We start from the raw sequence: 230,686 nt of genomic DNA, 5'->3' as shown, positions 1-230,686 counted from the left end.
CTGCTCAGCGCATGCATACAGAATGGCACTTCCCGGTGATGATCTTTGCCTCCTTACTGGTCTTCTTCCTCGTGATCAGGGCGGTTTTGCCGGGGCAGGAGTTTTTGCAGAAAAAGTATACAGTTGTGCTGCTCTCCGTTTGGGTGGTTATTGTGGGCATGCTGTTTGGCAAATACGGCGCTTCCTGGGGTTTGCCCTGGTGGATCTACTACCCCATCCCCATGTTGATGACGGTCTTGTTGCCGCCGTTTGTCCTGAAACTGAGAAAGAATAAAACGATCCTGTACCTGATTCTGAGCTTTCTGTCAGCGCCTTTCATTCACATCTTTTTCTCCTTCTTTTTCGGCTGGACTGAGTACATGCCCTTTTGGAAGATTCCGTCTGCACAGATCTTATTTCACTACTAGAGTTCGCGCCAGCAAGTGATCAGCTTACCTTTTCTTCCAAGCTCGCTTGACCACGGAGTCGAGTGCTTTGCCGACAAGTATAAAATCACCCCCCTATACTTCACACATCATGAAAGCAGCAGTACATACCCGGTACGGGCCACCAGAAGTGGTAAGTATAAAGGAGGTTCCCAAGCCTGAACCTAAGGAAAACGAGGTGCTGATCCGAGTCTACGCCTCTACCGTTAACCGCACCGACAGCGGTTTCCGAAGCGCCGAATATTTCATCTCCAGGTTCTGGAGCGGCCTGCTCCGGCCTAACTACAAAACACTTGGCTGTGAATTCGCCGGCCAGGTAGAGGCGGTGGGCAAGGCGGTGAAAGCCGTAAAAGTTGGGGAAAAAGTGTTCGGCTATAACGACAAGAAGTGCGGCGGACACGGCCAGTACATGACATTGGCCGAAAACGACGCCTTCACGACCATGCCCGAGGGCCTGTCCTACGAAGAAGCTGCCCCGATCACAGAAGGAGCGCACTATGCCCTGGGCCACATCCGGGCAGCAAAAGTGAAAAGCGGGCAAGCGGTGCTGGTGTATGGGGCAACGGGCGCTATTGGCTCGGCGGCGGTGCAGCTGCTCAAACACTTTGGGGCGCACGTAACGGCCATATGCCATACCCGGCATGTATCCCTCGTCAGATCCCTGGGAGCCGATGTGGTTATTGATTACACGCAGGAAGATTATGCCCAGGCAGGCCGCAAGTATAGTGTTGTGTTCGATGCCGTCGGGAAAACATCGTTCGGGCATTGCAAACCGGTGCTGACGGAAAAGGGCGTTTACATCTCCACAGAACTCGGCAAGAACTGGGAAAATATCTACCTGACCCTGCTAACGCCGCTAAGGCGGGGTAAAAAGGTGCTGTTTCCGATTCCCTCCATCAGCAAAGCAGATGTAGAGTTCCTGAAGCAGTTGGTAGAGCAAAAGCAATTTAAGCCGGTGCTGGACCGAAGCTATACTTTAGAGCAAATCGTGGAAGCTTACAGGTATGTGGAGACAGGGCAAAAAACGGGTAATGTGGTACTAACGCTAACGTGAGGAGCAGCAACTTAAGGCACTTGCAACGGATTACGCTTCAAGGATGCGCCCGCCCAAAGCTTAGTTACCTATGGAACAACGCTTGGGAGGAAGGAATGATGCAGTGCTGTTTACAGTAGCTCGCGCTAAAGTTGTGCCAAATGGCATATTTTGCCAAATAGAAATTATATAGACAGGATAATATATAGTATATTCGTAAATGCAGGCTTAATTCCTGGTTGTAATCTAAGGGTGGCTGATATTTTATGCTTTTAAACCATAGACGATACAAGAGCAGAACAGGAATTTAAATATTGGTTACAGCTTGAGCACCCATAAACCCCTATCTAAATGAAACAAACTATAGCATGCCTGTGGGGCTTTGCCCTGGTTGCCATGCTCTTCTTTAGCTCCTGCAAAAAAGATGATGTAACGGCAGACATTCTGCGTTCGACCACCTGGAAACCAGGAATGCAGGATAAAAATCCAGCTTCCGGTCCGTATGGGAGTATAAGATATTCTGCTGTATTCACCTGCCAGCAGGATGATACTTACCGTTTTGATTCCAAGGGTACGCTAACTATCAATCAGGGAACAAATAAGTGCAGCAACAATGAGCCAGCAACTAAATCCCTGTCTTATTCCTATAACCGGGAAACGAAAGAGTTAATGATTGATGGCATCAGGTATACAGTAGTTGAGGAAACTGAAGAACAGGTGAAGTATTATGTCCCTGTAGCTTACGCTACTGGATCTGAGTATCTTGTTTTTTTACTCCATAAGAATTGATCAGCCAGACTAACATTTTGAATACCACCCGCTCATGAAACTTCCCTACTTTATACTTCTCGGCCTGTTGCTCCTGGTCGATATACTTACATTCACAGAAGTTGCCTCGCTGGTGCGCCAGCCTTCCGACTTGAAAGTAGCCATCGGCTTGGGACTGTTGCTGGTGCTCGTCATCGCCAATTTCTTCGTCATCCGTCTTTCTATCAACAAACTTAAAGCTTAGCAAATGAACAACGCCCGTCAGCTCATGACCTGGAGCCTTAGCTTCATACTAATACTTGTGCTCTCCATCAGTGCCATGAAATCCTGCACCCGCATTGATGCAGGCCATGAGGGGATACTCGTAAAACTCTACGGCACCGACAAAGGTGTGCAGGACGTGAACCTGGTAACCGGCCGCGTGTGGTACAACCCCTTCACCGAGGAGGTTTTCCAGTTCCCAACCTTTGTGCAGACGGTGGATTACCCGGCCTTTACCGTGAACGCGAAGGACGGCTCCGTTTTTACCGTAGACCCGACTATTTCCTTCCGGGTGACGCCCGGCGAGAGCCCCAGGATCTTTGCCAAGTACCGCAAAGACATTGAGCTGATCACCAAGACAACGCTTTTTAACTACACCCGCGATGCTTTCCGCATCCAGTTCAACCAGTATAGCACCGACAGCATCATCTCGAACCGCCAGAGCTTTGAAGACAAGGTACAGATAGCGCTTGACAATGCCCTGCGTAAGGAAGGCTTCGAACTGGAGCAGATGACAAGTGGTCTGCAGTACCCCGAGGTAATTGTGCAGGCTGTGAACCTGAAAAACAAGGCCGTGCAGCAAGCCATGCAGGTAGAGAATGAACTGAAGGTAGCCGAGGCCCAGGCCCGCAAGAAGATAGTAGAAGCCGAGGCCGAAGCCCGCGCCAACGAGCTGCGCCAGCGCACCCTCACACCGTTGCTCATCCAGCAGCAGTTCATCGAGAAGTGGGACGGCAAAACTCCGCTCTACGGCAACTCGCCCACCTTTTTTAAGAATGTGCAGTAAGTATAACGTATAAAATCAGAGGCCGCCGGAAGTATAACCGGCGGCTTTTTTTGTTTCCAACCCCTCCCCAACCCTCCCCTAAGAACAGGGGAGGGAGCTAGTATCGGGTCCAACCACCCCTACCCCTCCTTGAAGGAGGGGAGTCTGTAATTGCTCCTACCAAAGTATAAGTTTTATAGCTGCCGGGAGGGGAGCTATACTTGCCACACACCCTGTCATCTCGAGCAGGGCGAGAGATCTATCCGGAGTTCTATAGAGATCTCTCCCAAAGGTCGAGATGATAAATAGCAGTGGCTATCGAACCTGTTCCCAGTCCTTGGGTGGAGCGCCTTGTGAGATCCGGTGCCCGCAGGGCAGCGCCTTGGCGCAGGAGGGAACACAGCGCGATGCCAAAGGACGAGCCCTCGCGGGCTTGAGCGAGCCAAAGTGGACTATGGAACAAGTTGGTTGTAGAGCCTAGGATCAGCGGCAGCTAGAAAGGATAGCTTGTATCCAGTTGCAGAAAACAGCGGCTATGGGAATGTAGCCCAAGTATGAAGGATGGCTCTGCGAGCCAGTCGGGTTGAAAACCCAACGAAAAAAGGACACGGGCTGCAAGCCCGCGCCAGCGATAGATATGAGGTATAAACCAGCAAGTATAAAAGTATAGCTTAAGTATAATATTTGGCTTTCAAGCCAGTCGAGTCAGAGACTCGATACCATAGTAAGACACAAGCCTGAAGACTTGCGCCAGAAAGAATGGGAAGGTATAACCAGAACGACACCGACACTACTCCGGCTTCTCCCGCTTATCCGAAAAAGGCGTGGGCTGCCCCACCATCCACTGCGGCTCACCTTTAAAACCGTTGAGCTCGTTGTGCTGGTCGAACGGGACCTTGATGCCGTGATAGTACTCCTGCAGCTTGTAGTCTTTGCGGAGCGGGTGGCCCTCCCAGTCGGCGGCGCAGAGGATACGGCGCATGTCAGGGTGGTCTTTAAAGTAGATGCCGAACATATCGAACACCTCGCGCTCATGCCAGTCGGCGGTGCGCCAGATGTGGCTGACAGTAGGCACCTGCGGAATTACCTCCTCTGAAGTGTTATTACGCGGCACCCGTACCTTCAGCGTCAGGTGATGGTCGTAGGGGATGGAGTATAACGTATAGATCACCTCCATGGTACCGGCTTCCGGTCCATTGTCCATCCCTGTCAGGCAGGAGAGGTAATCAAAGTATGTTTGCTCGTTATCGTGAAGCTCCAGGCACACCTCCGGCAGTCGCTCCGGCTGAAGGATAAGGTATGGCTGCAGGGCATTAGCGCTGGCATCAAGTATAACCTCTGCGCCAAACTTCCCCTCTATAAACTGCTGTAGCTCCCCAAAAGTCATAATTTTGAATGAGTGAATGAGCGATTGAGTGAATTAGGATAATTTATCAGCATCAGCCACCGGCTGGCCTTGCTGCGCACGCTTCGCCATAATCTGCTGCACGGCTCTTGGGGCGCGTATGGTTTCCTGGCGGATGATTTCCTGTAGCTTCAGGAAACCGCCGATCAGCGCCTCCGGCCTTGGCGGGCAGCCCGGCACGTACACATCCACCGGAATGATTCTGTCCACGCCCTTTACCACATGGTAGCCGTGCTCCCAGTACGGGCCGCCGCAGTTAGAGCAGCTTCCCATGGATATTACATAACGCGGTTCGGGCATCTGCTCGTAGAGGCGGCGCACGCGGTCGGCCATCTTAAAGGTAACCGTACCGGCCACAATCATCACGTCCGACTGACGTGGAGAGGCACGCGGGATAATGCCGAAGCGGTCCAGGTCGTAGCCTGAGGCATAAGCACCCATCATCTCAATGGCGCAGCACGCCAGACCAAAGCCCATCGGGAACAGCGAGGTCAGTCGTGCCCAGTTGAGCAGATCGTCGAGCTTGGTGATCACTACGCCGCCTTCTCCCGTCTTATCCTGTGGTAAATTCATCTGTTATTCTCCCTCCTGCTGCTGTGGCTTTCTTAGTTCATACTTCCGCTCGTTCACACGCTGGTATACATCCGTCGGTATTTTAGAGCGGCTTTGCGGAAGTATAGGCTTGGGCTTTATCCAGTCTAAATGTCCCTTAGCCCAGGCGTAGGCTAGTCCCAGCACCAGCACGCCTATAAAGATGAACATTTCTACGAGCGAAAACCATCCCCAGACACCGTCTGTGGCCTCTATTAAATCCCTGCGCCCGAATACTGTGGCCCACGGGAACAGGAAGGCCAGCTCCACATCAAAGATGATAAAGATGAGTGCCACCACGTAAAAGCGCGGGTTAAACTGCACCCAGGCATTGCCAATCGGCTCCTCCCCGGACTCATAAGTGGTCAGCTTCTCCGGGTTAGGCCTGCTCGGGCGGATTATCCTGGCGGTAAGCAGGCCGATGACCACAAAAATAGCCCCGCCCACCAGAAAGAGCAGGATGGTTCCGAAATCTGATGTATAGTTTTCTGCCATTGTGCTGCAGCTGTTTAGGCAAAATTACGATAAAATTGTGGGAATACCCCACCTACCTTTCTGGGGTAAGTCTTCAGACTTGTGTCCTACGATGAGGTCGGGTTTGTAACTCGATTGGCTTGAGAAGCCATACTTTATACTTTGGCTACACTTGCTGGTTTATACTTCATACCTATCGCTGGCGCGGGCTTGCAGCCCGTGTCCTTTTTTCGTTGGGTTTTCAACCCGACTGGCTCGCAGAGCCATCCTTCATACTTGGGCTACATTCCCATAGCCGCTGTTTTCTGCAACTGGATACAAGCTATCCTTTCTAGCTGCCGCTGATCCTAGGCTCTACAACCAACTTGTTCCATAGTCCACTTTGGCTCGCTCAAGCCCGCGAGGGCTCGTCCTTTGGCATCGCGCTGTGTTCCCTCCTGCGCCAAGGCGCTGCCCTGCGGGCACCGGATCTCACAAGGCGCTCCACCCAAGGACTGGGAACAGGTTCGATAGCCACTGCTATTTATCATCTCGACCTTTGGGAGAGATCTCTATAGAACTCCGGATAGATCTCTCGCCCTGCTCGAGATGACAGGGTGTGTGGCAAGTATAGCTCCCCTCCCGGCAGCTATAAAACTTATACTTTGGTAGGAGCAATTACAGACTCCCCTCCTTCAAGGAGGGGTAGGGGTGGTTGGATTCCATAACGGGAAACTCCCTCCCCTGCTTTTAGAGAAGAGCTGGAGAGGGGTAAACAAAACACCTCCCAAACCTGTAACAACTATAGCACCCTTCAACCACGAAAACATACTTTATACTATGCTTACCGGACGCGTAAACGCACCAGAGATAAACACTGATTACGGCTGGCTCAACACCGACAGGAGTTGGTCTATTAAGGACTTTGCAGGCAAGATCGTACTGCTCGACTTCTGGACCTTTGGCTGCATTAACTGCCAGCACATTGTGCCTGACCTGAAGCGGCTGGAGGAGGAGTATGCCGATGTGCTGGTGGTGGTCGGCATCCATTCTGCCAAGTTCGATGCTGAAAAGCAGAACGAGACCATCCTGCAGGCCATCCGCAAATTCGGGGTTGAGCACCCGGTGGTGAACGATGCCGACTATAGGATCTGGAACCAGTACGGCGTGCGCGCCTGGCCTACTACCGTATTGATAGACCCAAACGGCAAGGTGATCGGGCAACATGCCGGGGAAAATGTGTATGCTACCGTAAAGCCATACCTTGAGCAACTGCTAGAGGAGCACAAAGACCAACTGAACCGCGAGCCGATACGTTTCCACGTGGAGCATGCGCCGCGGCAGGAGGCTGATCTATACTTCCCGTCTAAGCTCATCAACGACGCTGAAGGCAACATCTACCTCTCCGACAGCGGCCATAACCGCATCTTAAAGCTAAACCAGCAGGGGCAGGTGCTGGAGACCATCGGCAGCGGCGCTCAGGGCTTCGATAATGGTAACTATGCCGAGGCTACCTTTTACGAGCCGCACGGCCTGGCGCTGTTCCGGAACATACTTTACGTGGCCGACGCTAAGAACAATGCCATCCGAAAGGTTGACCTGGAGGCAAAGCAGGTAAGCACTGCAGCCGGCACCGGGGAACTGGCCTACTACTTCCTGGACGACAAGCTGGACGAGCCCGTGAACCCCAACAGCCCCTGGGACCTGCTTGTATTGGGCGAACACCTCTACATCGCCAATGCCGGTAACCACCAGATCCTGCGCATGGACTTAGCCTCCGAAAAAGTATACCGTTACGCCGGCAGCGGCCGCGAGGCGCTCACGGATGGGCCTTTACTTCAGGCTGCCTTTAACCAGCCCAGCGGCCTGGCTCATAAAGGCCCGGTGCTCTACATAGCCGATGCCGAGGCCAGCGCCATCCGCACCGTAAACACCGAAACAGGCATGGTGCTGACGCCGCTCGGGCGCGGCCTGTTTGATTTCGGGGATGTGGACGGCTACACCGACGATGCGCTGCTGCAGCACTGCGTAGGCCTGGAGGTAATTGACAGCGATGTGTACATTGCCGACACCTATAATGGCAAGGTAAAGGTACTGGACGTGCAGCGCCGCCGGGTGCGTACCTTGACTGATGGCCTCCACGAGCCCAACGACATCATCTTCCTGAATGGGCAGCTCTGGGTAACCAGCACCAACAGCCATCAGTTGTTTACTATTGATATACATACCGGCCAGAAGCAGGAGGTGCAGGTAAGCTTCGATACGATTGAAGTATAGACTTGCTTAAGCAGCCGCCTGGCTGGTAAGTTGCTGCTTTACCCGAAGCGCCTGCTGCACATGCCGCTCCTGGTGGGCCACTACAAACTCCAGCGTCTCCCCTGTCCGCAGTTTCAGCAGCTTGAAGAACTCCACCGGCACCGCCTTCCTGTTCAGGTTTACCTTGCCCGCATCGTGAATCAGTTGCAGTAACTCCTGCTGTTGCTGCAAAAACTCTTCTATGGTGGCGCGGGTCAGCTGGCTGTTGTTGGGGTTCATGTGCTTCACGGTCTTGTGCTTCTTCATGTTCTGCGGCCGCACCATCTCCAGCGACTTCTTGCCCAGCCAACTGTAAGTTATACTTTGCACGTAGCTTCCGGCGGAGTTCTGGGCAATGGCTTTAGCCAGGGCCGGGTTATAATAGCGGCTATAGCGGTTCAGGTGCTCCAGGCACTCCAGCATGCTCCAGCTATCGGGGGCAGGTTTGTAGTTAAGGTCCACCAGGCTCAGCGAAGCGAATTCCTCCGCTACGGTTTTGTATAAGCCTCTGGTAATTTGGGAAAGTTGTTCCAGTGTGGTCATGGCGATCATAGTTTTAAGTGTACAGCCCAAAGGTACAGCAGGTTATACGCACCAATCCTTGACAGGAATCAAGTTTTATATCTTCAGCCTGCTCAGCGTCTCCGGTGACATGCGCAGGTAGGAGGCAATATACTTTTTGGGGATGTGCTGGAACAGGTGCGGACTGCGCTGCAGTACGCGCTGCAGGCGTTGCTCCGGCTCAGGCAGCAGCAAATCCACTTCCCGCTCTATCTTGCCCAACAGCGCCTTTTCCAACTGCTCGTACCAGAAGCGCTTGATGTGGGGGCGCTCCTCTACCAGCTGCATAAAATCATTTTTACTGATGCCGAGCAGCTCGCTTTTCCGGAGGGCCTGTATGTAATAATCGGATGGTTTGCCGGCTACGAAGGAGGGGAAAGAAACTACCAGTGTATTGGGGTAAGCAAAGCCTACGCAGATCTCCTCGTCGGGGAGGGGGTAATAGAGGCGTAGTGCCCCACTGGCTACAAAGTATAAGTTCTGCTCCACCTGGCCCTGCCGTGTCAGGAAATCATACCGGCTCAGGTGCACCCGCTTCTGCCATAGCATTTCCAGGGCGGCTATGTCTTCCGGTGCCAGGTATGGGATTTGCTGGAGGAGGGAAAGGGGCATGGGGGTTAAATGGCAAAATGCTCTCGATGGTACCTGATAAACTCCTTATTGATCTTGTGTTCGGTATTTATATTTAATTCACCTTCTAAACCAGTCAGACTAAAATCATCGTTAATGGTGAATCCTCCAAAATCAAACATTACATGATGGTTTGGGCATAAGCAGAGCAAATTATCTAAGGTATCTGGCCCATTATGTGGCTTACCAAGTGGCTTTATATGTGCAGCTTCAGCATAAAAGCCAGCGCTTGTGTAGAGTTTAACATTACAAACCTGACAGTGAGAGTTATAGATCTCCTTCACTTTTATCGTCAGGCTATAGTCGCGGTTGATTCTCTGTTGTGTAACAGCTGTTCTGCTTGTCTTTGAATATCCTGGAGTTTCTTCTTTTACCTCAAAACCAAATCGATTGTCCGTATCTACCTTTTCGAGGCGGAACAACCATACATTGAAGCCAGACTTCCCTTTCTTCTTCCAGTATTTAACCACTTTATAAAGACCATCATATCTATAGCCATATTCAGGAGAGAATTTAGATTTATGGTTTGCACCTCTAATCACTCTAACAGGCAAACCATTTTGGCAGTTAAGCGCTAAGGCTAAATTTTTATCTGATAGAGTTTGATCTGTTATTTGCTTCTTTGAGTTATGATCTCTGCCGCCATGACCAGTATAAATGATCACATCTCCTAAATCTTGATCATCTTCATAACCACCAGACAGTACGATAGAATCTGCACCTTCTTTTTGAGAACCACTTATACCTGCCTGGGTGGGCCTATGAACTTTATTATGTGAAAGTATCAATCTGCTTTCGAATACATCACCTTCATAAACATTAGGTATATGCCCAAAAATACGTTCTGCCATCGGGGTTATACTTGGTTGTTGCGCTAGTAAATGTAGTTATTTATATGACAACACTCCCCCCTACCGCCGCTGCTCAAACTTTTCAAACCCCTGCAGTTCCTGCTTCTCCTCCACCTCCACTTTCTCCACCTTGGCGCGGCGGGGACCATCATGTGCCCACTGCTCCAGTTGCTTCAGGGCTTCGGCGTCTCCTTCGGCCTCTAAGTATACCGTGCCGTCGGGCTCGTTCTGCACAAAGCCCGAAAGGCCGAGTTCCTGCGCCTTCTCCTGGGTGCTGGCCCTGAAGAATACCCCCTGCACCTTGCCATGCACGCGCATGGCTACGCGTTTTTTATCTTTCTCCATAGTACAAGTATCGTCTGTGCGGTTTAATCAGTTCTCCTGCCCTTCATCCGCCTCACATGCCTGCCTTACGTCCTCCAGCTGCTCCTCGTTTATCCAGCCCATTTTCACGGCGTGTTTGGCTGCAGTGAGTGTCTCCTCCACCAACTCCATTTCCACGCCCTGCGCCTTTACCTGTTCGGCTATACTTCTTACTTCTTTGTCGCGCCCGTCCGGCGTCACATCCCGGATATAAATACCCAGAACGCGCCCCGGGTACTCCTGCACCACCTTCTGGTATATCTCCGGGTCGTGCTCCCCGCTGTCGCCGAGGCAAATGAACCTGAGGTATGGAAAGGTGTCGAGGATGTGGCGTATTTTCTCGAGCTTATACTCTTCCTCGCTGGTCTCAAAGTCGCCCCTGTCCAGGCGGGTGCCTTTGTCGCGCAGCAGCAGCGGTCCTTCGGGGATGTCGTGCGAGTGGAAAAAGCTGATCAGCAGGTCGTACAGGTTCCACTCGCTGCCCGATACGTAAAAGAGCGGGTTCCGCCCTTTGCCGTCGCTGCCCTTGCACAAGGCCCGGAAGAAGCCGGCCACTCCCGGAAACGGGCTGCGCTCGGTGGCATTTTTCATTAGCGTCAGCCTGAGCCGCCCCACAAAGTCCTTGATGTTGGATACCAGCACTGTGTCGTCTATATCGGAGATGATGCCGAACTCTACCTCGGTGCCTGGCGCAAACACGTACGCCTCTGCCTCCAGCCGGTCTTTTTCGGTCTTGGGGTCCAGCAGTTGCAGCTTTATCTTGTTGCCGGTGGTGCTGTAGTCAATGGCAGTATCGGGCCGGAACTCCACGTCAAAATACCCTTCTTCATCCGTCACTACCTCCACCTCCTGCCCGGCAAAGCTGGCTTTCACCCGCACGCCCGGTATCTCATCCGACTCAAAACGCTTATAAGTGTCCTTCAGATGGGTCAGCACGCTGTCGCCTGCTTTGGGTTGCTTTACCTTTTCGTCTTCCAGCACCCGCCCTTTTACGTACACGTAGTGCTTGTTGCCAAAGCCGTAGTAAGGCATAATGTTGATGGGCTCCAACAGGTTCAGGGAGTCTTTTACCTTAAACTTCGCCATCGAGAGGCGGTGCTCCACCTGCTCCAGGGCAGTTAGCAGCTTGTCTTTTAGATCAGGGGTTAGTGCAGGCATAAAAATGGTTTTTATTCTTTTGAACGAGCCATACTTGCCGGAGTTTGGCGTTAGAATAGAAGTACGCGAAAGAACGATTACCGCAGCCAGGTTTGTTATCTTTGAAACACGTATACTTGTATACAGCGCCGCACCTATTGGAAGTTACCTGATACGGCGCACATACTATACTTAGAAGGAATTAAAACGATGTCATTACTATTCACTGATTTTAAGAGCTGGCAAAAGCACTGCGCTGAAACCGGCGAACCGTTATACCAGCCTGTGCTCGAGTACGAGATTGAGCAGAAAGGCCGCACCGAGGAGTTTATCTGGGAGAACATCGCCAAAGCATACGAGGTGATGAAGGATGCCGTACAGACCGGCCTCAACGAAGACATGAAGTCGCGCTCGGGCATGGTGAACAACGGGGCCAAAAAGGTAGCCAGATCGCCGGTAACGGTGCTCTCGCCGGAGTTTCAGATGCTGGTGTCGCGGGCGCTGGGCGCCAAGGAGGTGAACTCCTGCATGGGCCGCGTCGTGGCCGCACCAACGGCCGGAGCCTCGGGCATACTTCCGGGCACGCTCACCACGCTGCAAGAACTGCATGGCCTGGAGGACAGAAAGATTCATGAGGCCCTGCTGGTGGCAGCCGGTATCGCCCTGATTATTGAGCAAAACGCATCGCTGGCCGGAGCCGTGGGCGGCTGCCAGGCCGAAACAGGCAGCGCTGCCGCCATGGCCGCAGGTGGTATTGTCTATTGCCTCGGCGGTGATGTGCCGCAGATATTCAATGCCGTGGCCATTACCATCCAGTGCATGCTGGGCCTGGTGTGCGACCCGGTAGCCGGACTGGTGGAGGTGCCGTGCATTGTGCGAAACGCCAGCGCAGCAGCCATTGCGTTCTCGTCGGCACAGCTCGCCATTGCCGGCGTAGACCCGGTGATACCGGTAGACCAATGTGTGGCGGCTCTCGGCGAGGTAGGCGAAAGTATGGAGCGCAAGTATAAAGAGACTGCCGAGGGTGGTCTGGCCAACACCCCAAGAGCCCGCGAGATCGAAAACTTCGTGCTGGTGCAGGATGTGGAGATCCTGCCGGACGAGGACGAGCAGGAGTAGCCAGAGGGGCAATTTCATAACATGATGCTCTCGCAGCGCGGTTAAGGAGAGACGCAGGTTGCTGCGTCTCTTTTTTTCATCCCTGTCCGCCATACATCTGTGCTAGCCCTACAGACACTCGGCTTTTCTGCCATTTAAGCCGTACCTTTGCAGAGACAAAAGAAAGAACGCTTTTCTGTAAAAATTCATAGATATGCTCAGAAGACCAAGACGAAACCGCCAGACCGAAGCTATTCGTAACCTGGTGCAGGAAACAACACTCCATGTAAACGATTTTATACTTCCGCTCTTCGTTATCGAGGGGCAGAACCAGCGGGTTGAAGTCGGCTCCATGCCGGGGATTAACCGCTTTTCCATAGACACGCTGCAGGACGAGATCGCTTCCTGCGTGGAGCTGGGCGTGAAAGCCTTTGCGCCTTTCCCAAGTATACCGGATCAGCTTAAAGATAAGTATGCCTCCGAGAGCCATAACCCCGACGGCCTCTACGCCAACGCCATCCGTGAGATAAAGAAGAACTTCCCGGATGTGGCGATCTTTTCAGACGTAGCCATGGACCCTTACAGCTCCGACGGACACGACGGCATTGTGGAGAACGGGGAAATCCTGAACGACGAGACATTGGAGGTGCTGGGTAAAATGGCCCTGGCCCAAGCGCAGGCCGGTGCCGATGTGGTAGCTCCTTCGGATATGATGGATGGCCGCGTGGCGCACCTCCGCCATGTGCTGGACGAGAACGGTTACCAGAAAGTAGGCATTATGAGCTATACTGCCAAGTATGCCAGCGCCTTCTACGGCCCGTTCCGAGATGCCCTAAGCTCTGCGCCTAAAATGGGCGACAAGAAAACCTACCAGATGAACCCGGCCAACACCCGCGAAGCCCTACTGGAGGCCGAGCTCGATATTGCCGAAGGCGCAGACTACCTGATGGTGAAGCCAGCCCTGGCCTACCTGGATATCATCAAATCGCTGCGTGAGAACTCGCACCTGCCCATTGCCGCCTATAACGTGAGCGGAGAGTACGCCATGGTAAAGGCCGCCGCCCAAAAAGGCTGGATCGACGGGGAGAAAGCGATGCTGGAGAGCCTGCTAAGTATAAAGCGCGCCGGTGCCGACATCATCCTGTCCTACTTCGCCAAAGAGTTCGCGCAGTATCAGAAGCGATAGCACGTATAAATTTTATACTTTAAGGAAGCGCACCGGCCATGGCTGGTGCGCTTTTTTGTTTGAGTGAGATTCCCCTCACCCCGGCCCTCTCCTAAGAACAGGGGAGGGGGTCTGTAATGGCTTCTACCAAAGTATAAGTTTCATAGCAGGCGCTATCGCGCGGAAAGGTCGCGACCTGTCCCTACAGAAGTATGAACCTACCCCTAGCCCCTCCAAGGAAGGGAATTGTTCAGTATACGATTAACATCCCCCTGCCCCCCTCAAAGGGGGACTTGGTTCAATTTGCAAAGCCGCGGCTATCGAATCTGATCCCAGTCCTTGGGTAGAGCGCCTTGTAGATTTACGGTTTCGCTTTAGCGAAATTGCGGAGACCGCAGGTCAAGCAAAGGAAATGTACACAGCGCGATGCCCCAGGACGAGCCCTCTCGGGCTGGAGAGCAGAAAGTATACTATGGAACAAGTTGGTTGTAAAGCCTAGGATGAACAGCGGCTAGCAAGTATAGCTTGCTTCCAGTTACAGGAAGCAGCAGCTAGCAAGTATAGCTTGTATCAGGTTGCGCGTAGCGGAGGCGAGGAAAGTATAAACCAGCAAGTATAATCGTGTGGCTCACGTGGAACCGGAGATTCGCAGCAGAGGGGTTCCGGACACGGATGTCCGAAACAGCGGGAAGTATGAAATATTGCCAAAGTACAAGAATGTCTTTCCAAGCCAGTCGGGTTGCAAACCCAACGAATAATAAGACACGGGCTGCAAGCCCGCGCCAGCGGAAGTATGAAGTATAGCTGAAGTATAAAATCCTGCTCATCCCTTCATCTCGTAAATCCCGATGCAGACAAGTATAAAAGCATAGCCCAAGTCTGGAAGTATAGCCTACTTAATATTAGTTAAATAAAGCAGCGGCTACGAAAGTATAAACTAGCCCCACTACGTATTATAAAAACAGAACTTCAATAAATTCTTGTCTTCCCCTAACACAAGAACCACTTTGTCTTTATCCTGATTTATACTAACTTTAGAATGGAACATCTTTACCCTGCTATATTTATATGAGAGGACTGAGCCTTTGGCTTGTTACGCTGGGCCTGTTTACAGGCACTACGGCCTTTGCCCAGCGTGGCCTTACCCCTGACCGTACCAACACGCAGGAGCTGCAGCGCATTGCCTCTGCCGCAGAGAAGAATTACCAGGCCAGCCGGGGAAAGGCGCTGGCACTAGCTGAGAAGTATGGCTGGGTTATCGAGAAGCAGTATAAAGACGGGACCGTCATCTCGCTGCAGGGGCTGGATGAGACCGGCATGCCCGTCTACTACATCACCTATAACAACACCAGCTCCGCCTCCACTACAAGGGTAGACCAGCTCTGGGCCGGCGGCTCACTGGGCCTTAGCCTGAGCGGCAGTAGCAGCAACTTAACCAATAAGTTGGCCATCTGGGACGGTGGCCGTGTGCGCGCCTCGCATCAGGAACTGACTGGCCGTGTTATCCAGAAAGACAATCCCACCAAGGAAAGCGAGCACGCCTCGCACGTAGCCGGCACCATGATAGCCAGTGGCATCAACCCGCTGGCGAAGGGGATGGCCTACGGCTATAAATCGTTGCTAGCCTATGATTTTAACGGGGATAACGCGGAGATGGCCGAGGCGGCGAAAGACCTGCTGCTCTCCAACCACTCTTACGGCAGCCTGGCCGGCTGGCGCTACAACTCCGAGCGCAAAGGCACCGACGAGGACCCTTACTGGGAGTGGTGGGGCAACACCAGCGTGAGCAAAGAGGAGGATTTCACCTTCGGATACTACAACAGCGAAGCCGCCACCTGGGACGAGATCGCTTTTAACGCGCCTTACTACCTGATCGTAAAATCAGCGGGCAACAACCGCCAGGAAAACGGCCCGAAGGTGGGTGAGCCATACTTTCAGCGCAACAGCAACGGCACCTTTGAGCTCGTGAAGTCGCGCCCGGCAGGTATAAGCAGCAACGATGCCTACGACGTGATCTCCACCTCCGGCACGGCCAAAAACATACTGACGGTGGGGGCCATACGTGCTGTTACCGATGGGTACAACCAGCCCCTGGATGTAAAGATGGCCGCTTTTAGCTCCTGGGGGCCTACCGATGATGGCCGTATCAAGCCGGATGTGGTTGCCAATGGCATAGACGTGCTCTCCACCTACTCCTCCAACGACAGGAGCTATCAGGCGCAAAGCGGTACTTCGATGGCCTCACCCAACGTATCCGGCACGCTGCTGCTGCTACAGGAGCATTACGCCAACGTGAACCCCGGCAAATTCATGCGCGCCGCTACCCTGAAAGGCCTGGCCATCCATACCGCCGATGAGGCCGGCGCCACGGCAGGCCCTGACTACCGCTATGGTTGGGGTTTGGTGAATGCTGAGTTGGCCGCCAAGGTGATCAGCAACACCAACGGTACGCACCTGCTGGAGGAGCGGGCGCTGAAGCAGAGCGAGACGCAGACGCTGGAGGTAACCGCCTCGGGCAACGGCCCGCTCAAGATCACCATCTCCTGGACCGACCCCAAGGGCACCGTAACGGCGGCAGGCACCAAGGCGCTCAATAACCGCACGCCCAGGCTGGTAAACGACCTCGATGTCCGTGTATCCGGCAACGGGAAAGACTACCTGCCCTGGACCCTGGACCCGGCTGCCCCGGAGGCAGCCGCCACACCAGGCGATAACGTGGTGGATAACGTGGAGCAGATCCTGATTTCAGATGCCGTTCCGGGCAAGAAGTATACCATCACCATCAAACATAAAGGCACTTTAAAGGAAGGCCCGCAGGCATACGCGCTGCTGGTAAGTGGTGTGGGAGGCACGGCGGCCTGCGCCAGCGCCCCAACCTCTAACCAGGGGGCCCGCATCAGCAAGCTTACCTTCGGGACTCAAAGTATAAATCAGAAGGATGACTGCACCACGTACCGCGACCTCACCTCCACAGTGTTTACCATGGAGCCAAGCCAGGCAAAGCAGCTGAAGCTGGAACTGGGCAGCTGCGGCACGCCCGCCGTCAGTATAGCCAAGGTATACATCGACTGGAACGGCAACGGCAGTTTTGCGGACCCCGGCGAGGTGGCCGCTACATCTGAGATGATCAATGGCAATGGCACTTTTGCGGCCACTATACAGGCACCGGGTACCCTGGTAGCGGGCAACAAGGTACGGATGCGTGTGGTGGTGCAGGAATCCACCGATGCCTCCGCTGTAAATGCCTGCAGCAGCTATGGCCGCGGCGAAACCCAGGATTACCTCATCCAGTTCGTGAGACCACAGCGCGATGTAAGTATAGCCGCTGTGCATCCTGTTGGGGGCAGTGCGCTGTGTGCCTCGCCGGAGCAGGCCGCGATGATCACCATCCGGAACTATGGCACCGCAGCGCAGCAGAACATCCCGGTAAGTATAAAAGTGCTGAAGAACGGACAGGAGCTGACAACGCTGACCGGCACTTTTGACAAGGAGCTGCCCCCCTTTGCACAGGCGGAGCTGCTTGTAGACAGATCCTTTGCCACGGAGGCAGGTGCTACCTATGAGTTGGTGGCGCAATCGGGGCTGGCCTCGGATGCCGTGGAGGGCAACAACCAGCGCGGGTATACGTTTACGGTTGCCGGCGAGGCGGCCACACCTGTAGCTGCCTCGGCTTTCCGGTGCGGCGACAGCCCGGTTTATACGTTGTCGGCCGAGGGCGGCGGTACGCCTTTCTGGTACACCTCCCCTACCAGCACCACGCCGGTGGCGGCAGGCAACCAGGCGCGGGTGCAGGCTTCGGCGGCAGGCAATACCCTCTTCGCCGCCTTCGATGAGTTCTCGGCCACTGTTGGACCTAAAGATAAAAACCAATTTCCGGGAGGTGGCTATAACCAGTTTTCGCCTGATGTGCAGGTAACGACAGAGGCCCCGGTGGTGCTGGAGCAGGCGCGGTTATACATTGGCCACAGCGGCAAGATCACGTTTACAGTGTATGATATGAACGGCGCTCCGGTCTCTTCGCGCGTCCTCAGGGTTACCGCCACCCGCTCCACACCAGCAACAAAAGAACTGGTACAGCCCGACGACCCCAACGATCAGGGGCAGCTCTACTACCTGGGGCTGGAGCTGCCGCGCGCCGGCATGTATAACATCGCCATTTCTTATGAAGATAGCGCTACCATCTACCGCAACAACAAGGGCGTAAAAGGTTACCCGTTTGGGGTAGAGAATGTGTTTACCATCAGCGGCAACACCGCCACCTCGGAGTGGGCGAGCTACTACTATTACTTCTACGACCTGAAGGTGCGCGCCCTCGGCTGCCCGAGCCCGCGTGTGGCCGTAGCGCTAAAGGAAGGTACTCCGCTCGATCAGCCTAAGGTAACGCGTGAGGGCAAAGAACTTGTCTCGAGCCTGCCGGTGGGCAACCAGTGGTACCTGGATGGCGCGCCGCTGGAGGGCGCTACCGGCCAGCGCCTCACCCCGACGCTGAACGGCCAGTACAGCGTGATTGCTTTTACAGACGGTTGCGTGTCGGAGATGTCGCTTGCCTACAGGTATGAGGTGCAAAGCGCGGAGCGTAACGTGGGACCGGAGCTGATGGTGTTCCCGAACCCAAGCCAGGACGGCAAATTCAGCTTTACGGTAGAGACCTCCTCCCCTGAGAACCTGACGCTGACGGTGGTAGACTTGCTGGGCAAACAGCTCTACACTACGGCGGTGCGGCAAATTAACGGCCAGTACAAAGGTATGTTTGACCTGAGCAAGCACGCCAACGGCCTCTATATTGTACGCCTGCTGCACGGCGAGCAGGTGTATACCCGTAAGATTATGATCCGGAAGTAGTTATTTAAATATAAAGAGAGGCGGCAGCAACAAGTGCCGCCTCTCTTTATGTATGTTAAGCTATGATTTTGCAAGCTTCCGCTTCAGCGTCAGGTAGTCTAAATAATAGAGTACTTTAACTGAAAAAATACTGCTCTGCGGGGAGCGGAGGGTATGGGAGAAGTTGTTGAAGTAGTACGGTTCTACCAGGTTTACCTGCTCCTCAAAGGCGTTTTTCCAGACAATGCTAATCTCGCTGCCCGGAGCAAACCACCAGGAGTACACCATATCCAGGTTAAAGGAATTATAGTTCACATCCGGCGATTTTTCCGGTGTATACTGATACGGCTCCAGTGCACCGTTTTGGAGTAACTTAAAGTAGCGGTCGTGGTTTACTTTGCTCCAGTTATGCCACACCCGCAAGCCCAGCGACATCCGGTTATTAAAGACATAGCTACCCGAGAGGCTGTTGTAGATCGATCGCACCTCGCGTAAGCCAAAAACCACATCCGGATCTTTCCACTCGCTTCCCTTATCGTCTTTATATCGGACAATGTTTACGAACCCCATGTCATCATACCTGTTGCCTGACTCAAAGCTATAGGTAAAGCTAAGCTGATTGCTCACTCTAAAACGCGGCGAGATGCCATAGCTGAAGTTACGGCGCTGGTGCTCGTCAAACGTGCGGTAGGTCATTTCGAGGTCCAGGGCAAAACGCTTGCGGTAATCTGTAGACATCCAACCGCCAACGGTATAGTTTACCGGAAAAGCATACACCCTTCCGTTCAGGCGAGGCTCAAAGAAGTCGTAAGTCACGATGGGCTCCAGGTTGATTTGCAGCCCCGCGCTTGTGAAGTTCTTGAAGGTGCCGTTCACGTTGCTGTAGACAACGAAGTTCTGAAACTTGTTGGGCTGAAAGCGCCGCTCATACAAAGCCCCTACGGTAGTATACAGGTTCAGCAGCTTCCAGAAAGGGTCGTAGAAGTTATAGGAGAAGCTAACTTCCTGCGCCGATGAATTGTTCGTGAACAGGATGCCCAGGTCATTTGGGTTATACTTGTCTGAGTACAGCACATGCGATGCGTTGAACTGAAAATTACCGCTCACTTTACCCGCCCCCACCCGGTACATGTAGCCCCGTTCCGTGTCGTCCGGGTGAAACTGCTGGCTCAGGGCGCCCTTGCCGTCAATGGCGTACTTGTTTCCTTTGTTGGCTATCCTGAAGAGTAGGCCCGTCAGGTTGGCATCGTAGGTGGAGCCTTGGCGCATCACGTTCGTGTTCACCAGCGTAACATAGGAGTTGTTTTTAAGCGACTGATCGAAAACGGCGATGTTGTAGTTGGTGAGCGGCTGCGTCTTCAGTTTTATCCGGTTCCCTTCTTTGTCTACCAGCTCGGCGTATTGCTCCCCTACCACCGCATTAAAGATTCCGATGCCCAAACCAGACTCCGTGCGGCCGGAAATCTTGGTGCCATTGATCATCTTGGTTTCGCTTGGACTCTCTACTACCTCATACGCACTGTAGGCATCGTCGTAAATAACCCCGGAGTTAACGGGCCTGCCCCCGATACGGCGGGAGTAGAAAAAATCGCCTTTGTTAAACAGCTCCGTCCCTTCCAGAAAAAACGGCCTGTTCTCGCTGAACTGCTGCTCAAACGGCGATAGGTTCAGCACGCGGTTATCAGACTGCACCTGGCTGAAATCCGGCACCAGCGTCATGTCCAGCGTAAAGGCGTCGCTTATGCCGTACTTCAGGTCCATGCCGCCACCAAAGTTGAAGTTGTGGGCATGCGAAGACGCTCCGGGCTTTTCCTGTGCCACGGGGTAGCGCTCCATATAGGCCGAAACGTATGGCGTGAACGACAGGCGCAGCGGGGCCTCAATGTTGCGCAGCCCCTCCAGCCGGCCCCATTGGTTGGCAAAGCCGTCTTTGGCTGGGTCTACGTAATTCCAGAAGTAACCCTCGCGCGTCGACTGCCGGTTGCGCATGAAATTTAGCCCCCATACCTGCACAGGCTTGCTGCTAAAGCGGATGGCGGAGTATGGAATTTTCATCTCGGCAACCCAGCTCGTTTCGTTCAGCTTGGTGCTACTCTCCCACACCGCATTCCAGCTCCAGTCTTCGCCGTTGGAAGAGTAGCGGGCATCGAGCTGTACGCCGGCTGGCGTCAGCAGAAAGCCAAAGCCATTTATTTCATCCAGATAGGTATCGAGAAAAATACCGAAAAAGTCTGTGTTGCCCAGGTCATCGCGGCGGCCCAGCTCCTGGAAGATAGAATCCTGCGACACGTCGTGCATGACGGCCCCTACATAGATGGCGGCATCGTCGTAGAGGATGCGCACCTCGGTCGGGTGTTTCTCCAGGGGCCCTGGGTTGGGCCTGTTTTTGATGAACTGCGTGGCGATATCTGCCTGCTGCCACACTGGCTCGTCCAGCACGCCGTCTATTTTCAGCGTTTGGTCCACGCGAAGCGCCTGCAAGGTTTTTTGAGGATAGTTATACTTCTTTTGCCCCTGCTTCTGCTCCTGGGCACTACAGGTTAAGTAAAGTATGAACGATGCAAGAGACAGCAGTAACTTTAGCTTCATAGTTTGGTGATGTAGGACAGATCTGGTTTAGCTAAGCAATCTTTCTTAAAAGATGGTGAAGCAGCAACAGACGTTGCTTTCAGGTAAACTTATATTTTAGCAAAGTTCAATTCTAAGACTCTCCTCCCGCTGCTCTGCTGTGCACTGCCGTTATAACCGCACCGGCTGCCCCGCTCTAGTAAGGTTTTGTCCTGTCACCACGCCTGCTGGTCCGTAAGAAACAGCAATTTTAATCATTTGTAGGCTATATCAAAGTATAAATATAGCCATATAGAGATTTATTTTATACTTTGCTTACATGAAGCACCTCTCTTTACTTATTTGTCTGCTGTGGATAGCAGCCTGCACTAGGCCGCAGCACCAATCCGACATACCGCAGCAGTCGTTCTACCAAAGTATGGGCAGCCTTTGCGGCCAATCGTTCAGCGGAAAGGTGATCTTCCCGGCCGATGGCAAGGATCCCTTTGCCGGTGCGCCCCTTACCATGATCGTGCAGACCTGCTCCGACTCCACCCTCCGCATTCCGTTTTGGGTGGGCGAGGATAAATCCAGAACTTGGGTGATCAGCAAAACGGCCGAAGGACTGCAACTGAAGCACGACCACCGCCATGAAGACGGCACCCCGGACGAGGTTACCATGTATGGCGGCATAGCTTCTACCGCACCCACAGAAGCGGAACAGCGCTTCCCGGCGGATGCTTTTACGGCAGAGCTCCTGCCGGCCGCCGCTACCAACGAGTGGACGCTCGCCCTCAGCCCCGACGGCAAAACGTTCAGCTACATCCTCAAGCGCGACAACCAGCTCCGCTTCCAGGCAGATTTTGATTTGACGAAACCGCTGGAGTAGTGAAGTAAACTAGGTCCGATTAGGCTGCCGTTACCCTATCGATTAAGCAGGATTGTTTCATTCTGGTAAACACGCTATTATAGCGCGGGCGTCCACACTCATGACCGGCTGTCGTTGGGCCTGCGGCCCAGTCGGATTACAAATCCGACCTCATAACAAGGCACGGGTTGCAAACCCGCGCCAGCAATTAGGGGATGAAAAGGCACTGCACCGAGGAGGAAAATTTGTCAATAGGCTTCCTGGCGCGAGTCTCCAGACTCGTGACTTGCTGTATTGTTGAGTCTCTGACTCAACTGGCCTGGGGAGGGCCAGGAAATAGCAGGACACAAGCGAAGACGTTCACACAACAAGTATGAAACAGACGAAGCCCGAGCTAAGAAAGCCCGGGCTTCGTGTTTTAAAGTATAACCTTGAGGCAAGTATACTTCAGCGGAGTATAAACTCCCCCTTCAAATACGGGTTACAGGTCCTCCTCCCGCACCAGCATCAGCACGGCCGACTGTGGCACGATAAAGTATTTCTCGCCGAGGTAGTTGATCTCGATGGCGTCGCGCTGCAGGTAGATGGCCAGGTCGCCCTCTTTCGCCTGAAGCGGGATGTAGCGCACCTCTTCCTCCTCCTGCCCCCACGTATCCTCATCGTAGCCAAAGTCGGCGGGGATCGGGTAGCCGGGACCAACCCGCATGATATAGCCCTCCTGCACCTTCTCCTTTGCCTGCACGCCCGGCGGCAAGTACAGGCCGCTCTTGGTCTGGTCGCTGGCCATTTTCGGCTTTATCAGCACGCGGTCACCTACAATGATGATCTTTTCTAACTTGTTATCCTCTGAAATTCTCATTTGTATTGTATGCATCTTATAAAGGATCTGCGGTTACTTTAAATCGCATATCAGCTTTAATGGTAATGTCTTCCGTTACCGGCTTCGAGATCTCGGCCTTGGTCCGGATAGTATAATTGTCCCCTTTGATGTATTCGTCGAGCTTGGCATTGGTCGATTTCAGCTTCAGCACATTACTTCCTGCCGGCACCTCGTCGAGGTAGGCAATTTTCACCTCCGGCTGCTTTTCGCTGGAAATGTACAGTTCGATGCGCTTCAGGAAGTCAAAGTTCTGGTTTTTAGGTGCCGCTATGGTCAGCTCTAACCTGTTCAGGCTTACATTCTTTACCAGCTCGGCACGGGTCTTATTGTTTTTAAACGTTTCCTCTGAGTTTGTGGTGATGGTAAACGGCGTAGCCGGAATAAGCGCCCCCAAAGGAAATCCAGACTCAATGGTAAAAGTCTCTTCTTCTTCGATGTAAAAAGTAAGCAGATCATCGATCTTCTCGCAGGCACTGGCTACTACGGCAAGCAGCAGCACGACCATCAGCATCATTCTTTTCATCAATGTCATGTAAAATAAAGGGTTTTAAAACACTTGCGGCGGGTAAGTCGGAGCCCGAAGCCCGCCTTACCCGCCGCAAGTTACAAAACATGAAGCAGTTTAGTCAAACATATCGCCTTTGCGCACTTTGCCGTCGCTGTCTTCGTTCCAGCTCATCGGGTACTTTTCGTCCAAGTAGGGCAGCGCGTCCACGGTCAGGTGCAGCGGCTTAAAGGTGTCGATCATCACGGCATACTCCTCTGTTTCCTTCTTGCCTATACTTGCCTCCACCGTGCCGGGGTGCGGGCCGTGCGGGATGCCGCCGGGGTGAATGGTGAACGACCCACGGTCCACGCCCTTGCGGCTCATAAAGTTGCCCTCCACATAGTAGAGCACCTCGTCGGAGTCTACGTTGGAGTGGTTGTAGGGCGCCGGGATGGACAGCGGGTGGTAGTCGAAGAGACGCGGCACAAAGGAGCAGATCACGAAGTTGTGCGCCTCAAAGTTCTGGTGCACGGGCGGCGGCTGATGAATGCGGCCTGTTATCGGCTCAAAATCCTTGATGTTAAAGGCATAGGGGTAAAAGTAGCCATCCCAGCCCACGGCGTCAAACGGGCTGGAGTTATAGTAGAATTGATGCAGCTCCCCCTCCTTCTTCACCTGCACCAGGTACTCGCCTTTCTCGGTTTCGGTGATCAGTTCCACGGGTGGGCGCATGTCGCGCTCGCAGAACGGTGCGTGCTCCAGCAGCTGGCCGAAGTGGTTGCGGTAGCGGCGCGGCGTCTCTACCGGGCTGAACGACTCGACTACCAGCAACCGCACCTGCCGCTCGCTTTTATCGAAGCGGAACTTGTGGATAACCGTGCGCGGGATAACCAGATAATCGCCGGGGCCAAACGGGATGCGGCCCATCTGAGTAAGTAAATCGCCGGTGCCGTCGTGTACAAACACTACTTCGTCGGCCTGCCCGTTTTTATAGTAGTAGTCCATCTCGTGCTCCGATGGGTTGCAGAGGCTGATGGCTACATCATTGTTAAAAAGCATGGTTTTGCGCGCGCTCAGGTAGTCGGGGCCGGTGGCGTTTACCTCTACGGTGCGCAGGTGCTGCGGCGCCAGTTTCACGCCCTCTGCCCGCTTGGGCGCATATGTCCTTGGCTCCCCAAGGCGGCTGATCTGCGTGGGCGGGTTAATGTGGTAGAGCAGCGACGAAACACCGCTGAAGCCCAGTGTGCCCACCAATTGCTCGGCATAGAGGCTGCCGTCGGGTTGCCGGAACTGCGTATGCCGCTTGTGCGGTATCTCCCCAAGTTTATAGTAAAAAGGCATATGGATTAGTTTTTAAGGTGACACTGTATTATTCGTATCTCGTAGCACGTATCAGGTAGCACGACTCTGTTTTATGACAATTAGACAAAAGACCGCTTGACAAAGGACCTCTCGAATATGGTAATCATCTCCCCTACCCCTCCCGGAAGGGGAGTTATACTTGCCAGGTAGCCGCTCTTTAAAAGGGGTAGTGGGGCAAACCATCAAAAAAGTCCTTTGTCTTATGTCAAACAGTCCCTTGTTACTGAGTCTTATGTCACCAAGTCCTTTCTCAAAAAGTCGTGCTACCTGATACGTGCTACGAGATACGCTAACGCTACATACTTCCTGACGCCAGGCTTTGGGCGCGGCTAAAGTGCCTTAGCCCCTGCTGAAACTCCTCATCCGACTGGTGCAGCACTGGGAAGAAGCCCTCGTTGCCGTACACGCTGCGGCCTATAAAGGCTTTCAGGTGGTTGCGCAGTAGGTTGCCGGAGCGCTTAAACTGTGCCTCGTTATATTCCACGCCGGCAGCCGTGGCCGTTTGCACCACCTCCTGCAGCATCTTATCGGTTACCTCAAAGCTCTTGTTAAACTTCTCGAACGGCATTTTCTCCAGCTCTTTCTTATGCTTCTGGTAATAGTTCAGACTATACTCCCGGATCACGTTCTTGTTATACAGCTGGCTCAGGTACTCCGACAGCTCGGTGGTATCGCGCGGCACGAAAACATCCGGCATAATGCCGCCGCCGCCATACACAGCCCGGCCGCCCAGCGTTTTATACTTCAGCGAGTCTACAAACAGGCTGCTGTCCGGGTGGAAATACTCGCCGTTCTCAAAGCGGTTCAGAATATCCTTTTCATAGTCCTCGGTATTTCCCGTATAAGGCTTCTGGATGGAGCGGCCGCTTGGCGTGTAGTAGCGCGAAATGGTCAGGCGCAGCTCAGAGCCGTCGTTGAGCGGGATCGGCATCTGCACCAGGCCCTTGCCAAAGGAGCGACGGCCCACGATCAGGGCACGGTCGTTGTCCTGCAGGGCACCGGCCACAATCTCGGAGGCGGAGGCGCTCCCCTCATCCAGCAGCACCACCAGCGGCCCCTGTTCAAAAGCGCCTTTGCGCTGGGCAAAGGTTCTGGAATCGTAACGGTTGCCCTTGCCGTCGGTGTACACGATCATCTTCTCGCCGGCAACAAACTCATCGGCCATACGGATGGCGTGGTCCATGTAGCCGCCGGGGTTGCCGCGCAAGTCGAGCAGCAGTTGCTCCATGCCCTGCTCCTTCAGCCTGGAGAGGGCCTCCATAAACTCCTCGTAAGTATGGGCCGAGAAGCGGCTCACCTTAATATAACCGGTCTTGTTATCCACCATATAACTCACATCCACCGAGTGGGTAGGAATCTTGCTGCGCTCAATAGTGAAGTTAAGCGGTTTTTTGAGAGCGTTGCGCTGGATGGTAAGGTCAACTTTGGTGCCTTTAGGCCCGCGCAGGCGCTTGAACACGCCCTCGTTATTGATGCCGGTGCCGGCCACGGTTTCCCCGTCTACTTTAATGATCTTATCGCCAGCTTGTATGCCTGCCGCCTCTGAAGGGCCTCCGCTGAGCGGCGTGATCACGTAAATGGTGTCCTTAAAGATGTTAAACTCCACGCCGATGCCCTCAAAGTCACCCTCCAGGTAAGAGCGTGCCATGGCTAGCTCGTCGGCCGGAATGTAGGCCGTGTGCGGGTCCAGCTTTTCCAGCATCTTAGTAATGGCGTAATCTGTGAGCTCCTCCACATCCACGGTATCCACGTAGTCACGGTCTATGTAGCTGAGCACGTCGCGGAACTTGAGGTACCCTTTGGCCGTGCCCTGCGGGTTCGTGGTGGATGGCGAGAACATGGTGGCCCCCAATAGCAGGCCCACCACCAGCGCCAGACTTATAAACAGGGGCAGCTTTATCTGGAATGAAGAATTCCGGACGCTGTTCTTTTCCTCACCATGCTCCATCTTGTCCATGTTCTTAAAGTATAAATTCAGTGAAATGCCACAGTACAGGCACGGCAAAGTAGTACAATAATTTACCTTAAATATACTGAGGTTCTTTATATCTATACAAATACAAATTTGTTAAAGTTGCTAATACGCCGCATACTTGGCGGTGGCCCGGGCGGACAGGGCAAAGTACGGCCCCCACTATCAGATTAATTTTTAATCCCTTACCTTTGCACACAGAACCTCAGGGCGGCATACGTATACTTATGGGCAGAATTTTAGGGATTGACTACGGCACAAAGCGGGTGGGGCTGGCCGCTACGGACACGCTCCAGATCATCGCAAGCCCCTTAGAAACCGTTCATGCCCAGGATGTGTTGTCTTACCTGAAGGCCTATGTGCAGCGCGAGCCCGTGGAGGCTTTTGTGCTGGGGATGCCCAAGCGCCTTTCGGGCGAGGCCACCGACAATACGCAGCACGTGGTGGGCTTCCAGCGCAGGCTGCTGAAGGAGTTCCCGGCCATCCCGGTGCACCTGGTGGACGAGCGCTTCACCTCCAAGATCGCGCAGCAGACCATGCTGGCCGGAGGGCTGCGGAAGAAGGCCCGCCAAGACAAGGCAACCGTGGACCGCATCAGCGCCGTTATCATTTTACAGTCGTATTTAGAAAGCAGAAACATATGATTTACCCAATTACCGCCTACGGAGACCCGGTTCTGAAGGAGCCGGCGCAGGACATCCCGAAGGATTTTCCAGAGCTGAAAGAGCTCGTTGAAGATATGTACGCCACCATGTACCACGCCCACGGCGTTGGACTGGCCGCCCCGCAGATCAGCAAGGGCATCCGCCTGTTTGTGATCGATTCGGAGCCGATGATGGACGATGAGGACAAGGGCAAGGGCGTGAAGAAGGCTTTTATCAACCCGGAGATTGTGGAGGAAGACGGCGAAGAGTGGGGCTTTGAAGAAGGCTGCCTGAGCATACCCGGCGTACGCGAGGTGGTATACCGCCCGGAGCGCATCGTGATCCGCTACTTCGACGAGAACTGGAACGAGCACGAGGACACTTACGATGGCATGACCGCCCGCGTGATCCAGCACGAGTACGACCACATCGAGGGCATCCTGTTCACCGATTATCTCTCTGGCCTGAAGAAGCGCCTGATCAAGAACAAGCTAGCCAAGATTTCGAAAGGCGAAGTGGACGCTGACTACAAGATGCGCTTCCCGGAAATGAGCAAGAGGCGCTAGGCTCATACGTTGGGTTTAATCAAAAAACCGGCCTGCCACATCCAGTGTGGCAAGCCGGTTTTTTGATTAAATTTATACTTGGGCAGTGCCTGTTCCTCCCTTTGTGTGACTGATAATCTAGGTTCTGTAACGGTTTGGCTATGGTGAGTTTATGCATTATAGCTGGTGTTGTACTGCGATGTTTTATGTATCTGTCCTAATTTCATCCCAACATTCCTCTATGCCTATTACCCAGTTAATGGCTTTGTGGCGCTCTGTGTAGATGTCATTGCTGTACTCTCCCAGCCTACCTACTTTTGCTCTTTTGGCAACCCAATGTAGCCTGTATATCAAGTCAGCCTGCTGGAGGATCTTTTCTACTTCAATCAAGCGAGTATTATTTATGAAATCAGAAGGGTCTTGTTTCAGAGCGACTACATCAGCCTGCCTATCTTCATTGCATTGTTCCAGCGGGCTGAATTCATCCCAAAGCCCTATTGCCCACCCCAACACCTCAATGCCTTCGGTTAGCCAATCTACATCTGTTCTGGCTTGTTTAGATAAAAAAAGACTGTTGAGAACTTTCTTTTCTTGGGGGCTCAGGTCATTGTAGAGCCCGTACCTTTTTAGGTCTTCTTTTATTTTACTTCTTTTGACTTTAAAGGAAATGCCGTACAGATAGCCCAAAACCAATATTCTCCTAGCAATATCTGAGGCTTTGCGGAGTTTTAGTTGCTCTAGATGTTCAATTAAAGGTAAAGCCGGATTAACCTCTAACCCAAAACCTTTAATGATACTTTCAGAATTAGCTTTTAATTCTTTTGGATTCATTGCAATGCTGTACAACTATAGTGTAAAAGGAGTTGTTCCGTTTAGCCAACCAACGGTAGGTGGATAAATGTAACCGGGCTAACGAATATACTATATACTTGCGAACATATAACACCCCGCCCATAGCTTCACTACCTACCCTTATTCCAGGCCCGGGAGCGAATTCTTCCGATAACTAAAGCTCTGTTAAAGCCTCTCTATTTCTATAAAGCGTTCAATTGATCGTTCTGTATTCCTGTATAAGGAATGCAGCAACCATTTACCTGTACCCCTCAAGTATGGCTGCCAAGTATAACTTCTCCAGTGGCCTACTTCCGCTTCGACATCGAAAGCCTGGTGGCTCTTATCTGCCGGGTAGCTAGGTAATGCACCCGCTCGTTGTACAGGAGCCAGCCGCCCACAGCGCCTACTATGCTGCCGGTAAGGATGTCGAAGAAGCGAGCCGTGATCAGCTCGCTTGGGTTAACGGTAAGCGCGGTACCGCTCTCGGCCAGGAAGATGGTAAGGATGGTAATGAAGATAACAGCGATGGCGTAGTTGCGCACCACCAGAAACTCCACAATGGTCTGCAGCACGATGATGCTGATGCTGATAACCAGCAGCGAGGGCTTGAGCAAAAGTATAAACCACGTCAGGATAAGGCCCAGGAAAGTACCCAGAATACGCTGCGCGCTCCGCTGCCATACATGCGTGGCGCTGGCCCCCTGCATCACGGCGGCACACGAGGTGGGCACCCAGTACGGTTTCTCCAACTCCAGCAGATAGCCGATGAGCAGCGAAAGCCCGACAAAGGCCCCGAATGTGACCGACTCCACAAAGTTGACATACTGGTTTTTGGATACTGTTATCACCTCGTCCTCGGAGCGGGTTTTCCGTAAGGTAACCAGGCTGTACACCAGCCCCAGGAAGCAGGAAATCATGGTTCCGACCCCAATAAGGCCGATGTTGTGCGGCACCGTTTCCAGGTTGTGTGGCATCGAGATCGCCACTGACGCGATCATGATAAAAAAGAAGTTGCCCGGCGGGCGCACCATTTTGAGGTAGTACAGCACCAGGTGCACGGCAAAGGCATACAGCCCCAGCACCACCGACGCCACCACCGGGTTGAAACCGAACACTATGCCCACGGTAAACGAGAGCATAATGCCAAAGGAACTGGCCATGAGCACGATCATCCGCCTGCCTATACTCTGCGACTGAATGTAAAGTATAACCAGTGCGGCCATGGAGGCCAGCTTGCCGTCCTGCAGGTTCCCCGTGTAGTAGCCGGCCAGTACAGGTATGCCCACGCACAGCCCGGCCAGAACAGGCAGGTGCCACTTGCGCTCTGTTTTCTTAAACTCAAAAAGCTGCTTTAGCATCCCTTGTTCCACGTCTTTCATACATTGGTTACTGGCTACTAAAGTATAAACGGAACCAGAAGCACAAATATAACGCTGATCCCGAAAATCAGGTAAGCCCATAGCTGCCCCAGTTGGATGTGTGCAGGGTAAGGGCAGTGGCTGCACGGCGGTGCTGAACGGGATACTTATCCACTTCTTCGATGTTGCTGTTGCTAAGTAGCCGCTTTCTTATGAAGGCCTCTGTGCTTCCCGGGGTGCCCGGCAAATCTCTTCTTAAGGATTGCGCACTATGGTGTGTGCTTAACGCTCTTACCAGGCAAGGCAGCAGCTACTTGTAGATGTGCGTAGAGGCAGTTTACGGTCTAGGACAGGAAACGCAGGACATTCCGGCGCTGCATACCTGGCCACCGAAGACTAAGACCAGAAGCACGTGCGGCAACCACTGCCCTCCCTATGCTCTAAACCCACAGTTGTGCAAAGACCTATGTCTCAGGAGCTAGCTAATCGCTACAATTATACTGGTGATCAGTTGGCTTAAAGCAACTGGTGCCCAGATGCGCTCAACTTTACTGGGGGTGATTGTATTCAAAACAGTTCCTAAAACAAGAAACGCAACCACAAACCAGATCCCAATATTTGAGACTGGCTTTAACTCCGGAAGCAACAAGTCCGCTTTAGACAGAACAAGTACGGCAAGGAAACCTAATACCAGCATGTTAACAATTGCAACAACCCGCATCTTGGGTGGATATTTCCCTGGATACTTTCCACCCATAGAAGCCTCCCCCCATGGTGCTCCAGCCGCTAAACATCCCTGGAAAATCATGACAATCCCAGTTAGCACTGTGAAGACTATTGCCGATAGCGTTTCAAGCATTTCCGAAGTATCTTGGTGAAATATAACTGCACCCGACGTGCTGGCCTAAACTATGCCGTAGCTAAAGTTTAGGTGTGGTTAGGCACAGTTCTTTCTATATTACTAATCAACAGCACCATAAATCCTTCTAATGAATACCTTCTGTAAAACTTCATAAATGCCATAAAGGACAAATATGTTGCTAAAGTAAACATGACAGGAAATATAAGATTATCTGTTCCATTCAATAGCATGTAAGCCATCGAATATATAGTTAGCACGTTGAATATTAAACATGTATTTCTTAGAAACCCGAAGAGAGCAACATAATTACTCATCCTTGATTGGTGATTTCTACTTGTTTCATAAGAATAGTGAGTTACAATTCTATGGAAATCGTACTGAGATAATTTTTCATCATCCAAATCTGTTGAATGTTCTGGGCTGATGTGATTTATCAGTTTTCTGATTTTACTCTTTGTTATGTCCTGGAGAAACGGGTCCATAGACTGTTGGTAGAACCTGCTGAAGGCTAACTTTGGACCTAAAAAATAGTCAAGGGTAACACATGGAGCTAAAATTATTACTAACACTATCCGCCAGCCATAGTCAGTCCAGTTCCGTGCTGTTTTCCAATACCCCTTATGGTTCATGCCGAGTAGGTACTTGGAAGGAAAGCTATACTTCCAATTTGCATAACGCTCTATAGTAATAGATGAAAAAAAGCTAATAAAATGACCAAGGATATAGGAAAACACAATCAAGACAAAGAACTTCTCAAATTGGAAATCATTAACAACTATTGTTAATTCTTTGAATATAAGCCTATCTGGATTCTCTATCTGATTGATGATGTGCAAAGAATAAATTAATACTGAACCAGGAATCAAGTAGCCTAAGAAATCATACACTGAGAAAGGGTTTTGTTTTTCCATGAACCATGTGTGTTTAATTCCAAGTAATAACCAATTAGTGTATAACAGAGGTTATTTTGTTCAGCTAACTACCGTTGGCTCTACAAATTGGAACGGGCTATCGAATATACTATATACCCCAGACAATATACAACTTTTACGGTAGCTTACCCGGGGCAAACAACCAGTACCATAGGAGCTTACGTACACCGCCAGTATGGCTACCAAGTATAAATTTATACTTCTGGCAATCACCCTGTTGCTGCCGCTCAACGGCTATAGCTGGGGCTTTTTTGCGCACCAGCGCATTAACCGCCTAGCCGTGTTCTCGCTGCCGCCCGAAATGATCCGGTTTTACAAAAAGCACATTCGCTACATCACCGAAAATGCCGTGAACCCCGACAAGCGCCGCTATGCCATGGAGGGCGAGGCCCCGCGCCACTACATCGACCTGGACGTGTACGGCGACAGCGCCCTGTACAAAATGCCCCGCTTCTGGCCACAGGCTGTGGAAAAGTATACTGAAGACACCCTCATGGCCTATGGCATTGTGCCCTGGCACATTAACCGGATGAAGTACCAACTCACTCAGGCCTTTAAGGAGCGTAATGTAGACCGCATTCTTCGCCTGAGCACCGAGCTAGGCCATTATATTGCCGATGCCTGCGTACCGCTGCACACCACCCAGAACTATAACGGGCAACTCACCGGCCAGCACGGCATCCACGCCTTCTGGGAGACGCGCCTGCCCGAGCTCTTTTCGAATAACTACGACTTCTTCGTGGGCCAGGCCACTTACATCGAGCAGCCGCAGCTAAGGGCCTGGGATCTGGTGGCCTCTGCCCACACCGCCCTCGACTCGGTTTTATACTTTGAGCGGGAGCTAACGCAGGAGTTCGACGAGGAGAAGAAGTATGGCTTTGAGGTGCGTAACAACCTGACCACCCGCGTCTACTCCCGTACCTTTTCGGAAGCTTACAGCAAGCGCCTGAACGGGCAGGTGGAGCGGCAGATGCGTTTGGCCATCCATACCATCGCCAGCTATTGGTACACCGCCTGGGTAGACGCCGGCCAGCCCGACCTCCGTAAACTCGCCAGCCTCTCCTCCAGGGAGCTACAGCAGCTCGAGATGGAGAAAAAGGAGTATGAGCAGGGGGCACACACGCCCCGCGAGGAGGAGAGCATTCACCCCACCCCAACCCTCCCCTAAAACAGGGGAGGGAGTTTTTCTGCAGACGATTACATCCCCCTGCCCCCTTCAAAGGGGGACTTTGGTTCACGTTGCATAGCAAAGGCGATGGCTATCGAACTGATACCCAGTCCTTGGGTTGAGCGCCTTCTAGATTTCCGGTGCCCGTTGAGGGCATTGCGACGTCAGGAGCAAAGGAAATGTAGACAGCGCGATGCCAAAGGACGAGCCCTCTCGGGCTTGAGAGCACCAAAGTTGGAAATGAAACGAGCAGGTTGTAAAGCCGTGGATGAACGGCAGCTAGTAAGGATAGCGTGGCTCCAGTTGCAGATAGCCGCAGCTATGAAAGTATAGCTCAAGTATGAAGTATGGCTCTGCGACCCAGTCGGGTTGAAAACCCAACGAAAAAAAGGACACGGGCTGCAAGCCCGCGCCAGCGGAGAATGCAGCGCAAGTCGCGAGGCACAAGCGGACACTTGCGCCAGGGAAAGTATAGAGTATAATCAATACCGGATACCCTGCTTTATCAACCTCCCTCCACTGAAGTTTCCATGTACTTAAAACGTGAACTCTCTAAATGACAAGAGCACCTACCCCGCAACTTTATTGCCACTGCAATTTTATCTATATTGCTGCATTAACTTGCTCCTATTCTGATGAACAGAACCTATACTTCACGCGCTGGCCTCATGCGCCTCCTACTACTGTTATGCTTGGCCCTGCTGGTGCTGCCCCAAACGCAGGCACAGCAAAACACAGCCGCCACCCTCCAGAAACTCGACGCCTATTACCAGAAAGCCCTGAAAGACTGGGATGTGCCGGGCATGGCCATCGCCATCGTCAAAAACGACTCCGTGATCTTCGCCAAAGGCTACGGGGTGCTCGACAATAAGAAGGGCGGCCAGGTAGATGCTAACACCATTTTCGGCATCGCCTCCAACTCCAAAGCCTATACCGCCGCCGCACTGGCCACACTGGTAGACGCAGGCAAGCTGAAGTGGACTGATAAAGTAAAAAAGTACGTGCCTTACCTGCAACTGTATGATCCGTTCGTGACCGAAAACCTGACGATAGAGGATCTGCTGAGCCACCGCGTGGGCTTTGAGACTTTCAGCGGCGATTTGCTGTGGTATAACACCACCTATAGCCGCCCCGAAATCGTGGAGCGCATGCGTTACCTGGAGCCGGTGTACGGCTTCCGCGACGGCTATGGCTACTCTAACCTGATGTTCATCACAGCCGGGGAGGTGATCGAGCAGGTAAGCGGCAAAACCTGGGAGAACTACATCCAAGAGACATTCTTCCAGCCACTGGGCATGAGCCGCTCCTATACTTCGGTGAACGACCTGAAGGGCGTGCAGAACGTGGCCTCGCCGCATGGGAATGATGAAAACCAAAAGCCCGTGGCCACCACCCTCACCGCCTGGGACAACTGGAACCCGGCCGCCGGCATCTTTACCAGCGTAACCCAGCAGGCCCAATGGATGCGCCTGCAGCTGAACCGCGGCAAGTATAAAAACAAGGAAATCTTCAGCGAGGAGTCCAGCCGCAACATGTGGACGATGCACAACCCGTTCCCGGTAAGCAAACAATCCGAGGAGATAACGCCTTCTACGCACTTTGTAGGAACCGGCCTGGGCTGGTTTGTGGGAGACTACGAGGGCCGCAAGCAAGTATACCACGGCGGCGGACACGAGGGCATGAACAGCCGCACGGTGCTGGTGCCGGAGGAGAACCTGGGCGTGGTGATCCTGACCAACAGCATGAGCAGCATCATGACGCCACTCGGCAACTATACCCTGGATCAGCTTTTAGGTGTGGAGAAAGGCCGCGACTGGAGCCGGTTTTACCTCGACAGGGCCGCAGAAGCCCGAAAGGCGGAGGCAGCCGCAGCCGCCAAAGCGCCAAAAGAAAAGAAAGCCAAGAAGAGCAAGCCCACCCGCGACCTCAAAGACTACACCGGCACCTACCACAGCAAGCTTTACGGCAACGCCACCGTTAGCCTGAAAGACGGCAAACTGCACCTGCAGCTGGAGCCGGCCCCGGCGCTCAACGGCTCGCTCGATTTCTGGCAGCACGACATCTTTCACCTCGACTGGAAGACAGATTTCGCCCTGCTCACGCCAACCAACGTGCGCTTCATCACCGGCGAGGACGGAAGTATAAGCCAGCTGCGCCTCGACGCAGACAACCCCGATTTCCACTTCAGCGAACTCGTCTTTGAGAAGGTAAAGTAGCCGTCTTGTCTTAATCCGCCTGAAATATAAAAGGCCGTACTTGCGTGCGGCCTTTTTCGTTGAGAGGTGCGTTTGGTTAATAGCTTACTAACACGGCAATGGTGCCGGCTACGGCGAAATATGCAGCAATAATCAAGTAAGCTAAGGATTCCTGGTTTTTGTAGATATTTTTCATGGCAATCGAGGTAAAGTTTTTCACATAATAAAGCTAGGTTATAAATATCCCTTTAGTATGTATACGCCCGATTACGCACAATTGTTAACTTACAACATATTGATTTTCTAAGGGTTAACCCTATAAACAGAGTACTTTTAGAGGAAACTTGCTGGTGCAGCAGTTGCAGCAGCCTTTAGCCGGCCCTTTGGCCTGCCTGCAAGCTAAGCAGCACCTGCTGCCGCACCTGCTTTAACAGCCGGAGGGGCAGCGGCAACCGGTTATACTTCCACTCATAAAAAGGCACGGGCACCGGCCCAAAGCTCCGGTAAAACCCGACTATACTTTCGATCATCGGGCTCTCAAAATCCAGTACCTGTTTGGTGTTGGCGTTGCGGTGGATCACATCGTCGAGGATAAGGGTGCGGCCATTGCTTTTCCTGCCGCTGACGTCCGCTGCGTTAAAGATATAGGTAATGTAGCCGCCATAGTACAGGAACAGGCCGCCCGCCGTTATACTTCCCTGTTCATCCAAAGTATAAATCAACTCGGCTATTCCCTTTTCCACACAGACTGTGTATAACTCGCGCAGCATCCGGTAGGCCGCCTCGTCCACGCCACCGTATACTTTGTGCGCGATGTTTTGCCGGAACAGCCGAATGAGCGGCTCGATGTCGTGGCCTCGGGTGAGGCGCAGGTGCTCGCGGCGGGCTTTGTTGAGGTTGTACTTGCGGTCGCGGGTATAGCCTTTCCAGAGTTGCTCGTACGGCCTGCCCAGGTCTAAGTATAACGTATGGATTGGCTGTAGCCCCTGCTGCTGTGCTATACTCTGGAGGGAGCTGGTGTTGCCGGTGCAGAAAGCATAGCCCGGGCTATACTTAAAGCTTTGCCGCACAATGGCCAGAAACGCCGTTGCCTGCTCCGCCCGTAGCTCCTGCCGCGCGTAAATGCCCAGCTGCTGGCAGAATAGCGGCTGCTGTAAGTAGGAGATGCCATACTTGCGGCGCACGGGCAGCGGCATTACGCACGTATAAACGCCATGCTCCTGTTCCACCACCGCCTGCCATCCCGGCGCCACCACATCCAGGTACCACGACAGCGCGTACACCTGCCGCTGCCCGGAAGCCCCTATGCAGGCATCCCAGGCGGCTTTGTTTATGTCGTTATGCTGGAGTAACTGCGGCACGCGTGCGGGGTTTATACTTCCTCGGCCACGCCGGAGGCAAAGAAGGTACGGTATACTTTCATGCGGATGTTGCGGATGATCTTCACGTAGAGCGGCAGCGCGTTGTGGCGCAGCGCGAAGTACTTTACCCGGTGCGCACCGAAGCTGGCGTAGAAGTGCTCGATCTGCTCAATCATCGGGCTCTCGAAGTCCAACGTATAATCTGTGCCCGCGTGCTGCCGGATCACCTCGTCGAGTACCAGGGTACGGCCGTTGGCCACCCGCCCCTCGCTGTCGGCGGAGTTAAAGGCATAGCTGATGACGTTGTTATACTTAAAGAACAGGCAGCCGGCATTCACCTCGCCGCCGGCGGTCGTATAGATCAGCTGCGCCACACCCCGCTCCTTCATCACCTGGTACAAATCGCGCAGCAGCTGGTACGTATGCTCCGACACGCCCCCCACCACCTTGTGCTCGATGTGCTTTTTAAAGTGCTGGATCAGCGGCTCGATGTCGTCGCTCTCGAACATGCGCAGGTTGGCGCGCCGGGCCCGCTTCAGGTTCATTTTGCGGTCGCGGGTGTAGGCTTTGTAGAGCTCCGGGTAAGGCTTGTCGAGCTTCAGGTAGCGGGTATAGCGACCAACCAGTTCATACTTGTCCTGCAGCTGCTCCAGGCAAGCTGTGTCGCTCCTGTTAAAGCGGTAGCTGTGGATGAACTTATAACGTTTAATGGTTAGCTCCAGCATCTGCTCCCGCACGCCCTCACGGCTGCGGGCCGTGGTAAATACGCCCAGCTGGTGCGTGTGGTAAGGCTGGCTCAGGTACGGGAAACTCATTTTAAGCGTCCCCGGCAGCGGCATTACCGTTACGTATGCCCCCTCCTGCTCCTCTATAAAGGCCTGCCACCCCGGCGCCACCACGTCCAGAAACCACGACAGCGCATACACCATGTTATCGGCAGAGGCCGTAATGCAGGCGTCCCACTTGGTTTTGTCTATCTGCTCGTGGCGGAGGTACCGTATCATGCGTTCCAAAGATAATAGCTCTCCTGCCGCAGTGCACCTGGCAGGTTTCAGGCAAACTTAATCATTTTTAGCCTGATCCTTCTTCTCCGGGTTCCCGATAAAAGAGAGGGGGCTGCGCCCTTACAGCGCAGCCCCCTCTTATATGGTACTGTTGGTAAACTAGGCCATTACCAGCATATGGCTGATTATACTGCCAACAATAAAATAAGTAGCTACAATCACGTTTACCAGAGAATCATTCAGTACATTTTTTTTCATGACTTTAGAATAGTTTTAAGTTTTAGTTTTTATTTATAGTGAGATGTAAATACTAAATCCTGTTCCTTAAAAGTATACTGCAATTCTTTCAGGAAGACGATGCAAATAAATATCATTTAATTATTATATACAAATTATTGTATGTTATTTCTGTTGGATTATACTTTACCCGAAGCACCCCTGCCCAGAATATTACAACTTACTTAGTATCAGCAGCATGCTTAAACGGCATCCTAAAGTATAAGAGTGCAACAAAAAAATTTGAGAAAAAAAATCAGAAAGGCTACTTAATAATCACCTCATCAACCAGTTACACGCCTGGAGAGGGATAAAAAAAGCCCCCGCTGCCGTAGTGGCAGCGGGGGCTTTTAATTAACAAAGCTGTTTATACGTTGGGGGCTACACCAGCTTCTTATAACGGATGCGCTTCGGCTCCACATCGCCCATGCGCTTCTTCTTGTTCTCCTCGTACTCGGTGTAGTTGCCCTCAAACCAGTATACCTGCGAGTCGCCCTCAAAGGCCAGGATGTGCGTACAAATTCTGTCCAGGAACCAGCGGTCGTGGGAGATGATCACGGCACAACCCGCAAAATTCTCCAGCGCGTCTTCCAGCGCCCGGATCGCGTTCACATCCAGGTCGTTGGTCGGTTCGTCGAGCAGCAGCAGGTTTCCGCCCTCTTTCAGCGTCATGGCCAGGTGCACGCGGTTGCGTTCCCCACCCGACAGCTTATCCACCTTCTTCTCCTGGTCGCCGCCCGAGAAGTTGAACTTGCTCACGTAGGCGCGCGACACCACCTGGCGCCCCGCCATCATCATGTGCTCTGTGCCGCCCGAGATCACCTCAAACACTGATTTGTTTGGATCCAGGTTGGCGTGCTCCTGGTCCACGTACGAAATCTGCACCGTAGAACCAACGATAAACTCACCGGCATCCGGCTTCTCCTGGCCTGTTATCAGCTTAAATAAGGTCGTTTTACCAGCACCGTTCGGCCCGATGATGCCCACAATGCCCCCCTGCGGCAGGGCAAAGTTCAGATCCTCAAAAAGGAGTTTATCGCCGTAGGCTTTGCTTACATGGTTTACCTCTACTACCTGGCTACCCAAACGCGGGCCGTCCGGTATAAACAGTTCCAGCTTTTCTTCTTTCTTGCTGGCCTCTTCGCTGGCCAGTTTATCATACTGGCTGATACGGGCCTTCGACTTGGCGTGGCGGGCTTTCGGGGCCATCTTCACCCACTCCAGCTCGCGCTGCAGGGTTTTCTGGCGCTTGCTCTCGGTCTTCTCCTCTGCCGCCAGCCTGGTAGATTTCTGCTCCAGCCAGCTGCTGTAGTTGCCCTTCCACGGAATGCCCTCGCCGCGGTCCAGCTCCAGAATCCAGCCGGCCACGTTGTCGAGGAAGTAGCGGTCGTGGGTAACGGCGATCACGGTGCCTTTATACTGCTTCAGGTGCTGCTCCAGCCAGTCCACCGACTCGGCGTCGAGGTGGTTGGTCGGCTCGTCCAAAAGCAGCACATCCGGCTCCTGCAGCAACAGGCGGCACAGGGCCACGCGGCGCTTCTCGCCACCCGACAGGTTGCCGATCAGAGCATCCTCCGGCGGGGTGCGCAGGGCATCCATGGCACGCTCCAGGCGGTTGTCCAGCTCCCAGGCATTGTGGTGGTCGAGTTTTTCCTGCACCACGCCCTGCCGCTCGATGAGCTTGTTCATCTCATCGTCGGTCATTTCCTCAGCGAACTTCATGTTGATCTCGTCGAACTCCTTCAACAAGGCCACCACCTCGCTCACGCCTTCCTCTACCACCTGGCGCACAGTTTTGGTCGGGTCCAGCTGCGGCTCCTGCTCCAGGTAGCCCACCGTGTAGCCCGGAGACCACACCACCTCGCCCTGTATCTCCTTGTCCACGCCCGCGATGATCTTCAGCAAGCTGGATTTACCCGAGCCGTTGAGGCCCAGCACACCGATCTTGGCTCCGTAGAAGAACGAGAGGTAAATATTTTTAAGTACTTGTTTCTTTGGGGGGTAGATCTTGCTCACCCCGGCCATCGAAAAAATAATGGTTTCGTTGCTCATGCTATCTCTAAATGGTGTTTTGCCAATATACTTTTAAATAATGAGACGGGCAATTCGACTGCCGGCTGCGCCGCCGCCGCGCAGGCAACCTATCCGCCTGATTATTATTAACGTAAGGATTTACAAAGATCGCAAAAATTCATGTCTTTGCACTTCACAAAAGTGCTTTGAAATCATTAAACTTGTAGAAACTGTATGGGTAAGGTATGCATTTACTGATTTTGCACCAGCACGCCTTCAGGCACATGCCCGGTTTATGCCCGGCTGTGGCAAACGCGTCAGGCAAGCCTGCGTATGCAAGGATTAGTTTACCTCTGATGCCTTAACCCAATAATTACGTACGACGCAAAACCCAATCCAGTAAAATGGAACACAACAACCTATTGGAAGAAGCCAAGAAGTTTGGTTTTACCCAGGACCAGCAAGTATGGCTTAAGCCCTTTATGAACTACCCTGCACGGCAGGTAGGCGAAGTGAAAGAGTCTGAGGACGACTCGCTGGTGTATTTTGCCAAGCGTTTCGAGATGTTCCGCGACAAGGTGAATAACCTGCTGCAACGCATCGAAGCCTCCGACAACAAAGGCTCTTTCCTGATGAAAGTGCTGCACATGAAAGAGCAGGTGGGCAGCTACGATGCCCTCGGCGATTTCGAGCAGATCTACCATACCCTGACCACGGCTGAAGAGGAGATAAACGAGACCATCAAGCAGAACCGCGAGAAGAACCTGAGTATTAAGGTTAGCCTGATACAGGAGGCGGAGGCCCATAGCGAAAGCATTGACTGGAAAGAGGCGACCGAGAAGCTCAAAGACCTGCGCACGGCCTGGATCAAGACCGGTCCGGTGGAGAAAGAGCTGACCGACGAGATAGAGGAGCGTTTCCGCAATGCCGTGGAGAACTTCTTTGAGCGCAAGAAGAACTTCTTCGAGGATAAGAAGCGCATGCAGAACCGCGCTTACGAACGATACAGAGACCTGATCAACCAATCATACCATCTGGCAAACTCGGAGGAGTGGGAGGAGACGACCGCTAAGCTGAAGCAACTGCAGAACGAGTGGAAAGAGGTGGGCGGCAACCTGCCGCGCAAGACCATGACCAACCTCTGGAACAACTTCAGGAAGGCGCACAACCACTTTTTTGAGCGCCTGAAGCGCAAGATACAGAAGGAGAAAAACGCCTCCAGGGACCAGTTTTACGAGCAGAACTTCGAGCGCAAGCAGGAGTTGGCCGTGGAGGCCGAGCAGCTGTTGCAGGACATGAGCCTGAACGAGGCCGTGAAGCGCGCCAAGGAGCTGCAGGCCGAGTGGAAAAAGGTTGGCCCGGTGCGCCCCGACGTATCGGACGCTATCTGGGAGCGCTTCATCAAGGCCTGCGACCGCGTGTTCGAGATGAGCAGCCTGGAGCACTACATCCGCAAGCGCCAGCAGGCCAGCAACGAGGAGTATTCGGAGACTGATGGCCTGCTGGCCCGCATCAACGCCCTCCGGGACTTCATCAAATCAGATAAAAGCGAGCTGGAAGTGCTGGAGACGAACCTGGACAAGCTGAACGACTCCCCTAGCAACGAGGCTTTCCGCAACATGCTGAAGGGAAAGATCCGTAACTTCAACCGCAAGATCGGCACCAAAACCGCCCTGATCGAGATGTTCCAGAGCCAGCTGAGCGCCATATCACGCTAAGCCACGGCTCCGAAAGTTATACTTCCAAAAAGCGCCTGCTGCGGTGGCAACAGGCGCTTTTTGTCTTTTGTGCGATTGCCCCTGCCACCCTGTATACGGCCTGTGTTATTAGGCAACAGCCGCGCCTTAAATTTATTCCTCACTTTTTGAACATTTGTGTTTTATTTGCGTTGTGTTGTTAAAAACATACAAAAAAGCAATAAATTTTTCGCTAAAATTTTTGTTCTTGTTTTTATTTATACTTTTGCGAACAATTCACAAACGCCAATAAGTTAAAGGAGAAAATACTATGTACTGGACACTTGAATTAGCTTCATACCTGGAGGATGCACCCTGGCCAGCCACAAAAGATGAGCTGATCGACTTTTCCATCCGCTCTGGTGCCCCGATGGAGGTTGTAGAGAACCTGCAGGCCCTGGAGGATGACGGACAGCCTTACGAGAACATCGAAGAAATCTGGCCTGACTATCCTACCAAAGAGGATTTCATGTTTAACGAGGACGAGTATTAATAATTAGTAATTACTAATGAATAATGAGTAATTGTCCCTGAGGTAAATATTCATTAGTCATTCATCATTACTCATTGCAAAACATCGTCGAAGCAAAAAATCTGGTTGCGGGTTATGGCCAACGTGTGCTGATCCGCAACCTTTCTTTTTCTGTACCCTCCCCTGCCTTTGTTACCATCATCGGCCATAATGGCGCCGGCAAGACCACGCTCTTCCGTGCCTTCCAGGGCAAGATAGCCTACCAGGGGCAGCTGCTGGTGCAAAACCAAGACCTGCGCCACCTCTCCAACCCGTCGGGCAAGGGCCTGCTGGCGTATCTTCCCCAGAAAAACGCCGTTAACTTTCCTATTAAAGTACACGACCTGGTGGTGATGGGCCTGTTCCGCAAGAAGCGCTTTTTTGAGAACTATACTTCGGAAGACTATGCGTTGGCCGCCCAGGTGCTGGCGCAGCTGCAACTCTCCCACCTGATAGACCATGATTTTACCACCCTCTCCGGCGGCGAGCAGCAGCTGGTGTGGCTGGGGCAACTCATGCTGCAGGATGCCGGCATTAACCTGCTGGATGAGCCCACGCAGCAGCTGGATGTATACTATAAGCACCAGGTGTTCGGACTGCTGCAGAACTGGGTAGACGAGCGGCGCAAAACCATCCTCTGCATCACCCACGACCTGCAGAACCTCACCAACATGCAGGGCTTCCTGCTCAACCTCTCCAAACCTAACCCTAGGCTGGAGCCGATCACGCCGGAGACAGTGCAGGAAAACCAGGCTTTTCTGGAGGCGGGGCGGCAGCCGGTGGTGTAGGAGCCTATCGGCCTGGGCAGTTATACTTGAGTTATACTTTTACACCTGCTATACTTTATACTTCCCGCTCTCTGGCGCAAGTCTCCAGACTTGGTCCTACTTATGGTGTCAGGTTTGCAACTCTACTGGCTTGCAAAGCCATACTTTATACTTGAGCTGTACTTTTATACTTGCTGGTTTATACTTCATACCTATCGCTGGCGCGGGTTTGCAACCCGTGCCTACTATGATGTCGGGTTTGTAACCCGACTGGCTTGAAAAACCATACTTATACTTAGGCTATACTTTTATACTTCAGTTTATACTTGCTGCTATACTTCCCTGGCGCCAGCGTCCGCTTGTGCCTCTTTTAGCCGCCTCTTTTTGCGACAGGGGTCAAGCTATACTTGCTAGCTGCCATTCATCCACGGCTTTACAACCAGCTCGTTCCATAGTATACTTTCTGCTCTCAAGCCCGGGAGGCCTCGTCCTCGGGCATCGCGCGGTGTACATTTCCTTTGCTTGACCTGCGGTCTCCGCAATTTCGCTGAAGCGAAACCGGAAATCTACAAGGCGCTCAACCCAAGGACTGGATATCAGCTCGATAGCCATGGCTGACGGAGCAGAAACAAAGCTCCCCTCCTTAGACAAGGAGGGGCAGGGGTGGTTGGACCAGTACTGCAGAACGCGGCTTAGTACGTTTACGACAGCATGAGCCGGAACAAATTCCCCTCCTCGGAGGGGCCGGGGGTGGGTTTATACTTGTGTAGGGACAGGTCTCGACCTGACCGTGCTATACCAGCGACGATGCAATTTATACTTTGTAGCCGCAGCTTCATCTCCTTTCCACCAGGATCCTTTCAGGATGACCAAAGAGAAGAACGGCTATAGCTGGTATGATGGCAGAAGAAGCAGTAAGTGTAAATCCCCTCCTTAGCCAAGGAGGGCCGGATATAGTATGCTAAACCGGCTGTTCCGGAAGCCAGCAGCAGCCTGGCCTATACCTTTACTCCCTAACCCTGCTTTGCAAAAGCCTCGGCAAGTATAAGGTCCTCGGGCGTGGTGATTTTGATGTTGCGGTAGCTGCCTTCCACTAAAGTTATACTTTCACCTGTACTTTCCACCACGGAGGCATCGTCCGTAAAATGCTCCTGCTCCGGCTGCTCATAGGCCTTACGAAGTATACTTGCCTGGAAAACCTGCGGCGTCTGCACCAGTTTATACTTTGCGCGCGGCACGGCATGGCTTCCCTCCTCCGTCAGCTCCCGGATAGAGTCTTTGGGCGGCACGGCTACCACAGCGCTCCCATACTTTGCAGCGGCCTCGTAAGCCTTTTGTATCGTCTCTACCTCCACAAAAGGGCGCACGCCATCATGCACTGCCACCAGACCGTCTCCCATCACCGCGTCCAGCCCGTTTTTTACCGAGCCGAAACGCGTGGCGCCGCCCGGCACCGTCATGTGGAACAGCCTGAAGTCGTGCTTCTGGCAGAGGCTGCGCCAGGTGTTGAGTTGCTCCTGCGGCAGCACCACAACTATCCTAACGGCAGGATTATACTTGTAGAAGCGTTCTATCGTGTGCATCAGGATTGGCTTACCGGCTACCTGGATAAACTGCTTCGGCAGGTCGTGCTGCATGCGGCTGCCGCTGCCGCCAGCCACTATAATCGCGTATTCCGGGGTTTGTGCCATAGGGCAAAGTTAAAGAGTTGTTTTGAGTTTGGGAGTTAGAGAGTTTAGGAGTTGTAGAGATGAAATACGAAAAACGTTTCAAATCTCTAAGCATCTTGATATAAAGTATAAAGCCCCGGCTTTGCAGGCCGGGGCTTTATACTTTATACTTTTGCAATCAATTTATACTTACAGGATCAGCATCACGTCGCCGTAGCTGAAGAAGCGGTAGTTCTCCTTTATAGCCTCCTCGTACGCCTTCATCACCAGGTCATACCCGCCGAAAGCAGCTGCCATCATCAATAGGGTGCTTTCCGGCATATGAAAGTTGGTAAGCAGGCTGTTGGCGATCTTAAAATCGTAGGGAGGGAAGATGAAACGGTCTGTCCAGCCTTCGTTGGCTTTCAGGCGGCTGTTGGCCGATACCGAGGACTCCAGGGCACGCATGGTGGTAGTTCCGATGGCGCAAACGCGCTTCTTGCTGTCCAGCGCCTTGTTTACGCGCTCGGCGGTGGTGGCAGGCACCATAAAGTTCTCAGAGTCCATCTTGTGCTTGGTCAGGTCTTCCACATCCACCGGACGGAAAGTACCCAGTCCTACATGCAGCGTGATCGGCTCCACGTCCACACCTTTGATCTCCAGGCGCTTCATCACCTCTTTAGTGAAGTGCAGGCCTGCGGTTGGGGCAGCCACGGCACCTACGTTCTTGGCATATACGGTCTGGTAGCGCTCACGGTCCTCAGGCTCCGCCTCACGCTTGATATACTTCGGAAGCGGTGTTTCGCCCAGATCGTTAATGGTTTTGTAGAACTCCTCGTCCGGGCCGTCGAACAGGAACTTGATGGTACGGCCGCGGGACGTGGTATTATCAATTACCTCGGCCACCAGGTCGCTGTCGCCGAAGTAGAGCTTGTTGCCTACGCGGATCTTGCGGGCCGGGTCTACCAGCACATCCCACAGGTGGATGTCTTTGTTGAGTTCGCGCAGCAGGAATACTTCGATCTTAGCCCCTGTTTTCTCCTTGTTGCCGTACAGGCGCGCCGGAAACACCTTGGTGTCATTCACCACCATCACGTCACCCTCGTCAAAATACTCCAGGATGTCTTTAAAAACGCGGTGCTCGATTTTGCCGGTGTCGCGGTGGATCACCATCATGCGGGACTCGTCTCGGTTTTCGGAAGGGTGGGTGGCAAGGTAGCTTTCAGGAAGCTCAAATTTAAATTCGGATAATTTCATATAGCAAATATTACGGTATTTGGTTCTTATACTTGTGGGGTATCTCCGGTTACACAACAGCAGCGCCTCCTGCTGAGGTTCATAATCAACCGCTAACTAAAAAACAAAAAATCGAACCGCAAATTTACTCAGTTTGCCTGAATTATTCTTACTTTTAAGAAAATTACTTGCTACTGTTTTACCCAATCTAAGAAGAACACTATGATCTACCTCCGCCTGATAGCAGAAAGCTTCCGCTTTGCGTGGCAGGCCTTGCGCGCCAACCTCCTGCGCACGATCCTGTCGCTGCTGGGGGTTACCATCGGTATCTTTGCCATCATCTCCGTGTTCACGCTGGTGGACTCCCTGGAGCGCAATGTGCGCGACAGCATGAGTTTTATCGGCGATAAGGTAATCTATGTGGAGAAGTGGCCCTGGTCTACCGGGGGCAGCTATCCGTGGTGGAAGTACTTTCAGCGGCCGGAGCCCACGGAGCGGGAGTTTCGCCTGCTGGAGCGCCGCATCACCACCAGCAGCGGCGTAGCCATATCCTCTAGTAAGGGCGGCAATACCTTTAAGCAGGGCAACAACAGCTACTCCAACGGAAACCTGATGGGCATCTCCTACGACTATCCCAGCGTAAGCGAAGTGCCGATTGTAGACGGCCGTTACTTTACCCCGCAGGAGGCGGAGGCCGCCCGCAACGTGATCATCATCGGCGACGAGATCGCCACCACGCTCTTCCCCTTCGGCAGCCCGATCGGGCAGACGCTGAAGGTGTCCGGGCAGAAGTTCTCCGTGATCGGGGTAATCGAAAAGCAGGGAGAGAACATCTTCGGGATGCCGAACATGGACCAGATGGGCATGGTGCCCTACAGCACCTTCTCCAAGATGTATGATGTGGGGCCAAACGGCCTGGGGTCCACCATTGCCCTGAAAGGCCGCGACAACGACCCGGGCCTGCTGGAGCTGGAGTATGAAGCGCGCGGCATCATGCGCAACATACGGGGCCTGCGCCCCCGCGATGAGGATAGCTTTGCCATGAACCGGCCGGAGATGATACAGGAGGCCATCGGCGGTTTCTTCAGTGTCGTGGGCCTGGCGGGATGGGTCATCGGCGGGTTTTCCATACTTGTGGGGGGCTTTGGCATTGCCAACATCATGTTTGTATCGGTAAAGGAGCGCACCAACATCATCGGCATCCAAAAAGCACTGGGCGCCAAAAACTTTTTTATACTTTTCCAGTTCCTCTTCGAGGCTGTGTTCCTGAGCCTTCTGGGCGGCGGAATAGGCATTATGCTGGTGTTCCTGCTCACGCTCATCCCCCAGGATATGATGAAGGTCACGCTCTCGGTAGGCAACATTATACTTGGCCTCGGCGTATCGGCCGTTATCGGCATGCTTTCGGGCATCATACCGGCTGTGCTGGCCTCAAACCTAGACCCTGTAATAGCAATCCGGTCGAAATAAAGATACCTTTACACGTTTGGCGCTGATGCTCCCCTCCTGCACAGGGGCAGCGGGCCAGGCTTGATTTTATAATTATGTGATGAAGCGTGCCCCAGCCTGTGGGCACAGCAGGCGAAAGCCTCCGCAGAAGAAGACGAGAAAGAATTATGACAAAGCTTAGAAAAACGAGCAAAACCAAACTGAATGACGAGGCACTGCACTCTGGCAGCGGCCAAACGATTCTGAAACCGGATGTTAACGAGAATAAAGCAAGGTCGGTAACAGACCTGCGCGAAAGTGGCCAGTCTACCGCGGCTCCAGCCTCTGCTGAGGACATTAAAATCCGCACAGCCTTTGTAGATAAGGATTGGAACGAGATCAAGATTGCAGACTCCTGGCAGATATTTAAAGTGATGGCCGAGTTTGTGGATGGCTTCGAGAAGCTGGCCAAGATCGGACCGTGTGTGTCCGTATTCGGATCAGCCCGCACCAAGCCAGACAATAAGTATTATATCATGGCCGAGGAGATTGCCGCCAAGCTGGTGCGCCACGGCTATGGGGTGATTACGGGCGGCGGCCCGGGCATTATGGAGGCCGGCAACAAAGGCGCGCACTCCGAGGGCGGCAAGTCAGTGGGCCTGAACATCCACCTGCCGTTCGAGCAGTTCAACAACATCTACATCGACTCTGATAAGCTCATCAACTTCGACTACTTTTTTGTGCGCAAGGTGATGTTCGTGAAGTATGCGCAGGGCTTTGTGGTGTTGCCGGGCGGCTTTGGTACGCTGGACGAACTGTTTGAGGCGATCACGCTCATCCAAACGAAGAAGATCGGCGCCTTCCCGATTGTGCTGGTGGGCCGCGAATACTGGGGCGGTTTAATGGAGTGGGTCGAAAACGTGATGCTGAAGATGGAAAGCAACATCAGTCCAGAAGACCTGGACCTGGTGCACATCGTGGACGACCCCTCGGAGGCCGTGAAGATCATCGACGACTTCTACAGCAAGTACCTGCTGTCTCCGAACTTTTAAGGAAACCATACTTATACTTACAGAGAAGCCCGCTGCAAACGCATCGGGCTTCTCGCGTTTAGTGCGTGCGGTTTAGATCATCCTTCTCTGTTGCACTGTGCTTCTCCCGCACCTAATGGCTCCAAGATTACTCCGCCAGGCTTACCAGGTAGGTCCCCTGTTACTGCAACAAACAAGCTATACTTTCTTGCAGTGTCGTATCCCCTTGCCTAAGCAAATAGTTTATCAACGGACGCCGAATACGTCCTCCCACATAATTTTCCAACCCCAACCAACACACCCCACAGGCTGCACTCGTATATAAAAACATGCTGAGCCCTGATAAAGAGAAGATTAAGAAGCTGAAAAAGAAGCTAAAGGTACAGGAGAAGAAGAATGCGGAAGTACGCGACCAGATGGCAACACAACGCACCATTTTCGCTAACGAGCGCACCCTGATGGCCTACCTGCGCACCGCCATGACAGTTTCTATCGGTGGCTTTGCCGCGATAAAGTTCTCAGATGATCTGTACCTCGAAATCATCGGCATTATCCTTATCCCTATCGGTATTATCCTGGCGATTTATAGTTTTATCAGGTTCAGGCACAAGCAAAAACTTATTGAGGGGCACCACCAGGACTACTCCCCTACCAGTCACGAGCACGAGCGGGTCCACACCAGCAAGTATAGAGAGGATGGTGCAGACAGCCTGCCGTAGCCGCCTCTCATACCCTGTCCTGCCATCTCCGTATACTTTGCAAAAAACTAAACTATGTCGACTTCGGAGCAGGAGGAGATAAAGAAGCTGAAGAAAAAGCTGAAGCACCAGGAGAGGAAAAACGCAGAGGTACGCGACCAAATGGCCCTTCAGCGCACCATCTTTGCCAACGAGCGTACCCTGATGGCCTACCTGCGCACCGCTATCGCCCTTATCGGAGGCGGCTTTGCTGCTATCAAACTCTCCCAGCATGTATACCTGGTGGCTATCGGGATCATGTTGCTGCCCGCTGGGGTGGCGCTGGCCCTTTATAGCTTCTACAGGTACCTGCAAAAGCAAAAGCTCATCCGCCGGCAGCGCCAGGACTACGCCCACACCAGCCACCTGCATGCCGAGCTGCATGAGAAGGAGGCCTCCCGCTATGGCAACACCGACTAAAGTATAGCCTGGGCCTAAACCTATTCCTGCTTATTTCTGTTAAGATAGGTTGGTGCTTCGCAACGGTAAAGCGCTGATAATTTTGTACCTTTGCTATTTAAAATCAAGCATTCCTGAATGGCTTTTAACCAAGCGCAAGAAACTACAACCGGCACCGCCACTGCTTTCCCTCAGAACGGGGAAGCGCAGCAGATCGAAGTATATGGTGCCCGCGAACATAACCTCAAGAACATTTCCATAAAGCTGCCACGCTACAAGCTGGTGGTGTTTACCGGCATCAGCGGCTCGGGTAAGTCTTCGCTGGCTTTCGATACGATCTACGCCGAAGGGCAGCGCCGTTACATGGAAACCTTCTCGGCCTACGCCCGCTCGTTTATGGGTGGCCTGGAGCGCCCGAACGTGGATAAGATCGAGGGGCTCTCGCCGGTGATCTCTATCGAGCAGAAAACCACGAGCCGCAACCCGCGCTCCACCGTAGGCACCATCACCGAGATCTATGACTTTATGCGTTTGCTCTGGGCGCGTACCGCAGAGGCGTTCAGCTATGTAACCGGCGATAAAATGGTACGCCAGAGCGATGACCAGATCGTGAGCCACATCCTGGAGCACTTCGATGGCAAGCGCATTGTGGTGCTGGCGCCGGTGGTAAAGGGGCGTAAGGGCCATTACCGCGAGCTTTTCCAGCAGATCCGGAAGATGGGCTTTATCCGTGCCCGCGTGGATGGTGAACTGCTGGAGATAACGCCGAAAATGCAGGTAGACCGCTACAAGATCCACGACATCGAGATCGTGATCGACAAGATCGTGGTGAAGGAGGAGGACCGTTTCCGCCTATCGAGCTCGGTACAGAACGCCCTGACGCATGGCAAAGGCACTATTCTTATACTTGACGCCGATGCCGACAAGACGCACTTCTTCTCACGCCACCTCATGGATCCGGCCACCGGCATTGCCTACGACGACCCTGCACCGAATTCCTTCTCGTTTAACTCGCCTTACGGCGCCTGCCCGGTTTGTAACGGTTTGGGCGAGATACAGGAGATCACCGAAGAATCCGTTATTCCGGACAAAGATCTAAGCATCCGCCGCGGAGGCATTGCCCCGCTGGGTGAGTACCGCGACATCTGGATCTTTAAGCAGATCGAGGCCCTGTTCAAGCACTTTAAGGTGTCGGTGGCTACGCCGATAAAGGATTTGCCGGAGGAGGTGCTGCAGGTGCTGCTCTATGGCCTGGAGGAGGACCTGGAAGTGAACACCAAGAAAGGCAACTACACGGTGGAGTTTGAGGGCATCATCAACTTCCTCAAAAACCAGATGGAGTCCGATTCCGATAACATCCGAAGCTGGGTAGAGGACTTTACGCAGACCAACACCTGCCCCGAGTGCAACGGCCACAGGCTCAAAAAGGAATCGCTTCACTTTAAGATTGATGGTAAGAACATTGGCGAATTATCCGTTTTAGATATTACCAAGCTGGCTGCCTGGTTTAATGGCCTGGAAGACAGGCTGAGCGAGCGCCAGAACGTCATCGCCAAAGAACTCCTGAAAGAGATCCGCAAGCGCATCGGCTTTTTGCTGGACGTGGGCCTGGATTACCTGAGCCTGCACCGCCCGGTAAAAACGCTGTCGGGGGGCGAGAGCCAGCGCATCCGCCTGGCCACGCAGATCGGCACGCAGCTGGTGGGTGTGCTCTACATTATGGATGAACCCAGTATAGGCCTGCACCAGCGCGACAATGAGCGCCTGATAAAAGCCCTGCAAGACCTCCGCGACCTGGGCAACTCCATCATTGTAGTGGAGCACGACAAGGACATGATCCTGCAGTCGGATTACGTGGTCGACATCGGACCGGGCGCAGGCATACACGGCGGGCAGGTGGTAACGGCCGGCACGCCCCAGCAGATGATGAACGCCGGCACCCTTACGGCCGACTTCCTGAGCAACCGCAGAGGCATACAAGTGCCCCGTAAAAAACGCGAAGGTAATGGCCAAATGCTTAAACTGAAAGGCGCTACCGGCAACAACCTGAAGAACGTGACGCTGGAGCTGCCCTTGGGCAAAATGATATGTGTAACCGGGGTTTCGGGCAGTGGGAAGTCCTCGCTGATACACGACACGCTGTACCCTATACTTAACACGCACTTCTTTAGGGCGAAACGGGAGCCGCTGCCCTACAAAAGCATAGAGGGCCTCGAGCACCTGGACAAGGTCATCGAGGTGGACCAGTCGCCGATTGGCCGTACGCCGCGCTCTAACCCTGCCACCTATACCGGCGTGTTCACTGATATTCGCACGCTGTTTGCACAGCTGCCGGAGGCCAAGATCAGGGGGTATACGCCGGGCCGCTTCTCGTTTAACGTAAAAGGCGGCCGTTGCGAGGCCTGCGAGGGAGCCGGCATGCGTACCATTGAGATGAACTTTCTGCCGGATGTATACGTGCCCTGCGAAGTATGCAAAGGCAAACGCTACAACCGCGAAACACTGGAAGTACGCTTTAAGGGCAAAAGTATAACCGACGTACTGGACATGACCGTTGAGCAGGCCGTTGACTTTTTCGAAAGCCAGCCGCGCATCCTCCGCAAGATACAGACGCTGAACGATGTGGGCCTGGGCTACATTACCTTAGGCCAGCAGGCGACTACCCTGTCGGGCGGCGAGGCGCAGCGCGTGAAGCTGGCCACGGAGCTATCCAAGAAAGATACCGGCCAAACGCTCTACATCCTGGACGAGCCAACTACCGGCCTTCACTTCCAGGACATCGAGCACCTGAGCGACGTGCTGCACAAGCTAACCGACAAAGGCAATACTGTCCTCATCATCGAGCACAACCTGGACCTGATAAAAATAGCCGACTGGATCATCGATATCGGCCCGGAGGGCGGTGAGAAAGGCGGAACCATAGTGGCCTCCGGCACGCCGGAACAAGTAGCCAAAGCGAAGGAGGGTTATACTTCCAAGTTCCTGAAAGAGGAGCTGGCTACCAGCCACTACCGCGAGAACGGGGAGGAAGCGCCAAAAAGCTAGGCGTTATACTGCATCAGCAAGTAGTATAAAAGTATAAAACCCCGCCGCCATATCTTGGCGGCGGGGTTTTATACTTTTATAGGTCATCTAATGAGTCCTGCAGCCTTTCCAGCACCTGCTGGTGCTGCTGGAGCAGTGGCACCTGCTTGCTGGCATACTGCTTCAGCTCCATCACCTGCCCGTTCTTGGCCATATCTTCGTAACGCTCCACCAGTTCTTTATTCTGGTCGCCGATGCGCCGCAGGTAAGCCAGGTCGAAGGAGATGCCGGACTTATCGGTTACCTCCTGGTATATTTCATGGTGCCTCTCACCCAAGGTGGAAGGGAGCACAAAGTTTCCCCTGCCGGCCATGTCGCGCAGGTCGTTGAGGATGCGCTGGTGCGCTGTTACCATCTCCTGCGCCAGCCCCTTCACCTCCGGGCTTACGGCCTTGCCTTCGGCTGCCTCGCCCAGCTGCACCTGCAGCATGCTGGCACTGGCCGCCTCAGCGGCAAACAGGGCATCGTTCCTCATATCCTCCTGCACGCCGGCCGCCTTAAACTGCTCCACGCTTTGCTCGGCTGCCTGTCTGATGCTGTCGTCGGAGCCGCAGGCGGTGGCAAAAGCCAGCGCCAACAGGACGAATACTTGTTGTATGCTTTTTCTCATGGGTGATTTCGGTTTAATGTATAAAGCACCTGCAAGATAAGACTTACAGATGCTTTATAAAATTAGTTACCTCCAGCCAGGCCTATTGCCTTTGCTGCAGTGTGCTGTCTATCTGTTGTGCCCGGTTGAGGTGCTGGCGCAGCGTAGGAACCGTTTTGCTGGCAAACGCCTTCACATCCGGGTCTTCCAGGTTTTCAGCGGCATCCTCAAACATGTTCACGTCCTCTTCATGGTCTTCCACCATCAGGTCCATGTAAGCTCTGTCAAACTCAGCGCCGGTCTTCTCCCGCAGCTCCTGCACATGGTCCATGTGCTTTTCGCCCATGCTGTCGGGCAACACAATGTTCTTCCTCTGTGCCAGCGACTTAAGCTCCTCGTTCGCCTTCGAGTGGTCTTGTACCATCATTTTGCCAAAGCTTTTCACATCCGCATGCTGGCCCTTCTCCTGCGCCATTTTACCCAGCTCCACTTCCATCATGCCGCCACTGGCCGCTTTCGTCATGAAGTCGGACATATTAGTCATTTGATCCTCCATCTGCGTGTCCTCGGCTACTTGCTCGTTCACCTCCTGGGCTTCCTCCACGGCCCCACCCTGCTGGTTGCAGGAGGCCACGGCAAACACGAAGGCGCCGGCTATCAAGCCTGTCGTAATAATCTTTTTCATAGTTCTGTATCTTAAGTTTAGTGTAGTTTTTTACCAGAATTTGTATACGCCGCGAACTCAACGGAGTTATCAGAAGCGACACCTATTCACCTGCAGGGTACATTTTGCTGTATTTGCCGGACGTTAACACAAGACTTTGCTAATATGAAACATTACTTTACAAAGTGCTGTAAAGCACAAAAAAACGCCCCTCTTGCCCACACCTAAAGCTTACCCAAAACACGTATGACATGAGAAACAGCAAGTATGTTTTCGCAACCCTTTGGCTGGTGCTGCTAACAATGCTGCCACTGCGCCACACCCTTGCCCAGGATACAACTGAGGTAGGCCTGATAAACCCTGCCCGTGACCGCATCCTGAAGCTGCACCCGCTCCAGATCGGGGAGGTATACCTCTCTTACGAGAAGATGCGCACCGAACGGATCTCGAACGAGTTTGGCCTGAGCTATGTGTACCGCGGCTACCTGAAAAGCGATGACTTTCTACCTGACGATGTAAAGGTGGGCGGCGTGCACGTGCGTATGAGCCAGCGCTACTATACCTCTAAAAAGCATGACGGCGTGCCGCTGGGCTTTTTCCATGGTCCACTTTTCGGCTACCGGTTTATGGCCTTTGAGGAAGGCGCCTTCAACAGCCCCTTCGAGTACTCGGACAATACGTACGGCCGTTACGTGGGCCGCCTGTACCAGAACATGCTCGAGCTGAATTACCAGTTGGGCGGGCAGTTCCTCATCGGCGAGAAACTTACTGTGGAGGTTTCTGCGGCACTGGGCGCCCGCCTGAAGTATGCGCTGGCCAAGGGCGCTGATGAGCTGCTGACGGAGAACATTATCGGGCATGCGCTGGTAGCCGAGCAGAACTCCGCCATTTTTATAACGCCCTCGCCGCAGCTGAACGTTTCGGTGGGCTACTCCTTTTAAGGCCTGGCAGAAGCAAAAGCGCCGGCTCCTGAACAGGGGCCGGCGCTTAGCTATGAACAGACGGACTAAGCTTGGTTATTCTATTTTACTGAGCACCGTATACGACTGCAGCTTGCCGTTGCGGTAAGTTTCGGAGCGCACCATCCCGATTCCCGGCACGTAGTACTCCACCGTTTCGATGCGCATACCAGGCATCTTCATACCCATGGCGCGGTTCTCCATCTGGGTGTTGTACCTGATCTTGTAGCTGTCGTAGGTGCCCGCAGGCACCGTTATACTTTCTTTGCCTTCCACGGTGCGGTCGGTCACTTTCATCACCATGGTCATCATGCTCTGGCCGTTGCCTGCGTCCTTCATCTGCAGGGTCATGGTGCCGTCCTCCAGCTTCTGCCCCGCCTGCAGGTTGCTCGGATACAGCATCTTGTCCCCCTCCATGCTCATCTCCATGCTATTCCCCTGGCCCTGCATAGGGCTCTGCCGGTTCATCAGGGGGTTCATGTCCATCCAGATGCTCCCGTTCTCACACCCGATTTTAAAGTCCCCTTCTGTGGCAAGCTCCCCCTTCTCGTCATACACCTGGCTGTGGATGGTGGCCTCCAGCTTATCGCCGGAACGGTTTAAATCCGTTACGTTGTAGGTCATGCGGCCGGTTTCCTTGTCTTTGTGGTTGTAGCTCAGCAACTCATACGTTGCGTTTTCGCGCAGCAGCTGGTAGTCACTGCAGTCAGTCTGGGCCTGAGACGGCACTGCCAGTAACAGCAGCAGGCAACACAGCCATGGAAGGAGAGCCTTGCGGAACATAAGTATCAAATTTAAGTTTAAAAACAGATAAAAATAATTATAAATATTGTATACGTATGGGGATGCCGCAGGGCTACACAAAGTATGGCAAAGTATAAATTATGGAGGTGGAAACAGAAAGAGCCGGACCCATGGCCCGGCTCTGCTGAAGTATGGTTTTATACTTTATGCGGTGTTTTTTGCAACCTTGAAGGCGGTAGGCAATCATCTTTGGCCTGCGCGACACCTGTCTGATTATACTTATGCCCCCTTGAACTGCGGTTTTCGCTTCTCGTTAAAGGCGGTGACGCCCTCTTTGTAATCCTCGGAGTTACCGGCTACTTTCTGGCAGTAGGCCTCGTAATCCAGCATTTCATCCAGCGAGGAACTGAAGGACTTGTTGAGCATTTTCTTCATCAGGCCAATGGCTTTGGTTGGGCCGGCGGCATAACGGGCAGCCAGCTCGGCCACGGCGGCATCCAACTCCTCCGGGGCCACCACCTTGTTCACCATGCCCAGTTGCAGCGCCTCCTCAGCCGATACCTTAGAACCGAGCGTGCTCAGCTCAAACGCTTTCAGCGAGCCCACTACCCGGGGCAGGAAAAACGACGAGCCGGAGTCCAGTACCAGCCCTACGTTTACAAATACCTCGATCATACTTGCGGCCGTGCTTGCCACCACCAAGTCGCAGGCCAGGGCCAGGGAGCAGCCGGCACCGGCGGCCACGCCGTTCAGTTTGCAGATGATGGGCTTGGGCAGGTTGCGCATGGCGCGGATAATGGGGTTATACCGCTTCTCCAGCGACTCCGACAGGTCGCGCTTGCTGGCACTGGCGATGGCTTTCAGGTCCTGGCCGGAGCAGAAGGCTTTTCCGGCGCCCGTCAGCACCACCACGCGCACCTGCTCGTCGCGGGCCACCTGCTTCAGGGCGTCCTGCAGGTCGTAGCTCTGCTGGTCGTTAAAGGCATTGAAAACATCCGGTCGGTTCAGGGTGATGGTGGCCATTCCCTCCTGCACCTCATATAAAAGGCATTCGTAGTTCATGTGTGTTGGGGTTAGTTTTGATTATTATAAAGTTAGGAAATCCCGCCTGACCTGCAAGCTGCCGTATTCCCTTCGCACTTCTGCATCTACGTAAGCTATACTTGCTGATTTATACTTCCGCTGGCGCGAGCTTGTAGCTCGTGTCCTTTTATACTTTGGCTATACTTCTCTAGCCGTGCTTCCTTCAACTTGAGGCAAGCTATACCTGCTAGCTGCCGTTCATCCATAGCCTTACAACCTTTGTTGTTTCATTTCCGACTTTGGCTCCCTCCAGCCCGGGAGGGCTCGTCTTCCCGCATCGCGCTGTGTTCCCTTCCTTCGCTACCCTTCGGTCGAAATGCCCTTGCAGGGCACCGGAATCTCACAAGGCGCTCTTTCTCGAGGGCCCCTACCCCCACGGAAAGACTGGGAACAAGTACGATAGCTGCTGCTTTAGTGACGGAGCAAGTATAAGTGGAAGTGATTTTATACTTTGTCTCTTTTGTCCTTAGTCACACAGTCTTTCGTTCGAAATTCCAGATAGATCTCTCACAGCTACGCTGGCTCTCTTCGGCTCCCGCCTCAAGAGTACTCAAGACGACAGGGAAAGGAGCAAGTATAAACTCCCTCTCCTGTTCTTAGGAGAGAGTTGGGGTGAGGTGAAATTCCCCTCCTCGGAGGGGCTAGGGGTGGGCTTATACTTCTGCCGGCATGAACAGAAACTATAAAATTGTACTTCATCAGCGCCAGTAAAGCCAAGCGGACGAAACGGCCATCCTTAATACAGTGCCAGTGAGGCTCCCAGCGCCAGCAGAAAGCCGCAGCCGAAGCCGGCGTATACTTCCTCCGGGGTGTGCGCCTGCAGGGCCAGCCGCGCCGACATAACCGCTCCGGACAGGAAAACAGCCACTATGATCGGGTAGATGAGCAGGGCCCCGGGCGCCAGTTTGTGCAGCACCACCAGCAAGCCCAGGGTACCGCCCGCCCCTATACCATGCGCACTTATCTTCCAGAACTGCGAAATGGCAAAAGCCAGGAATATGGCCGCCGCGATAACCCCCATCACAAAGTAGAATATAGCGTCATAAACCGGCTCGCGGTAAAAAAGGAAGGAGGTGGCAGCGTAGCAAATACCCGTGAACAGCAGCGGAAAGCCACGCTGCTCCCGCTTGTCCATCTCCATGGAGTCGAGGTAGCCGAGGCGCACCATGAAAAAGGCCGCTGCCGTGGGTATGATAAAGGTGGTGAAGAAAATCATGGCCAGCACGATCCAGCGCACGCGCATGGGCAGGGTGAGCGTAGACGAGGGCATGTAATAAAGTATGACAGCGAAAAGGTACGTGGGCAGCAGCAGCGGGTGAAGCACTACCGACAAGGTTTTCGCGAGCGAACGATTCACGGAGAAGTTAGAGAGTTAAAGAGTTTAGGAGTTGGAGAGTGATAAGCTTCAACCTGACCGTATTACGCATATCAACAATTTAACAATCAGCAATTAATCAAAGCTCTTTACGTAAGCGGGCCACCGGAATGTTCAGTTGCTCCCTATACTTGGCCACGGTGCGGCGGGCAATGTTGTAGCCTTTCTCGTTCAGGAGCTTCTCTATTTTCTCGTCGGAGAGTGGCTTGCGCTTGTTTTCGCCCTCGATGATCTCCTTAAGGATATGCTTCACCTCGCGGCTGCTGGCGTCCTCGCCGGAGTCGGTGGCAATGCCCTCTGAGAAGAAATATTTGAGCGGATAGATACCGAACTCGGTCTGCACGGCCTTGCTGTTGGCCACACGGCTCACGGTACTGATGTCCATGCCGATCTCCTCGGCAATATCCTTGAGGATCATCGGGCGCAGCTCGCTCTCGTCGCCCTCCAGAAAGAAGCCGTGCTGGTACTTGATGATGGCCTCCATGGTGCGCAGCAGCGTGTTCTGGCGTTGGCGGATGGCATCGATAAACCACTTGGCCGCATCCAGCTTCTGCTTCACAAACGTTACCGTCTCCTTCAGCTTCTTATCCTTCTTGTCCGACTTGTCATAGGCATCGAACATGTCGGCGTAGGAGCGGCTGATGCGCAGGTCCGGGGCATTGCGGGAGTTGAGCGAGAGCTCCAGCTGGCCGTTGTTGTTGGCAAGTATAAAGTCGGGGATGATATACTGCACGCGCGTCATACCGGTGCCGGCGCCGCCCGGCTTCGGGTTCAGCCTGGTAATCACGTCAATGGCCTTTTTCAACTCCTCCTCCGACACGTTAAACTTGCTCTGTATCTTCTGGTAGTGCTTTTTGGTGAATTCGTCAAAGGCCTGGCGGATGATGCGCTCGGCCAGCATGATGGTGGCATCCTGTTCGCGGCGCTCCAACTGCAGCAGCAGGCACTCGGGCAGGTCGCGGGCGGCAATACCAGCCGGGTCGAAGGTCTGGATCAGGTGCAGTACTTGCTCTATCTCCTCCTCGGTGGTTTCAATGTTCTGGGAAAAAGCCAGGTCGTTGGCAATAGAGCGCAGGTCGCGGCGAATGTAGCCGTCGCTGTCGATGCTGCCAATGAGCTGCATGCCGATGTTATACTGCTTGTCGTCCAGGCTCAGGAAGCCCAGCTGATCCAGCAGCGAGTCGGTCAGCGTGGAGGTCATCGCGATGGGCATTTCCTTGTCCTCCTCGTCACCGCCACGGTCGCCCTGCATCTTATAGCCGCTGATCTCGTCGTCGTTCAGGTAGTCGTTCAGGTCGATGTCATCGTCCTTGCCGTAATCCTCCTCATACTCGTCCGAGGAGTCGCTGTACTCATCGGCGGTCTCCTCGCGGCCTTCCTCCAGGGCGGGGTTTATCTCCAGCTCCTCTTTAATGCGCATCTCCAACTCAGCAGTAGGTATCTGCAGCAGCTTGATAAATTGTATCTGCTGCGGCGATAGCTTCTGGGATAAAAGTTGTCTTAAATCGAGTCGCTGCATAGTTTTTTAAGAAAAATCCGCGCCCTTCTGCGCACTTTCAAATTTAGGTTAATTTTACTCGCATTTACAAAAAAGGTTAAAATATCGTTACTTTGGGGGATTTTAGAGTAAACCCAGGTAACAAGGCCTAAGCGCAATGCTTCTACGGGTGTGGCCGCGACAGCTGTCTGGCGCAAAGTTTGTGGCCGCGGCCGTCATATCCGGATAACGCTAAGGCCTTGCGTTAAAGTATAGGCAGCCCTCCGGAGGCAGAAGAACTAAGGGAGGGGGAGGCCGCATCATTTTAAGTTTATATTTTTAAGGGATTAACTGTACCTTCAGGGTATTAACAACCATACACATGCAACGCACAAAAGTTAAAGATCTGCTAAAGGGTGCCGAGGTAGGCAAAGAGGTATTGCTGAAAGGCTGGGTGCGCACGAAGCGCGGGAACAAGTATCTGAGCTTTATCGCCGTGAACGACGGCTCCACGATAAATAATTTACAGGTAGTAGCCGACGCTGAGAGATTCAGCGAAGAGGCGCTGAAGGACGTGACCACCGGTGCTGCTATTTCTGTGGTGGGCGAGTTGGTTGCATCGCAGGGCAAAGGCCAGGCCTTTGAAGTGCAGGCTACCAGTATAGAAGTAGTGGGCAAAGCCGATCCGGAAACCTACCCGCTGCAGAAGAAGGCGCACTCGCTGGAATTTTTGCGCGAGATCGCCCACCTGCGCTTCCGCACCAACACGTTCGGGGCTGTGTTCCGCGTGCGCAACTCCCTGGCTTTTGCCGTGCACAGGTTCTTTAACGAGAAGGGCTTCGTGTACATGCACACGCCTATTATCACGGCTTCGGATGCAGAGGGCGCCGGCGAGATGTTCCGCGTGACCACGCTGGACCCGGTCAACCCACCGCTTACCGAAAATGGACAGGTAAACTATGAGGAAGATTTCTTCGGCAAAGCTACCAACCTGACGGTATCCGGGCAGTTGGAAGGTGAACTGGCGGCTATGGCCTTCAGCGATATTTATACCTTCGGACCAACTTTCCGCGCCGAGAACTCCAACACCACGCGTCACCTGGCCGAGTTCTGGATGATCGAGCCGGAGATGGCTTTCTACGACCTGAAAATGAACGCCGACCTGGCCGAGGAGTTTATCAAGTACATCATCCGCTACGCCCTGGAGCACAACCGCGAGGACATCGAGTTCCTGGGCCAGCGCCTGGCAGAGGAAGACAAAAGCAAGCCGCAGCACGAGCGCCAGGAGATGACTTTGCTGGAGAAGCTGGAGTTTGTGGTGAACAACGATTTTGAGCGCGTCACCTATACCGAGGCCATCGACATTCTGGTCAACTCGAACCACTACAAGAAGAAGAAATTCCAGTACGAGGTGAACTGGGGCGTGGACCTGCAGAGCGAGCACGAGCGCTATCTGGTGGAGAAGCACTTCAAGAAACCGGTGATCGTGACGGATTATCCGAAAGATATCAAGGCTTTCTACATGCGCCTGAACGACGACGGCAAGACCGTGGCGGCCATGGACATCCTGGCCCCGGGCATCGGCGAGATCGTGGGCGGTTCGCAGCGTGAGGAGCGCATCGACATCCTGGTGGAGCGTATGAAAGGCGTGGGTATACACGAGGAGGACCTGTGGTGGTACCTGGATACCCGCCGCTTCGGGGGCTGCCCGCACGCAGGCTTTGGCCTCGGCTTTGAGCGCATGGTGCAGTTTGTTACCGGCATGGGCAACATCCGCGATGTGATCCCTTTCCCACGCACGCCGCAGAACGCAGAGTTCTAAGCGAGTTTATACTTACAGGAGAGCCCGGCTATACTTTAGCCGGGCTTTTTTGTTGGAAAAACAGTCATCTGATGTTTACGTACCTCTGCTTTTACTTAGCTGAAAACAAAAAATATGAACAAACGCTACTCCCTTATCGCAGCCCTCATGCTTATACTTTGCTACCCTGCCACTGCACAGGAGAATGCGCCTCAGGCACCATCTCCCAACCAGAGCTTTACCAGCGTTAAAATTGGCCCTAGCCTTACTACCATCGCCTTGAAAGATGGTCCTTGGCAGGGTGCACAGTTAGGCGGCCATGCCGGCATCTACTATCTGACCATGCAGAGCGACAAGGTGGGAGTCCAGGTAGAAGCGCAGTATTCGTTCCAAGGCGCGGAGCTGGAGCGTGGACACCTGCTGCTGCATTACCTTAATGTGCCTGTTACGGCAAAAGTTTTTGTTGCACCGAATGTAAGCCTGCAAGGGGGCGCCTACGCTGGTTTGCTGCTGGACCAGCGTTACGAGTACGAAGCCATTGATTCCCGCCCACAAATGGAAGGCAAAGATTACTGCCTGGTCTATGGGCTCTCATTTGGCAATGAAAGCAAAGCCACTTTCAGCCTGCGCCACCATATAGGGCTGGTGGATATCATTGGGGCCAAGAATCAGGTGTTTCAGCTGTCTGTAGGATACTGTGTGAGTAAAAAATAGCTTTTCGGTTCAACCCTTAGCAGCGGCAAACATTTAAAAAGAGGCCGGCTGTACATTTGCTAAAGCCGGTGCACCAAAGCTCTCTCTCACTTTATACCCTGCGCATTTTCCTCCCCAAATGCGTAACTTACGCTGAAAACAAAGTATAAACCAGGCTGCTCCGTTAGCCTCCAGTATAAACCGCACACCATGAACTATCAAAATACGCTTGCCTTTGCACAGGAGCAAGACCGCCAGGATCCCTTATTCCACTTCCGGGACCGCTTCTATTTTCCGCAGGTAAACAAACAGGACGCCATCTACTTCTGCGGCAACTCGCTGGGGCTGCAGCCCAAATCGGCGCAGATGTACATCGACAACGAAATGTATAAGTGGGCCAACCTGGCTGTGGAGGGGCACTTTAAAGGTGAGGAGCCTTGGTTTAACTACCACGAGCTGTTGGCTCCGGCAACTGCCCGTGTGGTGGGCGCCAAAGAGAGCGAGGTGGTGGTGATGAACCAGCTGACTGTTAACCTGCACCTGATGCTGGTGTCGTTTTACCGCCCGGAGGGCAAGCGGTTCAAGATCATCACGGAGGGCGGCGCTTTCCCCTCGGACCAGTATGCGCTGGAGACGCAGGTGAAGTTCCATGGCTATACTCCGGGAGAGGCCATTGTGGAGCTTTTCCCGAGAGAAGGCGAGCACACCCTGCGCACCGAGGACATCCTGGCAAGTATAAAGCAACACGGCGAGGAGCTGGCGCTGGTGATGATGGGCGGCATTAACTACTACACTGGGCAGGTGTTCGACATGGCTGCCATCACCCAAGCGGGCCATGAGGTGGGCGCATTCGTAGGTTTCGACCTGGCGCATGCCGCCGGCAACGTGCCGCTGCACCTGCACAACTGGGACGTGGACTTTGCCGTGTGGTGCACTTACAAATATCTCAACTCAGGCCCGGGCGGTACCTCCGGCGTATATGTGCACGAGCGCCATGGCAACGATCCAGGCATTCCACGGTTTGCCGGCTGGTGGGGCCACGATGCGCAGGAGCGCTTTAGAATGCAGAAAGGCTTCAAGCCAATGCCCGGCGCAGCGGGCTGGCAGCTGAGCAACGCGCAGATCCTGCCGATGGCGGTGCACCGCGCCGCGCTGGCGCTGGTGGATGAGGCTGGCGGCATGGAGGCCCTGCGCGCTAAAAGCGAAAAGCTGACCGGTTACCTGGAGTACCTGATCAACGATGTGCATGTGGGCCAGGAGGTGCTGGAGATGATCACACCGCGCGACCCGCAGGCCCGGGGCTGCCAGATATCGCTGCTCGTAAAAAAGAACTCCCGCCTGTTGTTCGACAAGTTGATGGAGGCCGGTATCATAGTGGATTATCGCGAGCCAAACGTAATCCGCGTGGCCCCTACCCCACTCTACAACAGCTTTGAGGAAGTATACCGCTTCTCTGAGATTTTACACGATTGCCTGGAAGGCCAATCCTAAGAAAACCAGTTATTCGCCCCAGAACAACGAACTATCTGTTCAACCCTAGCTCCCGCACGAAGCATTTTTGATCGTGCGTGCGTATTGGTTTTTACGAGATAATTAAAATCGACCTGCTATCTTTAGCCAGCAGGTAAGCTCCTGCTAGCAAGGCTATCAGGTGAGTTTGCTGAATTTTGGGGCAGTTAAGGTAACTGTCGTAAGAAATTTTAATGTGGTGCTTTAAGACAATTAATGAACGTCACTTTTGAAGACATACTTCTTGTTTCATCAATCCTGCTATTCCTGAGCATATTGATCACCAAGAGCTTAGGACGGTTTGGTATTCCTGCTTTATTACTATTCCTGGGCGTAGGGATGCTGGCCGGGTCTGAAGGGCTGGGAAAGATACATTTCAACGACCCGCAGTCGGCACAGTCGCTGGGCACCGTGGCGCTTACGTTTATACTTTTCTCCGGCGGCCTGGACACCCGCTGGGAGAGCATCAGGCCCGTACTCTGGCGTGGGGTTGGTCTGGCCACAGTGGGGGTCCTCGTAACGGCCATGTTACTGGGGGGCTTTGTCTACTACGTCACTGATTTCACGTTGCTGGAGAGCATGCTGCTGGGTTCTATTGTGTCGTCTACAGATGCGGCGGCGGTGTTCTCTATCCTTCGTTCCAAAAATATTGGCCTTAAGCACAACCTTCGGCCTACACTGGAGCTGGAGTCGGGCAGTAACGACCCGATGGCGTACTTTCTGACCGTTAGCTTCACCTTCCTGATCATGAATGAGGAGGCCAGCATCTGGCGGCTTATCCCCATGTTTTTCATGCAGATGAGCATTGGTGCCATGGCAGGCGTGGCAATGGGCAGGGCCATGGCCTGGATAATCAACCGCATCAAGCTGGAGCAGGAAGGGCTATATCCTGCCCTCACCATGGCAATGATTATCTTTACCTTTGCCTTTACGAATGTTATCAATGGTAACGGTTTTTTGGCCGTGTATATAGCGGGCGTGATACTCGGGAACCGGAACTTCATCCATAAGCGCAGCCTTACCAAGTTCTACGATGGCATAGCCTGGCTCATGCAGATCCTGATGTTCCTTACGCTGGGGCTATTGGTGTTCCCGTCGCACATGGTGCCTCTGATAGGCACTGGCCTGCTGATATCGATATTCCTAATCCTTGTGGCGCGGCCGGTGAGCGTGTTCCTGAGCATGGCTTTCTTCCGAAACTCCATCCGGGACAAACTCTACGTCTCCTGGGTAGGGTTGCGCGGCGCCGTGCCGATTGTATTCGCCACCTATCCCCTGCTTGCCGGTGTGGAGAAGTCGGGCATGATTTTCAATATCGTGTTCTTTATCGTGATCACCTCTGTGCTGCTGCAAGGAACCACCCTTTCTGTTGTGGCCAGGTGGCTGAAGCTGAGCCAGCAGGACAAAAGGCAAAAGAAGTACCAGTTCGACCTGGAGATGGAGTACGATATCAAAAACGAACTCACAGAAATCCAGGTACCCGACAGAAGCCCGGCCGTTGGAAAAAACCTCGTCGACCTGCACTTTCCAAAGGGGGCGTTGATTGTCCTTATCAACAGGAATGGGAAGTTCTTGACGCCTAATGGCGCCACCACCCTTGAGACAAATGATGTCTTGTTTGTGATGACAGACCGCGACGACGAGCTCACGAGAGTAAACAAACTGCTGGGGTATGAAGTGGAGTAACGCGGGCCTTGTTGGCAGCAGCAACCTACTTCTAAGCCAAAAGCGTTACTTTTGTAGCTAAATGTCTCAAAGCGATTTCATAAAGCACTTTTTTAGGTATCTCCTTATGTGGGTGATGCTGCTTTGGGCCATTACCTTGCCCGGCCACGAGCAAGCGGTGTACAGCTTCCTTGTGAAAGGGGCCATATCAAAGGTAGCCCCTGGTTTGCTTCAGGCAGCTGGCGAGCCAGACAATGCCGCTGTAGAGCAACAGGCCGTACAGGTACTTCAGGATGCCAGAATGGCGCCTCCTATCGTGCTGAGCCCGCAACATTCCATCCGATGCTTGCCGTGGCTTTTCACCCTTGCTCCCCCCGCCAACAAACTTCTGGCAGCATGTGCGCCACATTCGGCCGGAGCTGAGTTGCTGGCGCAAACCCTCCCAATTACAATATTACCCAACGCCCCTTAGAGCATGATACGTTTGAGCAGCTTTACAAACAGAAGGGCACTTACCCGCTTCGGGATATCTTTTTCATCGTGATATCCGCCAGAGCTGGTTTTAGGGTAGCATGCGTTAGCATTATTTCTGCCAATCCGTTGAAGGCCCCTCTCCCGGAGGCGCTGAAAGAGGGTGGCTCCACCAGCCAGAAACGAGGGTAGGTTTACGGCTAATTCTGCGAAAAACTTTTCAACCTTTCTTTACCAGCGTTTATATTAGAGGTATTCTCCCCAAATGGGGCCTTTTGTGGTGCAGAGGCAAGAAAGGCTGGGTTTTCGTGAGGCATGCTGCTACACCTGCCTCTCTTGCTTTCTGCTGTTACAGAAGGCGTGGAGAGTTACCCGGAAAATCAACAGGAGGTGCTATGAGGCATATGCACAACCGCTAAAACTCAGTAAACGCACGTATGCTTTCGAGCTTTCAGAAGTTCCGGGCAGGTATTTAACTACGTTACACAGTGTACATGCTTGTATTAGGTGCACGCTCCATACTTGCTGTTGCAGTATACTTTAATCCATTTCTTAAGAAAGATATTTATTTCATATGACACACCTCCCCAATCTGGTCATGGACCTCGGGCTGATTCTTGGTGCAGCTGGCATCATGACACTTCTTTTCAAGAAGCTGAAGCAACCCCTGGTACTGGGCTACATTATCGCGGGCTTGCTGGTAGGCCCGCACATTAACCTGTTCCCGACAATCGTTGAGATAGAAAACATCAATGTATGGGCCGAAATAGGCGTTATCTTCCTGCTTTTCAGCCTGGGGCTGGAGTTCAGTTTTAAGAAGCTGGTGAAAGTAGGTGGCGCGTCCTCCATCATGGCGGGCCTCGAGGTCGTGGTTATGCTGCTGTTGGGCTACCTCACGGGCAAGCTCCTGGGCTGGTCCACGATGGACAGTGTTTTTCTGGGCGGTATCCTGTCCATCTCCTCCACCACCATCATTATCCGGGCCTTTGAGGAACTGGGCGTGAAGTCCCACCGCTTCGCCGGGCTGGTGTTCGGGGTGCTGATCGTGGAAGACCTCGTGGCCATACTCCTGATGGTGCTGCTCTCCACCCTAGCCGTGAGCCAGCAGTTTGCCGGCGCCGAAATGCTCTCGGCCGTGCTCAAGCTGGCCTTCTTCCTGGTGGTGTGGTTCCTGGCAGGTATATTCCTGATACCTACTTTGCTCAAGAAGGCAAGTAAGCTCATGAACGACGAGACGCTTCTGATCGTCTCCATCGCCCTTTGTTTCCTGATGGTGATACTGGCGGCGCAAGTAGGCTTCTCGCCGGCGCTGGGCGCGTTCATCATGGGCTCTATCCTGGCTGAGACGACCAAGGCCGAGAAGATTGAGCACCTTGTCACCTCCGTTAAAGACCTTTTCGGCGCTATCTTCTTCGTGTCGGTAGGCATCCTGATCAACCCAGCCATGATTGTGGAGTATGCCGGTCCCATCGCACTTATCACCGTGGTAACACTTGTCGGCAAAATGGTAAGTATCACGGCGGGCGGCCTCATAGCGGGGCAGGGGCTCAAGACATCCATTCAGTCAGGTATGAGCGTGTCGCAGATCGGGGAGTTCTCCTTCATCATCGCCACCCTGGGCCTTACCCTGAACGTGACCAGCGACTTCCTATACCCTGTAGCAGTGGCCGTTTCGGCCATCACCACGTTCACGACGCCATACATGATCAAGCTGTCGGAGCCGCTCTACAGGTCGGTGGAGCGTATGCTGCCCTCCAGGTGGATTTCTTCGTTGAACGAGTACAGCTCCGGTGCCCAGACCATCAGCACGACCAGTGACTGGAAGCTGGTGCTCCGGTCATACGGCATCAACCTGGTGGTTTACTCTGTCATCCTGATTGCCATAGTGCTGCTGGCCGGTGAGTTTCTGTACCCATTCATTACCGAAAGTGTGATTAACGGCGCGTGGGGCGGCATTGTAACAACGGCCATTACCCTGCTTTTCATGGCACCGTTCCTTTGGGCGCTGGCCGTGCATCATCCGCAGAAAGAGGCGCAGGGGCGTATCTGGGCCAATAAAAATTACCGTAGCCTTATCATTGTGATGGAGTTTACCAGAATAGGCATCGCCATACTTTTTATCGGCTTCCTGTTAAACCGGGTACTATCGGTGCAGGTGGCCATTATCGTTGGTTTGTTTATCATTGGCCTACTGGTCATTTTCTCCAAAAAGATACAGGATTTCTACATCAGGATAGAGGACCGCTTCATGTCTAACCTGAATGCCCGGGAGATCAGTGCCGCCAGCAAAATGAGCCACACGCTGGTGCCCTGGGACGCCCACCTCACCAGCTTTGATGTGTCGCCGGAGTCTGTGGTGGTGGGCAAAAGTATGCTTGAGCTGCAAATAAGGGAGCTTTATGGTGTCAACGTGGCTGTGATAGAGCGCGGCGACCGCACGATCATGGCGCCCACCCGGCACGAAAGGATCTTCCCCGGCGATAGGATCTATATCTTTGGGACGGATGAGCAGATCGGGGCCTTTAAGCAGTTTATCGAAACAGAGACGGGGACGACCGCCCCAAATGGCGAGGCCGGGAAAGAAGACATCGAGCTTCAAATGCTGGTCGTGTCGGCGGACTCTACGTTGCTTCACAAAACTGTGCGCCAGTCTGGCGTGCGGGAGAGAACGAAAGGCCTTATTGTGGGGATAGAAAAGAACGGGGAGCGCATGCTGAACCCAGACTCGGAACTGGTGCTGGAGGAGGGCGACATCCTGTGGATTGTGGGTAGCCCGTGGCGTATAAAACAGTTGGAGGGCGCCAAACAAGAGGCAACCCAAGTATAACACTGCTGCTGAAAGCCCGTTTGCCTAAAGCTGCCATATTAACGATATTGCTTTAAAGTTGAAGCTGCATGCGAAAAGTTGAGCACTGGATTGAGGAAAACCTGAACCTGTCTGCTGAGATACAGGAGAACATTTTCATGTCGCTGCTGGCTTTGCTGGGACTATGGATCATAAGCAGGCTGCTGCTGCGGCTGGCGTCGCGGCAGCAGACCGACTCCCGCAAATTATATCAGTGGAGGAAAACGACCAACTACGTGGTAACGGGGCTGGGGATCATCTTTCTGGCCAACATCTGGTTCGACGGGTTCAGCTCTATCACCACGTTCCTGGGTATCTTCTCGGTAGGCCTGGTGGTGGTGCTCCGCGACCCCATCCTCAACATCATGGGCTGGGTGTTCCTCATCTGGAAACGTCCCTTCAAGGTAGGCGACCGGATCAAGATCGGCCCGTACACCGGTGATGTGATCGATATTGCCTTCTTCCAGTTCACGCTGAATGAACTGGGCGAGTGGGTAGACTCAGAGCAGGCCACCGGTCGTGTGGTGCATGTGCCCAACGGCCAGGTATTCACGCAGCCGCAGACCAACTACAACTACGGCTTTCCTTTTATATGGCATGAGGTGCAGCTGCGCATCACCTTTGAGAGCAATTGGCAGAAAGCCAAGACTATACTGGAGGAAATAGCCAGCAGAAACTGCGAGAAGCTAAGTGAGGCTGCAGAGAACCTGGTTAGGGCCGAGGCGCAGCAGCATCTTATCTTCTATAAAAGCTTTGCCCCAAGGGTATTCACCAAAGTGCGCGAGAACGGGATTCAGCTTACCGCCCGCTACCTGTGCGGTCTGAATGCGCGCCGCGAGAGTGAGAACAGCATCTGGGAAGAAGTGCTGACACAGTTCCTGAGTACCCCTGACATCCGGTTCGCCTACCCTACCACCCGTTTTTACAGCACCATGGAAAGCCAGCAAGACGAAGCGGAGGCCCAGCAAGTGGAGGCGCCAGAGAAAAGACGGAGGTAAGGTGTGGCAAGAGATGTATACTATTGCCCAATCACAAATACGTAAAATGGCCTCCGCTCGCCTCCGGCGCGTGTGCTGTCTGGCGAAGGCTGGCCGTATTCGTTTGTGCCTCGGAGCGCAGATGGCGGGACGCCACCGATGACGCGCGCTCGCCAGAGGCGAGCGAGGGCACTTGGGTACGCACAACCAATTTAAATGTAGATAATACTATACTTTGGGAATAGCTCTGGCCTGTGCCTGAAGCTTGTATACTATCAACCGGACATGGAAATATACTCCGCCTAAAGCAGCCAGGCTCTCTAACTCTTTACCTCCCTGACCTCCTTCAATTTTGCCTCTTCCCTGAACTCACGCATCCTTTTAAAGTAATCTTTGGCAGCGGCCATTACCCTGGGCGACAGCAACAAGCCTGAAGTCATGGTCGGGATAGCCATCATGGCGTACATCCCGTCGATCAGCGCCAGTACAGCCGTGATGGAGGCTGTAGCCCCGAAAATGATGGTGATTACGTAGAAGTAATTGTAATAGTGCTTATACTTTGCTCCGAAAAGAAAGCTGAAACACTTGGTGCCATAGTAGGAGTAGGAGAACAGCGAGGTGAACGCGAATATCAGCACACACACTACTAACACGTACGAGCCAACGGTGGGCATGGCAGTGTCGAAGGCGTGCACTGTTATGCCCACGCCGTTTTTATCAGGGTCCTGCCACGTGCCTGTAACGATAATGGCAAGGCCGGTTAGGGTACAGACCACAATGGTATCGATGAGCGGCCCCAGCATGGCAACCAGCCCCTCCCGAATAGGCTCATCGGTTTTGGCGGCGCCGTGCATCATGTCGGCTGTGCCGATGCCCGCTTCGTTAGAGAAAGAGGCTCGCCGCGCCCCGGCAATAATAATGGCTCCAACCGCCCCTCCCAACACGGAGTTAGCCGTAAACGCATCTTCAAATATCAACCCGAAAGCGCCAGGTATACTGGCATAGTTCATGGCCATGATATAAAGCACTGCCAGCATGTACAACACCACCATACTAGGCACCATTTTGCCGGCCACATGGCCAATACGCTTTATACCTCCAAAAATCACCAGCGAGGTGATGATCACCAGCGCCACGCCTATACCCAGGTTCCAGGCAAAGGTGTTGGTAGTGGCAATGCCATTGGGTATTAATACTACCTCGCGGATAACCTGCGTCAGCTGATTGCTGGTGAAGACAGGGAGCGTGCCAAACAGGCCGGCAACGGAAAAGAACACAGCCAGCGGCTTCCACTTGCGCCCTAGCCCATGGAGCACCACATACATCGGGCCGCCCTCTATATGCCCGTAGCTGTCGCGGCCACGGTACATGATAGACAAAGAGCAGGTAAAGAACTTAGTAGCCATGCCCACAAAGGCGCTCACCCACATCCAGAACAATACACCGGGGCCGCCAATGGCGATGGCCACGGCCACACCGCTGATGTTACCCATGCCCACCGTGGCTGCCAGCGCACTCGAAAGGGCCTCGAAATGGCTGATGTCGCCTGGATCGTTCGGGTCATCGTATTTGCCCCGGATCACGTTAACGGCATGGCCCAAGTAGCGGAACGGCAGGAAGCCGGAATAAATCATAAAATAAAACCCGCCACCCATTAGCAGGATAAGCAGCGGCATTCCCCATGCAGCATCGCTAAACGCTACTAAAAATTCTTCTAATGCTTCCAAAGGATATAGTTTAGATTTCAAAATACAAATTTTACGGCAGAATCAAATACCGCTGCAACTTATACTTTAGGCTGAAACAAGATAACCTCAGCAGGCAAACTACTGTACCAGAGGACGGGCACAGCCTTAAAAGATACCATTTCTTATGGATGATTACATAGTGGCCATGACAGTAATTGGGGTGGCAGCTCTTGCTATGACCTGGATTCCGACGATTCTGGAGAAAACGTTTATCTCCTACCCGGTCGTGTTTCTGCTCCTGGGGGTGCTGCTGTACCTGCTGCCACTGGGCTTGCCTACCCCCGATCCGCTCTGGCGGGAAGACCATGTGGTGCGGCTCACTGAGCTTAGCGTCATTATTTCGCTGATGGGAACCGGGCTTAAAATCCGGCGGAAGTTTGGCTTAAAGCGGTGGCGGATTCCATTGCGCCTGGTAAGTATTACGATGTTGCTGTGCATTGCCGCCATAGCCCTGCTGGGCTGGAGTATAATGGGCTTTTCGGTGGCAGGTGCCGTACTGCTGGGTGCGGCACTGGCGCCTACCGACCCTGTGCTGGCAGAACAGGTACAGGTGGGCCCTCCGAATGACCCGGAGGAGGATGTGGTACGGTTCTCGCTAACGGCAGAAGCCGGCCTAAACGACGGCTCTGCGTTTCCCTTCACCTGGCTGGCAGTGGTGCTGGCCCTCGCGGCACAGGAAGGCGGCGGCTGGTTTACCGACTGGCTGCTGCGCGACCTCCTCTACCGGGTGGTAGTGGGGGCAGGCACCGGCTACCTGATCGGGCGTGGGCTGGCTTACCTGATCTTTAGGATGCCTGAAAAGACAAATTTCCCGAGGGCACAGCACGGCTTCCTTGCCCTCTCCGCCACATTGGTTACCTACGGCATTACGGAAATGCTGCACGGGTATGGCTTTATCGCCGTTTTTGCGGCGGCCCTTACCATGAGCAGCATAGAGGAAGAGCATGAGTACCACCAGCAGATGCATGATTTTGTAAATCAGGTCGAACGCATCATCATGGTGGTCCTGTTAATCCTGTTTGGGGGAAGCCTTGTAACCGGCATCCTCGACTACCTCACCTGGAAGGGAGCACTTATCGGGCTTGCCCTGCTGTTCGTTATCAGGCCCGCCACTGCTTTCCCGAGTATGCTGGGCACTCTCTCCACAACAAAAGAGAGGCTTGCCGTGAGCTTTTTTGGCATTCGGGGTATCGGCTCCTTCTTTTACCTTTCCTTTGCATTGAATAAAGTAGATTTGCCCGAGGCTAACGAGCTGTGGTCGATCGTAGCATTTATCGTTATGGTGTCGATTGTATTACACGGTTTAACAGCCACAAAAGCCATCCAGATGCTGGACCGGGAGCGCAAAAAGAGCGGCCGCCCGGTGCTGGATTCCGACCAAACCCCCGATGAAATCTTTTAAAGCAAGCACCGAACTTTATACTGTATGTATGAACTATAGCAACGAGCAATGGCAACAGCTGCCCCTTCCCGATGCCGAAGTATACTTTACCGCGGCTTTTATACCTGCCCCGGAAAACGATGTATACTTTGAGCGCCTGCTGCAGGAAGTAAACTGGCAGCAGGAAAGTATAAAAATGTTCGGCCGCCAGCTGCCCATGCCCCGCCTCACGGCCTGGTATGGCGATAAGGCTTACACTTACTCGGGGCTGCAAAACAAGCCGCAGCCGTGGCTGCCGGTGCTGCAGGAACTACGCGGAAAGGTGGAGCAGGCCTGTGGCCAGAAGTATAATAGTGTGTTGCTCAACCTCTACCGCACCGGCCAGGATAGTATGGGCTGGCACGCAGACAACGAGCCGGAGTTAGGGCAGCAACCAAGTATCGCCAGTCTGAGTTTTGGCGGCGAGCGCCGCTTCGCCTTCAGGCACCGCACCCGCAAAGACCTAAAGCCCGTTCCGCTTATACTTTCTCACGGCAGTTTGCTGCTTATGCAGGGGCCTACGCAGCACCGTTGGCTCCACCACGTCCCTAAAACGGCCAAAGCCGTACAACCTCGCATCAACCTCACGTTCCGCTGCGTGAAAGGCTAGCACACTTGCCAATACGGTCCAGAAACCGTTATTTTACAGTACCAAGAGGCTCTGCCCCGATATACTATGACCGAGAAAAAGAACATCGCCATTATGGGAGCTGGTTTGGTCGGCTCGCTGCTGTCTCTGTACCTGGCCAAACGCGGCCACAAGGTAGACCTGTACGAGCGCCGCCCTGACCTGCGTAAGAACATAGTGGATGGCGGCCGTTCCATTAACCTCGCCCTCAGCGACCGCGGCTGGCGCGCTTTACGAGGCATAGGCATAGAGGAGGACGTGCGCCAGGTGGCCATACCCATGCACGGCCGCATGATGCACGACGAGCAGGGCACCCTTACCTTCCAGCCGTATGGCAAAGAAGGGCAGTCCATTTACTCGGTGTCTAGAAGCGGGCTGAACGCAGCACTGATGAACCTCTCGGAGCCGAACCCCGACATCACCTACCACTTCAGCCGCCAGGCCATGGACGTGAACCTGCGCACCAACGAGGTGCAGTTGCGCAACCTGGAAACAGGCGAGGTCGAGACGGTGCAGCCGGACTTGCTCTTTGGGGCGGATGGGGCTTTCTCCGTGGTGCGTGGCGCCATGCAGAAGACAGAGCGTTTTAACTATGAGCAGAGCTACCTGGAGTATGGCTATAAGGAGCTTTCCATTCCACCTGCTGCCGATGGTGGCTGGGCCATCGAGAAGAATGCCCTGCACATCTGGCCACGGGGCAAGTACATGATGATCGCCCTGCCCAACATAGACGGCAGCTTTACCTGCACCTTGTTCTTCCCCTATGAAGGCGAGCAGTCTTTTGCCGCCATCAAAAATGAGAGTGACCTGCTGGCTTTCTTCCAGGAGGTGTTCCCGGATGCGGTGCCGCTGATGCCTACCCTGACGCAGGATTATTTCACAAACCCCATCGGCTCGCTGATTACGGTTAAATGCTTTCCCTGGAGCTACGAGGGTAAATCGCTGCTGATTGGGGATGCCAGCCATGCGGTGGTGCCTTTCTACGGGCAAGGGATGAATGCCGGCTTCGAGGACATCACGGTACTGGACCAGATGCTGCACGGCTTTGAGGGGGATGACTGGGACGCACTTTTCAGGGCTTTCGAGCGCCGCCGCAAACCTAACGCCGACGCCATCGCCGACCTGGCCGTAATGAATTTTATCGAAATGCGCGACAAGGTGGCTGATCCGCGCTTCCTGCTACGCAAAAAGATCGAGGGCAAAATCTCCGCACAATACCCGGATAAGTGGATCCCGCTCTACTCCATGGTTACCTTCACCGACCTGCCCTACTCCTACGCCTTGGAGACGGGTCAGCAGCAGGACAAGATTATGAAGAAGGTGATGAAGCACATTCAGCGTATAGAGGATTACGACAAGCCCGAAGTTCAGAAGCTGCTGGAGAAGCAACTCGTCCAGAAAGAGAGGCTAAAGAAGTACAACGCTGCGGCAGAAGCATAACCACCGCCTTTGTAGATCGACGAACCGGTAGAGACGCAAGACATAGCGTCTCTTTTGTTTTAAGAGCAGAAGTATAACTCCTGCCCCTCCCGGTGTAAACCCGAGGCCATATGTGTGTGCAGTAGCCGTTCCCGTTGCTTGGCTGTATCCTGCTGCTCAGAAGCCTGGGCTATACTTGCCTGCGGCCGCACAACAATTTCCACACTTCGTATGTATAAATCCCTGAGCCCAACGCTATAGTTGGCTCTGAACCTTCTTTTCACACCTTAAAACAAATCCCCCACTTTATGAATCTTAAGCAAAACCTTAAAGGCGCAGCCTTTGCCGCGCTTATATGTGGTGCTGCACTGGCAGCACCTGCCGCTATGGCACAACAAACCGCTCCGCCAACCCAGCAGGCCCAGCCACAGAACTTCTCCGACGCGGACCTGCAGCAGTTTGCCGATGCCAGCGCCCGCCTGATGACTGTGCAGCAGGAAGGCGAAAAAGCCATGATGGGCATTCTGGAGGAAGAGAAGTTGAGCGTGGACAAGTTTAACCAGATGGCACAGGCGCACCAGCAGCAAAAGCTAAGCGAGGTGGAGGCAACCCCGGAAGAGATGGCAGCCTTTAACAATGCGGCGCAGCGCATGATGGAGATGCAGCCAGCCCTTCAGAAAGACTTGGAAGCAGCCATACAGCAGGAGGGCATGACGCTGGAGAAGTTTGAGCAGATCATGCTTGCCTACCGCCAGGACCAAGCCGTGCAGCAGCGCGTAGACCAACTGATGCAGGAGAAGCAGAACTAGTTTTATTCCTGACACCTATAAAAAATGGCCGCCAGCAAACACTGGCGGCCATTTTTATACACAAAACTATGGTCTGATTATTCCTGTGCAGGCTGCTGAGCTGGCTCCTGGCCATGGGCAAACTCCACGATCCGGAATGTACGTGCCTTGCGGTCGTAGTAGCCGTAGTGTAGTTTGTCGCCGTAGCGGTAGATCGTCTGAAACTCAGGCTCCGGTTTAAGGCTGCGCTCATACTCCTCCACGCGCTCCTGCAGCACCTCCACATCGCCCTCCTGCTCTACCTTTGCCAGGCTGTTGGCGTCCAGCACGGAGTGGAAGTAGGTGCTAACCCCCGGGCCTGTTGGCATGTTGCCGCCCTGCCCCCATGGGTCGTAGAAATAGCGGCTGTAGTAGGGTGAGTTCAGGTAATAGGTCGGGATGTTGTAAGCCGGTGTCCAGCGGCCGGGGATCAGCATCAGCCCGCGCGATGTGCGCACGTAACGGTCCGGGGTACGCACCATGCGGCTGCGGTCGTTGCGGTTGCTGCGCTCTGTTGGCGCTTTGTAGGAGCCGATGGTAAGCTGCAAGGTGCTGTCGCTGTAGGTATCCACCGTGATGGCAGGCACGCCGCTGGCCAGGTTCTTCATCACCTTGTCCTCCTTCTCTATCACCTCATACCCAGACGAGAACAAACCGCCTGCACCGCGCTGGTACACCGGCGTAGAGGCCAGCGCCAGTTGCTCCTTATCCGTGAAAGTATACTCTTTCAGGGGTTGCAGCGTGTTAAAGTCGTAGGCCGTCAGCTTCAGTTTGTCTTTCTCCAGGTTCACCCTGAAAAGCTTATCCTGGTGCAGGAAAGAGTTAAAGCTGGGCTCGTTGCGCTGCTCTATAACCGGTAGTGTGCGGTACTCGGACTTTCCGGTATTCCAGTCCAGCGTCAGGATCTCGGTGGTGGTTTCTTTAGATGGTTTGCCCCGCAGCGAGTATCCGTCGAAGATCATGTGCAGTTTATCGCCGCGCGAGTAGATCTTGCTGCGGTGGTGGCCCGTGAACACATTTCGCTCCAGGTCCGGGTGCACGTAGATCATGCCCGACTCGCGGGCGTAGCGGTCGCGGGTGCGGGGCATCTGCTCTGCCTTAAACAGCTTGTAATCCATCGTAGCTACGTTGTCGTCCGAGTCGCGGTACAGGTGCAGGTTGCTGTCTTTGTCGGTGTAGAGCATGTAGAAATGGTCCTCATCCCCGAAACCGCCCACAAACGTGACATTGCGCTCCAGCTTCAGCTGCACATCCTGTATGCTGCGGAAAGCACCGGTATGGCGGCTAATGGCGAACGGGCGCACATATTCGCGACGGCCATTGGTATAGCGGCTGTAGAAAATGAATTCATCCGCTGTTACGCGGGTGCCCATCACCTGCGGGTCTTTGGAGTGCCGGTACGGAATCTCGTGCTGCGCCAGCTTCTCCCCCGTGGGTGAGATCATTGCGAAGTTCAGGTTTCCGCCCTGGTAAAAGTATACCACCACGTTGCCCTCGTCATCTGCCACGGACACGAGATCCTCTGCGCGGTTCATGGGTAATTCTATATGGGCAAACTCTTTCTGGGCATGTGCAGCCGTGGCAAAAGCCCCCACAAAGAGTAAGCTAAAGAGTAAGTTACGCATAGATAAAAGGTTGAATTGTATACTTTAAGAACGAGCAAATATTTAGCCAAAGTATAAAATTTAACAGGCAAAACAATAGAATCTGTAGTTTCTTCTGATGGTTTGATCTTGGTTTAGGGTGGTAGCTGCTTTCTGGTGCCGTAGCTGCTGCTCATCTTATGCTCGGGCTTGCCTTGGCTATACTTGCTGGTTGCTATCTTCTGTAGCGTTTACACTTCCACAGCCGCTGCTTCCCGCAACTTGACACGAGCTATCCTTTCTAGCTCCCGTTCATCCACGGCTTTACAACCAACTTGTTCCATAGTATCCTTTCTGCTCTCCAGCCCGAGAGGGCTCGTCCTCGGGCATCGCGCTGGGAGCTTTTCCTGCCCTCGTACCTCGGGCTGCCTCGCTTGCGCTCATCACCGGAAAAACTCGCATAGGCGCTCAACCCAAAGACTGGGATCAAGTTCGATAGCTGCTGCCATTGCTATGGAACAAGTATAAGTCCCCCTTCGAAGGGGGCAAGGGGATGTAATCGTCTGCTGAAAATTTCCCTCTTGGGAGCGGCTAGGGGTGGGTTTATACTTGTAGGGACAGGTCGCGACCTGTCCGCGCGAAGGCAGCAGCTATGGAATTTATACTTTGGCAAAAGTAATTACAGGCTCCCTCCCCTGTTTTTAGGGGAGGGTTGGGGAGGGGAGAAATGGAGCTAGAGGTGGTTGGGCACGACACGTAGCCCTCAATTCCTGACTCTGGCAGATTATACTTTCTGATCCTTTGGCAGGCCCACTGCAGCGCTGCTCTTTACAAACTGCTCGCGCTCCAGGTTTAGCCACTCTAGGGCAGTGCCGCTGAGCATACGTTCTTTGGTAGCCAGGTCGTACGGCATGGATTCGATGAGCTTGCCGGGCTCCAGCTCGCCCAACGGAAAAGGGTAGTCGGTGCCGAGGGCTATTTTATCCGCACCAACAAGGTTTACAAGGTACTCCAGCATCAGCGGGTCGTGCACCAGTGAATCTAGGTAGAACTTGCCGAGGTACTCGCGAGGATTTACGTTGTTATCCACAGCACACAGATCGGGGCGCACCTCGAAGCCGTGGGCAATGCGACCGATGGTTGCCGGAAAAGAGCCGCCGCCATGCGCGAAGGCCACACGCAACTTCGGCAGGCGCTCGAACACGCCTCCGAAGATCATAGAGCAGATAGCCACCGTTGTCTCGGCGGGCATGCCGACCAGCCAGGGCATCCAGTACTTGCCCGTACGGTCTTTGCCCAGCATGTCCCAGGGGTGAACAAAAATGGCCGCTCCCAACTCCTCGGCCGCCTCAAAAACAGGAAAAAGCTTCGGCTCGTCGAGGTTACAGCCGTTTATGTTCGTGCCGATCTGAATGCCTGGCATGCCCAGCTCCTTTACGCAGCGCTCCAGCTCCTTTATAGCCAGGTCGGTGTCCTGCATCGGGATGGTGCCCAAGCCTATGAAGCGGTCGGGGTAATCAGCTACAATACCGGCAATGTGGTCATTCAGAATCTGCGAGAGATCGTACGTGTGCTCCGGCCTTGCCCAATAGTTAAACATGACCGGCACCGTGCTCAACACCTGCACCCCTACCCGATGGCGGCTGCACTCGTGCATGCGCACCCTGGGGTCCCAGCAGTTATCCTGTATCTCGCGGAAGAACTTGTCGTCCATCATCATGCGGGCGCAGCAGGGCTTGTGGTGCTCCAGCCGTACAAAGCCGCCATAGCCATATCGCTCGCGCAGGTTTGGCCAGGTAGCGGGCAGGATATGCGTATGGATGTCGATCTTCAGCAGGTTATCAGCAGTAAGTATGGGCTTCTTCTCTTGCATGGTAAAAACGAACGAAAATGCGGCTATACGGTGTATGACTCTGTCGGGCAATCCAACAAGATAATCATTTTATACTTTTTACGCACCTACGGCGCGAAAGCTTATACTTGCTGTTGCCTGTCTTTGCGGAGCAGGCCAAAGTATAGCAGATCGATGAAGCGGCCGTTTTTGATCTCGCGCTCGCGCAGCCTGCCCTCACAGGTAAAGCCCAGCTTTTGCAGCACTTTCGCTGACTGGTTATTGCCGCCTTCCACAATGGCTTCGATGCGGTTGAGGTCCAGCTGTGCAAAACCATACTTCAGAACAGCTTCGGCAGCCTCCGGAATATAGCCATTGCCCCAATGCTCCGGCAGCAGCCAGAAACCAATCTGGCCTTTCCGGTGCACCTCCTCCAGGTTATTCAGGCCACAGGCCCCTAGCAGCGTATCATCCTCCTTTAAAGAGAAGGTCCACCAGGCGCCTGTGCCGCTCTGCAGCAGGCTCTGGTAAAACGGCATTTGCTCCTGCTCTACTTCCTCCAGCGTATTGTAGTGCACCGCGTAGTACTGCGTCACCCGCCTGTCGGACAGTCCCCGAAGTATAAAGTCTGCATCTGAAGGCTGTATCAGGCGAAGCCGAAGGCGGCTGGAGAACAGCTCAGGGTGATGCATATGTTATTTAGCAGCCTCAACTGGTTTGGCAGGCGGCTCCATCACGGTGCCGCAGTTGTTGCAGGTGCGGTGCTCCATGCTGTCCCAGAAGTGGCTCATGATAACCGGCAGTTGCCCTACAATATCGCTTACGTCGGCGTACTCCTCATACAGCTTGTTGCCGCAGTTCTCGCAGAACCACAGGAAGCCGTCTTGCTCGCCGGGCTTGCGGTAACGCTCCATCACCAGGCCCACCGTGTTGGCCGGGCGCTGCGGCGAGTGCGGCACGCGCGGCGGCAGCAGGAAAATCTCGCCTTCCTTTATCGGGATATCCACCGGCTTGCCATCCTCTATGATCTTGAGCACGATATCGCCTTCCAGTTGGTAGAAAAACTCCTCGCCCTCGTCGTAATGATAATCCTTGCGGGCGTTGGGGCCGCCCACCACCATCACGATAAAGTCGTCGTTATCCTTAAACACTTGCTGGTTGCCTACCGGGGGCTTTAGCAGGTGGCGGTGCTCATCAATCCACTTCTTAAAATTGAAAGGTCTCGTTATGGCCATAGTTTTGATTTTGAGGTTTACATTTTGAAAGTACGCATTTTCCGGCAAACATGATAGCTGCGGGATAAGTATAGCTATGCTACTTCGTATAGATTTACGTACATTTATCCTATGGACTTAAACCTGAAGAACAAACGTGCCCTGGTGTGTGGCAGCACACAGGGCATTGGCAAAGCAATAGCTATAGAACTGGCACAACTGGGGGCAAGCGTAACGCTCATAGCCCGCCATGAGGACAAACTACAGCAGGTAGCCCAGGAACTGGACACACAGCAAGGGCAGCAGCACGACTACATCACCGCCGATTTTGCGGACCCTTACGACCTGAACATACGCGTGCAGGCCTACCTCAACGACCAACCTGAGGTGCACATCCTGGTAAACAACACCGGCGGTCCGGCGGGCGGACCGATTACCGAGGCCATCACCGACGAGTTTACCGCTGCCTTTAACCAGCACCTGATCGCGAACCACCTGCTGGCCAAAGCCGTGATTCCGCATATGAAGGAGGCAAAGTATGGCCGCATCATCAACGTGATCAGCACCTCGGTGAAGCAGCCGCTACAGGGATTGGGGGTTTCGAACACCATTCGTGGCGCGGTGGCCAGTTGGGCTAAAACCATGGCCAACGAGCTGGGCCCATTCGGCATCACGGTAAACAACGTGCTGCCCGGCGCCACCCGCACCGGCCGCCTGGAGTCCATCATCGAAAACAAAGCAAAGAAAACCGATGCGGCTGTGGATGCTGTGGAGGAAGAGATGATGCAGGAAATACCTGCCCGTCGCTTTGCTGAACCTGAGGAAGTAGCCGCTGCCGCTGCGTTTCTGGCTACACCTGCCGCTGCCTACATCAATGGCATTAACGTGCCGGTGGATGGGGGTAGAACAGGGTGTTTGTAATACCCCTCCCCAACCCTCCCCTAAAAACAGGGGAGGGTGTTTCAGTAAATAGGTAGTATAAGCTAATTAAAAAATGGCTCTTAAAGACACCCCCACCTGTTTTTAGGAGGGGGCAGGGGGAGGTAAAATGCAGCAGATTCAGAACTACATAAACGGCCAGTTGGTGGCACCGGTGGCAGGTCAGTACATCGACAACTATAACCCGGCAACCGGCCAGGTATATTCGCTTATACCGGACTCTGATGAGCTGGACGTGGAGCAGGCGGTGCAGGCGGCACTGGCGGCTTTCCCGGCATGGGCTAACACGCCAGCCGAAAAACGTGGCCGTTTGCTGATGAAGATCGCTGACCTGATAGACCAAAACCTGGATCGGCTGGCCGAGGCAGAATCTGTGGACAACGGCAAACCTTTGAAACTGGCGAAGGCAGTGGATATACCGCGGGCCAGCAGCAACATGCGTTTTTACGGTACGGCCATTCAGCATTTCGCCACGGAGGCGCATTTCATGGAAGGCACCGAGGCCATTAACTACACCGTGCGCCACCCCCATGGCGTGGCAGGCTGCATCTCGCCCTGGAACCTGCCCTTATACTTGTTTACCTGGAAGATTGCTCCTGCCCTGGCTGCGGGCAACTGTGTGGTAGCCAAACCATCCGAAGTAACACCCCTAACGGCGTACCTGCTCTCGGAGATCTGTATAGCGGCGGGCTTGCCGCCCGGTGTGCTCAACATTGTGCATGGCTATGGGCAGAAGGTGGGCGCTGCCATCACGGCACATCCTAAAGTTCCGGTGATCTCCTTTACTGGCGGCACTGCCACCGGCCGAACCATTGCAGCCACAGCGGCGCCTATGTTCAAGAAACTCTCGCTGGAGCTGGGCGGCAAGAACCCGAACATCATTTTTGCCGACTGCGACTTTAACAATGCCCTCCATACTTCCATCCACTCCTCCTTTGCCAACCAGGGGCAGATCTGCCTGTGTGGTTCCCGTATTTTTATCGAGCGCCCGCTGTACGAGCAGTTCCGGGATACCTTTGTGGAGAAAGTGAAAGCCATGCGAGTAGGCGACCCCATGGAAGAAGGCACCAAACTGGGCGCTGTGGTATCGGAGCAGCACATGCAAAAGGTACTTTCTTACATTGAGCTGGCTCAGCAGGAAGGCGGCACCATCCTGACCGGTGGGCACCAGGTGCAGGTAGAAGGGCGCTGCAGCAACGGTTGGTTTATCGCCCCAACTATTATTGAAGGCCTGCCTTACAACTGCCGCACCAACACCGAGGAGATCTTTGGACCGGTAGTTACCCTCACCCCTTTTGATACCGAGGAAGAGGTGATCCAATACGCCAACTGCACCGACTACGGCCTCTCCGCTACCATCTGGACAAGCAATTTGCAGCGGGCACACCGCGTGGCGCACCAGGTACACGCCGGCATTATCTGGATCAACACCTGGCTCCTGCGCGACCTGCGCACCCCCTTCGGCGGCATGAAGAATTCCGGCGTGGGCCGCGAGGGCGGTTTTGAGGCGCTGCGCTTCTTTACCGAGCCGCAGAATGTTTGTGTGAAGTTGTAGGCATGGAGTCTGTGCCTATACATACTACTTTTGAAGAGACATACAGGCAGCTTCTTTTTATAGACAGTGTTGTCGTTTCTGCGAGAAGAAAGCGGAACCTTAGAAGAGCCGTTCTATTCTTGGTATTAACGCTGGTCTCCCTCCTGCTCTTCTTTTTCTCGGAAAGCGACTTTGGTGCAGCAGGAGTTTTTGCGCTCCCGTTTTGGTGGGTTTGTTTCGGGTTTTATCTGCTTTACTTAAAATGGAAAACACACAAGAGGCGAACGGGCGTCCTTAAGCAGCTCGCAAAAAACAGTTTGCCAGAAAGCCCTTCTGAGATGCACCTCAGCTTCTCAACGGAAAGAGTGAGTGTAGCACGTGGACAGGAAACCACTACCGTTAAGTGGAGCGACTTCAGAGCTTATTTAGAAGAGGAGGACACGGTTTACCTACTCCAGGAGCACCCGTACTTGGCCTGGTCATTCTCGGCAAAGGAAATAGGCGCACCTGCTCTTGCGGAGTTAAGGGAAATTGCTAAACTGAAGTTGCCTGCTTTTAAGATGTAGCAACCAACGCCTTTCTATGTCATCCTGTAAGGATTCTGTTTGCAAGTTGTAATGCTCCCCTCCCTTCCATCAGAGTTCTTTCAGAATGATCAAAAGTATAAATACCTCTCCATAGCCGCGCCCCAACTGCTAACTGCCGCGCCGCCAGCAGAGGCTAGTCTTCCCTTCTACCCCCCCCCCCGCTCCATGCCGCAAGTTTAGCGCCAGCGCAACTTGTGGCTTGCATAAGGCCAGTTTGCAACTGGCAAATTCCAGAAGTATACTTTCGCTGGTTACAAACCGGTTGTCAAACTAAATCCCTCATTTCCTCGCCAAAGAAACGGCACTTTATACTTTCCCCTTTACCCCCTCCTACATTTATCCGTACTTTTGCCCCATGGACTTTAAGAGAAGACGACTGGCCGTTACGCTACGTAACCAGATAAACTATCCTTTGCAGTTCAACCCATTTGTGTTCAGCAAGATCTTTTTGCTGTGGGTGGCCATTGGCATCGTGGGCGGCGTAATTGCCGGCCTATACTGGACCGTGCTGGAAAGCTTTCTTCATCTCCTGGCTCCGATTCAGGGGCTGTGGGTTATCCCACTGATGGCGGCGGCCGGCTTGCTGGCGGGGATCATCATCCACAGGCTAGGAGACCCGGGCGAGATGGACCTCATCGTGAACAACATCCGCTTTAAAGGCGGGCATCTGGAGCCGAAGAACAACCCGTCCATGATCCTGTCGTCGTGGCTGTGCATTGCCAGTGGCGGCAGTGCCGGACCGGAAGCGCCGCTGGTGCAGGTAGTAGGCTCCACGGGCACCTGGATAGCCAAAAAGCTGAAGATACGCGGCGAGGACCTGCGCTCTTTAACCATTGCCGGTATGGCCGCTGCCTTTACGGCCCTGTTCGGTGCCCCGCTGGGCGGCACACTGTTCGCCCTTGAAATCCTGCATCACAAGCACGTGGTAGAGTATTACCAGGCCCTGATCCCGGCCTTTGTGGCCAGTTGCTCCAGCTACGTTATCTTTATCCTGATCACGCACATCGGCATCGGTCCCACCTGGAATTTCCCGGTATACGCCACCCCCGAGCTCACCGACTTCTTCTACGCCATGCTCTACGCCCTGGCGGGTACGGCGGCGGGCTGGCTGTTTATCTTCACGGTGCGCTGGAGCAGAAGCATGTTTAAAAAGTTTAATGTCCCGATTTACATCAAGATGATGGTGGGCGGAATTTTGATTGGCACCATCGCTTACTACGTGCCCCTCTCCCGCTACTTCAGTCACGACGAACTGAACCTACTGCTGGAGGAGCCGTTTACACTGGAGTTCCTGCTCATACTTCTGGTGGCCAAAATCCTGGCGATTGCCTTTACCGTTACCTCCGGCTGGCGCGGCGGCTTCATCATTCCGTTGTTTTTTGTGGGCGCTACCGTGGGCCTGATCATCAACAACCTGTTTCCGGGTCAGAACCTGCCGCTTATACTTGTCAGCTGCATGGCCGCCATTAACGCCTGTGTTACGCGCACACCTATCAGCACCATTGTGCTCTTGGCCACACTCACGGGCTTTCACCACTTTATACCCATTATGTTTGCCAGCCTCACAGGCTTTTTCCTGGCACCCAAAACACCGCTGATAAACGCGCAGCTGGGCCTGAAGGAATAAAGTATACTTTAGCCTGGCCGCAACATTTCGCAGAAAACCGGCTATACTCTGTGAGGGGGAGTGTGTAAATGCCCTAACGCCATGTGCCCAGCTAACCATATCCAGAAAGCCACTGTGCCTTTTATACTTTCCTTGCTCAAGGTAAGCCAGGAGGAGCTGCGTGCACAGGGGCTGGAGGCACAGGAACTAGCCGACATTTACAACGATTACTCCCCGCGGCTGGATGAGCTGGAAGATATCGGCCTGTTTCTGTCGAGGGCCCTGAAACAGCTAAGAAGCGCGCATGCCGTGTGCTACCGTGTAAAGGAGCCGCTGCACTTGCTCAAGAAAATCATCCGGAAAAAGAAGGAGTATCCCAACCGCCACTTAACCTCTCAAAACTACCTCTCATTTATAAATGACCTGGTAGGCGTACGTATTCTTCACCTGAACAAGAGAGACTGCCACGCCATAGGCCATTACATACAACAGCACTGGGAGCTGAAGCGGGCCCCTTATGCCTATGTAAGTAGCAGCCACTCTGCAGAAGCCAGGCAATTTGCCGCAGATAAGTATAAAGTGCTGGTGAAAGACAAAGGCTACAGGGCGCAGCACTACATCCTCAGAATCAAACCCAACCGGCAGCAATACCTGGTGGAGGTACAGGTAAAAACTTTATTTGAGGAAGGATGGAGCGAGATAGACCACTGCATCCGCTACCCCGACCATGAGCCCAATGAACTGCTGAACAGGCTGCTCGCCATCCTGAACCAGCTCACCTCTAACGCCGATGTAGTGGCTACCCAGATACAGGCGCTCGCCAATGAGCTGCAAAAGTACAAGCAGAGTTCTCCTGCAGCGCCTGAGGTGTCTGCCTCCAGGCTACGCGGCCACATTGAGGCCCTGCCTGTGGATGAGCAGGAAAAGCAGTACCTCTACGCCTGCCTGGCAACGCTTACCGAAGGCAAATAAAAAAGGCCCACCGTTTCCGGCAGGCCTTTATACTTGGTTTTATACTTGCTTACTGGTTCACCTCTGTCGGGTTGATCAGCTTGCGTTCCAGGAAGTTGGTCATCATTTTAAAGCGGTGAATGGACGTAACGCCTCCCCCCACGCCGTGGTTACGGTTCGGGTAGTAGAAGCTCTCGAACTGCTTGTTGGCGCTGATCAGGGCATCCTGCATTGCCACCGCGTTCTGGAAGTGCACGTTATCGTCGCCGGTTCCATGGATCAGCAGCAGGTCGCCCTGCAGCTGGTCGGCGAAGTGCAGCGGTGAGTTGTCGTCGTAGCCGGCGGCATTCTCCTGCGGTGTTTTCAGGAAGCGCTCTGTGTAGATCGTATCGTAGAACCTCCAGCTTGTAACCGGTGCAACAGAGATACCGGCACGGAACACGCCATCGCCTTTCGTCAGGCCCAACAGCGTCATGTAGCCCCCAAAGCTGTGGCCCCAGATGCCGATGCGGTTTTTGTCTACGTACGACTGGTTGCCCAGCCACTTAGCTGCTTCAATTTGATCTTCGATCTCATACTTACCCAGGTTGGCGTAAGTCGATTTCTTAAACTCTGCGCCGCGGGCACCGGTGCCGCGGTTGTCCACACTCACCACAATCATACCTTTATCGGCCAGCACCTGGTACCACAGGTAGTTGGTGCCGCCCCAGCTATTAGTTACCGTCTGCGAGCCCGGGCCGCCGTACACGAACATCAGCACCGGGTACTTCTTGTTCGGGTCAAAATCATTTGGCTTGATCATCCAGCCGTTCAGTTGCGTACCGTCAGCCGTCTTCATCTGGAAGAACTCCTGCTTTGCAATGTCGTACTGCGCCAGTTTGTTTTTCAAGGTAGCGTTATCCTCCAGCACTTTTATCAGCTTACCGTCTTTGGCTGTATGCAGGCTCACGGTTGGCACCTGGTTGGCGGCAGAGTAGTAATCCAGGTAGTAGGTAAAGTCGTTGCTCATGTTCACGCGGTGCGTACCGGCTTTATCAGTCAGGCGCTTCTTACTTTTGCCTTTGCTGCTGATGCTGTACAGGTGGCGCTCCAGCGGCGACACCTCCGTAGACATGTAGTACAGGCGGTCATTTTTCTCATCGTAGCCCACAAACTGGCTCACCTCCCAGTTGCCGTTCGTGATCTGGCGCACCAGTTTGCCGTTCATTCTGTACAGGTACAGGTGGTTAAAACCTTCTACCTCTGAACTATGGATAAAGTGCTTGCCATCCTTCAGGTAGGTCAGGTCGTCGGTTACGTCAATGTAGGCCTTGTCCGTCTCCTTCAGCACCACGTCGGCCTTACCGGTTGTGGCGTTGGCGTGCAGGATCTCCAGCGTGTTCTGCAGGCGGTTCATTTTCTGGATAGACAGCAGGTTAGCGTCGTTTGTCCATTTGATGCGCGGGATGTAGATGTCATCCTCTTTGCCGGTGTCCATCTTCACGGTTTTGCCGTTGTTCACATCGTACACCGATACGGTTACTTTTGAGTTGGCCTCTCCTGCTTTCGGATACTTGAACTTGTTATCCTGCGGGTACAGCTCGCCCCACATCTGCATGTTAAACTCCGGCACATTCGTCTCATCAAATGTGTAGAAAGCGATCTTCTTGCCGTCCGGCGACCAGTGGAAGCCCTGCGCGAAAGAGAACTCCTCCTCGTACACCCAATCCGCATAGCCATGGATGATAGAGTTAAACTTGCCGTCTGTGGTGATCTGCGTCTCCTGCATGTTGCTCAGGTCCGTCACGAACATGTTGTTTTCGCGGGCAAAGGCCACGCGCTTGGCGTCCGGCGAGAAGGTGGCATACATCTGCTTGCCGCCGTCACTCAGCTTGGTCAGTTTCTTGGAGGCGATGTCGTAGATGTAGAACTCAGCCTTGGAAGAGCGGCGGTAGATCTGCTCGGTTTCGGTAGAGAACAGCACCTTCTGCTCATCCGAGGAGAAGGTATAGCCATCGTACTGGATCGGCTGGTTGCTGCCCTGCGGCACCAGGTTCTCGCCTTCTATGATGGTGCTTACCGGCTGGCCGGTGGTCACGTCATACTTTACGATGTCGTATACTTTGTTTTTCTCGTCGGCCACCTGCGAGCTGTAGTAGCGGCCGTCGTTCATCCAGTTTACCCCGTACACCGATTTGGCGCGAAAAGTACCATTCTGGTAGATATCTTCCAGGGTAATGTCTTTTTTCTGCTGCGCCTGCGCCACGAAGGCAAAACACAGAAGCACGGCAGCCAAAAGGTTTGTTCTAAGTCTGATATGCATGTTTAAGGTTTAGTTATAGTTTAGCCCCTCTAAGTTAGGAGATTTATATGGTTTAGCCATGCTTCTACAGCCAAAACCGTACCTGTAGCTGCTTTGGGAGGGGTTTTATGTTGATGTTTAGGAGAGAAAACTGCCTTTCCCTGCGCTGCATTCTCCGCTGCCGCGAGTTTGCAACCCGTATCCTGCTATGGTGTTGGGTTTGCAACCCGACTGGCTCGGAGAGTCATGTTTTATACTTGGGCTATAGTTTATTCTTTCCCTAGCGCAAGCGTCCGCTTGTGCCTCGATTAGGGCTACTGTCTTCTGCAATCCGAACCAAGCTATCCTTGCTAACTACTGTTCATCCTCAGTATTACAAACCTACGTTGTATTTCTGGCTTTGGAGCTCTCAAGCCCGAGAGGGCTCGTCCTCGGGCATCGCGCGGTGTACATTTCCTTTGCTTGACCTGCGGTCTCCGCAATTTCGCTAAAGCGAAACCGGAAATCTACAAGGCGCTCCACCCAAGGACTGGGATCAGATTCGATAGCCGCAGCCCTTGCTGTCATCTCGACCTATGGGAGAGATCTCTATAGAATACCCGATAGATCTCTCACAGCTACGCTGGCTCTCTTCGGCTCTCGCCTCAAGAGTACTCGGGATGACAGGGAAAGGAGTAAGTATGGCCCCCTCCTTGAACTACCGAGAACGCGAGTTCGAAAGTAGCGAGCGCAACTCTGAGGGGCAGGGGTAGTTGGAACCAGTACTGCGAAGAACTAAGTCTGCGTACAAAAAACGGCAGCCCTTTTCAGAGCTGCCGTTCTTATTATCGTTTATACTTGCTAGGCCTAAAAATTCACGCCCACTGTCAGTACCACGGAATTTTGCTTTTTGTCGATGTTCAGCAATGGCTCCCCGGAGCTCTTAAGCGCGTAGGGGGAATAATCAGTGCCGCTCACGAACGGGGCATAATCCGAGTCCTGCTGCGTGTGCACGTAAGCCGCATCCACATAAAAATTCTGCAGCCTTACACCGGCGCCAAAAGTATAGTTTTGCGTCGCTCCATACTTGTAGTTGATAAAACCGGCATCGTAGCTGGAGCCGCCTTCCGGGTCGGCGTTATAGGCATAGCCAGCGCGCAGCCGGAACACCTCATAGCGAGCCTCCGCCCCGATCTTATAGTTCACCACCGAGTTGTTGTTGTCTGAGATGCCATCGTTTATATCATCAAAAAAACCGCCTGAGGAGAAATCATCGTCCTCTCTGTACTTGGCGCTGCCGTAGTTCACAAACTCCACGTCGGCCGTGATGAAGCCATACTTGCCGATAAAGTAAGCCACGCCACCCGTAGCCCTGAACGGGGTAACCAAGCGGTAAGAAAACTGCCCCGGCACCTCTGCGGCTGTCTCCACACCATCGTTAAAGGTGGTGGCAATCCTGCGCTGGTAATCGTCATCGAACGTGTAGGCCGTTGGCGTTTGTATGCTCACGCCCAGGCGCAACGCGTCTATCGGGCGGGCAATCAGGCCCACCTTTAGGTTCACGCCGGCGCCGGAGGTCGAGAACTCATCCACGTACTCCAGGCTGGTGAACGGCGTGCTGGCATCGCCCTCGGCCTCTGTGTAAATCTTTTCTTCCTTGAAATCCGCCGTTACAATACCCAACGAGGCGCCAATGTAGAGCCTGTCTTTGTAGCTGGTACCTACACCGATATCGATCTGGTTCTGGGAGCCTGTTCTTCTGACCTCCTCGCGCTGGGTGATACTTCCGATGCGCTCCACCTCAAAAATCACGCTGTCATCATCCACATCGAACAGGTAGCCACCGTAGGCTAATCCTTCCAGTGTGGTGATGCCTGCGTCAAATTCCTGGTCTAGGCTGGCCCGGGTTCGGTTGTTCTGGAAGGCCAGATCCGCGAAGTACTCTACAATTGTGGGGTCAAACTCGCCGGACTGGGTGCGGTAGGAAGTATAGTTCTCGTTAAAGTTGTTGAGCCTGGTAAAGCCGATGCCGAAGGTTACACCACGCCAGTCGCTGGCATCGCTGTCCCCTTTCCTGTTCGATATCACCACACCTAGCTGGGGAAACACAAAATTGCTGTTGCTGCCTGAGTTCTGCTCACCAAGTATGGAGGTGTTGTTATTGACGGATTGGATGCCCGGGGAGATGGTGAACTCGGAGCGGCGGAACATGCCCAGGCCGGCCGGGTTGCCGGAGAGGCTGGAGATATCAGCGCCCAGTGCCGTTTGCGCACCGCCCATGCCTTGTATACGCGCAGTACCCGATATACCCAGTTGAGAGTAGCGCAGAGCGTCTACCTCTGTTTGGGCAAAAGCAGTACTACCCCAGCCCAGCAGTAACGCCAGACTGGCCAATAGTGTCTTCTTCATCTGTTATATAGTTTTTATACTATGCGTCTAGTTATTTCCTCGTGATGGACGGCCGCCCCCGGAAGATGATGAGTTGCTGTTGCTGCTCCTACTTGGGCTCGGGCTCGGTGAGCTCTCGTACGTACGGCTCGGCCTGCTTTCTATCGAGCGGCTCGGCTGGCTGCGCTCAATGCGCACGGGCTCGCTTCGCTCAATGGTGCGGCTTGGCTGACGCTCAACACTACGGGTGCGGACCTCGCGGCGCTGCTGCGGCTGCTCTGTGGAGCGGCTCGGCACATACTCGCGGGTTCTGCGGTTGCTGCGGTTATTGCTTGGCGCTGGCTGTGCGTTCTGCTGCTGTGGTTGCACGGTGGTGCTTCTGCTGCTGCGGCTTGGCCTTGCCGGCAACTCCTGCCTGCCTCCGGTAGCTGGCGCCACCGTGCTGCGGCTGCTGCGCGACTGTCGGCCTACGCTTTGCTGCTGTTGTTGTCCGGTGCTCTCGCTTCGGATAACACCGTCCCTGGATGGTCTGCCAGTGCCTCCACTGTTAACCTGCGTATTGCGGCTGTCGCGCGGGCCATACTGCACCCTGCTGGCCTTGCCGATCACCACTGGCCGGTCGTTGTACCAGCCGTACGGGCTGTGGTGAGCATAGTGGCCGTTATAGAAGCCTCTGTAGTAGCCGTTGTAGAAACCGTGGCCGTAGCTGTTCGGGAACCAGTTGCTGTAGCCATAGTACGGATGCCTGTAGTAACCTCCGCCGCCCCAACCATAGTTAAAGCTGATGCTCACGCCGGTTCTGAAACGGGCATTGCTCCAGAAAGGATCATAGTAAAACGGATCGTAGTAGAAAGGGTCATAGAAGGGATCATAGAAGGCATAGCTCGCGCGGCGCGGCACGTAGGCTGATCCCCAATAAGGATCTACATACGAGTAGCTCGGGCGGTACCAGTTGTCGCGCTCGTCATAGGAGCGGCCGTCGTAGTACTCATCGCCGGCGTAGTTCTGCGTGATGTTGCTTTCCGAGTATTCAGGGTTAAGCACTTCGCCATCGGCAACTGCTGCCTCCTGGCTGCGGGAATCATATTGCTGCTGGTAAGCCTGCTGCTGCTGCTGCTGTAGTTGCTGCGCTGCCGGCTCCACGTACACTGTCTGGTCCGAAGAACTGTAGTACATATCGTCGTACTCCGACGACTGCATCGCAACGGGGCTGCTACAGCCTACAGCCAGCAGAGCAAGCGCGGGGGCTATGGTAAGTAAGGTATATTTTTTCATGGCCTTCTGCTGATGATCTGTGGGTAATAACTTCTTCTATATCAAAGATAAGCACAATTGGGTAAAACCTTATCTATAGTATAATAATATTAACGTAATTTTGAGCCGGAACGATGTCCGGATTCTATATATCTAGATAACAAAATTTGTTCCAGAATCAATACAAATCAGATATTTACGATAAAATAAAAGTAAAATGAGCAAAGGGTTACCTAAAAGAAGCGACGATTACTCGCTGTGGTATAACGAGCTGGTGAAAAAGGCAGGTCTGGCGGAGAACTCGGCCGTGCGCGGATGCATGGTGATCAAGCCATATGGTTACGCCATCTGGGAGAAGATGCAACGCCAGCTGGACGACATGTTTAAGGCCACCGGCCACGAGAACGCCTATTTCCCGCTGTTCGTGCCCAAGAGCTTGTTTGAAGCCGAGGAGCAGAACGCCGAAGGCTTCGCAAAGGAATGCGCCGTGGTAACGCACTACCGTCTGCAAAACGACCCGGACAAGCCAGGCAAACTGCGCGTGGACCCGAACGCCAAACTCGAGGAAGAACTGATCGTGCGCCCTACCTCGGAGGCCGTGATCTGGAATACGTACAAAAACTGGATACAAAGCTACCGCGACCTGCCCCTGCTGATAAACCAGTGGGCCAACGTGGTGCGCTGGGAAATGCGCACGCGTCTGTTCCTGCGCACGGCGGAGTTCCTGTGGCAGGAAGGCCACACGGCCCACGCCACCGCCGAGGAGGCTATTGCCGAAACAGAGCAGATGCTGGAAGTATACGCTACCTTTGCCGAGCAATACTTGGCACTACCGGTGATTCGCGGCATCAAAACCCCGAGCGAGCGCTTTGCCGGTGCTTTGGAGACCTATTGCATCGAAGGGATGATGCAGGATGGCAAGGCGCTGCAGGCGGGCACCTCGCACTTCCTGGGCCAGAACTTTGCTAAGGCGTTCGACGTGAAGTTCGCCACGAAAGACGGCGGCCTGGAGCACGTGTGGGGCACCTCGTGGGGCGTGAGCACGCGCCTGATGGGCGCGCTGGTGATGGCCCACTCCGACGATGAGGGCCTGGTGCTGCCTCCAAAGCTGGCCCCTATCCAGGTGGTGATCGTGCCGATCTACAAAGGTGAGGAGCAGCTGGCGCAGATCACGGAGAAGGTAAACCAGCTGAAGCGCGAGCTGTTGGCCAAAGGCATCAGCGTGAAGTTCGACGACCGCGACACCGAGCGCCCGGGCTTTAAGTTTGCCGAGTGGGAGCTGAAAGGCGTGCCGGTGCGCATTGCCATCGGGGCCCGCGACCTGGAGAACGGCACCGCCGAAGTGGCCCGCCGCGACACCAAGGAAAAAAGCACGCAGCAATTCGCCACGCTGGCGGATTACATCCCGGCCCTCCTCGACGAGATCCAGGAGAACATCTACAACAAAGCGCTGAATTACCGTGAGGAGCACACCACCAAGGTAGATTCTTACGAGGAGTTCAAGCAGGTGCTGGAAAATAAGGGCGGCTTTGTGCTTGCCCACTGGGATGGCACCCCTGAGACCGAGGAGCGCATCAAGGAGGAGACGAAGGCTACCATCCGCTGCATCGGCCTGAACACGCCCGAGGAAGACGGCGTGGATCTGGTAACCGGCAAGCCGAGCAAGCGCCGCGTATACTTTGCCAAGGCCTACTAATGCCCTGCTAATCGTTGCCCGATAAAAAACTGTAGCGGCAACCTGTTTTAGAGCGCCACTTCTCTACTCGAGGGTGGCGCTTTTGCTTAGGGGCGATTTTTACCTTCGCCGGGACTGGCAACTATTCGCATAATTTGATGAAGAATTTGCTATATTGTACACAATAACCTTTCGCCCTATGCTATTGGATTGGATCACAGTTATTTCGCTCGTCGGCATTGGCCTGCTACTGATCATAGTGGAGTTGATCTTTGTGCCGGGCACTACCATTGTGGGCATACTTGGCTTTATCCTTACTGCCATCGGCATATGGATAGGCTATGCGGCACTGGGCAATAGTACCGGCCACATCATACTTGCCGCCACCGTGCTCATTGGCGCGCTGGCCTTCTTCTACAGTTTCCGGTCGGATAGCTGGACGCGCTTTGCCCTGAAAGAGCAGAACCGGGGCCGTGTGAACGAGGACCACCAGCATGCGCTGGCGGTTGGCGAGGAAGGCAAGGCTATTTCGGCGCTGCGGCCACAGGGCAGAGCCTTGTTTGCAGGCCAGCACCACGAGGTACAGACCGAGGGAGAGTTTCTGGCCCCCAACACCCCGATTCGCATTATCAGATTAAGTCAAAATAAGATTATCGTAGAAGCAATCTCCTAACTTACACAGATGGAAAATTTAACTCCCCTTTTTCTTATAGCAGGCGGTATTATCCTGCTCATCATCTTTTTATACTTTGTGCCGATCAGCCTCTGGATCACGGCCCTGTTCTCGGGCGTGCGCGTGGGCCTGCTGGAGCTGGTCTTTATGCGCATCCGTAAGGTGCCGCCAAGCCTCATCGTTAACTCCATGATCAACGCCACCAAAGCGGGCATCGACCTGACCACCACCGAGCTGGAGACACACTACCTGGCCGGCGGCAACGTACCAACTGTGATCAAGGCGTTGATTTCGGCAGACAAGGCCAATATTCCGCTTTCCTTTAAGCAAGCCACGGCCATAGACCTGGCCGGCCGTAACGTGTTCGAGGCCGTTACCACTTCCGTTAATCCCAAGGTGATCAACACACCGAACGTAGCCGCCGTAGCGCAGGACGGCATTCAGCTAATCGCGAAAGCACGCGTTACCGTTCGTGCCAACATTAACCAACTGGTTGGTGGCGCCGGCGAGGAAACCATACTTGCCCGTGTGGGCGAGGGCATTGTAACCTCCATCGGCTCATCTAATTCCCATAAAACAGTGTTAGAAAACCCGGATATTATTTCCAAGCTGGTACTGCAGAAAGGCCTCGATGCTGGCACTGCTTACGAGATCCTGTCTATCGACATTGCCGATATTGACGTGGGAGAGAACATTGGCGCAAAACTGCAGATAGACCAGGCTGGGGCCGACTTAAAAGTAGCAGAGGCCAAGGCCGAAGAGCGTCGTGCCATGGCCGTGGCCGTAGAGCAGGAAATGAAGGCAAAGGCACAGGAGGCCCGCGCCAACGTGATTCAGGCGGAGGTGGAAGTGCCTCAGGCCATCGCAGCGGCCTTCCGCGGCGGCAACCTCGGCATTATGGATTACTACCGTATGCAGAATATCCAGTCCGACACCGACATGCGCAACAACATCGCCAACCCGGGACAGGGTGGCGGAGGCAGTAACACGCCAAACAGAGCAAAAGAGTAAAGCCTAGTTTCTACTTTAAGAAGCGGCGGCCACTTCATACTTTGGAGTGGCCGCCGCTTTTAAAGGGCTACAGGGTATAAGCTATACTTTATTCTTCCTGCCCCAGCTCTTCCATTTTTCTGGCTAACTCATTTCGCCGCACGGCAACAAAAGAGTAGGTAGCGCTGTCGGCGGTGATGACCTCCAGCCCGAATGGAAACACCAGCATCCATTTTTTGTCTTTGAAGCCTCTTACTCCATTTAAGTTGATATAGGTACTATCTCTCCCATTAACATACAGGCCTCCAAAGTATGGCGTGGGGATAAAAATCAGCTCCTCTGCTGTCGCAAGAACCTTTCCTTTTGCAGGCCATACTTTCGGTGTTTTCCGGTAAAGGCTCACATCTCTTTGCACCATCAGCACCTCCTTACCTGAGGAAGTATAAGTCGGCACTTGCTGGCTACACCCTGCAAGAGCTGCCAGCACCAGTATCAAAAGCAGTTTTTTCGCTTTCATGGGGATGGTGATTTAAGGAAAAGATGGGATAGCGAACCCTTAAATAGTTTAGGCGCTATCAAAACCTTCGCAGCTTTTGCTTTCCCGGTGCCTCTGCTGAAAGCTTGGAGGAATAAGTATAAATACGAGAAAAGCCCGCCCCTGTATACCAGAAGCGGGCTTTCTTATACTTTATACTTTACTTGCAGGCTATTGTGCCTTCAGCGTGATCGTTCGCTCCACGCTGTTGAACGGGCCTGGCAGCACATTGCCATTGTTGTCTACCAACTCCAGCTTGATGGTGTTCTCGCCCATCGGCAGGCCTTCCATGATGTAGGGCATCCAGCGGTCGAGCATGAACTCGGTACCGTTAATAGTGGCGCGCACCTTGTTGCCGGTGGTAGAGAGGTCTGTGTTAACCAGATAGAAGTCGAGCATCACCCGCTCTGTCTCCTGAGGGCCCACGTACTCGCCTTTCGGGCGGCTATAGAACATATGTGGCGCCCCCTCGTCAAACTCCAGTGTTTCGGTAGGCCTGCCTACGGTAATCTTGCGCAGATCGTAGGCGCCCTTGTGCTTCAGGCTCTCGTGGTAGGAGCGCGACAGGAACGACAGAATCACGTGCTCCCCTTCCTCTATCTCTTTTGTAAACTCAGTTTCGTAGTGGGCGGTATATGGCTGGTTATCCACGATGTTGTGGATGTGCTGTCCCTGGTGCGAGTTCGCCAGGTGCTCCGCATTGGAGTGCGGCGTCATGCGGGTCAACTCAAAGTTAGATAGCGAGTAGTTGAACTGAACCGGGCCCGGCTCCACCACACCTCCGGCAGGTGGTGTGTTCAGGCGCAGCTGCGACTCAGGGTACTTCTGCGAGTTGTCGAAGGCGTAAACGCGCAGCCCGCCTTTGCTCATAACAGCGCCTGACGGTGTTGGGCCTGCGGTAACTCTCGATGCTTCGGGTGTTTGGTTTTCGGCTTCCTGCGTCTGGCGTGCGGTATCACAGGCCGAGAAACTGAGCATCAGGGCCGAGGCCAGCAGTAGGTACGTTTTTTTCATGAATTTATTCTGTATCGTTAGGTTTTCGTTGTAGCTAATTTAGCAATTATTCTTCGTATATTGCGAACTACGTGGATATCACACTAAAGTATACGAAAATTTTTATATACGAGCGAGTATGAGCGAGATTTTGTTTGATGAAATCCCGTCCCTGGACCTGGCGGATTTTATCTCTGGAGATGCGGAGAGGAAGGCTCAGTTTGTAAAGCGGCTTGGCGAGGCCTACCAGAACATAGGCTTTATTGCCCTGCGTAACCACGGCCTTAGCAACGAGCTGACCGAAAAGCTTTATGCGGCCACCAAGGCATTCTTCGCCCTGCCGGACGAGGTGAAGCAAAAGTATGAGCACCCCGAGCTTGCCGGCCAGCGCGGCTACGTAGGCAAGGGAAAAGAGAAAGCTAAAGGATTTAATACCGGCGACCTGAAGGAGTTTTACCACGTAGGCCAGGAGCTAAGCGATATTCCGGACAGCGACCCGATCAAAGCAGAATACCCGGAGAACATCTTCCCGGCAGAAGTACCAGCCTTCAAAGAAACTACTTTAGAAGCCTACAGAAAGCTAGAGACAGCCGGCAAGCAGGTGCTGCGCGCCATTGCCATCCACCTGGGCCTGGAGGAGAATTACTTTGATGAGAAGGTAACGTATGGCAACAGCATTCTGCGCCCTATCCACTACTTCCCGATCGAAAACCCGGATAGTGTACCCGCCGATGCGGTTCGCGCTGCCGAGCACGGCGACATAAACCTGATCACGCTGCTGATGGGCGCCAGCGCCGACGGCCTGCAGGTACTGCGCCGCGACGGCCAGTGGATTCCGATTACGGCCCTGCCGGAGCAGGTGGTGGTAAACGTGGGAGACATGCTGGCCCGCCTGACTAATAACAAGCTCAAGTCCACCATCCACCGTGTGGTGAACCCGCCGCGCGAGCTGATGCATACTTCGCGCTATTCTATCCCGTTCTTCATGCACCCGCGCTCCGAAATGGACCTGACCTGCCTGGAGAGCTGTATAGATGAGAAAAACCCCAAAGCCTACCCGGACGCCACCGCAGGAGAATACCTGAACGAGCGACTGGTGGAGCTTGGCCTGCTGAAGAAATCCTAAGTTACAGGGTATATGCACCTATGAACATAAAAAAGAGGGATAGCTGAAAAGCTGTCTCTCTTTTTCTATTTTTATGCCATCATGAGTCTGCGCTACTACATCTTCCTGAAAGACGTATTGCTTCTGGCCTTCACAGCTTTTGGCGGGCCACAGGCGCATATTGCCATGATGTTCAAGCTGCTGGTGGAGAAGCGCCGCTATCTGACGGAACAGGAACTGATAGAGCTGAACGCGCTCTGCTCCATCCTACCCGGCCCCACCTCCACGCAAACCCTTACGGCCATTGGCTATAAGATAGGGGGGCCAAACCTGGCTTACCTCACCCTGCTGGTCTGGATTCTGCCGGCCGCCACCTTTATGGGCGTAGCCGCTGTCGTCATCTCCTATTTGCAGGGGCAGGGCGTATCGCTCGGCTTCCTGAAGTATATACAGCCAATGGCGGTAGGATTTGTGGCCTACGCCGCCTACATGATCAGTGCCAAGGTAATTCATACCAAGACAGCAGTGTCCCTGATGGTGGTCTCGGCCATACTTGCCTACTTCTTCCACTCGCCCTGGGTATTCCCGGCCCTGCTGCTGGCAGGAGGAGCCGTTACGGCTTTTCGTTTTAAGCAGCACCCCCACGAACCGAACAAGCGCCTGCACATAGAGTGGGCCAACTTTATACTTTATGTGGCGGTGCTGGTGGTAGCTGCTTTGCTGGGTGCTTATACTTCGTCGCTGCCGATGCGTTTGTTCGAGAACTTCTACCGTAACGGGAGCCTTGTCTTTGGAGGCGGGCAGGTACTCATCCCGCTATTATACACGGAGTTCGTGGACTTTAAAGGCTACCTGACTGGCGAGGAGTTCCTGTCGGGCTACGCCATTGCGCAGGCACTGCCGGGGCCAACCTTCTCCTTCACCTCTTTTGTGGGCAACCTGGCCATGCGCGAGTATGGCATTGCCGGGCAGTTCCTGGGTTCGTTCGTGGCTACGGCAGGCATTTTCCTGCCAGGCACGTTCCTGATCTTCTTCGTGATCCGCTTCTGGGATGAGCTGAAAAAGTACAGGGTGATCCGCGCTTCGCTGGAGGGTATCAGCGCCGTAAGTTCCGGCATGGTAGTGGCTGCGGCCATACTGCTCTACCACCCCATCGAAAGCACTATCCTCAACTTCAGCATTGTAGTGGTAACTTTCTGCCTGCTTATGTTCACCAAAATACCCGCGCCGGTGCTTATCCTTACCGGACTGCTGTTGGGGTTTGTGTTGTAGGGAGAGTAAGACTACGTAGTTTATGGAGCTACATTTCTGCGTGGTACAGGTTAGCTAAATTTTGCAATGGCCTTTCTATTAACTTTTCAGCCTCTTTTACTGCATTTGCCTTTTGCTCTGTGGTCAGTTGCTTCTCAAGTTCTTCTATCTCCCCCACTATAGCTTGCTGCTGCAAGTAAGAGAAATCTCTTTTAGACTCATTGTATACCAGAAACCACAAATAGCTTTTATACATATCCTGCCTAACATCGCTACCATCGCGGTACATATAAGCAAGGTTTAATCTGGCGGAGGTAATGTATCCACTCTTCTGCAAATTTTCCGGGTTTTCAAGCTTACCTAAACGAATGGCCCACTCAAGCATCTTAACAGGATCTTTCTCAGTACCCACCCCTTCTTTGTAGCAATTGATGACGTTAAACATACAGGTTCCATCCCCATTAGTCGCACACTTTAATGCGTAAGAAAAGGCTTTATGGAAGTCTTGTGTTACACCATCTCCAGTACCATATGCCATCATCATCGCATACAGGCCATCATTCCAGCCTTGCTCTGCAGATTTCGCATACCATTCAACTGCTTTCTCAGCATCTTTCTCTACTCCGACTCCTGACTGGTAGCAATGCCCGAGATTATACTGCGCTTCAGCACTGCCTAATTCGGCCGCTTTCTTCAGTAGTGGCAGAGCAGTACCTGTGTCTCCGCTCGTGAAATATTCCTTTGACTTTTCATTCAACTCATTTGCAGACTGAGCAAAGGTGCTAAACGCAGCCAGAAGAATGATAATGGATAGTAAGGGTGTTTTCATTTATTATTGTAGCGGTTTTAGATGTTCCCGAAGGCAGGACATTGGCATTACCGAAGATGAATAAAAAAGGCCGTTTACAGCTTATTCGTCAGCCTCCATAGTATCGCTTATACCCTGATTTGGCAATACCCTATTTGCCCGCCTTTTACCACTCATGATTTAATTCCTGATAGTACAGATAATCACTCATCGTATCTAGGGTTTCTTTTATTTTCTCGAATCGGAACACGAAATTTTCTAAATCTATTTCAATATTGCCTATTGACTTCACGTAAAAATGGTTGTCATAGACGTTGTTGAAAGGATAGCGTGAGAAATCCATTTTATTGTCTTTTGGGGTGGCTTCTATTTTGTCAAATAACTCAGTTATATAGCTTTGAAGCTCCTCCATTGATGCCTCAAATTCTCTAACTGACAACCTCCCTTTATAAAGTTTGATCTTTGATTTTAGGGTCTGAAATATTTGCTGAATATTATGACCTCCTTCGATTTTATTTGCAGATTCGAGAAGCTTATTTAATATCCAATTTAATCCTTTTAGATAAAGCTCAATTCCATGATTCGCGTTGGTGAGTATAGGAAATATTAGAATATCCGCTTTCTTATCTTCATTATCAGATAAACACAATTTTGCTAGTTCTATAGCTGCGTCTGAATACCCTTCTGCAAGATTTAGAATATTGCGAATATCGGCGTCTTTGTCAATGCGCCAATTAACAAAGGCAATTTTATTAAAGTCAATGTTTCTGGAAAAAATTGGTTGCATAAAAGTATCTACTCGCTATTGTATAAGGAACACTCCTGCTACACTTTAAATATAGCAGATAAACCGAGTAAGCCGATAGTATCGGCCAGCTAATTCTCTCAAACTACAGCACAAAAAAAGGCTACCCTCTCAGGCAGCCTTTCTATACTTTATATTTTCTCTTTCAGCATCCTCAATAAATACTCCCCATACCCGCTCTTTCGCAGCGGCTCGGCAATTTCCCTCAGCTCTTCATCCGAGATGAAGCCCATGCGCCAGGCCACCTCCTCAATGCAGCCGATCTTGAGTCCCTGCCGCTCCTCAATCACCTGCACAAAGGTAGCCGCCTGCATCAGCGACTGAATGGTGCCCGTGTCGAGCCAGGCGGTACCGCGGTTGAGAATGCCTACTTTGAGCTTACCTCTTCTGAGATACTCGCGGTTCACGTCCGTGATCTCGTACTCGCCCCTGGCACTGGGCTCCAGGCTCTTGGCGATGCTGACTACTTCGTTGTCGTAGAAGTAGAGCCCCGGCACAGCGTAGCTGCTCTTGGGCTCTCGGGGCTTCTCCTCGATGGAGACTGCCTTCATCTCATGGTCGAACTCGACCACCCCGTAGCGCTCCGGATCGTGCACGTGGTAGGCATACACCACGCCCCCGTCCGGATCGGCGTTGGCCTGCAGGAGCTTGCTCATGCCTGAGCCGTAGAAGATGTTGTCGCCCAGCACCAGGGCCACTTTATCGTTGCCAATAAACTCCTGGCCGATCACAAAGGCCTGCGCCAGCCCGTTGGGTACCTCCTGCACGGCGTAGCTGAAGCGGCAGCCGATCTGCACCCCGTCGCCCAAGAGACGCTCGAACAGGGGCAGGTCGTGGGGCGTGGAGATAATAAGAATTTCCCGAATACCCGCCAGCATCAAGGTGGACAGGGGATAATAGATCATGGGCTTGTCGTAGACCGGCATGAGCTGCTTGCTCACCGCCAAAGTCAAAGGGTGCAGCCTGGTGCCCGAGCCCCCGGCCAATATAATTCCTTTCATCTCCGCTTATACTTTGTTACTCCGCCGTGGCGGCTTTCGAATCCCTGTAAATAAATTCCTGATTGTTCTTGAACCACTCAAACGTGCGCTGCAAGCCTTCCTGTATGCGCACCTGAGGGTTATACTTGAGCAGGTGCTGCGCTTTAGAAATATCTGCTAGGCTATCGCGGATGTCGCCGGCGCGGTTAGGTCCGTGCACTGGCTCTACGTCGGCACCAGCGGTTTCTTTCAGGATATGGAACATCTGCAGCAGCGAGGTTCTGTCGCCCACGGCAATGTTATAGACCTGATTCACCGCCTCCGGGTTCTCCACCAGGGCCGCTTTGATGTTAGCTTCCACGCAGTTCTCCACAAATGTAAAATCACGCGTCTGCCCGCCGTCCCCGTTTATCTTCGGCGAGCGGTTGTGGATCAATGCATCTATGAACAAAGGAATCACAGCGGCATAAGCGCCATTCGGGTCCTGTTTCGGACCGAAGATGTTGAAGTAGCGCAGCCCGATGATTTCCATACCATAGGTCTTGCCAAAAACATCAGCGTAAAGTTCGTTAGCGTACTTGGTCACGGCGTAGGGCGAGAGCGGCTTGCCGATGCGGTCCTCCACCTTCGGCAGCTCTTTGCTGTCACCGTAGGTAGACGAGGAGGCGGCATACACGAAGCGCTTCACCTGCTGCTCCTTGGCCGCAGTGAGCATGTTCACAAAGCCGCCCACGTTCACGTCGTTGGTCGTAACCGGGTCGTTGATGCTTCGGGGCACCGAACCCAGCGCCGCCTGGTGCAGCACCACGTTCATGCCCTGACAGGCGTCCAGGCAGGTTTGTACGTTGCGGATGTCGCCCTCCACCAGCTCAAAGGCCGGGTTGTCCAGAAACTGCTCGATGTTCTTGCGGTAGCCGTTGGAGAAGTTGTCCAGCACGCGCACCTTGCCCGCATTATACTTTAAAAGGTACTCCACCAGGTTAGAGCCGATAAAACCGGCCCCGCCTGTTACTAAAAACGACAGCCCATCGAGGGGCTGGTCGTGGAATGGGGAATCGTACATATCGTTTCTAAAATCTATACTTATCTGTGGGTGTACTGCTGCTCGTAATAGCTCTGGTAGTTGCCCGAGGTCACGTTATCGAGCCACTCCGGGTTCTGCAGGTACCAGTCCACTGTTTTGCTCAGGCCCTCCTCAAAGGTTACCGACGGCTTCCAGCCTAGCTCGTCCATCAGCTTACCAGAGTCGATGGCGTAGCGCAGGTCGTGGCCGGCGCGGTCCTTTACAAACGTGATCAGCTTTCTGCTGTAGCCTTTCTCACGACCCAGCTTCTCGTCCATCTGGTCGCAGAGCAGCTCGATCAAATCCAGGTTCTTCCACTCGTTCACGCCGCCAATGTTGTAGGTGTCGCCTACCTTGCCCTCATGGAAGATCACGTCGATGGCGCGGGCGTGGTCCAGCACGTAGAGCCAGTCGCGCACGTTCTCGCCCTTGCCGTACACCGGTACCGGTTTCTCGTTTTTGATGTTGTGGATGGCCAGCGGAATGAGCTTCTCGGGGAAGTGGTTCGGGCCGTAGTTGTTCGAGCAGTTGGATATTTTGATCGGCAGACCATAGGTATGGTACCAGGCGCGCACGAAGTGGTCAGAGCTAGCTTTAGAAGCAGAGTACGGGGAGCGCGGGTCGTACGCCGTCTCCTCGGTAAACAGCCCATCCTCGCCCAGCGAGCCGTATACCTCGTCGGTAGAAATGTGGTAGAACAGGTGCTTGCTTAGATCATCTGCCCAATGTTTACGGGCCGCGTTGAGCAGGTTCACCGTGCCGATCACGTTCGTCTGCACGAAGGCCAGCGGATCGGAAATGGAGCGGTCCACGTGCGACTCGGCCGCCAGGTGGATCACGGCATCAAACTTATAAGCAGAGAAGATCTCCTCCAGGTAGTCCGCGTCTACGATGTCGCCTTTCAGGAAGGTGTAGTTCTCCCGCTCCTCAATGTCCGAGAGATTCTGCAGGTTACCGGCGTACGTCAGCTTGTCGAGGTTGTAGACCTGGTACTCCGGGTACTTGGTGACGAACAGGCGCACCACATGCGAGCCGATAAAGCCGGCGCCGCCTGTAATCAATATTTTCATACTTATACTTCTGTTTTCTGAAGAGATAACTGCCAGTCCCAGGCGCTTTTCATGGCCTCCTCCAGGGTACTGGTGGTTTTAAAGCCGAGCTCTTGGGTTGATTTCGTCACGTCGGCGTAGATCTTCGGCACATCACCGGCGCGGCGCGGGCCCACTTTGTAGTTCAGCTCCTGGCCGGATGCCTTCTCAAAAGCCTTGATGGCTTCCAATACGGTATTCCCTGTGCCCGTGCCTACATTGAAGAATTCTATACTTTGCGCTTTGCCTTGCAGCAGGCGCTCCACCGCTACCACGTGCGCCTTGGCCAGGTCTACCACATGTATGTAATCGCGGATGCAGGTGCCGTCCGGCGTATCGTAATCATTCCCAAAGACTGTAAGCTCCTTTCTGATTCCGGCGGCAGTCTGCGTAATGAATGGCACAAGGTTATTGGGCACGCCCAATGGCAACTCGCCAATCTTTGCGGATGCATGCGCCCCAATCGGGTTGAAGTAGCGCAGCGCTGTGGCTTTGATGTTACTGCTCCCGCTGTTGGCCAGGTCCGTCAGGATCTCCTCGCAGACTTTCTTGGTATTGCCGTACGGGGAGTTCGCCTTCTGCACCGGCGTCTGCTCGGTTACAGGCAGTTGCTCGGGAATGCCGTACACAGTGCACGACGAGGAGAATACCAGGTTGTATACATGAAACTCTTCCATTACCTGCAGCAGCGCCACCAGCGAGCCCACGTTGTTGTGGTAGTACTTCAGCGGCTCTGCCACCGACTCGCCCACTGCCTTGTAGGCTGCGAAATGAATCACCCCCTGGATGTTCTGCTCCTGCCGGAACACCTGGCGCAGCGCCTCCGTGTCCGTACAGTCGATGCGGTGGCAAGGGATGTCGCGGCCAAGTATGGCGGCAATGCCTTCCAAAGCGCTCTCCTCTGAGTTGGAGAAGTTATCGATGATCACCGGCTCGTAGCCGGCCTCCACTAGCTCCACCACGGTGTGGGAGCCGATATAACCGGCTCCGCCGGTAACCAGTATCTTTGCGTTTGCCAAAACTTATAAGCTTGTATATTCGATGTCCTTGATTCTGTTGCGGAAGATGCCTTTCAGGTCCACCAGGATCGGGCTATCGTTCATGATCGACTTGAAGTAGCTCTCGTCCAGCTCCATGTACGCGTTGTGCGGCACGGCTACCACCACGGCATCGTAATCTTTGCCAGCCTCTTCTACCAGGCCGAAACCATACTCGTGCTGCAGCTCCTCCGAGTTGGCATACGGGTCCACTACCTCCACATTCACGTTGAAGCTTTGTAGCTCCCGGATCACGTCCACGACCTTCGAGTTACGGATATCCTCCACGTTCTCCTTGAACGTAGCGCCCATTACCAGCACCTTCGTCTGCGAGATATTCTTGCCCCGCATGATCATCATCTTCACCAGTTTGTTAGCGATGTGGGCGCCCATGGTGTCGTTGGTGGTACGGCCACTCAGGATAACCTTGGCATCATATCCCAGGGCTTTTGCCTTATAGGTCAGGTAGTATGGGTCCACGCCGATGCAGTGGCCACCCACCAGGCCCGGGGAGAAGCGCAGGAAGTTCCATTTCGTACCGGCGGCCTCCAGCACCTCATAGGTATTGATGTTCATCTTGTCAAAGATGATGGACAGCTCGTTCATCAAAGCGATATTGAGGTCGCGCTGCGTGTTCTCAATAACCTTGGCCGCCTCAGCTACTTTGATAGAAGAGGCGCGGTGTACGCCGGCATCGATCACCAGCTCGTATACGTTGGCAATCTCCTCTGCTGCCTCCGGGTCACTGCCGGAAACCACCTTCACGATCTTGGCCAACGTATGCTCCTTGTCGCCCGGGTTGATACGCTCCGGCGAGTAACCTACCTTAAAATCTTCTCCGAACTTCAGGCCCGACTCGCGCTCCAGCACCGGCACACAATCCTCCTCGGTGCAACCAGGGTATACCGTGGACTCAAACACCACGTAATCGCCTTTCTTCAGCACCTTGCCTACCGTAGTAGAGGCCGAAAGCAATGGCTTCAGGTCTGGTTGGGCATGATTATCGATTGGTGTTGGCACAGCTACAATAAAGAAACGGGCCTCGCGCAGCACGTCCAGGCTGTCGGTAAACGCAATGTCAGCGCCTTCAAACTCACTGCTTTCCAGCTCCCCGCTCGGGTCAATGCTGTTGCGCATTAGCTCCACGCGCTTTGAGTTAATATCAAACCCGATCACTTTTACCTTTTTAGCGAAGGCTAAGGCAATAGGCAGCCCCACGTAGCCTAAACCAATCACTGCCAGTTTGGCTTCTTTGTTGAGTATTTCCTGGTACACGTTATATATAGTTTAGTTTTGTTTACAAGATAATAACCCCGACCGGACCAGTCCGTTCAGGAGCAAAACGGCCTTTTATACTTTCCCATTGCGCTGAAACTACAGATTAAACAGCAGCAAAACAGTATCTGGCTAATTTTACCACAAAAGTACAATTTTAACTAATACTTTGGATAGTTTTAGTCGGTTTTTACGCTAACAGCTACTTCTCGCCCCACACGATACGGTCCTTTCCAAAGAGGTCCTGCACCACCTGCGCCTGCGCAAAACCCGCAGTTAGAAGCAATTCTTTCACCTCCTGTCCGTAACGCTCATTTATCTCAAAGTATAGCCTGCCGCTTTTTTTTAGCAGCTGTTGCGCCACCTCCGTTATCCTCCTGTAGTATTTCAGCGGGTCCTGGTCGGGCACGAACAGTGCCAGGTGCGGCTCATACTCCAGCACGTTCTCCCGCATCTGTTGCTTCTCCTCCTCCAGCACATACGGCGGATTGCTCGTGATGATATCCAGTGAGGCTAATTTTATACCTGGCACCGGCTCAAAAATATCCGCCTGCAGCCATTGCACCGGCAGGTTATACTTGGCCGCATTAGCGCGCGCCACCTCCAGCGCCCCCCCTGACACCTCCAACCCGTATACGTTTGCACTCGGAAGATTGGCCGCTAGCGCCAGCGGAATGCAGCCACTTCCGGCGCAGATATCCAGCACTTGTAGCCCCTGCTGGTTTTTATACTCCCGAAGCACCAAATCCACTAGCTCTTCCGTCTCCGGCCTTGGGATCAGCACCCGCTCGTCCACCAGCAGCTCCAGCCCGTAAAAGTACGCCACGCCCAGCACGTACTGCACCGGCTCCTGCCGCTGCAGCCGCTGAGTCATCTCCTTCACCTGCCGCTCCTGTTCCGCGTGCACCTGCTCCTGCTGTGCCAGCGTCAGCTGCACGCGGTTTTTCTGCAGCACGTGCTCCAGTACCAGCTGCGCTATACTTCCTGCCTCCGGCTCGGGGTAAGCTGCCTTTATACTTTCACGGATATGCTTCCCTAACTGCTCAATTGTCGCCACGCCTATACTTTCTGTTGATTTCGATATCTTTGCAAAACTAGAACTTTCTGAGTTAGAAAGTTAGAAAGTGGTGCTTCGTCCTTTCTTTAGCCAAGTGCTACAGCTTCTAAGACGTGAAAGTATGCCGCTCTGATGCTTAATTTTCCTTTTGAGTGGCTTCTTTTCTAACTCTCTAACTCTCTAACTCTTTAACTTTCTAACTCTCTGATGTCTGACGAACGATACATGCGACGCGCCCTGGAGCTGGCCCGATTGGGCAGCGGCTACACCAGCCCTAACCCGATGGTAGGTTGCGTGGTGGTGCACAAAGGGCAGATCATCGGCGAGGGCTGGCATAAGCAGTATGGAGGCCCGCATGCCGAGGTAAATGCCATTGCGGCCGTGGAGGACAAAAGCCTACTTCCGGAGAGCAAGGTATACGTAACGCTGGAGCCCTGCTCGCACTACGGCAAAACACCTCCCTGCGCCGACCTGCTCATCAGCCATGGCGTGAAGGACGTGGTGATCTGCAACACGGACCCCAACCCGCTGGTGGCCGGGCGCGGCATCAGGAAGCTCCTCGATACCGGCGCCCAGGTAAAGGTGGGCGTACTGGAGGAGGAAGGGTTGGAGCTGAATAAGCGTTTCTTCACGTTTCATACTCATCAGCGGCCGTTTATACTTTTGAAGTGGGCTGAGACGGCAGACGGTTTCATTGCAGGAGCTAACTACCGGCAACAGCAGATCAGCGGGAAGCTGGCGCAGCGGCTGGTGCACAAGTGGCGCTCCGAAGAGCAGGCCATTCTGGTAGGCAGCCGCACCGCCCTCTACGATAATCCGCGCCTGAACACACGCTTATGGCACGGGCCAAGTCCACTGCGGCTGGTGATAGACAAAAACCTGCTGCTGCCGCCGCACCTGCACCTCTTCGATGGCAGCCAACCGACGGTGGTTTATACTTACAGGCATCAGGAGGATCGGGAGCATTTATACTTTGTGCAGCTGCAGGAGGACGAGCTTATACTTCCGCAGATCATGCAGGACCTGCACCGGCGCAACGTGCTGTCGGTGATGGTGGAAGGGGGCACCTTTTTGCTGGAGAGCCTGCTGCAGGCTAACCTTTGGGACGAGGCGCTGGTGTTCAAGAGCCTGCACAAAACGCTTGGAGAAGGTATAAAAGCGCCCGGCATGGCCTTTGGCCAGCTGCAAAGTATACAAACTTTAGGCCCTGACCAGTTGTTGCACTACCGGCGTTAGTTATTCGTTGATAGTTATTTGTTATTAGTACTGCTATACTTCATCATGAACAATTAGCGCTTTATCCCATTAAAAATTCACTCAATCACTCATTCAAAATTAACCCATGGCCGAATCCTTAATTATAGATACACACCTCAGCAAAGAAGAAAAGTATAAAGCGCTGCTCCCGCAGATAGAGGCTTTAACCACCGGCGAAACGGATTTGATTGCTAATATTTCTAATCTGGTGGCCGCGCTGCGCCAAGGCATGGGCTTCTTCTGGGTAGGCGTATACTTCAACAAAGAGGGGCAGCTGGTGCTGGGGCCGTTCCAGGGACCGATTGCCTGCACCCGCATCCCGTACCACAAGGGCGTTTGCGGCGCCTGCTACACGCAGCAAAGAACCATACTGGTTCCGGACGTGGAGGCTTTTCCAGGGCATATTGCCTGCAGCAGCGACTCTAAATCAGAAATTGTGTTGCCGGCTATAAAAGATGGCGAAGTGAAACTAGTGCTGGATGTGGACAGCGACAAACTCAACGACTTCGACGAGGTGGACCAGCAGTACCTGGAGCAGCTGATGAAGCTGGTGGAGAGCTGGTACTAGTTTTTGCGTAGCACGTATCAAGTGTCACGACTTTTGAAATCATGGCGTTGTATGCTCCAAGTTTGCGACTCGCTTGCTGAGCGGGCAGAAAAGTATACTTCCGCAGATTCATACTCTACGGGCCTTAGCTAAAGTATAACGTATAGCTAAGACCTTGGCCCTTTGCTTTTTTAAAGCAAAGCAGTTGCAAACTGCAGCAGTTATAGCCACAAGTCACGCTATTGCTAAACATATGGTATTTATGGGGCAACGCATAGATCCTGAAAATCCTGATTCTGACAAATAAAAAAGCCGCTGCAAGTATAAATTGCAGCGGCTTTTTTTCGTCTTGATACGTGCTACGTGATACGCCCGTAAGCTTACCCGAACAGCGTTGGTGGCGGCGTTTTCAGCTGGGCAATGACGGTTTGGCCGCCCTTCGTCTTCTGGCCTAGCTCGGCTTTGATTTCCGTGTCCAGCGGCACGAAGATATCCACGCGCGAGCCGAATTTGATGAAGCCGAACTCCTCACCCTGGCTAACCTCATCGCCCTCGTTTACATACCACACAATGCGGCGCGCCATGGCTCCGGCAATCTGCCGGAAAAGCACCTCCGGGCCAGCGGTCGACTCCACCACCACGGTGGTACGCTCGTTCTGCGTGCTCGATTTCGGATGCCAGGCCACAAAGTAGTTACCCGGGTGGTACTTGAAATACTTTACGATGCCGGAAACCGGGTTACGCGTGATGTGCACGTTTATCGGCGACATAAAAATGGAGATCTGCTTGCGCTTGTCCTGGAAATACTCCGGCTCCTCCACTTCCTCTATCACCACCACCTTGCCGTCGGCCGGGGCAATGATCAGGTCTTCGTGCAACAGCAGCGTGCGGTAAGGGCTACGGAAGAACTGCAGGATCAGCAGGAAAAGAACGGCCGACACAGCCGAGAAGATTTTGTTAAAGGTATCGTTCCCGGCATTAAAAATGTAGAGCAGCACGTTGAGCGCTACAAGTGTGAGTAATGTAAAAAATAATATCTTCCGTCCTTCCTTGTGAATTTTCATCCGTTTTTATGTTTGCCGCAGGTACTATATAACTCATAATAGCCCATCCAGTTACGTGGATGGGCTATTACCTGCTTCAAAATTATATAAACTTTCGGTTATTCCTCTAAAAAATCTTTTAGAAGCCGCCACGGTACTTGTACGTCATGGCTACTTTATCGATGGCCACGATGTAGGCAGCGATGCGCATCGGCACATTATACTTCTGAGAAGCAGCATAAACACGCTCAAAGGCCTCGTTCATGATACGCTCGGCACGCTCGTTTACGCGGTCCAGCGTCCACTTAAAGCCCATGCGGTTCTGCACCCACTCGAAGTAAGATACGGTTACGCCACCTGAGTTCGCCAGGATGTCCGGTACCACCATAATGCCTTTCTCGTTGATGATGTTGTCGGCCTTGTAGGAAGTGGGGCCGTTGGCTCCCTCCACGATCAGGCGGGCCTGGATCTTGTCTACGTTGTGGATCGTGATCACGTCCTCCACGGCGGCGGGCACCAGCACGTCCACTTTGGCTGTCAGCAACTCGCCTGCGTCATCCATCAATTCAGCTCCTTTGTAGCCTTCCAGGCGTCCGTTGTGCGCGTTCTTATACTCAATGGCTTCTTCAATATCGATGCCGTTGTCGTTCCAGTAGGCGCCGCTTACGTCGCTAACGCCCAGGATCTTCACGCCACGCTCTGCCATGAGTTTGGCAGCCCAGGCACCCACGTTTCCAAAGCCCTGCACCGCGGCAGTAGATTTAGACGGGTCCATGCCCAACTTATCCATGGCCGCCAGGGCCGACACCATTACGCCGCGGCCGGTGGCCTCCACGCGCCCCAGGGAGCCGCCCAGCACCAATGGCTTGCCGGTCACTACGGCATGCTCCGTAGAGCCTTTCGTTTTGGAGTATTCGTCCATCATCCAGGCCATCTCGCGCGGACCTGTACCCATGTCCGGGGCAGGAATGTCGCGGTCGGGGCCGAAGATATCCTGCAACGATGAGGTATAGGCTCTTGTCAAGCGCTCCATCTCACCGGCAGACATGGAGAACGGATCGCAGATGATGCCGCCTTTGGCACCACCGTAAGGAATGTCCACCACGGCACACTTCCAGGTCATCCAGGCCGCCAGGGCCTTCACCTCGTCCAGGAACACATCCGGCGCATAGCGCACACCTCCTTTGGACGGGCCCAGAATGGTGGAGTGGATCACGCGGTAGCCTTCAAATACACGCACCTTGCCATCGTCCATCGTAACAGGTATGTTCACGATTACCTGACGTGTTGGAGACTTCAGCACGTTGTATACTTCCTCATCCAACCCCAGCACCTCCGCCGCGATATTGAAACGCGACATCATCGATTCAAAAGGGTTTTCCTTATCCTTGATCGGAGCTGGCTCTTTGTATAACATCATCTACTCTTTTAAGTTATTAGTGAGTAATTAATCAGTGAATTAGATTCGGGGCAAAGTTGAGAATTATACTTGCAACCTCCTAAGGGCCGCCAGCAAATTTTTTTTAGAAGATTTCGAGGAAAGCCACCACAAACGGGATCACCAGCAGCAGGCTGTCGAAGCGGTCGAGGATGCCGCCGTGGCCGGGCAGCAACGTGCCCGAGTCTTTCACGCCTAAACTGCGCTTCAGCATTGACTCCGAAAGGTCGCCCAGCACGCCGATAACGCCCACAATCACAGCCACTCCCACCCACTGGTATACTTCCAGATCGAGGAACAGGTACGACAGGCCGTAGCCCACCAGCACCGTCAGGAGCGTGCCGCCAACCCAGCCTTCCCAGGTCTTGCCGGGAGAGATGCGCTCAAACAGCTTGTTCTTGCCGAAGTTCTTGCCAAAAATATACGCGCCCGTGTCTGCGGCCCAGATCAGCAGCATGAGGCCAAGTATAGGTTGCCAGCTGTACTCCTCACCGAGGTAGCCTAGCAGGTGCAGCAGCCCGAACGGCCCGGCGATATATACCGCACCGGTGATGGTGAAGGCGATGTTGGTGAAGGGCTGCGGTTTTTTGCGGTACATCTCGGCGATGAAGACCAGGAACAGCAGCGGCAGCGAGAGGTAGAGCAGTTCAGGCGGCATCACCTCCTTCTGCACCAGGAACATGGAGGTGAAGAATACCCCGCCCAACAGCAGCCCCAGCGGCTTGTTGGGCCGCATGCCTTGCACCCCTACCAACGTATAGAACTCGGAAACGCCCAACAGCGTGAGCCCCAGAAATAGCAGGAAGTACGTCCATTCGCTAAACCAGATACCGCCCACAAACACCGCGGCGCCCAGCACCCCTACTATGATCCGTTGGTTTAAGTTACTGAGGGTTGATAGCTTATTACTCATGAAAAGGACTTGCGCCGGAACAGGCGACGGGTGTAAGGGTTTAGGGTTGAGTTTAGAGTTGGCCTTCTGCCGCTGCAGCCTCCGCCACACGCTGCCTGCGCTGCGGAACACGGCCGTAGGCCTGGTACAGGAAGTATAGAATAGCGGCACTTATCAGCACCGATAACGCGATACTATACCAGGGCATGGCCTCGGTGCTCTCTATGTCGGCATCAATAGCGCGCGTCTGCTGCAAGTATAGCAGGAAAACGGTAAAGCCGTTGTTGGCAAAGTGCGCCACGATCGGCACAAGTATGCGGCCCGACCAAAAGTATAAATATCCGAACAGGGCTCCAAGTATGGCCCGCGGCAAAAAACCAAAGAACTGCACATGGATGGCCGCGAAGATAATGCCCGTAATCCATATAGCCACATGGATGTTGCCCGACCAGCGGTGAATCTGTTGCTGCGCGATACCCCGGAAAACCAACTCCTCCCCCACGGCGGGTATTAGGGCAAACACCACCAGGCCAATCAGCAACTCCGGCACCGAGTTAAACCTGGTGATCAGCTTGGTGAGCTCGGCCAGTTGCTCCTCCTGCGCCCGCGCCCACTCCTCAAAGGGGCGCATAAAGTCGGGGAAGTTCATGTTGGCGTTCCAGTTGATGATAACCGAATTGGCAGGCATAATGGCAATAACGAGCAGGCCGCTGAGCAGCACGAGCAGCCACGGGGAAGGCAGTTTCTGGTTCAGGTAATCGCCAAGCCTGTAGTGGAGGGAGAGCAGCAGGAACAGCGGCGCTACGATGAACGCGAAGAACTGCAGCACGCCCTGCAGCAGCAGCATCACCTGCGGCCCCTGCGGGTGGTCGGCCGGGTTGGTGGCCACGCCAGCCAGTTCAATAAAGCTGATCCCGAAGATCCAGTTCGACAGTATGCCCACCACAAACATGGCCACGAAATAGCCGCCTGCCATGTATACTATTAGCAGTAACAATACCCAACTTGGGTGCAGATCCTTCGAGATGAAACCTTTCATAGGGAGAATTAGGTTTTAATGGCGTAAATTTACGCGAATAATTAGATTTTGCTTTGGTAAAGATTGCTAACATAGAGCTAGGGGAGTTTCCGTTGCTGCTGGCACCGATGGAGGACGTAAGTGATCCGCCGTTCCGCAAAGTATGCAAAGCCAACGGTGCCGACCTGATGTACACAGAGTTTATCTCCTCTGAGGGTTTGATACGTGATGCCGCCAAAAGTGTGCAAAAACTCGACATTTTTGACTACGAACGCCCTATCGGCATCCAGATCTTCGGGTCTGATATTGAGTCGATGCGCGAGGCGGCCATCGTGTCGGCACAGGCCGGTCCGGACCTAATCGACATCAACTATGGCTGCCCTGTAAAGAACGTGGCCTGCAAGGGCGCAGGTGCCGCTTTGCTGCGCGATGTACCCAAGATGGTGAAGATGACCGAGGAGATCGTGAAGGCGACCAACCTGCCGGTTACCGTAAAAACCCGCCTCGGCTGGGACGAGGATACCAAGTATATCGTGGAGACGGCGGAAAGGCTGCAGGACATCGGCATAAAAGCTCTGAGCATACACGGCCGCACGCGCGTGCAGATGTACAAGGGCGAGGCCGACTGGAGCCTGATCGCGGAGGTGAAGAACAACCCGCGCATGCACATCCCCATCTTCGGAAACGGCGATATCGATTCCCCGCAAAAGGCCCTGGAGTACCGCAACAAGTATGGTGTGGATGGCATCATGATCGGCCGCGCCAGCATCGGCTACCCTTGGATCTTCAACGAGATCAAACACTACATGAATACAGGCGAGTTGTTAGCCGGGCCAACACTGGAGGAGCGTGTGGAGGTATGCCGCCAGCACTTTACGCATTCGCTGGAATGGAAAGGCGACAAACTGGGCATCTTTGAAATGCGCCGCCACTATACTAATTACTTCCGTGGCCTGCCGCACTTCAAGCCGCTGCGCATGAAGCTGGTGCAGTCCGAGGACATCCAGGAAATCTACGACACGCTGGATGAGATCGCCCAGACCATGAGCTATGTGGAAGTTTAGGAGTTAGAGAGTTTGGGAGTTAGAAAGTTAGAGAGTTAAAAAGTTAGGAATAACGGTTCTGCCGCAGGTGTAGCGGGAGCGCAACTTGTGGCAGCATAAGGCAGAAATCTTCGGCTCTTTGCTTTGCAAAGATCGGGCTGCCTGGTGCTGGTTATACTTTATAACTCAAGTTGCGATTAAAGCATCTTTTCTGCTGCCGCAGGAAGCATTTGCAAACCTGCCTTATACTTAGCCGCAGGCTGCGCTCCCGATACACCTGCGGCAGCTCCCATCGTTTTACCACATCATCAAAAAAATTTCAGGAGTTGGGGCATCAGATAACTAGATCTGACGCTCCAACTCTTTACTTTTGCCCTTACTTTCTAACTTTTTAACCTTCTAACTTTCTAACTATTAAATCCTCCGCTTCTCCCGCAACACAAGAAACCGCCATACCGGCACTCGCCTGGGTGCTGGTGACCATACTTGCCCTTATCTGGGGCACCTCGTTTATACTGATCAAAAAAGGGCTGGTAGTTTTCTCCTCTGATGAGGTGGGTGCCCTGCGGATGGTGATCGCCTGCGCCGTGCTGCTGCCGTTCGCTATCAGGAACCTGCGCAAAGTGGAGCCCAGCCGCTGGAAATTCCTGCTGGGTACCGGTTTGCTGGGCAACTTCTTTCCGGCTTTCCTGTTTGCCATCGCCGAAACGCGCCTGGCCAGCGGACTGGCAGGCGTGCTGAACTCGCTTACGGCCCTCTTCACGCTACTGGCAGGAGCCATCCTTTTCGGCCAGTCCATCACTTGGCTGCGCATGCTCGGCATCATCATCGGTATTGCGGGCACGGCTATCCTTATCTTCACCGGCAACGGCAACGCCGAACTCGACAACATGTACTATGGTCTGTACATCGTGCTGGCCACCATCTTCTACGGCATCAGCGCCAATATCATCAAGCACCGCCTACACGGCATGAAAGCCATCGCCATTTCCAGCCTGGCCTTGCTTACGGTGGGACCGGTGGCGCTGGTATACCTGCTCACCACTGATTTTGTATATAAGCTGCAGCATGTGCCGGGAGCCTGGGAGGCGCTGCTGTACATCGCCCTACTGGCTGTGTTCAGCACTGCCATCGCGCTTATACTTTTCAACAAACTCATCCACATCTCCACCACCCTCTTCGCCAGTTCCACTACCTACCTTATACCTGTCGTGGCCCTGATGTGGGGCGTGCTCGATGGCGAAGCCATTCACCTGTGGCATTACGCAGGCATGGTGGTGATTCTGCTGGGCGTCTTTATCGTGAACCGGGCCAGGTAGGAAATTCCCTCGCACCGGAATAGCGTCTATCTAAAAGTATAACACCTGTACTTTAAGCTTTACGCCGTACAAGGGTGCCGCTACGGGCTCTTTTTAGCGTACGGCTGGGGCAGCGTAGTACAAACATTTCTGCGTTTCCTGATTCTTTTCTATATTAGGGAGTTTACAAACCCGCGAACAATCTGAATGAAGCTTTACAGACCCCTCCTGAGCCTCTTGCTGCTCGTGCTGCTATCGGTGCAGGTATCGGCGCAAGACCTGGTTTCCAAAGAAGAAATAGAAGAACTGCAGCTACAGGCCATCAATGACACCGCTTTCACCCTGCGCACCGTTTCCGAGGCCGGCAACCTGATGAAGTATACCGGCGTGCTGCCGCTGCGCATCAACGGGGAGCTGCAGGACAAGGAGTTTATGGAGGGCGAAACAACATTCTCGTTGCCTGAACGGGCCGATCTGGTGCAGGTGAGCGCCAACATGGGCACCCATACCATCGCCCGGCTTTACCAGCTGGATGTGGAGGAGCAGCGTGGCGTGCGGGAGTTCCCGATGTGGCTTTCCATCCTTCCGCCGCTCATTGCCATCGTGCTGGCGCTTATCTTCCGCGAGGTGCTCCTGGCGCTGTTCGCCGGCATCTGGGTGGGCGGCTTTGTCATCTATGGGTTGTCCTTCAAATCGATATTCACAGGCTTGCTGGCCGTAGGCGATACTTTCCTGATGACAGCCCTCACCGACAGTGACCATGTCTCCGTTATTATCTTTTCGATGCTGATCGGAGGCATGGTGGCCATTATCTCCAAGAACGGCGGCATGGCCGGCGTGGTAAAACTACTCTCGCGCTACGCCCGGTCTGCCAAAAGCTCGCAGTTGGTAACCTGGGTATTGGGTGTCGCTATTTTCTTCGATGATTACGCCAATACCCTGATTGTGGGCAACACCATGCGCCCCGTGACCGACAAACACCGCATCTCCCGGGAGAAGCTGGCCTACATCGTGGACAGCACCGCGGCCCCCGTGGCGGCCATTGCCTTCGTTACCACCTGGATTGGCGCCGAGCTGGGCTATATTAAAGACGCGGCCGCCAAGCTCGGCATTGAGGAGGGGGCCTACTCATTGTTTTTCCACTCCCTGGAGTACGCCTATTACCCGGTGCTGACGCTGGTGTTTATACTGATGCTGATTCTGATGAACCGCGATTACGGCTTGATGCACAAAGCCGAAGTGAGGGCGCGCACTACCGGAGCCGTGTCCGCCGCCCGTCTGGACGAGGCGGGGCAGGAGAAACAGCAGCAGGAAATGGCCGAGTTCGAGCCGATCGATGATACGCGTACCCGTGCGATCAATGCCTTGCTGCCCGTGCTTACCGTCATCGGGGGTACCATCATCGGCCTGCTTTATACCGGCTACAGCCCCGAAATCTGGGCCGACCCCGGCACGGGCTTCTTCCGTAAGCTCTCCGCCACCATCGGCGATTCTAACTCTTACGTTGCCCTGATCTGGGCCTCACTGGGAGGTGTGATCGTAGCGATAGCATTAACATTGAGCCAGCGCATCATGAGCATGACAGCCACGATGGAGTCGCTGGTGGTGGGTTTTAAAACGATGCTGCCCGCCATACTGATTCTGGTGCTGGCCTGGTCGCTGGCGGCCGTGACGCAGGAGCTTTACACCGCCGAGTACCTCACGTCGCTGCTCTCGGGCAATGTATCGCCCTACTTCCTGCCGGAGATCACGTTCTTCCTGGCGGCTGCCATCGCCTTCTCCACCGGTTCCAGTTGGGGCACCATGGCCATCCTTTACCCGCTCATGATGCCAGCGGCCTGGTACGTGTGCCAGCAGCAGGGCTTTACCATGGAGGAAACCATGCCGATCATGTATAACGTGATATCGGTGGTGCTGGCAGGCGCTGTTTTCGGCGACCACTGCTCCCCTATCTCCGACACCACCATCCTGAGCTCGCTTGCCTCCGGCTGTAACCACATAGACCACGTGAAAACGCAGCTGCCCTACGCTGTTACCGTGGCGCTGGTCGCCAACATCGTTTGCACCAACCTCTCTGCCTTCGGCGTGCACTGGGCGCTGGTATACGTCATCGGGGCCGTTACACTCTGGGGCCTGATCAAGCTTATCGGCAAGAAAAACGAGGTAAAAGTGGTGCCTGCCGCAGAAATGGTTTAGCATATAGTTATACCTATAAAACAGCAGCGGCTGCCCCACCAAAGGCAGCCGCTGCTGTTTTATACTTGCCGCGCAGCTTATTTTACTCCCCCAGCCTCAGCTCATAAAAGTCGTGCACGATGGTGCGGGCGCCGTAACTTTCCTTGTTGCGGACCAGCCCCTCGTTCAGGAACTGCCCCTGCTGCTCGGTGGAAATCCCGAAGCTGAAGTAGGACTTGTGCGGGTATACTTCCGTTAGCAGCCAATCCAGCAGCACATCCAGCGCGTGCAGGTCACGGCCCCGCTCTGAGGTGGCAATATACTGTGAGTGCACTACCGTGGGCGTTTCATACACCAGCACGCCGGCCAGCAACTCACCCCTATCAGTGGCAGTGTAAAGCCTGATGTTCTTCGGGAAGCGGGAGGCAAGCAGTTCCATCTCATCCGCGGTGTGGGCGGGCACGGTGTTATACTTCTCTTGCAACAGCTTTCGCTCCAGCTCAAAAAACGCTGCATACTTTTCCGACTGGCCTATCTTTAAGCGAGCTCTTTTCCCCTGCGATAAGCGCCACCGTCTGTCTTTGCTATACCCTGCAGCGCCCCCAATGGCTATTGCAGAGTTCAAATCGCGGCGGTAAAGTATAGCTTCGTGTCTAAACAGGGCGTACAGGTCTTCCTCGGCGGGTAGTTGGTGGTAGATGTGCGGAATAACCTTGTAGAGGACACTTCTGAAACCCAGTTCCTGGAAGTATGACTTCAGGACCTGCACCACCTCCAGCATCAGCGTGGCCTTCATGCGCTTGTCTGTTATAAGCCCGCCGTAGCTCAGGCCGCCGTGGCTCTGCACCTGCCGCCCCGCCACATTGGCCGGCAGCAGCGCCACCAACTTGCCCTTGTGGTAAAACAGCAGCGAGTGGTCCGCAAACCTATCGGCGTGGTACTCCATATAATCGCGCAGCAGCAGAAAGGTGCCGTTTTTAGAGCCTGCCACAAACGCATCCCAAGCCGGTTTATACTTTGCGCTATACTTTACTACTTCCACCATTCTCTTGACAAAAGACTGCGAGACAAAGGACAACAGACCATACCTTCCGCCCATCTCCACCTCTTTAACTCTCTACCTTTCTAACTCCCAAACGCTCTAACTCCCATCACCTGTTCAGCACGATCCGGAAGGTCGTTCCCTTTCCTACCTCCGACCACTTCACGTAGAGCCTGCCGTCGTGGTAGTTGTCGATGATGCGCTTGGCCAGGGCAAGGCCCAGACCCCAGCCACGCTTCTTGGTCGTGAAGCCGGGCAGGAATACGGAGTCGATCTTACTTTTGGGGATGCCCTTCCCGGTGTCGGTGATATCTACGGCAATGCTGCTTTTGCCCAGGAGCACCATCTGTATGTTAATACTGCCGCGGCCCTCCATGGCATCCACCGCGTTCTTGCAGATGTTCTCGATCACCCAGTCATACAGCGACACGTTTACCTTGGCCGTAATATCGGGCGAGAAGGTAGACTCCACCGTAAAGGCCACTTTGCGCGAAATGCGGTTCTGCAGGTAGTTGATGGCGTTTTGCGTTACCTGCAGGATGTTCTCGTCGCGTAGCGTAGGCACCGAGCCAATGTTGGAGAAGCGCTCCGTGATGATCTCCAGCCGCCGCACATCCTTACCCAATTCCTCCAGGATCGGCTCGTTCTCAAACTTCGGGTTACCCTTGATGTACTCGTACCACGCCATCAGCGACGACAGCGGCGTGCCCAGCTGGTGTGCCGTTTCCTTGGCCAGGCCTACCCATACCCTGTTCTGCTCGGCGCGGCGCGAGTAGCTGAAGGCAAAGTAAGCCACCAGCGCAAAGCACGAGATCACGATCAGCTGCACGTAAGGGTAAAAGCGCAGCTGCGAGAGCAGTTCAGAATCCTTATAGAAAACGTAGTTGACCGACCCCTCGGCCCACGGCACCACGATCGGCGCATGCTGCTCCTTCATCTTCTCAATCTCGCCCTGCAGGTACTGGTTTATTTTATCCGGTTTATCCGAAATGTTTTCTGGGATGTTGATGTTCTTAGAATCGAGAATATTTTCGTTTTCATCTGTTAGTATAACGGGCACCGTGGTGTTGGACGACAGGATTTCCTCCTCAATGAACACGATGTTGTCGTCGCTGGGGGCGTTGATCATGTAGCGCAGGCCCTTAGCGTAGAGCTGCACCAGTTCCTGCTCCCGCTCCGACAACTTGCTGACAAGTATATTGGTGTAGGTAATGGTGGCGGCACCGATGATAAGGGCGATGATAACAACAACAAGCTTTATCCTGTTCTTCTGGGAGTAGATGGGAATCATGCAGTAATCACGTAATTTATTTGAAATTAGTATAAATTGAACATAGAGGGCAAGTAAGTTTCATTTTAAAAATTAGAGCCTTAACTTTGCACTTTAGTAGAACCCACGTTATTATGCTTCAGAACTTTAAAGCAATCAGCCTGTCGTATAAGAAAGCGCCGCTGGATATCAGGGAGCTGATTGCCTTAGATGAATCCTCCTGCAGGCTTTTCCTACAGACGCTCAAGGGCTTTATACAGGCTTCTGACATCCTGGTCCTGTCCACCTGCAACCGCACCGAAGTATACTACAACGCCGATATCGACTACAGCAAGGAGATCGTCAAGCTTTTGGGCATCACCAAGGGCATCGAGAACATCTCCCAGTACTTCGACTATTTCACCATCCTGAGCGAGCACGACGATGCCGTGCAGCACCTTTTCGACGTGTCGATGGGGCTGGAGTCGCAGGTGGTGGGCGATATGCAGATCTCGAACCAGGTGAAGATGGCCTACCAGTGGAGCGCCGACAACGAAACCGCCGGCCCGTTCCTCCACCGCCTGATGCACACGATCTTCTTCACCAACAAGCGCGTGGTGCAGGAGACCTCTTTCCGGGACGGTGCTGCCTCTACCTCTTACGCCGCGATCGAGCTGATCGAGGAGCTGACCGCTGACATCACCGACCCAAGTATACTGGTGGTAGGTTTGGGCGAGATTGGCGCCGATGTGTGCCGCAACCTGAAAGACCTGGGCTTTAAGAACGTAAAGATCTCGAACCGCACCAAGGCAAAGGCGCAGGCCCTGGCCGAAGAGTGCCACATGGAGATCCTGCCTTTCGAGGAGATCGTGCAGGGCATGAAGGAGGCCGATGTGATCATCTCTTCCGTAGCCCGCGAGACGCCGTTTTTTACCAAGGAAATGGTGAAGCGCTTGGACATCCTTACCTATAAGTTCTTTATCGATCTGGCTGTACCGCGCAGTGTGGAAGCCGACCTGGAAAGTATACCGGGCGTGCTGGTGTATAACATCGATACCATTCAAAACAAAGCTTCCGAGGCGCTGCAGCGCCGCATCAACTCGGTGCCGAAAGTAAAGGAGATTGTGACGGAGTCGATTGACCAGTTCAACGACTGGTCGAAGGAGATGATGGTGTCGCCGACAATCCACCGCCTAAAGAGCGCACTGGAAACGATACGGCAGGAGGAAATAGCCCGCTACGTGAAGAAACTGGGGCCGAAAGAGACAAAGTTAGTAGACAGCATCACCAAGTCGATGATGCAAAAAATTATAAAGCTGCCGGTACTGCAACTGAAAGCCGCTTGCAAGCGCGGGGAGGCTGAAACCCTCATCGACCTGCTCAATGACCTCTTTAATTTGGAGAATCAGCCGGTGAGTGAGGACCAAAAAACTGAGTAAACAGTGCAATTTTCTTAGTGAAAAAACAACTAAGGCCTCCGCAAATCTCCCATTCCTGAGATGTACGGGGGCCTTAGCCGTTTCATCCACTGGCAAAGAAAGCCGCACCGAGGTGCAGGCTCATACTTATATATCAATGCAGCATTCTTCCAGGCAATCGATCACGTCGATCAATTTGGGGATAGCCAGGGAGTAATAGATCTTGGTTCCCACTTTAAAGGACGAGAGCACGCCCTTGTCTTTGAGTGTAATGAGGTGCTGCGATGCGATGGCCTGGGGAAGGTCTAACTGCTTATATATCTCTGTAACAGTCATTTTATCCTCTTTTCCGAGCAAATCCACAATCGCCAGTCTTTTGGGGTGTGCCAATACCTTCAGCATGGCTGCCGCCTTATCTATCTTCTTCGATTCAACTCTTGACAACAAACTTTTCATAATTAAAATTATACCTAACAGTTTCTAAAATCAATTTTCATTCTTATTCATAATAAGATATATACGGAGCCTGCACTATTTGGCTGAAAATCATTGGCGTGCTTTTATTATTTTTGGCCAATGGATACTTCTTATCATGTAATCGGCTTAATGTCCGGGACGTCGCTCGACGGCCTCGATATTGCTTATTGTAGATTTACGTACAAATCTCATAATTGGATATATGAGATACTAAATACTACTACATTACCATATACTGATACTTTAATTGACTCTCTACGGGGTGCCGAGACCGCAAGCGGCCTGAAACTGGTGGAGCTGGACCATGCCTTCGGCAGGTTTATGGGCCAGCAGGTTCACAAGTTTGTACAACAACACGCAATACAGCCGGATTTTGTTGCTTCTCACGGACATACGATTTTCCACCAGCCCGAAAAGCACATCTCGCTGCAGTTGGGCCATGGCGCTTACCTGGCCGCAAGCGCGCAGCTACCCGTGGTCTGCAACTTCCGCACCCTCGACATTGCCCTGGGCGGGCAGGGGCCCCGCTGGTGCCCCTCGGCGATGAACTGCTGTTCGGCCAGTACGACTACTGCGTCAACTTGGGGGCATCGCCAATGTTTCTTACACCCGCAACGGCACCCGCCTGGCCTTTGACACGAGCGCCTGCAACATGCTGCTGAACACACTGGCCAACCGTGCAGGCCTTTCCTACGATGATAACGGCGCACTGGCCCGCTCCGGTACGTTGCAGCAGGATTTATTAGAGGCCCTTAACCGCCCCGCGTACTTCTCGGCACCGGCGCCCAAGTCGCTGGGCAAGGAATGGGTAATGGAGCACAGCCTGAGAAGCATAGAAGCAAGCGATGCCTCCGTTACCGATAAACTGCACACCGTTTGCCACCACGTTGCTCAGCAGTTGCAGCTGGCACTGCCGACGCTGCATGAGGGGCAACACCGTGTACTATTAACAGGTGGCGGAGCGTTTAACGGCTACCTGGTGGAGCAGATACGGCAGCACCTGGGCCCAAAGTACAACGTGGAGGTGCCGGCACCGGAGGTGGTCTCGTTCAAGGAGGCGCTGATATTCGCCTTCCTGGGCGTGCTGCGCTGGCGCGGCGAGCCCAACTGCCTCAGCAGCGTAACGGGCGCCAGCCGCACCAACGTGGGCGGGGCCATTTACCTCTGCTAAGCCCTGCCCGGTTTAAATTTTGTACCTTTGCACCATATACTTGATACACCCTTAACTCGAATGAAAGACTTACTTGCCAAGTTTGAGAACAAAAGACCTGAGATAGTTTTTGAGTGGAAAGATCCTGAAACAGAGGCCGAAGGCTGGGTAGTGATCAACTCGCTGCGCGGGGGCGCGGCAGGTGGAGGCACCCGCATGCGCAAGGGCCTGGACAAGCACGAGGTGGAGTCGCTGGCGAAGACTATGGAGGTGAAGTTCACGGTCTCCGGCCCCGCCATTGGGGGCGCCAAGTCCGGCATCAACTTCGACCCTGCTGACCCACGCAAGCGCGGCGTGCTGGAGCGTTGGTACAAGGCCGTTATCCCGCTGCTAAAGAGCTACTACGGCACCGGCGGCGACCTGAACGTGGATGAGATACACGAGGTGATCCCGATTACGGAAGACTATGGCTTATGGCACCCGCAGGAGGGGGTGGTGAACGGTCACTTTAACGCCACCGAGCCACAAAAGATAAACAAGATCGGCCAGCTTCGTCAGGGCGTGGTCAAGGTGATCGAGGATCCGCACTTCTCCCCTTCCACGGCCCGCAAGTACACGGTTGCCGACATGATAACGGGATATGGCGTGGCGGAGGCCGTGCGCCACTACTACGACATCTGGGGAGAACAATTTGAAGGCAAGCGCGCCATTATACAGGGCTGGGGCAACGTGGGTGCAGCCGCAGGCTATTACCTGGCCTCCAAAGGCGTGAAGATCGTTGGCATTATAGACCGTGCCGGAGGCGTGATAAAGGAGGCTGGCTATACGTTCGAGGAAATCACGGACCTTTTCCTGAACCGACAGGGCAATACACTTAACCCGGACACACCGGGTATACTCACTTTCGAAGATACCAACCGTCGTATCTGGGACCTGCCGGCGGAGATCTTTATACCTGCCGCTGCCTCCAGGCTCGTTTCGCGCGACCAGGTGGAGCGGATGATTAAAAGTGGCATGCAGGTGATTTCCTGCGGCGCCAACGTGCCCTTCCAGGACCCGGAGATCTTCTTCGGCCCTACCGGCGAGTATGCCGACCGCAACCTCTCTGTTATCCCTGATTTTATCGCCAACTGCGGCATGGCCCGTGTGTTCGCCTACCTGATGGAGAGCGAGGTCGAAATCACGGACGAGGCTATCTTCAGCGACACCTCCAGCATCATCCGCAGGGCGCTGGAGAAATCGCATGGGAAGCAAATGCAGAAAACCGAGATCGCCAAAACAAGCTTTGAAATTGCCTTGAGCCAGTTGCTCTAAAGTAACCCCCTTACCTATGCAAGAGTTGCTTAACAGCGAATGGCTCCGCCAGGAGTTCTTAGGGAATACCGTGGCGGAGTACCTTACTTCCGCAGCCATACTTTTATTCGGGCTTCTCTTCAACACGCTTCTGTCCAGGATGCTTTCGGGCCTGGTCTACAAGCTGGGAAGCCGGTTCTGGCCTGAGGCCGACCTGCCTGAGTTCCGCCGTCTGCTGGTGCAGCCGCTGGAGGTGCTGCTGTTCCTGGTATTTCTATACTTCGCTTTTCAGGTGCTGGATTACCCGGTGCAGCCGCAAGACCTGAAGGCCGGTGACCCGTTCCTGAAGACTTTCCTGCTCCGGACATACCAAGTGTTCGTGATCGTGGCGCTTACGTGGGTGCTGCTGCGCTTTGCCGACTTTGTGGGGCTTGTGTTTCAGCACCGCACCGAGCGGGCCGCTTCTAAGCTCAACGAGCAGCTGGTGCCCTTCTTCAAGGACTTCACCAAGGTGCTGATCGTTGTTTTCTCCTTTATGGCCATGCTGGGGTCGGTGTTCGGTGTAAACGTAACCGGGTTGGTGGCTGGCTTGGGTGTGGGCGGTTTGGCCGTTGCCTTTGCCGCCAAGGAAAGTATAGAGAATCTGCTGGCCTCCTTCACCATCTTCCTCGACAAGCCCTTCATGGCCGGCGACCTTGTGCAGGTGGGCGAGATGATCGGCACCGTGGAAAAAGTGGGCTTCCGGAGCACGCGCATCCGCACCCTGGAGAAGAGCTTCGTGACGGTGCCCAATAAGCTGATGATCGACAAGCCGCTCGATAACCTGACGCTGCGTACTTTCCGGCGAGCCAAGTTCGATATTCGCCTGACCTACCAGACCACCTCCCAGCAGCTCCGCGACATTACCCGCGACATACAGGCGTACATCGATCAGCACCCGCGCACGAACGACGATGGCCGTGTTCGCTTTCTGGGGCTGAGCCCTGACGCAAAGGATGTGATGGTGCTATACTTTGTGGACACCATGGATTGGTTCGACTTTATCGATATCAAAGAAGAAATCAACTACAGAATTGTGGAAATTGTGGAAAACTACGGGGCGGAGTTCGCCCTGCCTACGCAAAGGCTATACCTGCAGCAACCACCTGAGGGCGCGCCGCAACAGCCCGCAGAAAGGCCATACGTGGGAGGGACGGACCTCGAGTAAGACTCCTGAAAATAAAAAAGCCGGAGAAGCTCCGGCTTTTTTTTCACCCTTATATCTTAAATTCTTCTGAATTACACGGTTACACTATCATCTTAACCATTCGGGAATCTCTTCCCGGTAAACCTAAATCCTCAGGCTCTACAAGCATCGTTACTCGTAGTTTTGATTTCTTTAACGACCTGCTTAGGCCATGGTTACGCCCAAAGTATCACTTTTACCCTGTATGGAGTTTATTTCAAGGTAAACAGGCCCTATGGATAAGTAAATGTATAGAATTTTTTAAGGATACCGGTTGGTAACAGGCAAATTCAGCTCTCCGGGAGGTGCTCCCTTTAATTAAAATCGAAATACTCGCCTTCCTGCAACTCCACTTCCTTCTCTTTCTGCTTCGGCTTCTTTCCGCGCAGCAGGTCGCGTAGTTCCTGCCCTTCCTGCTTCAGGTCTGTCTTGATCTTTTGTCGCACCCGCTCATCATCGTAGGCGATTTTAAAGTCACGCTCACTGCCTCTCAGTGTCAGAAACAGGTTGCTGTTGCCGGCATCCGGGTCTTCGGCCACCGTGCCGAAGCGGGCGTCCTTATCGGGGCGCTGCTTGCTGAAGAGCGGCAGCTTTATCCTGTAATCCATCTTCTGGTCAAACGTATGGGTGCCCGACACCGACACCACCGGCGCCGCCGACAGGTTGGAGCGGATATCCATCTCCGGTATATAGATGGTGCCCTGCTGTATCCAGAACGAGTTGTGCAGCTCGGCAAAATGCATGTTGGCCAGCTCGGTGCGCTTCACAAACGCCGACATCTTCTGCATGGGCGGGAAGCTGATCAGCTGCCCGTTGCGCACGGTGGCCTCTATCTCGGCCTGCAGCAGGTTTGTCTTAGGGTTGAGCTGACTGTCGAAGTATACATCCGACACTATGTTGGCCGTGAGCAGGCCGCGCAGGTGCCGCTCCTCTATAAAGTTCTGGTGGAAGTTCTCGAACACGTAAAACAGGCTGTCCACGCTCATGCTGTTTAGCTTAGCGGCGGTGCTTACTTTGATGTGGTTAGGGGTTCGGGCATCCAGGTTACCACGTACGGCAAAATTACCGCCGATAGCCTGAAACGAGATGTTAGGCGTGGAAACCACCTGGTTGCGCAGCTTTACTTCCCCCTGGATGTTCTTGCCCCTGAACCTCCTGAACCGCAGCCTGTCAATGGAGGCGCTCAGGTCGAAGGCGATGTTCGGGGACACGTTGAACTTGTAGCCCTCGCCGGTGCGGGCATCCTCCGGCGTGTTCTGCTCCTCGCTCAGCAGCTGGTCGAAGTTCAGGTACTGGCTCTTGAAATCGGCTTCCACCAGCAGGCGCTGGTTCTCCAGGATCAGCCAGGCCATCACATTTCGGAACATCCCGTTCACGGTAAAGTCAGATTCACCTAGCTTGCCTTTAAAGTCCGATACGGCCACATCGTTGCGCTTGAACATGAAGTTGCCCCTGAGGTTGCTTAGCGGCAGCGGCATTTCCTGCAGCGTCAGCGATACGTTGTGCAGCGTGATATCGCCGGTGGTGTTGAGGGTACTGTTGCCCGGGCGTGCCTTAAACTCGTTAAGGTTACCGGAGAAAGCGATGCGCACATCCGCCAGGCCGCTGCCGCTGCGCACCTGCTCCATCTTCGCCAGCCCCAATACGTAGCCCACGTCCAGCATCCCCTGCACATCAAAAGCAATGTGCGGGTTGTCGAAGTTGCTATACTTCAGGTTGCCTTTAAAAGGTCTGCCGTTCAGCACGCCTTTCAGTTCCCTGAGCTCCAGCACCGAGCTGGTGGCATTCTGCTTCTCCCCGTTCGTGAAACTGCCTTTGAGGAAGATATTCTCCACGCGCTGCTTTGCATCAGGATGAAAAAACGAAGCATCACGCGCGCCGAAACTGACGTTTATACCTGGCACATGCTTGCCGGAGGATTTGCCTTTCACAGTGCCGTTAAAGTACACCTCGCCCTCGCTGCGGTACTGGCTCAATTCCTCGGTCATACTTTGGGGCAGCAGCGAGAGCAGCGACTGGACGTTGGTGTTCTTGCCGTCCACTTTCAGGTCCAGCTCCGTTACGCCGCCGTAGGCAATGCCGCCGCCCACCTCGTAGGCTGCCTCCCCCACCTGCACCACCGAGGGCTGCAGTGCGATGGTCTGCGCCTGCCGGTTTATACTTAGGGCCGAGCTCAGGTTTACCTGTTTGCCTTTAAAGTACTCGCCCGTGCCGATCTGGATGGTATGGATGGTGGCCTTCCCCTCGGCCTGTATGTCTATCGTTTCAGGGGAGATGGCAAGGGCTGCGGCCAGCTGGTGCGCGTTTACCTCGTAGCTTTGCTTCAGCTGCTGGTCGATGTAATGCACGGCCACCTCGCGCAGGTTTATGCTTTCCAGGTCGAAGGAAAAACCGCTGTTATCAGAGGAGGTGGTGTCAGTGGCGATGATCTCGTAATTCACGCTCCCGTCGGGCAGCACTTTTACGTACACCTCGCCCTGTTCCATGTAAAACTCTTTTACGCTGTACTGCCCCCGCAGCACGTCCCAGAGGCTGAAGGTAAAGTATAGCTTGTCGGCCCGCGCCAGCGACTCCCGGCTCTCCGGCAGCCCCTCGTGCACGTTCACCTCGTCCAGCGTTACGGCCACCTGTGGGAATTTTTCAAAAAGCGAGAGTGAGATCTGCCGCACATCCACCTTGGTTTTAATGTGCTTGTTCGCCTCCGCCACAAAAAGCTCAATTATTTTGTCCTGATAGGTGTACACCAGCGCCAATGCCAGGCCCAGGGACGCTACCAGAATAGCGACTCCATAAAATAGCACTTTTTTTACCACTCCATTTCTCACCTGGCGAAAGTTCAGATTTTTAGCACCTTACAAACCCTAAAGGTACAGCAGTAATAACACGCGAACAATAGTGGCCCGTTACTGGAAAAATTTTTTGAGAAATTTTTCGCAGATGTTTTGCAGTCTCAAAAATAACCTCCATATTTGCATCATCAAACGGGGACAAAAGGTCAACGAAAACAAAAAACGGGGTGTTAGCTCAGCTGGTTCAGAGCACCTGCCTTACAAGCAGGGGGTCACTGGTTCGAATCCAGTACGCCCCACAAAAGGACAACTGCAAAGTTGTCCTTTTTTTATATCCATACTTTTCTGTTCTCCCTCCCATTCCCATACTTTAGCGCTCGCTATACTTTATCAACGGTTCATCACCAGGCATAGTATACCGCTCCGCCTGCACGCCGGCAACCGGTTATTTCCCTTACGAAAATCGATGGTTTATACTTAGGCTCCTGCTTTAGAGAACTGCTCATGCAGGGCAAGCACCTGCGGGATGATGAGTTGCTTATCGTCGTTGTAGATAATGTGCTGGGCGCGTTTCATCTTCTCTTCCTCGCTCAGCTGGCGGTCCATGATAGCCTTGATGTCAGCCTCGGTGCGGTGGGTGTCGCGTTTAAGCAGGCGTTTGATGCGCAGCTCCAGCGGCGAGGACACGGTGATCACCTCATCCAGCTGCCTCCACGACTCCGACTCAAACAGCAGCGCGGCTTCCTTTAGCACGTAGGGCTTGTTAGCATGCGAGGCTGCCCATACGTCAAAATCCGTTCCTACGTGGGGGTGCACCAGGCTATTGAGCAGCTCCAGCCGCTGCGGGTTGTTAAACACCATGCCTGCCAGGTAGGCGCGATCCAGCTCCCCGGCATCGGAGAAGGTGGCCGGGCCAAAGGCCTTCAGCAGTTCCTCCCGCAGTGCCTGGTTGTGGTGCATTACCCATTTGGCGCGGGTGTCGGCATCATACACCGGCACCCCGAGCACGGCAAACAGGCGGCTCACGATCGTTTTGCCTGTGCCTATGCCACCTGTTATACCTATCTTCAGCATATTATCTCCTGGAAACCCTTATGCGGTTAGGCCATACCTGCACGTTGCGTATACCGCGCGGCTGCTGTACCAGCTCCGGCACCAGCGTGGAGTCAATGGGGTTAAACCTGTTGTAGTTTAGCACCACTTTAAAGGCAGCGCGATTCAGCAGCGACATGGAGTCCTGCAGCACCTGGTAGCGCAGCACCACGATGGGCGGTCGCAGGTTAAGCGAGGCACCCTCGGGCACATTCACCAGCTCCGGCAGCACCTGCCGCTCCTCCGATACCAGGCTCTTCACGTTCACGATTACGTGCGCCTGCTCCACATCAGCCTCCACCAACGACTTATAGTTGTAGTTGATCGGAACAGGCACCTTGGCAGGCTCGGTCAGTGTTTGCTCGGGCAGGCGCAACAGGAAAGGGTCCGGCAGGCTGTCGATCAGCGAAGCGGGGCCGGTAAAGGTGATACTGTCGGGGCTGATGCGCACCGGCCCCACCACGGCGTGCTGGTTATTCGTCAGCTGCTGGCTCGGGTCCAGGCGCAGGGCCATTCGTTTCTGCACCTTCGGATCAAAGTCGAAGTAGATGGTATCGGTCACCACGAAGTTAAGCTGGAGGCCGTCGAGGGCGTTTACCAGGGAGGGGCGCAGGGCGGAGCCCAGCAGGTAGTTGTTGCGCGGCAGGTCGCGGATATAGATCTCAGCTGGCTGCACCTCCACCCGAAGGCTCTTGCGCAGCAGTTTCCATCCCTTGCCGGTCACGTTAATGGCGATCTCCTGCGGCAACGGCTTGATGGGAATAAGTTCGTTTTCATCGTACACAAACCGGATGGGATAAGAGGTTTGCGTACTGTAGCTTTTATTGAGGGCGTTGAGGAGCCAGAAGGTAGAGGCCGCCACGAAACAAAGCAATACTACTCGCCAGTATTGCTTTGTCCGTGGCTGAAATGGCCTCATGAACCATAAAGCTATATTTTTTACTCCCTCTAAAGGCAATGTTATGCGGGGTTTTGCACCTTCATGGTCGCTTCCATGGAGACGGCGGTTTTATCGAATGTCAGGCGTACGCCCTTGTCCACTTCTAACGTGATGGTGTCGTCGTCTAATGCAATCAGTTTGCCATGCAGGCCACCTATGGTGACCACGGTCATGCCTTTTGTCAGCTCCTCGCGGAACTTCTTCTGGTCACGTACTTTTTTCTGCTGCGGACGGATCATGAAGAAGTAAAACACCAGGATAATGGCCCCGAACATAAGCAACTGAGGCAGCATGCCGCCATCCGGAGTCTGAAGAAGTATAGTATTCATGTGTGATGTATCCTCTTAAAACGCTCTTTGGAAGTATGAATTAGTTGCGGCGCACCGGGCCGTCTGAGCCCGCTACAGGCATTCTGTTCTTCGGCTCAACGCTACCCTTCATGGCCACACGCACGATATTGGGCTCGGTGTTGGCACGAATGGTAACAGTTGGCTGCTGCTGGCCTGGCTTGCCGTTGCTGTTAAACTTAACCGCCACAGAACCTTTCTGGCCAGGGGCAACCGGTGTTTTGGTCCACTCGGGCACGGTACAACCGCAGGTAGCCGTGGCGCTCTCGATTACAAGCGGCGTGCTGCCGGTGTTGGTAAACTCGAAGGTGTGCTCGATGGTCTCGCCTTCCTTAATAGAGCCAAAGTCGTACTCTGTCTGCTCAAAGCTCATCACGGCGGAGTTACCCGCAGTTGCAGTCTCGCCCTGGGCAGTTGTAGCCACCACGTTCGGATTCTCGATCGGCTGCACAGGAGCCTCCGTCGCTGTGGTGTTCTCCGCTACTGTATCGTTGCCAGTCTTGTTATTTTCGCAGCTTGTGGCAAACATAGTTATTGCCATACCTGCTACCAGAAACAGATTCTTTTTCATGATCAGTATGCTTAGTTAAAGTTTTGAAATGATGTTCTGCGCGAACTGCATGGTGTTAGCCTTGCCGCCAAGATCGCCGGTGCACTCTTCTTTGTTAGCCAGCGTAGCCTCCAAAGCTGCCTCAATGCGGTTTGCCTCGTCTTTCAGGTCGATGTGGTGCAGCATCATAATGGCAGAGCGCAGCAGTGCTGTCGGGTTGGCGATGCCTTTACCGGCAATATCCGGCGCGGAGCCGTGCACGGCCTCAAAGATGGCCATCTCGTCGCCGATGTTGGCACCGGCCACCACGCCCAGCCCACCTACCAGGCCTGCGCACAGGTCAGAGAGGATATCGCCGAACAGGTTAGTGGTCACGATCACGTCGAACTGCTCCGGCTTGGCCACCAGCTGCATGCACATGTTGTCGATGATCTTGTCGTCGGCCTGAATGTGCGGATAATCTTTGGCGATGGTGTTAAACTCGTCCAGGAACAGAGCACCGGCGCTCTTCAGGATGTTGGCCTTGTGCACAGCCGTCACCTTTTTGCAGCCATGCTTGTCAGCGTAGGCAAAGGCGGCGCGCACAATCTTGCGGCAGCCCACGCGCGTCAGGCGGGCCACAGAGTCAGAAATCTGCAGGCGCTCGTCGAACATCTCCAGTCCCGAGTACAGCCCTTCGGTGTTCTCGCGGAACAGCACAGAGTTCACGTTATCAAAGCGTGTCTCGATGCCTTTAGTTGTTTTAGCCGGCCTTACGTTAGAGTACAGGTCGAACATCTGGCGCAGCTGCACATTTACACTTTTAAAGCCTTTGCCCACCGGTGTGGTGATCGGCCCCTTCAGGGCAACTCTGTTCTTTTGCAGAGAAGCAATGAGTGTGGCCGGAATCAGCTCCCCCATCGCGTCAAAGGTCGTCTGACCAGCGTTTTCCTCTTCCCAGCTTACGGGAACGTTGGCAGCACTGAAGATAGCTTTTACAGCTTCTGTGATCTCAGGACCTATCCCGTCGCCGGGTATCAGGGTTACTTGCTTCATTTTTTACAGTTCTTTCCTGCTGTTAATTTCATTGATGAGTGAATCCACGTCGCCGAGCAGCTTCTCAGCTTTTTCCTTTGCATCCTGTATCACGCGCTGGCCTTCCGATTTAGCTGTGGTAGGCATGTTCTCGCCTTTGGCGATGAGCTGCTCCAACAGGTCTGAAAGGGTGTCGCGGTATTTCTCCAGGCGGTAGCTCAGCCAGTATCTTGTTTCGCGCCCTTTCTCGGGGGCAAAAAGTATACCGGCCACGGCTCCTACAGCGGCGCCGGAAACAAAAGCCAGCATTGCACTTGTCTTCTTACTCATAGGTTTTGTGTGCTAAATTATCTCGGGTACAAACTTTTTCTCATACTACGGAGAAATCGCCGCAAAGGCCGCCTTTGCCAGGCCCGGCTTATTTGTTGTCTATCAGGCCCCGGCCAGATTTCCGGATATCGCCTTTGGCCGTCAGTTCCTGTGCCATCTTATCCAGCACACCGTTGATAAACTGCTTACTCTTGGGGGTGCTGTACAACTTCGAAATCTCGATGTACTCGTTGATGGTTACCTTTACCGGTATGCTGCGGAAGATGTACATCTCGCTGAGGGCCATCTTCAGGATGATCTTGTCGAGCAGGGCCACGCGCTCCACGTCCCAGTTCTTCACGCTGGCCGCGATCATGGCCTCATACTTCTCGTCCTGCTCTACCGTCTGAAAGTATAAATCCTCGAAGAAGGCTCTGTCATCCTCCCAGTTAGCCGACAGGTCCAGCAGTTGCTGCTCCTCCCCGGCTTCCTCGGCGAAAATCTTAACGGTTTTGTTTACCAGGCTTCTGACAATCGACTTGTTCTCCACCCAGTTCAAATCCTGCTCTTCAAACAAAGATTGTAAGTTTTTTTCTTTAAAGATAATGTTTTTGAAAATATGTTTCACCACTTCGGCGTCCTCTTCCAGGGTATGGTCGGGCTGGCTAACGTAGCTCAGGAACACTTCGTCCTTCTTCAGGATGTTCTTGTAAACGGCGCGGATTTCGCTGATATCGGAGCCCCAGCTGATGTTGCGGCGGATGATGCTATCCTGGTACGACTTGCTCTGCAGCAGGCGCTGCACAACTATATTGCGCAGGAAGGCCGTGGTATCGGGCCCTTCGGAAGCGGTATAGCGGTTGGCTTTTTTCTCTTCCTCCTCCTCTATCAGGCTCACCACCACCTGCAGTATCTGCAGGGTGCCCAGGTAATGGTCATAAATGCGCTCCACGGCACTGAGCATCTGGTTGCCGTAGTACTTGAGGTCTTTCTTGGTGGCATTTTTGTAGAACACGATCGCTCTGTTCACTGCATCAACCACATCTTTGTCAGCGCCTTCGGCATCAAACTCCTGCTTCTCGTGCCATTCTTTGAACATCAGCGTGGCCATTTGCTTTCTGCCTTCGAGCAGCTTTCGGTCCTGCACCTCCATGGAGTTCAGGTCGGGGGCGAAGTCCTCGTTTATCTGGTCTAAGGCCAGCAGATAATCTGAACCTACGGCTTGCTGATAGGCGTAGATCGCCTGCATTGCCTTAATTCGTAGTGTTCTGCGGTTGAGCATATTCTTATTTTAAAGAGCGTGTTTTGGTAAGGTATAATTTGGGCCGGCGGCCCGGTAAATCATTTTTCCTGCTACATAAAAGCGGATATGGCAGGTGATAGTTCCGCAGTATGAGGATGTAAAGCAAAAGTGCCACAGGTTAATGCAGCACTTTTGACTTTAACAGTATTGGTACAGAATGATATGCTTAGTAAGTGGAATGCACCTTGCCGATGCTGGCGATCCGCTTTTTGGCCATCTCCATGGCAGCCGCCTGGTTGTGGATGCCTTCTTTCTCGGCAAGCTCAAATATATCCAGGGTATAGCCGTAGATACGCTCCGTCTGGGCATAAGCGCTCTCGCGGTTGTAGCCGATCAGTTCAGAGTACACGTTGATCAGGCCACCGGCGTTGATCAGGAAGTCCGGGGCATAGATGATGCCCTTCTCTACCAGCGCAGGGCCGTGCACCTGCTCGTCGCGCAGCTGGTTGTTGGCCGAGCCGGCAATTACCTGGCACTTCAAGCGGTTCAGGGTATCATTGTTTATGGTGCCTCCCAGTGCGCACGGAGAATAGATATCCACGTCCAGGTCATAGATCTCGTCCATGCCCACTACCTTGGCGCCATACTTCTCAGAGATTTCACGCAGGCGGTCTTCGTAGATATCGGTGATGAAGATCTGGGCATTCTCCTTGGCCAGCAGCTCCACCAGGTAACCACCCACGTGGCCAACACCCTGCACAGAGATTTTCTTGCCTTCCAGCGAGTCAGAACCGAATGCTTTTTTAGCAGCGGCTTTCATGCCCATGTACGTCCCGTATGCTGTCACCGGAGAAGGGTCTCCGCTACCGCCCATAGACTCAGGCAGGCCAGCCACGTGCTCCGTCTCCATGCGGATATACTCCATGTCTTTGGTCGTCGTGCCTACGTCTTCGGCAGTGATGTAAGCCCCGTTCAGGTTCTTCACAAAACGGCCGTAACGGCGCATAAACGCCTCACTCTTGTCTTTCTTGGCATCGCCGATGATCACGGCTTTGCCACCACCCAGGTTCAGGCCGGAGATGGCCGCCTTGTAGGTCATGCCTCTGGAAAGACGGAGCACGTCGTCCAGTGCCTCTGCCTCCGAAGCATACGACCACATGCGGGTGCCACCCAGCGCCGGGCCCAGCACGGTGTTATGTATACCGATGATAGCTTTCAGACCAGTTTCCTTATCGTGGCAGAAAACAACTTTCTCATGGTTGTGTTCTGATATCTGATCGAAGACTGATTTGTCTCTGTTCACTTCAACTTCTTTTAATTCCACCATTGATAGTTTTGATTAGGGGTTGTTCTATCTTTGTGAAGGGGGGAGGCATTGGTATCGCCCTCACCGTTTCGCGCAGCAAAATTAAATCTTTTTTTGGTTATTTCAATTTGCGCGGGCTATCTCTGCGTAAAAGCGCAAAAGGCATCAAGTTCTGACTGTGAAATCGTTACGATATTTAAACAAATACCTTCTTAAGTATAAGTACAGGCTGCTACTGGGGCTGCTGTTCACCATCATCTCCAACTTCTTCCAGATCCTGCCGGCGCAGGTGGTGCGTTATGCCTTTAACCTGATAAAAGAGGGCATTAACCTGCACGGCCTGTTTGGCGGCATGGCGCAGCAGGAGCTGGTGTACGACATCTTCTCCCGAAGCATCCTGGTATACGGCGTTATCATACTTTTAATGGCGCTGCTGCGCGGCGTATTCCTGTTCTTCGTGCGGCAAACCGTCATCGTGATGAGCCGCCTGATTGAGAACGACCTCAAGAACGAGATCTACGCCCATTACCAGAGCCTGCCGCTCAGCTTCTACCGCAAGAACAACACCGGCGACCTGATGGCCCGTATCTCCGAGGACGTGAGCCGGGTGCGCATGTACCTGGGGCCGGCCATTATGTATGGCGTTAACCTGGTCATCCTTTTCCTGATGGTGATCCCCTACATGCTGTCGGTAAACGTGAAGCTGACGATGTACACCCTGATTCCGCTGCCCATACTGGCCATCAGCATTTATTACGTCAACAACATCATCCAGCGCAAGTCCGACGAGATACAGCGCAGCCTTTCGGGCATTACCACCTTTGTGCAAGAGGCTTTTTCAGGCATCCGGGTCATCAAATCTTTTGTGCGGGAAGATGACTCACATAACAACTTCACCACGGCCAGCAACACCTACAAGGATAAGTCGCTGGAACTGAACTTTGTAAACTCATTGTTCTTTCCGCTGGTGCTGTTCCTGGTGGGCCTTAGCACGATCATCACCATTTACATCGGCGGCCAGGAAGTGATCAACGGCAGCATCACCACAGGCAACATCGCCGAGTTCATCATCTACGTGAACATGCTCACCTGGCCGGTTACCTCGCTGGGCTGGACGGCCAGCCTGGTGCAGCGCGCCGCCGCCTCGCAGGAGCGCATCAATGAGTTTCTCAACACCAAAAACGATATCGTCACCCGCCAGAACATCAGCAAGGAGATCATCGGCGACATCCGGTTCGAGAACGTGGACTTTGTGTACCCGGACACCGGCATCCATGCGCTGAAAGGGGTGTCGTTTGACATCAGGCACGGCGAAACGCTGGCCGTGATCGGCAATACCGGCTCAGGCAAGAGCACCATTGCCAACCTGCTGCCGCGCATGTATGACGCCACCGGCGGCCGCATCCTTATTGACGGCGTAGACGTGCGCGACTACAACCTCGACAGCCTGCGCAGCCAGATCGGCTACGTGCCGCAGGACGTGTTCCTTTTCTCCGATTCTATCCGCAACAACATCGGGTTTGGCCTGCCAAGCATCACCGAGGAGCAGATGGTGCAGGCAGCCAGGGATGCCGACGTGTATGAGAACATCGCCCGCTTCCCGGAGGGCTTTAACACCAAGCTGGGCGAGCGCGGCATCACCTTATCCGGCGGGCAGAAGCAGCGCGTGTCCATCGCGCGGGCGCTGGTGCGGGAGCCAAGCATCCTCATCCTCGATGACTCGCTCTCTGCCGTGGATACCAAGACCGAGAACGCTATCCTCAACAGCCTGCGCCGCATCATGGAAAACCGCACCAGCATCATCATCTCGCACCGGGTCTCATCGGTGAAGCTGGCCGACCGCATCCTAGTGCTCGACGACGGGGAGATCGTGCAGCACGGCACGCACGAGGAGCTGATCAGCCAATACGGGCTGTACAAGCAACTCTACGAAAGACAGTTGCAGCAGGAAGACGTTTAATTCCGTTTACCGGCTCCCGGGTGCCATTGGCCGTTTCTGGGGTTACTTATGCGTCGCAAACATAGCTTGTGGGATTTTTTTAGTGCGAAATCTGTTATGCTTACGTATAGCAAAATTACTATCATCTTTTCACCCACTAAACGCACTGCATATGGCCATCGACTTACAGCAAATTGGGAAACGGTTTAGGTTTTATACAAACCTGAGGGAACTGGAAATGGAGGACCTGAAATCCATGACCGGCAGCGACGAGGAAACCCTCAACAACATTATCCACGGCCGCAACATCGTGCTGGATGAACTGGTGTCCATTGTGAAGCATTTCGACGACCTGAACCCGCAGTGGCTTATTTACGGCGAGGGCAGCATGTTTAAGCCCATGGATGCGGACGGCCATTGCCACGAGCCGAACAAAAAAGACTGTTTGAAGAAAGACAAGGCTGCCTACCTGCAGCAGATGAAGAATATGCTCAATGAGCTCGACGCTGCCGAGGTAGCCAAAGGCCATAAGCCGGATATAGACGCCCTGATGGCGAAACTGGACCAACTGCGAGCGGCACAGCAATAGTGCCGCTTTTTTATACCTTATACTTTACTCCTGCACCGCGATGCCGTTAAGGATAAGGTTGATGGTGTAAAGCACGTCCCGCTCAATTTTCTCGAAGTCAATGGAGGGTAGCTGGTGGAAATCAGCGCGCTGGAACTCCTCGAACTGGATCAGGTCTTTCACTACCATCATGGAATAGCCCACGCGCTCCGCTTCGCAGGGAATGAACACCCCCTTGGCAATGCCTTCCTTTATCACGGTGGCATAGTAGTTCGTCTCCTTGCCCCGCGACTCCCGGAACAGCTCCTGGAACATGGCCCGTGTCTCGATCAGCACTTTAATGGAGATGGTGTGCGCTGACACGATTTCCTGGTAATAACGCAGCGAGGACTGGATGTAGAGCAGCAGGCGCTTGTGCGGGTTGGGCTCATGCTCGGCCAGCTGCTTGATGTGCGAGAGGCGGGCCTTCCACTCCTGCGAGAAGGCCTCGATGTAGAGCAGCTCCTTGCTTTTGTAGTAATAGTAGAGCGATGGCTTCTTCATGCCGATGGCCGCGGCAATATCGTCGAGGGTGGCCTTGCTGTAGCCTAGCCTGCCAAACACGCTTTTCGCTGCCTCCAAGATCAGCTCTTTCTTAGCCTCTGCCTTCTTGCCCAAAGTATAATCGCTGTGGTTACGGGAGTAGATGATGTATGGCCTCCCTCCTGCCAAAGATATAGTATAAATCTATACTTGCAAGTATAGCGCTACTCCTTTACCGGCACCTCTAGCACGCCTTTGTCGTTCTCCGGGAACCACTCCACGTAGAACTCCTCCAGCTTCAGCTTCTCCTCCTCGGCATGGTCGAACACGGCGGCGTAGAGCTTTTTGGGCAGCAGGGCTATATTGGCCGTTGCCTCGGCCCGCACTACCTGGCGGCCACCCGGCACGGTGCGCAATGTAAAGCCATCGGGTAATTTGGCAGTGGAGTCCGGAATGATAATGCCAATAAAGGCACGGATGCTGTCGCCGCTCTTGTCGGGGTCGTTGTAGTAGATGTTGCCCGGGTGGCCCTGCAGCTCCTGTTCCTGCAGCACCTGCGATACCCGCTGGAAGGCCCGGCCCATGGCCTCGTCCTCCACGGAGCCCTCAAACGGTTGCCCGGCTACATACTTCGTCTCTGAGGTGGTAAGGGTAACGGCTGGTTCGGAAAACCCACCGAGGTAAGTATAAAGCACCAACACGACAGTGGCAATGCCTGCCACTACGTAAAAAATCTTCTTGTTCATTGATCGATCATGTTCTTGTACTGCATCTGGTAGAGCTGCGCGTAGTAGCCGTTATGCTCCAGCAGTTCTTCGTGGTTGCCCATCTCTTTCAGCTCACCGCGGTCCAGCACAATGATTTTATCGGCTTTCTGGATGGTGCTGAGGCGGTGCGCGATCACGATGGAGGTGCGGCCCTGCATGAGCTGGTCGATGGCGTACTGTATCAGTTCTTCGGTTTCGGAGTCTACGCTGGAGGTGGCCTCGTCCAGGATGATGATCTCCGGGTTATACACCATGGCGCGCACAAAAGAGATGAGCTGGCGCTGGCCAACGGACAGGGTGGCCCCGCGCTCCATCACCTGGTAATGCAACCCGCCCGGCAGCCGCTCGATGAACTTGCGTGCTCCCACCAGGTCCGCAGCGTGCCACATCTGCTCCTCGGTAATGCTTTTGTTGCCCAGGCTGATGTTATCGGCAATGGTGCCCGAGAAGAGGAACACATCCTGCAGCACCACGCCAATGTGGTGGCGCAGCACGCCCAGGTCATACTCCTGCAGGTCGTGGCCATCCACCACAATGTGGCCTTTGTTGATCTCGTAGAAGCGGTTGAGCAGGTTGATCACCGAGGTTTTACCGGCACCCGTGGCCCCCACGAAAGCCACTGTCTCCCCCGCTTTTACCTCAAACGAAAGATCGCGCAGCACCCAGTCCTCGTCTTTGTAGGCAAACCACACGTTCTCAAAGCGCACGCTGCCTTTTATCTTCTCCGGGGCATAGGTACCGTTGTCGGGAATCATCTCCTTGCTGTCGAGCAGGCGCATAAGGCGCTCGGTGCTCACCACGCCCAGTTGCAGGGTATTAAAGCGGTCGGCAATCATGCGGATCGGGCGGAAGAACATCTGGATGTACAAAATAAACGCCATTAGCGTGCCCAGCGTGATCTCATCCTCTATCACCCCATAAGCACCGTACCACACCAGCAGGCCCAGGCCCGCCGCACCGATGATCTCGGCCACCGGAAAGTAGATGCTATAGTATAAAACCGAGCGTATGTTGGCGCGCGTGTGTTCTTTGTTGATCTCCTGGAATTTCTCCATCTCGCGCTTCTCGTTGGTAAAGATCTGCACGATGCTCATGCCCGTGATATGCTCCTGCACAAATGAGTTGAGCCGCGCCACCGCCGTACGCACCTCCTGGAAGGTATCTTTTATCTTTTCCTTGAAAATGTAGGTACTGATGAGCATGATCGGGAAGGTAGACAAGCTCACCAGGGCCAGCTCCCAATCGATGTAGAACATGAAGCCGAGGATGAACACCAGCTGCAGGATATCGCCGATCATGGCCGCCAGCCCCTCGCTGAACACATCCGAGAGCGTCTCCACGTCCGACACGTTGCGGGTAACCAGCGTGCCAATGGGAGTGCGGTCGAAGAACTTGAGACGCAGGTTAAGGATGTGGCGGTAGAGCACCACCCGGATGTCGCGCACCACGTGCTGGCCCAGCCAGCCGGCAAAATAGGTATGCAGGTACTGCACGATGGCATGCACCACCAACAGCACGCCCAAAATCACGAACATGCGGTTCAGGCCCTCCCAATCGTTGTTCAGGATCTCGTTATCCACGGTCCACTGAATCAGGAAAGGGCGCACCGCAGCCAGTATGGCCGAGGCAAAGGTCAGGAACACGATAAAGTAGAATATCCTGATGTAGGGTTTCACAAACGTGAAAAGCCGCTTCAGCACGTCCGAATCGAATACTTTACCGCTTTGTTTAGGTGTATCTTCCAAAAGTATGCTTCTGCTAAAGTATGGTTAATCTGCTCCGCTGTCTCTCCTGTACGGGCGCTACTGTTTAACCGATTGTAAAGTTAATGGTTTTGGAGCAGGATTTTCAGGATTTAGGGATGAATGGGGTTTATACTTCTCTTACCTTCTTGCTGGTGCAAGTATTTAGACTTGTGTGCTATGGAGGATGTCGGGGCTGTGACTCGACTGGCTTGCAAAGCCACACTTTGTACTTGGGCTATACTTCCATTGCTTCCGCTTCCCGCAGCATGACACAAGCTATACCCATCGCTGGCGCGGGTTTGCAACCCATGCCTTCTATGATATCAGGTTTGTAACCCAATTGGCTCGGAGAGCCATACTTATACTTGCGTTATACTTTATACTTTTCTGGCGCAAGCGTCCGCTTGTGCCTTCCCTGAACCACCGCTTCCCACAACTGGAATCAAGCTATCCTTATTAGCGCCTGTTCCTCCACGGCTTTACAACCTGCACTGTTTCATTTCTGACTTTGGTGCTCTCAGGCCCGAGAGGGCTCGTCCTTTGGCATCGCGCTGTCTATTGAAGCTGCTCCTCGCTCCGCTCCGGGCTGCTGAGCAAGCTCAGCACCGCATCAATAGAAGGCGCTCAACCCAAGGACTGGGTATCATTTCGATAGCCACGGCTGACGAAGCTTCAGCCAAGTCCCCCTTCGAAGGGGGCAGGGGTGGGTTTATACTTGCGCGGACGGGTCGCGACCTGCCCGCGCGATACCATAACCATGAAACTTATACTTCAGCACAAGCAATTACAAGCTCCCCTCCTTGGACTACCGAGAACGGGAGTTCGAAGGTAGCGAGCGTAGCTCTGAGGGGCAGGGGTGGTTGGATCCGGTGCTTCCAGGATGCGAACTGGATATTCGCTTTTATATTTTGCCCGGAAGGCGCTCCTGCGCCAGTAAAACAAAAAAAGGCCGGAGCTATACGTAGCCCCGGCCTTTTCTATACTTCAGGATTTATACTTAAGCTTCTACAGCTACCGCTACTTTTGCCAGCGCCTGCTCCACATCGGAGATAATATCCTCCGGGTGCTCCACGCCTACCGAAATACGCACCATGCCTTCGCCGATGCCCATCTTGGCGCGGTCGGCGGGGGAGATGTCGGAGTGCGTCATGGAGGCGGGGTGCTCGGCCAGCGACTCGGTGCCGCCCAGGCTTACGGCCAGCTTGATCAAACGCAGGCTGTTCAGGAACTTGAAGGCCTCTTTCTCGCCACCCCTGATGTCAAACGAGATCATAGAGCCGGCGGCGGTGCACTGCTTCCGGTAAATGGCCTGCTGCCGCGGGTTGTCCTGCAGGTCGCCGAGGTAGTAGATCTTCTCCACCTTCGGGTGCTGCTTCAGGTAACTGGCCACCACTTCGGCGCCACGGGCTTGTGCCTCCATACGTATTTTCAGGGTCTCCAGGCTGCGCATCAGCATCCAGCCGGTCCAGGGACTGGCCATGGAGCCGGCAAAGGTGCGCATGCCCTTCACCTGCTTCAGCAGTTCGGCAGAACCGGCGCAGGCACCGGCAATCAAATCGGAGTGCCCGCCGATATACTTGGTGGCAGAGTATAAAACCAGGTCCGCGCCATGCTTGAGCGGGTGAGAGAACACCGGCCCCAGGAAGGTGTTATCCACGGCCACCACCACTTTCTTGTCGGCAGTCGAGTATTTCTGGCCCAGGGCCACGCATTCCTCTATGTCCACCAGGTGGTTGGTAGGGTTAGCCGGTGTCTCAATATAAATCATCGCCAGTTTGTCGGCCACGCCAGAGGCTTCGAGCAATTGCGCTACTTCTTCGGTCGTGGCACAAGCCTGGAAGCCTATACTTTGGATGCCGAACTTGGGCAGGATGTTTTTGATGTAATAATCGGAGCCGCCGTAAATGGGCTCGCTGTGCAGGATCACGTCGCCGGGCTTAAGCAGGGCCAGCAGCGTGGTGCTGATAGCGGCCATGCCGCTGGCAAACACTGCTGCTTCTTCAGCACCATCCCAGAAGCGGAGGCGGTTTTCCAGTATCTCCAGGTCGGGGTTGTTGAGGCGGCTGTAGATCAGGCCCAGCTGCTCCTCGGCGTTCTTCTCGCGCAGGCCATAGGCCAGCTCGAAAAAAGCCTTGCCCTCCTCGGCATTTTTAAAGACAAAGGTGGATGTTTGGTAAATCGGGGCTTTTACGGCCATTTCCGACCACTCGGGATTGTACCCGTAGCTCATCATTAAACTCTCTGGCCGCACGTGCTTTCCGTTTAGGTGCGGCCCCAGATGGTCCTCTTCCAGTTGCATAGTAGGTTAGTTATGGGTTAAAGGTTGATTAGTTTTAAGGTATAAATAGTTCAGGTGGATACGCTACTTTAGCCAGGAACAAACCCTCAGACGGCGCTGCCCCGCTGGACCTGCGTCTGTCCTGGCTGGCTATGATCTGCTCGAACTCGGGCACCGTTAGCTTGTCACGCCCTACATCCACCAGGGTGCCTACCACCAGGCGCACCATGCCCCGCAAAAAACGATTGGCCCGGATGGTAAATTGGAGCTCCTCCCCTGCCTGCCGCCACACGGCCTCATACATGTTGCAACGGTAATGCTTGGTGTCGCCCTTTACTTTGCTGAAGGTAGTAAAATCCTCGTACTTAAGCAGTATGGCTGCGGCTTCATTCATCTTTTCCACATCCAGAGGGCGGCTGTGGTACCAGGCGTGGTAGCGCTTAAAGGGATTCTTGCGGAGGGTGATGTGATAATGGTAGGTGCGCGCGAAGGCATCGTAACGTGCATGGGCATCCGGCTGCACCAAATATAAATCAACGGCGGAGATATCCTCCGGAAGGATACGGTTGAGGCGGTAAACCACCTGCTGCGGGTCCAGGGGCTGCTGGGCGTTAAAGTGCACGAACTGCTGGCTGGCATGTACTCCCGTATCGGTGCGGCCGCTGCCGGTGGTGCTGATCGGCTCGCGCAGCACCTTGGTTAAACTATCCTCTAGTACTTCCTGTACCGACAGGGCGTTTGGCTGCACCTGCCACCCGTGAAACCTTGTTCCGTCGTAAGCTATCTCTAAAAAATACCGCATAGGGCAAAGGTATGATTTTGAGACAAAAGACACAGGACAAAAGACGCGGGGCCGCCTGTTTTAAATAGCAAAAGCGGCTGCTCATATTTTGAACAGCCGCTTTTTATACTTTGCGCCAGACGCTCGCAGGGCCTCCGGACACAATGAGGTCCTGGGTTTATACTTTCTCGTAGATCACGGCTGCGCCCTGGCCCACGCCCACGCACATGGTGGCCAGGCCATACTTTACGTTGTCGCGGCGCTTCATTTCGTGCAGCAGCGTGGCGGAGATACGGGTGCCGCTGGCCCCCAGCGGATGCCCAATGGCAATGGAGCCACCGTTTACGTTCACAATTTCGGGGTTGATCTCCAACTGTTGCACACAGGGCACGGCCTGCGCGGCAAAGGCCTCGTTTATCTCAGCAAGGTTGATGTCATTTATACTTAGTCCGGCGCGTTTCAGCGCTTTCCGGGTAGCCGGCACCGGGCCCATGCCCATGTGCGCCGGATCCACACCAGCCACGGCAGCAGACACTATACGCGCCATTGGCGTCAGGTTATAGCGCTTCAGCACCTCCTCGCTCACGATGATAGACACGGCAGCGCCATCGTTGATGCCCGAGGAATTACCGGCTGTTACCGAGCCCTCTTTTTTAAAGGCGGGGCTGAGCGTGCCTAGTTTCTCTACAGAAGAAAGGCGCGGGTGCTCATCGGTGTCAAAGACAATATCCTCGCCTTTGCGCTGCGGAATACGCACCGGCACGATCTCATCCCTGAACTTACCGACCTCTGCGGCAGCCTTATACTTTAGCTGCGAGCTATGGGCGAACTCATCCTGGGTTTCACGTGAAATGCCGTAGCGCTCCGCCACATTCTCGGCTGTCTCGCCCATTCCGAACGGGTAGTGCAGTTTGGCCAGGGCCGGGTTGGTAAAGCGCCAGCCAATGGTGGTGTCGTAGATCTCGGCGGTGCGCGAGAAGGCTGCCTCGGCCTTGGCCATCACGAAGGGGGCACGCGTCATACTTTCCACGCCGCCGGCCAGGTATACCTCGCCGTCGCCGCACGTAATAGCACGGCCGGCATCTATGATCGCCTGCAGGCCGGAGGCGCAGAGGCGGTTCACGGTTACGCCGCCTATCTCCTGCGGCAGCCCCGCCAGCAGCAGCGCCATGCGGGCCACGTTGCGGTTGTCCTCGCCGGCCTGGTTGGCCGCGCCCATCACCACGTCCTCTATCAGCGCGGGGTCCAGGTTGGGGTTGCGGGCCACGATCTCCTTCAGCACCAGCGCCGCCATGTCGTCGGGGCGAACAGTGCTGAGGGTGCCGCCAAACTTGCCCACAGGAGTCCGAAGTATATCAACTATATAAGCAGTGCGCATCTTAATTTTAGTTTTACAGGTCTTTGTCTAATTTTGCAGCTCTTTGCAAGATAATTTAACCATCACATGATACAAAGAATTCAAACCGTATTTCTGGCCCTGCTGGCCATTGCCATGATCGCGATGCTGTTTCTGCCGCTGTGGTCTAAAACCGATCCTACTACCGGCGAGGAGGTGGTGCTGACTGCCTGGAACCTGAAGTCCTACTTCCTGACGGAACAGGGAGAGCCGGGCGAGGTGGGGAACGTGCCGCAACAGGGCACTATTGCCATCGGCATGCTGGCCATTGCCGCCGCTGTTATTGCCATTTACGAGATCTTCCAGTACAAGAGCCGCCTGAACCAGATGAAGCTCGGCCTGCTGAACACGCTGATCATTATGGCTGTGCTGGGCACCATGCTGTATTATGCTTACTTTGTAGGCGCCGACCTGGTACTGCCTGGCGAGAAGGGTACTTACGAAGCTGGTTTCTTTATGCCGCTGCTGGCGCTGGTGCTCAACTCCCTGGCCAACCGCTTCATCCGCCGCGATGAGAATTTGGTAAGGTCGGTGGACAGGTTGCGGTAATCTTAAGAAAAGTATAGCAAAGGCGGGTGTTGCTTCGGCAGCACCTGCCTTTGCTATTTTAGGCGTAGAGATGACCTTCTATACTTAGGCTATACTTTATACTTCCCTGGCGCAAGCGTCCGCTTGTGCCTTCTTATACTTTAGTTATACTTTAAATAGCCACTGCTTCCTTCCACTTGAAACAAGCTATCCTTGCTAGCTGCCGTTCATCCACGGCTTTACAACCAACTCGTTTCACCTCATACTTTCTGCTCTCCAGCCCGAGAGGGCTCGTCCTCGGGCATCGCGCTGTGTACATTTCCTTTGCTCCTAACGTCGCAATGCCGCAAAGGCGGCACCGGAAATCTACAAGGCGCTCAACCCAAGGACTGGGATCAGATTCGATAGCCGCTGCCCTTGCTGTCATCTCGACCTTTGGGAGAGATCTCTTTAGAATTCTACATAGATCCCTCCTCTGGTCGGGATGACAGTAAAGTATAGCAAGTACAGAATTCTCCTCCTCTGGACTAGCCAAAACGTGAGTTTTGAGCTAGCGTGCGTAGCTCTCAGGAGTGGGTTTATACTTGTATAGCGCGGATAGGTCGTGACCTCTTCGCGCTATACAAGTGGCTATGAAACTTATACTCTGGCAGAAGCAATTACAGAGCTTCCCTCCTTAGCTAAGGAGGGGCAGGAGTGGTTAGATATCAAAGTCAGTAGCTTCGGCTACACCTCCCTTCCCACAAGATCCTTTCAGGAGGACAGTGAAAATAGCAAGTATACTTCCGCACCTCTGAATGGCAGGGGTGGTTGGACTCGGTCCCATAAAGCTTTCCTCCTGTTCTTAGCAAAGAGCTAGGGTAAAAAAAGAGCGGCACAAGTATAACTTGCGCCGCGCCAACATATCTCACACTAAACTTTAAACTCTTTAACTCCCAAACTCCTCAATTCTCTAACTCCTAAACTCTCCTCACCTTCTTCTGGCATACTCTTCCAGCTCCCGCACGCTGCTATCGAACCGGAACAGGTCGTAGATGTAGTAGAAGTGCTCGCGGTCGCAGAGGTAGTCGTAGGCGTATTTGGCGAATTCTACGCGGGTGCTTTCGTGGTCGAACTGCTGCAGCAGGCGCTTCAGGTTGTCGGCCATGATGCTGTTGCCACGCAGCGCGTCGCGGGCTATACTTAGTTTGGTGCTCTCAAAGTCGCGATGGCGGATGGCGTCTATGGCGCGCTCTAGTTCGCGGCCGGAGAGCAAGTTGCGGCAGTTGCCGCCGTAGTAGTCGTCGCGGTAGCGGTCGTCTTTATACCGGTCGTCGTACCGATCATCATAGCGGTCGTGGCCGCAATACTCGTCGTGGCGGTGATGGTCGGAGTAGCGGGGCAGCGGTGGGGCTGGTATTATGACCGGCCTCAGCGGCACCTCGCTCAGCAGCTTGAGATAAGCCTTGCCGCTCCGGCCCAGGGTACGCACGCCATAATTTGCCTCCACCCCGTGCGGCACAAGTATGTTCTGCCCCATTTTATACACGCCGTGCCGGCTGCGCACGCGAAGTTCGATATAATGCTCGCCCGGCCGTACATCATTCAGCCGCACATAGTTGGTAAAGGAGCGGTTAAGAGTGCGTCCATTCACCCTAACCTGAAAAGACTCGCCGCGCTCGGCGGTAAAAGTAAGTATGGAGGCCTGTGCCCAAACCGGCAGCGCCAGCAGCACAAGCAGGAACGGTAGTAGAAGCTTTCTCATGGCAAGTATAGGTTTTTGCTTATACTTGCTTGAAGCCAATTATTGTGCCAGAGTTTATTTCTAAAGCAGTTTTATCGCTTCAGGTTAAGGTTGTAGTTCAACCCTATGCCCGCTGATTTACCTTCGTAAAGACTGCTGGAGCGCTGCTCGAAGTAAAAGTTTTTGTAGAACAGGATGCCATCAGCATAAAGGTCTATCCGCTTGCTGAGCCTGTAATTGAGGGTTAAGCCTGCCGTGGCAACCAAATCAAACGTATAGAATTTGTCATCATACAACACCACTACATCCTCATCATAGGTTTCTGTGGCCCTTGTTTTCATGTGGCCAAATACAGGAGCAAGCGAGGCGTTGGCATATACTTGCAGCCTCTTGTAGGGGTGAAAGGGCGTCCATCTTAAGGTTAAGGGAGTAACTATTCCCCGGATACGTTGATATCTATAGAACTTCCCTAATACACCATCTCGTAGCGAACCTGTCCCGTGCCCGTTTATTTCATTGGCACCGTAGCCAAGCCCCATTTGTACAGTTGTTCTTTTGTTTAGCTTGTACCCAAAACTAGCATGCGCAATCGGCATGATAGTACTAAAGGACTCATGCTTCAACTCCCCCATGATCGGGTATGGCGTGTTGTTTACCCCTATCCCGACGAAGAATCTGTTTTCTGTAGTGTCCGGTGAAGAGGCATGCTGTGCCACAGCTGCGAACGAGGAAAGCAGCAGCAAAAGGATTAGGAAGTTTGTTTTCATACTAAGGCTATTTTATAGGTTGAGGTTATAGTTGAGACCTAACGCAACAGACTTAGCAGATCGGGCATATGCGCTTTCTTGCCCAACATTCCTATAAAGCAGGTTCGCTTTACCGTAGCCTTCTAACCTGCTGCTGATTCTGTAATTCAGCTGTAGGCCTGCTGTGGCAACAGCAGATATACCAGAATCTTCAACTTCAAATGTTATGACTCTGTTTCCTTCATATTCCTCAGAATATTGGTGCCAAACAGAACCTATCACAGGTATAAATGAAGCAGTGGCATATAGTTGAAGCTTCCGATTGGGGTTAAATGGCGTAAACTGCACTGTAAGCGGCATGGCTACACCGTAAATATCCTTGCTTCTGTAGTAGTTGATGATCGTATCATTTTGCACGTAATAAATTCCGGAAAGTACGTCTTCCTTTTCTCTACCATAAGTCAGCCCAGCCTGTATATTCATTCTTTTGGTTAACCTGTAGCCTAAATGCACGTGAGCAATAGGGGTAAAACCTCCTCCTACCTTTTTAATATTGTCCCACATATTATAGGAAATGCTATTTAACTCTAGGCCCACGTAAAACCGTTTGGCTGGCACTGAGGCTGAATCAGGTCGAACTTGTGCCACAGCGGCTAAAGTTGATAAGGCAAGGGTTAAAAATAGTAGTAGTGTCTTCATAGGTATTTTACTTCTCCCGTTTCAGGTTGAGGTTATAGTTCAGGCCAATGGCTAAAGAGCCCGGATAGGGGTACTCATCTTTTCTCCTCAGCCCATTGTTAATGCTCCGGCTGATCATGTAGTAGTTAAAATAGGCGTCCAAGCGTTTTGTTACTGGATACCCAATCCCAAATCCGGCTGTGAGGTAGGCATTAAAGCCGGAGGCATTCTCATCGTAAGTAATGGTCGTTACCTCATCCCGGCTCTCTGTTTTCTGCAACCGTGTAGTGCTGTAGATAGGTGTGAACATGCCTGTTGCGTAGAACTGGAGTTTCCTGAATGGGTAGAACAACCTATACTCCACTGTAATAGGCATGGCCACACCCCGGGTGCGGGCCACCTCATCATAATAGATCAGCCTATCCTCGGCCTCCACATAAATATAGCTGTGATCTATCTCGGCCGTACCGTAAGAAAATCCAGCCTGCACCCTTGTTCTGGGGCTTAGCTTAAAGCCGACATGCAGCACCCCATACGTATGGATATCACCACCTTTAGGCTCCTGTTTATACTTGAGATTATAGCCCATGGTAGTTGCCGTAACCCCAATGTAAAGCTGTTTGGCTTTAGCAGTGTCTTTGGGGGCTACTAACTGGCCCTTTGCCGCTAATGATGTGAGCAGCAGAAGAGGAAATAAGAGTGTTTTCATTTGAGGTATAGTAAGAGGAGCGTTAGCACTTAGTATCTATAAACATACTTATATGAAAGTATAATTACAAGGAAATTCCAGCCGCTTCTGTCACATAGGTTTTGGCGATTCCTTCCCCGGTTTCATACTTTATAAATGCCATTCCTGCACCTAAAAACACTTTTACAGCAACAATTCACCCTTATATTGTCACATCATCCCCAGAAAAAGAAAGCGCCACAGGTGCTGTACCTGTGGCGCTTGCAAAGTATAGGTAAAGTATAATTTAGCCTTCGTAGTAGAACTCGCCGTACGGGCTGCGGATGGTGAGCTCATTGGTCTTGCTTTTCTTCACGCGGCCGATGATCTGCGCTTCCACGCCAAAGCTTTTTGAGATGTTGATCAGGTCCTGCGCGTGCTCCTCGGGCAGGTAAATCTCCAGGCGGTGGCCCATGTTAAAGACCTTGTACATCTCCTTCCAGTCGGTGTGGCTCTGCTCCTGTATGATGCGGAACAGCGGCGGCACCGGCAGCAGGTTGTCTTTTATGATGTGTACCTTTTCGGTGAAGTGCAGCACCTTGGTCTGGGCGCCGCCAGAGCAGTGTACCATGCCGTGTATGTGCTGGCGGTGCTGCTTCAGAATCTCCATCACAATGGGCGCATACGTACGCGTTGGCGAGAGCACCAGTTTTCCTATCTCCATGCCTGTCTCCTTGTCTACATCCGTCAGGCGCTTGTTACCGGAATATACCAGGTCAGCGGGCAGCTCGGGGTCGTAGCTCTCGGGGTAAGAGGCGGCCAGGTACTTATGGAACACATCGTGGCGGGCCGAGGTAAGGCCGTTGCTGCCCATGCCGCCGTTATACTCTGTCTCGTAAGTAGCCTGCCCATAGGAGGCAAAGCCCACGATCACATCGCCCGGCTGTATGGTGTGGTTCGAGATCACCTCGTCGCGGCGCATGCGGGCCGTTACGGTGCTGTCCACGATGATGGTGCGCACCAAATCGCCCACGTCGGCTGTCTCGCCGCCGGTACTGTAAATGCCCACGCCGTTGTCGCGCAGCATCTGCAGCACCTCCTCGGTGCCGTTGATGATAGCTGCAATCACCTCCCCCGGAATCAGGTTCTTGTTGCGCCCGATGGTAGAGGAAAGCAGGATCTTATCAGTGGCGCCCACGCACAGCAGGTCGTCGGTGTTCATCACCACGGCATCCTGGGCAATGCCCTTCCACACGCTCAAGTCGCCGGTCTCTTTCCAGTACATGTAAGCCAAGGCGGACTTGGTGCCGGCCCCATCGGCGTGCATAATGGCACAGTAGTCTTCGTCTCCCGTCAGCACGTCGGGGATAATCTTGCAGAAAGCTTTCGGGAATAGTCCTTTATCGATGTTCTTGATGGCGTTGTGCACATCCTCCTTAGAGGCGGATACGCCGCGACGCAAATATCTGTTTTCCATAGTTCAGGATGATTTGCCTACAAATTTAACAAAGGGAACGGCATTCGCGACAGCAGCAGCCATTTTTATACTTTAAAAGATGAGGGTTGCAACGATTGCGTAACGGCAGGGGTCAATAATATAGAAGTATCACCATAAAACAATGTATCTATGAAAACCAAACTGCTGCTCCCGCTGCTGAGCGCCCTCTCCTGCCTTGCTGCCCCTGCGCTGGCGCAAACCATTGAAGCCCCCTCTTCCAAGCCTGGGGCTGTTGCGCCCTACAGAACCTCCCTCGGCTTCCGCACCACCTGGGGCGGCCCGTCCGGCGTTAACACCGAGCTCCGCCTGAAGCACTTTATACGGCCGCAGTCGGCACTGGAGCTGCAGGCGGGGCAGTGGCACTACCAAGGGGCTTACCAGGCCTCGCTGCACTACCTGTGGCAGCCGCAGTTGCTCACCTCCAGCCGCATCAGGCCCTATGCTGGCCTGGGCATCGGCGCCGTGGGTGGCACCCGCGACCGGTTTAACGAAAAGCAGGACATGGAAGTTGGCGCGGTGCTGCTGGGCTCTGTGGGCATAGAGTATACTTTCCCGAGGCTGCCGCTGGCCATTTCTTTAGATTACCGCTTTACTGCCATCGGCCTAAACACAAACACCTTCGAATACTTTGGCCATTCCCGCATGAACACGCTGGGGGTTGGGCTGAAGTATACGCTGGGGAGGTAGTTTACCCCTCCCCAGCCCTCCCCTTTATCGAGGGTTCCTTCCCCAAAACAGGGCAGGGAGCTTTATCATACCGGGTCCAACCACCCCTAACCCCTCCTTATCCAAGGAGGGGAGTCTGCTGTTACTTTGGCTGAAGTATAAATTACACCGCTGCTGGTATACCTGTAGGGGCAGGTCGCGACCTGTCCCTACAAGAGTGAACCCACCCCTGAGAGCTACGCTCGCTAGCTCAAAACTCACGTTTTGGCTAGTCCAGAGGAGGGGAATTATACTTGCTCCTTTCCCTGCCTTCTCGAGTACTCTTGAGGCGGGAGCCGAAGAGAGCCAGCGTAGCTGTGAGAGATCTAACGGGAATTCTAAAGAAATCTCTCCCAAGGGTCGAGATTACAAAGCAGCGGCTATCGAATCTGATCCCAGCCTTTGGGTTGAGCGCCTTGTGAGATCCGGTGCCGCGCAAGCGGCAGCGCCTTGGCGCAGGAGGGAACACAGCGCGATGCCCGAAGGCGAGCCCTCTCGGGCTTGAGAGCTCCAAAGCAGGAGATGCAACTGTAGGTTTGTGGGAACTAGAGGATCAGCGGTTGCTAGAAAGTATAACTTGTTTCAAGTGGAAGGAAGCAGCGGCTATGCAAGTACAATGAAGTATAGCTCAAGTATAAAGTATAAAAAGGCACAAGCGGACGCTTGCGCCAGCGGAAGTATAAACCAACAAGTATAGCCAAAGTATACAGTATGGCTCTGCAAGCCAGTTGGGTTGCAAACTCGCGCCAGCGGAAATAGGAAGCAAGTATAAAGTACAGCTGAAGTATAGCTGTAGTATAAAACCCTGCTCATCCCTTCACCCTATAAACCCTGATCCAGACAAATGCAAAGAGCCGCAGAAGTATAAAACTCCTGCGGCTCTCGCTATTGTAGCGCTACACTGATTACTCCTGTATACGTACCACTTTGAATTCGGTGCGGCGGTTGCGCTGATGTTGTTCTTCGGTTTTAGCGTTTTTCACTACCGGGCGGCTCTCGCCGTAGCCTTTGGCCGTGATACGTGAGCGGTCTATGCCTTTCGAGATGATGTACTCCACGGCAGACTCGGCACGGCGCTGCGACAGGTCCTCGTTATACACATCGGAGCCGCGGGAGTCGGTGTGGGAACTGAGCTCAATGGAGATGGCCGGGTTATCCAGCAGGATCTGCACCAGCTTGTCTAGTTCCTCGGCTGCGTCCGGCCTGATGTTGGCCTTGTCGAAGTCGTAGAAGATGTTCTCCAGCACAATGGCTTTCTCTTTCACAATCTCGTTCAGCACCAGCGTGGCCGACAGGCGCACTTCGTTCATCGGGTCCTTTAGCTCGCTTTGCGCCGGCATTTTACCTACGGTGGTAATGCGCTGGCGGGCCGTAAAGAAATTCGGCTTCTCAGCTATCAGGAAGTATGTTGAGGCAGAATCAAGCGGGAAGGAGAACTTACCCTCGGCATCGGTGCTGGCCATGGCTATTTGCTTGCCTGCCTCATCCTGCAGCCTTACAGTGTTGTTTGGCACGGTGGTGCGCTGGCGGGCGCCTTCGCGCTGCTGGTACAGCGTGCCATCCACAAAGAACTTCACCAGCTTGCGGTCGCTGCGCACAAAGCGGTAGAGGTCATCACCGCCCTTGCCGCCCTCGCGGTTAGACGAGAAGAAGCCAGACTGCTCATTCACAAAGTGCATTCCAAAGTCATCGCCCGGCGAGTTGACCGGCCTGCCCATGTTTACTGGCTTGCCATTCTCGATGCGGAACAGGTCGAGGTTGCCCAGGCCAGGTAAGCCGTCGGAGGCAATGTACACCGTGCCGTCCGGCCCTACCGACACAAAGCTCTCGTTGCCTGCCGTGTTAATGTCCGGGCCCAGGTTCTCGGGGGCCGTGAAGCGCCCGTTATCGTCTAAGGTTGATTTGTAGATATCGGTACCCCCCAGGCCCCCTCTGCGGCTGGAGGAGAAGTATAACGTCTTGCCATCGGGTGTGAAAGCGGGTGAGGAATCCCAGGCCTCGGGGTCGTTTATACTTAGCAGCTTCGGCTCGGTCCAGCCGTTGGCGCGACGGTTCGACACAAACAGGTCCACGTTGCGGCGGCCTTTCTTAGTACCCTCGTTACCGCGGGCAAACACCATGGTGGCGCCATCGTTGGCAAAGGTGGCAAAGGCCTCGTGCAACTCTTCGTTGTTGATGCTTTCATACTTGTGCACGGCCCCTCCCATCTCTGCGGCAGAGTCGGTCAGGGTGGTGGTGAAGATATCCAGAAACCCCTCGCCATTGCCCAGGTACTCTTTGCCGGGACCGCGTGTGGAGGAGAAGATCAACTCGTTGCCCTGCACGTACGGAGAAAACTCAGAGCCCTCGGTGTTCAGCGCCTCCAGGTTCTGCACCTTGAAGCGCTCGCCCAGGCCCATGATCTCGTTCAGCTGCTGCAGGTTCTCCAGCTCGCGCACCGCCATAGAGCGCAACTGCGGACTGGTGGCCACCTGCACATACTCGCTCATGCGGCGCAGCGCCTCTTCATACTTGCCGTTCGCCTTCAGGGCCAGCGGGTAGTAGAAGTAAGCATCCTCTTTGCGGTAGTTGGCATCCAGCGCAGCTTTATAGTATGGCTCAGCCTCGGCCAGGCGGTTGGAGCGCCGGTAGGCCTCTGCGATCTTATAGTTTACCTCGCCGGCATTAGCGGCACTGCCCAGCGCCTGCTTGTAGAACTCGATGGCCCGCTCATACTCTTCCTGCCCAAAACGCTTGTCGCCCTTGCTAAGGTATTGGCTGGCGCCGCAGCCGCTGAGCAGCAGCAGGAACAGCACTATAAAACCGGTTTGTTGCAGTTGTTTCGCCAGAGGCTTTAGTGAAGGCATGTTGTGCATGAACAAGTATGGTTAAGGTTAGCCGGATCAGAAATAGCGGGAGAGCCAGCTGTTGCCGGCCGGCCGTGGCCATGCCTGCTGCAGCTCCCCGTAATTGGTTATAAGCGTATCAAAGTATAACGTATTCCTGTTGATGTCGCCGGTGGCCACTTTGGCTTTCAGCTCCGGCATACTTATCAACTCCACTTCCTCCCCCTCGTTCAGGAAGGCCAGCTGCGTGCGGTCCATAAAGGAAATGCCTAATTGCTGCTCCAGTTCCCGCACAAACCTTACCGAGGCATCTATGGAGCAACCGCTGGCGGTGGTGGCCTCCTCGTTGTTGGCCAGTACCAGAAAACGCCCGTGCAGCAGCGTTGCCGAGGATTGCAGGCCTTTTCCGTGGCTACTCCACTCTGTAGCAAAACGTTCCAGAACCGGCTTTATTTCAGTCTGTTCTGTCTCCGTTAACGGTCGGCTGGCCTGGTAAATCCAGATACGCGCCTGCGAGGGCAGTTGATCAAACGGAATGTACATATTCTTAATTATTGATTGTTAGTTGTTGATTGCTTATTTGTTAATCGCTCAATGAAATTTATACTTCACAGCAAGTAACAATCAGCAACCAACAATTACTTCGAAAGCCCTTCTGCCTGGGCGATGAGTTCGGCGATATCGAACACTTTTACGCTTTCCTCCTGGTCCTTGTTCTTCACACCATCATTCATCATCACCATGCAGAACGGGCAGGCAGTTGCAATCACGCCATTACCGGCTCCCAACGTGGCCAGGGCCTCTTCTGTTCTTTCGATGTTGATGTCTTTTTTACCCGGCTCCGGCTCCTTGAACATCTGGGCACCACCGGCACCGCAGCACAGGCCGTTGGCGCGACTGCGCTTCATCTCCACCAGGTCGGCGTCCAGGGCAGCCAGCACGTCGCGCGGCGCCTCGTAAATATCGTTGGCGCGGCCCAGGTAGCAGGAGTCGTGGAACGTGATGCGCTTGCCTTTGAAGGCCTCGCCTCCCTGTACTTTCACCTTGCCCTCGTTTATCAGCTGCTGCAGAAACGTGGAGTGGTGGATCACCTCATAGTTGCCACCCAGGTCCGGGTACTCATTCTTTATCGTGTTGAAGCAGTGCGGGCAGGCCGTCACGATCTTCTTCACGTTGTAGGCATTGAGCACCTCAATGTTGGTAAGCGCCTGCATCTGGAACAAAAACTCGTTGCCGGCACGCTTGGCCGGGTCGCCGGTGCAGCTTTCCTCGGTGCCCAGTACGGCATACTTTACGCCCACGTGCTCCAGGATCTGCACAAAGGCGCGGGTAACTCGCTTATAACGGTCGTCGAAAGCGCCGGCGCAGCCTACCCAAAAAAGGATCTCGGGCTCTTCGCCATTCGCAGCCATCTGGGCCATGGTCGGCACTTTCACTAATCTCTTATTCTCTTCCATCTGATTATTTGATTGTTGGTTGTTGATTGATGATTGCTATACTTCTGCAATTCATCTGATCAACACGCAACGATAAAGCTATTAACAATAAGCAATCAACAATTAATTTTTACTTGGCACATACAGCTCGTCGGCCCAGTTAAAGCGGTCGGAGGCCGGGAAGGCCCACGGAGCGCCGTTGTTCTCGATGTTGGTGAACATGGCATTAAGCGAGGCCGGCGCGGCCGACTCCTCCAGCACCAGGAAGCGGCGCAGGTCCATGATCGTGGACAGCTGGTCGATGTTGACCGGGCAGGACTCCACGCAGGCGTTGCAGGTCGTACAGGCCCACAGCTCCTCCGGGGTGATATACCCGCGCAGCAACGTTTTCTCCTCGGTTGTCTCCATGCGCTCCACGCCCATCTCCTTGTAGTGGTTCGGGGCAAAGATTGCCGGATGCTCGCCTTTCTCCTCCATCCTGTCGCGGGTATCCATCACGATCTTACGCGGCGAGAGCAGCTTGCCTGTAATATTAGCCGGGCACACCGAAGTGCAGCGGCCGCACTCGGTACACGTATAGGAGTCCATCAGCTGCTTCCAGGTCAGGTCCTCCACATCCTTGGCTCCGAAGCGCTGCATCACCGGGTTGCCCTCGGCGTCTACCTCCGGGGCAGGCGGCTGGTAGCTTGGGTCCAGCATGGCCTTGATCTCGTGCGTAATAGCCGGGTTGGTGGTGAACTTACCCTTAGGCAGCAGCTTGGAGTAGTACACGTTCGGGAAGGCCATGATGATGTGGAAGTGCTTGGAGCTAGGCAGGTAGTTCATGAAGGCCAGGATGCCCAGGATGTGGAACCACCAGCCTACCTTGGCAATGATGTAGAGTTGGTCCGGGTCCTCGCCGAAGATATCTACAAAGAAATGGCTTACCGGGTAAGCGCCCACCACTTCCTCCCCTGCCAGCAGCACCCGCTTCAGGTCGGCAATGTTAAACACGAACAGCGCCAGCATCAGCACAATCTCCGTGATCAGGATCACATTAGCGTCCATCTTCGGCCAGGCACGCATCTCCACGCCAGTCGCCAGGCGCGGCACCTTCGTCACGTTACGGCGCCACAGGAACATGGCGCAGGCAATGATCACCAGCGCGGCCAGTATCTCGTTCAGCGCCATCAGGCCACTGTAGAGGGGGCCAACGAAACCCAGTACCCGGTGGGTGCCGAAGATGCCGTCGATCAGGATCTCGAGCACCTCGATGTTGATGACGATAAAGCCCACGTACACGAAAAGGTGCAGCACCGCCGGCAGCATGCGCTTAAACATTTTCTGCTGCCCGAACGCCACCAGCAAAGTTTTATTGATGCGCTCCGACGGATTATCGGCCAGATCAGTGTCGCGGCCCATCAGAACGTTCTTGCGGATCTTTCGGATCTGCCACACAAACAGCCCGATGCCAACGGCAGCCACAATTAAAAAGATGATGTTCTCTATTCCTATCACGGCAAATTATTCGTTATACATACTAATTTATAGATAAAGATAGTAGAATCCTCAGAAATATGTATGCTGGCGCACTTTATTAAAATATTTTTCTGATGAATGTTTGCTACTTCAAAATTGGTTACTACTTTTGCATACCCTTTCGGAATAAGGGGACACAACAAGAGCTGGTGATGTAGCTCAGTTGGTAGAGCAAAGGACTGAAAATCCTTGTGTCGTTGGTTCGATTCCAATCATCACCACCAGAAACCCTCACTTTAACCGGTGAGGGTTTTTTGTTTTTATGCCCTCCCCAACTGCACTTGCTATACTTTCTTTCCGCCCCTACAGTTGTAGAACCGGCAGGATGCCTTCCGGGCTGATTTTTATACTTTATCACCAGACCAACTGCCCTTGAAAACAAGTATACGGGAGCTATCTGTTGGATAGCAAAGGCGAGATGGCAGCCGTACATATCGGCGCTCAGGACCGGGACAGCGAAAAGTTCAGGAAGAGAACCCTTGAGCTGGATTAAGGTTGGCACCTGGCCCGTAGCTCCAGCAGCGCGGCACTGTAGCCCAAATCATAGGCTTTGGAGAAATGCACGCAGGCGGAATCTGCCTGCTGCTGCTCCAGTTCGGTGCGCCCCAACAGGTAGTACAGGCGGCCATTCTCTTTATCGGCGATAAGCCCTGCGCGGTAGTCCTGCTCCGACTGCCCCAACTGCCCTTGTTTATAGTAGGCAAAACCCCTGAAGGTCAGCGCCTCCACCTGCTCTGGTCTGGTGCTGCTGTTCCGCAGGAACGTGCTAAGGTCCGCGATAGCGTCTTCATACTTGTGCAGGTAAAAAAGGCGGATCTCCCCGCGTTTCAGGTGGGCCTGCCAGAGCCTGTCGTTCAGCTCCAGCGCCCTGGTCAGGTCCTCCTCTGCCTGCTGGTACTGCTCCAGTTGCTGCAGGCTGCGACCACGCATGTAGTACACCTGCGCCGAGGGCTCCTCCTGCAGCGAGATCGTCTTGTTCAGGTCCTGCAGGGCCGAAGTATAATTCTCGTACACATCCAGCTCGATCATGGCGCGGGCCTCGTAGGCGGCAGCCTTGTCGGGTATAAAGTGGATGGCATCCGTAAGCAGGCGATGGGCGCTGGTGTACTTGCCGTCGGCAATGTAGGTAAGGGCTGTCTTATACTTGTCTTCACCGGCAATGTGGTCCATCACTGTTTTTAGCAGCAAGCTGAAAAGTATCAGACCTCCTGCAAAAGCCAGCGTAATGTACCAGTCTTTGCGCGAGAAGCTGCCACTCTTGGGTTCGCGCTTCTTGTAGTGCCGCTCGCTTACGCCGGCCGGCTCGCGCGTGGTATAATGGCGTGGGTCGTAGCGCCGCGGCTGGTGCTGCATGACGGCACGATGCTGCTGCTCGCGCTGGTACTGCAGCCGAAGGTCATAGAGAGCCCGCTTGCTTGGGTTAGACAGCACCTGGTAGGCCGCGTTCGCCTGCTTAAATAGCTCCTCGGCAAGCATATTGCCCGGATTCTTGTCGGGGTGATACTTAATGGCAAGCCGCTTGTATGCCGCCTTCACCTCCTGTGTCGTGGCCGTTTGGCTTACACCTAATACTTGGTAGTGGTTATGGTTCAAGCAGGTATCAATCTTTAAGTAAGATCCGTCTTAAATTTAACTAAACCTATACAATTAACCTCAAAATCCGTACGACAGACTTAACAAGTTATACTTTACGTAAATTTTTTTATCTACCCTCGTATACAGAACAAGTATTAAAAAAAGCAGAAAAAGAAACATGGCTCTACAACAAGAAGATAACGGAACCCGCGAGCGGAACCCCCACCTCATGGAGAACCTGATGGGGTACGTGGATACCCGCATAGACATTATACGTCTGGAGATACAGGAAAAGCTAAAGGCCGCCCTTGTAGGCACCATGCACGGCGTCCTGCTGGGGGTTATCGCCTTCATGGTTCTTATCTTTTTAAACATTTTCCTGGGCCTGCTGCTCAATCACCTCCTCGACAGCTCTTTCTGGGGCTTTGGCATTGTGGCGCTCTTCTACATCATACTTTTGGTTATACTTGTAGTGGGGCTGGATAAAAAAGTGTTCCAGGATGTGGCTGATAAGGCTTTTGATAACACCATCTATAAATCAGACAAACGAGAAAAACATATATGAGCGAGCTTAACAACCCATTATTTGACAACGAGCGTGAGTTTTTAGAGCGGCAGAAGGAGGAGTATAAAAGAGCGCTGATGGGCGACGTGGACCAGATCAAGTCGCAGGGGCAGGATATCGGCAAAAAAGCGGCCATGGTGGGCGGCGTGCTGCTGGCCGGGTGGCTGGTGAAGCGCATGTTCTCCGGCGGCAAAAAAAAAGGAAAACCAGGCAAGAAAGCCAAGGCCGGCAAAAAGGGTAAGAACGAGTCGCGCGGCACGTTTGTGGCCGCAGCGTACCCGGCCCACATGTCCACCCCGCTGATCGACTACGACTCTTACGTGCATGAGCAGGAGGATGCCTATACCTTGTCGTCGGAGCAAATGCCGAACGTCTACCATGCCGAGGGCGTAAAAAAAAAGCCTGAGCCGTTCCTGAAATCGAAGCTGGGCACGGCCCTGACGCAGCAGGCTATGGCCCTGCTGGTGCTATATGCCACCAAAAAGCTGGAAGAATACTTAAACAGTGTCTCTGAAAATAACGATATTGCAGCTAAGCCTACTGTAGCTGAGCCTGTAGTAGCGGTTACTGAGATAGAGACAACCGAGTATATCGTTCCGGAGAAGGATGCCATTTAACAGCCATAGCCCAAGACAATCATTTAACGCAGGCAGGAAGCACTTTGCCGTGCTGCTCGACCCAGACAACCTGACAGAGGCTTCCTGCCTGAACCTTATCGCCCTGAGTGAGACCCACCCTGTGGATTTTTTCTTCGTTGGCGGCAGCCTCATCACCTCCCAGAACCAGGCGGGCATCATCGCCCTCCTGAAAAAGCACAGCAACGTTCCGGTTATACTTTTCCCGAGCAGCAGCCAACACATCGACACGCAGGCTGACGGCATCCTGCTGCTCTCGCTCATCTCGGGCCGCAACGCCGAATTCCTGATCGGCCATCACGTGATCTCGGCACCCATTCTTAAAGCCAGCCAGTTACAGGTATACCCTACCGGTTATATGCTGGTCGACACCGGCCGGCAGACCACTGCCTCGTACATGAGCGGCACCACACCCATCCCTTACGACAAACCGGCCATTGCCGCCTGCACCGCCATGGCTGGCGAACTGCTCGGGCTACGGTATATCTACCTGGACGGGGGCAGCGGAGCCATGAAGCCCGTTTCTGCCGAGATGATCGCAGCCGTGCGCGAAGCCGTGGAACTCCCCATCATCATCGGCGGCGGAATCGACACCGCCGGAAAGGCAGCGGCGGCCCTGGAGGCGGGCGCCGACCTGATCGTGATTGGTAACCACATAGAAAAAAACCCCGGCTTTCTGGCCGAGGTTTCTTCTCTTGTAGCTTCGTATAACGTTGCCTTAGATGTTCATCGCTGATTCGCGACGGCGCATCTTACCGGCAGGTATACCAAACATCATCTTAAAGCGGCGGCAGAAGTAAGCCGTGTCTTTGTAACCTACCTCTTTACCGATCTCGCGGATGCTTTTCTTGGTAGTGCGCAGCAGGAACACAGCACGCTCCATACGCTGGTACTCAATGTAGTCCTGCGGGTTAATACCGGTCAGCATTTTAAAGTACTGGCCTACATAATCCTCCGACACATTGGCCACGTTAGAAAGCACTTTGTTCGACAGGTCGCCACCCAGGTTCTCCTTGATGTAGTTGAACAGGTCAATCAGGCGAGGATCTTTAAAGTACGTGCTGTTCGTTGCCAGCTGCTCCACAAACATTCTGTTCTTCAGGATGTGGCGAACAATCTCCACCACGATCTGCTCTGTGTACAGGTTGATCAGGCGCTCTTTGCCCGGTAGTTCCTGCATGTTCTCCTCCACCACTTTAATCACCAGGTTGGCGAGTTTGGTGTTGTTAGATATAAGGAACGCAGGCAGATCCAGCGATGCAAAGAAGTTAACCGAATCAAATACTTTAGCCTCAAAGCTCACATAGCTGTGGCTTTCCTCAGCGTCACCGATCAGGTCCAGGTCGTTGTTGCTTCTGAAGAACTTCTCTCTGTTCGTGATCAGGTCGTCATTTGTGATGGACTTTCCTTCACCAGACGGGCCATAGGTAACTTTGGTGCTGCGGCCACCAGGTATGAATAGAAGTTCCCCTTCTTCTACCGCCTGTTCCTCGTCACCGAAAAAGATACTGCCCTTGTGCAGCAGGATCAAATTATTACCTACATCGTAGTAGTTGCGCACCGTAAACGGCTGCTGCAACACCAGATTCTTAGCCTTAATGAATCGCACCCCAAGCGACTCAATAATCTTATTGTAATCTTCCATGTGTGTTACCAACTAACTTTTATACTGTAAACCCTTTAATTTTGGCCTAAAGCTAAGACTAATCTTTATAAACTTCAAAATTAATTTTAAATTTTATTTTAATTCGATAAAGACTATCTATAGCTCAATTCACATGGAAACAGACTTTTAGACCCTTTCTTACTTCAGCATTTCTCTCGAAATTACTATTTTCTGTATCTCAGAAGTGCCTTCGTAAATTTGTGTGATCTTAGCATCACGCATCAGACGCTCCACATGGTACTCTTTTACGAAACCGTAACCGCCATGTATCTGCACTGCTTCCACGGTTGTTTCCATCGCTACTTTAGAGGCAAATAGTTTAGCCATTGCACCAGACATGCCATAGTCGCGGTGGGCATCTTTGTCGTATGCGGCCTGTAGACACAACAAGCGGGCAGCCTCGATGTTTGTTGCCATATCGGCCAGTTTAAACTGTATAGCTTGGTGTTTGGCGATCTCCACACCGAAGGCCTTACGCTCCTTGGCGTATTTCAAGGCAAGCTCCATGGCTCCTGAAGCGATGCCCAAGGCCTGGGATGCGATGCCGATGCGTCCTCCAGCCAGTGTTTGCATCGCAAACTTAAATCCGAAGCCGTCTTCACCAATCCTATTCCCTTTTGGTACTTTTACGTCAGAAAACATTAAAGAGTGGGTATCAGACCCACGAATTCCTAATTTATTTTCCTTTAATCCTACTGTAAAGCCTTCCATACCACGCTCAACGATCAGTGCATTTATGCCACGATGTCCTTTTTCGGGGTAGGTTTGTGCTATTACAAGGTAAACGGATGCCGTACTACCGTTCGTTATCCAGTTTTTAGTACCATTCAAAAGATAATAATCTCCTTTGTCTTCGGCTGTGGTGCGCTGTGAGGTGGCATCTGAACCCGCTTCCGGCTCAGAAAGGCAGAAAGCACCGATAATCTCGCCGGTAGCCAGCCTGGGCAGGTATTTCTGCTTCTGCTCCTCCGTACCGAACTTCTCAAGGCCCCAGCACACCAACGAGTTGTTCACAGACATCACCACAGAGGCAGAAGCATCTACTTTAGAGATCTCTTCCATGGCCAGCACGTAAGAAATTGTGTCCATGCCGCCACCGCCATACTGCGGGTCTACCATCATACCTAAAAAGCCCAGCTCACCCATCTTTTTGACTTGCTCAGCCGGGAACTTCTGGTGCTCGTCGCGCTCAATAACGCCTGGAAGCAGTTCGGTCTGGGCAAAATCGCGTGCGGCAGCCTGCACCGCCAAGTGTTCCTCTGTTAGTTCAAAATTCATGGTTTATTATCTAAAGGATGATATTTGATTATTTTTAATTCCGGTACAAAACTATGAAATTCAGTTGCATTAATTCAACCTGATATGCTAATAAATGTTGCAGAGAACCTCTGATTTGTTCATATTTTTACCAAAGCCTGTTCCGAAAACGTGCAATAAGAAAGCGCCGCCAGTGCAAAAGCAAAGGCGGCGCTCGTATGATCCGGCAGATGAGACATTCCTTATTCGCGGCGTCCCATCAGCAGCGACACGTAGTACAGCAGCGTGGCCAGCGAGCCAAGGGCAGCCACCACGTAGGTAAGGGCGGCCCACTTCAGGGCGTCTTTTGCCATCGCATGCTCCTGTGTGGTTACAATGCCACGCTGGTCTATCCAGGCCAGGGCACGCTTGCTCGCGTCAAACTCCACCGGCAGGGTGATAAAGCTAAACAGCGTAGTAAGGCCAAACAGCGCCACACCTATCGCCAACGGCACAGGGGTAGCCTGTATCATCAGGATACCGATCAGGATGATCCACTGCATGTAGCGCGAGGCGATACTAAGCGCAGGCACCATGGCCGAGCGGAACTTCAGGAAACTATAGGCCCTGGCATGCTGCACAGCGTGCCCGCATTCGTGGGCCGCCACAGCGGCGGCGGCGGCACTACGGGCCTCGTACACATACTCACTCAGGTTCACAGTCTTGTCAGCCGGGTTGTAGTGGTCCGTCAGGCGGCCCGCCACCGACATCACCTTCACGTCTGTGATGCCGTTATCGCGCAGCATCATCTCCGCCACCTCCCGGCCACTCAGGCCAGAGCTCAGCGGCGTCTGGGAGTATTTCTTAAACTTGCTTTTCAGCCGGGCACTTACTCCCATGCTGATCAGCATGAATACAATACCTATAAAATATATTCCGAGCATAGTCTTTACGTAGGTTATTTAGCGTTATTGTTGTCTTCTATTTTCTTTACGATGTTGGTGGTGGAGTAGCCTTTTACCAGCGGCACGGTCTTTACCGCTCCGCCGCGGGCCTGCACCACCTCATGCCCCACAATCTGCTCTACAGCATAGTCATCGCCTTTTACCAGTATATCCGGTTGTACAGCCTTGATTAGCTCCAGCGGCGTTTCTTCGTTAAAGAGCACTACGGCATCTACAAACAAAAGGGATGCCATAACGCGCGCGCGTGACATTTCGTCCTGCAACGGGCGGCTGGGCCCTTTTATACGGCTGATAGAGGCATCCGTATTTAACCCCAAAACAAGCTTATCGCCAAGATGTTTCGCCTTTTCCAGGTAATCGACGTGGCCCAGGTGCAGCAGGTCGAAGCAGCCGTTGGTAAAAACGATTTTCTGGCCTTGACTGCGCCAGCTTTGCACCTGCTCCAGCAGGTGCGGAAGGGTATAGATCTTATCTTTTGAGTTCATGGGCATTGACAGAAGTATGGCTTTGCTGTGTTACCTGCTTTGAGCGGCCCAGCATACTTGCCATAAAACTAATCACTCCCATTACAACTACCAAAAGTGTTTGCGAAGTATGGGCCAGCAGTGCGTAGGCCATGCCGGCCTCTTTGGGCACGCCGTAGAGCAGCAAGGTAGCCTGCACCATCAGGTGGTACACGCCAATGCCGCCCTGCACCGGCGCCGCCATGCCCAGCGTACCCGCCAGCAGCACAGAGAGCGCAGCGCCCCAGCCCAACCCGGCAGTGGCCGGGAGCGCGTAGAATACGGCCAGGCTCATGCCGTAGTACATCAGCCAGACAAACACGGTGTGGCCCCAGAAAGCAGGCTGGTTCTCGAGCTTCGTAATGCTAAACACACCTTTCAGCATGCCTTTGGCGAAACGCACCGCCTTTCGGAAGTATACGTTCTTGCGCAGCAGGCTTAGGTAGCGCAGGCCAATAAACAGCATCGCCGTGGTCAAAATAAGTATTACCCAGAACGCCCAGTACAGCGAGCTTATACTTTGCTCCAGGTTCGTATACTTGTCGGTAAAGAGGCTTAGGAAAAAGTCGCGGATGCGGCCGAACTCTATCAGGAAGGTGAGTCCCACCACCAGCAGCAGCATTACCATGTCAATGATGCGCTCTGCTATCACGGTGCCGAAGCCAGTATTAATTGGCACGTTATCGGAGCGGCGAAGCATCGTACAACGCATCACCTCCCCCATCCGGGGCAGCACGAGGTTGGCCACGTACCCCACCATCATGGCGTTGTAGGTGTTGCGGAGCGGTGGGTTGTGGCCGGTGGGCCTTATCTGCATCTGCCAGCGCATGGCCCGGCTCAGGTAGGCCAGCACGCCCATCAGCACCGACACCATCACCCAGCCATAGTCTGCGTTTTGGAACTCTGCCCACATTTTCTGGAAGTCCAGCTCCTTAAGTGCGTACCACATCAGGAATGCGGACACCCCCAGCAGCAGCACGTACTTCAGAAACGAGAGCAGTTTATTCATGCAGAGGGGTTATACCAGGCGGTTGTGCTGGTCCGGGAACACCAGCGTAGGCGTATGGCTTTTAGCATCTTCAAATTTAATGCTGCAGTAAGAGATGATGATCACCACATCGCCCACCTGCACCTTACGGGCCGCGGGGCCGTTCAGGCAGATGGTGCCGGTGCCGCGCTCGCCCTTGATCACATAGGTCTCGAAGCGCTCTCCGTTGTTGATGTTCACAATCTGTACTTTCTCATTCTCCACGATGTTAGCAGCGTCCATCAGGTCCTCATCTACAGTGATGCTGCCAACATAGTGCAGTTCTGCCTGCGTAACCTTACAACGGTGGATTTTGGATTTTAAAACCTCAATATACATGGTGTAATTTGTAATGGAGCGCAAAGTTAGACAATTGGCTGCATAATAACTACCAACGCTTTCAGCTGCTTATTGTCTCTCTTCCCCCTCAACAATCTGCCCCCCGTTTAGATTCACCAGGATGTTGTCGATCAGGCGAACGGGACCCACATAGGCGGCGATGCACAACGCCGCCTCCTGCCCCGGCTGCACCTCCGCCAGCGGCTGCAACGTATCGGGGTGCACGATCTCGAAGTACTCCAGCCTTATCTCATTTGCACTTGTCAGGTAAGCTTCCACGGTCGCTTTAATCGTATAAACGGGCTTCTTGACGAGCTGTTCTTTGGCCAGCTGCAGCGCGCCGTGAAGCATGGTGGCCACCTGCCGCTGTCCTGCCTCCAGGCGCTTGTTCCTCGACGACATCGCCAGCCCGTCCTCCTCACGGATGGTCGGGTAGCGCACCACCTCCACACCAAAGCTCAGCCCCTGCACCAGCTGCTTCACAACCGCCACCTGCTGCAGGTCCTTTTGCCCGAAGTAGGCGCGGTGCGGCTGCACAAAGTGGAAAAGCTTGCCTACCACGGTGGCCACCCCGTTGAAGTGTCCCGGACGGTGCTCCCCTTCCATCACGGCTTCCAAAGGGCCGAAACTAAACTGCAGCAACGACTGTTGTGCATATACCTCCTCTGCATGCGGGGCAAACAGAATGTCGCAGCCAACTGATCTCAGCAGCGCGGTGTCCTGCTCCAGGGTGCGGGGGTATAGCCTGTAATCGTCGGGGTTGTTGAACTGGGTCGGATTTACGAAGATGCTGCAAACGGTAACGTCGTTCTCCTGCGCCGAAGCACGCAGCAGCTGCAGGTGCCCCTCGTGCAGGGCGCCCATGGTTGGCACGAAGCCGATGCGTTTGCCGCTGCAGCGCAGGGCCTGCATACGATCCCGGATGATACTGACCCGCTCTATAACTTCCATGTCGGTGGTGTGTGTTGTAAGGATGCTCTTGTAAACCCGGCAAAAGTAAGTTACAGCGTTTTAAATTGAAAATCAGAATAAAAAATACTAATTTTGCACGACCCTATACTGTTGCTTATTAAAATCTTAATTCCATACCCATGTCAAAATTGCGAATCCTTTACGCCGCCACCGAGATCAATCCCTTCTTACAAACCACGAAAGTAGCAGAGTTTTTACAGACACTGCCGCAGGGTATGCAGGAGCGAGGGATGGAGATCCGGATCTTTGTTCCGCGGTTCGGCCTCATTAACGAGCGCAAGAACCGTTTGCACGAAGTGGTGCGTCTGTCGGGCATCAACATCGCCGTGGGTGACGATGAAAAACCCTTAGTTATCAAAGTAGCCTCTATCCCAAATGCGAAGCTACAGGTTTATTTTATTGATAACGAAGATTATTTCCACAGAAAGTCGGTTTTCGTGGACAAGAACAACAAATTCCACCAGGACAACGACGAGCGCGCCATCTTCTTCTGCAAGGGTGTACTGGAGACGGTGAAGAAACTGGGCTGGGCCCCGGACATTGTGCATTGCAACGACTGGATGACGGGCCTGATCCCGATGTACCTGAAAACCACGTACAAGAAGGATCCTATCTTTAAAGATTCCAAGTCGATGTTCACCGTGTACAACAACAGCTATACGCACAAGTTTAGCGAGGATTTGCTGGAGAAGGTGAAGATGCTGGACATTGACGACAGCATGCTGACGCACCTGGAGTCTGCCGATACGAATGCCTTTATTAAGTGCGGAATGGAGTATGCCGATGCAGTTATCAAGACAAACGAGGATTTCAGCGATAACATCAACGCCCTATTCTCTGACTTTATGAAGAAGAAGACTATCAGCACTGTTTGCGCCGACGACACTCTTCTGGATAATTACTATAATTTGTATAACGAATTAAGTAAATAAATCCATTCACCCTTCACCCCTTTTTTGCACTCTGCGTAAACGATAGAAGTGTAAGGGGTATTCTTGGAAAGAAAGGGGTAAAACAATATTACAAGAGGCTGCCGCTTATATTACATTTTTGTGATAAAGCGGCAGCCTTTTTTGTTTCGCATAAGCACCTGTCTAAATGACAGTTAGCGCACAGGCCGCAACAGAAAACACAAAGGTAAAGGAGAGAAGTGATACAGATATACAAGAAATAGGTACATTTGCAGTTACCTATGTGTTTCTATGAGAGAAAATAAAGAAAATCTATGTGTGGAATTGTAGCTTACGTTGGGCATCGGGAGGCGAGCCCAATTATTATCAAGGGCCTGAAGAGGCTCGAGTACCGCGGGTACGACAGTGCGGGCATCGCGCTGATGAACGGCGACCTGAATGTTTACAAGAGGAAAGGCAAAGTAGCCGAACTGGAGGCCTTTATTGCTGAGCAGGACACGCACGGCAACATTGGCATGGGTCACACCCGCTGGGCCACCCATGGTGAGCCGAACGATGTGAACGCGCACCCGCATTACTCCACCTCGCGCAACATCGCCATTATTCATAATGGCATTATCGAGAACTATGCTTCTCTTAAAAAGCTCCTGCTCGAGAAAGGCCATACGTTCCAGTCGGACACTGACTCGGAGGTATTCATTAACCTGATCGAGGACATCCGAACGAACAACGACTGCACGCTGCCGGAGGCCGTGCGCCTGGCCATGCACGAGGTGGTTGGTGCTTACGCGATTGTGGTACTGGCCAAAGACAGCCCGAACCAGCTGATTGCGGCACGCAAAGGCAGCCCGCTGGTAGTGGGTATTGGCGAGGGCGAGTATTTCCTGGCATCAGACGCTACTCCGATCATCGAGTATACCAACGAGGTAGTATACCTGAATGATTACGAGCTGGCGATCATCAACAACGGGGAGTTGGACATCCGCACCAAGGAAGACGTGAAGCAGACGCCGTACGTGCAGCACCTGGAGATGGAGCTGGAGTCGATCGAGAAAGGCGGCTATGAGCACTTCATGCTGAAGGAGATCTTCGAGCAGCCGCGCTCTATCCTGGACAGCATGCGCGGCCGCATGATTGCCGAGAGCAACCACCTGATGATGTCGGGTATCCGCGAGTTCGAAAATAAGTTCGTAAACGCTGACAGAATCATTATAGTGGCCTGCGGCACCTCCTGGCACGCCGGTCTGGTGGCCGAGTACCTGATCGAGGACCTGGCGCGGATACCGGTGGAAGTGGAGTACGCCTCTGAGTTCCGTTACCGCAACCCGATCATCAACGAGAAAGACATCGTTATCGCCATATCGCAGTCCGGTGAGACGGCTGACACGCTGGCGGCGCTGGAGCTGGCCAAGGCGAAGGGCGCTACGATCTTCGGTATCTGTAACGTGGTGGGCTCCTCTATTGCAAGAGCAACAGACGCTGGTGCTTACACGCACGCCGGACCGGAGATCGGTGTGGCCAGCACCAAGGCCTTCACGGCACAGGTGACCGTCCTCACGCTCATCGCCATGATCATCGGCAGCAAACGCGGCACCCTGGAGACCACCAAGCTCCATGAGCTGATGGTGGAGCTGGAAACCATCCCTGCCAAGGTGGAGGAGGCGCTGAAGCTGAACGACCAGATCGTGGAGATTGCCGAGCAGTACAAGGACGCCCCCAACTGCATTTACCTGGGCCGTGGCTACAACTTCCCGGTTGCCCTGGAAGGCGCGCTGAAGCTGAAGGAGATTTCTTACATCCACGCGGAAGGCTACCCTGCCGCCGAGATGAAGCACGGCCCGATCGCCCTGATCGACGAGCAGATGCCGGTGGTGGTAATCGCCACGAAGGACAGTTCTTATGAGAAGATCGTATCGAACGTGCAGGAAGTAAAAGCCCGCAAAGGCAAGATCATCGCCATTGTAACCGAAGGCGACACGACCATCCCGGCCATGGCCGACCACGTGATCGAGATCCCGGAGACAAGCGAGCACCTAATGCCGCTGCTGTCTGTAATTCCGCTGCAGCTGCTGTCTTACCACATTGCGGTGATGCGCGGCTGTAACGTGGACCAGCCACGAAACCTGGCCAAGTCGGTTACGGTGGAGTAGCCTGCTAAGTATAAAACAGAAAAGGGAGCTAAGCATGGCTCCCTTTTCTGTTTTATACTAGCTACGTTTAGTTGCGGTTGTAAGCCAGCGAGTCCAGGAACAGCTGTATCAGCTTATGATCCTCATGGTCATACGCTGCGTTGAGCATGGTGATAAAGATGATGCCCTCATTATCCCCGCCCAAAGCCGCCACCGTATAGTGCTGCACGTCGCTGCCATACGTTAGCTCCACCGACTTACCTTTCACCCGCTGCCCTGACCTGAGCTTGCGCTCAAAAGGCTGCTCGGTTATACTGTAGCCAAAACTCACCTCCTCGTTCGTTACCTCCTTTAGCATCAGGTCCACCAGTTCTGTGGGGTTGATGGTTTTATACTTCTGCACCAGCACGCCGTTGCCGTTGGCCGTTACAAGGGTTATCTGTTCCAGGTCCGGGTCGGGTGTGGCAAAGGCGGGTTGAAGCCCCTTAGGATACTGCAGCGATATCCAGTCGTCCTGGTAAGTAAGGATGTCTTTCTGCTGCACGGCTACTGTTACCTCTTTGCCATTAACCTTCATTTTATACTCTTTGCCCAAGGCTATGTCCTGGGTTTTGCCGTTGATGGTGATCTGGTAGTTGGCAGCCTCGTCGGTTTGGGCCATGGCTCCGGTGCCTGTTAAGCAAAGTATAAATGCGAGTAAAGTTGCTCTCATGTGGTTGGGGTAAAATATGTTGTAGCTGCTCAAGATAAGGAATGCGGGGTCAATATAAGAAGTATAGGGATTTAAAAGTATTGTAGTGAGCAGGGGTTTGTACTTCGGTTGTACTTTTAGCCCGCTGGCGCAAGCGTCGGCTTGTGCCTTAACTTAGCCACAGCTTCCCGCAACTTGACACGAGCTATCCTTAGTAGCTGCCGCTGATCCACGGCTTTACAACCAACTTGTTCCATAGTATACTTTCTGCTCTCAAGCCCGCGAGGGCTCGTCTTCCCGCATCGCGCTGTGTACATTTCCTGCCCTCGTACCTCGGGCTGCCTTCGGCACCAGAAATCTACAAGGCGCTCAACGGGAAGACTGGGTATCAGTTCGATAGCCGCTGCCCTTGCTGTCATCTCGACCTATGGGAGAGATCTCTTTAGAATTCTAGATTGATCTCTCGCCCTGCTCGAGAAATGGAGAGGGTTGGGGCGATGTTAGATTCCCCTCTTGGGAGGGGTCAGGGGTGGGTTTTGTAAGGCTCAAGCGGATGCTTGCGTCATAAGCAAGTCGTAGCGCTTAAGGCTGGGGTCATACTTTGTAGCTGCAGCTTCACCTCCCTTCCACCAAGATCCTTTCAGGATGACAAAAGAGAAGAAAAACAATGGCAGATGTGGCAGTAAGTATACTCCCCCTCCTTAGCTAAGTCGCGGATCTCATACCTATTTGGGGGAGGGGCCAGAGGTGGTTGGATATGGCACCGCAGAAAGCACATCCTAATAGGAGGGGGCGTTGGAAGAACTTATACTTTAGAAGCTCTCTCCTTTCAGATACTTTGTCTTCAGCAGGGGGCAAATCTTGTAGCGCTCTTCTTTGGTGTCTTCGTACACCGCCTGCAGCACCTGGTACACATTTTTTACGCCGATCTGGTTGGCCCACTCAAAGGGGCCTTTCGGGTAGTTGGTGCCGAGCTTCATACCCAAATCTATGTCGGCTATGCCGGCTGTTTGCTCCTGTAGTGTATAACAGGCCTCGTTGATGATCATGCAGAGGATGCGGGGCGTCACCATACCTACGCGGTCATCCACCAGCAAATAATCGGTGCCCAGCGTCTGGCATACTTCCTGCAGCTTCGCCTCGCAGCCCTTGTGCAGCACGCTCACCTCCAGCACCGGACGGTTAAACAATGTAGGTAGACCGTTGAAGCCAATTAACATACCAGGCTGCTCCAGGTCTGCCTGGCTGGCCAGCGCGGCCAGTTGCACGGTGGCAGCGTTGCAGAACACTACCTGCCCTGGTGCGTACATGCTCAGGCGTTCCGGATTCTCGTGCAGCAGGAAATCAAACACCACATCGGCGGGTTTCAGTTGCTCATCCAGCAGGCTATGGCTTTGCAGGAAAGTATAGCTTACACCTTCCCGCTCCTCCTGAAACTTTTGCTTGAACTCAGCGGCCATTTCCGGGCCAGACAAAACAACAATGTGCATATTTTCTGTACTTTTGATAGTAAAGATACAAACTAAAATCAAACCTCTATGGCACATACCATCATCAACTCTCCCAAGGCACCGGCTCCTATCGGTCCATACAGCCAGGCAACTATGGCTAACGGCGTACTTTATGTTTCAGGCCAGATTCCGTTGAACCAGGAATCCGGCGAGCTGGTAAGCAGCAGCATCGAAGAAGAAACACACATGGTGATGAAAAACCTGCAGTTTATACTTTCAGAAGCAGGTATGGACTTCAGCAATGTGGTAAAGTGCTCCATATTTGTGAAGGACCTGAACAACTTTGGGAAGATCAACGAAACCTACGGCAGCTACTTCACCAGCAACCCGCCTGCCCGCGAAACCGTGGAGGTAAGCCGCCTGCCCAAGGATGTGAACGTGGAGATTTCGTGTATTGCAGTGAAGTAGGTTCGTAAGACAAAGGATCTCTTGACAAAAGACAGAGTTGGCAAGTATGGCTTCTCTGTCTTTTGTTTTTATACTTTATCTAACCACCACTGTCCCTTCATTACCTCAGCCCAGCCCTCCCCTAAGAACAGGGGAGGGAGCTATACTTGCTCCTTTTCCTGTCATCTCGAGCAAAGCGAGAGATCTAGCGGGGATTCTAAAGAGATCTCTCCCAGGGGTCGAGATGACAGAAAACAGGAGCTATCGAATCTGATCCCAGTCCTTGGGTGGAGCGCCTTGTAGATTTCCGGTTTCGCTTTAGCGAAATTGCGGAGACCGCAGGTCAAGCAAAGGAAATGTACACCGCGCGATGCCCTTATCGAGGGCCCCTACCCCCAGGACGAGCCCTCTCGGGCTTGAGAGCAGAAAGTAAGAGGTGAAACAATAGGTTTGTATGTCTGGAGGATGAACGGGAGCTAGAAAGTATAGCCTGTTTCAGGTTACGGGAAGCAGGGCTAAGGAAGTATAGTAGCAGCAAGTAAACTCCCCCCCAAACCCTCAGATATTCGCTCCCTTGGAAGCTTCGCTGTCGGTTGTTGGCTCTACCTCCGGCTCGCCGTATACTTCGCGCTCATGCTTGCCGGGTTCTGCGTTTACCGCCGAGTTGCCTACCTCCACCTCCTTCCGTATTACCCGCACGGCATACTCTGCCGGGTAAATGTTGTGGCCATACTTGCGGGAGTACACAAAGGTAAACACAGCCCCGAAAAAGATAATCTGTGAGGTAAAGAACACCCAGGTAAGTATGACCACCACCGAGCCGGCCGCCCCGTACACCGAGGCCATATCGTTCTTGCCCAGGTAAAACCCAATCAGGCCGCGGAACAGCACGAACAGTAGCGAGGTCACCAGCGCCCCTACCCCCACGTCGCGCCACTTTATCTTGGCGTCCGGCAGAAACTTATAAATGCAGGCAAACAGGAACGACATCAGCAGAAAAGCGGAAACAAAGTTAGCCACATGCAGCACATACACGATCCAACCGGAAAAGCGCGCCGTCAGGAAATCACCGATGGCTACCAGGATGGCGTTGGCCAGCAGCGAGAGCAGCAGCACAATGGCAATGGTCAGGATCATCCCGAAGGAGAGAAGACGGTCGAGCACCAGCTTTACGTAGCCGCGCTTGGGCACCGGCTTTACATGCCATATCTCGTTCAGGGAATCTTGCAGGGAGATAAAAACACCCGTGGCGGCAATAAAAAGCGCAATCACGCCCACGATTGCCGCCAGGTTAAAGGCTCCGAACTCGTTCACGTTCTCCACCATCTTCTGCACCGAGTAGGCCCCTTCGGTGCCGATCAGTTCCTTAATGCGGTAGTAGATTTCGCCTGACACGGCCTGCTCCCCAAAAAAGTAACCCGCCGCGCTAATGATGATAATGAGCATGGGCGGCAGCGCGAAGATGGTATAGTATGCCAGCGCCGCTCCCTTCTGGAAGGAATTGTTGTCAATGAACTCCAGGGAGGCTTCCTTTAACAAGCCCCAGATCAACCATGCGCGCTTCTTTACCATCCTGTGCGGCTTAAACTACTTGCTGATACGCAATCGGCCCATTATGTTTATACTTTGCAGCGCGAAGCTCCCCCAGGCATGGCTATCGTTTGTGTTTTGCAACGCGCGCAGCATTTTACCGTTACCGAAACGATACTTTATTTTGTACCTTTGCAGCGAATTTGAACGATCTGAATCAGATAACCATACATGGAAAGAGAAGTTAGAGTACGCTTTGCCCCAAGCCCGACCGGGCCTCTCCATATCGGTGGTGTGCGCACTGCCCTTTACAACTACCTGCTGGCCCGTAAAACCGGCGGTAAAATGATCCTGCGCATCGAGGATACCGACCAGAACCGCTTTGTGCCGGGTGCCGAGGATTACATCCGTGAGTCTTTGGAATGGTGCGGCATTGAGCTGGACGAGAGCCCCTGGAAAGGCGGGCCCTATGCCCCTTACCGCCAATCGGAGCGCAAGCCAATGTACATGCAGTACGCCCTGCAACTCATAAACGATGGCCACGCCTACTACGCCTTCGATACGGCCGAGGAACTGGAGGAGATGCGCGAGCGCCTGAAGGCTGCCAAGGTAGCCACGCCGCAATACAACGCCATCACCCGCATGACGATGAAGAACTCCCTCACCCTGCCAGAGGATGAGGTGAAGCAGAAGCTGGAGAGCGGCGAGCCCTACGTGATCCGCCTGAAAGTACCGCGTAAGGAGGAGATCCGCCTGAAGGATATGATTCGCGGTTGGGTAATGGTGCACTCTTCTTCTGTGGATGACAAAGTACTGATGAAGTCGGACGGAATGCCAACCTACCACCTGGCCAACATCGTGGACGACCACCTGATGAAGATCACGCACGTGATCCGTGGCGAGGAGTGGTTGCCTTCGGCCCCGCTGCACGTGCTGCTGTACCGCTACCTGGGCTGGGAAGACACCATGCCGGAGTTTGCCCACCTGCCACTGCTGCTCAAGCCGGACGGAAACGGCAAACTGAGCAAACGCGACGGCGATAAGCTAGGCTTCCCGGTGTTCCCGCTGCGCTGGGAAGATCCGTTTAGCAAAGAAATATCCTCGGGCTACCGTGAATCAGGCTACCTGCCGGAGGCCTTCATCAACTTCCTAGCATTCCTGGGCTGGAACCCGGGCACCAGCCAGGAGATTTTCTCAATGGAGGAACTGGCGAACGAGTTCACAGTGGAGCGTATCGGTAAATCCGGCACCCGTTTCGACATTCAGAAAGCCCGCTGGTTTAACGAGCAGTACCTGCGCGCCAAGCCAGACAGCGAACTGGCTGGCTACCTGATCGAGGCGCTTGCAGCGCACAACATTACTACCACACCGGAGAAAGCCGAGAAAATTGCCGGCCTGATGAAGGAGCGCGTATCGTTCCCGCAGGATTTCTGGCAGGAGGCCAAGTACTTCTTCGTGGCCCCGGAGGAGTACAGCGAGAAAGTGGCATCCAAGAAGTGGAACAGCCCGTCAGTTGCTGTTTTCGAGGATTTCAAGAACGAGCTGCCATCGCTGCAGGACTTCAATGCCGACACGGTGAAGGAACTGCTGACAAGCATTCTGGAGCGCCACAGCATGAAGATCGGGCAGGTGATGCAGGCGCTGCGCCTGGCTGTAACAGGTGCCGAGGCCGGTCCGGACCTGATGCAGATCATCGAGGTGATCGGCCGTGAGGAAACCATCCGACGCATCGAAACCGCTATCAGCAAGCTGAGCCACTACGCATCCGCATAAAAGTATAAAATCATACTTGCTTGAGAAAGGCTGGCCCCTGTGGCTGGCCTTTTTTATGTCCCTTTGCCCCCGCCCTGCAACAAATTACACCTGCCTCGCTTATACATCTAAGTATAACCACACGAGAAACATCATGGCTAAGAATAAAAAAGAGAGCAAAAGCGAGAAGAAAAAGTCGCGGGTGCATAAGGATTTGGAGGGATTTGAGATTAAGGTGAATGAGCACGGCGAGATCATCTCGAACTACAGCATCGACAAGATCAATGATTTCCTGAACCAGAACGTGGATGATAAAAAGCTGATGAAGCGCGATGCCGCCGAGAAAGCGAAGCGGGAGGAGGAAGAATACCACGTGGAGGAAGGCGAGGAAGTTGAAGAGACCGATGAGGACTTTGTGCGCGGCACCAACTCGGTTTCGGATGAGGAAGACGACAAAAACCTGCCCAAAGCGCGCCGCCGCAAGAAAGGCGCGGAAGACGATGAAGAAGAGGACGAGGAGGACTAGCGAAAGCGCTCCCTCCGGTAAAACCATACTTTAAGGCTCGTAAAGCCGGTGTTTTATACGTAGGGCACCGGCTTTATTTGTCCTGTTTCTAAAAATTCAATTAACTTTCTACCATCACAAATCCGAAACTACAACTATGAGAAACTCACACGAGATCGACTACAAGATTTTTGGCAATGACATCCAGGTGCTGGAGATTGAGCTGGACCCACACGAAACGGTGATAGCCGAGGCCGGCGCCATGGTATACATGGAGCAGGGCATCGACTTCGAAACCAAAATGGGCGACGGCTCCAACCCCACGCAGGGCTTTTTAGGTAAGCTCGTTTCGGCGGGCAGCCGTTTGATTACAGGCGAGTCGCTGTTTATGACGCACTTTACGCACCGTGGGCATGGCAAGAGCCGCGTGGCGTTCTCGGCCCCCTACCCCGGCACCATTCTTCCGATAGACCTGAGCGCCACTCGCAACAGCACCCTGATCACACAGAAGGACGCCTTCCTGGCAGCAGCGTTGGGCACCAAGCTCAGCATTCACTTTAACCAGAAGCTTGGCTCCGGCTTCTTCGGTGGCGAAGGTTTTATACTTCAGAAGATGCAGGGCGACGGCCTTGCCTTTGTGCACGCCGGTGGCACCATTGTAGAGAAGCAGCTGAATAACGAAACCCTACGCGTGGACACCGGTTGCGTGGTGGCTTTTGAGGAAGGTATAGATTTTAGCGTGCAGCGTGCCGGAGGACTGAAATCGATGATATTCGGCGGTGAGGGCCTGTTCCTGGCCACGCTGCGCGGCACAGGCCGTGTATGGCTGCAGTCGATGCCGGTGAAGAAGCTGATCGAGGCGCTAATGCCTCGTGGTGAGAACGCCAACAAGGAAGGCGGCTTTATGAGCAACTTCCTGGAGTAGAAAGTATAGATTTATACTTTAAAAGCGGCAGCCCCGGCAGGTTTATACTTGCCGGGGCTGCTGCTTTATACTTTGTGGAAGCTGTTTCAACTACCCCTGCCCCTCTCCCGAAACGATTCCGGGATCCAAGGCTTGGCTAAGGAGAGGAGTTCTGCGACTGCTCATGCTAAAGTTTACGTTTCATAGTTGCTGGCATAGCGCGGACAGGTCTCGACCTGTCCCTACAAAGTATAAACCCACCCCCAGCCCCTCCGAGGAGGGGAATTATACTTTCCCCTCTTCCTGTCATCTCGACAGAAGGAGAGGTATCTGGAATTCTAAAGAGATATATCTCTTGCTGCTCGAGATGACAGCAAGGAAAGCAGTTAGATCACTTTCTAACCTTCTAACTTCCCAACTTTCTAACTCTTACCTAACCTCATGATCTCCTCCAAGTACTCGCGGTTGTTGCTGAGGCGGGGGACTTTGTTCTGGCCGCCTAGCTTGCCTTTGTGGCTGAGCCAGTTCAGGAAGGTACCTTTGGGAGCGGCATGCACCAGCGGTGCCTGCAGGGCTATGTCGTTCTGGCGCTTGGCGTCGTAGTCGGAGTTCACCTCGCGTAGCTTTTCGTCCAGCACCTGGGTGAAGCGTTTCAGATCGCTTGGCTCTTTTTCAAACTCGATCAGCCACTCGTGCCCGCCTCGTTTGTCGCTCTCCAGGTAAATAGGGGCCGCCGTAAAGTTAGAGATCACGGCATCGGTGGCGTTGCAGGCGGCGGTTATGGCTTCCTCGGCATTCTCCACGATTACCTCCTCGCCAAAGGCATTGATAAAATGCTTAGTGCGGCCCGATATCTTGATGCGGTATGGATCTATACTTGTAAAGCGGATGGTGTCGCCGATCTTATAGCGCCACAGGCCGGCGTTGGTCGAAATAACCAGGGCGTAGTTCTTTCCGAGCTCCACCTGGTCCAGGGTGAGGGTTTTAGGGTGCTCCTCCTCCAACTGGTCCATGGGTATAAATTCGTAGTACACGCCGTAGTCCAGCATCAACAGCATTTCATCCTCGGTGCCGCGCTGGTCCTGTATCCCGAAAAAGCCCTCGGAGGCATTGTATACTTCCAGGTAGTTCATCTGGCTGGAGGGGATGATCTCGCGGAACAGCTGGCGGTACGGGCCAAAGGCCACGGCCCCGTGCGTGAACAGCTCCAGGTTGGGCCATACTTCCAGGATATTGCTTTTGCCCGTCTCCGCCAAAATGCGCTTCAGCAGCACGTAGGTCCAGGTGGGCACGCCGCTCAGGCTGGTTACGTTCTCTTTTACCGTCAGCTCCACCATCTTCTCTATTTTCTCCTCCCACTTATCCATCAAGGCAACTTTGAGGGGTGGTGTGCGCATGGCCTCGGCCCAGATCGGCAGGTTCTGCATGATCACCGCGGACACGTCGCCGCAGTTTACCTTTGCATTGAGCTCGCTGGGATGATGGCTGCCGCCTATGGAAAGGCCCTTTCCGGTAAAGAGCTTGGTGTCGGGGTACAGGTTGACGTAGATGGAGAGCATGTCCTTGCCGCCCTTGTAGTGGCAATCCTCCAGCGACTCTGGGCTGACAGGTATGAACTTGCTGCGAGCGTTGGTGGTACCCGAAGATTTGGCAAACCATTCAATTTTTGTGGGCCAGAGCAGGTTCTGCTCCCCCTTCATCACCCGCTCAATGTAAGGGTACAAGCCTTCGTAGGTGCTTATAGGCACCCGCTCCTGGAACTCCCGCACGCTCAGGCTGTCGCCGTAGCCGTACTTCTTGCCCCATTCTGTGCCCTTGGCTGTGCTGATCAGGTCCTGAAACAGCTCCAGCTGCACCTCATGCGGGTACTTCCGAAACAGATCGATGTCATGGATCCGCTTCTTCATCACCCACGTTACTATTGAATTTATAATCTCCAAGTTCTAATTGCTGATTGTTGATTGTTAATTGCTTGACAACTAATCGTTCAAGTTATCGTTTGTCAGCTTTATCAAAGTATTTATCATTTTAGGCAATCTCTGTAAAACGCCAAAAACATGCTCATACTCTTCCTGCGAAATCAGCTTCCTTACACGGCTTTTCTCATTCCAATCCAGGCATTCATACAAAGAGCCTCGAGCGTAGCGGTAAAAATTTATCTTGTCTTTCTTTCCGTGCCTCCCAAAGCCTTCCGCAATGTTAGCTGATACACTATCTATAGCTGTAACAAACTGTATACCTACACTTTTCTTTGCAAAGAACTCCCATTGATCTACCCTGAACCAGACGTAATTGCTTAGGCTAAAAGCCACTTTGTACGCCTCCAAATCATTAAGTTGTAAATGCTTTTTCTCTTTCATACACAGGGCATACGAGAAAAACAATCAACAATTAACAACTACCCATCAAAGCTTAGATCTTTCGCTTCAACTCGAAATGCTTGCCCAGGTATACGCGGCGCACCTGCTCGTCGGCGGCCAGTTCTTCGGCGGTGCCGGCTTTCAGGATCTTGCCCTCAAACAGCAGGTAGGCGCGGTCGGTGATAGACAGGGTCTCGTTTACGTTGTGGTCGGTGATGAGGATACCTATGTTCTTGTTCTTGAGTTTGGCCACAATGCTCTGAATCTCTTCCACGGCAATGGGGTCTACGCCGGCGAACGGCTCGTCGAGCAGCACGAACTTCGGGTCTACGGCCAGGGCGCGGGCAATCTCGGTGCGACGGCGCTCACCGCCACTCAGCACGATGCCTTTATTCTTGCGCACGTGCGTCAGCGAGAACTCCTCCAGCAGCTCCTCCACCTTCTCGTGCTGCGCCTTCTTGGGCAGGTCCGTCATCTCCAGCACCGACAGGATATTCTCCTCCACCGTCAGCTGCCTGAAAACAGAGGCCTCCTGCGCCAGGTAGCCTACGCCGCGCGTGGCCCGCTTATACATCGGCAGGTCTGTAATATCCTCTTTATCCAGGTAAATCTTACCCGTGTTTGGCTTCACCAGGCCCACGATCATGTAGAACGATGTGGTTTTACCGGCACCGTTGGGCCCCAGCAAACCTACAATTTCGCCCTGGTTTACCTCCACGCTCACATCGTTTACAACAGTGCGGGATTTATACTTCTTTATCAGGTGTTCTGCTCTCAGTATCATTGTGGCTAAATTACGCATAAAGCCGGCATCCTGCAACGGGCGTGCCAGTTAGGGAGTCCCCAGGTCATACCATGTGTATATTAAGAAATTCCTATTAAAACAAATCCAACAAACTGTATAATCCTTACAATCAGGTGTTGCATGGTGTAAGATTAATATTTAATTTAATACACGCTTACAATCTACAACCTTACTTATGACATCACGTTTACTCCTTTCAGCTTGCCGGAGGCTTGCCTTCTCAGGTTTGCTGGTCTGCAGCAGTATAGCTGTGGCAGCTGCTACGGGCACCGACAACAATAACCCCAAAGCCGCATCTGCAACCAATAGCAGCAGTAGCACCGCCGTGGTAAGGGGTATCGATGTTTCGAGGTGGCAGAAAGAGGTAGACTGGGATATGGTAAGCCAATCAGGGGTGGCATTCTCGTTTATAAAGGCCACCGAAGGTGATTACCGGCAGGACCCCTTCTTTGCCCGCAACTGGGAGGAGACCAAGCGCCATGGCATCAAGCGCGGTGCCTATCATTTCTACAAGCCTGAAATTCCGGTAGCGCGGCAGGTAGAACTGTTTACAAGTACGGTAACGATTGAGCCCGGCGACCTGCCGCCTGTGCTGGACCTGGAGGTGATGGACAGGGAAGTTACGCCGGAGCAACTGCGCCGGGATGTGCGCACCTGGCTGGAGGCGGTAACGGCACACTATGGCGTGCGCCCGATCATCTATACCGGCCAAAATTACTATCGCCGCTACCTGAAAGGCCACTTCCCGGAGTACCATTTCTGGATTGCCCGCTACAGCGACGTAAAGCCTGAAACCTACCACACCGACAGCTGGATGTTCTGGCAGTTCACCGACCGGGGCTCTATTGCCGGCATCAACTCAGCCGTGGACATTAACTTTTTCGCCGGTGACTTTGAGCAGCTGAGCCTGCTGTGTGTGCCGGAGTTCACCGCCTACAGCCGCTACGATAAGGAAAGCCCGCTTTCGCAGCTAAAGCACCTGCAGCCGCTGCCGTAGGTTTGATTTCGTTTTTCGTTGATCGTTTATCGCAGGAGCCTGTTTGTAGATAGCTATACCAGAATCTGATCAGGTGTACGTATCAAAGCAGCCTCCGCTCGCCTCCGGCGAGTGTGTGGTATCGGGTGGCGTCCCGCCACTTCATATTAAGAAGTATAAAATCCGAGCCGCAACCTGTTCACCTCTTCCTAGCCCTCTCAGGTAGTTATGCTGGTAATACCGGGCCCAACCACCCCTACCCCTCCTTAACTAAGGAGGGGAGCTCTGTAACTGCTCTGGCTAAAGTATAAGTTTCATAGCTACTGCTTTAACACCCCTGTAGTCCCCTCAAGGGCACAGTCGTAATAGCAGTCGCTATCGAACTTGATCCCAGTCCTTGGGTTGAGCGCCTATGCGAGTTTTTCCGGTGGCGAGCGTGAGCGAGACATTGCGACGCAGGAGCAAAGGAAAAGCTCCCAGCGCGATGCCCGAGGACGAGCCCTCTCGGGCTTGAGAGCAGAAAGTATAAATGAAACAAGTAGGTTGTAAGGCTGGAGGATGAACGGCAGCTAGCACGGATAGCTTGTATCCAGTTGCAGGAAGCAGCGGCTAAGAGAGGCAAAAGCGGACGCTTGCGCCAGCAAAGTATAAAAGTATAAGCCTAGGTTCCGGACACGGATGTCCGGAACAGCGGAATTGCCGAAGTATAAGTATGGCTCTGCGGGCCAGTTGGGTTGCATATCCAACCTCATAGTATGCACGAGTTGCAAATTCGCGCCAGCGAATAAATGGAAGTATAGCCAAAGTATAAAAGGCTCCCTCACCGGGAGCCTTTCCTTATTTTATGCGGATGTCTTTGATGCGGAGCTGCAGCGTGATGACACCCCGGAACTCATTCTCCTCAATTGTATAACACACATCAAAGGGAATGCCCTTGCTGATCCTCTCGTAATAGTCGCTGAGGCCGAAGCCAATGGCGTCGATGCTGGTGAAGCCGTCCTGGGTGAGGCGCAGCTTCAGGTGCGAGTCGCCTACCACGCGTACGCTGCCGGTATCATAGACGCACTCCGACACAAACACCGGGCGCATGTTGCCGGGGCCGAATGGCTCCATCTGCCGCACAATGTTGTAGAAGTTACGGGTAATCTGGTTCAGTTTGAGCGGGGCATCGATCTCGATCTGCGGTATTTTCTGCTCAGCGGTAATAGTGCTGGCCACCACCTCTTCAAAGCGTTTTCGGAAGGCCGGAATGTTCTCCACAGGCAAGGTCAGTCCTGCCGCATACATATGGCCGCCGAACTGTTCCAGCAGATCGGAGCAGCTCTCGATGGCGTTGTGCACGTTAAAGCCATGTACCGATCTGGCCGAGCCCGAGGCCTTGCCGTTAGATTGGGTAAGTATGATGGTAGGGCGGTAATAGTGCTCGATACAGCGCGAGGCCACAATCCCGATCACACCCTTATGCCAGTTCTCTTTAAAGAGCACGGTAGAGTTGGCCGTGCGAAGAAAATCGTCCTGGGCTATCATCTGCAGGGCCTCTTTGGTAATGTTGCTGTCCTTGTCGCGGCGGGCCTTGTTCGACTCGTTGATGATGTCGGCCATCTTAAAGGCCTCCTCCTTGGTTTGGGCCAGCAGCATGCGCACCGAGTTCTTGGCATCGCCCATACGCCCGGCGGCATTGATGCGCGGCGCAAAGCCAAACACGATGCTGGTGATATCCATCTCGCTGCGGATGTCGGCTAGTTCTTTCAAGGCTTCCAGGCCCGGGCGCAGCGGCTGCGGACTGTTCAGGTGCTTCAAGCCATAGTAAGCCAGGATGCGGTTTTCGCCAGTAATCGGCACTATGTCGGCAGCTATACTTACTACCAGCAGGTCCAGCAACTTGTATACTTCCTGTTGTGCTATATCATTCTGCATACAGAACGCCTGCAGCAGCTTAAAGCCCACGCCACAACCGGAAAGTTCTTTGTAAGGGTACGGACAATCTACCTGCTTGGGGTCCAGCACGGCCACCGCCTGCGGGATGTCCTCGTCAGGAAGGTGATGGTCGCAGATGATGAAGTCGATGCCTTTTTCAGTAGCGTAAGCCACCTTGTCCGCAGACTTAATACCGCAATCGAGGCTGATGATGAGCGAAAAGCCGTGCTCCGCCGCCCATTCTATGCCCTGGCTCGATACGCCGTAGCCTTCTTTATACCTGTCGGGGATGTAGAAATCGATGCTGGAAGTATAGTTGCGCAGGAAGCCATACATGAGCGCCACCGAGGTAGTGCCGTCCACGTCGTAGTCGCCGTAGACCAGGATCTTCTCGTTGCGGTGCAGGGCCTCATTCAGGCGGTTCACGGCGCGGTCCATGTCCTTCATCAGAAAGGGGTCGTGGAGATCCTGCAGGGAGGGGCGGAAAAAGTGCCTGGCTTCGGCAAAGGTGCAGATGCCGCGCTGGCAAAGTATAGAAGCTAACGTTGTGCTGATTTTCAGCTCCTCTGCAAGCTGCTGTACTACCTCTGCCGGGGCCTCCGGACTGATTACCCACCTTTTCTCCATAAACTAACTGTGCCGCTATACTTGATCAACCGCAAAGGTAGCTAATTAAACCTGCACCTGCAGGCGCTTCGCACCTTCGCGATTATTTTCGTACTTTGCCATCCTTAACAGGATTAGTCGTGAAACGATTCAGAGATCTTTACGGAAAGTATAAAAATTATGCGCTGGACCTGATCATGTATGGGTTCTTCCTCCTTTTTATACTTATTCTCTTCATTTTCTTCTCTTAAGGAGCTTTAGTTGAGCTTGTCGCCGCGCAGGCTACGGAAACGCCTGCGCGCCTCTGCTGCGTACACGCTGCCCTGGTGCTTTACCAACAGCTCGTTGTAAAGCTCCTGCGCCTTTGCTTTGTCGTTCAGGTTCTCCTCAAAAATGTAGGCCATGCGGTAGAGTGCGTCATCGCTCAGGATGTCGTACTGCGGGTTGCCTACAATTTGCTGCAGGCTCTCCACCGCCAGGTTAAACTCCCCTATCCGCTCGTAGATGTTGGCTTTCTGAAAGTATATCTCGTCGGTGAGGCTGTGGCCGGGGTACTTTTGCAGCATGCCGTCCAGGGCGGCTAGTGCCTCCTGCAGCTTGTTCTGGAAAATAAGCAGGTCGATGGCCGCATACTCCTCCATGGCCACCGTGGAGGTATCCAGGCCGGTATTGTCGGTGATGAGCAGGCTCAGGTCCATGGCATCGTTGGCGATCTCGCGGCTGGTGGCCATTTTCAGGATATCCAGGTGCGCCTGCGCCAGCTCAAAGTCGCCGTTGTAGTAGTTCAGGCGGGCATTGCGCAGCTTGGCCTCGTGCCCAATTGGGGTCTCTTTATGCGATTTCTCCACCTGCGAGTACAGTAGCGTGCTTTCCCACGGCTCCCCCTTCAGCAGGTAGATATCGCCCAGGGTCAGCTTGCTGTCTGCCACCAGGCTGGGGTTGGCGCGCGGCATCTGTATGGCCTCCTGCAGTAGGGCAATGGCTTTTTCCTTGTCATCTAGGTGGAAGGCGTACAGGCCGGCCATGTGCTGCAGCACCTCCACCGTCTCCGGCCTCCGGCCCACCTCGCTTAGCAGGGCCTCGTAGTCGGTGATCAGTGCCTGTATCTTCTCCTTGTCAACCGGGAAGGTGTTCTCCGCCTGCTCTTCGCGGGCATTGATCAGCCGCTGCCGCGCCACCAGGTAGTATGGGCCGTCGGGATACTCCTCCACAATGTACTGGAAGGCCTCGATGGCTCCCTCATAGTCGTTGTTCTTCAGGCTGATCGTGCCCAGCTCCATCACGCGCGTGCCGCCCGTACGGGTGCGCTTGTCTACGGCGCGGGCCTGCATCAGCGCGCTGTAAAAGTCTTTCCGCTGGATGTAGAGCCAGATCAGCATCTCGCTGTAAGAGAGTTTCTCAGGATTCTGCTGCACCCGCAGGATGAGTTCTTTCTCCAACAGGTCGAAGTTCTCCTCCTCCCTCAGGCTGTTTTGCAGGCGGCTCTGCACATAACCCAGTTCGCTCTCGTTCTCCTGCAGCAGGTTCAATACCTCGGGTATCAGCTTGTCATTCTTCTGGCGATAGGCATACAGGGCGATCAGGGGGCGGGTGTAGGCTGTCTGATCCTTGCTGAGTTCGCGGCCGCGCAGGTAGGTTTTCTCGGCATAGTCGAACAACTCGTGCTGCATAAAGGCGTTGGCCACCACGATCACAGCCTCGGGGTTCATACTTTGCAATAGCTTGTCGAACTGCTTCTCGGCGGCGCCCTTGTTGCCGGTTGCCTGGTATACACGCCCCAGGTCCACCTCAAAGTTCGGGTTATCCGGAAACCGCTTGATCGTTTTCTTCACCAGCTTCTCCGCCTCCTTGTGGTCGCGCTGAGCCAGCAGCGTTTTCAGGTAATCGGGATACACTGCATGGAACAGCCGCTCGTTCTGGATCAGCCTGCCGTACAACTCCCCCGCCTTGTCATAGTCGCCCTGGCTGAAGTACTGCCGTGCCAGCTCCAGGTCCTGCTGCTGTGCCCTGGCCGCCGGGCCCGCCGCTAGCAGCAGCAGCGAGAGCAGTAAAGTATAAAGTATGTTCCTGCGCATAGTTCTCTTACAACGAAAAGCCCACATCTCTCTGTATGTCTTTCTTCTTAACTATGAATATACTGAATCAGTTTGGTTTTGGCAGGCTGATTTCTGAGCGATGTAACGATGGCTATACTTTGCCGCATAAAAAAAGAGCCACTCCTGCAGGAGTGGCTCTTTTATAAGGTATACCGGTTGGCTTAGAAGAAGCGCACGCGGTTGTCTACAATCTCGGATTTTTCCTTGATAGCCTCGAAAGCCTGGGTCTCGGCGCGGCTGGCGCGCGTGGTCAGGATCTGCTGCTTCACGTTAGAGAAGTCATCGATCTCCGGCGCCGGGTTCAGGTTTGTCAACTCTACGATCAGCACGCCGGCCTGGCCTTCAAACGGAGCCGTGCGGCCACCTGGCTTCAGGCCGAAGGCCTTCCCTACTGCCACTGGCTCTACACCCACACCTGGGATAGAAGCAGAGGCAAACGTTACGTTATCAGCGGTTCTCACGATAGCATCCGGACCATAGGCTGCGGCCACCTGGTCCAGCGAGCCTTTCTGGCCCTGCAGCTTTTCGATAATCTGCTTCGCCTTCAGCTCCTCACGTACAGCGGCAGTCACCTCGTTACGCACATCCTCATCGTTGATGGAGGCATAGCCTTTCTCGCGCTTACCCGTAAGCGTAGCCACCACAAACTGGTCATTGATCTCGAATACCGGGGAAACATCGCCTACCTCTGTGTCTTTGCCATATGTCCAGCGAACCAGCTCACGGGCAGCAGAGAGGTTGTTTACCAGCACCTGGTTTTTACCGATGTTGGCAGCTTCCTCTTTCACCAGTGATTTGTTAGCCTCCACATTATTACGGAACTCCTCCGTGTTACCACTTGTACCAGCCAATTCGTCGGCAACGGCATAGGCAGCATCGCGGGTAGATTCGCTTGGCTCGATGGAGCGCTGAATGGCGGCGATCTTATACGAATCCTTGGTCTTAGGCTCTGTTACTTTTACGATGTGGTAGCCATACTCGGTCTCCACTAGGTTTGGCAGCAAGCCGGTACCGCTAAAGCCGAATACGGCTTTCTCGAATGCCGGCACCATCTGGCCCTCCGGGAACCAGCCCAAGTCACCGCCGCGGGAGGCAGTACCGTCTGAGCCATACTGCGCGGCCATTTGCGCGAAGTCAGCACCATTCTTAAGCTGCGCGAGTACGTCCTGTGCCTTTGCCTTGGCAGCGGCTTTACCTTCCGGCGTGTCGCTCTCCGGACGGATCAGGATGTGGCTTGCCTTTACTGCGCTCTTATCAGCAGTTCTGGCATCCGTTACCTTGAACAGGGTTACCGTGCTGTTGCTGGTGTACGGGCCGTATACTTTGCCTTCCTGCAGCGGCAGTTGCTTGCGCAGCTCCTCCGGCAGGTCGCCCGGGTTTACGTAGGTGCCGTTGAAAGGCACGTCAGAGTTTGCGTTCACGAAAGCGGAATCGTTTGTCGCGCTGGCAAACTGCTCTGTGATAGTGGTGAACTCCTCGTTATAGTAGGTGCTGTCCTCCTTAGAGGCAGTTACCGGAATGGTCACAAACTCGATGGTACGGCCATCCTCTACTTTGTAAAGCTCTTTGTTGCGCTCGTAGTAGTCCTTCAGCTGGGCATCTGTTACCGAAACGGCTGAGTCTGAGATAACGCTGTATGGCACGAGCAGCACTTTCACGCTGGCAGCCGCATTCTGTGCCTGGTAAAAGCTCTTTGCCTCCGCGCCGGTTACGTAAACCGTCTTGCTGATGAGGTTGGCATACTTGCTCTGCAGGCGGTCTTCAGCGATGCTCTGCTCAAAGCCAACCCACATCTGGCGCGTGCCGGTCTGGTCCAGGTTCTGCAGGTACTGCAGCACCTGGCTGCGGTCGAACTCGCCGGTCTGCGGGTTCGCGAACGCCTGCATCACGGCAGGGTGTATGTTATTGCCCTGTACCATGTCGGCCAGCTCTTCATCTGTTACCTCCAGGCCCAGGCGGTCGTACTCCTTCTCCAGCACAATCTTAAAGATCAGCTGGTTCCAGGCCTGCTCACGCAGCATCGCCAGCTCGCCCTCGGAGGCGGCACGGCCCACGCGGTTCTCATAGTCAGCCTTTACCTGCTGCAGTACATTGTCAAACTCCTGGTAGTCAATCTCCTCACCGGCTATTTCGCCTACTGTGTTTGCGTTGCCGCCCAGGAGCCTGGAGTTTGGCCCCAGCAGATCGCCGCCTACCACAAACACACCAAGCCCGATGGCAATGGCGCCTACAGCCCAACCAGACTTCTCTCTAATCTTGTTAATTAATGCCATTCTTTATGTAACTTATAAAAGGATTGTGCAAAATAAGGTTAATCAGGCTAAAATTCAAAATTTTTATCCTGCTGTTTAGTTTTTGGCATCTGCCTGAAACTCTGTGTTTTTTACCAGCTTCACAGCGTCGATGCGGTTCTCGTCCATCGTCAGCACCGTGATGGTGAAGGGCGGAACCTTCACTTTGTCACCTGGCATGGGTATCTCTCCAAAGGCCGAGAAGAACAGGCCGCCCAATGTTTCGTAGTCGCCCTCGGGCAGGTCCAGCTCATACTTCTCATTTAGGTAGTCTATCTCGTGGCGCGCGCTCAGGATATACATGCCCTTATCTGGTATCACCTGCTCCAGCAGTCCGTCGTTCACATCGTACTCATCCTGTATGTCCCCCAGGATCTCCTCTATCACATCCTCCACGGTCACGATGCCGGAGGTGCCGCCAAACTCATCCACTACCACCGCCACGCTGCGGTGCTCCGACACGAACTTAACGAACAGCTCGCTGGCCAGCATACTTTCCGGCACCATGCTTACCGGCGCCAGCACCTCTTTTATACTTTGCGGCTGCCGAAACATGTCCAGCTGGTGGCAATAGCCGATGATGTTGTCGATGCTCTCCTCATACACCAGTATCTTGGAGTGACCGGTGCTGATGAAGGCCTCGCGCAGCGCTTCCAACGACTCCCCCACCTCCACGGCCTCTATTTCGGTGCGGGGCACCATGCACTCGCGCACTTTCACGGTTTTAAACTCCAGCGCGTTATGGAATATCTGTGGATCTACCTCCGGGGCCTGCTCATGCTCGGGGTGGTAAAGGCGGTTTTTGACAAAGGCGTTGAGGTCGGTGAAGCCGAACATGGGCTTCTCTTCCGAGAACTCGATTTTGAATAACTTCTCGGCTACCCACTTGCTCAGGCTCACGATCAGCACCACCACCGGCCACAGCAGGTAGTACAGCAGCAGGATAGGTATGGCCAACACTTGCAACAGCCTGTTCGGATTGATAGCAGCCAGGCTGCGCGGCAGGAACTCAGCCGTGAGCAATACGACCACTGAAGCGACAAAAATCTGGAGCCCAAGTATGAGCAGGCTGCTCTGCAGCGGCTCGGGCAGGTATACCGAGAGCAACTGGTGCAACACGCCGGCAATGCAGAAGCCATACAGCACCAGCGCCAGGGTATTGCCGATCAGGGTAGTGCCCCTCAGGCGGGCGGGATGCTGCAGCAGGCGCCACAGAATGCGGCCTGAGAGCACGCCGTTCTTGTCGCTCAGCTCTATCTGGATCTTATTGGCGGCCATAAACGCCATCTCGATGCCGGAGAAAAAGGCCGAGAACAGCAGGGCTACGCCTAAAAGTATGATCTGACTGGGGTCTACCATCGTTTACAGGACACAAACCAGCTTAGGCGCTGTCTTTCTTCTTGGTATAGCCGTAGAGGATGTAGAACAGGAACCCGATCATGAAGATCCAGTAATTGCCTGCAAAATCGTCCTCCACCAGACTACGGTGCACACCTATCACCATGGCCACGAAGGCCAGCGACAACAGAATTACGTATAGGAGCCGTCGGTTCATTCTTCGCTAAAATTAAATTTACCCGTTACCTGCTTGATGGAGTAGCGCGACAAATCCTGGTTAGCCGTAAGGCCCTTGCCGGTCAGTATTTCCTCCGGTGTGGTGATCTTCACGAACTTATCGGTGTAGATCCTGGCTTTCCGCCGGTCCCAGAAAAGCTCTTCGGTCTCCAGTTTCTCTTTCTTCTTCAAGTTATCCACCACCACGTTGCCCCGGGCATAGTATAAATTCGTGCGGGTGTCCTGCTTGCCGTAGTTGCCCCGCAGGGTAGACTCCAGCTTGCCCTCCTTGTCGTAGAACTCCACGTAAAAGCCCTCCGGAAAGATCCCGTCGCCGCTCTCGAACTCCTGCTGCACCGGCGCCTGCAGCTTCATCAGCAGCTTGGCCGAGTCGCTGTAGAGCGTGGTTACATCGTGGTTCTCTACCGTCGGGCCGGTGTAGCGTTCCTCCTCATCCGGGTCTTTGATCTCCCGCTCACAGCCGAAGCCCGCAAAGGCCAGCACCAGCAGGGCTAAAAATGCTTTTCGCATGGGTGGTTTATACTTCGGTTTCTGTGAAGGTAGCAAATTTTATGCTTTTTATAGTTTGGCAGGAGCCACCATAAAAAAGGCCGCTCCAAGAACGGCCTTCATACTTTAGCTATACTTGTGCCCTACTCGATGCGCCGTTTCAGGAACCAGCGGCTGTTCACGGTAAAGCCAAGGCCGAACTGGAAGTAGTTTTCCTGGATCAGGCCACTATCTGTGGTACCGCGCTGGCCATAGCCCAACGATACGTTTAACAAATAAAGATCATACATGGTGCCACGGCCCAGCGGGAAAGTGAAGCCTGTGGTTACGCCCATGTCCTTGATGTCCTCTCCGTTCAGGCGGAACTGCGTGTCGTTGTAGTACAGGCCGCCACGGTAGGTCACGCGCTTAAAGTAGCTGTCGATGGCATTGGCATTCGGCGTGTACTCCGCGCCCAGGGCCACCTTGTAGCTGTCTTTCATGTTATCGTTGCTCCCGTCAAAGCCTTTATACTTAGACCACTCGTGGGAGATAAAGTCGGCTGACACCGTCAGGTTGCTCCCGTTGTCCAGGCTGATGCCCGCGCGCCAGTTGGCCGGCAGGTGAATGGAACTGCTAAGGGTGTCCTCATTGATGATGAGCGCCCCGCCATCCAGGCCTGGCAACGGGCTTCCATCCGGGCCGCGGCGCTCGTAGGAGATATCGCGCTCTGCCTCCAGGTCAGCGGCGAAAGCATAAACGCCCCCTACGCTCAGGTGCAGCTTATCCTTCAGTTTTTGCCTGTAGTTGATGCCTGCGCGGTAGATGAAGTCTCTGTAAGTGGTGCGGTCTACACGGGTTACGCTAACCACGCTGGCGCTTGCCTGCTCCGGGTCCTGCACGGTGCTGCCTGTTTCGGTGATGGTGTTGCCGAAAATGTAGGAGGCGCTACCACCTATGGTAAGGCCGCCAAACAGCCGGATGCCATGTGCAAAGTATGCCTCCGAAAGGCCACCCTCACCGCTATAGCGACGCAGGATGCTGGCCTGCGGGTTTCCCTCTACCTCCGAGGTGGAGTTGATCTCGTAGTTTACCGTGGAAAACGGCCGCAGACCTACGGCCGTGCTCCAGCGCCTGGAGATCGGTATCGCCAGCGACAGGTTGTACAGGTTGGCGTTTCCGTCCAGTTGCGAGGCCTGCTCGCTCTTTATGTTCTTGAACTGCCCCGCCGCGCTAAAGTCAAAGTTGGTGATGCTGTTATAGTATAGCAGCGCCGGGTTAGCGATGTTTGGCTGAAAGCTGTTGCCGGCGCTGATGCCTGCCCCTGCCATACCAGCCCCGCGGATGCTACCGTAATTCTCATTGACCTCGCCCACGCCATAGCGTGAATAGGGTGTATTGCCGATAAGCTGCGCCTGCGTAGCATGCGCCAGGCATAGTGCCGCGAGGCCTATCAGTACTCGGAGTGTCTTATACATTATGTGTCAATATTCTGTGAAGCCCGATCAAGACCAGTTCAGGAATTACAAAGATGCGTCCTTTTAACTTTTTTTCAAAAAATCCTGCATCGCCCCCGCAAAGTATAACCACTAAATCCGAGGCTTTTTCTGTGTAAGACTGGATAAGGCCGTTAAGTTCGGCCACGCTGCCGGCCAAAACGCCGCTTAAAATCGACTCCTGGGTACTTTGCCCCGTCAGCGGAAAATTTTCGTCGATTTGCTGTACTAACGGCAGGCGCTGTGTAAAAGTATGCAGGGCCCTGAATTTCATCTGCAGCCCCGGCGCTATGCCGCCGCCATGGTACTGCCCCTGAGCATCCACGAAATCGTGGGTAATGCAGGTGCCCGCGTCAAACACCAGGCAGCTGCGGCCCGGGAAGAAGTAGTTTGCCCCAACAGCGGCGGCAATCCGGTCAGCACCAAGTGTCTGAGGCGTCTTGTAAAGGTTTATAACAGGCAAGGCTGCCTGCGGGGTTAGCTCCAATAGCTCACCCGTCACAGACAGCCTCTCCTTTATACTTTCTGCACTTACGCCTACCGAGGCAACAATGGCATGGTCAAACGTATGGTTTAGCAGCGATGGAGGCAGGTTGTCCTGCCCTCCGAAATAACCCTGCTCCACTAAAACATCCTCCTCGAAGATGCCATACTTTGTGCCGGTGTTCCCGATGTCTACAGCGACGTTGCGCATTTTTAGCTTACATGAAGTACTTCAGCTGGATCACTTCTTTCTCGGTAAGGTAGCGCCACTCGCCGCGCGGCACGTCCTTCTTTGTCAGGCCGGCATACTGCACGCGGTCCAGGGACACCACATCGTAACCCAGGTGCTCAAAAATACGGCGCACGATACGGTTACGGCCGATATGGATCTCCAGCCCCAGGAACTTGTTAGACTCGCCCAGCAGTGCTACGTCATCCACCTCCGCCTTGCCATCCTCCAGCTCCACACCTTCAGCTACTTTTACATAGTCCGCCTTGGTGATTGGCTTATCGAGCTCTACCTGGTAGATCTTTTTGATGTTGTTGGACGGATGCGTCAGCTTCTGCGCCACTTCGCCGTCGTTGGTGAACAGCAGCAGGCCAGTCGTGTTGCGGTCCAGCCGGCCCACCGGGAAGATGCGCTCCTTGGAAGCATTCGCCACCAGGCTCATCACCGTTTTGCGACCCTCCGGATCATCCGTGGTTGTCAGGAAATCTTTTGGCTTGTTGAGCAGCACATATACCATCTTCTCGCGGCTCAGGAGCTTCTTGCCGTAGTATACATTATCAGTAGGCTGTACTTTATAGCCCATCTCCGTTACCACCTCTCCGTTCACCTTAATCTCACCCGACTCGATCAGCACATCGGCCTCACGACGGGAGCACACACCGGCGTTGGCGATGTAGCGGTTCAGACGGATCGTTCCGTCATTCTCCTCCTCCTCACGACTGCTCTTTTTAACGCGCGGGTTGTTTTTGTAGCGGTTCAGGTTGTAATCTGGTGTTTTCGGTTCTTCCTCGTTGCCACGGAAACGGTCATTAGAGCGGCCTCTTGGAGTAAAGCTCTTAACGCCCCTGTCTTCTCTGGAGCCGCGCTTCTCACCATAGGATGGTTTCCCTTCACGATTGAAATTACGCTCTCCGCGTTCTTCTCTTCCTTCTCCCCCTCTGCGCTCATCACGGCGGTCTGAGTTAAAGCCTCGGCGTTCGCCATCTTCACGCCGTGGGCGGTCGCTGCTGAAAGAGCGGCGTTCGCCTCCCTCTCTTCTGTCACCTCCAAACGAGCGTCTCTCCCCTCCTTCGCGGCGATCTCCGCCCCCACGATGGTCGTCACGTTTGTCAGCGTTAAAGCTTCTTCTGTCGCTGTCGCGGCGTTCCGGCCTGTCCGAGTTGAACGAGCGGCGCTCACCACGCTCTCCTCCCTCTCTTCTGTCGCCTCTATCTCCATAAGGTTTGCGCTCCCCGCTTTCGCGGTTCGGGCGATCGCTGTTGAAGCGACGTTCGCCACGCTCTTCTCCGCCTCTGCGGTCATCGCGGCGGTCGGAGTTGAAGCTGCGTTTCTCACCGCCTTCGCGTCTGTCGCCGTAGCTGCGGCGCTCGCCACCTTCTCTCCTATCGGAGTTGAAAGTCTTGCGCTCTCCGCCTTCTCTTCTATCACCGTACGGGCGTTTTTCGCCTCCCTCACGACGGTCGCCGTTGAACGGCTTGCGGTCGTTGCCTCTTCTATCTTCTCTGTCTCCGAACGAGCGGCGCTCTCCGCGTCCTTCTCTTCCTTCGTCAGATTTTTCGTATTTATCTCTTCTGTTAAAGATTTTCTTGCCTTCGCGGTCGTTGTTTGGCCTGTCAGAGCGGTCTCTGTCAGCACCTCTTCTGCCTGTGCCCGCATTATCACGGTCAGGCCTTTCGTTAAATTTTGCCATTGCTATTTATTTATTGATGCAGTATCGCTACTGTACCTGGGTTGTGCAGTAATAATGGAATTGCTAAAACTATAGTTCAATACGGATGCGGTTGCCCTAAGGGCTAATCGGCGGCTTCGCCAATGGTGTTTTCCTCGATGGCGAAATCTTTTAGCTGCGGAAGGTCTTTGATGTGGTTGATGCCGAAGTAATCCATGAACTTCTGCGACGTGCCATAAAGCACCGGTCGCCCAATGGTGTCGGCTTTGCCTTTTATCTCGATCAGTTCTTTCTCCAGCAACCGCTGTACAGCATAATCGCAGCCTACGCCGCGTATCTGCTCCATCTGGCTTCTGGTAACCGGTTGTTTATAGGCAATAATGGCCAGCGTCTCCAAGGCAGACGCTGACAATTTCTTCTTCGATTTATGTTTCAGATAAGTGCTGACCGTATCCTGGTACTCGGGCTTGGTCAGGAACTGGTAGCCACCCCCAATCGCATAGATCTGGAAAGCGAAGCCTTGCTCCTGCAGCTGCTCGTTGATGGCCTCCACTGCCTCCAGTACGTCGCTCACCAGTATCTCCTCCATACCCAGCGACTCCTGTAGGCAGCGCTGGATCTCCTCGATGCTGATAGGCGACTGGGCACAGAAGACCAGGGCCTGAATGTGGTTCTGCAGTATATCCAAGAGTAAAAGTTCTAGTCGTTACGCTGTAGTTTTGCTTCGATAGAATGCTGTGTGTGCGGTACGGCGCGCAGTCTTTCTTTCGGTATCAGTTTGCCTGTTACGATGCAAACACCGTAAGTGCCGTTTTTGATCCGGATCAGGGCGTTTTCCAACTGCTGAATAAACTTCATCTGGCGGGAAGCCAACTGGTTCAGGCTTTCCTTTTCGGCTGTGTCGGCACCGTCTTCCAACATTTTGGACTGTGAGGCTGTGTTATCGGTCCCGGAGTCATTACGACGGCTCAGGGTCTCCTTGATAAAGGTAACCTCTTTACGGGCGTTCGTCAGCTTCTCCTGGATGATTTCCTCAAATTCAGCAAGCTCCTCTCTGGAATAACGCTGTCTTTCTTCGTTTGTATTCATTACGCTGTTTTAAGAACTGTGATATAGTTTTTAACCTCTTTGCTTGGGAAGTATGGTTTTTACTAAAAACTAACTATAGTCTTCCGCGCCATAACATCAGGCGCACTTATATAGTTTAACTTTCTTATTTACTGCAAAATCTTAGCCAAAAAAGCCTTTGTTTTAAGGCGCTAACTTGCTAAAATTGCTGCAAAAATAAGAGTATTCTTTATACTTTACTATTGATGCCTGTTATTTAACCTTTTTTTCTCATCTATAATCCCTTTAATTTCAGACGCTCACAACTGGAACGATAGTTGCAATGCGGGACTAAGGCCTCCTGGCTGGTACTAAATGAGCTTATATAACTACCATATGAAGAAACTTACCTTTTTACTTTCTGCCATACTTTTACTGGCTGCGGCATCCACGGCCTCTGCTCAGGTGCGCCGCCAGGCAGCGGAGCCCTCGCGCAGCGTTGTGCTGAAGGCCAACGTGCTAAGCCCCTTTGTGTTAACAGCGTCCGGCTTTGTGGAGTATGCCTTTGCCCCGCATATGAGCGCCCAGTTCGGAGCCTTCACCACGGGTGCCTCTTATAAGGACGTTGAGTTTAGCGGCTACGGCTTTACGCCGGAGGTACGCTATTACCTCTCTGACACGAAAGAGGCTCCCAGAGGCGTTTATGTAGCCGGTTATGGCCGAATACTGAACTACAAGCTGACGGTGGACGACAAGGAGGAAGGGGAAACCTACGAGGCGACCTACAAGCCGATAGGTGCCGGTATAGCTGCCGGTAACCAATGGATCTTTAACAGCGGCATTTCGGTGGACCTGTTTATGGGCCTGGGCGTAAATGGCGGTAGCCTTAAAGTGAAGACAGGCACGGAGGATGATTTTGACCTTGGCTTCCTGAACCTGGTTGGCAGCGGTGTCCGCTTCAGGCCGGGTCTAACGATTGGCTATAGTTTTTAAGCACAGAAAGGCTGAAATAATAAAGACTCCTGCTTCAGTAGCTGAGGCAGGAGTCTTTTATGATATTCCTTTTAGCTGCAGTTCATCTTCAGCTATACTTCCATAGCCGCCTCTCTGGCGCAAACGTCCGCTTGTGCCTCTACTTGCGCTACATTCTCCGCTGGCGCGAGTTTGCAACTCGTGTCCTGCTATGGTGCCGGGTTTGCAACCCTACTGACTCGCAGAGCCATGCTTCATACTTTTACAATCCTAGCCGCTGCTTCCCGCAACCTGAACCAAGCTATCCTTCCAAACCACGGCTGACCCTGCAACCCCACAAGCGGCTCGTTTCATTTATACTTTCTGCTCTCAAGCCCGAGAGGGCTCGTCCTCGGGCATCGCGCTGGGAGCTTTTCCTTTGCTCCTGCGTCGCAATGTCTCGCTCACGCTCGCCACCGGAAAAACTCGCATAGGCGCTCAACCCAAGGACTGGGTATCAGTTCGAAAGCCGCTGCCATTGCTATGGAACAAGTATAAGTCCCCCTTTGAAGGGGGCAGGGGGATGACCCTGAATAGCCCAAGCTATGAAACTTATACTTTAGCCAGAGCAGTTACAGAGCTCCCCTCCTTAGTTAAGGAGGGGTAGGGGTGGTTGGACCCGGTACGGCAGAAACCTCAGCTCATACTTCCCTGCAAACCTCAACTTTAATCTTTTAAAAGCTCAACATGCCAATGGCTGCGGCGGCGGCTTCCACTCCTTTGTTACCGTGCTTGCCTCCTGCTCTGTCCAGGGCTTGCTCCAGGTTGTTGGTCGTCACCAAACCAAACGACACGGGCTTGTTGAACTTCAGGGCCACGTTGGTGAGTCCGTTAGCCACAGCGTTATTGATGTAGTCATCATGCTTGGTATCGCCTTTGATGACCACGCCGATGCAGATCACCGCATCTATCTCCTCCTGCAGGGCCAGGAACTGCGCCCCCAGCGTCAGCTCAAAGCTGCCGGGTACGGTGTTGATGTAGATGTTCTCTTTTTTAGCACCGTGTTTCAGCAGGGTATCCACAGCTCCCTGGCATAGTACGCTGGTAATATCGTCGTGCCACTCGGCCACCACGATTCCAAAGGTTTTCTCCGAGATATCTGTAAATTTTTCCTGACTGTACTCGCTCAGGTTCTTTAGTGCTGTAGCCATACTTTAGTTGGTTATTCGTTACTAGTCGTTCGTTATTCGTGCTAAAAAATAATACAGCAGACTTTTTATACTTCAGGCTGCCGCATACTCTCAGCTGACAAAATACCAATAAAAAAGCGCTCCTGCCCAGGGCAAAAGCGCTTTTTATACTATAGGCATACGCCTGTTTATACTTTAGTTTTTACCGCCTGCCAGCATTTCGGCACGGGCCTTAAACTTCTTGGCGTCCGTTACCTCCGCAGAAGCCACGTAATCCTTAATGATCTGATCGTATACTTCAGCGGCAGCGCTGTAGTTGTTGCCAGCCTCGTAAGCAATGCCCGCCTTCATCAGGTACTGCGGCGAGAAGAATTCGTTCGCGTTATGGTTAGCGGCTTTTTTATACTGATCTGCAGCCTCGTTGTGCTTACCCTGCTCCAGCAGCGCATCGCCAGTCAGGCTATAGGCACGGGCCTGCAGCAGGTAGTCGTCCGACTCAAAATCCTGCAAGCGCTCGGCAGCCTCCGCAAACTGACCCTGCTTCAGGAGTGCCACGCCAGCATAGAAGTCAGCCAGGTTTCCGGCTTCCGTACCGCTATACTCATCTGCAATCTCCAGCAGGCCCATGTTCTGGCCATCCCCGTTCAGGGCCTTGCTCAATGAGTCGGCCTCGAAGTAGTATACTGCCTGGAACATGGCGTTTTGCGCCTCCACGTTCTGCGTGCTGCGGTAGTTGTAGTACAGGAAACCACCCACAATAACAGCAGCGATGGCAATGAATACTCCCAGCAGCTTTGATTTGTTTTTCTTCACAAAGTCCTCTGAGCCGTACAGGCGTTGCGCCAGTGCATCAGGGTTCTCAACCAGCTCCTCAAACTCGCTGTGGTTTTTAACTGTTTCTTTTGCCATCAGTGTGTTATTCAATTATAACTTCAAAAGTATGAATTAAAAGTAATTAGAATCAATACTTGTAGATGCTGAACATCAAATTTACAACTTTTAATTCCTGATTTACCTAAAAATCCGCCTTAGTCCATGATGAATGGATAATTCGGCTCGATGTAGATGTCAGTATAAAGCTCTTCCGGCTCCGGATACGGCGAGTTCTCGGCAAACTCAACCGACTCGGCCACCTGCTGCTTCACCTTCTCATCGATCTGGTCCAGCTCCTCTTCGGTTGCCCAGCCGTTCTTCAGGATTGTCGCTTTCACGGCCTCTATCGAGTCGCGGCCTTTGTAGCCTTCCAGTTCCTCCTTGGTTCTGTACTTGGCAGGGTCCGACATGGAGTGGCCTTTGTAGCGGTAGGTTCTGAACTCCAGCAGGGTTGGGCCTTCGCCGGCGCGGGCACGCTCAGCGGCTCTCGCTACGGCTTCGTGCACGTTCTCCACCTCCATGGCGTCTACCGGCTCAGAAGGGATGTCGTAGCTCTCGCCCAGTTGGTAAAGCTCCACCACGTTGGAAGTACGCTGCACAGAGGTACCCATGGCGTAGCCGTTGTTCTCGATCACGAAGATCACTGGCAGCTTCCAGGTCATGGCCATGTTCAGGGCCTCGTGGAAGGCTCCCTGGCGAACGGCACCGTCACCCATATAGGTGATGCACACGTTGCCGGTCTTGTTATACTTCTCGGCGAAGGCAATACCTGCGCCCATTGGTATCTGCGCCCCCACGATACCGTGACCACCCATAAAATTCACCTCTTTGTCGAACATGTGCATGGAGCCGCCTTTGCCCTTGGAGCAGCCGGTAGCCTTGGCAAACATCTCTGCCATGATGGCATTAGGGCTGGTGCCCAGCGCCAACGGATGTGCGTGGTCGCGGTAAGCCGTGATCCACTTATCATCTTTCTGAAGGGCAGAAGCAGCACCGGCCGCACAGGCCTCCTGACCGATGTACAGGTGGCAGAAGCCCTTGATCTTCTGCTGGCCGTACAACTGGCCCGATTTCTCCTCAAAGCGGCGCATGAGCTTCATCTTCTCATACCACCACATGTATGTTTCCTTTGAAAACTTTGGCTCAGCCTGTACCTTTGCTTTCGCCGACTTCGCTTTTGCCTTATCTTTCGTATCAGCCATGAGTAATAGTCTATGTGCGTTTAAGATGTCCGTTTGTACTTTTGGGCGCTAACCGCCTAAAACTGCGGCAAATATAGCCCAAAACGGTATATCCTGCGAAATTAAGGAAAAAGATATCAATTAGAAATTAAATGCTCCTCGAAAATCTCGGTTTGCTGTTTTTCAAAAATTACGAAGAAGCTGCGCTTAGCTTTTCGGAGCATATCAACTGCTTTATCGGCGATAACGGCAGCGGCAAAACCAACTTGCTCGACGCCATCCACTACCTCTCCATGACCAAGAGCGCCTTTCCGGGCACCGACGCGCAAAGTATAAAGCAGGGCGAGGAGTTTTTTATGGTGAAAGGCCGCTTTGATATTTCGGGCGAGAAACACACGGTGCAGGTGAGCCTGAAGCAGGGGCAGAAGAAGACCGTGACGCATAACAAGGCACTGTACGAGAAGATCAGCGACCACATTGGCCGCTTTCCGGTGGTGCTCATCTCGCCGTACGACACCGACCTGATACGCGAGGGCAGCGAGGAGCGCCGCAAGTACTTCGACAGCCTTATGTCGCAGTTCGACCACGTGTACCTGGAGCAGCTCATACAGTATAATTACTTTCTGAAGCAGCGTAACTCCCTGCTCAAGCAGTTTGCCGAGCGCCATTACTTCGACCGCGATTACCTGCAGATCCTGAACGAACAGCTGGTGCCGCTTGGAGAGGAGCTGGCGCAGGCGCGGCAGCGCTTCCTGCAGGACTTCGTGCCGATCTTCCAAAAGCACTACCACCACATCTCCGACAGCCACGAGGAGGTGTCGCTTACCTATAAAAGCCAGCTGGAGGGCAATGATTTTGCCTACCGGCTACAGCAGGCCGAGCGCAAGGACATGGCGCTGCAGCGCACCACTGTGGGGCCTCACAAAGATGATTTCGTGTTTTTGATGGATGGCAACCCAGTGAAGAGCTTCGGCTCGCAGGGCCAGCAGAAAAGCTATGTCATCGCCCTGAAGCTGGCGCACTTTGAGGTAATGGACCAGCGGCAGCACCACAAGCCCCTGCTCCTGCTTGACGACATTTTTGACCGTCTCGACGAGAAGCGCATCACCAAGCTCATGCAAATGGTGGCCGCCCATACCTTCGGCCAGATTTTCCTGACGGACACGCACCTGGAGCGCACCGACAAAATACTCGAAGGCCTCTCGGAAAGTATCCGTAGATTTGAGGTAAGGGAGGGAGTAGTGAAGGTGATTGGGTAATGATGAACAACTTTTTCTTTATCTAGGGTGAAGTATGCAGAACAAACATGAGATAGAGGAATACTTTTTCAAAAAGTTAACTGAGCTCTTTCCTTCGCTTCCTAAAGGTAATTTAAGTAAACCTGAACCACCTGATTTTTTAATTGATACAGGTACAGAGACAATAGCTGTTGAAATAACTCAGATCCATAATGAAAAAGGACCTAAAGAGAAATTTCCTCCAGCTCAGAAGCATGCCACAGAAGACTCTATTTTAGAAACTGCGCAAGCACTATTTTCCCAAAGGAATAACATTCCTTTACACATGAGCTTTACCTTTGCCAACAACATTCTTTTAAGTGAAAAACAAAGGCAGGCTTTATCTAGGCAGATTTGTGAAATGGTAGAAACTGAGATATACGGGAGAGAACTTGAAGGGCATTTCTCGTTTCATTTAAGAGATAATCTGCCGCAAGAACTGCTTCGTATTAGTGGCTACTACTTTCCAAACGTCACAGGTGTTAGTTGGTATTCTGCAAAAGGAAGACTAGTGCCTAACCTTACAAAAAGAGAAATATTGAGTGTTCTCAGAGTAAAGGAAAAGAAATTGAAGAGGTACATCGACAAAGTAGATAAGGCAATACTTGTAATAGCTGAAGGTCTTATTCCCAATTCTTGGTTCGATGACATAGAAATTTTTGAGCAGAATGAGTTTGTGAGTCAGTTTGGCAAGGTGTTTATCATCCGCTACTTATCTGACCAGTTGATCGAGCTAAAATAAATGCTGATTTTATCCAGCTTTAAATTCTTCATTTTACATTCCTAATTTACACACCACCCACCCCAATTACCCATGCGCTACTACAAGAAGAAAGAGGCGATTGATAAACGCAAGGCAGACATCCAACCGATTGGGGAGAGCCTGAAGGCGCTGATGCAGGCCTACCGCCTGGATGGTAAGCTGAGCGAGGTACAGCTGGTGCAGAACTGGGAGAAGATCATGGGCAAGCCCATCGCCCTGAAGACGCAGCAGCTATACTTTAAAGACGGAAAACTATTCGTAAAACTGACCTCGGCCCCGCTCAAGCACGAGCTTAATATGTCTAAAAGTAAGGTAATTGATATCCTGAACACCGAGGCAGGCAGCGATGTGGTGAAGGACATCGTGTTTCTGTAAGCAACAGCGCACCTGTAAATGGAGTATAGTTATAGCAGAATAGCTATACTTACCCATGACCGATACTCCAAATTTCCGCCCCGTTTCCTATTCCCGCACCACCCTTACCGAGCTCATGATCCCGAGCTACGCCAACTTCGGGGGCAAAATACATGGCGGCATACTTCTTTCTTTGATGGACAAAGTAGCCTATGCCTGTTCTGCCAAGCATGCCGGCAATTACTGTGTCACGGTTTCCGTGGAGGGCGTTAATTTTCTGCAGCCCGTAGAGGTAGGTGAACTGGTATCGCTGAAGGCCTCGGTGAACTACGTGGGCAACACCTCGCTGATGGTGGGCATCCGGGTTGTGGCCGAGAACGTGAAAACCGGCAAGGTAAAGCACACCAACACCTCCTACTTCACCATGGTGGCCAAAGGCGACGACGACAAACCAGCCCAGGTGCCCGGTCTTCTACTTGAAACCCGCGAAGACGGCCGGCGCTTTCTGGAGGCCATTAAGCGCCGGGAACTCTCGCGCCGCTACCAGACAGAGCTTGCCAACTCCAAAACCATACTTCAGGTAGAGAAAGAGCTGCACTTGCTGCAGCAGGAGCGGTGTAAGGTGGCGTTTTAATTTGTCTGAATCAGGATTTGCAGGATGCAAGGATTTCTGTGAGGCCAAGTCTAACCACCGCTATAGTACCCCAGCCCAGCCCTCCCCTAAGAACAAGGGAGGGGATTGGAAAGTACCGGCTCCAACCACCCCTACCCCTCCTTGGTTAAGGAGGGGAGCCTGCTACTGCTTTAGCCAAAGTATAATTTCTATAGCCGCTGTTCTTGCGCGGACAGGTCGCGACCTGTCCCTACAAAGTATAACCCCCCCCTTAGCCCCTCCGAGGAGGGGAATTGCTCGTGAACGATTATCATCCCCCTGCCCCCTTCCAAGGGGGACTTGGCTGAAGCTTCGTCAGCGGTGGCTATCGAAAACTGATTCCAGTCCTTGGGTTGAGCGCCTATGCGAGTTTTTCCGGTGCTGAACGAAGTGAGGCAGCCCGAGGTACGAGGGCAGGAAAAGCTCCCAGCGCGATGCCCTTATCGAGGGCCCCTACCCCCAAGACGAGCCCTCCCGGGCTAGAGGGAGCCAAAGCCAGAAATGAAACAATACAGGTTGTAAAGCCGTGGATGAACTACAGCTAGCAAGGATAGCTTGTGTCCAGTTGCAAACAGCAGCGGCTAAGCGAAGGCACAAGCGGACGCTTGCGCCAGTGAAAGTATAAAGTATATCAGCAAGTATAAACTGAAGTATAAAAGTATAGCCCGAGTATGAAGTATGGCGCTGTGAGCCAGTCGGGTTACAAATCCAACGAATAAAAGGACACGGGCTGCAAGCCCGCGCCAGCGGAGGCGCTTGCCCCAGGGAAAGTATGAAAGTATAGCTCAAGTATAAGTATGGCTTTTCAAGCCAGTCGGGTTGCAAACTCGACATCACTGTAGGACACAAGTCTGAAGACTTGCGCCAGGGAAAAAGCCAAATTCACAAGCGGACGCTTGGCGAGGCTACAAAAGCATGATAGAAACTCCTCCGACTCCCATTTCTCCCCCATCCTTTGTACCTTGTATCTCTGATTTTACTTTACAAAAGATACATGACTACAAAATCTACCCTTAAACCGCTGCTGGCGCTCCTGCTGCTGGGCGGCGCCCCCTTACTCACCCCAACCCAAAGTATAGCCCAGGAAGTAGTGCGCCAGGACGACGATATCAAGAAGATGATTAACCAGCTGTCGGCCGAGAACCTGGAGCAGCTCGTGCGAAAAATGGTGAGCTTCGGCACGCGCCATACCCTGAGCACGACCACCAGCAAGAAAGAAGGCATCGGCGCGGCCCGCGAGTGGGTGAAGTCGGAGTTTGAAAAATATGCCCAGGCCTCCGGCGGCCGCATGGCCGTGGAGATGGACAAGTTCGTGGTGAAGGCCGATGGCCGACGCGTGCCGCAGGATACGGAGATGGCCAATGTCATCGCCACCCTGAAAGGCACCGACCCGAACGATGACCGCGTGATCATCGTAGGCGCCCACCTCGACTCCAGGGCTACCGACGTGATGGACGCCAAGAGCAAGGCCCCAGGCGCAAACGATGATGCCTCGGGTGTGGCGATGGTGATGGAAATGGCCCGCGTGATGGCCTCGCAGAAGTTTCCGGCTACGCTGATGTTCGTGGCTTTCCAGGGTGAGGAACAGGGCCTGTACGGCTCCACGCATCTGGCGGAACGCGCTAAGAAAGAGGGCTGGAACCTGATCGCGATGCAGAACAACGACATTGTAGGCAACTCCTACTCCGCCGAAACAGGCCTGCACGACAACACCAAAGTGCGCATCTTCAGCGAAGGCGTGCCTGCCGGCGAAACAGAGGAACAAGCCCGCCTGCGCAGAACCCTCGGCACCGAGAACGACAGCCCGAGCCGCAACCTGGCCCGCTACATGGAAGCTGTCGGTGAAAAGTATGTGGACCAGATGGACGTAGTGCTGGTGCACCGCTCCGACCGCTTCCTGCGCGGCGGCGACCACACGCCGTTTAACCGCCAAGGTTTTACAGCGGTGCGCATGAGCGAGATGAACGAGGATTTTGACCACCAGCACCAGGACGTGCGCAAGGAGAACGGCAAGCAGTATGGCGACCTGCCCGAGTTCATGGACTTTGAGTACCTGCGCAAGAACACCGCCGTAAACCTGGCAAGTATGGCCAGCCTGGGCTGGGCTCCGGCCGCCCCGGAGAAAGTCGGCGTGCTCACCTCCGGCCTCACCAACAAAACCGATCTAGAGTGGCAGGCTCCCGGCAAAGGGCAAAAGCCAGCCGGATATTATGTACTTGTGCGCCCGACGCACGCCTCTAACTGGGAAAAGAAGTTCTACGTGACCGATACCAAGGCCACCCTGCCCTACTCCAAAGATAACTACTTCTTTGCGGTGCAGTCGGTAGATAAAGAGGGACACGCTAGCTTACCTGTATTGCCGGTGCCTGTTAGATAAGTATAAATCAACCTGAGATGAAGCGATTACGGCACCTCATACCTTGCCTGCTGCTCCTGCTGCCTGCCCATATTTTGCTGGCCCAGGAGCAGGAGATAAAGGTAACCAGAATAGCCCCCAAAGTATGGGTGCACACCTCGTACAGTACTTACCAGGGAGCTCTGGTCCCGTCGCATGGCCTGGTGGTTTCTACCAAAGAGGGCGCGGTGCTGATAGATACCGGCTGGGGCAACGAGCCCACGGAGCAGCTGCTGGCATGGGTAAAGACCAACCTGAAGCAATCGGTAAAAGTATGCGTGCCCACGCACTGGCACGACGACAAGCTGGGTGGCATGGGTGCGGTGCAGCAGCAGGGCATTCCGGTAATGACCTCGGAACTGACAGCCAGCCTTGCCGCCGAACACGGCAAGGGCACCCCGGACGTTACCTTCGCTGCAGACACCACCTTTACGGTAGGCGGGCAGCAGTTTGAAGTATACTTCCCCGGCGGCGGGCACACGGCCGACAACGTGGTGGTGTACCTGCCGCAGCAAAAGATCCTGTTCGGCGGTTGTTTTGTAAAAGATGGCCGGTCAAAGAGCCTGGGAAACATCGCCGATGCTGACCTTAAAAGCTGGCCTATCGCCATCCGTAAGGTGCAGCAGCGCTACCCAAAGGCTAAGTTAGTCGTGCCGAGCCACGGCCCCTGGGGCGATCAATCCCTACTTAGCCATACGTTGAAGTTACTGCAGGAACAGCAGAAATAACCACATAAAGGAGTATAAAACAAGAGGCCGGAGTCACTTATGCCCCGGCCTCTTGTTTTATACGTTGTGGGTTCCGTTGTTTACTCAATCCCGCTTTACCAATTTGTTAAAGTTGCCGTTCGGATCGTGGAGCAGGGCCAGGTTGTTGCTGTCGAACTCTTTGAAGAACTCCTCCCAGCTAATCTCCTCAAAGCTGCTGTTGTCGTCGCTTTTCTTCGGGAAGTGGATGCGCAGCACCCCCTCGCCGCTGCCGTCGTCTTCGGTGCCCTTTATCACGCTGGGCACGCCACCGTGCTTTTTGGCCCACTCCTGTATCTCCTTGTGGTTAGTTGTTTTCTTAGATTCGCTCATGACTTTACTGTTGTTTTAAGTTTGTTTCGCTGCAGGTAAACTATACGCGCCGAACAGGGCAAAGGATAGGAAACAAAAAGCAGCCCCAAGACAGGGCTGCTTTTGCTATTGGTTGGGTTGTATTCTCTTCGCTACAATTTGCCTACGCGCGCCGCAGAGGTTACATCAGAGGTGATGCTGGGGCTGCCTTTGTAGTATACTGCGGAGGCTCCTGAAGCATTGATGTCCAGCCCCTCCTGCGCAAACACCTTCACGCTGCTCGCTCCGCTGGCCTGTACCCTCACCTGGCGCGCCTCCAGTTCCGATGCCTCCATCTTAGAAGCTCCTGACAGCTGCATGGTCAGCTCATTGGTCTTGCCCAGCAGCTCTACTTTGCTTGCGCCACTCAGGTTGCCTTTAATCTGCTCCGTCACGATGGCCAGTTTCACGTTGGAGCCGCCGCTCATCTCCAGTTTCAGCGCGGGGGATTTAAAGCTGGAGTTACCGATCACCTTCACGCCGCCGCTGATGCTGAGGCTCTCCAGATCCTTCAGTGTCACAAAGGCTTTCATCCCCTTGGTGCTGCTGATGTCCTTGTCGTTGTAGATGTGCAGCACGCCGTTGCGCACTTCGGTTTTGATGTTGTTGAGGAGGTTCTCCTCGGCCTCCAGGCGCACCCCTTCGTTGCTGCCCTGGGTCAGCTCCACCACAAAGCCGCCGCCCACGTCAATGCCCTTTATACCGGACACGCTTCTGTTTTGCGTCGCCATCTGGCCGTTGCCGCGCAGGCTCTGCGCCATGGCACCCGGCACGTTCAGCAGCATAAAGGCGAGGAACATCAGCCCGAGCGCCGCTCTGTGTAAATTGTTGATCTTCATAGACAGTATGAGTTTTAGTGAGTTGTTCTTTTAAATTTTATATCCAGCGAAATTATGCATAAAAGATGCCGGATTTTCCGGAAGGTTGCCTGCAGCCGCAAAAAACTTTTTCAGGCGCGTCCAACACCTCCTATGCCTGCCTTTCTGCCAGCGGCTTGTTCATCCAACCCTGAAAAATAAACGCCCCCGCCAGGTAAGCCAGCACATCCCACGGGTCGGCGGTGTAGCGGCGGTGCAGCAGCGGCAACAGCCCCTCAAACACCAGGCTGAACAGCAGCAGCGCCAGCAAGGTATAGCGCAGCGGCAGCACAAAGTATGGATTTCTAAAGTATAAACGCTCGGCTGCCAAGGCGATGGTCAGCGTCAGGGGCAGCGCCAGCAGGTCGTCGAGGTGCGTGTGCAGCGGCCGGATGTAAATACCCGCCAGTTCCAGCGCCTGGTTGGCCGCAGCAAGTATAAAAGAGGCAATAAAGAGCGGTTGCTTAAAAGTGGCCATGGCTACAATGCCACCAGTCCAACGGCCAGCATAATACTGCCCAGTACCAGTAGGAAAATCTCGACAGGGGTCAGGTTTTTAAACCACTCGGGCCTGGGGGTAGCCAGCAACTGGCCGCACTCCGGGCATTGCTTGGTTCTGCGGGGCACGACGGCGCCGCAGTTAGGGCAGGTTTTGGTAGATGGGGTTTCGGATGTAGCCATGCTACAAGCGTACGCACCAAAAGCTAAAAAGCTGCCGCTTTTACTCCAGCACCGGCTTCATAAGCAGGCCCAGCACCAACCCAACGGCATACAGCAGCACCAGGGGCAGCACCTGCGCCACGGTGATGTCCGCAGTATCCGGCCGGAGGCTGTACATCAACAGGCCCAGCAAGAAAACACCACAGGTGAACAGAAGGGACGTGTATAGTTTAGTCATAGGCAATCTAATATTATACAATACCTATACTTAATTATGTACTAGTAAGTTACAGTAAAATCAGCCTTTTACACAAACTATGTTTATACATAGATAAGCGATTGTTAGAAAATACATATAAACGATGGCAGAGAAGTTATCTCAGCGGAGCCGCTGCCTCTATAGTCCCAAACGCTGCTTTTACCGGCTTCCGGGAGGAGGATAAGCGGCTAAAAAACTTTCAGCAACCCGAAAGGGTAAAACTGTACACAAAAACAAAAGCGATGACACAGACCAAAGTAGATACTGTATACTATACCATCACCCGCGGCGACAGCCCCTTGGTGGCCACGGCCATCCATAACGGGCACGAGGTGCGCCACAACCTACGCGCGCTGTATAACCTCACGCCTCAGGAGCGGCTGCGCGAGGAAGACCCCTTCACGGCAGAGTGGGTAAGTATAACCGACAACCAGATTACGGGCCATTATTCCCGTTTCGAGCTGGACCTGAACCGCCCGCCCAAGAAGGCTATTTACCGCAAGCCTGAGGATGCCTGGGGCCTGCAGGTATGGAAAGAGGAGCTGCCGGAGGAACTGGCCAGGGAGTCGATGAAGCGCTACGACAAGTTTTATGAGGATGTGAAGCAGATGCTGACGCAGCTGCTGGACGAGCATGCCTGCCTGGTGATTTACGACCTCCATACGTACAACCACCGCCGCGAGGGACCTACAGGTCCGGCCGCCGACCCAGAAGAGAACCCGGAGGTGAACATCGGCACGGGTAACATGAACCGGGAGAAGTGGGCGCCGGTGGTGGAGGCGCTCATGCACAGCCTGAGCAACCACAACTACCAGGGCCGCAAGCTGGATGTGCGTGAAAACGTAAAGTTTGAAGGGGGGCACTTTATGCGCTGGATCCACGACACCTTCGGCGACAAAGTATGCGTGATGAGCATTGAGTTTAAGAAGTTCTTTATGGATGAGTGGACCGGCGAGCCTGACCAGGCGCAGGTGCAGGAGATACGGCAGGCGCTGCAGCAAAGTACCCGCCCCGTGCTGGAGGCGCTGGCCCAGGTATGCCAGGTGTAGTGTGCGTATGTCGTAGCACGTATCATGTAGCTCGACCCTATTTATAGATTTAATGCATGGAAAATCGTGCTACGTGATACGCAGAAATCCTCTAGAGAATATACTTCACCCCAACCTGCTGAACACATTTAGCCATGATAGAAAGTATAACCGACAGCTTTGTAAAGAAAGTCACCCGGAGCCTGAAGCGCGGCAAGCAGGTGCACCGCCGCCTGCCCGACGGCGGGCTACTCTACATCGATCGGCCCCTGCCTTTTCTCCTGCTTTTCCGCCATCCTGCCGGCCAGCCCGACCATGCCACCGCCGATTTCCTGAAAGCCAGTGCCGCTTACATCATCTCGCATGAGGAGCGCACCGAGGAGCTGCGGCCGCTGGTGCAAGGTATAGCCCGGGCCATGGCCGATAAGTTTGGTGCCTTTATGGTGATCGAGCTGATGGCCGCCCCTGCCGACACGGCCGATCCGCCGCTGTTTAAGGTGCTGGGGCCGGAGGAGCAGCTGCCTACCACCACCGAGACCATCGTAAAGGAGCTGCAAAGTATAAAGCTCACCCGGATCCACACTTCTGTGGAGGTAGAGAGCAACGCCCCGCTGCTACAGGAGCCGCACTGCCTGATGCCGGAGGAGGACCTTAAGAAAAGCGGCATCCTGATGCTGGGGCTGCAGTTGAAACCGATCTACAAAAACACCGCCACCGGCAAGATCTACCCCCTGCTGCTGCGCACGCTCCGCGCAAGAGTGGCCAACGCCCTAAAGAAAACTGTTTTCGACTTTGTGAGCGTGCAGACCACGCACCATCCGGTGCATTTCCAGGCGCTGGGGCGGCAGTCGGTAAACCGCGTGGTGTGGCGCATCGATAAGCAGCTGACAAGTATAAGCGATCAGTTCCGGTTCCTGCTGCTGGTAACGCCGGTGAACAACAACGAGGCCTGGGCGGAGTTTAAAAAGGCAAAGTATAACAAGCTGCCTACCTTCCATTACCGCCTCATGCCTATCGATGCGGACCAACTCAAGCGCAAGCTCTACAACATCCCGATCGAGAAGGTGGACGACCCGACGCTGGGCTACCTCTTCCGCGACAAGCGCCACGAGCTGGACAAGATGCTGACCATGCTTGCAGACCGCAATACACCCGATTTCCTGTACAGCAGCATGCAGCTCTACGGCACTGTGGACGACCAGCTGCTGAAAGTGGCCGAAGGGATACTTGCCGCCATTCCCCAGCCCACCCGCAGCAACGCGGTCGACATTATACCTGTGCCTGAGTTTGTGGCGCAGGCCGAGCGGGAACTGGCCTTTTTAAGGGAGCAGTACCCGGCTTTAGACTCCGGCGTGGATGTGCGTGACGATATCATAGGGCTGATCGTGTCGAAAGGCAGGCTGAACGTGGGCACCGACGCCAAGATTCCGCGCCATCGCGCCGAGGCCCTGATCCAGCACGAGGTAGGCACCCACATCCTGACCTACTTTAACGGTAAGGCACAGCCGCTGCAACAGCTCTACGTGGGCAGCCCCGGCTACGAGGAGCTGCAGGAGGGGCTGGCCGTGCTGAGCGAGTGGCTGGTGGGCGGACTGGACCAGGACCGTCTGCGCATACTGGCCGCGCGCGTAGTGGCCGTCTATCACCTTTCCAAGGGCTGTAACTTTATAGATAACTTCCGGCGCCTGAAAGACGAGTACCTTTTTGACGACGAAACGGCCTGGAACGTGGCCATGCGCGTGCACCGCGGCGGCGGCCTCACCAAAGACGCTGTGTACCTGCGGGGGCTGGTGCACCTGCTTAGCTATTTGAAGGAAGGAAATGAGTTGGAACCGCTGCTCATCGGCAAGATCCGGCAGGACTACATCCCCATTGTGCAGGAGCTGATTTACCGCAATGTGCTACGCCCCATGCCCATCAAGCCGCGCTACCTCCTCGACCCGCGCCTAAAACCAAAGCTGGAACAACTAAAAGCCGGTATTTCAGTATTTAACCTACTGTGATCTTCCAGCTATATCCACGAACAAAAAAGCACCCACATGACAGTAGGATTTGTAGTAAATAATATAGAGACTGAAAAGGCAGTTTATACCACCATTTTCCTGGCGCAGCGCCTGCACAACGCCGGACACACCGTTTACCTGATGGGCGTAGGCGATCTGGCTTACTACCCGGACGGCTACATGGGCGCCATGGCCGTGTGCGCGGATCCGAACCATAAGTATAAATCACCGGCCACCTACATCGATTACATCCATAGCGAGAAGGCGCAAAAAATGCGTATTACTGCCCGCGAGCTGGATGTGCTGATGCTGCGAAACGACCCGTCATCGGAGCCGGAAGGACGCTCCTGGGCACAGAATGCAGGTATTATCTTCGGGCAGCTAGCCATGCGCCACGGCGTGATCGTGCTCAACGACCCCACCTCGCTCTCCGATGCGGTTAATAAAATGTACTTCCAGCACTTCCCGGAGGCCGTTCGTCCGCGCACGCTCATTACCCGCGACAAAGAGGAGATAAAGCAGTTCTTTAACGAACAGAAAAACAACATTATACTTAAACCACTGCAGGGCTCTGGCGGATCGGGTGTGTTTATGGTAAAAAAGAAGGACTCCACCAACCTCAACCAGATCGTGGAGGCTATCAGCCGCGACGGGTACGTGATCGCGCAGGAATACCTGCCAGAGGCCACTGAAGGCGACGTGCGCCTGTTTGTGATGAACGGCGATGCCCTGCAGCACAAAGGGAAATACTGCGCCATACGCCGTGTGAACAGCGCTGACGATATCCGCAGCAACATACATGCCGGCGGTTCTGCCGTGGCGGCCAAGGTAGACCAGCGCATGCTGGACTTGGTGGAGCTCGTAAAGCCAAAGCTGATCCAGGACGGCATGTTCCTGGTTGGGTTAGATATAGTAGGCAACAAGCTGATGGAGATAAACGTCTTCAGCCCGGGTGCGCTGCCAACTGCCAGCGAACTGGAGGGAGTGGACTTTTCGGAGCCGGTGATTGCGGCCCTGGAGCGTAAGGTGCACTACAAGAAAACTTACGGCACGCAGATCGACAACAAAACCGTGGCGATGATCTAATGGAATAAACCGCTTAGAAACTACGAAAGCAGGGCCTCCACCCTGCTTTTTTCTTGCTTTGCCGGCTCTGCAGCTGCCGCGAACCCGTGTTTTAACGCCAGCTAAGTATAAATTGGCTCTTTTTTCTTTCTCCTGCGAAAAATTTAAAAGCTTTTACAACAGGCAAGGGATTGTATTATAAGGAGTTACGGCCCTGAATCAGAAGGAATAGAAAAAAGCGGAAAATCTTTTGAGACTTTCCTTTTGAAAATAGAATCAAACGGGTAATTTTGCACCCGAATTGAGAGAGACACTATATCGGAAGGCTAATATAGTTACCAATTCTTGTAACGTGCAAGCGCTCTTCCGATTTTTTTGAAATATTTTTTCAGTGGTCTAACATCAATTTTGGCAAGCCAGCGTTATAAATGCGCTTTGCCACCCCAGATAGCAGTAAGTTTACTAAAGATAAGGTTAGATAAAGTTTAGATTAGTTTAGTTTGTTTTAAGGTGAGAGAAAGCCCCGTCATTAAATGGCGGGGCTTTTCTCATTTCCAGACTTTTATACCTGGTCCTTCACCAACAGCCAGCCCGTTAGCACCGCCAGAGGTATAAGCGCCAGCAGCAGCTTCAGCACCACGGCCGGTGCTGCGGTGCCGGAGTTCCAGGAGCCTTTGCTGAACGTATAGCGGGCGCTCACCGCCAACGTCAGAAAGGCCAGCACAGCCAGCACGGCGTGCACGATCTGCAACACCTGCGGCGCGTTTATACTGGCGTCCCACACCCGCAGCCCCACACGCACCAGCCACGGCACCATGGCCAGCGAGCACAGCAAGGCCAGCAGCGTACCCATCTTTATCCGGAACAGCGTGACCCAGGAGGCCATGCTAAACAAAACCATACCCGACAGCAGCGCCACATCAGAGTACACATTATGCGGCACCGACACATAGCCCCTGAAGAAAAGTATAACCGTTGCCATGGCAACACCCGTGAGAAAGTATAACAGATACCTTGTCATATAAAGGAAGCATACTTAAAAAAGAGGATTTCGGATACCGGAAATCAAATAACAAGCGTGCTCGGCTACCTTATCGAGTACCTGACAGGTAGTACAAAATGCATGTCTGTCGGCTTTCCCTCCTCAAGCCCCGGCTTCCATAAAGGCATCTTCTGAAGCACCCGCACCGCCTCCGCATCCCCATCCGGATGAACACCTTTCACTACTTCTATGTCCTTGAACGTTCCGTCCGGCTGCACGACAAACGACAGCACAACCAGCCCCTGTACACCCGCTTTCTGCATGTGCTTGGGGTATTTGATGTTAGAGGCCAGAAACCTTAGCATGTCATACTCACCGCCGGGAAATGAAGGCAGCTGCGTCATCGGGAAAAACACCACTTCCTTTCCTGCTTCGCTGTACAGCTTACCTGAGACCATTTCACCGCTGTCATACATCTCTACCCTGCGCAGCTTGCCTGATTCATAGTAGGCCTTGAGCGTGTCTTCCTCCATGCCTTTTTCATACAAGCGTTTGTAGTATAACTGCCCACCCTCATACCAAGCCCTGTACTCTCCGTGCAGCTTATTATGGCTATAGTTACCCTCAATTTTCAGATTCCCGTTTCGATGCCACTCATAGTATGGCCCCTCCTTCACACCTGTTTTATACTCGCCCCCATCCAGGTCGCTGTACGTGTACAGGCTTACCTTGGAGCTATCAGCAGTAAGGTATCGCGTGAGCGTCCCCCCTCCGGTAGCGTTTTCTTCTTTTACCTCAAAAAAATGTGCCTCTGCTGCCGGAACCTCTTTCACTCCGCTTTTACTCAGGTACCTTACCTGCGCTACTGCCTGCTGCCCAGCCACAGAGAGCAATGCCATCAGAACAGCTGCCAAAACAATTCTCATGTTTGTTTTCATGTTAAACCTATACTTGCTTTTATTGCGAACCGGCAAATGTACTTAATCGCCTGGCGCAGTACAACATAAGATATACTTTATATGTAATGCCCAAACAAAACCCGCTGCTGCCTGTATAGCTATATGGCCTGTGGCCGAAAGTATAAGTATGCGTAAAGAGCAAAAAGGAACGAGAGACACAGCAGGCAAACAGGAGAAGAAAAGCCTGCGCGAGCAGATGGGGGCGCTGAAGAATTTACCCAAGTTCTTCCGGCTGATATGGGAAACAAGCCCGCGGCTGACCATCACCAACCTGTTGCTGCGCCTGGTGAAGTCCTCGCTGCCGCTGGCCATGCTGTATGTAGGCAAGCTGATCATTGACGAGGTAATCCGGCTGATAGACGTAACGGGCGAGCAAAGCCTGACCTACCTCTGGACCCTGGTGGCACTGGAATTAGGACTGGCTGTGATTTCAGATCTGATTAACCGGGGCATCACCTTGGTGGATAGTCTGCTGGGCGACCTGTTCTCAAACCGAACCTCTGTAACCCTGATAGAGCATGCGGCCAAGCTGGACCTGGCTCAGTTTGAGGATGCCACGTTTTACGACAAGCTGGAGCGGGCACGGCGGCAGACGGTGACACGGGTGGTGCTTATGTCGCAGGTGCTCTCGCAGTTGCAGGATATCGTTACAATCGGCTTTCTGGCTGTTGGTTTGATTGCCTTTAACCCCTGGCTCATACTTATACTTTTGGTAGCCGTGATTCCTTCGTTCCTGGGCGAGACGCACTTTAACGAGCGCAGCTACTCCCTCTCCCGCTCCTGGACGCCCGAACGCCGCGAGCTAGATTACCTGCGCTACATCGGCGCCTCCGACGAAACGGCCAAGGAGATCAAGACCTTCAACCTCTCTGGTTTCCTGGCACGCCGCTTTAAGGAGCTGTCGGACAGATATTATCTGCTCAACAAGGGCCTGACTGTCAGGCGAGCCTTCTGGGGCAGCGCCCTCTCTGCCCTCGGCACGCTGGCCTACTACGGTGCCTATGTCTTTATACTTTTCGCCACGGTGGCCGGCAACATCACAGTAGGTAGCCTCACTTTCCTGGCAGGCTCGTTCAGCAACATGCGGGGCCTTTTGCAAGGTATCATGACGCGCTTCTCCCAGATCACCGAGAGCGCTTTATACTTGCAGGACCTGTTCGATTTCCTGGAGCTGCAACCACAGATCTCCCCACCCGAAAACCCACTGCCGCTGCCTCGGCCTATCCAACAGGGGTTTACGTTCGAGGATGTTGGCTTTAAGTATCACAACTCGGAGAAATGGGCCGTGCGACACCTTTCCTTCCACTTAAGGGCAGGCGAAAAACTGGCCTTGGTAGGTGAGAACGGAGCCGGCAAAACCACGCTGGTAAAGCTGCTGGCCCGGCTATATGAGCCCACCGAAGGGCGTATACTTTTAGACGGCGTAGATCTGCGCGAGTATGACCTGAACGATCTGCGCCACCAGGTCGGTATCATCTTTCAGGATTACGTGCGTTTCCAGATGACTGCCTCCGACAACATTGCTATTGGCCAGATCAGCAACATCTCTGACAAGGAGCGTATTCAGACTTCTGCCCAGAAAAGCCTGGCCGACCTGGTGATCCAGCGCCTGCCCGACAAGTATGACCAGGTGCTGGGCAAGCGCTTTAACAAGGGCGTGGAGCTGTCGGGGGGCGAGTGGCAGAAGGTGGCCCTAGCCCGCGCCTACATGCGCGATGCCCAGCTGCTCATACTCGACGAGCCCACCTCCGCCCTCGATGCCCGCGCCGAGCACGAGGTATTCCTGCGCTTCTCCGAGCTGATAGAGGGCCGCACCGCTGTGCTGATCTCCCACCGTTTCTCCACGGTGCGCATGGCCGACCGCATTTTGTTTCTGGAGCAGGGGCAACTGAAAGAGCTCGGCTCTCACGAGGAGCTGCTAGCGCAGAACGGCAAGTATGCAGAGCTGTTCCACCTGCAGGCGAAGGGGTATTTGTAGGTAAAGAAGTAGAGAAGTAAAAAGTAGAGAATTATTTTTTTGATGCAGCTGTAGATCTTGCTTTTGTTAAGATAGCTGTAAGCTCTGAGGCCTCTTTTTTAAGATCTAACAACAGATGTGCAGCTACTATCTCGGCTTCCTCCAATATCTCTATCCTTTGCCTTAGTCCTATATCTTTACCTTTTTCCTTCTCTACTTTTTTACCTTTCTACCTCCATCTCCACGTGGAACATCCTCTGCTAGAAGGGGAAGAAGTATGGAATGATGAGAGAGGCGATCAGCCAAAGCAACAGGTTGAGCGGCGTGCCTACTTTGAGGTAATCAGAGAAGCGGTAATTGCCGGGGCCATAGATCATAGTGTTGGTCTGGTAGCCCATCGGGGTCATGAAGCTGAGGGAGGCGGCATAGGCCACCGCCATGATAAACGGCCGCTCGCTCACGCCCAGCTCCTGCGCCGTTACAATGGCAATGGGCGCCAGCAGGGCCGCCGTAGCATTGTTCGACATAAAGTTGGTGGTCATGAAGGTGGTGAAGAAGAACACTGAGAGCAGCACGTGCGGGCCATAGCTACCTACTCCAAGTATAAGGTAGTCGGCCAGCAGTTTGGCTGCCCCTGTTTTCTCCAGCGCGGCTCCCATCGAGAGCACGCCCCCCAGCATAAAGATCACTTTCCAGTCGATGGCGCTGTAGGCTTCCTCCAGCTTTATGCACCTAAAGATGACCATCGCCACCACCCCTGCTATCGCGCTCAGCACAATAGGTACCAGCCCCGTGGCCGCCGCCAGCACCACTCCTACGCTTATGAGCAGCACAGGTACAATCTTGGTGTAGTCAAAGTTGCTGCGCACGGTTTGGGAGATGATGAGGATATCATCGTTCTGGCGAAGTTTTTCAGCCTGGTCGCTATCGGCGGCTATCAGCAGCACGTCGCCTGCCGATAACTTCACGTGGGCCAGCTTATCGTGTACGATCTCGTCGCGGTGGCGGATGGCCAGCACGGAGGCGCCGTAGTTATAGGCCCGGAAGTTAAGTTCTTTCAGCGACTTGCCTCCCATGTAGGAGTTCGGGGTAACGATGGCTTCATAGAGCATACTGTCATACATGCCCACGTCCTCGTCCCTGAACCTGCGCTCCGACTTGAGTATAACTCCCTGCTGCTGCTTCAGCTTTTTCAGCTTCTCCACACCTATACGCACCTTCAGCACATCGTTGGCCCTAAGTATGAGCGCCGGGAACACCTGCAGCTTCTCCTTCTCACGCAGCACCTGCATCACCTCTATATCCAGGTCGCGCACCAGGCTGGAGCGCTGCAGGGGCACCCCCACCAGGGGCGAGTCGGGCAGCAGCACGATCTCAGTTAGATAATCCCCCATATTAAATTCCTCTGAGAGACTTTCGGTGTGCTTGCGATCGGGTAGCAGGTGGCGTCCCAGAAAAAACATGTACGTAATACCAACCACCAGAAACACGATACCGGCCGGCAAAAACTCAAACATGGTAAGCGGCTCTACGCCCTGCGCCAGTGCAATACCACTTACCAGGATATTGGTAGAGGTGCCAATGAGGGTACACACCCCGCCGAGCAATGCCCCGAAACTAAGCGGAATAAGCAGCTTGGCGGGGCTTACGCGGATATCCCTGCTAACCTGGATTACAACGGGCATGAGCAGGGCAACCACAGCGGTATCGTTTATGAAGGCGGACAGCAGCCCCGAGGTCAGCATGAGGGCCAGCAGGCACAGCAGGTAACTGTTACGGCCTATGCGCGTGAGCCCCACCCCCACGCTGTTCAGCACGCCGGATCTGAAGATGGCGGAACTGATGATAAACATGGAGGCGACCGTAATGGTGGCAGGATTGCTGAAGCCGGCAAAGCCCTCGGCAGGGGTAAGTATGCCCGTAACCATAAAAAGCACCATGGTCAGAATGGCAACTGTGTCAATGGAGAGCCGCTCGGTTACGAAGAGTATAACCGCCAGCAGAATAATCCCTAACACAATCCCTATCTCAACGGTCATATAAAGTATGATGTGCGGCAGGTGGGCAAGCCTCCGGATTTATGGGGAAGCTTTTTTGGGATTCTATAACTTGATATAGGGGCGTACGGTTACAGCACCGGAACTTTTTATTTCTTTGGTAACGTGAAGGTTATACTGCTGCTATTCGTTCAGCCAGGCCTCGGCCTCGGAGTAGGAGGTAAAACGTTTTGTGGATAGGTGGCTTTGAACGATGGTATCGTTTACCTGCAGCGAGGCAATGCGGTCGGCGGGGTCTACGCAGGCGGCTTTCCGTAGCCCAGCTTCCTTTAGCAGACCCAACGCTTCTATGTGCTTGCCCATAACAGCCTGCGGGTGCGTGATCATGGTGCGCAGGTCGAGCAGCAGCGAGAAACCACCGGGCTGCATCAGCGCGAGTGCTTTCTGTAAGTCGGGGTAGTATTCAGGTGCCTGGCTCTTGCTCTTCCAGAACCCGAAAATGTGGAGGTATATCCTGTTCTTCAGAGGCATGTAAAGCAACTCATAGCACTTGTTCCGGGCTACCAGTAATTTAGAATTCTCTTGTGTTATGTTTTTATCGGGAGTGTGCATAGTCGTTCCTGTTAGCATACGCATCCTGGAGCCGCATGCTTTAGACTATAGGGGGGTAAAGTATAAATAATCTAAATTACCCTTGATTAATCTTATAGGAAACGGGGTGGTGAATTTAATTATGCAAAGCATGAGCGGTGCTTTAACTGCGGATGAGGCCACCCAGTTCGTGCACTACGCCGTTTCTGACCTGTAGGTTAGGGCGCTGTATAGGCACGCCGTTTATCAGCGCCTGGCCCTTCTTACGGTAAACAGTAATGCCGGTGGAACTACAAACCGATTTCATGGTTTTACCCTCCTTCAGGTCCTGCTCCAGGTGTATGCCTCTTACAATGTGGCTCGAAAGTATGGCCCGCAGCCGCTCCGGCGATTCCTCATTTATACTTTGCAGGGCACTCTCCGGTGGTGCAAACAGTGTAATCTGCGCATCCCCCGACAGCATAGGTGTTAAGCCGGCCTTGGTAAGCAGGCCAGCCAACACAGGGCGTTCCTGTATCAGGTACTCCATCATAGGGCGATTTTCCTGGGCCTGCCCCACCTGGCCCCATACGGCAAACAGTGCAATTAGCAGGAATTTTATGTATAGGTTGTTTTGCGTCAGCTTCATGTCGATAAGGATAGTATCTGCTTTATTATACGCAGCCTCCCCTACAACAGCCAGATTCCGCTAAAACTTACCTGCAACCAAAAGTGCAATTTTTGCAGGTCCTCTCCTTAAAACATGCGCCAGTTGGCTATCTGCTGGAAAAAGCTTGGCAGCGCACTCGGCACCAGCGCCAGGCTCAGCAAAAAACCAAACAAGGCGCCGTACAAGTGAGCATCGTGGTTGATGTTGTCGCCCATGCGCTTGCCCGAGAAGTAGGAATACATCATGTACAGCACACCGAAGATAAAGCCCGGCAGGCACAGGAAGGCAAACAGGCAGATATCCAGCGTGGGGTAGAAAAGTATACTGGAGAACACGATGCTGGCTACCCCGCCCGAGGCTCCCAGCGCGCGGTAAGGCGGGTCGTTGCGGTGCTTAAAGTAAGTGGGCACATCCGATATAATGATGCCGCCCAGGTATACGAGCAAGTATAAAAGCACGCCTGTAGTAGAGCCGTAAGCCGTCTTAAACACATACTCCACCACATCGCCAAAGAAGAAAAGCGTGAACATGTTGAACAGCAGGTGCGTAAAGTCGGCGTGCAGGAAGCCGGAGGTAAGGAAGCGGTACCAGGAGTTGTCGCGCTGCACGGCATAGGGCTGGAAGATCCATTTGTGCATCAGGCCCTCGTTCTGCCAGGCGTACAGCGAAATGCCAACGGTGATAATGATCAGGATAATGGTAACGCTCATGCTTTGGTTTTGAAGAGAAATAAATGAATTGGAACAAAGATAAAAGACTAAGCCGTATGACACCTACTAAATATTGCCGCTTTCGCTGCGTTTATACTTGGTAGGCGACCAAAACCGGCCCTGGAAGTATAAAAGCCGATTGAGGTAAATATTGTTTATCTTACCCCGAACCCCTATGCAAGCCTGTTAAAAGGCACTGATAACACCCTATGGACAAATTTGTAATCTTCGACATGGATGGCGTACTCGTAGACAGCGAGCCCATCCACATGGAACTGGAAAGACTGCTCTTCAAGCAGCTGAACATAGCTGTATCCACCACGCTGCATCACACCTTTGTGGGGATGGCCCCCAAAAGAGTCTGGGAAACCCTGATCCGGGAGTTCAGCCTGCCGCATACCGTAGACGAACTCTTCCAGCTTGAAAAGGAGGTAAAGCATGCCGAACTACAGGCCCGGCAGATTCAGTGCATCCCGGCAGTGGATACCCTGCTGGCCACCTTGAGGGAGAACGGCTACAAGCTCTCGGTGGCTTCTTCTTCTCCCCACCTGATCATCGATCTGATCCTTAAAAAGTTGGGATTCCGGCATTACTTCGACTTTATTGTGAGCAGCGAGGACGTGCGCGACGGCAAGCCAGCCCCGGACATATTCCTGGAGGTGGCGCAGCGCTACCAGGTAGCACCGGAGCAGTTTATAGTAATAGAGGACAGCAGCAACGGCGTGAAAGCTTCCAAAGCTGCCGGCATGAAGTGCATCGGCTATAAATCCGCTAACTCAGGAAACCAGGACCTTTCCCTGGCCGATCTGGTGACCGAGGATTTCAGCAACCTTAGCCTGGAAGAATTTGAAAGACTACGTAACGACTCGGCCAAAGTATAAACCGCTTTAACTGGCGTGTATGCGCAACTCCACGGCCTCTAACGCTGAAGTTTATACTTTATAACCCAAGTTACTATTGCAGTGCAGGTGTTAACCCACCCCTAACCCCTCCGAGGAGGGGAATCACTTGCTCTTTTGCGAAATTCCCCTCCTCGGAGGGGCAGGGGTGGGTAAATCGCGACTTGGGTTTTATACTTTCGCGGGCTCTACTTTTATACTTTCGCAGCTTTATGCTTTTATACTTGCTCATCTACTTCTTGAGGGGTAGCAAAGAGCCCCAACAAAAAAGCCCTCTTTAGCTGAGGGCTTTTTTTATAGTTTAGCTATCGCGCTCCATTAGTTGCAGCGCCAGGCCGCGGACGGTGCTTTTGCGCTCCTCCGGCAGTTGGATAGCGTTGAGGTGGTGCAGGGCTTTCTGGAAGTATAGATCAATCTGCTGCTCCGTCTGGTGGCGGATGTGGAGTTGGTCGTATACTTCGGTCACAGCCTTTACTTTCTCTTCGGCTATACGTTCGTCAGTTTTGTCGCGCCAGCCGATGATGGTCTCGCGCTGCTGGCTATTTGCCTGCTCCAGCGCCGTCAGCATCAGGAACGTCTTTTTATCCGAGAGGATATCGCCGCCCACCTGCTTGCCGAACTTGGCCTTGTCGCCGTACACGTCCAGCAAATCGTCGCGTAGCTGGAAGGCAATGCCGATGTTGTCGCCGAAGGCCTTGAGGTGCTCGGCATCGTCTTTTGGCGCCCCCTGCAGGATGGCGCCCAGCTCGAGGCTGAAGCCCACCAGCACGGCCGTCTTCAGCGCGATCATGTGGATGTACTCTGGGATGCTCACCTGCTCGCGGCGCTCGAAGTTCATGTCCAGTTGCTGGCCCTCGCATACCTCGGCGGCGGTGCGGCTGAACAGGCGCAGCACCAGCGGCAGCTTGTCGGGCTCCACGTTCAGTAGCAGCTCGTATGCCCGCACCAACATCACGTCGCCACTAAGGATGGCTGTGTTGGCATTCCATTTCTCGTGCACGGTTTGCTGCCCGCGCCGTAGCGGGGCGCGGTCCATGATGTCGTCGTGCATGAGCGTGAAGTTGTGGAAAACCTCTACCGCCGCAGCCGGCAACAGCACGTGGTCCACCTCCTCGTCAAACATTTTGGCGCCCAGCAGCACCAGCAGCGGACGGATCCTTTTGCCACCGAGCGCCATGATATAGCGGATCGGCTCGTAAAGCTCCTTCGGGTTTTCGCCGTAGCGGAGCGTGGATAACGTATGGTTTAACTTTTCGGAAAGGATGTTGATATCCACAGGATATTTAATGTTGTTTTAGTGTCTCTACTAGGTCCAGATCGATGGTACGGTCGGCCAGGTTGGCGCTCTTCACCTCCACCAGCACTTCATCGCCGAACGAAATAATACGCTTGGTCTGGCGGCCGATGATGCGGTAGTTATCGGCATCCAACTCATAATAATCGTCGTTGATGTCGGCCAGGCGCACCATGCCCTCGCACTTGTTCTCCTCAATCTCCACAAAGATACCCCATTCCGTGACACCGGACACAATCCCCTTGTACTGATTTCCGATGGTATCCTTCATGAACTCCACCTGCTTATACTTGATGGAGGCACGCTCAGCGTCTGCGGCACGCTTCTCCATTTCGGAAGAGTGCTTGCAACGCTCCTCATACTCCTCCTTCTCAGTGGAGCTTCCCCCATCGAGGTAGTGCTGCAACAGGCGGTGGGCCATCATGTCGGGGTAGCGGCGGATGGGCGAGGTGAAGTGCGAGTAATGGTCGAAGGCCAGACCAAAGTGACCCTCCGGCTCGGTGCTATACTTGGCCTTGGCCATGGTTCGGATGGCCAGGTTCTGCAGCACGCTCTGCTCGGGCTTACCCTCAATCTCAGCGGTCAGGTGGTTCAGCTCCTCGGAAATATCGCCATCCACATCTACCTTATAGCCAAACTTGCGGGCGAACAGGGAGAACGTGCTCAGCTTGTCCGGGTCCGGGTTGCCGTGCGTGCGGTAGACCATGGTGGGGCGCTTCTTGCCTTTGCCCAGGCCAAACACAAATTCGGCCACGCGCTTGTTGGCCAGCAGCATGAACTCCTCGATCAGCTTGTGGGCATCCTTGCGCTCTTTTACATACACTGACAGCGGCTTGCCGTTTTCATCAAGCTTAAACTTCACCTCCACCGTCTCAAAGGAGATGGCGCCGTTCTTAAAGCGTTTGGCCTGCAGTTTCTTGGCAATGTTGTTCAGGATGTTAACTTCCTCGGCAAAGTCGCCTTCGCCGGTTTCGATGCGCTCCTGCGCCTCCTCGTAGCTAAAGCGGCGGTCGGAGTAGATAACGGTGCGGCCGTACCAGGTGTCGTACAGCTTGCCATTCTCGTCGAGCTCAAACACCACCGAGAAGGTTAGTTTCTCCTCCTGCGGGCGCAGGGAGCAAAGGCCGTTGGAGAGTCGCTCGGGCAGCATCGGGATGGTCCTATCTACCAAGTACACGGAGGTGGCTCTATGGTAAGCTTCTTTCTCCAGTATGCTTCTCGGGTGCACATAATGCGTTACGTCGGCAATGTGCACGCCGATTTCCCAATGGCCGTTCTCCAGCTTTTGGATAGAGAGGGCATCGTCAAAATCCTTGGCATCGGCAGGGTCTATGGTGAAGGTGGTCACATCGCGGAAGTCGCGGCGCTTGGCGATCTCGCCGGCCGGGATTTTCTCCGACATACTTTCCGCCTCTTCTTCCACGGCCTCCGGAAACTCGAACGGCAGGCCGAACTCGGCCATGATGGAGTGGATCTCCGCCTCGTGCTCCCCGGCAGGGCCAAACACACGGATCACCTCGCCGGTCGGGTTCTTGCCCGGCTTATCCGGCCACTCCAGAATGCGCACCAGCACCTTATCGCCCGCCTGGGCCTCGTTGAGGTGACGCTCGCCTACGAAAATATCGAAGTATAAACGCTTGAAGTCGGGCACCACGAAGCCGAAGTTCTTGGATAGCTCCATTAACCCCACCAGTTCGGTGCGCGAGCGCTCCAGCACCTCCACGACCACGCCCTCCTGGCGGCCGCCCCTCACTGAAGGCAGCACCTCCACTTTCACCAGGTCGCCGTCCATGGCGTACTGCAGGTGCTCGGTATGCACACGGATATCCTCTTCGCGCTCCGCCGACACAATATAGGCATACTTGCTGTTGGCCAGGTCCACGCGGCCCGTCACGATGTCCACTTTCAGGTTCATCATGTATTTGTCCTCGTCCACGGCCAGCAGCTTGTTCTCGCGCGCCAGCGCCTTTACCAGGTTTTGCACCTGCTCGCGGCCATGCTTATCGGTTACGCCCAAACGGCGGGTAACCTGGCGCATGGTAAACACAGTGTCGGGGCTGTTGGAAAACACCTCCAGCACCACCGCCTTCGCCGATTTAGGGCCACCTTTGCGGTTAGATGGCTCCTTACGGGCGTATGCCTCTCTGGCTGTCTCTTTGCTGCTTGCTGTATTGCCGCCTCTTGTGCGTGAGCGGCCTCTGTCGCTGCGGCTCTCTTTGTCTCTGCCGCCTTTGTTGTCTTTTTTGCTTCTCATGTATCTTCGTCGCTATGGGGGCAGCCAATAGAGCCGCCACTGCCATTTACAATCTTTAGCCTAAATAGTTTAAGGTTACTATACGCCGCTGCGGGCTCTTTGGCTAACGTGTGCTATAAATCGACTTCAATTTATAGAGAATTTTCTATATAAGAGGGGTGCCGGGGGATTTAGGAGGAGTTATTGCGGTAAAAAGAAGGGCCTATACTTTGATGGACGTCTCCCAGCCGTCGTAGTCGCCGTTGTGCTTCTGGGCCAGGCGCCGCAGGAGCAGCACGACCTTGTCTATACGTTGCTGGTCTATCTTATCGGTGCGGCTGATGTGCAGGCGGTGCGGGTAGTCTTCTGAGGAGGCCAGGTAATCGCTGGTGACCACGCTGTAGTTCTCCTTGACGATGCTTTGAAGGAAAGAGGCTCTATCGTCCGCGGTTTTAAAGTATATCCAGTGGTCTACCTGCCGCTCCTTGCTCAGGTCGTCGCCGTTGCTCTCCAGTTCCTCCAGCACCTTGCGGTTCTGTATGCTTTGCAGCTGCTCCGGCCCGGGGTACAGGAAATTGAAGTATCGGCTCCAGCTCTCATCCTTTGTCAGCCTTACCGTGTAGGCGTGGCCGTTGTAGCGTTGCATCACCCGCTGCACCTGCTCGGCGTAGCCGTTGGGCTCCCCCATGTAAAAGTATACTTTGCGGTGCCCGTTGGAGGTAAGGCGGCCGGCGTAGGTGGCTTTGCAAAACTCCCGAAGCACTTCCACCAGATCGTCTTCCAGGCTCTGCAGCACGATAGTCTCCTGCAAGGACGAGAGCCCGTCGGGCCGCGGGTCCACCATCTGCACCGACACCTGCAGCAGGTTCGGCTTTTCGGCCACAGGGGCAACCTTGGCAAGGCCCAAGTCTACGGCGATGGAGCCTGGCTTATGATCCACGCTCCTGAAATGAAATTCCCAATCTGGTTCGTGATGCGTCTGTTCCATACTTTACAACCTTTAAATTGCTTACGCCAGGACACGGCTGCTGCTACTGCCGATGCCACGCTACACCCTTGCCTTCAGGGCCTCCCGTTTCCGCTGTGCAGCCATAATGTCTTCCGGCTCGCCTCCCGGGATGGCATTCATAAGCGTACGCGTATACTCCTCCCGCGGTTGAAGGTAGAGTTGTTCCGGCGTTCCGCTTTCCACGATCTGGCCCTTGTTCATCACTAGTATACGGTCCGACATATATTTTGCTACTGATAAGTCATGGGTAATGAAGATGTAGGTGATGTGAAACTCCTCTTTGAGCCTGTTAAGCAGATTGAGCACCTGCGCCTGCACCGACACATCCAGTGCCGACACGGGTTCATCGCAGATGATGCACTTTGGCTGCAGTGCCAGCGCCCTGGCTATGCTCACGCGCTGCCGCTGCCCGCCCGAGAGCTCATGTGGATAACGACGGAGGTGCTCCGTCGCAAGCCCCACCTTCTCAAGCAGTTCCATTACTTTTCCACGGCGCTCTTTGCTGCTACCGTACAAGTTATGTACCTCCATCGGCTCCATGATGGCCTCGCCCACGGTGTGCATCGGGTTTAGCGAAGCGTACGGGTCCTGGAAGATCATCTGGAAATCGCGGCGGCTCTGGCGGAGTTGTTTGGGGCTAAGTTGGGCGATGTCGTGGCCGTTGAAGAGGATGCGGCCTTCGGTGGGTTCCACCAGCCGCAGCAGCGCCCGGCCCAGCGTGGTCTTGCCGCACCCCGACTCGCCTACCAGACCGATCGTCTCGCCGGCCTTTACCTCAAAGCTCACCCCGTCCACGGCTTTTACATCGTCTGTAGTACGGCTAAAGAAACCCTGCCGGACTGGGAAGTATACTTTCAGGTTCTCCACCTGCAGCAGTGGCGGCTTCTGCTTGTTCTCCTGCTCTTGCTTTATACTTGCTACCGTACCTACATAGGCGTTTACCACATCTGCCAGCGAGGGCTCGTATACTTCCCGCTTCCTTTCGGTGATGTTCCCGAACGTATCCTCCAGCATAAAATCCGACACGGTAGGAAGTATGGCTTGCGGCCTGACAGATAAGGTGGGCCGGCAGGCCAGCAGACCTTTGGTGTAGGGGTGCTGCGGTTGGGTAAAGATGTCCAGCACCTTGCCCTGCTCTACCACCTTGCCTTTGTACATCACCAGAATGCGATCGGCGATTCCGGCCACTACCCCCAGGTCATGGGAAATGAACAGCACAGCGGTATTATCCTTTACCCGGAGCACGTCTATCAACTGCAGCATACGCGCCTGCACCGTTACATCCAGGGCGGTGGTGGGTTCGTCGGCTATAAGTAGGCCCGGCGCGCAGGCCATGGCCATCGCGATCATCACGCGCTGCGTCTGCCCGCCTGAGATCTCGTGTGGATAAGCGTCGAACATCTTGTCCGGCCTTGGCAGCTTTGCTTTCTCAAAAAGCTGAATGGTACGTGCTTTGGCCTCTTTTTTAGAAAGATCAGTGTGCAACAGCAACACCTCCGCCACCTGTTTTCCACAGGTATAAACCGGGTTTAAAGACGACATCGGCTCCTGGAAAATCATACTTATCTCGTTGCCGCGAATGCCTTGCAGCTGCTTCTCCGGCAGCTGCAACAGGTCTACCTCGCCATACTTCCCGGATTGGAAAACCGCCTCTCCCCCTGTTGTTGTGCCTGCCGCATCCAGCAGCCGCATCAGCGAGAGTGCCGTGACCGATTTCCCTGATCCCGACTCCCCCACAATGGCCACTACCTCGCCCGGGTATACCTCAAACGAGATGTTGTCCACGGCCCTGGTGGTGCCGCTGCGCGTGGAGAAAACGGTCTCTAGCTCTCTGACCTGAAGTATGGGTGTGGGATTTGGCAAGGGTGAAAGTATAGGGTTAGCTTTTGGTAAGTTAGGTTTTTTTCAGGATTACAGTACAACTAATAGGCCGCAAATATTATATTAGCGATCACTTATATAGTAAAACCATATTATTGTATTCTGTAGGAGCTATCTGCACCTAATCGTATCAAATATATCATTTTGAACCAACAACACTATAATTAAATTAAGTAAAACCAATTAAAAACCAAGTATGAAAAGAAACTTACGCATGACAAGCTTTCTACTTGCACCAGCCATTATGCTTTCCAGCTGTGCAAGTATTCTTAACTCAAAGCAGCAGCCCCTCCAGATTGTTACAGACCATGCCACCGCCAAAGTGTATGTCAATGGGGAGTTAGCGGGAGAAGGTGAGCAGGTAGAGGCCAAACTCGCCAGAGACATGAAGGTGCAGCAGCTTAAAGTGGAGCAGACAGGTTTTAAGCCGGAGTATAAAGTTGCTTTCCAGACAACTAAATCGCCGCTCTACATTATGTCCTGGATCCCTTTCGGCATCCTGTTCTTTCCGCCTTTCTCTGACGGCGGCCCGAAGAGCTTCGATTACAAGAAAGAGGCTATTCCCGTTAAACCCAGCCTTAGCATTGTTCCTAAAAAAGAGAACAGCAAATACATTTACCTGAAGAGCACCTCCTTTAATGTGAGCAAGGAAGATCTGGTCTTCAAGAAGTATTTCAGTCACAAAAGATATAACAAAGGGAAAAAGGAATCTTCGGTTACCAACGGAAAAGACGACCTTAAACTGGACAACACGATCTTCTCAGATGCCATTGCGGATGTACTGAAGAAGTATGGCTACACAGACACGACAAGATCTGTGCTGAAGAATAAGACCAACACCATTTATGTAGGGGCTGAGGTAAGCAACGTTCAGTTTAGCGATATTTATAATAACAAGGGAGCGTTCAGGCAAAACTATGCTGTCGGTAAGGCTACCATTAACTGGACCTTTTACGACGTGTACGGACAAACCAAGTTCCAGAAGTCTATCGTCTCTGAATCGGGCGAGTTCAGCCCCAACTACTATGATGACCCGCAGGATTACATTGCCGTGATTCTGGAAGATGCCATTACGGCTTCTTTCTTTAAGGTGCTGGAGGCAGAGGAGGTACAGCAGCTTATGAAAGAAGAGCAGACAGAGACACCCACCTTTACCCCTCTCGCTCTAAAGAAAGCTAAATCCTCTTCTCTGGTGAAAACAATCGCTCAGGCACAGAACGCGACCGTCACCCTGAAAACCAAGGAAGGCCACGGCAGCGGCATTGTAATTGATGAAAGCGGCTACATCCTAACTAACTTCCATGTGATAGCCAACCAGGAGAAAAACACGAAGCTTATACTTCCGGACGGCCAGGAGGTTTCCTGTGATGTTGTTCGCGTGAACGAGTATGCTGACCTGGCCTTGTTGAAGGCAGATAAGAAGTTCACCTACTCCTTTGCCCTGCCAAGCGCCGCAGACTACTCTTCCGGAATGGACGTGTTTGCCATCGGAACACCTAACTCCATAGAGCTGGGACAAACCTTATCGAAGGGTATTATCTCCGGCATCAGAAATAACAAAGACTCTGAGTGGATCCAAACCGATGTGAGCGTGAACCCGGGAAATAGTGGCGGTGCCCTGATCGACAGAAACGGAAAGCTGCTTGGTGTGGTAAACTCTAAAGTGACGGGCTTTGGGATTGAAGGAATCGCCTTCTGTATTCCTGCTTACAAAGTAAGCCAGTTTTTGGGCTTGAGTGTGAAGTAACAAAGCTCCCGCTTTCTTAAAAAGCAGAAGGCTGCTCCGGATGGGGCAGCCTTCTGCTTTTATACTTTATACTTCTGCTACAGTCCCTGCTGCTCTGCAATTCTTTGCTTCGGCTCTTCGTGGTGCTCCCCGAAGAAGCGCTTCTGGTTGAAGAGGATCAACAGCACGCCGATGAAAATGGCGGAGTCGGCTACGTTAAAGATGGGCCACAGCGACATAGGCTTGCCGCCGAAGAGCGGGATCCAGTTCGGCACGATGCCTTCCCAGATATCGATGTAGAACATATCGATGACCTGTCCATGGAACCAGGGCGTAGAGGAGCCATAGGGGGCGTTATCGAACCACACGCCGTAGAACGTACTGTCGATCAGGTTGCCGACAGCACCGCCAAGTATAAGCGCGATGCACCAGATCAGGCCCTTGGGGGCTTTATGCTTTACAAGGTAGTACAGGTAATAACTAATGCCAAACATGGCCACCAGGCGGAACAGCGTGAGCATGAGCTTGCCATACTCCGAGCCCAGCTCCACGCCAAAGGCCATGCCCGGGTTCAGGGTATAGTGCAGCTTCAGCCAGTCTCCTATCAAATGGATCTCACCTGGCAGGCCCATCTCCATGTTATAGTGCACGATCAGCTTCACAACCTGATCGATGATGATGACAGCAAGAGCAGCCAGGTAATATTTTCCGTATTTCATATCTGAACTTTAAGCAGCAGCGCTTTATACTTTCTTACCGCCGCAAATAGACTTCTTTAAAAGTATAAAAGCGCCAGGAAGCCCTTTTAGTTTCCTGGCGCTCTTTGGTTTACACAATCGCGTTTTGCTCCGTCTGGATGCGGATGTATACTTTGTACTCATCAATATCCAGCAGCGTAGCGCTTGGCAATTCCTGTACCACATCCAGGCTCAGGGCCTGCGTCTCGCTACAAATGTAGTTGCTATAGTTGGCTACGGCCGCATTCACCTCCGGCGCCGACTGCTGCATGGCGATATGGATCTTGTCCTGCACCTCCAGGTTAGCGTCTTTTCGCAGGTTCTGGATGCGGTTCACCAGGTCGCGGGCGATGCCCTCCTGCTTCAGTTCCTCCGTGAGCGTGATGTCCAGGGCCACCGTCAGCTTGCCTTCGCTGGCCACGAGCCAACCCGGAATATCCTCTGAGGAGATCTCCACATCCTCCGGCGTCAGCACAGCCGACTCTTCCTCGTTGAGCATGATTTTAAAGCCTCCTTCGCGCTCCAGCTCGGCAATGTCTTTCTGCTCCATCTGCTGCACGGCGGCGGCCACCAGTTTCATCTTCGGACCGAACACCTGGCCAAGCTTCTTAAAGTTAGGCTTGATCTTCTTCACCAGGATACCCGATGTGTCGTCGATGTACTCGATCGTCTTCACGTTCACCTCGCTCAGGATCAGATCAGCCACGGCTTCTATCTGCTGCTTCATCTTCGGGTTGAGCACCGGGATCAGGATGCGCTGCAGCGGCTGGCGCACTTTGATCATCTCCTTCTTGCGCAGCGAGTGCACCAAAGAAGAAACCGTCTGGGCCAGTTGCATGCGCTCCTCCAGGTCTTTGTCGATATCCTCGTGGTTTACTTCCGGGTAATAGGCCAGGTGCACCGATTCCTGCTGGTGCTTGTTGCTCACTGCGTTCAGGTCGCGGTAGAGCTGCTCGGTATAGAACGGCGCTACCGGCGCGGCCAATAGGGCTATCGTCTCCAGGCACGTATAAAGCGTTTGGTAAGCAGCGATCTTATCAGTGTTGTACTCGCCTTTCCAGAAGCGCTTACGGTTGAGACGCACATACCAGTTGCTCAAATCATCTACCACGAAGTCCTGTATGGCACGGGCGGCGCGGGTTGGGTCGTAATCAGCATAGTAGCTGTCTACGTCCTGTATCAGGGTGTTCAGTTTGGAGATGATCCAGCGGTCCGACTCCGTGCACTGCGCCATTGGTACATCCGCCTCGGCATAGGTAAAGTTGTCGAGGTTGGC

At 53.6% G+C, this 230,686-nt stretch carries 204 protein-coding genes and 2 tRNA genes (1 of these 206 running past the window's edge); 82 read left to right on the top strand and 124 right to left on the bottom strand.

The features are described 5' to 3' along the window. Positions 1-11: 11 nt before the first annotated feature. The 5 genes from OH144_RS18825 to OH144_RS18805 all read left to right on the top strand — a co-directional run bounded on the left by OH144_RS18825 (position 12) and on the right by OH144_RS18805 (position 3,274). Complete coding sequence (locus OH144_RS18825) at positions 12-407, top strand: hypothetical protein (protein ID WP_266203820.1); 396 nt, start codon at positions 12-14, stop codon at positions 405-407. Positions 408-516: 109 nt separating this feature from the next. Next, the gene (locus tag OH144_RS18820; protein ID WP_266203819.1) at positions 517-1,479 is read left to right on the top strand and encodes an NAD(P)-dependent alcohol dehydrogenase; all 963 of its coding nucleotides are present in this window, start codon (positions 517-519) and stop codon (positions 1,477-1,479) included. A 330-nt stretch (positions 1,480-1,809) separates the two neighbouring features. Continuing rightward, on the top strand, positions 1,810-2,247 hold the full coding sequence (locus OH144_RS18815) for a hypothetical protein (RefSeq protein ID WP_266203818.1): 438 nt from the start codon (positions 1,810-1,812) through the stop codon (positions 2,245-2,247). A 34-nt stretch (positions 2,248-2,281) separates the two neighbouring features. Continuing rightward, positions 2,282-2,470 carry a hypothetical protein gene (locus tag OH144_RS18810; RefSeq protein WP_266203817.1) on the top strand — a complete coding sequence of 63 codons (189 nt, stop codon included), beginning with the start codon at positions 2,282-2,284 and terminating at the stop codon, positions 2,468-2,470. 3 nt (positions 2,471-2,473) lie between these two features. Further along, the gene (locus OH144_RS18805; protein WP_266203816.1) at positions 2,474-3,274 is read left to right on the top strand and encodes an SPFH domain-containing protein; all 801 of its coding nucleotides are present in this window, start codon (positions 2,474-2,476) and stop codon (positions 3,272-3,274) included. 769 nt (positions 3,275-4,043) lie between these two features. On the opposite strand, the gene OH144_RS18800 is transcribed toward OH144_RS18805, so the two are convergent. The 3 genes from OH144_RS18800 to OH144_RS18790 are packed head-to-tail and all read right to left on the bottom strand — an operon-like array spanning position 4,044 to position 5,744. Further along, positions 4,044-4,640 carry an NADH-quinone oxidoreductase subunit C gene (locus OH144_RS18800; RefSeq protein ID WP_266203815.1) on the bottom strand — a complete coding sequence of 199 codons (597 nt, stop codon included), beginning with the start codon at positions 4,638-4,640 and terminating at the stop codon, positions 4,044-4,046. Positions 4,641-4,673: 33 nt separating this feature from the next. Further along, a complete protein-coding gene (gene nuoB / locus OH144_RS18795; protein ID WP_266203814.1) occupies positions 4,674-5,231 on the bottom strand; it encodes an NADH-quinone oxidoreductase subunit NuoB in 558 nt (185 codons plus the stop codon). Positions 5,232-5,234: 3 nt separating this feature from the next. Next, on the bottom strand, positions 5,235-5,744 hold the full coding sequence (locus tag OH144_RS18790) for an NADH-quinone oxidoreductase subunit A (protein WP_266203813.1): 510 nt from the start codon (positions 5,742-5,744) through the stop codon (positions 5,235-5,237). A 798-nt stretch (positions 5,745-6,542) separates the two neighbouring features. On the opposite strand from OH144_RS18790, the gene OH144_RS18785 reads away from it, so the two are divergent. Continuing rightward, positions 6,543-7,979: a thioredoxin-like domain-containing protein gene (locus OH144_RS18785; protein WP_266203812.1), complete on the top strand. Its 1,437-nt coding sequence runs from the start codon at positions 6,543-6,545 to the stop codon at positions 7,977-7,979. Positions 7,980-7,985: 6 nt separating this feature from the next. On the opposite strand, the gene OH144_RS18780 is transcribed toward OH144_RS18785, so the two are convergent. The 5 genes from OH144_RS18780 to OH144_RS18760 form a co-directional block, all read right to left on the bottom strand. After that, entirely contained in the window at positions 7,986-8,549 is a 564-nt protein-coding gene (locus OH144_RS18780) for a DinB family protein (protein ID WP_266203811.1), read from the bottom strand. Between the two features lie 66 nt (positions 8,550-8,615). Continuing rightward, a complete protein-coding gene (locus OH144_RS18775) occupies positions 8,616-9,170 on the bottom strand; it encodes a Crp/Fnr family transcriptional regulator (protein WP_266203810.1) in 555 nt (184 codons plus the stop codon). A 5-nt stretch (positions 9,171-9,175) separates the two neighbouring features. Further along, positions 9,176-10,039 carry a YDG/SRA domain-containing protein gene (locus tag OH144_RS18770; protein WP_266203809.1) on the bottom strand — a complete coding sequence of 288 codons (864 nt, stop codon included), beginning with the start codon at positions 10,037-10,039 and terminating at the stop codon, positions 9,176-9,178. Positions 10,040-10,099: 60 nt separating this feature from the next. Then, on the bottom strand, positions 10,100-10,384 hold the full coding sequence (locus OH144_RS18765; RefSeq protein ID WP_266203808.1) for an acylphosphatase: 285 nt from the start codon (positions 10,382-10,384) through the stop codon (positions 10,100-10,102). Between the two features lie 27 nt (positions 10,385-10,411). Next, on the bottom strand, positions 10,412-11,560 hold the full coding sequence (locus tag OH144_RS18760) for an App1 family protein (RefSeq protein ID WP_266203807.1): 1,149 nt from the start codon (positions 11,558-11,560) through the stop codon (positions 10,412-10,414). A 189-nt stretch (positions 11,561-11,749) separates the two neighbouring features. Between OH144_RS18760 and sdaAA the strand changes: the two genes are divergently transcribed. Then, complete coding sequence (gene sdaAA, locus OH144_RS18755) at positions 11,750-12,658, top strand: L-serine ammonia-lyase, iron-sulfur-dependent, subunit alpha (protein WP_266203806.1); 909 nt, start codon at positions 11,750-11,752, stop codon at positions 12,656-12,658. 193 nt (positions 12,659-12,851) lie between these two features. Beyond that, a complete protein-coding gene (gene hemB, locus OH144_RS18750) occupies positions 12,852-13,823 on the top strand; it encodes a porphobilinogen synthase (protein ID WP_266203805.1) in 972 nt (323 codons plus the stop codon). A gap of 530 nt (positions 13,824-14,353) precedes the next feature. Here the strand turns inward: hemB and OH144_RS18745 are convergent. Then, positions 14,354-14,629 (bottom strand): hypothetical protein, encoded by a 276-nt coding sequence (locus OH144_RS18745; RefSeq protein WP_266203804.1) that lies wholly within the window; start codon positions 14,627-14,629, stop codon positions 14,354-14,356. A 241-nt stretch (positions 14,630-14,870) separates the two neighbouring features. Here OH144_RS18745 and OH144_RS18740 point away from each other — a divergent pair, with 241 nt between their 5' ends. Beyond that, positions 14,871-18,644 (top strand): S8 family serine peptidase, encoded by a 3,774-nt coding sequence (locus OH144_RS18740; RefSeq protein ID WP_266203803.1) that lies wholly within the window; start codon positions 14,871-14,873, stop codon positions 18,642-18,644. A 60-nt stretch (positions 18,645-18,704) separates the two neighbouring features. Here the strand turns inward: OH144_RS18740 and OH144_RS18735 are convergent, their stop codons facing one another. Continuing rightward, positions 18,705-21,212 (bottom strand): DUF5916 domain-containing protein, encoded by a 2,508-nt coding sequence (locus OH144_RS18735; RefSeq protein ID WP_266203802.1) that lies wholly within the window; start codon positions 21,210-21,212, stop codon positions 18,705-18,707. Between the two features lie 298 nt (positions 21,213-21,510). Between OH144_RS18735 and OH144_RS18730 the strand changes: the two genes are divergently transcribed. After that, positions 21,511-22,059 (top strand): hypothetical protein, encoded by a 549-nt coding sequence (locus tag OH144_RS18730; RefSeq protein ID WP_266203801.1) that lies wholly within the window; start codon positions 21,511-21,513, stop codon positions 22,057-22,059. 460 nt (positions 22,060-22,519) lie between these two features. Here OH144_RS18730 and OH144_RS18725 read toward each other — a convergent pair whose 3' ends face one another. From OH144_RS18725 to OH144_RS18710, 4 genes are all read right to left on the bottom strand, one after another. After that, the gene (locus OH144_RS18725; protein ID WP_266203800.1) at positions 22,520-22,897 is read right to left on the bottom strand and encodes a co-chaperone GroES; all 378 of its coding nucleotides are present in this window, start codon (positions 22,895-22,897) and stop codon (positions 22,520-22,522) included. Positions 22,898-22,913: 16 nt separating this feature from the next. Next, a complete protein-coding gene (locus tag OH144_RS18720) occupies positions 22,914-23,450 on the bottom strand; it encodes a hypothetical protein (protein WP_266203799.1) in 537 nt (178 codons plus the stop codon). A 90-nt stretch (positions 23,451-23,540) separates the two neighbouring features. Beyond that, positions 23,541-24,746: a homogentisate 1,2-dioxygenase gene (locus tag OH144_RS18715; protein WP_266203798.1), complete on the bottom strand. Its 1,206-nt coding sequence runs from the start codon at positions 24,744-24,746 to the stop codon at positions 23,541-23,543. Between the two features lie 316 nt (positions 24,747-25,062). After that, positions 25,063-26,715, bottom strand: coding sequence for a S41 family peptidase (locus OH144_RS18710; protein WP_266206360.1), 1,653 nt, complete (start codon positions 26,713-26,715; stop codon positions 25,063-25,065). A gap of 251 nt (positions 26,716-26,966) precedes the next feature. Between OH144_RS18710 and ruvX the strand changes: the two genes are divergently transcribed. Both ruvX and def read left to right on the top strand, forming a co-directional pair. Then, positions 26,967-27,383 (top strand): Holliday junction resolvase RuvX, encoded by a 417-nt coding sequence (gene ruvX / locus OH144_RS18705; protein WP_266203797.1) that lies wholly within the window; start codon positions 26,967-26,969, stop codon positions 27,381-27,383. Next, a complete protein-coding gene (def, locus tag OH144_RS18700) occupies positions 27,380-27,949 on the top strand; it encodes a peptide deformylase (protein WP_266203796.1) in 570 nt (189 codons plus the stop codon). The genes ruvX and def overlap by 4 nt, the downstream gene beginning before the upstream one ends. 183 nt (positions 27,950-28,132) lie before the next feature. Here def and OH144_RS18695 read toward each other — a convergent pair whose 3' ends face one another. The 4 genes from OH144_RS18695 to OH144_RS18680 form a co-directional block, all read right to left on the bottom strand. Further along, the gene (locus OH144_RS18695; protein WP_266203795.1) at positions 28,133-28,759 is read right to left on the bottom strand and encodes a DUF4272 domain-containing protein; all 627 of its coding nucleotides are present in this window, start codon (positions 28,757-28,759) and stop codon (positions 28,133-28,135) included. Between the two features lie 308 nt (positions 28,760-29,067). Next, entirely contained in the window at positions 29,068-30,141 is a 1,074-nt protein-coding gene (locus tag OH144_RS18690; RefSeq protein WP_266203794.1) for an FUSC family protein, read from the bottom strand. Between the two features lie 457 nt (positions 30,142-30,598). Then, a complete protein-coding gene (locus tag OH144_RS18685) occupies positions 30,599-30,979 on the bottom strand; it encodes a hypothetical protein (protein ID WP_266203793.1) in 381 nt (126 codons plus the stop codon). A gap of 68 nt (positions 30,980-31,047) precedes the next feature. Next, positions 31,048-31,893 (bottom strand): hypothetical protein, encoded by an 846-nt coding sequence (locus OH144_RS18680; protein WP_266203792.1) that lies wholly within the window; start codon positions 31,891-31,893, stop codon positions 31,048-31,050. Between the two features lie 196 nt (positions 31,894-32,089). Here OH144_RS18680 and OH144_RS18675 point away from each other — a divergent pair, with 196 nt between their 5' ends. Continuing rightward, positions 32,090-33,082, top strand: coding sequence for a zinc dependent phospholipase C family protein (locus OH144_RS18675; protein ID WP_266203791.1), 993 nt, complete (start codon positions 32,090-32,092; stop codon positions 33,080-33,082). A 635-nt stretch (positions 33,083-33,717) separates the two neighbouring features. Then, entirely contained in the window at positions 33,718-35,298 is a 1,581-nt protein-coding gene (locus tag OH144_RS18670; RefSeq protein WP_266203790.1) for a serine hydrolase, read from the top strand. A gap of 350 nt (positions 35,299-35,648) precedes the next feature. On the opposite strand, the gene OH144_RS18665 is transcribed toward OH144_RS18670, so the two are convergent. From OH144_RS18665 to ettA, 3 genes are all read right to left on the bottom strand, one after another. Continuing rightward, positions 35,649-36,638 carry a GNAT family N-acetyltransferase gene (locus OH144_RS18665; RefSeq protein ID WP_266203789.1) on the bottom strand — a complete coding sequence of 330 codons (990 nt, stop codon included), beginning with the start codon at positions 36,636-36,638 and terminating at the stop codon, positions 35,649-35,651. A gap of 11 nt (positions 36,639-36,649) precedes the next feature. Beyond that, complete coding sequence (locus OH144_RS18660; RefSeq protein WP_266203788.1) at positions 36,650-37,642, bottom strand: GNAT family N-acetyltransferase; 993 nt, start codon at positions 37,640-37,642, stop codon at positions 36,650-36,652. Between the two features lie 657 nt (positions 37,643-38,299). Continuing rightward, positions 38,300-39,970 carry an energy-dependent translational throttle protein EttA gene (gene ettA / locus OH144_RS18655; RefSeq protein ID WP_266203787.1) on the bottom strand — a complete coding sequence of 557 codons (1,671 nt, stop codon included), beginning with the start codon at positions 39,968-39,970 and terminating at the stop codon, positions 38,300-38,302. 365 nt (positions 39,971-40,335) lie between these two features. On the opposite strand from ettA, the gene OH144_RS18650 reads away from it, so the two are divergent. The 3 genes from OH144_RS18650 (at position 40,336) to OH144_RS18640 (ending at position 42,966) form a co-directional block, all read left to right on the top strand. Beyond that, the gene (locus OH144_RS18650) at positions 40,336-41,649 is read left to right on the top strand and encodes a DUF349 domain-containing protein (protein WP_266203786.1); all 1,314 of its coding nucleotides are present in this window, start codon (positions 40,336-40,338) and stop codon (positions 41,647-41,649) included. 289 nt (positions 41,650-41,938) lie between these two features. Further along, positions 41,939-42,160, top strand: a complete 222-nt coding sequence (locus tag OH144_RS18645) for a DUF2795 domain-containing protein (protein ID WP_025608825.1) — start codon at positions 41,939-41,941, stop codon at positions 42,158-42,160. 125 nt (positions 42,161-42,285) lie between these two features. Further along, the gene (locus OH144_RS18640) at positions 42,286-42,966 is read left to right on the top strand and encodes an ABC transporter ATP-binding protein (protein ID WP_266203785.1); all 681 of its coding nucleotides are present in this window, start codon (positions 42,286-42,288) and stop codon (positions 42,964-42,966) included. 992 nt (positions 42,967-43,958) lie between these two features. On the opposite strand, the gene OH144_RS18635 is transcribed toward OH144_RS18640, so the two are convergent. Both OH144_RS18635 and queA read right to left on the bottom strand, forming a co-directional pair. Further along, positions 43,959-44,636: a 2-C-methyl-D-erythritol 4-phosphate cytidylyltransferase gene (locus OH144_RS18635; protein WP_266203784.1), complete on the bottom strand. Its 678-nt coding sequence runs from the start codon at positions 44,634-44,636 to the stop codon at positions 43,959-43,961. 168 nt (positions 44,637-44,804) lie between these two features. Then, positions 44,805-45,851, bottom strand: coding sequence for a tRNA preQ1(34) S-adenosylmethionine ribosyltransferase-isomerase QueA (gene queA, locus OH144_RS18630; protein WP_266203783.1), 1,047 nt, complete (start codon positions 45,849-45,851; stop codon positions 44,805-44,807). A 201-nt stretch (positions 45,852-46,052) separates the two neighbouring features. Here queA and OH144_RS18625 point away from each other — a divergent pair, with 201 nt between their 5' ends. The 5 genes from OH144_RS18625 to uvrA all read left to right on the top strand — a co-directional run bounded on the left by OH144_RS18625 (position 46,053) and on the right by uvrA (position 52,470). Further along, positions 46,053-47,300 (top strand): ABC transporter permease, encoded by a 1,248-nt coding sequence (locus OH144_RS18625; protein ID WP_266203782.1) that lies wholly within the window; start codon positions 46,053-46,055, stop codon positions 47,298-47,300. Positions 47,301-47,446: 146 nt separating this feature from the next. Then, positions 47,447-48,310, top strand: coding sequence for an LOG family protein (locus OH144_RS18620; RefSeq protein WP_266203781.1), 864 nt, complete (start codon positions 47,447-47,449; stop codon positions 48,308-48,310). Positions 48,311-48,618: 308 nt separating this feature from the next. After that, positions 48,619-49,008: a DUF202 domain-containing protein gene (locus OH144_RS18615; RefSeq protein WP_266203780.1), complete on the top strand. Its 390-nt coding sequence runs from the start codon at positions 48,619-48,621 to the stop codon at positions 49,006-49,008. 54 nt (positions 49,009-49,062) lie between these two features. Continuing rightward, positions 49,063-49,446 carry a YidH family protein gene (locus tag OH144_RS18610; RefSeq protein ID WP_266203779.1) on the top strand — a complete coding sequence of 128 codons (384 nt, stop codon included), beginning with the start codon at positions 49,063-49,065 and terminating at the stop codon, positions 49,444-49,446. Positions 49,447-49,563: 117 nt separating this feature from the next. Further along, entirely contained in the window at positions 49,564-52,470 is a 2,907-nt protein-coding gene (gene uvrA / locus OH144_RS18605; protein ID WP_266203778.1) for an excinuclease ABC subunit UvrA, read from the top strand. Positions 52,471-52,546: 76 nt separating this feature from the next. Here the strand turns inward: uvrA and OH144_RS18600 are convergent, their stop codons facing one another. Both OH144_RS18600 and OH144_RS18595 read right to left on the bottom strand, forming a co-directional pair. Next, on the bottom strand, positions 52,547-53,119 hold the full coding sequence (locus OH144_RS18600; RefSeq protein WP_266203777.1) for a DUF4142 domain-containing protein: 573 nt from the start codon (positions 53,117-53,119) through the stop codon (positions 52,547-52,549). A gap of 82 nt (positions 53,120-53,201) precedes the next feature. Continuing rightward, complete coding sequence (locus OH144_RS18595) at positions 53,202-53,783, bottom strand: DUF4142 domain-containing protein (protein ID WP_266203776.1); 582 nt, start codon at positions 53,781-53,783, stop codon at positions 53,202-53,204. 230 nt (positions 53,784-54,013) lie between these two features. Between OH144_RS18595 and OH144_RS18590 the strand changes: the two genes are divergently transcribed. Next, the gene (locus OH144_RS18590) at positions 54,014-54,703 is read left to right on the top strand and encodes an ABC transporter ATP-binding protein (protein WP_266203775.1); all 690 of its coding nucleotides are present in this window, start codon (positions 54,014-54,016) and stop codon (positions 54,701-54,703) included. Between the two features lie 75 nt (positions 54,704-54,778). On the opposite strand, the gene OH144_RS18585 is transcribed toward OH144_RS18590, so the two are convergent. From OH144_RS18585 to rpoN, 4 genes are all read right to left on the bottom strand, one after another. After that, complete coding sequence (locus OH144_RS18585; RefSeq protein ID WP_266203774.1) at positions 54,779-55,504, bottom strand: TapB family protein; 726 nt, start codon at positions 55,502-55,504, stop codon at positions 54,779-54,781. Positions 55,505-55,744: 240 nt separating this feature from the next. After that, positions 55,745-56,527 (bottom strand): enoyl-CoA hydratase-related protein, encoded by a 783-nt coding sequence (locus OH144_RS18580; protein WP_266203773.1) that lies wholly within the window; start codon positions 56,525-56,527, stop codon positions 55,745-55,747. A 757-nt stretch (positions 56,528-57,284) separates the two neighbouring features. Beyond that, positions 57,285-57,872, bottom strand: coding sequence for a hypothetical protein (locus OH144_RS18575; protein WP_266206359.1), 588 nt, complete (start codon positions 57,870-57,872; stop codon positions 57,285-57,287). Between the two features lie 130 nt (positions 57,873-58,002). Next, positions 58,003-59,442 (bottom strand): RNA polymerase factor sigma-54, encoded by a 1,440-nt coding sequence (gene rpoN, locus OH144_RS18570; protein ID WP_266203772.1) that lies wholly within the window; start codon positions 59,440-59,442, stop codon positions 58,003-58,005. Between the two features lie 340 nt (positions 59,443-59,782). Between rpoN and asnS the strand changes: the two genes are divergently transcribed. The 6 genes from asnS to OH144_RS18540 all read left to right on the top strand — a co-directional run bounded on the left by asnS (position 59,783) and on the right by OH144_RS18540 (position 69,382). Beyond that, complete coding sequence (asnS, locus tag OH144_RS18565) at positions 59,783-61,222, top strand: asparagine--tRNA ligase (protein ID WP_266203771.1); 1,440 nt, start codon at positions 59,783-59,785, stop codon at positions 61,220-61,222. A gap of 114 nt (positions 61,223-61,336) precedes the next feature. Further along, positions 61,337-61,915 carry an outer membrane beta-barrel protein gene (locus OH144_RS18560; protein ID WP_266203770.1) on the top strand — a complete coding sequence of 193 codons (579 nt, stop codon included), beginning with the start codon at positions 61,337-61,339 and terminating at the stop codon, positions 61,913-61,915. A 189-nt stretch (positions 61,916-62,104) separates the two neighbouring features. Continuing rightward, positions 62,105-63,385 (top strand): kynureninase, encoded by a 1,281-nt coding sequence (kynU, locus tag OH144_RS18555; RefSeq protein WP_266203769.1) that lies wholly within the window; start codon positions 62,105-62,107, stop codon positions 63,383-63,385. A gap of 234 nt (positions 63,386-63,619) precedes the next feature. After that, entirely contained in the window at positions 63,620-65,089 is a 1,470-nt protein-coding gene (locus OH144_RS18550) for a potassium/proton antiporter (RefSeq protein ID WP_266203768.1), read from the top strand. A 1,024-nt stretch (positions 65,090-66,113) separates the two neighbouring features. Continuing rightward, positions 66,114-68,366, top strand: a complete 2,253-nt coding sequence (locus OH144_RS18545; protein WP_266203767.1) for a cation:proton antiporter — start codon at positions 66,114-66,116, stop codon at positions 68,364-68,366. A gap of 68 nt (positions 68,367-68,434) precedes the next feature. Then, a complete protein-coding gene (locus tag OH144_RS18540; protein ID WP_266203766.1) occupies positions 68,435-69,382 on the top strand; it encodes a mechanosensitive ion channel family protein in 948 nt (315 codons plus the stop codon). Between the two features lie 299 nt (positions 69,383-69,681). Here OH144_RS18540 and OH144_RS18535 read toward each other — a convergent pair whose 3' ends face one another. Then, complete coding sequence (locus OH144_RS18535) at positions 69,682-71,088, bottom strand: alanine/glycine:cation symporter family protein (RefSeq protein ID WP_266203765.1); 1,407 nt, start codon at positions 71,086-71,088, stop codon at positions 69,682-69,684. 145 nt (positions 71,089-71,233) lie between these two features. On the opposite strand from OH144_RS18535, the gene OH144_RS18530 reads away from it, so the two are divergent. The 3 genes from OH144_RS18530 to OH144_RS18520 all read left to right on the top strand — a co-directional run bounded on the left by OH144_RS18530 (position 71,234) and on the right by OH144_RS18520 (position 74,597). Then, on the top strand, positions 71,234-72,511 hold the full coding sequence (locus OH144_RS18530) for a cation:proton antiporter (RefSeq protein WP_266203764.1): 1,278 nt from the start codon (positions 71,234-71,236) through the stop codon (positions 72,509-72,511). A gap of 28 nt (positions 72,512-72,539) precedes the next feature. Next, positions 72,540-73,139: an alpha-ketoglutarate-dependent dioxygenase AlkB family protein gene (locus OH144_RS18525; RefSeq protein ID WP_266203763.1), complete on the top strand. Its 600-nt coding sequence runs from the start codon at positions 72,540-72,542 to the stop codon at positions 73,137-73,139. Between the two features lie 66 nt (positions 73,140-73,205). Further along, complete coding sequence (locus OH144_RS18520; protein WP_266203762.1) at positions 73,206-74,597, top strand: FAD-dependent oxidoreductase; 1,392 nt, start codon at positions 73,206-73,208, stop codon at positions 74,595-74,597. Between the two features lie 59 nt (positions 74,598-74,656). Here the strand turns inward: OH144_RS18520 and OH144_RS18515 are convergent, their stop codons facing one another. Next, the gene (locus OH144_RS18515; protein ID WP_266203761.1) at positions 74,657-74,800 is read right to left on the bottom strand and encodes a hypothetical protein; all 144 of its coding nucleotides are present in this window, start codon (positions 74,798-74,800) and stop codon (positions 74,657-74,659) included. 84 nt (positions 74,801-74,884) lie between these two features. Here OH144_RS18515 and OH144_RS18510 point away from each other — a divergent pair, with 84 nt between their 5' ends. After that, a complete protein-coding gene (locus OH144_RS18510; protein WP_266203760.1) occupies positions 74,885-75,385 on the top strand; it encodes a DUF4168 domain-containing protein in 501 nt (166 codons plus the stop codon). A 77-nt stretch (positions 75,386-75,462) separates the two neighbouring features. On the opposite strand, the gene OH144_RS18505 is transcribed toward OH144_RS18510, so the two are convergent. The 4 genes from OH144_RS18505 to OH144_RS18490 form a co-directional block, all read right to left on the bottom strand. Next, positions 75,463-77,028 (bottom strand): hypothetical protein, encoded by a 1,566-nt coding sequence (locus OH144_RS18505; RefSeq protein WP_266203759.1) that lies wholly within the window; start codon positions 77,026-77,028, stop codon positions 75,463-75,465. 742 nt (positions 77,029-77,770) lie between these two features. Next, positions 77,771-78,859, bottom strand: a complete 1,089-nt coding sequence (locus tag OH144_RS18500; RefSeq protein WP_266203758.1) for an amidohydrolase family protein — start codon at positions 78,857-78,859, stop codon at positions 77,771-77,773. 101 nt (positions 78,860-78,960) lie between these two features. Continuing rightward, a complete protein-coding gene (locus OH144_RS18495) occupies positions 78,961-79,509 on the bottom strand; it encodes a GNAT family N-acetyltransferase (protein ID WP_266203757.1) in 549 nt (182 codons plus the stop codon). A gap of 3 nt (positions 79,510-79,512) precedes the next feature. Then, positions 79,513-80,052, bottom strand: a complete 540-nt coding sequence (locus OH144_RS18490; protein ID WP_266203756.1) for a 3-hydroxyanthranilate 3,4-dioxygenase — start codon at positions 80,050-80,052, stop codon at positions 79,513-79,515. 111 nt (positions 80,053-80,163) lie between these two features. Here OH144_RS18490 and OH144_RS18485 point away from each other — a divergent pair, with 111 nt between their 5' ends. From OH144_RS18485 to OH144_RS18465, 5 genes are all read left to right on the top strand, one after another. Next, the gene (locus OH144_RS18485; RefSeq protein WP_266203755.1) at positions 80,164-80,952 is read left to right on the top strand and encodes an SDR family oxidoreductase; all 789 of its coding nucleotides are present in this window, start codon (positions 80,164-80,166) and stop codon (positions 80,950-80,952) included. A 127-nt stretch (positions 80,953-81,079) separates the two neighbouring features. Then, complete coding sequence (locus tag OH144_RS18480) at positions 81,080-82,525, top strand: aldehyde dehydrogenase (RefSeq protein ID WP_266203754.1); 1,446 nt, start codon at positions 81,080-81,082, stop codon at positions 82,523-82,525. A 2-nt stretch (positions 82,526-82,527) separates the two neighbouring features. Then, a complete protein-coding gene (locus OH144_RS18475; protein WP_266203753.1) occupies positions 82,528-83,070 on the top strand; it encodes a hypothetical protein in 543 nt (180 codons plus the stop codon). Positions 83,071-83,446: 376 nt separating this feature from the next. Continuing rightward, entirely contained in the window at positions 83,447-84,718 is a 1,272-nt protein-coding gene (locus OH144_RS18470; RefSeq protein ID WP_266203752.1) for a chloride channel protein, read from the top strand. A gap of 81 nt (positions 84,719-84,799) precedes the next feature. Then, entirely contained in the window at positions 84,800-85,669 is an 870-nt protein-coding gene (locus OH144_RS18465; protein ID WP_266203751.1) for a RelA/SpoT domain-containing protein, read from the top strand. A 49-nt stretch (positions 85,670-85,718) separates the two neighbouring features. On the opposite strand, the gene OH144_RS18460 is transcribed toward OH144_RS18465, so the two are convergent. The 3 genes from OH144_RS18460 to OH144_RS18450 form a co-directional block, all read right to left on the bottom strand. Next, positions 85,719-87,950 (bottom strand): S9 family peptidase, encoded by a 2,232-nt coding sequence (locus OH144_RS18460; RefSeq protein ID WP_266203750.1) that lies wholly within the window; start codon positions 87,948-87,950, stop codon positions 85,719-85,721. An 825-nt stretch (positions 87,951-88,775) separates the two neighbouring features. After that, positions 88,776-90,317, bottom strand: coding sequence for an OmpP1/FadL family transporter (locus OH144_RS18455; protein WP_266203749.1), 1,542 nt, complete (start codon positions 90,315-90,317; stop codon positions 88,776-88,778). Positions 90,318-90,344: 27 nt separating this feature from the next. Next, positions 90,345-91,571, bottom strand: a complete 1,227-nt coding sequence (locus tag OH144_RS18450; protein ID WP_266203748.1) for a hypothetical protein — start codon at positions 91,569-91,571, stop codon at positions 90,345-90,347. A 196-nt stretch (positions 91,572-91,767) separates the two neighbouring features. Here OH144_RS18450 and proS point away from each other — a divergent pair, with 196 nt between their 5' ends. The 3 genes from proS (at position 91,768) to floA (ending at position 94,909) form a co-directional block, all read left to right on the top strand. After that, positions 91,768-93,246, top strand: a complete 1,479-nt coding sequence (gene proS, locus OH144_RS18445; RefSeq protein WP_266203747.1) for a proline--tRNA ligase — start codon at positions 91,768-91,770, stop codon at positions 93,244-93,246. A 178-nt stretch (positions 93,247-93,424) separates the two neighbouring features. Then, positions 93,425-93,898, top strand: coding sequence for an NfeD family protein (locus tag OH144_RS18440; protein WP_266203746.1), 474 nt, complete (start codon positions 93,425-93,427; stop codon positions 93,896-93,898). A gap of 9 nt (positions 93,899-93,907) precedes the next feature. Beyond that, on the top strand, positions 93,908-94,909 hold the full coding sequence (floA, locus tag OH144_RS18435; RefSeq protein WP_266203745.1) for a flotillin-like protein FloA: 1,002 nt from the start codon (positions 93,908-93,910) through the stop codon (positions 94,907-94,909). Between the two features lie 88 nt (positions 94,910-94,997). Here floA and OH144_RS18430 read toward each other — a convergent pair whose 3' ends face one another. Further along, positions 94,998-95,405, bottom strand: coding sequence for a hypothetical protein (locus OH144_RS18430; RefSeq protein WP_266203744.1), 408 nt, complete (start codon positions 95,403-95,405; stop codon positions 94,998-95,000). Between the two features lie 189 nt (positions 95,406-95,594). Beyond that, positions 95,595-96,437 (bottom strand): hypothetical protein, encoded by an 843-nt coding sequence (locus OH144_RS18425; protein WP_266203743.1) that lies wholly within the window; start codon positions 96,435-96,437, stop codon positions 95,595-95,597. Positions 96,438-96,555: 118 nt separating this feature from the next. Here OH144_RS18425 and OH144_RS18420 point away from each other — a divergent pair, with 118 nt between their 5' ends. Both OH144_RS18420 and chrA read left to right on the top strand, forming a co-directional pair. Further along, positions 96,556-97,542, top strand: coding sequence for an isopenicillin N synthase family dioxygenase (locus tag OH144_RS18420; RefSeq protein WP_266203742.1), 987 nt, complete (start codon positions 96,556-96,558; stop codon positions 97,540-97,542). Between the two features lie 81 nt (positions 97,543-97,623). Continuing rightward, positions 97,624-98,793: a chromate efflux transporter gene (chrA, locus tag OH144_RS18415; RefSeq protein ID WP_266203741.1), complete on the top strand. Its 1,170-nt coding sequence runs from the start codon at positions 97,624-97,626 to the stop codon at positions 98,791-98,793. A gap of 28 nt (positions 98,794-98,821) precedes the next feature. Here the strand turns inward: chrA and OH144_RS18410 are convergent, their stop codons facing one another. The 8 genes from OH144_RS18410 to prmC all read right to left on the bottom strand — a co-directional run bounded on the left by OH144_RS18410 (position 98,822) and on the right by prmC (position 106,885). After that, positions 98,822-99,601: a tetratricopeptide repeat protein gene (locus tag OH144_RS18410; RefSeq protein ID WP_266203740.1), complete on the bottom strand. Its 780-nt coding sequence runs from the start codon at positions 99,599-99,601 to the stop codon at positions 98,822-98,824. 145 nt (positions 99,602-99,746) lie between these two features. Further along, positions 99,747-100,367, bottom strand: coding sequence for a hypothetical protein (locus tag OH144_RS18405; protein ID WP_266203739.1), 621 nt, complete (start codon positions 100,365-100,367; stop codon positions 99,747-99,749). A gap of 149 nt (positions 100,368-100,516) precedes the next feature. Further along, complete coding sequence (gene rfbA / locus OH144_RS18400; RefSeq protein WP_266203738.1) at positions 100,517-101,386, bottom strand: glucose-1-phosphate thymidylyltransferase RfbA; 870 nt, start codon at positions 101,384-101,386, stop codon at positions 100,517-100,519. A gap of 16 nt (positions 101,387-101,402) precedes the next feature. Continuing rightward, a complete protein-coding gene (locus tag OH144_RS18395; RefSeq protein ID WP_266203737.1) occupies positions 101,403-102,428 on the bottom strand; it encodes an SDR family oxidoreductase in 1,026 nt (341 codons plus the stop codon). Positions 102,429-102,448: 20 nt separating this feature from the next. After that, positions 102,449-103,498: a dTDP-glucose 4,6-dehydratase gene (rfbB, locus tag OH144_RS18390; protein WP_266203736.1), complete on the bottom strand. Its 1,050-nt coding sequence runs from the start codon at positions 103,496-103,498 to the stop codon at positions 102,449-102,451. Between the two features lie 2 nt (positions 103,499-103,500). Further along, the gene (galE, locus tag OH144_RS18385) at positions 103,501-104,535 is read right to left on the bottom strand and encodes a UDP-glucose 4-epimerase GalE (protein ID WP_266203735.1); all 1,035 of its coding nucleotides are present in this window, start codon (positions 104,533-104,535) and stop codon (positions 103,501-103,503) included. 3 nt (positions 104,536-104,538) lie between these two features. Further along, entirely contained in the window at positions 104,539-105,828 is a 1,290-nt protein-coding gene (locus OH144_RS18380) for a nucleotide sugar dehydrogenase (RefSeq protein WP_266203734.1), read from the bottom strand. Between the two features lie 202 nt (positions 105,829-106,030). Further along, entirely contained in the window at positions 106,031-106,885 is an 855-nt protein-coding gene (prmC, locus tag OH144_RS18375) for a peptide chain release factor N(5)-glutamine methyltransferase (protein ID WP_266203733.1), read from the bottom strand. Between the two features lie 207 nt (positions 106,886-107,092). On the opposite strand from prmC, the gene ribD reads away from it, so the two are divergent. Together ribD and OH144_RS18365 are read left to right on the top strand one after the other, a co-directional pair. Then, positions 107,093-108,121, top strand: coding sequence for a bifunctional diaminohydroxyphosphoribosylaminopyrimidine deaminase/5-amino-6-(5-phosphoribosylamino)uracil reductase RibD (gene ribD, locus OH144_RS18370; RefSeq protein WP_266203732.1), 1,029 nt, complete (start codon positions 107,093-107,095; stop codon positions 108,119-108,121). Positions 108,122-108,227: 106 nt separating this feature from the next. Next, positions 108,228-108,710 (top strand): GAF domain-containing protein, encoded by a 483-nt coding sequence (locus OH144_RS18365; RefSeq protein WP_266203731.1) that lies wholly within the window; start codon positions 108,228-108,230, stop codon positions 108,708-108,710. 359 nt (positions 108,711-109,069) lie between these two features. On the opposite strand, the gene OH144_RS18360 is transcribed toward OH144_RS18365, so the two are convergent. The 4 genes from OH144_RS18360 to OH144_RS18345 form a co-directional block, all read right to left on the bottom strand. After that, a complete protein-coding gene (locus OH144_RS18360) occupies positions 109,070-109,753 on the bottom strand; it encodes a phosphatidylserine decarboxylase family protein (RefSeq protein ID WP_266203730.1) in 684 nt (227 codons plus the stop codon). Between the two features lie 118 nt (positions 109,754-109,871). After that, positions 109,872-111,149, bottom strand: a complete 1,278-nt coding sequence (locus OH144_RS18355; protein ID WP_266206358.1) for a Glu/Leu/Phe/Val family dehydrogenase — start codon at positions 111,147-111,149, stop codon at positions 109,872-109,874. A 106-nt stretch (positions 111,150-111,255) separates the two neighbouring features. Next, positions 111,256-112,083 (bottom strand): phosphatidate cytidylyltransferase, encoded by an 828-nt coding sequence (locus tag OH144_RS18350; RefSeq protein WP_266203729.1) that lies wholly within the window; start codon positions 112,081-112,083, stop codon positions 111,256-111,258. Positions 112,084-112,135: 52 nt separating this feature from the next. After that, the gene (locus OH144_RS18345) at positions 112,136-113,101 is read right to left on the bottom strand and encodes a CPBP family intramembrane glutamic endopeptidase (protein ID WP_266203728.1); all 966 of its coding nucleotides are present in this window, start codon (positions 113,099-113,101) and stop codon (positions 112,136-112,138) included. Between the two features lie 53 nt (positions 113,102-113,154). Here OH144_RS18345 and dusB point away from each other — a divergent pair, with 53 nt between their 5' ends. The 3 genes from dusB (at position 113,155) to OH144_RS18330 (ending at position 117,617) form a co-directional block, all read left to right on the top strand. After that, on the top strand, positions 113,155-114,144 hold the full coding sequence (dusB, locus tag OH144_RS18340; protein WP_266203727.1) for a tRNA dihydrouridine synthase DusB: 990 nt from the start codon (positions 113,155-113,157) through the stop codon (positions 114,142-114,144). A gap of 455 nt (positions 114,145-114,599) precedes the next feature. Then, positions 114,600-115,442, top strand: coding sequence for a DMT family transporter (locus OH144_RS18335; RefSeq protein ID WP_266203726.1), 843 nt, complete (start codon positions 114,600-114,602; stop codon positions 115,440-115,442). Between the two features lie 186 nt (positions 115,443-115,628). Next, the gene (locus OH144_RS18330) at positions 115,629-117,617 is read left to right on the top strand and encodes a Na+/H+ antiporter NhaC family protein (RefSeq protein ID WP_266203725.1); all 1,989 of its coding nucleotides are present in this window, start codon (positions 115,629-115,631) and stop codon (positions 117,615-117,617) included. An 82-nt stretch (positions 117,618-117,699) separates the two neighbouring features. On the opposite strand, the gene OH144_RS18325 is transcribed toward OH144_RS18330, so the two are convergent. Both OH144_RS18325 and OH144_RS18320 read right to left on the bottom strand, forming a co-directional pair. After that, complete coding sequence (locus OH144_RS18325; protein ID WP_266203724.1) at positions 117,700-118,641, bottom strand: GNAT family N-acetyltransferase; 942 nt, start codon at positions 118,639-118,641, stop codon at positions 117,700-117,702. Positions 118,642-118,747: 106 nt separating this feature from the next. Further along, positions 118,748-119,929, bottom strand: coding sequence for a sensor histidine kinase (locus OH144_RS18320; protein ID WP_266203723.1), 1,182 nt, complete (start codon positions 119,927-119,929; stop codon positions 118,748-118,750). Between the two features lie 113 nt (positions 119,930-120,042). Between OH144_RS18320 and hemA the strand changes: the two genes are divergently transcribed. Beyond that, a complete protein-coding gene (gene hemA / locus OH144_RS18315) occupies positions 120,043-121,326 on the top strand; it encodes a glutamyl-tRNA reductase (RefSeq protein ID WP_266203722.1) in 1,284 nt (427 codons plus the stop codon). Between the two features lie 126 nt (positions 121,327-121,452). On the opposite strand, the gene OH144_RS18310 is transcribed toward hemA, so the two are convergent. Then, positions 121,453-121,761 (bottom strand): ArsR/SmtB family transcription factor, encoded by a 309-nt coding sequence (locus OH144_RS18310; RefSeq protein WP_025608763.1) that lies wholly within the window; start codon positions 121,759-121,761, stop codon positions 121,453-121,455. 120 nt (positions 121,762-121,881) lie between these two features. On the opposite strand from OH144_RS18310, the gene OH144_RS21590 reads away from it, so the two are divergent. Genes OH144_RS21590 through OH144_RS18290 form a run of 4 tightly spaced genes read left to right on the top strand, consistent with a single transcriptional unit; the run spans position 121,882 to position 125,432 of the window. Beyond that, the gene (locus OH144_RS21590; protein WP_323670676.1) at positions 121,882-122,418 is read left to right on the top strand and encodes an anhydro-N-acetylmuramic acid kinase; all 537 of its coding nucleotides are present in this window, start codon (positions 121,882-121,884) and stop codon (positions 122,416-122,418) included. After that, positions 122,354-122,953, top strand: a complete 600-nt coding sequence (locus tag OH144_RS18300; RefSeq protein WP_323134799.1) for an anhydro-N-acetylmuramic acid kinase — start codon at positions 122,354-122,356, stop codon at positions 122,951-122,953. Before OH144_RS21590 ends, OH144_RS18300 begins: the two co-directional genes overlap by 65 nt. A 60-nt stretch (positions 122,954-123,013) precedes the next feature. Continuing rightward, a complete protein-coding gene (locus OH144_RS18295; RefSeq protein WP_266203721.1) occupies positions 123,014-124,246 on the top strand; it encodes a Glu/Leu/Phe/Val dehydrogenase dimerization domain-containing protein in 1,233 nt (410 codons plus the stop codon). A 16-nt stretch (positions 124,247-124,262) separates the two neighbouring features. Next, entirely contained in the window at positions 124,263-125,432 is a 1,170-nt protein-coding gene (locus OH144_RS18290; RefSeq protein WP_266203720.1) for a mechanosensitive ion channel family protein, read from the top strand. A 332-nt stretch (positions 125,433-125,764) separates the two neighbouring features. Here the strand turns inward: OH144_RS18290 and OH144_RS18285 are convergent, their stop codons facing one another. Beyond that, entirely contained in the window at positions 125,765-128,251 is a 2,487-nt protein-coding gene (locus OH144_RS18285) for an AsmA-like C-terminal region-containing protein (protein WP_266203719.1), read from the bottom strand. 212 nt (positions 128,252-128,463) lie between these two features. Here OH144_RS18285 and OH144_RS18280 point away from each other — a divergent pair. Continuing rightward, positions 128,464-128,538: transfer RNA gene (locus tag OH144_RS18280), tRNA-Val, on the top strand. 178 nt (positions 128,539-128,716) lie between these two features. Here OH144_RS18280 and coaE read toward each other — a convergent pair. The 8 genes from coaE to OH144_RS18240 form a co-directional block, all read right to left on the bottom strand. Beyond that, entirely contained in the window at positions 128,717-129,313 is a 597-nt protein-coding gene (gene coaE, locus OH144_RS18275) for a dephospho-CoA kinase (protein ID WP_266203718.1), read from the bottom strand. A gap of 1 nt (position 129,314) precedes the next feature. Then, positions 129,315-130,250, bottom strand: coding sequence for a YbbR-like domain-containing protein (locus OH144_RS18270; protein ID WP_266203717.1), 936 nt, complete (start codon positions 130,248-130,250; stop codon positions 129,315-129,317). 41 nt (positions 130,251-130,291) lie between these two features. Continuing rightward, on the bottom strand, positions 130,292-130,600 hold the full coding sequence (gene yajC / locus OH144_RS18265) for a preprotein translocase subunit YajC (protein WP_266203716.1): 309 nt from the start codon (positions 130,598-130,600) through the stop codon (positions 130,292-130,294). A 40-nt stretch (positions 130,601-130,640) separates the two neighbouring features. Next, positions 130,641-131,189, bottom strand: coding sequence for a DUF1573 domain-containing protein (locus OH144_RS18260; protein ID WP_266203715.1), 549 nt, complete (start codon positions 131,187-131,189; stop codon positions 130,641-130,643). A 15-nt stretch (positions 131,190-131,204) separates the two neighbouring features. Continuing rightward, a complete protein-coding gene (locus OH144_RS18255; protein ID WP_266203714.1) occupies positions 131,205-132,203 on the bottom strand; it encodes an isocitrate/isopropylmalate dehydrogenase family protein in 999 nt (332 codons plus the stop codon). Positions 132,204-132,206: 3 nt separating this feature from the next. Continuing rightward, the gene (locus tag OH144_RS18250) at positions 132,207-132,512 is read right to left on the bottom strand and encodes a YtxH domain-containing protein (protein WP_266203713.1); all 306 of its coding nucleotides are present in this window, start codon (positions 132,510-132,512) and stop codon (positions 132,207-132,209) included. An 88-nt stretch (positions 132,513-132,600) separates the two neighbouring features. After that, the gene (gene nusB, locus OH144_RS18245) at positions 132,601-133,773 is read right to left on the bottom strand and encodes a transcription antitermination factor NusB (RefSeq protein ID WP_266203712.1); all 1,173 of its coding nucleotides are present in this window, start codon (positions 133,771-133,773) and stop codon (positions 132,601-132,603) included. Between the two features lie 187 nt (positions 133,774-133,960). Then, on the bottom strand, positions 133,961-135,061 hold the full coding sequence (locus tag OH144_RS18240) for a Glu/Leu/Phe/Val family dehydrogenase (RefSeq protein ID WP_266203711.1): 1,101 nt from the start codon (positions 135,059-135,061) through the stop codon (positions 133,961-133,963). A gap of 157 nt (positions 135,062-135,218) precedes the next feature. On the opposite strand from OH144_RS18240, the gene OH144_RS18235 reads away from it, so the two are divergent. After that, positions 135,219-137,000, top strand: coding sequence for an ABC transporter ATP-binding protein (locus tag OH144_RS18235; protein WP_266203710.1), 1,782 nt, complete (start codon positions 135,219-135,221; stop codon positions 136,998-137,000). Positions 137,001-137,151: 151 nt separating this feature from the next. Next, positions 137,152-137,568 carry a hypothetical protein gene (locus OH144_RS18230; RefSeq protein WP_266203709.1) on the top strand — a complete coding sequence of 139 codons (417 nt, stop codon included), beginning with the start codon at positions 137,152-137,154 and terminating at the stop codon, positions 137,566-137,568. A gap of 24 nt (positions 137,569-137,592) precedes the next feature. Here the strand turns inward: OH144_RS18230 and OH144_RS18225 are convergent, their stop codons facing one another. The 6 genes from OH144_RS18225 to OH144_RS18200 form a co-directional block, all read right to left on the bottom strand. Beyond that, entirely contained in the window at positions 137,593-138,258 is a 666-nt protein-coding gene (locus OH144_RS18225; protein WP_266203708.1) for a TetR/AcrR family transcriptional regulator, read from the bottom strand. A 35-nt stretch (positions 138,259-138,293) separates the two neighbouring features. Next, positions 138,294-138,815: a GyrI-like domain-containing protein gene (locus OH144_RS18220; RefSeq protein WP_266203707.1), complete on the bottom strand. Its 522-nt coding sequence runs from the start codon at positions 138,813-138,815 to the stop codon at positions 138,294-138,296. Continuing rightward, positions 138,812-140,581 (bottom strand): ABC transporter ATP-binding protein, encoded by a 1,770-nt coding sequence (locus OH144_RS18215; RefSeq protein ID WP_266203706.1) that lies wholly within the window; start codon positions 140,579-140,581, stop codon positions 138,812-138,814. The genes OH144_RS18220 and OH144_RS18215 overlap by 4 nt, the downstream gene beginning before the upstream one ends. Positions 140,582-141,578: 997 nt before the next feature. Further along, a complete protein-coding gene (locus tag OH144_RS18210; RefSeq protein ID WP_266203705.1) occupies positions 141,579-142,880 on the bottom strand; it encodes a cystathionine gamma-synthase family protein in 1,302 nt (433 codons plus the stop codon). Between the two features lie 34 nt (positions 142,881-142,914). Continuing rightward, positions 142,915-143,661 (bottom strand): tRNA pseudouridine(38-40) synthase TruA, encoded by a 747-nt coding sequence (truA, locus tag OH144_RS18205; protein ID WP_266203704.1) that lies wholly within the window; start codon positions 143,659-143,661, stop codon positions 142,915-142,917. A 157-nt stretch (positions 143,662-143,818) separates the two neighbouring features. Next, positions 143,819-145,018: a thiolase family protein gene (locus tag OH144_RS18200; RefSeq protein WP_266203703.1), complete on the bottom strand. Its 1,200-nt coding sequence runs from the start codon at positions 145,016-145,018 to the stop codon at positions 143,819-143,821. A gap of 66 nt (positions 145,019-145,084) precedes the next feature. Here OH144_RS18200 and OH144_RS18195 point away from each other — a divergent pair, with 66 nt between their 5' ends. Next, positions 145,085-145,585 (top strand): DUF4293 domain-containing protein, encoded by a 501-nt coding sequence (locus OH144_RS18195; RefSeq protein ID WP_266203702.1) that lies wholly within the window; start codon positions 145,085-145,087, stop codon positions 145,583-145,585. A gap of 949 nt (positions 145,586-146,534) precedes the next feature. Here the strand turns inward: OH144_RS18195 and OH144_RS18190 are convergent. The 5 genes from OH144_RS18190 to OH144_RS18170 all read right to left on the bottom strand — a co-directional run bounded on the left by OH144_RS18190 (position 146,535) and on the right by OH144_RS18170 (position 150,855). Beyond that, the gene (locus OH144_RS18190; protein ID WP_266203701.1) at positions 146,535-147,308 is read right to left on the bottom strand and encodes a DUF4476 domain-containing protein; all 774 of its coding nucleotides are present in this window, start codon (positions 147,306-147,308) and stop codon (positions 146,535-146,537) included. A gap of 71 nt (positions 147,309-147,379) precedes the next feature. Further along, on the bottom strand, positions 147,380-148,054 hold the full coding sequence (locus OH144_RS18185) for an outer membrane beta-barrel protein (protein WP_266203700.1): 675 nt from the start codon (positions 148,052-148,054) through the stop codon (positions 147,380-147,382). A 12-nt stretch (positions 148,055-148,066) separates the two neighbouring features. After that, the gene (locus tag OH144_RS18180) at positions 148,067-148,732 is read right to left on the bottom strand and encodes an outer membrane beta-barrel protein (protein ID WP_266203699.1); all 666 of its coding nucleotides are present in this window, start codon (positions 148,730-148,732) and stop codon (positions 148,067-148,069) included. 7 nt (positions 148,733-148,739) lie between these two features. After that, positions 148,740-149,420, bottom strand: a complete 681-nt coding sequence (locus OH144_RS18175; protein ID WP_266203698.1) for a hypothetical protein — start codon at positions 149,418-149,420, stop codon at positions 148,740-148,742. 265 nt (positions 149,421-149,685) lie between these two features. Further along, on the bottom strand, positions 149,686-150,855 hold the full coding sequence (locus tag OH144_RS18170; protein WP_266203697.1) for an AIR synthase related protein: 1,170 nt from the start codon (positions 150,853-150,855) through the stop codon (positions 149,686-149,688). Positions 150,856-151,005: 150 nt separating this feature from the next. Here OH144_RS18170 and OH144_RS18165 point away from each other — a divergent pair, with 150 nt between their 5' ends. Continuing rightward, a complete protein-coding gene (locus OH144_RS18165) occupies positions 151,006-151,563 on the top strand; it encodes a hypothetical protein (protein ID WP_266203696.1) in 558 nt (185 codons plus the stop codon). A gap of 923 nt (positions 151,564-152,486) precedes the next feature. Here OH144_RS18165 and OH144_RS18160 read toward each other — a convergent pair. The 4 genes from OH144_RS18160 to OH144_RS18145 form a co-directional block, all read right to left on the bottom strand. Beyond that, positions 152,487-154,427 (bottom strand): OmpA family protein, encoded by a 1,941-nt coding sequence (locus OH144_RS18160; protein WP_266203695.1) that lies wholly within the window; start codon positions 154,425-154,427, stop codon positions 152,487-152,489. A gap of 36 nt (positions 154,428-154,463) precedes the next feature. Next, positions 154,464-154,949, bottom strand: a complete 486-nt coding sequence (locus OH144_RS18155) for a hypothetical protein (protein ID WP_266203694.1) — start codon at positions 154,947-154,949, stop codon at positions 154,464-154,466. Positions 154,950-155,044: 95 nt separating this feature from the next. Further along, positions 155,045-155,863, bottom strand: a complete 819-nt coding sequence (locus OH144_RS18150; protein WP_266203693.1) for a (Fe-S)-binding protein — start codon at positions 155,861-155,863, stop codon at positions 155,045-155,047. 102 nt (positions 155,864-155,965) lie between these two features. Then, complete coding sequence (locus OH144_RS18145; protein WP_266203692.1) at positions 155,966-157,339, bottom strand: (Fe-S)-binding protein; 1,374 nt, start codon at positions 157,337-157,339, stop codon at positions 155,966-155,968. 169 nt (positions 157,340-157,508) lie between these two features. Between OH144_RS18145 and OH144_RS18140 the strand changes: the two genes are divergently transcribed. Further along, a tRNA-Phe gene (locus OH144_RS18140) sits at positions 157,509-157,584 on the top strand. A gap of 265 nt (positions 157,585-157,849) precedes the next feature. On the opposite strand, the gene OH144_RS18135 is transcribed toward OH144_RS18140, so the two are convergent. Further along, on the bottom strand, positions 157,850-158,953 hold the full coding sequence (locus OH144_RS18135; protein ID WP_266203691.1) for a tetratricopeptide repeat protein: 1,104 nt from the start codon (positions 158,951-158,953) through the stop codon (positions 157,850-157,852). Positions 158,954-159,113: 160 nt separating this feature from the next. On the opposite strand from OH144_RS18135, the gene OH144_RS18130 reads away from it, so the two are divergent. The 3 genes from OH144_RS18130 to OH144_RS18120 are packed head-to-tail and all read left to right on the top strand — an operon-like array spanning position 159,114 to position 160,871. Next, the gene (locus tag OH144_RS18130; RefSeq protein WP_266203690.1) at positions 159,114-159,500 is read left to right on the top strand and encodes a phage holin family protein; all 387 of its coding nucleotides are present in this window, start codon (positions 159,114-159,116) and stop codon (positions 159,498-159,500) included. Then, complete coding sequence (locus OH144_RS18125; protein ID WP_266203689.1) at positions 159,497-160,117, top strand: hypothetical protein; 621 nt, start codon at positions 159,497-159,499, stop codon at positions 160,115-160,117. The genes OH144_RS18130 and OH144_RS18125 overlap by 4 nt, the downstream gene beginning before the upstream one ends. Continuing rightward, complete coding sequence (locus OH144_RS18120) at positions 160,107-160,871, top strand: phosphoglycerol geranylgeranyltransferase (protein ID WP_266203688.1); 765 nt, start codon at positions 160,107-160,109, stop codon at positions 160,869-160,871. Before OH144_RS18125 ends, OH144_RS18120 begins: the two co-directional genes overlap by 11 nt. Here the strand turns inward: OH144_RS18120 and OH144_RS18115 are convergent. The 7 genes from OH144_RS18115 to panC form a co-directional block, all read right to left on the bottom strand. After that, on the bottom strand, positions 160,854-161,780 hold the full coding sequence (locus tag OH144_RS18115) for an AraC family transcriptional regulator (RefSeq protein ID WP_266203687.1): 927 nt from the start codon (positions 161,778-161,780) through the stop codon (positions 160,854-160,856). The two genes, OH144_RS18120 and OH144_RS18115, sit on opposite strands and share 18 nt — an antisense overlap. A 159-nt stretch (positions 161,781-161,939) precedes the next feature. Next, a complete protein-coding gene (locus tag OH144_RS18110; RefSeq protein WP_266203686.1) occupies positions 161,940-163,079 on the bottom strand; it encodes an acyl-CoA dehydrogenase in 1,140 nt (379 codons plus the stop codon). Positions 163,080-163,300: 221 nt separating this feature from the next. Next, entirely contained in the window at positions 163,301-163,981 is a 681-nt protein-coding gene (locus OH144_RS18105; protein ID WP_266203685.1) for a zinc metallopeptidase, read from the bottom strand. 14 nt (positions 163,982-163,995) lie between these two features. Next, positions 163,996-164,487 carry a D-glycero-beta-D-manno-heptose 1-phosphate adenylyltransferase gene (gene rfaE2, locus OH144_RS18100; RefSeq protein WP_266203684.1) on the bottom strand — a complete coding sequence of 164 codons (492 nt, stop codon included), beginning with the start codon at positions 164,485-164,487 and terminating at the stop codon, positions 163,996-163,998. Then, on the bottom strand, positions 164,471-165,514 hold the full coding sequence (locus OH144_RS18095) for a lysylphosphatidylglycerol synthase transmembrane domain-containing protein (protein ID WP_266203683.1): 1,044 nt from the start codon (positions 165,512-165,514) through the stop codon (positions 164,471-164,473). Before OH144_RS18095 ends, rfaE2 begins: the two co-directional genes overlap by 17 nt. A 9-nt stretch (positions 165,515-165,523) precedes the next feature. Then, entirely contained in the window at positions 165,524-165,871 is a 348-nt protein-coding gene (panD, locus tag OH144_RS18090) for an aspartate 1-decarboxylase (RefSeq protein WP_140622883.1), read from the bottom strand. A gap of 69 nt (positions 165,872-165,940) precedes the next feature. Beyond that, complete coding sequence (gene panC / locus OH144_RS18085) at positions 165,941-166,822, bottom strand: pantoate--beta-alanine ligase (protein ID WP_266203682.1); 882 nt, start codon at positions 166,820-166,822, stop codon at positions 165,941-165,943. A 140-nt stretch (positions 166,823-166,962) separates the two neighbouring features. Between panC and OH144_RS18080 the strand changes: the two genes are divergently transcribed. Continuing rightward, complete coding sequence (locus OH144_RS18080) at positions 166,963-167,775, top strand: glycogen/starch synthase (RefSeq protein ID WP_266203681.1); 813 nt, start codon at positions 166,963-166,965, stop codon at positions 167,773-167,775. 293 nt (positions 167,776-168,068) lie between these two features. Beyond that, positions 168,069-169,904 (top strand): glutamine--fructose-6-phosphate transaminase (isomerizing), encoded by a 1,836-nt coding sequence (glmS, locus tag OH144_RS18075; protein ID WP_266203680.1) that lies wholly within the window; start codon positions 168,069-168,071, stop codon positions 169,902-169,904. 67 nt (positions 169,905-169,971) lie between these two features. On the opposite strand, the gene OH144_RS18070 is transcribed toward glmS, so the two are convergent. Together OH144_RS18070 and OH144_RS18065 are read right to left on the bottom strand one after the other, a co-directional pair. After that, entirely contained in the window at positions 169,972-170,595 is a 624-nt protein-coding gene (locus tag OH144_RS18070; protein WP_266203679.1) for a hypothetical protein, read from the bottom strand. Positions 170,596-171,386: 791 nt separating this feature from the next. Continuing rightward, a complete protein-coding gene (locus OH144_RS18065) occupies positions 171,387-172,064 on the bottom strand; it encodes a 3-hydroxyacyl-CoA dehydrogenase family protein (RefSeq protein WP_266203678.1) in 678 nt (225 codons plus the stop codon). Between the two features lie 48 nt (positions 172,065-172,112). Between OH144_RS18065 and OH144_RS18060 the strand changes: the two genes are divergently transcribed. Further along, on the top strand, positions 172,113-172,493 hold the full coding sequence (locus tag OH144_RS18060; RefSeq protein ID WP_266203677.1) for a RidA family protein: 381 nt from the start codon (positions 172,113-172,115) through the stop codon (positions 172,491-172,493). Between the two features lie 537 nt (positions 172,494-173,030). Here the strand turns inward: OH144_RS18060 and OH144_RS18055 are convergent. Then, on the bottom strand, positions 173,031-174,044 hold the full coding sequence (locus tag OH144_RS18055; protein WP_266203676.1) for a YihY/virulence factor BrkB family protein: 1,014 nt from the start codon (positions 174,042-174,044) through the stop codon (positions 173,031-173,033). 189 nt (positions 174,045-174,233) lie between these two features. On the opposite strand from OH144_RS18055, the gene gltX reads away from it, so the two are divergent. From gltX to OH144_RS18040, 3 genes are all read left to right on the top strand, one after another. After that, positions 174,234-175,775 carry a glutamate--tRNA ligase gene (gene gltX / locus OH144_RS18050; RefSeq protein ID WP_266203675.1) on the top strand — a complete coding sequence of 514 codons (1,542 nt, stop codon included), beginning with the start codon at positions 174,234-174,236 and terminating at the stop codon, positions 175,773-175,775. A 133-nt stretch (positions 175,776-175,908) separates the two neighbouring features. Next, positions 175,909-176,280: a hypothetical protein gene (locus tag OH144_RS18045; RefSeq protein ID WP_266203674.1), complete on the top strand. Its 372-nt coding sequence runs from the start codon at positions 175,909-175,911 to the stop codon at positions 176,278-176,280. A gap of 136 nt (positions 176,281-176,416) precedes the next feature. Then, entirely contained in the window at positions 176,417-177,184 is a 768-nt protein-coding gene (locus OH144_RS18040; RefSeq protein ID WP_266203673.1) for a TIGR00266 family protein, read from the top strand. Between the two features lie 401 nt (positions 177,185-177,585). Here OH144_RS18040 and OH144_RS18035 read toward each other — a convergent pair whose 3' ends face one another. The 3 genes from OH144_RS18035 to lptB form a co-directional block, all read right to left on the bottom strand. Next, positions 177,586-179,070 carry a GH3 auxin-responsive promoter family protein gene (locus tag OH144_RS18035; protein WP_266203672.1) on the bottom strand — a complete coding sequence of 495 codons (1,485 nt, stop codon included), beginning with the start codon at positions 179,068-179,070 and terminating at the stop codon, positions 177,586-177,588. A 72-nt stretch (positions 179,071-179,142) separates the two neighbouring features. Beyond that, complete coding sequence (locus tag OH144_RS18030; RefSeq protein WP_266203671.1) at positions 179,143-179,523, bottom strand: four helix bundle protein; 381 nt, start codon at positions 179,521-179,523, stop codon at positions 179,143-179,145. A gap of 52 nt (positions 179,524-179,575) precedes the next feature. Continuing rightward, positions 179,576-180,307 carry an LPS export ABC transporter ATP-binding protein gene (lptB, locus tag OH144_RS18025; protein WP_266203670.1) on the bottom strand — a complete coding sequence of 244 codons (732 nt, stop codon included), beginning with the start codon at positions 180,305-180,307 and terminating at the stop codon, positions 179,576-179,578. A gap of 196 nt (positions 180,308-180,503) precedes the next feature. Here lptB and OH144_RS18020 point away from each other — a divergent pair, with 196 nt between their 5' ends. Next, complete coding sequence (locus OH144_RS18020; RefSeq protein WP_266203669.1) at positions 180,504-181,325, top strand: glycoside hydrolase family 25 protein; 822 nt, start codon at positions 180,504-180,506, stop codon at positions 181,323-181,325. Positions 181,326-182,141: 816 nt separating this feature from the next. On the opposite strand, the gene recJ is transcribed toward OH144_RS18020, so the two are convergent. From recJ to OH144_RS17965, 11 genes are all read right to left on the bottom strand, one after another. Beyond that, positions 182,142-183,848, bottom strand: a complete 1,707-nt coding sequence (recJ, locus tag OH144_RS18015) for a single-stranded-DNA-specific exonuclease RecJ (RefSeq protein ID WP_266203668.1) — start codon at positions 183,846-183,848, stop codon at positions 182,142-182,144. Positions 183,849-184,084: 236 nt separating this feature from the next. Beyond that, positions 184,085-185,902, bottom strand: coding sequence for a tetratricopeptide repeat protein (locus OH144_RS18010; protein ID WP_266203667.1), 1,818 nt, complete (start codon positions 185,900-185,902; stop codon positions 184,085-184,087). Between the two features lie 182 nt (positions 185,903-186,084). After that, on the bottom strand, positions 186,085-188,196 hold the full coding sequence (locus OH144_RS18005; protein ID WP_266203666.1) for a peptidylprolyl isomerase: 2,112 nt from the start codon (positions 188,194-188,196) through the stop codon (positions 186,085-186,087). Positions 188,197-188,271: 75 nt separating this feature from the next. Beyond that, positions 188,272-189,573, bottom strand: a complete 1,302-nt coding sequence (locus OH144_RS18000) for a hemolysin family protein (RefSeq protein ID WP_266203665.1) — start codon at positions 189,571-189,573, stop codon at positions 188,272-188,274. A gap of 22 nt (positions 189,574-189,595) precedes the next feature. Next, positions 189,596-189,769, bottom strand: coding sequence for a hypothetical protein (locus OH144_RS17995; RefSeq protein ID WP_266203664.1), 174 nt, complete (start codon positions 189,767-189,769; stop codon positions 189,596-189,598). Next, complete coding sequence (gene lptC / locus OH144_RS17990) at positions 189,766-190,299, bottom strand: LPS export ABC transporter periplasmic protein LptC (RefSeq protein ID WP_266203663.1); 534 nt, start codon at positions 190,297-190,299, stop codon at positions 189,766-189,768. The genes OH144_RS17995 and lptC overlap by 4 nt, the downstream gene beginning before the upstream one ends. 122 nt (positions 190,300-190,421) lie before the next feature. Beyond that, complete coding sequence (locus OH144_RS17985) at positions 190,422-191,735, bottom strand: hypothetical protein (protein WP_266203662.1); 1,314 nt, start codon at positions 191,733-191,735, stop codon at positions 190,422-190,424. Continuing rightward, entirely contained in the window at positions 191,728-192,447 is a 720-nt protein-coding gene (locus tag OH144_RS17980) for a type III pantothenate kinase (RefSeq protein ID WP_266203661.1), read from the bottom strand. Before OH144_RS17980 ends, OH144_RS17985 begins: the two co-directional genes overlap by 8 nt. A gap of 7 nt (positions 192,448-192,454) precedes the next feature. Next, the gene (locus tag OH144_RS17975) at positions 192,455-194,155 is read right to left on the bottom strand and encodes a pseudouridine synthase (RefSeq protein ID WP_266203660.1); all 1,701 of its coding nucleotides are present in this window, start codon (positions 194,153-194,155) and stop codon (positions 192,455-192,457) included. A gap of 103 nt (positions 194,156-194,258) precedes the next feature. Further along, positions 194,259-194,822, bottom strand: a complete 564-nt coding sequence (scpB, locus tag OH144_RS17970) for an SMC-Scp complex subunit ScpB (RefSeq protein WP_266203659.1) — start codon at positions 194,820-194,822, stop codon at positions 194,259-194,261. A gap of 11 nt (positions 194,823-194,833) precedes the next feature. Beyond that, positions 194,834-195,223, bottom strand: a complete 390-nt coding sequence (locus OH144_RS17965; protein ID WP_266203658.1) for a TraR/DksA family transcriptional regulator — start codon at positions 195,221-195,223, stop codon at positions 194,834-194,836. A 354-nt stretch (positions 195,224-195,577) separates the two neighbouring features. Here OH144_RS17965 and OH144_RS17960 point away from each other — a divergent pair, with 354 nt between their 5' ends. Next, the gene (locus tag OH144_RS17960; protein ID WP_266203657.1) at positions 195,578-196,174 is read left to right on the top strand and encodes a DUF3575 domain-containing protein; all 597 of its coding nucleotides are present in this window, start codon (positions 195,578-195,580) and stop codon (positions 196,172-196,174) included. 692 nt (positions 196,175-196,866) lie between these two features. On the opposite strand, the gene ribH is transcribed toward OH144_RS17960, so the two are convergent. From ribH to pdhA, 3 genes are all read right to left on the bottom strand, one after another. Beyond that, a complete protein-coding gene (gene ribH / locus OH144_RS17955) occupies positions 196,867-197,343 on the bottom strand; it encodes a 6,7-dimethyl-8-ribityllumazine synthase (RefSeq protein ID WP_266203656.1) in 477 nt (158 codons plus the stop codon). Between the two features lie 174 nt (positions 197,344-197,517). Further along, complete coding sequence (locus tag OH144_RS17950; protein ID WP_266203655.1) at positions 197,518-198,231, bottom strand: tetratricopeptide repeat protein; 714 nt, start codon at positions 198,229-198,231, stop codon at positions 197,518-197,520. A gap of 119 nt (positions 198,232-198,350) precedes the next feature. Continuing rightward, a complete protein-coding gene (gene pdhA, locus OH144_RS17945) occupies positions 198,351-199,397 on the bottom strand; it encodes a pyruvate dehydrogenase (acetyl-transferring) E1 component subunit alpha (RefSeq protein WP_266203654.1) in 1,047 nt (348 codons plus the stop codon). A 131-nt stretch (positions 199,398-199,528) separates the two neighbouring features. On the opposite strand from pdhA, the gene recF reads away from it, so the two are divergent. The 6 genes from recF to bla all read left to right on the top strand — a co-directional run bounded on the left by recF (position 199,529) and on the right by bla (position 205,545). Further along, on the top strand, positions 199,529-200,635 hold the full coding sequence (gene recF, locus OH144_RS17940) for a DNA replication/repair protein RecF (protein ID WP_266203653.1): 1,107 nt from the start codon (positions 199,529-199,531) through the stop codon (positions 200,633-200,635). 34 nt (positions 200,636-200,669) lie between these two features. Then, positions 200,670-201,395 carry a hypothetical protein gene (locus tag OH144_RS17935; RefSeq protein WP_266203652.1) on the top strand — a complete coding sequence of 242 codons (726 nt, stop codon included), beginning with the start codon at positions 200,670-200,672 and terminating at the stop codon, positions 201,393-201,395. A gap of 72 nt (positions 201,396-201,467) precedes the next feature. After that, complete coding sequence (locus tag OH144_RS17930; RefSeq protein ID WP_266203651.1) at positions 201,468-201,791, top strand: DUF721 domain-containing protein; 324 nt, start codon at positions 201,468-201,470, stop codon at positions 201,789-201,791. 55 nt (positions 201,792-201,846) lie between these two features. Further along, positions 201,847-202,404 carry a hotdog domain-containing protein gene (locus OH144_RS17925; protein ID WP_266203650.1) on the top strand — a complete coding sequence of 186 codons (558 nt, stop codon included), beginning with the start codon at positions 201,847-201,849 and terminating at the stop codon, positions 202,402-202,404. 1,012 nt (positions 202,405-203,416) lie between these two features. After that, positions 203,417-204,799 carry a M28 family peptidase gene (locus OH144_RS17920; protein ID WP_266203649.1) on the top strand — a complete coding sequence of 461 codons (1,383 nt, stop codon included), beginning with the start codon at positions 203,417-203,419 and terminating at the stop codon, positions 204,797-204,799. A 17-nt stretch (positions 204,800-204,816) separates the two neighbouring features. After that, entirely contained in the window at positions 204,817-205,545 is a 729-nt protein-coding gene (gene bla / locus OH144_RS17915; protein ID WP_266203648.1) for a subclass B1 metallo-beta-lactamase, read from the top strand. A gap of 84 nt (positions 205,546-205,629) precedes the next feature. Here bla and OH144_RS17910 read toward each other — a convergent pair whose 3' ends face one another. The 5 genes from OH144_RS17910 to OH144_RS17890 form a co-directional block, all read right to left on the bottom strand. Beyond that, complete coding sequence (locus tag OH144_RS17910) at positions 205,630-205,896, bottom strand: hypothetical protein (protein ID WP_266203647.1); 267 nt, start codon at positions 205,894-205,896, stop codon at positions 205,630-205,632. Between the two features lie 131 nt (positions 205,897-206,027). Next, entirely contained in the window at positions 206,028-206,753 is a 726-nt protein-coding gene (locus OH144_RS17905) for a head GIN domain-containing protein (protein ID WP_266203646.1), read from the bottom strand. A gap of 130 nt (positions 206,754-206,883) precedes the next feature. Further along, entirely contained in the window at positions 206,884-207,249 is a 366-nt protein-coding gene (locus OH144_RS17900) for a magnesium citrate secondary transporter (protein WP_266203645.1), read from the bottom strand. A gap of 2 nt (positions 207,250-207,251) precedes the next feature. After that, positions 207,252-207,452: a zinc-ribbon domain-containing protein gene (locus tag OH144_RS17895; protein WP_266203644.1), complete on the bottom strand. Its 201-nt coding sequence runs from the start codon at positions 207,450-207,452 to the stop codon at positions 207,252-207,254. Between the two features lie 40 nt (positions 207,453-207,492). Further along, positions 207,493-207,669: a hypothetical protein gene (locus OH144_RS17890; protein WP_266203643.1), complete on the bottom strand. Its 177-nt coding sequence runs from the start codon at positions 207,667-207,669 to the stop codon at positions 207,493-207,495. A 263-nt stretch (positions 207,670-207,932) separates the two neighbouring features. Between OH144_RS17890 and OH144_RS17885 the strand changes: the two genes are divergently transcribed. From OH144_RS17885 to OH144_RS17875, 3 genes are all read left to right on the top strand, one after another. Then, positions 207,933-208,739, top strand: coding sequence for an N-formylglutamate amidohydrolase (locus OH144_RS17885; RefSeq protein ID WP_266203642.1), 807 nt, complete (start codon positions 207,933-207,935; stop codon positions 208,737-208,739). Positions 208,740-208,873: 134 nt separating this feature from the next. Further along, positions 208,874-210,721 carry a flavohemoglobin expression-modulating QEGLA motif protein gene (locus OH144_RS17880; RefSeq protein WP_266203641.1) on the top strand — a complete coding sequence of 616 codons (1,848 nt, stop codon included), beginning with the start codon at positions 208,874-208,876 and terminating at the stop codon, positions 210,719-210,721. A gap of 36 nt (positions 210,722-210,757) precedes the next feature. Then, positions 210,758-211,807 carry a glutathione synthetase gene (locus OH144_RS17875; protein WP_266203640.1) on the top strand — a complete coding sequence of 350 codons (1,050 nt, stop codon included), beginning with the start codon at positions 210,758-210,760 and terminating at the stop codon, positions 211,805-211,807. A 541-nt stretch (positions 211,808-212,348) separates the two neighbouring features. Here OH144_RS17875 and OH144_RS17870 read toward each other — a convergent pair. Further along, positions 212,349-212,807 carry a hypothetical protein gene (locus OH144_RS17870; protein ID WP_266203639.1) on the bottom strand — a complete coding sequence of 153 codons (459 nt, stop codon included), beginning with the start codon at positions 212,805-212,807 and terminating at the stop codon, positions 212,349-212,351. Positions 212,808-212,872: 65 nt separating this feature from the next. Beyond that, a complete protein-coding gene (locus OH144_RS17865) occupies positions 212,873-213,694 on the bottom strand; it encodes an energy transducer TonB (protein ID WP_266203638.1) in 822 nt (273 codons plus the stop codon). Positions 213,695-213,854: 160 nt separating this feature from the next. Between OH144_RS17865 and OH144_RS17860 the strand changes: the two genes are divergently transcribed. After that, entirely contained in the window at positions 213,855-215,705 is a 1,851-nt protein-coding gene (locus OH144_RS17860) for an ABC transporter ATP-binding protein (RefSeq protein WP_266203637.1), read from the top strand. A gap of 239 nt (positions 215,706-215,944) precedes the next feature. Here OH144_RS17860 and OH144_RS17855 read toward each other — a convergent pair whose 3' ends face one another. The 4 genes from OH144_RS17855 to OH144_RS17840 form a co-directional block, all read right to left on the bottom strand. After that, on the bottom strand, positions 215,945-217,723 hold the full coding sequence (locus OH144_RS17855) for an SLC13 family permease (RefSeq protein WP_266203636.1): 1,779 nt from the start codon (positions 217,721-217,723) through the stop codon (positions 215,945-215,947). A 141-nt stretch (positions 217,724-217,864) separates the two neighbouring features. Further along, positions 217,865-218,293, bottom strand: a complete 429-nt coding sequence (locus OH144_RS17850; protein ID WP_266203635.1) for a hypothetical protein — start codon at positions 218,291-218,293, stop codon at positions 217,865-217,867. Positions 218,294-218,435: 142 nt separating this feature from the next. Next, positions 218,436-218,900: a fasciclin domain-containing protein gene (locus OH144_RS17845; protein WP_266203634.1), complete on the bottom strand. Its 465-nt coding sequence runs from the start codon at positions 218,898-218,900 to the stop codon at positions 218,436-218,438. Between the two features lie 107 nt (positions 218,901-219,007). After that, positions 219,008-219,631: a rhomboid family intramembrane serine protease gene (locus OH144_RS17840; RefSeq protein ID WP_266203633.1), complete on the bottom strand. Its 624-nt coding sequence runs from the start codon at positions 219,629-219,631 to the stop codon at positions 219,008-219,010. Between the two features lie 209 nt (positions 219,632-219,840). Here OH144_RS17840 and OH144_RS17835 point away from each other — a divergent pair, with 209 nt between their 5' ends. Then, positions 219,841-220,512 carry an HAD family hydrolase gene (locus OH144_RS17835; protein ID WP_266203632.1) on the top strand — a complete coding sequence of 224 codons (672 nt, stop codon included), beginning with the start codon at positions 219,841-219,843 and terminating at the stop codon, positions 220,510-220,512. Positions 220,513-220,831: 319 nt separating this feature from the next. Here OH144_RS17835 and OH144_RS17830 read toward each other — a convergent pair whose 3' ends face one another. The 4 genes from OH144_RS17830 to OH144_RS17815 form a co-directional block, all read right to left on the bottom strand. Further along, a complete protein-coding gene (locus OH144_RS17830; protein ID WP_266203631.1) occupies positions 220,832-221,806 on the bottom strand; it encodes a polyprenyl synthetase family protein in 975 nt (324 codons plus the stop codon). 7 nt (positions 221,807-221,813) lie between these two features. Further along, positions 221,814-224,078 (bottom strand): ribonuclease R, encoded by a 2,265-nt coding sequence (rnr, locus tag OH144_RS17825; protein ID WP_266203630.1) that lies wholly within the window; start codon positions 224,076-224,078, stop codon positions 221,814-221,816. A 202-nt stretch (positions 224,079-224,280) separates the two neighbouring features. Further along, positions 224,281-225,045, bottom strand: coding sequence for a DUF695 domain-containing protein (locus OH144_RS17820; protein WP_266203629.1), 765 nt, complete (start codon positions 225,043-225,045; stop codon positions 224,281-224,283). Positions 225,046-225,105: 60 nt separating this feature from the next. Further along, positions 225,106-226,929 (bottom strand): ABC transporter ATP-binding protein, encoded by a 1,824-nt coding sequence (locus tag OH144_RS17815; protein WP_266203628.1) that lies wholly within the window; start codon positions 226,927-226,929, stop codon positions 225,106-225,108. 214 nt (positions 226,930-227,143) lie between these two features. Here OH144_RS17815 and OH144_RS17810 point away from each other — a divergent pair, with 214 nt between their 5' ends. Next, a complete protein-coding gene (locus OH144_RS17810; RefSeq protein WP_266203627.1) occupies positions 227,144-228,694 on the top strand; it encodes a S1C family serine protease in 1,551 nt (516 codons plus the stop codon). 77 nt (positions 228,695-228,771) lie between these two features. Here the strand turns inward: OH144_RS17810 and OH144_RS17805 are convergent, their stop codons facing one another. Together OH144_RS17805 and ileS are read right to left on the bottom strand one after the other, a co-directional pair. Continuing rightward, the gene (locus OH144_RS17805) at positions 228,772-229,392 is read right to left on the bottom strand and encodes a lipoprotein signal peptidase (RefSeq protein WP_266203626.1); all 621 of its coding nucleotides are present in this window, start codon (positions 229,390-229,392) and stop codon (positions 228,772-228,774) included. Positions 229,393-229,501: 109 nt separating this feature from the next. After that, positions 229,502-230,686: the 3' portion of an isoleucine--tRNA ligase gene (gene ileS / locus OH144_RS17800; protein ID WP_266206355.1), read on the bottom strand. It continues 2,172 nt past the right edge of the window; 1,185 of the gene's 3,357 nt are visible here — the last part of the coding sequence; its start codon lies off the right edge, out of view; it ends in the stop codon at positions 229,502-229,504.

The sequence above is a fragment of the Pontibacter kalidii genome (assembly GCF_026278245.1).
Classification (GTDB): Bacteria; Bacteroidota; Bacteroidia; order Cytophagales; family Hymenobacteraceae; genus Pontibacter; species Pontibacter kalidii.
This window is presented reverse-complemented; position numbering and strand designations above follow the sequence as displayed.

Bases quoted from the DNA above. Each gene is read 5' to 3' on its own strand.
- OH144_RS18450 (WP_266203748.1), bottom strand. From the start codon at position 91,571: ATGAAAAAATATACCTTACTTACCATAGCCCCCGCGCTTGCTCTGCTG.
- OH144_RS17820 (WP_266203629.1), bottom strand. From the start codon at position 225,045: ATGGAACAGACGCATCACGAACCAGATTGGGAATTTCATTTCAGGAGC.
- OH144_RS17870 (WP_266203639.1), bottom strand. From the start codon at position 212,807: ATGACAAGGTATCTGTTATACTTTCTCACGGGTGTTGCCATGGCAACG.
- OH144_RS18810 (WP_266203817.1), top strand. From the start codon at position 2,282: ATGAAACTTCCCTACTTTATACTTCTCGGCCTGTTGCTCCTGGTCGAT.
- OH144_RS18150 (WP_266203693.1), bottom strand. From the start codon at position 155,863: ATGGAAGAGAATAAGAGATTAGTGAAAGTGCCGACCATGGCCCAGATG.
- OH144_RS18410 (WP_266203740.1), bottom strand. From the start codon at position 99,601: ATGAAAACACCCTTACTATCCATTATCATTCTTCTGGCTGCGTTTAGC.
- OH144_RS18585 (WP_266203774.1), bottom strand. From the start codon at position 55,504: ATGTTCCGCAAGGCTCTCCTTCCATGGCTGTGTTGCCTGCTGCTGTTA.
- nuoB (WP_266203814.1), bottom strand. From the start codon at position 5,231: ATGAATTTACCACAGGATAAGACGGGAGAAGGCGGCGTAGTGATCACC.
- OH144_RS18690 (WP_266203794.1), bottom strand. From the start codon at position 30,141: ATGAAAGACGTGGAACAAGGGATGCTAAAGCAGCTTTTTGAGTTTAAG.
- OH144_RS18165 (WP_266203696.1), top strand. From the start codon at position 151,006: ATGAAAACCAAACTGCTGCTCCCGCTGCTGAGCGCCCTCTCCTGCCTT.
- OH144_RS18405 (WP_266203739.1), bottom strand. From the start codon at position 100,367: ATGCAACCAATTTTTTCCAGAAACATTGACTTTAATAAAATTGCCTTT.
- OH144_RS21590 (WP_323670676.1), top strand. From the start codon at position 121,882: ATGGATACTTCTTATCATGTAATCGGCTTAATGTCCGGGACGTCGCTC.
- pdhA (WP_266203654.1), bottom strand. From the start codon at position 199,397: ATGGCTGATACGAAAGATAAGGCAAAAGCGAAGTCGGCGAAAGCAAAG.
- OH144_RS18120 (WP_266203688.1), top strand. From the start codon at position 160,107: ATGCCATTTAACAGCCATAGCCCAAGACAATCATTTAACGCAGGCAGG.
- OH144_RS18615 (WP_266203780.1), top strand. From the start codon at position 48,619: ATGCTGAGCCCTGATAAAGAGAAGATTAAGAAGCTGAAAAAGAAGCTA.
- OH144_RS17995 (WP_266203664.1), bottom strand. From the start codon at position 189,769: ATGAACCGACGGCTCCTATACGTAATTCTGTTGTCGCTGGCCTTCGTG.
- OH144_RS17880 (WP_266203641.1), top strand. From the start codon at position 208,874: ATGATAGAAAGTATAACCGACAGCTTTGTAAAGAAAGTCACCCGGAGC.
- OH144_RS18715 (WP_266203798.1), bottom strand. From the start codon at position 24,746: ATGCCTTTTTACTATAAACTTGGGGAGATACCGCACAAGCGGCATACG.
- OH144_RS18735 (WP_266203802.1), bottom strand. From the start codon at position 21,212: ATGAAGCTAAAGTTACTGCTGTCTCTTGCATCGTTCATACTTTACTTA.
- OH144_RS18020 (WP_266203669.1), top strand. From the start codon at position 180,504: ATGACATCACGTTTACTCCTTTCAGCTTGCCGGAGGCTTGCCTTCTCA.
- OH144_RS18030 (WP_266203671.1), bottom strand. From the start codon at position 179,523: ATGAAAGAGAAAAAGCATTTACAACTTAATGATTTGGAGGCGTACAAA.
- OH144_RS18240 (WP_266203711.1), bottom strand. From the start codon at position 135,061: ATGGTGGAATTAAAAGAAGTTGAAGTGAACAGAGACAAATCAGTCTTC.
- lptC (WP_266203663.1), bottom strand. From the start codon at position 190,299: ATGCGAAAAGCATTTTTAGCCCTGCTGGTGCTGGCCTTTGCGGGCTTC.
- OH144_RS18550 (WP_266203768.1), top strand. From the start codon at position 63,620: ATGAACGTCACTTTTGAAGACATACTTCTTGTTTCATCAATCCTGCTA.
- OH144_RS18775 (WP_266203810.1), bottom strand. From the start codon at position 9,170: ATGCCCCTTTCCCTCCTCCAGCAAATCCCATACCTGGCACCGGAAGAC.
- OH144_RS18650 (WP_266203786.1), top strand. From the start codon at position 40,336: ATGGAACACAACAACCTATTGGAAGAAGCCAAGAAGTTTGGTTTTACC.
- sdaAA (WP_266203806.1), top strand. From the start codon at position 11,750: ATGTCATTACTATTCACTGATTTTAAGAGCTGGCAAAAGCACTGCGCT.
- OH144_RS18260 (WP_266203715.1), bottom strand. From the start codon at position 131,189: ATGAAAAAGAATCTGTTTCTGGTAGCAGGTATGGCAATAACTATGTTT.
- OH144_RS17965 (WP_266203658.1), bottom strand. From the start codon at position 195,223: ATGAATACAAACGAAGAAAGACAGCGTTATTCCAGAGAGGAGCTTGCT.
- OH144_RS18125 (WP_266203689.1), top strand. From the start codon at position 159,497: ATGAGCGAGCTTAACAACCCATTATTTGACAACGAGCGTGAGTTTTTA.
- asnS (WP_266203771.1), top strand. From the start codon at position 59,783: ATGCAACGCACAAAAGTTAAAGATCTGCTAAAGGGTGCCGAGGTAGGC.
- OH144_RS18200 (WP_266203703.1), bottom strand. From the start codon at position 145,018: ATGCGCACTGCTTATATAGTTGATATACTTCGGACTCCTGTGGGCAAG.
- ribH (WP_266203656.1), bottom strand. From the start codon at position 197,343: ATGGCTACAGCACTAAAGAACCTGAGCGAGTACAGTCAGGAAAAATTT.
- OH144_RS18355 (WP_266206358.1), bottom strand. From the start codon at position 111,149: ATGTTATACAAAGAGCCAGCTCCGATCAAGGATAAGGAAAACCCTTTT.
- OH144_RS18545 (WP_266203767.1), top strand. From the start codon at position 66,114: ATGACACACCTCCCCAATCTGGTCATGGACCTCGGGCTGATTCTTGGT.
- OH144_RS17890 (WP_266203643.1), bottom strand. From the start codon at position 207,669: ATGACTAAACTATACACGTCCCTTCTGTTCACCTGTGGTGTTTTCTTG.
- yajC (WP_266203716.1), bottom strand. From the start codon at position 130,600: ATGAATACTATACTTCTTCAGACTCCGGATGGCGGCATGCTGCCTCAG.
- OH144_RS18170 (WP_266203697.1), bottom strand. From the start codon at position 150,855: ATGGAAAACAGATATTTGCGTCGCGGCGTATCCGCCTCTAAGGAGGAT.
- OH144_RS18440 (WP_266203746.1), top strand. From the start codon at position 93,425: ATGCTATTGGATTGGATCACAGTTATTTCGCTCGTCGGCATTGGCCTG.
- OH144_RS18660 (WP_266203788.1), bottom strand. From the start codon at position 37,642: ATGATACGGTACCTCCGCCACGAGCAGATAGACAAAACCAAGTGGGAC.
- OH144_RS18780 (WP_266203811.1), bottom strand. From the start codon at position 8,549: ATGATCGCCATGACCACACTGGAACAACTTTCCCAAATTACCAGAGGC.
- OH144_RS18325 (WP_266203724.1), bottom strand. From the start codon at position 118,641: ATGGTGGAAGTAGTAAAGTATAGCGCAAAGTATAAACCGGCTTGGGAT.
- OH144_RS17840 (WP_266203633.1), bottom strand. From the start codon at position 219,631: ATGAGCGTTACCATTATCCTGATCATTATCACCGTTGGCATTTCGCTG.
- OH144_RS18070 (WP_266203679.1), bottom strand. From the start codon at position 170,595: ATGAGAGCAACTTTACTCGCATTTATACTTTGCTTAACAGGCACCGGA.
- OH144_RS18765 (WP_266203808.1), bottom strand. From the start codon at position 10,384: ATGGAGAAAGATAAAAAACGCGTAGCCATGCGCGTGCATGGCAAGGTG.
- OH144_RS18785 (WP_266203812.1), top strand. From the start codon at position 6,543: ATGCTTACCGGACGCGTAAACGCACCAGAGATAAACACTGATTACGGC.
- OH144_RS18040 (WP_266203673.1), top strand. From the start codon at position 176,417: ATGAGAAACTCACACGAGATCGACTACAAGATTTTTGGCAATGACATC.
- OH144_RS18055 (WP_266203676.1), bottom strand. From the start codon at position 174,044: ATGGTAAAGAAGCGCGCATGGTTGATCTGGGGCTTGTTAAAGGAAGCC.
- queA (WP_266203783.1), bottom strand. From the start codon at position 45,851: ATGAAATTATCCGAATTTAAATTTGAGCTTCCTGAAAGCTACCTTGCC.
- OH144_RS18670 (WP_266203790.1), top strand. From the start codon at position 33,718: ATGAACAGAACCTATACTTCACGCGCTGGCCTCATGCGCCTCCTACTA.
- OH144_RS18685 (WP_266203793.1), bottom strand. From the start codon at position 30,979: ATGCTTGAAACGCTATCGGCAATAGTCTTCACAGTGCTAACTGGGATT.
- OH144_RS18110 (WP_266203686.1), bottom strand. From the start codon at position 163,079: ATGAATTTTGAACTAACAGAGGAACACTTGGCGGTGCAGGCTGCCGCA.
- uvrA (WP_266203778.1), top strand. From the start codon at position 49,564: ATGGCTTTTAACCAAGCGCAAGAAACTACAACCGGCACCGCCACTGCT.
- OH144_RS18560 (WP_266203770.1), top strand. From the start codon at position 61,337: ATGAACAAACGCTACTCCCTTATCGCAGCCCTCATGCTTATACTTTGC.
- OH144_RS17855 (WP_266203636.1), bottom strand. From the start codon at position 217,723: ATGACCGTTGAGATAGGGATTGTGTTAGGGATTATTCTGCTGGCGGTT.
- OH144_RS18465 (WP_266203751.1), top strand. From the start codon at position 84,800: ATGTGCCCAGCTAACCATATCCAGAAAGCCACTGTGCCTTTTATACTT.
- OH144_RS18365 (WP_266203731.1), top strand. From the start codon at position 108,228: ATGGCCGAATCCTTAATTATAGATACACACCTCAGCAAAGAAGAAAAG.
- OH144_RS18220 (WP_266203707.1), bottom strand. From the start codon at position 138,815: ATGAACAAGAAGATTTTTTACGTAGTGGCAGGCATTGCCACTGTCGTG.
- ruvX (WP_266203797.1), top strand. From the start codon at position 26,967: ATGGGCAGAATTTTAGGGATTGACTACGGCACAAAGCGGGTGGGGCTG.
- OH144_RS18290 (WP_266203720.1), top strand. From the start codon at position 124,263: ATGCAAGAGTTGCTTAACAGCGAATGGCTCCGCCAGGAGTTCTTAGGG.
- OH144_RS18000 (WP_266203665.1), bottom strand. From the start codon at position 189,573: ATGGTAGACCCCAGTCAGATCATACTTTTAGGCGTAGCCCTGCTGTTC.
- OH144_RS18505 (WP_266203759.1), bottom strand. From the start codon at position 77,028: ATGCGTAACTTACTCTTTAGCTTACTCTTTGTGGGGGCTTTTGCCACG.
- OH144_RS18095 (WP_266203683.1), bottom strand. From the start codon at position 165,514: ATGAATAAACTGCTCTCGTTTCTGAAGTACGTGCTGCTGCTGGGGGTG.
- OH144_RS17950 (WP_266203655.1), bottom strand. From the start codon at position 198,231: ATGGCAAAAGAAACAGTTAAAAACCACAGCGAGTTTGAGGAGCTGGTT.
- OH144_RS17845 (WP_266203634.1), bottom strand. From the start codon at position 218,900: ATGAAGCTGACGCAAAACAACCTATACATAAAATTCCTGCTAATTGCA.
- OH144_RS17935 (WP_266203652.1), top strand. From the start codon at position 200,670: ATGCAGAACAAACATGAGATAGAGGAATACTTTTTCAAAAAGTTAACT.
- panD (WP_140622883.1), bottom strand. From the start codon at position 165,871: ATGTATATTGAGGTTTTAAAATCCAAAATCCACCGTTGTAAGGTTACG.
- glmS (WP_266203680.1), top strand. From the start codon at position 168,069: ATGTGTGGAATTGTAGCTTACGTTGGGCATCGGGAGGCGAGCCCAATT.
- OH144_RS18175 (WP_266203698.1), bottom strand. From the start codon at position 149,420: ATGAAAACACTCTTATTTCCTCTTCTGCTGCTCACATCATTAGCGGCA.
- hemB (WP_266203805.1), top strand. From the start codon at position 12,852: ATGCTCAGAAGACCAAGACGAAACCGCCAGACCGAAGCTATTCGTAAC.
- OH144_RS18620 (WP_266203781.1), top strand. From the start codon at position 47,447: ATGACAAAGCTTAGAAAAACGAGCAAAACCAAACTGAATGACGAGGCA.
- OH144_RS18800 (WP_266203815.1), bottom strand. From the start codon at position 4,640: ATGACTTTTGGGGAGCTACAGCAGTTTATAGAGGGGAAGTTTGGCGCA.
- OH144_RS17895 (WP_266203644.1), bottom strand. From the start codon at position 207,452: ATGGCTACATCCGAAACCCCATCTACCAAAACCTGCCCTAACTGCGGC.
- OH144_RS18060 (WP_266203677.1), top strand. From the start codon at position 172,113: ATGGCACATACCATCATCAACTCTCCCAAGGCACCGGCTCCTATCGGT.
- OH144_RS18455 (WP_266203749.1), bottom strand. From the start codon at position 90,317: ATGAAGAAGACACTATTGGCCAGTCTGGCGTTACTGCTGGGCTGGGGT.
- OH144_RS18580 (WP_266203773.1), bottom strand. From the start codon at position 56,527: ATGAACTACGAATGCCTTTTATATGAGGTGCAGGAGGGAATGGCCACC.
- OH144_RS18675 (WP_266203791.1), top strand. From the start codon at position 32,090: ATGGCTACCAAGTATAAATTTATACTTCTGGCAATCACCCTGTTGCTG.
- OH144_RS18105 (WP_266203685.1), bottom strand. From the start codon at position 163,981: ATGCTCGGAATATATTTTATAGGTATTGTATTCATGCTGATCAGCATG.
- OH144_RS18825 (WP_266203820.1), top strand. From the start codon at position 12: ATGCATACAGAATGGCACTTCCCGGTGATGATCTTTGCCTCCTTACTG.
- OH144_RS18180 (WP_266203699.1), bottom strand. From the start codon at position 148,732: ATGAAGACACTACTACTATTTTTAACCCTTGCCTTATCAACTTTAGCC.
- ribD (WP_266203732.1), top strand. From the start codon at position 107,093: ATGTCTGACGAACGATACATGCGACGCGCCCTGGAGCTGGCCCGATTG.
- lptB (WP_266203670.1), bottom strand. From the start codon at position 180,307: ATGATACTGAGAGCAGAACACCTGATAAAGAAGTATAAATCCCGCACT.
- rnr (WP_266203630.1), bottom strand. From the start codon at position 224,078: ATGAGAAGCAAAAAAGACAACAAAGGCGGCAGAGACAAAGAGAGCCGC.
- OH144_RS18740 (WP_266203803.1), top strand. From the start codon at position 14,871: ATGAGAGGACTGAGCCTTTGGCTTGTTACGCTGGGCCTGTTTACAGGC.
- OH144_RS18520 (WP_266203762.1), top strand. From the start codon at position 73,206: ATGACCGAGAAAAAGAACATCGCCATTATGGGAGCTGGTTTGGTCGGC.
- gltX (WP_266203675.1), top strand. From the start codon at position 174,234: ATGGAAAGAGAAGTTAGAGTACGCTTTGCCCCAAGCCCGACCGGGCCT.
- OH144_RS17805 (WP_266203626.1), bottom strand. From the start codon at position 229,392: ATGAAATACGGAAAATATTACCTGGCTGCTCTTGCTGTCATCATCATC.
- OH144_RS17960 (WP_266203657.1), top strand. From the start codon at position 195,578: ATGAAGAAACTTACCTTTTTACTTTCTGCCATACTTTTACTGGCTGCG.
- OH144_RS18395 (WP_266203737.1), bottom strand. From the start codon at position 102,428: ATGTACGATTCCCCATTCCACGACCAGCCCCTCGATGGGCTGTCGTTT.
- OH144_RS17850 (WP_266203635.1), bottom strand. From the start codon at position 218,293: ATGCACACTCCCGATAAAAACATAACACAAGAGAATTCTAAATTACTG.
- OH144_RS18815 (WP_266203818.1), top strand. From the start codon at position 1,810: ATGAAACAAACTATAGCATGCCTGTGGGGCTTTGCCCTGGTTGCCATG.
- OH144_RS18470 (WP_266203752.1), top strand. From the start codon at position 83,447: ATGGACTTTAAGAGAAGACGACTGGCCGTTACGCTACGTAACCAGATA.
- OH144_RS18475 (WP_266203753.1), top strand. From the start codon at position 82,528: ATGGAGTCTGTGCCTATACATACTACTTTTGAAGAGACATACAGGCAG.
- OH144_RS17920 (WP_266203649.1), top strand. From the start codon at position 203,417: ATGACTACAAAATCTACCCTTAAACCGCTGCTGGCGCTCCTGCTGCTG.
- OH144_RS18230 (WP_266203709.1), top strand. From the start codon at position 137,152: ATGGCCATCGACTTACAGCAAATTGGGAAACGGTTTAGGTTTTATACA.
- OH144_RS18530 (WP_266203764.1), top strand. From the start codon at position 71,234: ATGGATGATTACATAGTGGCCATGACAGTAATTGGGGTGGCAGCTCTT.
- OH144_RS18210 (WP_266203705.1), bottom strand. From the start codon at position 142,880: ATGCAACTGGAAGAGGACCATCTGGGGCCGCACCTAAACGGAAAGCAC.
- OH144_RS17810 (WP_266203627.1), top strand. From the start codon at position 227,144: ATGAAAAGAAACTTACGCATGACAAGCTTTCTACTTGCACCAGCCATT.
- OH144_RS18425 (WP_266203743.1), bottom strand. From the start codon at position 96,437: ATGAAAAAAACGTACCTACTGCTGGCCTCGGCCCTGATGCTCAGTTTC.
- OH144_RS18185 (WP_266203700.1), bottom strand. From the start codon at position 148,054: ATGAAAACAAACTTCCTAATCCTTTTGCTGCTGCTTTCCTCGTTCGCA.
- OH144_RS18805 (WP_266203816.1), top strand. From the start codon at position 2,474: ATGAACAACGCCCGTCAGCTCATGACCTGGAGCCTTAGCTTCATACTA.
- OH144_RS18190 (WP_266203701.1), bottom strand. From the start codon at position 147,308: ATGAGAAAGCTTCTACTACCGTTCCTGCTTGTGCTGCTGGCGCTGCCG.
- OH144_RS18115 (WP_266203687.1), bottom strand. From the start codon at position 161,780: ATGGAAGATTACAATAAGATTATTGAGTCGCTTGGGGTGCGATTCATT.
- OH144_RS17975 (WP_266203660.1), bottom strand. From the start codon at position 194,155: ATGGCAAAATTTAACGAAAGGCCTGACCGTGATAATGCGGGCACAGGC.
- OH144_RS17900 (WP_266203645.1), bottom strand. From the start codon at position 207,249: ATGGCCACTTTTAAGCAACCGCTCTTTATTGCCTCTTTTATACTTGCT.
- rfbA (WP_266203738.1), bottom strand. From the start codon at position 101,386: ATGAAAGGAATTATATTGGCCGGGGGCTCGGGCACCAGGCTGCACCCT.
- OH144_RS18295 (WP_266203721.1), top strand. From the start codon at position 123,014: ATGAAAGACTTACTTGCCAAGTTTGAGAACAAAAGACCTGAGATAGTT.
- OH144_RS18480 (WP_266203754.1), top strand. From the start codon at position 81,080: ATGCAGCAGATTCAGAACTACATAAACGGCCAGTTGGTGGCACCGGTG.
- OH144_RS18490 (WP_266203756.1), bottom strand. From the start codon at position 80,052: ATGGCCATAACGAGACCTTTCAATTTTAAGAAGTGGATTGATGAGCAC.
- OH144_RS18460 (WP_266203750.1), bottom strand. From the start codon at position 87,950: ATGCATATCAGACTTAGAACAAACCTTTTGGCTGCCGTGCTTCTGTGT.
- OH144_RS18760 (WP_266203807.1), bottom strand. From the start codon at position 11,560: ATGCCTGCACTAACCCCTGATCTAAAAGACAAGCTGCTAACTGCCCTG.
- OH144_RS18420 (WP_266203742.1), top strand. From the start codon at position 96,556: ATGAGCGAGATTTTGTTTGATGAAATCCCGTCCCTGGACCTGGCGGAT.
- OH144_RS18510 (WP_266203760.1), top strand. From the start codon at position 74,885: ATGAATCTTAAGCAAAACCTTAAAGGCGCAGCCTTTGCCGCGCTTATA.
- OH144_RS17865 (WP_266203638.1), bottom strand. From the start codon at position 213,694: ATGAGAATTGTTTTGGCAGCTGTTCTGATGGCATTGCTCTCTGTGGCT.
- rfbB (WP_266203736.1), bottom strand. From the start codon at position 103,498: ATGAAAATATTGATTACAGGCGGCGCCGGCTTTATCGGCTCGCATGTG.
- chrA (WP_266203741.1), top strand. From the start codon at position 97,624: ATGAGTCTGCGCTACTACATCTTCCTGAAAGACGTATTGCTTCTGGCC.
- rfaE2 (WP_266203684.1), bottom strand. From the start codon at position 164,487: ATGAACTCAAAAGATAAGATCTATACCCTTCCGCACCTGCTGGAGCAG.
- ettA (WP_266203787.1), bottom strand. From the start codon at position 39,970: ATGAGCAACGAAACCATTATTTTTTCGATGGCCGGGGTGAGCAAGATC.
- OH144_RS18345 (WP_266203728.1), bottom strand. From the start codon at position 113,101: ATGAAAGGTTTCATCTCGAAGGATCTGCACCCAAGTTGGGTATTGTTA.
- OH144_RS18725 (WP_266203800.1), bottom strand. From the start codon at position 22,897: ATGAGAATTTCAGAGGATAACAAGTTAGAAAAGATCATCATTGTAGGT.
- OH144_RS18610 (WP_266203779.1), top strand. From the start codon at position 49,063: ATGTCGACTTCGGAGCAGGAGGAGATAAAGAAGCTGAAGAAAAAGCTG.
- OH144_RS18035 (WP_266203672.1), bottom strand. From the start codon at position 179,070: ATGAAGAAGCGGATCCATGACATCGATCTGTTTCGGAAGTACCCGCAT.
- OH144_RS18320 (WP_266203723.1), bottom strand. From the start codon at position 119,929: ATGATTCCCATCTACTCCCAGAAGAACAGGATAAAGCTTGTTGTTGTT.
- OH144_RS18155 (WP_266203694.1), bottom strand. From the start codon at position 154,949: ATGTACATTCCGTTTGATCAACTGCCCTCGCAGGCGCGTATCTGGATT.
- OH144_RS17875 (WP_266203640.1), top strand. From the start codon at position 210,758: ATGACAGTAGGATTTGTAGTAAATAATATAGAGACTGAAAAGGCAGTT.
- nusB (WP_266203712.1), bottom strand. From the start codon at position 133,773: ATGCTCAACCGCAGAACACTACGAATTAAGGCAATGCAGGCGATCTAC.
- OH144_RS18330 (WP_266203725.1), top strand. From the start codon at position 115,629: ATGAAGCTTTACAGACCCCTCCTGAGCCTCTTGCTGCTCGTGCTGCTA.
- OH144_RS18360 (WP_266203730.1), bottom strand. From the start codon at position 109,753: ATGAAAATTCACAAGGAAGGACGGAAGATATTATTTTTTACATTACTC.
- OH144_RS18645 (WP_025608825.1), top strand. From the start codon at position 41,939: ATGTACTGGACACTTGAATTAGCTTCATACCTGGAGGATGCACCCTGG.
- OH144_RS18270 (WP_266203717.1), bottom strand. From the start codon at position 130,250: ATGAGGCCATTTCAGCCACGGACAAAGCAATACTGGCGAGTAGTATTG.
- OH144_RS18130 (WP_266203690.1), top strand. From the start codon at position 159,114: ATGGCTCTACAACAAGAAGATAACGGAACCCGCGAGCGGAACCCCCAC.
- hemA (WP_266203722.1), top strand. From the start codon at position 120,043: ATGCTTCAGAACTTTAAAGCAATCAGCCTGTCGTATAAGAAAGCGCCG.
- OH144_RS18745 (WP_266203804.1), bottom strand. From the start codon at position 14,629: ATGAGCAGGATTTTATACTTCAGCTATACTTCATACTTCCGCTGGCGC.
- OH144_RS18500 (WP_266203758.1), bottom strand. From the start codon at position 78,859: ATGCAAGAGAAGAAGCCCATACTTACTGCTGATAACCTGCTGAAGATC.
- OH144_RS18590 (WP_266203775.1), top strand. From the start codon at position 54,014: ATGAGAAACAGCAAGTATGTTTTCGCAACCCTTTGGCTGGTGCTGCTA.
- OH144_RS17980 (WP_266203661.1), bottom strand. From the start codon at position 192,447: ATGCGCAACGTCGCTGTAGACATCGGGAACACCGGCACAAAGTATGGC.
- kynU (WP_266203769.1), top strand. From the start codon at position 62,105: ATGAACTATCAAAATACGCTTGCCTTTGCACAGGAGCAAGACCGCCAG.
- coaE (WP_266203718.1), bottom strand. From the start codon at position 129,313: ATGCTGAAGATAGGTATAACAGGTGGCATAGGCACAGGCAAAACGATC.
- OH144_RS17910 (WP_266203647.1), bottom strand. From the start codon at position 205,896: ATGAGCGAATCTAAGAAAACAACTAACCACAAGGAGATACAGGAGTGG.
- OH144_RS17835 (WP_266203632.1), top strand. From the start codon at position 219,841: ATGGACAAATTTGTAATCTTCGACATGGATGGCGTACTCGTAGACAGC.
- OH144_RS18160 (WP_266203695.1), bottom strand. From the start codon at position 154,427: ATGCCTTCACTAAAGCCTCTGGCGAAACAACTGCAACAAACCGGTTTT.
- OH144_RS18430 (WP_266203744.1), bottom strand. From the start codon at position 95,405: ATGAAAGCGAAAAAACTGCTTTTGATACTGGTGCTGGCAGCTCTTGCA.
- bla (WP_266203648.1), top strand. From the start codon at position 204,817: ATGAAGCGATTACGGCACCTCATACCTTGCCTGCTGCTCCTGCTGCCT.
- OH144_RS18600 (WP_266203777.1), bottom strand. From the start codon at position 53,119: ATGAGAAAAAGCATACAACAAGTATTCGTCCTGTTGGCGCTGGCTTTT.
- OH144_RS18680 (WP_266203792.1), bottom strand. From the start codon at position 31,893: ATGGAAAAACAAAACCCTTTCTCAGTGTATGATTTCTTAGGCTACTTG.
- OH144_RS17905 (WP_266203646.1), bottom strand. From the start codon at position 206,753: ATGAAGATCAACAATTTACACAGAGCGGCGCTCGGGCTGATGTTCCTC.
- panC (WP_266203682.1), bottom strand. From the start codon at position 166,822: ATGGAAGTTATAGAGCGGGTCAGTATCATCCGGGATCGTATGCAGGCC.
- OH144_RS18790 (WP_266203813.1), bottom strand. From the start codon at position 5,744: ATGGCAGAAAACTATACATCAGATTTCGGAACCATCCTGCTCTTTCTG.
- OH144_RS18045 (WP_266203674.1), top strand. From the start codon at position 175,909: ATGGCTAAGAATAAAAAAGAGAGCAAAAGCGAGAAGAAAAAGTCGCGG.
- OH144_RS18595 (WP_266203776.1), bottom strand. From the start codon at position 53,783: ATGAAAAAGATTATTACGACAGGCTTGATAGCCGGCGCCTTCGTGTTT.
- OH144_RS17885 (WP_266203642.1), top strand. From the start codon at position 207,933: ATGACACAGACCAAAGTAGATACTGTATACTATACCATCACCCGCGGC.
- OH144_RS18720 (WP_266203799.1), bottom strand. From the start codon at position 23,450: ATGACATTGATGAAAAGAATGATGCTGATGGTCGTGCTGCTGCTTGCC.
- OH144_RS17860 (WP_266203637.1), top strand. From the start codon at position 213,855: ATGCGTAAAGAGCAAAAAGGAACGAGAGACACAGCAGGCAAACAGGAG.
- OH144_RS17925 (WP_266203650.1), top strand. From the start codon at position 201,847: ATGACCGATACTCCAAATTTCCGCCCCGTTTCCTATTCCCGCACCACC.
- OH144_RS18010 (WP_266203667.1), bottom strand. From the start codon at position 185,902: ATGCGCAGGAACATACTTTATACTTTACTGCTCTCGCTGCTGCTGCTA.
- def (WP_266203796.1), top strand. From the start codon at position 27,380: ATGATTTACCCAATTACCGCCTACGGAGACCCGGTTCTGAAGGAGCCG.
- OH144_RS18635 (WP_266203784.1), bottom strand. From the start codon at position 44,636: ATGGCACAAACCCCGGAATACGCGATTATAGTGGCTGGCGGCAGCGGC.
- OH144_RS18525 (WP_266203763.1), top strand. From the start codon at position 72,540: ATGAACTATAGCAACGAGCAATGGCAACAGCTGCCCCTTCCCGATGCC.
- OH144_RS18250 (WP_266203713.1), bottom strand. From the start codon at position 132,512: ATGAGTAAGAAGACAAGTGCAATGCTGGCTTTTGTTTCCGGCGCCGCT.
- OH144_RS17930 (WP_266203651.1), top strand. From the start codon at position 201,468: ATGCGCTACTACAAGAAGAAAGAGGCGATTGATAAACGCAAGGCAGAC.
- OH144_RS18485 (WP_266203755.1), top strand. From the start codon at position 80,164: ATGGACTTAAACCTGAAGAACAAACGTGCCCTGGTGTGTGGCAGCACA.
- recF (WP_266203653.1), top strand. From the start codon at position 199,529: ATGCTCCTCGAAAATCTCGGTTTGCTGTTTTTCAAAAATTACGAAGAA.
- OH144_RS18820 (WP_266203819.1), top strand. From the start codon at position 517: ATGAAAGCAGCAGTACATACCCGGTACGGGCCACCAGAAGTGGTAAGT.
- truA (WP_266203704.1), bottom strand. From the start codon at position 143,661: ATGCGGTATTTTTTAGAGATAGCTTACGACGGAACAAGGTTTCACGGG.
- OH144_RS18350 (WP_266203729.1), bottom strand. From the start codon at position 112,083: ATGAGTAATAAGCTATCAACCCTCAGTAACTTAAACCAACGGATCATA.
- OH144_RS17985 (WP_266203662.1), bottom strand. From the start codon at position 191,735: ATGTATAAGACACTCCGAGTACTGATAGGCCTCGCGGCACTATGCCTG.
- OH144_RS18310 (WP_025608763.1), bottom strand. From the start codon at position 121,761: ATGAAAAGTTTGTTGTCAAGAGTTGAATCGAAGAAGATAGATAAGGCG.
- OH144_RS18080 (WP_266203681.1), top strand. From the start codon at position 166,963: ATGTCAAAATTGCGAATCCTTTACGCCGCCACCGAGATCAATCCCTTC.
- OH144_RS18730 (WP_266203801.1), top strand. From the start codon at position 21,511: ATGAAGCACCTCTCTTTACTTATTTGTCTGCTGTGGATAGCAGCCTGC.
- rpoN (WP_266203772.1), bottom strand. From the start codon at position 59,442: ATGCAGCGACTCGATTTAAGACAACTTTTATCCCAGAAGCTATCGCCG.
- proS (WP_266203747.1), top strand. From the start codon at position 91,768: ATGAGCAAAGGGTTACCTAAAAGAAGCGACGATTACTCGCTGTGGTAT.
- OH144_RS18625 (WP_266203782.1), top strand. From the start codon at position 46,053: ATGATCTACCTCCGCCTGATAGCAGAAAGCTTCCGCTTTGCGTGGCAG.
- OH144_RS18195 (WP_266203702.1), top strand. From the start codon at position 145,085: ATGATACAAAGAATTCAAACCGTATTTCTGGCCCTGCTGGCCATTGCC.
- OH144_RS18065 (WP_266203678.1), bottom strand. From the start codon at position 172,064: ATGCACATTGTTGTTTTGTCTGGCCCGGAAATGGCCGCTGAGTTCAAG.
- OH144_RS18770 (WP_266203809.1), bottom strand. From the start codon at position 10,039: ATGGCAGAACGTATTTTTGGGCATATACCTAATGTTTATGAAGGTGAT.
- OH144_RS18695 (WP_266203795.1), bottom strand. From the start codon at position 28,759: ATGAATCCAAAAGAATTAAAAGCTAATTCTGAAAGTATCATTAAAGGT.
- OH144_RS18255 (WP_266203714.1), bottom strand. From the start codon at position 132,203: ATGAAGCAAGTAACCCTGATACCCGGCGACGGGATAGGTCCTGAGATC.
- recJ (WP_266203668.1), bottom strand. From the start codon at position 183,848: ATGGAGAAAAGGTGGGTAATCAGTCCGGAGGCCCCGGCAGAGGTAGTA.
- floA (WP_266203745.1), top strand. From the start codon at position 93,908: ATGGAAAATTTAACTCCCCTTTTTCTTATAGCAGGCGGTATTATCCTG.
- OH144_RS18005 (WP_266203666.1), bottom strand. From the start codon at position 188,196: ATGGCATTAATTAACAAGATTAGAGAGAAGTCTGGTTGGGCTGTAGGC.
- OH144_RS18710 (WP_266206360.1), bottom strand. From the start codon at position 26,715: ATGGAGCATGGTGAGGAAAAGAACAGCGTCCGGAATTCTTCATTCCAG.
- OH144_RS18495 (WP_266203757.1), bottom strand. From the start codon at position 79,509: ATGCATCACCCTGAGCTGTTCTCCAGCCGCCTTCGGCTTCGCCTGATA.
- OH144_RS18540 (WP_266203766.1), top strand. From the start codon at position 68,435: ATGCGAAAAGTTGAGCACTGGATTGAGGAAAACCTGAACCTGTCTGCT.